The organism is Streptomyces rubrogriseus (genome assembly GCF_027947575.1).
Lineage (GTDB): Bacteria > Actinomycetota > Actinomycetes > Streptomycetales > Streptomycetaceae > Streptomyces > Streptomyces rubrogriseus.
In genome coordinates, this window is record NZ_CP116256.1 from 452478 (window position 1) to 683163 (window position 230686).

Genomic DNA, 230686 nt, shown 5'->3' on the forward strand with positions numbered 1-230686 from the left:
ACTGACCGTCCCGGCGGCCCCTACCCGGTCAGCACCCGGCCAGAACCTCCTCCGTCGTCACCACCCGGGCGAACCCGCCCCCGTGCAGCGACACCGCCGACGCCCGCGCCAGCTCGTCCGCGCTCTGCCGCCAGCCGAAGGGCCCCTCCAGGTCGAAGGTGTACGTCGCGTCCAACGGGACCACCACCTCGTACCCGAGGTTCCCGCCCATCCGCGCCGTCGTCTCGACGCACATGTTCGTCTGGATGCCGACCAGCACGAGCTGCCGGATCCCCGCCGCCCGCAGCCAGGCACCCAGGTCCGGCGCGCCGAGGAACGCCGAGTTCACGCTCTTCGTGACCAGCAGCTCGGCCCCGCCCACCTTCCCGCGCCGCTGCTCCACGTACTCCTTGAACCCGTTGCCCTCGTACCCCTCCCGCAACGGCGACCCGGCCTTCACCGAGTCGTGCCGCACGAAGACGACCGGTCGCCCGGCCGACTGCCACGCGTCGATGAGCGCGGCGATGTTGTCGTCCGCCGCAGGGTTGTTGCGCGTACCCCAGAAGCCGACCTCCTCGAAGCCCTTCTGCACGTCCACGACCACCAGTGCTGCGTTCTCGGCGATGTCCATGCCCCGATCGTGCCGCCCGGACCCGCCACGCCCCAGAGGTCCGGAAGTCGGCGATCGATGGTTTACTGCCAGCCATGGCAGGAGCAGCAGCGAGTGCGGCGGCGCCCTACCGCGTGGCCCTCGTCGCCTTCCCCGGCATCCGGGCCTTCGACGTCGCCGTCATCACCGAGGTCTGGGGCACCGACCGCACCGACCGCGGCGCCCCCGCCTTCGACCTGCGCCGCGTCGCCGCCGACGGCACCACGGCCGTCCCGATGCGCGGCGGCCTCGCCCTCCACCCCGACCGTCCCCTCGACTGGCTGGCGGAAGCCGACCTCGTCGTCGTCCCCGGCCTCGACGACCACCTCACCCCGGCCCCCGCCCCGGTCCTCGCCGCTCTCCGACGCGCCCACGACCGCGGCACCACCGTCGCCGCCCTGTGCGGAGGCGCCTTCACCCTCGCCCAGGCCGGGCTGCTCGACGGCCGCCGCGCCATCACGCACTGGCGCCTGCTCGACCTCCTGCGGACCCATCACCCCAGGGTCACGGTCGTCCCGGACGCCCTCTTCATCGAGGACGACAACATCTGGACCGCCGCCGGCACCGCAGCCGGCATCGACCTCTGCCTGCACCTGGTCCGCCTGGCCCACGGCGCCGAAGCCGCCGCCACCATCGCCCGCTCGATGGTCACCGCGCCTTTCCGCACCGGGACCCAGGCCCAGTTCATCGAGCACCCCACCCACCACGCGGACCGCGACGCCGACGCCCTCGCCGGCGTCCGCGAACACGCCCTGCGCCACCTCGACGAGCCCCTCACGGTCGCCGACCTGGCCGCCCGAGCCGGCATGTCCCCGCGCTCCTTCGCCCGCCACTTCGCGGCGGCCACCGGCACCACGCCGCTGCGCTGGCTGCTGGACCAGCGCATCGCCGCGGCCCAGAAGCTCCTCGAACGCACCGACCTGCCCATGCCCGAGGTCGCCCGCCGGGCGGGGTTCGGCAGCGAGGTCATGATGCGCCAGCACTTCGCAGCACGCCTCGCCACCAGCCCCCGCGCCTACCGGGCCGCGTTCACCGGGGGCAGCAGCCCGATCGCCCGGTAGGCCGCGTCCACGGTCGGCCGCGCCATCGCCCGGGCCTTCTCGGCCCCCTCCCGGAGCACACCGTCCACGTACCCGGGATCGGCGGACAGTTCCAGATGCCGCTCCCGCACGGGCCGCAGCATCTCGACGACCGCCTCCGCGGTGTCCTTCTTCAGCGCGCCGTACGAGTCGTACCCGCCGGCCAGCTCCGCGGGCTCCCCACCCGTGCAGGCGGCGAGGATCTCCAGCAGGTTGGCGAGCCCGGCCCGCTCCTCCGGGTCGTACACCACGTCACGTCCGCTGTCGGTCACGGCCCGCATGACCTTCTTCCGCACCACGTCCGGCTCGTCCAGCAGATAGACGATCCCCGGCCCGGTGTCGTCGCTCTTCCCCATCTTCGACGCGGGCTCCTGCAGATTCATCACCCGAGCCGCCACCGCCGGACTGGTCGCCCGCGGCACCACGAACGTGTGCCCGTACCGCTGGTTGAACCGCACCGCGAGATCCCGCGCCAGCTCGACGTGCTGCGTCTGGTCCTCCCCGACCGGCACCTCGTCCGTCCCGTAGGCCAGGATGTCGGCCGCCATCAGCACGGGGTACGTGAGCAGCGACAGCCGCACACTCCCGCCCCGGACCCGTTCCCGCGCGGCCTTCTCCTTGTACTGGATCATCCGCCGCATCTCCCCGTCGGTCGCCACGCACTCCAGTACGTACGACAGCCGGGCGTGCTCGTCCACGTGACTCTGCACGAACACGGTGCACAGCTCGGGATCCAGCTCCGCCGCCAGCAACAGCGACGCGGCCTGCCGGCTGAGTCTGCGCACCCGCGCCGGATCGTGGTCCACGGTCAGCGCGTGCAGGTCGACGACGCAGAACAGCGCGTCGGACCGGTGCTGGTCCACCGCGGCCCACCGCCGCATGGCGCCCAGGTAGTTCCCCAGCGTCAGGTGCCCGGTCGGCTTGACCCCACTGAAGACCCGTGTCATCTCTCCACCTCCTGGTCAGGGCCGCCGCCACCCGCCGGCCGCCCCTCCTGGAGGGAGATACGAGAACGGCCGCCGAAGCGGCGGCCGTCGAGTGCATACGTGTGTACGGCCGCCGTCAGGCGGCCCGCCAGAGCTGGGTACACGTACGCGTCATCACGCACCCGACACTACGCCCCTGGAGGCCGTACGACCCGGGATTTGACACGACCCGCCCACCCTCCTAGTGTTCTCCGAGTTGTCCGACGTGAGCGCCGACCCCGGTCGGTCCCCGGACAGCGATTCCGCAAGTACTCACCACTCTTCGACGAACAGTCGCGTTGTCGGCGTCGTCGTTCTGTCGGTGCGCGTATTAACGGAATGAGGAATCCAGGTTCGAAAGAACGCGGCCCCCGATTAGCTCGGGAGCCGGGAGTCCGCTAGAGTCTCACCTCGTTGAAACGGCCCAACGGCCGCGGAGACAACCCCCTCTGACGGGGAATCAGGGCCCGAAAGGATCTGATAGAGTCGGAACCGCCGGAAAGGGAAACGCGAAAGCGGGAACCTGGAAAGCACCGAGGAAATCGGATCGGAAAGATCTGATAGAGTCGGAAACGCAAGACCGAAGGGAAGCGCCCGGAGGAAAGCCCAAGAGGGTGAGTACAAAGGAAGCGTCCGTTCCTTGAGAACTCAACAGCGTGCCAAAAGTCAACGCCAGATATGTTGATACCCCGACCTGATCGGATTCCTGATCGGGTTGAGGTTCCTTTGAAGTAACACAACAGCGAGGACGCTGTGAACGGTCGGATTATTCCTCCGACTGTTCCGCTCCCGTGATGTAAAGCATTCACGGAGAGTTTGATCCTGGCTCAGGACGAACGCTGGCGGCGTGCTTAACACATGCAAGTCGAACGATGAACCACTTCGGTGGGGATTAGTGGCGAACGGGTGAGTAACACGTGGGCAATCTGCCCTGCACTCTGGGACAAGCCCTGGAAACGGGGTCTAATACCGGATACTGACCCTCGCAGGCATCTGCGAGGTTCGAAAGCTCCGGCGGTGCAGGATGAGCCCGCGGCCTATCAGCTTGTTGGTGAGGTAATGGCTCACCAAGGCGACGACGGGTAGCCGGCCTGAGAGGGCGACCGGCCACACTGGGACTGAGACACGGCCCAGACTCCTACGGGAGGCAGCAGTGGGATGCACAATGGGCGAAAGCCTGATGCAGCGACGCCGCGTGAGGGATGACGGCCTTCGGGTTGTAAACCTCTTTCAGCAGGGAAGAAGCGAAAGTGACGGTACCTGCAGAAGAAGCGCCGGCTAACTACGTGCCAGCAGCCGCGGTAATACGTAGGGCGCAAGCGTTGTCCGGAATTATTGGGCGTAAAGAGCTCGTAGGCGGCTTGTCACGTCGGTTGTGAAAGCCCGGGGCTTAACCCCGGGTCTGCAGTCGATACGGGCAGGCTAGAGTTCGGTAGGGGAGATCGGAATTCCTGGTGTAGCGGTGAAATGCGCAGATATCAGGAGGAACACCGGTGGCGAAGGCGGATCTCTGGGCCGATACTGACGCTGAGGAGCGAAAGCGTGGGGAGCGAACAGGATTAGATACCCTGGTAGTCCACGCCGTAAACGGTGGGCACTAGGTGTGGGCAACATTCCACGTTGTCCGTGCCGCAGCTAACGCATTAAGTGCCCCGCCTGGGGAGTACGGCCGCAAGGCTAAAACTCAAAGGAATTGACGGGGGCCCGCACAAGCGGCGGAGCATGTGGCTTAATTCGACGCAACGCGAAGAACCTTACCAAGGCTTGACATACACCGGAAAGCATCAGAGATGGTGCCCCCCTTGTGGTCGGTGTACAGGTGGTGCATGGCTGTCGTCAGCTCGTGTCGTGAGATGTTGGGTTAAGTCCCGCAACGAGCGCAACCCTTGTCCCGTGTTGCCAGCAAGCCCTTCGGGGTGTTGGGGACTCACGGGAGACCGCCGGGGTCAACTCGGAGGAAGGTGGGGACGACGTCAAGTCATCATGCCCCTTATGTCTTGGGCTGCACACGTGCTACAATGGCCGGTACAATGAGCTGCGATACCGCAAGGTGGAGCGAATCTCAAAAAGCCGGTCTCAGTTCGGATTGGGGTCTGCAACTCGACCCCATGAAGTCGGAGTCGCTAGTAATCGCAGATCAGCATTGCTGCGGTGAATACGTTCCCGGGCCTTGTACACACCGCCCGTCACGTCACGAAAGTCGGTAACACCCGAAGCCGGTGGCCCAACCCCTTGTGGGAGGGAGCTGTCGAAGGTGGGACTGGCGATTGGGACGAAGTCGTAACAAGGTAGCCGTACCGGAAGGTGCGGCTGGATCACCTCCTTTCTAAGGAGCACATAGCCGACTGCAGGCAAATGTCCTGCACGGTTGCTCATGGGTGGAACGTTGACTACTCGGCACGGTCTTCTTGATGGATCACTAGTACTGCTTCGGCGTGGAACGTGACTTCAAAGAGGGACTCGTGTCGGGCACGCTGTTGGGTGTCTGAGGGTACGGCCGTGAGGTCGCCTTCAGTTGCCGGCCCCAGTGCACTCGGGAGTTATTCCCGGGGTGATGGGTGGTTGGTCGTTGTTTGAGAACTGCACAGTGGACGCGAGCATCTGTGGCCAAGTTTTTAAGGGCGCACGGTGGATGCCTTGGCACCAGGAACCGATGAAGGACGTGGGAGGCCACGATAGGCCCCGGGGAGTCGTCAACCAGGCTTTGATCCGGGGGTGTCCGAATGGGGAAACCCGGCAGTCGTCATGGGCTGTCACCCGCTGCTGAACACATAGGCAGTGTGGAGGGAACGCGGGGAAGTGAAACATCTCAGTACCCGCAGGAAGAGAAAACAACCGTGATTCCGGGAGTAGTGGCGAGCGAAACCGGATGAGGCCAAACCGTATACGTGTGAGACCCGGCAGGGGTTGCGTGTGCGGGGTTGTGGGATCTCTCTTTTACGGTCTGCCGGCCGTGAGACGAGTCAGAAACCGTTGATGTAGGCGAAGGACATGCGAAAGGTCCGGCGTAGAGGGTAAGACCCCCGTAGTCGAAACGTCAGCGGCTCGTTTGAGAGACACCCAAGTAGCACGGGGCCCGAGAAATCCCGTGTGAATCTGGCGGGACCACCCGCTAAGCCTAAATATTCCCTGGTGACCGATAGCGGATAGTACCGTGAGGGAATGGTGAAAAGTACCGCGGGAGCGGAGTGAAATAGTACCTGAAACCGTGTGCCTACAAGCCGTGGGAGCGTCGGGATGGAGCTTGCTCCATCCTCGTGACTGCGTGCCTTTTGAAGAATGAGCCTGCGAGTTTGCGGTGTGTTGCGAGGTTAACCCGGGTGGGGAAGCCGTAGCGAAAGCGAGTCCGAACAGGGCGATTCAGTAGCACGCTCAAGACCCGAAGCGGAGTGATCTAGCCATGGGCAGGTTGAAGCGGCTGTAAGAGGTCGTGGAGGACCGAACCCACCAGGGTTGAAAACCTGGGGGATGACCTGTGGTTAGGGGTGAAAGGCCAATCAAACTCCGTGATAGCTGGTTCTCCCCGAAATGCATTTAGGTGCAGCGTCGTGTGTTTCTTGCCGGAGGTAGAGCACTGGATAGGCGATGGGCCCTACCGGGTTACTGACCTTAGCCAAACTCCGAATGCCGGTAAGTGAGAGCGCGGCAGTGAGACTGTGGGGGATAAGCTCCATGGTCGAGAGGGAAACAGCCCAGAGCATCGACTAAGGCCCCTAAGCGTACGCTAAGTGGGAAAGGATGTGGAGTCGCACAGACAACCAGGAGGTTGGCTTAGAAGCAGCCACCCTTGAAAGAGTGCGTAATAGCTCACTGGTCTAGTGATTCCGCGCCGACAATGTAGCGGGGCTCAAGCGTACCGCCGAAGTCGTGTCATTGCAGCAATACGGCCAACGCCGGCTGTGATGGGTAGGGGAGCGTCGTGTGCCGGGTGAAGCAGCCGCGGAAGCGAGTTGTGGACGGTTCACGAGTGAGAATGCAGGCATGAGTAGCGATACAAACGTGAGAAACGTTTGCGCCGATTGACTAAGGGTTCCTGGGTCAAGCTGATCTGCCCAGGGTAAGTCGGGACCTAAGGCGAGGCCGACAGGCGTAGTCGATGGATAACCGGTTGATATTCCGGTACCCGCTGTGAAGCGTCAAACATCGAGCATCGTGATGCTAAGGCCGTGAAGCCGCCCTGATCTCTTCGGAGTTGAGGGGAGTGGTGGAGCCGCCGAACCAAGCGGTTAGTAGGTGAGTGATGGGGTGACGCAGGAAGGTAGTCCATCCCGGGCGGTGGTTGTCCCGGGGTAAGGGTGTAGGCCGTGCGGTAGGTAAATCCGTCGCACACAAGGCTGAGACCTGATGCCGAGCCGATTGTGGTGAAGTGGATGATCCTATGCTGTCGAGAAAAGCCTCTAGCGAGTTTCATGGCGGCCCGTACCCTAAACCGACTCAGGTGGTCAGGTAGAGAATACCGAGGCGTTCGGGTGAACTATGGTTAAGGAACTCGGCAAAATGCCCCCGTAACTTCGGGAGAAGGGGGGCCACACCCGGTGACCGGATTTACTCCGTGAGCTGGGGGTGGCCGCAGAGACCAGCGAGAAGCGACTGTTTACTAAAAACACAGGTCCGTGCGAAGCCGTAAGGCGATGTATACGGACTGACGCCTGCCCGGTGCTGGAACGTTAAGGGGACCGGTTAGCTCCATTTCGGTGGGGCGAAGCTGAGAACTTAAGCGCCAGTAAACGGCGGTGGTAACTATAACCATCCTAAGGTAGCGAAATTCCTTGTCGGGTAAGTTCCGACCTGCACGAATGGCGTAACGACTTCTCGACTGTCTCAACCATAGGCCCGGTGAAATTGCACTACGAGTAAAGATGCTCGTTTCGCGCAGCAGGACGGAAAGACCCCGGGACCTTTACTACAGTTTGATATTGGTGTTCGGTTCGGCTTGTGTAGGATAGCTGGGAGACTTTGAAGCTCGCACGCCAGTGTGGGTGGAGTCGTCGTTGAAATACCAGTCTGGTCGTGCTGGATGTCTAACCTGGGTCCGTGATCCGGATCAGGGACAGTGTCTGATGGGTAGTTTAACTGGGGCGGTTGCCTCCTAAAGAGTAACGGAGGCGCCCAAAGGTTCCCTCAGCCTGGTTGGCAATCAGGTGTTGAGTGTAAGTGCACAAGGGAGCTTGACTGTGAGACCGACGGGTCGAGCAGGGACGAAAGTCGGGACTAGTGATCCGGCGGTGGCTTGTGGAAGCGCCGTCGCTCAACGGATAAAAGGTACCCCGGGGATAACAGGCTGATCTTCCCCAAGAGTCCATATCGACGGGATGGTTTGGCACCTCGATGTCGGCTCGTCGCATCCTGGGGCTGGAGTCGGTCCCAAGGGTTGGGCTGTTCGCCCATTAAAGCGGTACGCGAGCTGGGTTTAGAACGTCGTGAGACAGTTCGGTCCCTATCCGCTGTGCGCGTAGGAGTCTTGAGAAGGGCTGTCCCTAGTACGAGAGGACCGGGACGGACGAACCTCTGGTGTGCCAGTTGTTCTGCCAAGGGCATGGCTGGTTGGCTACGTTCGGGAGGGATAACCGCTGAAAGCATCTAAGCGGGAAGCCTGCTTCGAGATGAGGACTCCCACCCCCTTGAGGGGTTAAGGCTCCCAGTAGACGACTGGGTTGATAGGCCGGATCTGGAAGCACCGTGAGGTGTGGAGGTGACCGGTACTAATAGGCCGAGGGCTTGTCCTCAGTTGCTCGCGTCCACTGTGTTGGTTCTGAAACCACGAACAATCAGACTGTGTTGGTCACCGGTTGGTTGTCTGTTTCATAGTGTTTCGGTGGTCATAGCGTAGGGGAAACGCCCGGTTACATTTCGAACCCGGAAGCTAAGCCTTACAGCGCCGATGGTACTGCAGGGGGGACCCTGTGGGAGAGTAGGACGCCGCCGAACAATCATTGCGAGGAAACCCCGCACCGGGAACGGTGCGGGGTTTTCTGCGTTTAGGGTCTCCGTATGCGCTACGACTTGGTTATCTTCGACAACGACGGTGTTCTCGTCGACAGTGAGCCGATCTCCAACCGGCTGCTGGCGGGCTATCTCACCGAGCTGGGACACCCGACGTCGTACGAGGACTCGCTGCGGGACTACATGGGTGGTGCCATGCACCGCGTGCACGACCTCGTACTGGAGCGGACGGGGCGGCGACTGCCCTCGGACTTCGACGACGTCTTCCACGCGCGGGTGTTCGCCGCCTTCGAGCGGGAGCTGGAGCCCGTTCCCGGTGCCGTCGATGTGCTGGAGAAGCTCGCCGCGGACGGGGTGGCGTACTGCGTGGCCTCCTCCGGGAGTCACCAGCGGATTCGGACGGGGCATCGCAAGGCCGGGCTCGACCGGTGGTTCGACGACGAGCGGATCTTCAGTTCCCAGGACGTGGGGCGTGGGAAGCCGGCGCCGGATCTCTTCCTGCACGCGGCCGCGCGGATGGGCGTGGCGCCGGAGCGGTGTGTCGTGGTCGAGGACAGCCCGCTGGGTGTGCGGGCCGCCGTCGCGGCCGGGATGGACGTGTACGGGTTCACCGCGATGACGCCCGCCGAGAAGCTGGGCGGAGCCACTCGGCTCTTCGCGGACATGGGGGAGCTGGCCGACCTGCTGCGCGGCTGAGGCCTGACATTTGTCATGCACGGATCTGGACGGTTGTTTCTACTGCGGAACCCTGCCCGGCCGCGAAGCTGAGTGCATGACCAAGCCTCGTAAGTCCCGGACCGTCGTGTCGCTCCTCCTGGACGTGGGTGTGCCCCTCGGGTCGTACTACCTGCTGAAGGGCGCGTTCGGGATGAGCGCCGTCGCGGCGCTCGGCTGGAGCAGTGTCGGGCCCGTGCTGCGGACCGGGTGGGGGGTGGTGAGACAGCGGGAGGTGAACGTGCTGCCGCTGCTCATCCTGCTGGCCAACCTGGCCGGGCTGCTGATCGGCTTCGGGACGGGGGACGCCCGGCTGATGCTGGCCAAGGACAGCGCGGTCACGAGCCTGGTCGGGTTCGCGCTGCTGGGGTCGGTGGCGCTGGGGCGGCCGATGATGACGGCGACGCTGAAACCGTGGCTGGTGAAGGGAGATGCGGGCCGGGAGGCGGCCTGGGGACGGCTGCGGCGGGAGTCGCCGGCGTTCAGGAGGGCGGAGCTGAGGTTCTCGGCGGTGTGGGGCGTCGCCTTCGTCGGTGAGTGCGGGGTGCGGATCGTGGGGGTCTACGCGTTGCCCGTCGACACGATGGTGTGGCTCGGGACGGTCGTCATGATCGTGACGATGCTGGTCGCGTTCGTGGTGAGTGGTGCGCTCGGGGCGGGGCCCATGGTCCACATGATCGGGGCCGCCGTCACCACGGACGACTCGGCCGACGCGCTCGACGCGCTCAACGCGCTCGACGTGGTCCTGGAAGCTGAGAAGAATTCATCTTTGGTTGGATCTACCCACCGGTAAGTCGGGGCCCTACGCTCGCCGCCATGACTGATGTGCTGCGCCGCGGCAGGGCCTCGCTCGCGTTCGGCTTCTTCGCCCAGGGTGTCGCCTTCGCCCTGCTGGTGACGCGTATCCCGGCCATCCAGGACCGGTACGGCGTCTCCGACGCGCTGCTGCCCGTCTTCCTCGCCGCCGTGCCGATCCTGGCCGGCGTCGGGAGTGTGGTGAGCGAGCGCCTGGTGCGGCGGGTGCGGCCGAGCCGGCTGCTGCGCTGGTCCCAGCCGGTGGTGCTGCTGGCGCTGCTCGGTGTCGGGGCGGGGGACCGGGTGGCGGTGCTGGCCGTCGCCCTGGCCGTCTTCGGGCTGGCCGTGGGCGCGCTGGACGCGTCGATGAACATGCTCGGGGTGAGCCTGCAACGGGCGTACGGGCGCAGCATCATGCTCGGGTTCCACGCCGCGTACAGCCTCGGCGGGATTCTGGGGGCGTCGCTGGCCTGGGCGGGGGCGCACTGGGACCTGGCGCTGTGGGTGTCGTATCTGCCGGTGGTGGTGCTGCTGTTGCCGGCGGCGCTGGTCGGGAGCCGGTGGTACGTCGACGGGGACCTTGAGGGTGCGGAGGGCGCGGGCACCGGTGAGGACACGGTCGGGGGCGGAGTCGGGGCGAGTGTCGGCTTCAAGGTGCTGCTGCCGCTGTGCCTGGTCATGACGTTCGCGTACATCGGGGACTCGACCGTCTCCAACTGGAGCGCGAAGTACCTCCAGGACGTGCTGGGGAGTTCCGAGCAGCTGGCCACCGTGCCGTACAACGTCTACATGGTGACCACGCTGGTGGGGCGGGCTCTCGGGGACTTCGGGGTGCGTCGGTTCGGGGCCGTGGCGGTGGTGCGGGGCGGGGCGGTCGTCGCGGCGGGCGGGTTCGCCGTGGTGGCCTCGGCGCCGGGGGCCTGGGTGGGGATGCTGGGCTTCACCCTGCTGGGTCTCGGGCTGTGTGTGCTGGTGCCGCAGACGTTCGCGGCGGCGGGGCGGCTGGCGGCGGAGAAGGACGGTCGCCCGGGGGCTTCCGACGCGGCGGTGGCGCGGCTCAATGTGTTCAACTACGTCGGTTTCCTGATCGGTTCGCCGTTGGTGGGCGCGCTCGGGGACGCCTGGAGCTATCGCGGGGCGATGCTCGTGCCGATGGTGTTGGTGCTGGTGACGGTCGTGTACGCCAGGTCGTTCGAGGGACAACCGGACCGATACGGTGGCGGGCATGAGCGGCCGCGCACAGCTGATGTGGGACGAGGCAGTAACGGGCTATGACTTCGGTCCCGAGCATCCGATGGACCCGGTCCGGCTCGCCCTGACGCGAAGTCTGGTCGGCGCCCTCGGGCTCGACCGGGAGGCGGAGGTCGTCGCGGCGCGGCCGGCCGGCGAGTCGACGCTGCGGCTCGTCCACCGGGAGGACTACATCGACGCGGTGCGGGCGGCGTCGGCGGATCCGCGGTCGGCGGACGGTTCGTACGGGCTCGGGACGGTCGACGACCCGGCCTTCGCGGGGATGCACGAGGTGTCCGCGCTGATCGCCGGGCAGTCGGTGGGGGCGGCGGAGGCGGTGTGGCGCGGGGACGCGCTGCACGCGGTGAACTTCGCGGGCGGGCTGCACCACGCGATGCCGGGGGCGGCGTCCGGGTTCTGCGTGTACAACGACGCGGCGCTGGCGATCGCGCGGCTGCTGGAGCTGGGTGCCGAGCGGGTCGCGTACGTGGACGTCGACGTGCACCACGGGGACGGGGTGCAGGCTGCGTTCTGGGAGGACCCGCGGGTGCTGACGGTGTCGCTGCACGAGCATCCGTCGACGCTGTTCCCGCAGACCGGGTGGCCGGAGGAGACGGGGGCGGACTGCGCCGAGGGGTCGGCCGTGAACGTCGCGCTGCCGGCGGGAACCGGGGACGCGGGGTGGCTGCGGGCGTTCCACGCGGTGGTGCCGGAGGTCCTGGCGGAGTTCCGGCCGCAGGTGCTGGTGACCCAGCACGGTGCCGACACGCACTTCGAGGATCCGCTGGCGCATCTGGCGGTGTCGCTGGACGCGCAGCGGGCGGTGCAGGTGGCGTGCCACGAGCTGGTGCACGAGTACGCCGGGGGGCGGTGGGTGGCTCTCGGGGGCGGCGGGTACGCCGTGGTGGAGGTGGTGCCGCGGTCGTGGGCGCATCTGGTGGGGGTCGCGGCGGGGCGGCCGGTGGAGCCGGAGACGGTGATTCCGGAGGGGTGGCGGCAGGAGGTGTACGCGCGGACGCGGCAGCTGGGGCCGATGCGGATGACCGATGGGCGGTGGCCGGTGTCGTACGCCTCGTGGGAGGCGGGGTACGACCCTGCGGATCGGTTGGACCAGGCGGTGCGGGCGGCTCGGCGGGCGGTGTTTCCGTTGCGGGGGTTGTTGGCGTAGGGGGGTTTCTCGGAGGTCGGCTTCTTGGTTGCCCGGCGTTGGTGCTGGGCGGGTGGGTGCGCTGTCCAGCGGCACGGTTGCCCGCAGCGGCGGCGATGCGTTACGCCGACTGTGCGTAGGTTCTTCCGTTTCCGATGCTGCCGATGGGAAGACCCGGCAGCATCGGAGGTGTGCTGACCCGTGGAGCTCTTCGGGCTCATCTTCTTGATGTTCGGCTGGCCGGGGTCGTGGCGACCTCTCGGGAGGTGAGTCTGCGGAGTTACCGGCTGTTCGCCGCTCGGGATCCCCGGGTGCTGATCGGGATCGATCCGGAGCGGGACTGGGGGCCGCGGGAGCTGCTCGGGCTGATGGCGGAGAGGTGCGGGGTTTCGGCCGATCCGCGCGATGTCTCGGGCCACGACGTGATCGACCCGGACCGGACCCTCGCGGCGCTGGACGCCTTCGCCGGGCGGCTCGCGGCGGCCGCCGGACGCCGGGCCCCGGTGCTGCTCGGCACCGGGCACCCGCACCGGCTGCTCGGTTTCTACGTCGCCTTGGCCGAGGCGCTGTCGGCGGCGGGATGTACTGTCCTCACCCCGGCGCAGGGTCGCTCTGTCGACATAACGACCCGGTTCGGTCTACGCACGTACAATCTCGACTACGTCCGTGGAGTCGCGTTGGTGCGGGAGCCCGGTGCCGGGCGCGCCGGTGGTGAGCCCGGCGCGCACACGCACTCGCCGCTGCCGGTTCGGACCGCGCTGGCGGCCGCGGCCGAGGACGGCGGGCCGCTGCCCGAGTTGGTGATCGGGGACCACGGGTGGGTCTGCGGAGCAGGTCAGCTGGGGTTCGAGGCGATCGGGCCGGCCGATACGGACGATCCCGCGCTCTTCGTAGGAGAGGCCGAGGGGTCCGTGTCCGTCGCTGTTCCACTTGATGACGCCGTGCGGTCCGAGTACTACCGGCCGCTTACCCGCTACGTACTCAATCGGGCGTGTCTGTCACGGTAGGGAAGCGATGGGTGCACCTCTTCCCCATTCGCATCACCCGCCCCTACATTGGGGAGTGAGCACGCAGCGACGAAGAGTCACCGGAAGGGGAAGCCGGTGGCCGTCGAGTGCGGAAGGTTCAGGTGTGTCATGGCTGCAGCTGGCGAGAGGCCTCTGAACGAGGTTCAGTTCCTTACCGTGGCGGAGGTCGCCTCGGTGATGCGCGTGTCCAAGATGACCGTGTACCGGTTGGTGCACAGCGGTCATCTGCCCGCGATCCGGGTCGGACGGTCGTTCCGCGTCCCGGAGCAAGCGGTTCACGAGTACCTCCGCGAGAGCTACGTGGGGGTGGAAACGGCCTGACGGCCCTCGATTACACCCTCAGCGCTCGGACCGGTAGGCTGGCCCCTCGTAGGTCGTGTGGGCCCATGGCGCTCACCAACCGAGTGATGAGAAGTGAGCGAGGATAGTCGTGGGCTCTGTTATCAAGAAGCGGCGCAAGCGGATGGCCAAGAAGAAGCACCGCAAGCTGCTGAAGCGCACGCGCGTTCAGCGTCGCAACAAGAAGTAAGCGACGCTGCGCCGTCGGCGTGGTCTGTGGCCCCCCACCGCATTCGGTGGGGGGCCACAGTCGTTCGGCCGTCGTCCTCCGGTCGTCCTCCGGTCGTCGTCCGGCCGTCATTTTTCGTCACGTGCCGCGTCCGGCGGTCATCACGGCGCAACACCTACCGGCTAAGTTGGCCCGCAGGCGGGGAACGCGGCAGGCTACGGTGCAGGCGGAAGGAAGGCGCTGATCTTGGGCAAGGTCGTGCTCGTGACCGGAGTGGCCCGGCAGCTGGGCGGCCGGTTCGTCCGGCGCATCCAGCGTGATCCCGGTGTGGAGCGGGTGATCGGCGTGGACGCCGTCGCGCCCGAGCACCATCTGGGCGGCGCGGAGTTCGTCCAGGCGGACATCCGGCAGTCGGCCATCGGGCGGGTGCTGGCCCAGACGCGTGCGGACACGGTCGTCCACCTGGACGTGACGGGCACGCCGCTGGGCAGCGGCAGTCGCGCCTCGGTGAAGGAGACCAACGTCATCGGCACGATGCAGCTGCTCGGCGCCTGCCAGAAGTCGCCGACGGTGCGGCGGCTGGTGGTGAAGTCCAGTACCAACGTCTACGGGTCCGCGCCGCGCGACCCGGCCGTCTGCGTCGAGACCACCGCGCCCAAGTCCCTGCCCAGCGGCGGCTTCGCCAAGGACGCGGTCGAGGTCGAGGGGTACGTGCGGGGCTTCGCCCGCCGGCGGCCGGACGTGTCGGTGACGGTGCTGCGGTTCGCCAACATCCTCGGCCCGGCCGCGGACACGCCGCTCGCCTCGTACTTCGGACTGCCGGTGCTGCCCACGGTGTTCGGCTACGACCCGAGGCTGCAGTTCGTGCACGAGGACGACGTGATCGAGGTGCTGCGGGTCTGTGCGGACGAGCCGCGGCGGGGAACGCTGAACAGCGGGACCTTCAACATCGCCGGGGACGGTGTGCTGCTGCTCTCGCAGTGCTCGCGGCGGCTCGGCCGTCCCACGGTGCCGTTGCTGCTGCCGGCGGTCACCTGGGCGGGTTCGCTCGTGCGTACGCTGGGGATGACGGACTTCTCCCCCGAGCAGATCCGGCTGCTCACCCACGGTCGGGTGGTGGACACCACGCAGATGCGCGAGACGCTGGGATTCAGGCCGAAGTACTCGACGGCCGGGGCGTTCAGCGACTTCGCCCGCGGGCGCGGCGCCGGGCTGCTGCCGCCCGAGGCCCTCGCGGGGGCCGTCGACCGGATCGCGGAGCTGTCCCTGCGGGACAGCGGTCATCTCCCGACGCAGAGCGCCAACTGAGGAGCGCATCAACGATGGCGGACGCCAAGGTCATTCCGTTCGACGACGACCGGTCGCGGGGGAGCCGCGGCGCGGGGAGCCGGTGCAGGGGCGGCCCGGCCGAGTCGGCGCCGGTGGGTGAGGGGCCGGTGGGCGACGTGCAGCCGCTGCCCGTACGGGGAGCCGCCGCGCAGGACCCGGCACCCGGGCCGGACGAGTCGCCCGCGCCTCGGTCGGCGGTCGGTGACGGCGGCGACCAGGACGGGGGCCTGGAGCGGCGCCTCGCGGCCGGCCTGTCCTTCCTGCGCCGCCGGCTCACGGGGGACTACGAGGTCGACGACTTCGGCTACGACGCCGAGCTGACCGACCAGGTGCTGATGTCCCTGCTGCGCCCGGTGTACGAGAAGTACTTTCGCGTCGAGGTGAAGGGCGTGGAGAACATCCCGGCCGAGGGCGGTGCGCTGATCGTCGCCAACCACTCCGGGACGCTGCCGCTGGACGGGCTGATGATGCAGGTCGCCGTGCACGACCACCATCCGGCCGACCGGCACCTGCGGCTGCTGGCGGCGGACCTGGTGTTCGTGCTGCCGGTGGTCAACGAGCTGGCGCGGAAGCTGGGCCACACCCTGGCCTGCGCGGAGGACGCGGAACGGCTGTTGGCACAGGGCGAGCTGGTCGGGGTGATGCCGGAGGGCTTCAAGGGCATCGGCAAGCCGTTCGGCGAGCGCTACAAACTCCAGCGGTTCGGACGGGGAGGCTTCGTCTCCACGGCGCTGCGGCAGGGGGCGCCGATCGTGCCGTGCTCGATCGTCGGGGCGGAGGAGATCTACCCGATGATCGGCAACTCCAAGACGCTGGCGCGGCTGCTGGGCTTCCCGTACTTCCCGCTCACGCCGACCTTCCCGTGGCTGGGGCCGCTGGGCGCGGTGCCGTTGCCGACGAAGTGGACGATCCAGTTCGGTGAGCCGATCCCGACGGACGGCTACGCACCGGAGGCGGCCGAGGACCCGGTGCTGATGTTCAACCTGACCGACCAGGTGAGAGAGCAGATCCAGCACACGCTCTACAAGCTGCTGGTGCAGCGGAGGTCGGTGTTCTTCTGACGGCCAGTACGGCGATGGGCCTGCCCCACCGCCGTACACGCGCCGCGTCGGCTCAGTCCGCGTCCTCCGCCTCGATGCCCAGGCCGGGCAGGAGGCCCGGGAGGAGGGGCGGGAGGGTGACGTCCGGCTCCGCGGGCGGGGTGTTGTTGCCCGTGGAGGGGGAGGCGGTGCCGCTGTCGTCCTTCGGCGGGTCGAGCAGGCCGCCGGTGCCGCCGCCGAGCAGGCCGTCGCTCTCGTCGCCGGAGCGGGCGGACTCGCTGGGCCGGTCGGACTGCGAGCGGCCGCGCTCGGACGTGCCCTCGTCGCCGGTGCGGGGCGCCGAGGAGTGACCGGAGCCGGGGGTGCCGGTGGTCGCCGAGCCGGAACCGCCCGGCAGACCGTCGTCCCCGCCGTTCTCGTCCTGGGCCGGCGGCTGCGGCAGCATGGACTGCAGCGGGGCCACGTCGTCGTCTATGGCGTCGAACACCGACGACACCTGCTCACTGACGTCCCCGAGCTGCAGGGGCAGCCGCTCGCGCAGCGCTCCCCAGGTCTCCCGGTGGGACTGGGAGAAGGCGGAGAGGGCCTGCATGGGAGCCAGCGAGTCGGGGTCGTGGGCGTAGGCCGCGCTGAGCAGGCGGTGGCCCTCGGAGGCGTCGTGCCGCATGCCGGACAGGGCGCGGCGGATCTCACCGAGCGACTCGTGGTCGAGGGGGCCGCTGCGGCCGCGCTCCATCAGCCGACGGGCCTCGCTGAGCCGGGTCGAGGCGAGGTCCAGGTAGGCCCGGCCCCGCTCGTCGTTGCCGTCGGCGAGGCCGAGGCGGAAGTCCTCTATGCCGCGCTTGAGGCCGTAGAGCGAGTCGCCGGGCAGGGCGTCCGAACTGGCGGCGGCGACTCCGCCGAAGGCACCGGCGGCCACGCTCACGCTCAGCCCGCCCGCGGTGAGGCCCTTGGCCAGCCGCGAGCGGGGCCGGAACCTGCTCAGCGGGGCAGCCCGATGGGCGCCGCGCGCCCGGCGCTGCTCCGGTACCGACGTGTCCGTCGCCCCGCCGCTCGCGGTGCCCTCCTGCAGCATGGCCTCGAAGGCGGCCACGAGCTGGGCCCGCTGGACGACCTTGACCTCGGGGTCCAGCTCGGGCCGGGGCAGCGTCTCCAGACCATGGGCGAGGGTCACCAGGCGACCCTGCTCGGTCGGTTCCGCGGTGGCCCCGGCGGTCGCCGGCCCTCCGGACTGCTCGGCCGCCGCCCCGGAGTCCGACTGCTCCTCCAGGGCCTGGGCGAAGGCGTTCGCCCGCCGGTGTGCCGATACGTTCGCGATCACTGGCGGCACCTCCTCTCGTCATCACGGTCGACTCCCCAGGGGGTCCTGAGGGTTGCACGCCCCGGTCGGAACCATCCGATCGGGTGATCGGAGTCGGCCGGGGAGTGACCACAGGGAGCCTGCATCCCGCACAACGAGCGGCGCGGCACTTGGGTTACGGACGGCGGATGATCGGACGGCGGACTCAACGGACTTTCACCAGTGGTGACTTGGGGAATACGAAGGGTGAGCGCCTCGGTGGCGTCGCTCAGCGGGCGTCGTCGGGGAGGAGCCGGGCGAGGGTGCGCACGGCCCGGTACTGGAGCGTCTTGATGGCGCCCTCGTTCTTGCCCATGACCCGGGCGGTCTCGGCGACCGAGAGGCCCTGGAGGAAGCGCAGGGTCACGCACTCCTGCTGCTGTGGGTTGAGCCGTCGTACGGCGTCCAGCAGGGCGGCGTTGGAGAGGGACTCGAGGACGGAGTCCTCGGGGGAGCGCTCGACCTCGTTGGCGTCGAGCATCTCGCCGGTGGTGACCTCTAGGCGGAAGCGGCTGGACTTGAAGTGGTCGGCGACCAGGTTGCGGGCGATCGTCACGAGCCAGGCGCCGAAGTCGCGGCCCTGATAGGTGAAGGTGCCGATGCGCCTGAGCGCCCGCAGAAAGGTCTCGCTGGTGAGGTCCTCGGCGGTGGCCTTGCCTCCCACCCGGTAGTAGATGTAGCGGTACACGGTGTCGCTGTACTGGTCGTAGAGCCGGCCGAAGGCGTCGGCCTCGCCGGCCTGGGCCCGCTCGACCAGCTCCATCATGCGGGCGCTGTCGCTGTCCGCCGCCGGGCGGCGGTGGGTGGTGGCGGCGGCCCCGGACGAGGACGACCGCGCTCGTCTGCCGACGGCGGCGCTTCCTTCGGCCAGTGCGTAGCACGGACCGGCGGGCACGGCGGCCGCGGCGAGGGCGGGGACGGCATACGCGGTGGGGACGAAGCCGCGCAACAGGTCTTGGGCTGATTTGACCGTTGCGCGCAGCGTAGCCAGGCCCGAGGCGTCAACCCCGACGTGTGGGTACACGGGACTCCCAGAGGCAGAGCTTCCATCACGTGCAGTACGGAACCGTTCACCCGTCGTAGCGAAGGTGGGGTACCGGAATGCGTCTGAGGAGAATAACGCTTCGTGCAGGCACTGCTACGCCCAGTTGCTCAAATCATCGATTACGTCGCTTCTGTGCCCGATTGACGCTCGATCAGATGCGCCAGAATGATCGCTTGGTGACCGGAACGGTTCGGATTCCTGGTGACTACAGAGCGTGTTGTGGCCGATGTGAGTACAGGGGACTGGAGAGCCCGTCCCGGGGGTACGTCATCCCGATTGGGTCAACGGCTGGGTCAACGACTGCGTCAACGGCCCGGTCAACGGCGGCGGCGGTGCAGCGCGATGGCCGCCGCGGTGCCGCCCGCCACCGCCCCGACGCCCGCGGCCGCGGGGATGCCGACCTTCGCGGCCTTGCGCCCGGTGCGGTAGTCGCGCAGCCGCCACTCCAGCTGGCGGGCGTGCTTGCGCAGCTTGGAGTCCGGGTTGATGGCGTACGGGTGTCCGACCAGCGACAGCATCGGGATGTCGTTGTGCGAGTCGCTGTAGGCGGCGCAGCGGGACAGGTCCAGGGCCTCGGCCGTGGCCAGCGCCCGGACCGCCTCGGCCTTCGCGGGGCCGTGCAGCGGCTCGCCGACCAGCTTGCCCGTGTAGACGCCGCCGATCGACTCGGCCACCGTGCCGAGCGCGCCGGTCAGGCCCAGGCGGCGGGCGATCACCTGGGCGATCTCCACCGGGGCGGCCGTCACCAGCCAGACCTTCTGTCCGGCGTCCAGGTGGGCCTGGGCGAGGGCGCGGGTGCCGGGCCAGATCCGCTCGGCCATGTACTCGTCGTAGATCTCCTCGCCGATCGACTTCAGCTCGGAGACGCGGTGGCCCTTGACGATGGAGAGCGCGGAGTCGCGGGCGTCCTGCATGTGCTCCGGGTCCTCGAACCCGGCCAGCCGGAACCAGGCCTGCTGCCAGGCGAAGCGGGCGAGGTCGCGGGTCTCGAAGAACTTCCGCTTGTACAGGCCCCGGCCGAAGTGGAAGATCGCGGCGCCCTGCATGACGGTGTTGTCGAGGTCGAAGAACGCGGCCGCGCGGTCGTCGCCGTGGACCGGGAACTCCGGTTCGGCGACACCGGAGCCGGGGGCGGTTTCCTGGGGGGACCCGGCGGTCTCGGCGGCTTCCGCGGACTTGCGGGCTGCCTCCGCCGAGGCCTCGCCTGCCAACACGCTCCGCGCCGTGGCGGAGCGCCTACGGGGAGTGAGCCATCGAAGAGCGGCCATGCCAGTGAGCATAGCCAGCTTGTTCGGATGCTTCGGAGCCGACGGGTTCGCAGGCTGTGAACTCCGGGCGGCGGTGCCGTTAAGCGGCCGTGCTCCGAGGGCCCGTCCGCGGTCCCGCCCGCGGTCGTGCCCGCGCGCGCGAGAATGGCCGGCATGAGTCCCCTCTTCCGCCGGAAGCCCACGCAGCCCCCTGAGCACTCCGAGAACCATCTCGTCACCCTCATTCGCAAACCCGGCTGTCATCTGTGTGATGACGCACAGCTCGTCGTCGAGAAGGTCTGCGCGGAACTCGGCGTCCCCTGGGAGGGGAAGGACATCACCGAGGACCGCCAACTCCACGACCAGTACTGGGAGCAGATTCCGGTCGTGCTGGTCGACGGCCGGCAGCACACCTTCTGGCGTGTGAACGAGGAACGGCTGCGCAAGGTACTGACCGATCAGTACAAGTAGTCCGTATGGTCGCTTAGGATCGATGGCGACCAGGTCTCGGGGGCGTTGATCGTGAGGAGCGTGTACGGCTTTGCCCCCGATGAGTGAGGAACGAGAGTACGTATGTGCCGGTTCCCGTTCCGTGCGCCGGGGGCGCGTGACCCCGGTCACGTTGGCCGGGCAAATCGGACACCATCTTTGTGCACGCGTTCACAAAGACATAGCCTGCATTCGACGGGGCGGTCATGTAGGGACGTATGACCGCCTACAGCCCCGCTCTACCCGCAGGAGCACCGTGGCAACTGGCCGAGCACACCGACCGGCGACCCGCAGCCGAGGGATTCCCGAGGCCACCGTCGCCAGGCTTCCGCTGTACCTCCGCGCACTGACGGCGCTGTCCGAGCGCTCGGTGCCCACGGTCTCCTCCGAGGAGCTGGCGGCCGCCGCGGGGGTCAACTCCGCGAAGCTGCGCAAGGACTTCTCCTACCTCGGCTCCTACGGGACCCGTGGTGTCGGCTACGACGTCGAGTATCTCGTCTACCAGATCTCGCGCGAACTCGGCCTCACCCAGGACTGGCCGGTTGTGATCGTCGGTATCGGCAACCTCGGTGCCGCGCTCGCCAACTACGGCGGCTTCGCCTCCCGCGGGTTCCGCGTCGCCGCGCTCATCGACGCCGATCCGGGAATGGCCGGAAAGCCCGTCGCCGGCATCCCGGTGCAGCACACCGACGAGCTGGAGAAGATCATCCAGGACGACGGTGTCTCGATCGGTGTGATCGCGACCCCCGCCGGCGCCGCCCAGCAGGTCTGCGACCGCCTCGTGGCCGCCGGTGTCACCTCCATCCTGAACTTCGCGCCGACCGTGCTGAACGTCCCCGAGGGCGTCGACGTGCGCAAGGTCGACCTCTCGATCGAGTTGCAGATCCTCGCCTTCCACGAGCAGCGCAAGGCGGGCGAGGAGGCCGCGGCCGACGGCGCCGCACCGCCCGTCGCCGCCCGCAAGCAGCAGCACTCCACCGGCTCCGCCGACCAGGGACCCGACGGGGACGTACCCGCCGTGATGCCGGCATGAGCCTCCTCGTCGTCGGGCTGAGCCACCGCAGCGCCCCCGTCAGCGTGCTCGAGCGGGCCTCGCTGAACGCGGACGCGCAGCTCAAGCTGGTCCAGGACACGGTCGCCGCCGAACCGGCCGCCGAGGCCGCGGTGCTGGCCACCTGCAACCGCATCGAGCTGTACGCCGACGTGGACAAGTTCCACGCCGGTGTCGCCGAGCTGTCCACGCTGCTCGCCCAGCACAGCGGCGTCGGCCTGGAGGAGCTGACCCCCTACCTCTACGTGCACTACGAGGACCGGGCCGTCCACCACCTGTTCTCGGTGGCCTGCGGGCTGGACTCGATGGTGGTCGGCGAGGGGCAGATCCTCGGCCAGATAAAGGACTCGCTGGCCCGCGCCCAGGACCTGCACACCGCCGGACGGCTCCTGAACGACCTGTTCCAGCAGGCGCTGCGGGTCGGCAAGCGCGCCCACTCCGAGACCGGCATCGACCGGGCCGGGCAGTCCCTGGTCACCTTCGGCCTGGAGCAGCTGTCCGCCGGGGCCGACGTCGAGCAGTGGGCCCGGGGCAAGAAGGCACTGGTCATCGGTGCCGGTTCGATGTCCTCGCTGGCCGCCGCCACGCTGGCGCGGGCCGGGGTCGCCGAGATCGTGGTCGCCAACCGCACCTTCGAGCGCGCCGAGCGCCTCGCACGGATCCTCTCCGAGGGCGACGACACGGACGTGCTGGCCCGCGCGGTACCGATGGACGCGGTGCAGGGCGAGCTGACACGTGCCGACGTGGCCGTTTCCTGTACGGGCGCGACCGGGCTGGTCCTCACGGCCGACTCCGTGGCGGCGACGGTGGAGGGCCGTACCGGCGCGCCCGCCGTCGAGGACACCGCCGTACGGGAGACCGCTGCACGGGAGACCGCCGTACGGGAAGCCGGCGAAACGCCGCTGCCGGGTGCCGGGAGCGCCGCCGACGAGAACTGCCCCCTGGACCTCTCCTCCGTGTCCTCCGTCCCCTCCGGCTTCTCCGTCATGGGCGAGGCCGCCGTGGCCGGCATGGACGCGGCGACGCTGGAGCAGCACGGTGCGTGGGCCGCGGGCGGTACGGCGGTGGACCGGCCGCGCGAGACGGGCCGGCCGGGGCCGGAGGCGGACGCCGAGCTGATCGGCGCGCTCGCCGCGACGGCGACCCGCGTCGGCCGCATCCCCGAGCGCCGCCGCCCGGAGCCGGTCGCCGAGGTGCCCCGCCCGCAGCCCGTGCTCTTCCTGCTCGACCTCGCGATGCCGCGGGACGTCGACGCCGCCGTGCACCGGCTGGCCGGGGTCCGCCTGGTGGACATCGAGTCGCTCGCCGACGCCTCGGCCGACGCACCGATGGCCGCCGACGTCGACATGGTCCGCCGGATCGTCGCCGACGAGGTCGCGGCCTTCGGCGCCGCCCAGCGCGCCGCGCACATCACGCCCACCGTGGTCGCGCTGCGCAGCATGGCCGCGGACGTCGTGGCCGGCGAGATCGCCCGCCTGGAAGGGCGGCTGCCGGGGCTCGACGACAAGCACCGGGCCGAGATCACCCAGACCGTCAAGCGTGTGGTCGACAAGCTGCTGCACGCGCCGACGGTGCGGGTCAAGCAGCTCGCCGCCGAACCCGGCGGTGCCGGGTACGCGGACGCGCTGCGCACCCTGTTCGACCTCGACCAGGAGACGGTGGCCTCCGTCTCCCGCGCCGGGAACAGCACCACTGAGAAGAACCGAGGGCCGGCATGACTGAGAAGGCACTGAGGCTGGGGACCAGGCGGAGCAAGCTCGCCATGGCCCAGTCCGGGCAGGTGGCGGACGCCGTGAGCCAGGTGACCGGTCGGCCCGTTGAGCTGGTCGAGATCACCACGTACGGCGACACGTCGCGGGAGCACCTGGCGCAGATCGGCGGCACGGGCGTGTTCGTCGCCGCGCTGCGCGACGCGCTGCTGCGGGGAGAGGTGGACTTCGCGGTTCACTCGCTCAAGGACCTCCCCACCGCGCAGCACGAGGGCCTGGTCGTGGCCGCGATCCCGGAGCGCGAGGACCCGCGGGACGTGGTCGTCGCCCGGGACGCGCGCAAGCTGACCGACCTCCCGCGCGGGGCGCGCATCGGCACGGGCGCGCCGCGCCGCATGGCGCAGCTGAACGCGTACGCCCGCACCCACGGGATGGAGATCGAGACCGTCCCGATCCGCGGCAACGTGGACACGCGCATCGGATACGTCCGCAGCGGTGAGCTGGACGCGGTCGTGCTGGCCGCCGCCGGGCTGAACCGGGTGGGGCGCATCGACGAGGTGACCGACTTCCTGTCGGTCGACACGGTTCTGCCCGCCCCCGGCCAGGGGGCACTGGCGGTCGAGTGCGCGGCGGACAACGCCGCGCTGATCGCCGCGCTCGCCGAGCTCGACGACCCGTTCACGCGGGCCGCCGTAACGGCCGAGCGGTCACTGCTCGCCGCCCTGGAGGCCGGCTGCAGCGCACCCGTGGGGGCGCTGGCCGACCTTCTGGCCGACGGGCAGACTGTCAAGGAAATGCGCCTGCGCGGCGTCGTCGGCACGACCGACGGCTCGACGCTGGTGCAGCTGTCCACCACCGGTCCCGTGCCCGAGACGCACGAGGCGGCGCTGGCGCTCGGCGGCGAACTCGCCACCGAGATGCTCGCCCAGGGCGCGGCCGGTCTGATGGGGGAGCGAGCACATTGAGCCCCACCGCCTTTCCCGCCGGTCCGGAACACGGGCACGTCACCTTCCTCGGTGCCGGACCCGGAGATCCGGGACTGCTGACTCTGCGCGCCGTCGAGGCGCTGGCGCACGCGGACGTCCTCGTCGCCGAGCACGAGGTGCTCGACGTCGTACGCACGCACGCGAAGCAGGGCGTGTCGGAAGTGCACACGGATGCCGATCCGTCGGATCCGGGCACAGGCGCGCCCCAGCTGACGGTAGTTGACGGTGCGTCAACGACCTTCGGCGCCCCCGCTGTGCGGGATGCCGCACATCTTGTCATGGAGGCCGCGCGGGGCGGCAGGCGGGTCGTGCGTGCGGTGACCGGGGATCCCGGGCTCGACGCGTACGCCGCCGAGGAGATGCTGGCGTGCGCCGCGGCCGGGGTGCCCTTCGAGGTCGTCCCGGGCATCGCGAACGCCGTCGGCGTGCCCGCGTACGCCGGGGTGCCGCTGCGGGACGCGGAGGGCGCGGACGTGCGCTTCGTGGACGCCCGTACGGCGTCGGACCGCTGCTGGACCGAGGTGGGCGCCTCCGACGGCACGGTGGTGGTGTCGACGACGCTGGACTCGGTGGCCGCGGCGGCCGGTGAGCTGGTCTCGGCGGGCCGCAAGCCGGACACCCCGCTGACGGTGACCATCGCCGGTACGACCACGCGGCAGCGCACCTGGTCGGCGACGCTGGGCACGGTCGCGCAGACGCTGAAGCAGGCGAAGGTGCTGCCGTCCCCGGACGGCGGCCGCCCGGTGATAGCCGTGGTCGGCGAGCGCAGCTCCGCCGCCCGGCGCGACCAGTTGTCGTGGTTCGAGTCCAAGCCGCTGTTCGGCTGGAAGGTCCTCGTCCCGCGCACGAAGGAGCAGGCGGCTTCGCTCTCCGACCAGCTGCGGTCCTACGGGGCCGTCCCGAGCGAGGTCCCGACCATCGCGGTGGAGCCGCCGCGCACCCCGCAGCAGATGGAGCGGGCGGTCAAGGGCCTGGTGACGGGCCGCTACGAGTGGATCGCCTTCACGTCGGTCAACGCGGTGAAGGCGGTCCGCGAGAAGTTCGAGGAGTACGGCCTCGACGCCCGTGCCTTCGCGGGCATCAAGGTCGCGGCGGTGGGCGAGCAGACGGCCAACGCGCTGATCGCCTTCGGCGTCAAGCCGGACCTGGTCCCGAGCGGCGAGCAGTCGGCCGCCGGTCTCCTGGAGGACTGGCCGCCCTACGACCCGGTCTTCGACCCGATCGACCGCGTCTTCCTGCCCCGCGCCGACATCGCCACGGAGACCCTGGTCGCCGGTCTGATCGAGCTGGGCTGGGAGGTCGACGACGTCACGGCCTACCGCACGGTGCGCGCTTCGCCGCCGCCGGCCACCACCCGGGAGGCCATCAAGGGCGGCGGCTTCGACGCGGTGCTCTTCACGTCGTCCTCCACGGTCCGCAACCTGGTGGGCATCGCGGGCAAGCCGCACAACGTCACGGTGATCGCCTGCATCGGCCCGGCGACGGCCAAGACGGCCGAGGAACACGGGCTGCGCGTCGACGTGATGGCTCCCGAGCCGTCCGTCCACAAGCTGGCGGAAGCCCTGGCCGACTTCGGCCTGCGGCGCCGGGCGGCGGCCCTGGAGGCGGGGGATCCGGTGACGCGGCCGAGCGAACGGCGGCCGGGGTCACGGAGACGGCGGTCGTCGACCTGAGATGGTCTTCCACGTGAGCTGATGCGGGGCGTCCTTTGCGGGCGCCCCGCTGCCGTTGCCCCGGACCGCGTTGCCCCGGGCCGCGTCGTACCCGACCGCGTCGTACCGGGGCGGGGCGGGGGCGGTTGCGCTTAGCCTTGGGCGACTTGACGACGGTGGAGGGTGCATGACCGGGTTGGGCAGGCTCGACGGCAAGCGGACTCTGGTGATCGGGGGTGGCGGGGCCGGGATCGGCCGGAGCATCGTCCGGTCCTGTGCGGCCGCGGGGGCGGCGGTGGCGGTGGCCGACGTGGATGCCGCACGGGCGACCGAGGCGGCGGACGAGTTGCGGGCGGCCGGGCACGTCGCCCATGCGCTGAGCGGCGACGTGCGTTCCCGCGAGCAACTCGAGGACGTGATCGTCGGCGCGGCCGACCGGCTCGGCGGTCTCGACGTCCTGATCACGGTGGTCGGCGGGCAGGTGGCCTTCGTACCCGCGGTCAAACTGCACGAGATGGATGACGCCGACTGGGACACCGTCTACGAACTGAACCTGCGCTATGTGGCTCGCGCGGTGCGACGCGTGCTGCGGCTGTTCCTGGAGCAGGGCACCGGCGGGAACATCGTCGGCATCGGCTCGGTCACCGGCTTCATGGCCGCGCCGATGCAGGCCGGTTACGGCGCCGCCAAGGCCGGCCTGTACAGCCTGGCGCGGACCGTCGCGGCCGAGTACGCGGCCGACGGCATCCGGATGAACGTCGTCGCGGGCGGGGCGATCAGTACCGCCGTCAACGCCGGCCCCTCCGCCGCATGGGTTCCGGAGATACCGGCGGGCCGCTACGGCACGTCGGAGGAGATGGCCGCCGCAGCCGTCTACCTGGCCTCGGACGAGTCGCGCTACGTCACCGGCCAGCAGATCGTGCTGGACGGCGGGGTCTCGGTCCGCGGTCCGTTCCCCGAGTAGCCGAGGGCGAGGGGCGCACCCGCTACGGGCGGTCGGTCGGCCGGTGCAGCCCGCTCAGGTCCAGCGCCGGGGCGGGCGGCAGGGGGGCCGGGCGGGGCGGCGGGGCGGCCTGGAAGGACTGGAAGAGGTAGGTCAGGAGGCGGTGGGCGGCGGGGACGGCGGTTTCGGGGGGCTGGGAGGCCAGGCCGCTCACGGCCAGGAGGAGCAGGGGGATGTCGGCGGGGGAGAAGTCCTCGCGGAGCCGGCCCGCGTCGCGGGCGCGGCGGACCAGGTGGGTCAGGCGCTCCTCGGCGCAGGCGCGCTCCCGGTCGTAGTCCAGGGACGCCGGGAAACCGGCCATGAACACCGTCTCGAAGCCGCGGTCGGTGACCAGCGTGGTGCACACCTTGCGCAGGAGCGTGTACAGGCCGTGTCCCGGGTCGGGGTCGGCCAGGGCCTCGTCGAAGGCGGTCGCGCACACGGCGAGCTGGTCGTCGAAGGCCGCGGCCACGAGGGACGAGCGGGTGGGGAAGCGGCGGTAGAGGGTGGCCACGCCGACGCCCGCCCGGCGGGCGACCGCGCTCATCGGGGCGTCGACGCCCCGGGCGGCGAAGACCTCGCGCGCGGCCTCCAGGACGCGTTCGCGGTTGCGGCGGGCGTCGGCCCGCAGCGCGTCCGGCGCGGGAGCCGCCGCCTCCCCGGTGGTGTGCTCCACGGGGTTGTGAGAGGGCTGGTCAGGCATGTTTCTCACTTCCGGGTTAAGTGGAGGGTGTCGTCCACTTAGGTGTCTAGCGTGAGGTTAGCAGCGGATGCGGGCCTCGCCTCCGCGCTTCCCGAACGCGACGTGGGTCACGAGACATGGGTGCGAGACATGGGTGAGATGAAGGCGGTTCTCTTCGACCGCTACGGGCCTCCCGAGGTGCTGTACGTCGGACGGCGGCCGGTGCCGGGCATCGGACCCGACGAGGTGCTGGTGCGGGTGCGGGCCGCCGGGGTCAACGGCGGCGACCTGCACGACCGGGCCGGCAAAGTGCGCCTGGTGACCGGGCGGACCTTTCCCAAGGGGTGCGGCATCGACTTCGCGGGGGAGGTGGCCGAGGTCGGGGCCTCGGTGCGCGGGGTCCGGGAGGGCCGGCGGGTGTGGGGGCTGCTGGGGCGCCGTACCGGCAGCATGGCCGAGTACGTCGCCGTGAGCCCCCGGCGGATCGCGCCCGCCCCCGACAACCTCACGCCGGAGGAGGCCGTCTCGCTGATCGCGGGCGCGACCACGGCGCTGACCGCGCTGCGCGACAAGGCCGCCCTCCAGCCCGGTGAGCGGCTGCTCGTCCGGGGCGGAAGCGGCGGTGTGGGCAGTGTCGCCGTGCAGGTGGGAAAGGTGCTCGGGGCGCGCGTCGTCGCCCTTGCGGGCGGGCGGAACCTCGACTTCGTGCGGGGGCTGGGCGCCGAGGAGGCACTGGACCACCGGACGACCGCGCTGTCCGAGGTCGGCCGCTTCGACGTCGTCCTCGACACCGTCGGCACCGAGCAGGCCCGGGTGCGGCGGTTGCTGGCGCCGGGCGGGCGCATGGTCGCCGTCGCCCCCGACCTCGACCGGCCGCTCGCGTGGCTCGGTACCGTGCTCGGTTCCGTCGTCCACGGGAAGGGGCGCATCCGCTTCTTCAGCGGCAATCCCGACGGCGCGCTGCTCGCCGAGGCCGCCCGGCTCGCCGAGAGCGGTGACATCGTCCCCGTCGTCGACACCGTCCACCCGCTCGACGGGGTCGCCGACGCCCAACGGGCCCTGGCGGCCGGGGGCGTTCGGGGCAAGCACGTCGTACGGGTGCGGTAGGTCCGGTCCGGCGACCGGTGGCGGGCGGGACCGCGTTGACAGGCGGCGGGCCGGTGCGTGTAATGAGGGCGGTGCCGCGTGGCGCCGGTCAAAGAGCAGTGGGCCGGCCGGCGACCGGGCGAGCACCCTTCATGCAAGGGGTACGTGATGCGTTCATACTCCGCGCCCTGATTCCGAGTCGTCCGACGCAGCGCTTCCGCGCGTCGGTCTCGTGCTCGCCCTTCGTTCCTCGCACGCCGCGGCACGTGTCGTTGCCGTCGCCGCGGCCTGCCGTCCTGGAGACACAGAACCGTATGCCCACGTCGTTCCACCAGTCCGTCATCGACGAGTTCCGCGCCAACGAGGGGAAGGTCGGAGGTCCTTTCGAGGGCGGAGACCTGCTCCTGCTGACCACCACCGGCGCCAGGTCGGGCGCCGCACGGACCACCCCGCTCGGTTACGTCCGCCACGGGGACTCCCTGATCGTCGTCGGGTCCAACCTCGGGGGGCCTCGACACCCCGGCTGGTACCACAACCTGCTCGCCCACCCCGTGGTCCGGGTGGAGGTGGGCACGTCGAGCTTCGAGGCGCTCGCGGTGCCCGCCGAGGGGGCCCGGCGCGAGGAACTGTTCGCGCACGTCGTGCGGGCGTCGCCCGGCTACGGCGACTACCAGGCCCGCACCGGCAGGCAGCTGCCGGTCGTGGTGCTGGAGCGGGCCGAGCCCGAGGGATGGGAGGGGCCCCGAGAGGTCCGTACGCTCGCCGACAAGCTGCTGGAGGCGCACACCTGGCTGCGGGCGCAGCTGCGGCAGGTGCGGGCCGAGGCCGAGGCGCACTTCGCGGCCCCGGGGGCCGTCGGTACGCAGCCGGGGCTCGGGCTGCAAATCAGGCAGCGCTGCCTGGCGTTCTGCCAGGCGCTGGAGTTCCATCACGAGAGTGAGGACGGGCACCTGTTCCCCGGAATCGCCCGGCACCATCCCCACCTGTCCGGCGTCTTCGACCGGCTCGCCGACGAGCACCGTGCGATCGCGCGCGTCCGGGGCGAGCTGGCGGCGCTGCTGGCGGGCATCGCCGTCGCCGAACCGGACCGCTTCCGGGCCGAGGCGGAGGAGATGTCGGCACGGCTCAACGCGCATCTCGACTACGAGGAGGAGGTGCTGCTGCCGCTCCTCACCGACGTCCCGTGGCCGCCGGCCGGACCGCCCGCCGCGTCCTAGGGGGTGTCTGACAATTCGCGTCGTCGCCCGAAGGGCGGCCGCGCGGCGTCAGGTGCGTGCTCTCGGTGCGCCGGCCCCAGACCCGCGTACTGGCCGTACTCGGGTCTGGGGCCGGTGCGGCGAGAGTGCGTGCATGGCGTCGCGCGGCAGACGGGAATTGTCAGACAGGCCCTAGGGGGTGTCCGACTCCAGCAGATCCTTGAGCCGGGCCAGGTCGGCGGCGACCGTGCCGGCGTCGCGTTCGAAGTCGGCGTCGGTCGTCCCCGGCTGCCGGCGGACGGTGAAGACCACCTCGCTCCCGGTGCCGTCGGCGAGCACGCGGACCGGGTTGTGGACGGTCTCGCCGGAGGGGAGCGTGACGTGGTGGTCGAGTACGCCCAGGTCGTTGGGAGGGGTGAAGACGATCGTGACCCGGCCCATGGGGGAGGACTCCGCGACCCAGTGGTCCGCGCTCTTCTCGACGGAGGGGCCGAGGCCGTGGGCCCACGCGGGCAGGTTGGCCGGGTCCGAGGCGTAGGCGTAGACGTCGGCCGCGGTGCGGTCGATGTGGACGCCGAGGTGGCGGGACTCCTTGCCGGTGCTGTTCATGGCAGCGACGTTAGCGAGTCGCCGGGGCCGTGCGCTTGAACGAATCGGACGGCCCGGGCCGGGGTCGGCCCGGGCCGACTTCCCGTCGGCAAAGGCACGGGTGGGGCGGGCGTAGCGTAGGTGGTATGACGACGTACGGATCCTTTCCCGGCACCCGGCCCCGGCGGCTGCGGACCACCCCCGTGATGCGTCGGATGGTCGCCGAGACCCGGCTGCACCCCGCCGACTTCATCCTCCCCGCCTTCGTCCGCGAGGGCGTGAGCGAGCCGGTGCCGATCGGGGCGATGCCCGGTGTCGTGCAGCACACCCGGGACACCTTGAAGAAGGCGGCCGCGGAGGCGGTCGAGGCCGGGGTCTCCGGGATCATGCTCTTCGGGGTGCCGGAGGACGGGAAGAAGGACGCCGCGGGGACCGCCGGGACCGATCCCGACGGGATTCTGCAGGTCGCGCTGCGTGACGTGCGGGCCGAGGTCGGGGACGAACTGCTCGTCATGTCCGACCTCTGCCTCGACGAGTTCACCGATCACGGGCACTGCGGGGTGCTCGACGACCAGGGGCGGGTCGACAACGACGCCACGCTCGAGCGGTACGCCGAGATGGCGCAGGTCCAGGCCGACGCGGGCGCCCATGTCGTCGGGCCCAGCGGGATGATGGACGGGCAGATCGGCGTCGTCCGCGACGCCCTCGACCAGATCGGGCGGGAGGACGTGGCGATCCTCGCGTACACCGCCAAGTACGCCTCCGCCTTCTACGGGCCCTTCCGCGAGGCCGTCGGGTCCTCGCTCAAGGGCGACCGCAAGACCTACCAGCAGGACTCCGCCAACGCGCGGGAGTCGCTGCGGGAGCTGGCGCTGGACCTGGAGGAGGGCGCCGACATGGTGATGGTCAAGCCGGCCGGTCCCTACCTCGACATCCTCGCCAAGGTCGCCGAGGCCTCGGACGTGCCCGTCGCCGCCTACCAGATCTCCGGCGAGTACTCGATGATCGAGGCCGCCGCCGAGAAGGGCTGGATCGACCGCGACCGGGCCATCCTGGAGAGCCTCACCGGGATCAAGCGGGCGGGCGCGCGCAACATCCTGACGTACTGGGCGACCGAGGTCGCTCGCACACTGCGCTGAGCGACCTGTGCCGGCCCTTCACGCAAGGGGTGCGGGGCGCGCGGGCGCGCGGGCCCCTTCAGTACTCGAGCGCGTTCGAAGCGTCGGTCTGCCAGTAGGTGACCGTCAGCGCGGTGTCGACGTACACGCCGCCGGAGGGCAGCTTGACCGTGGCGATGGAGCCGTCCTCGAACGGGATGGTGAGGGTGTTCGCGTCGTAGCCGTTCTCGCCGCTGCCGTCGCCGGACGACAGGCGGACGCCCGCGTAGCCCGACTCGCCCGGGGCCAGCGTCGTCAGCGACTGCGGCTTGCTGGACTCCGCGACCGGCGGCACGGCCTGGGCCTCGCCGAACCGCGTCGCCGGGTACGGCGGCAGCGCGCACGTCTTCGAGCCGGTGTTGGTGGCGGTCAGCAGCAGGTGGTTGATCGGGCGGGGGGCGTTCGCCGCGGTGATCCGTACGTCGGACGCGGAGCACTCGCCGGGGACGTCCGAGTCGGAGTCGTCGGTCCCGGCTCCGGTTCCGGCTCCGGTGTCGGACCCGGAGTCGGAACCGGACCCGGCGCCCGAGGCGTTGTCGTTTCCGTTGGAGCCGTTGGAGCCGTTGGAGCCGTTGGAGCCGTTGGAGCCGGCGGTGCCGGCGGTGCCCGTCGACCCCGTGTCGCCGCTGTCTCCGGCCGGGCGGGGGCTGTTCCCGCCCGCCGGTGCGGAGGTGGCGGACTCGGGCGCCGGGGAGCCCGTGAGTTCGTCGCCCTCGCAGGCCGTGAGGGAGAGCGCGGCCAGCGCGACCGTGGTGGCGGCGAACAGGCGGGTACGGGTGATGCGGCGTGCGGACATGGCAGGTCCCCCTGGGAATGTGGCAGTTGAGGCGAGCCGCTCGACCGTTCACCGGGAGCGGCTGCTTGGATGACCACAGCTTGCGGTGCTGATCGTCCCGGCCGCCAGCGATGGGGGAGCATGCGGGACGCTGGGACGCCAGGAACGCTCTGACCTGCGGGAACGGCGTCCCTCTGGGACACGGTACGGGGATGCGAGGAGAGGGAGGAACGGTGGCGGGGGACGACTTCGCGGCGCTGCTTCGGGAGCTGAAGGAGCGGTCCGGGCTCAGTTACGGGGCACTCGGCAAGCGGCTGCACATGAGCGGCTCGACCCTGCACCGGTACGTCAGCGGGGAGGTGGTGCCGGTCGAGTTCGCGCCCGTCGAACGCCTCGCCCGCGTGTGCCGGGCGACGCCCGAGGAACTGCTCGAACTCCACCGCCGCTGGATCCGCGCGGACGCGCTGCGCGGGGTGAAGAAGGAGGAGCCCGAGGGTGACACCGGTGGTGCGGGCGACGCGGGTGGTGCGGGTGGCGCGGTCACCGAGGGCGCGGAGGGCCCGGTCGCACCCCCGGCCCCGGCGGCACCGCCGGCTGCCCAGGACGCACCGTCGGCCCTGAACGCCGCACCGGCCCCGAACGCCACACCCGCCCCGGACCCGGCATCGGCACCCGGGGCCCCGCGTGCCGTCGCTCCCGATGTGCCGCCCGGCCCGGCCCGCCGTCGGATCCCGCGCGCCGCGCTCTACGCCGCGTCCGGTGTCGTCGCCGTCAGCGCCGCCGTGGCGCTCGTGGCGAATCTCGTCTCCGGCCCCGACGAGGACGGCGGGCACGGTCCGGCCGGGGCCGTCGCGCAGACCTCCGCGCGGGTGTCCGGGACCGCGACCGGTCCGGCCTCCCCCCCGAGCGCGAGCTCCCCCACGCCCTCCCCGTCCGCCTCCGCGTCCCCGTCCGGGTCCCCCTCCGCGTCACCTTCCCGCCGGGCCACCGCCACGCCGAGCCGCGAGGCACCCGCCGCCGGGCCCCTGCTCACCGTGTCCACCACCCCGTACTACTGGGACGTGCCCTGCGAGCACTCCTTCCTCATCGACCGCAGTCCGAAGAACGTGTCCAAGCCCCCGCCCCAGCAGGACGCCGTCGGCTGGGCCACCCCCCTCAACGCGGTGTCCGCGAACCGGCAGACGGCCGTCCTCACCGTGCAGGGCACCGGTCCGGAGACGGTGGTCCTCAAGGACCTGCACGTGCGGGTGGTGAGCAGCGGTCCGGCGCTGGACTGGAACCAGTACGCGATGGGCGTCGGCTGCGGCGGCCAGGTGAACACCAAGGCGTTCGACGTCTCGCTGGACCTCGGCACCCCGACGGCCGCGCCGATCGGCGGCCAGCGGGACTTCCCGTACAGCGTCAGCGAATCCGACCCGGAGGTCTTCTACGTCAGCGCGCACACCAGCGAGCACGACGTCAGCTGGTATCTGGAACTGGAGTGGTCGAGCGGCGGCCGGCAGGGCACGACGCGCGTCGACGACCACGGCAAGCCGTTCCGCACCAGCGCTTCCCGGGACGACTCCTACTACGCGTACCCCCTCGGCAGCGACCACTGGGAGCCGGTCGAGGGCGGCTGACCCGGCGGTCGCGGCGGGGCAGCGGCAAGTCCGGCCGGGGGATAGGTTGTTGACCATCTAACCGGTTCGCTTCCTCAGGCGACATCCGAAAGGTGGGACGCCCATGCCCGGTGACGCCCTCAGCCAGGACCCCGCGGAGCTGCGGAGGAGGATCGACAGCAGCAAGGCGCACCCGGCCCGGGTCTACGACGTCTTCCTCGGCGGCAAGGACCACTACCCCGCCGACCTCGCCGCCGCGGCCGCCGGGCTCGCCGCCAACCCGCGCGGCTACCTCGACGTACGGCACAACCGCGACTTCCTGCGGCGCGCGGTGACCGCGCTCGCCCGTGAGGACGGCATCCGGCAGTTCCTCGACATCGGCACCGGGCTGCCCACCGCCGAGAACGTGCACCAGATCGCCCAGCGCATCGCCCCCGAGTCGAGGGTCGTCTACGTCGACAACGACCCGGTCGTGCTGGCCCACGCCCGCGCCCTGCTCACCAGCGGTCCCGAGGGGCGTACGGACTACATCGACGCGGACCTGAAGAGCCCGGCGCGGATCCTCGAACAGGCCGCGGCGACCCTCGACTTCGACCAGCCGGTGGCCCTGTGCCTCGTCGCCATCCTGCACTTCGTCGAGGACGAGGAGGCGTACCCGATCGTCCGCGAGCTGATGGACGCGCTGCCCGCCGGCAGCCGGCTCGTCCTCAGCCACCTCACCGAGGACCTCAACCCGGAGAACATCCGCGCGGTCCAGCGGACGTACACGGAGCGGGGCTTCACCTTCGTGCTGCGCTCCCGCAAGGACGTCGAGCGCTTCTTCACCGAGGCCGGTGTCGAGCAGGCCGAGCCCGGGGTCGTCCCGGTACACCACTGGCGGCCCGACCACGCGGCACCGGTGCCGGAGCAGCCGGAGGAGTCGTACCTGGCCGGCTTGGACGACATCGAGAAGGTCCGCTACCGGGACATCAACGACGTGACGGACGCGGACATCAACGTGTACGGCGGGCTGGGCACCAAGGGCTGACGGTTCGGCGGTCACGCGGTCACGCGGTCAGGCGGTCACGCGGTCGCGCGGTCAGGCGGTCACGCGGTCGCGCTCGCGAGTCGTACGGGTGTCCGGATCGCGGAAAGTCTCCTGTAGGCGGCACCTATTTCTTTACGCTGCGCCCATGACCGTGACTGAGAACGCGCCCGCCGCCACCGCTTCCCTGCCGCCGCTCGCCGCGCGGGCCCGGTCGATCGGCGGTTCGCCCGTACGGGACATCCTCGCCGTCACCGCCCGCCCCGAGGTGATCAACTTCGCGGGCGGGCTGCCGGCCCCCGAACTCTTCGACGCGGAGGGCATCGCCGCCGCGTACCGGGACGTCCTCGCCGAGACGCCCGCGCGGGCCCTGCAGTACTCCACGACCGAGGGCGAACCCGCCCTGCGGGCCGCCCTCGCCGCCCGCACCTCGGCCCGCGGGCTGGTCACCGACGCCGACGACATCCTCGTCACCACCGGCTCGCAGCAGGCCCTCTCGCTCCTCGCCACCGCCCTGCTCGAACCCGGCGACACCGTCCTCGTCGAGCGCCCCTGCTACCTGGCCGCGCTCCAGGCCTTCGGCTTCGCGGGCGCCCGGGTGGTGGCCGTGCCCGGGGACGAGCACGGGATGGACCCCGGGGCACTGGAGGAGCTGGTGGTGCGCGAGCGACCCAAGCTGCTCTACACGGTCCCCACCTTCTCCAACCCCACCGGCCGCACCGTGCCCGCCGCCCGCCGCGCCGCCCTCGCCGAGGTCGCCGGGCGGTGTGGCCTGTGGATCGTCGAGGACGACCCGTACGGCGAGCTGCGCTTCGAGGGCGAGCGGGTGCCGTGGATCGCCTCCTACGAGGGCGCCCGGGACCGGACCGTGCTGCTGGGCTCCTTCTCCAAGGTCATGGCGCCCGGCCTGCGCCTGGGCTGGCTGCGGGCGCCCGCCGAGCTGCGCCGGGCCTGCGCGGTCGCCAAGCAGGCCGCCGACCTGCACACCCCGACCGTCAACCAGCTCGCCGCCGCCCGCTACCTGGCCGACCGGGACCTGGACGCCCACGTCGCCCGCGTCGCCGCCGTCTACGGGGAGCGCCGGGACGCCATGCTCGCGGGCCTCGCGGACGCCCTCCCGGCCGGGTCGGTGTGGACCCGCCCCGAGGGCGGCATGTTCCTGTGGGCGCGGCTGCCGCAGGGGTACGACACCACCGCCCTGCTCCCCGAGGTGGTCCGGCACGACGTGGCGTACGTCCCCGGAGCCCCCTTCCACGCCGGCGAGCCCGACCGCGCCACGCTGCGGCTCTGCTTCGTCACCCAGACACCGGACGAGATCGCGGAGGGGCTGCGGAGGCTGGGGGAGGGGCTGCGGGCAGCCTGAGTGTCCGAGTCGGGGAGTCCAGTTCGTGCCCGTGTGGCAGCGGTCCCGAGCCCGGCGGACCGGGCTCCGGACGCGCCGGCCCGACGGGCGTCGGGGGCCGCTCGTGAGGCGTGGCCCCCTCGGCCCGGATCTGCTCGAAGGCCTTGGTCAGACCGGTCTTGAGGCGCTTGGACATGGGCTTCTCCACCAACCGGTGCACGAGGTAGGAGAGCACCAGGACCCCCGCCAGCGTCCCGCCGACCAGAACCCACTGGTTGACGGTGTACTGGTAGCGGTGGAACACCTCCCAGCCGATGGACTCGTGCAGGAGGTACAGGGGATAGGTGAGAGCCCCGGCGGTGGGCAGCCAGCGCCAGTCGATCCGGCGGAACCAGCCCAGGGACACACCCGCCATCGTCACGAAGAAGACTGTGAGCACGACCGCCACGCCCCAGCCGGGGACGTTGTGTCCGACGTTGTCCAGCGTCGCCCGCCAGGTCGCCATCGCCGTGTGGTTGCCCATCGCGAAGCAGAAGGCGATCATGCCCCACAGCAGCAGGTTCTGCCCGAAGCGGTACATGAGGTAGAAGGCCAGCCCGGCGATGAAGAACCAGCAGTCCTGCGCCATCACCAGGTCGGTGAGGGGATTGGCGTCGCCCCGTGTCGCCAGCGCCGCCACGGTCGCCCACACGCAGCAGAAGACGACCACGCGCCGGTACGTCACGCCCCGCCACACGACCAGCGCGAAGAGCAGGTAGAAGCGCATCTCCGCCCAGAGGGTCCAGTACACGCCCTCGACCTCGTCGACCCCCATGGGCCGCTGCAGCATGGTCAGGTTGACCAGGAGGTCGCGCCAGGGCAACGGGGTGATGCCGCCCGGCATGAAGAACACGACGGCGGTGGTGACGACGATGGCCAGCCAGTAGGCGGGGAAGAGCCGGATCACGCGCGAGGTGAAGAAGTGGGAGACGCTGCGGCCCCACGAACTCATGCAGATGACGAAGCCGCTGATCATGAAGAACAGCTCGACACCGAGCCACCCGTAGGCCGACGGCCGGAAGAGCACCGGGAACAGCCGCGCCTGAGAGCCTTCCCAGCCCTCGCCGAAGGCGACGTAGTGGTAGAGGACGACCATGAGGGCCGCGCAGAGCCTCAGTCCGTCCAGGATGCCGATCCGGCCGCGGGGTGCCTGCCGGCCGGCGCTCCCTTGAGGCGCGTCCGCCGGACGGCTCCCGGCGGACGTCTTTCCTATTCGCACGAAGCTCTCCAGTCGGTGTCGGTCACCGGAATGTCCCCCTCCGCGGGCGGACGACGGGACACAGTACGCGATGCGGCCCGCCCCCTCCCTCGCGGGGAGAGGGCGGGCCGCATGAGCGTACGCCGGACGCGGAGCGTCAGAGTCGCTCGGGCGTCCGGATGCCCAGCAGGGCCATGCCCCGGTGCAGAGTACGGGCCGTGAGGTCGCACAGGAAGAGGCGGTTCTCCACCTGCTCCGGCGTCCCGGCCTTGAGGACGGGGCACTTGTCGTAGAACGTCGTGTACAGCGACGCCAGCTGGTACAGGTACGCGGCCAGCTTGTGCGGGGCGTACTCCGCGGCCGCCTCGAAGACGGTGCTGCCGAACGCGTCCAGGTGCAGGCCCAGCGCGCGCTCCGCCTCGTGCAGCTCCAGCTCCGGGTGGGCGGCCGGGCGGACCTCGCCGGCCTTGCGCAGGATGGACTGGATGCGGGCGTAGGCGTACTGGAGGTAGACGCTGGTGTCGCCGTTGAGCGAGACCATCTGGTCCAGGTCGAACTTGTAGTCGCGGTTCGGCGACGTGGACAGGTCCGCGTACTTCACGGCGCCGATGCCGACCTGTGCCGCCCGCTCCTGGATCTCGTCCTCGGTGAGGTCCCGCGCCTTCTCCCGGACGACCTCGGCCGCCCGCTGCACCGCCTCGTCCAGCAGGTCCTCGAGGCGCACGGTTTCGCCCGCACGCGTCTTGAAGGGCTTGCCGTCCGCGCCGAGCACCGTGCCGTAGCCCATGTTGTGCGCGGTGACCTCGTCGCCGAGCCAGCCGGCCCGGCGGGCCGTCTCGAAGACCATCCTGAAGTGCAGCGACTGGCGTACGTCGACGACGTACAGCAGCGTGGTGGCGTGCAGGTCCTGGACCCGGTTGCGGATCGCGGTCAGGTCGGAGGCCGCGTAGCCGAAGCCGCCGTCGGCCTTCTGCACGATCAGCGGCACCGGCTGGTCGTCCTTGCCGCGGATCTCGTCGAAGAACACCACGAGCGCGCCCTCGGAGCGCACCGCGACGCCCATCTCCTCCAGCAGGCGGGCGGTCTCGGGCATGCCGTCGTTGTACGCGGACTCGCCGACGATCTCGTCGTCGCGGATCTCCATGTCGAGCTTCTCGAAGACGGAGTAGAAGTAGACCTTCGACTCGTCCACGAACTGCTGCCACAGCTCGAGGGTCTCCTTGTCGCCGGACTGGAGGGCGACGACCCGCCGCCGGGCCCGCTCCTTGAACTCCTCGTCCGTGTCGAAGACCGCGCGCGACGCCTTGTACACCCGGTTCAGGTTCGACATGGCCTGCTCGCCGTCGACGTCCCCGGCCGGGGCCAGCTCGCCGGGGTGCTCGAACAGGTACTGGATGAGCATGCCGAACTGGGTGCCCCAGTCGCCGATGTGGTGCCGGCCGATCGTCTTCTCGCCGGTGAAGTCGAGCATGGAGCGCAGGGCGTCGCCGATGACCGCCGAGCGCAGGTGGCCGACGTGCATCTCCTTCGCCACGTTCGGCTGGGCGTAGTCGACGACCGTGGTGCCCGCGTCCTGCTTCAGCGGCACGCCGAGGCGCTCGCCGTCCGCGAGCCGCGCGGCCAGGTTCGCGGTGATCGCCCGGTCGGCGACGGTGATGTTGAGGAAGCCGGGGCCGGAGACCTCGACGTCCTTGATCAGCTCGTCACCGGTGGTGATCCGCCCGACGACCTCGGTCGCCAGCTCCCGCGGGTTGGCCTTCGTCTTCTTGGCCAGCGCGAGGATGCCGTTGGCCTGGTAGTCCGCCCGGTCGCTTCGTCGCAGCAGCGGGTCCGCGCCGGCGGCCTCCGGCCGGGTGGCCGTCAGGGCGGACGCGAGGTGCTGCTGGACGGAGTCGCTGAGGGACGTGACCGAGGCCATGGAGTGGCTGCCGTTCTGCTCGGGTTCCTGGAAGTGGTACGGAAACCGAGTATCCCACGCGGTGAAAAGCGGTTTTCGCGGATGCGGGCCGGGCTGGGAGAATGAAGCGGTCAGCCGTGCGACCGTACCGGCTGTCTCCGGAGCGGTTCCGGGGAAGTTTCAGGAAAGAGGACGTGCCGATCGTGGCTCAGAGCACAGAGACCACCGACTGGGTCTCCCGTTTCGCGGACGAGGTCATCGCCGAGTCGGAGCGCCGTGCCCCGGGCAAACCAGGTGTCGTCGTCGCCTCCGGACTCTCCCCCTCCGGCCCCATCCACCTGGGCAACCTGCGCGAGGTCATGACCCCGCACCTGGTCGCCGACGAGGTGCGCCGCCGGGGACACGAGGTGCGGCACCTGATCTCCTGGGACGACTACGACCGCTACCGCAAGGTCCCGGCCGGCGTCCCCGGCGTGGACGAGACCTGGGCCGAGCACATCGGCAAGCCGCTCACCTCCGTCCCGGCCCCCAAGGGCTCCCCCCACCCCAACTGGGCGGAGCACTTCAAGGCCGCGATGGTCGACTCGCTCGCCGAGATGGGCGTCGAGTTCGACGGGATCAGCCAGACCGCGCAGTACACCTCCGGCGTCTACCGCGAGCAGATCCTGCACGCCATGAAGCACCGCCGGGACATCGACGCCATCCTCGACCAGTACCGCACCAAGAAGGCGCCCGCGAAGAAGTCGCAGAAGCCGGTCGACGAGGCCGAGCTGGAGGCCGCCGAGGGCTCCGGCGCCGCCGCCGAGGACGACGGCAGCTCCGGCTCCGCCGGGTACTTCCCGTACAAGCCCTACTGCGGCAACTGCGAGAAGGACCTGACCACGGTCACCGCCTACGACGACGACTCGACCGAGCTGACCTACGCCTGCACCGCCTGCGGCTTCTCCGAGACCGTGCGGCTGAGCGAGTTCAACCGCGGCAAGCTGGTCTGGAAGGTCGACTGGCCGATGCGCTGGGCCTACGAGGGCGTCGTCTTCGAGCCCAGCGGCGTCGACCACTCGTCCCCCGGGTCCTCCTTCCAGGTCGGCGGGCAGATCGTCGGCATCTTCGGCGGCGAGCAGCCGATCGGCCCGATGTACGCCTTCGTCGGCATCAGCGGCATGGCCAAGATGTCCTCGTCCAAGGGCGGCGTGCCCACCCCGGCCGACGCCCTGAAGATCATGGAGCCGCAGCTGCTGCGCTGGCTGTACGCCCGCCGCCGCCCCAACCAGTCCTTCAAGATCGCCTTCGACCAGGAGATCCAGCGGCTCTACGACGAGTGGGACCGCCTCGACGCCAAGGTCGCCGACGGCTCGGCCCTCCCCGCCGACGCCGCCGCGCACTCCCGCGCGGTGCGCACGGCCGCGGGTGAGCTGCCGCGCACGCCCAGGCCGCTGCCCTACCGCACGCTCGCCTCCGTGGCCGACATCACCGCCGGGCACGAGGACCAGGCGCTGCGCATCCTCGGCGAGCTGGACCCGGCCGACCCGATCGCCTTGCTGGACCAGGCCCGGCCGCGCTACGACAAGGCCGAGGCGTGGATCAACACCCACGTCCCCGCCGACCAGCGCACCATCGTGCGCCAGGAGCCCGACGCCGAGCTGCTCAAGTCCCTCGACGAGCCGAGCCGGCAGTCCCTGCGGCTGCTGCTCGACGGGCTGGCCGACCACTGGTCCCTGGACGGGCTCACCCACCACGTCTACGGGGTCCCCAAGGTCCAGGCGGGCTTCCCGGCCGACGCCACGCCCAAGGAGCTGCCGCCGGAGATCAAGACCGCCCAGCGGACGTTCTTCGCGCTGCTCTACCACCTGCTCGTCGGCCGCGACACCGGCCCGCGCCTGCCCACGCTGCTGCTCGCGGTGGGGCAGGACCGGGTGCGGACCCTGCTCGGCGAGTAGGACCGGCGGAACCACGGCGAAGGGGGCGCCCGGCGAACACCGGGCGCCCCCTTCGCCGTACTCGCGCCGCTAGGCGATGTGCTCTTCCTGGAGCTCCCGCATGTGGCGCTCGCTGAACGCCTTCACCATGCGATCGGCCTCACGCGGAGCCAGCGGCACCCCGAAGGTCGCCTCCACGTCGCCCCGGAACTGGGCCACCGTGGGGTAGCTGCCGTCGATCGACTTCCGGAAGACCGTGTAGTAGTCCTCCTCGGTCGGGGCCGGCTCGGCCGTGCCGGCACCCTCGCCCAGCTCGCGGGTGCGGCCCGGCACGACCGGTATCGGGAAGCTGCCCGTCTCCTCCGGCGAGGGCTCCTGCAGCGGGGGCTCCTCCTCGTACTGGTCCCGGTACTCGTCGGCCTGCTGCTGCTCCTCGTACCACTGGGCGTACTGCTCGCCCGGGTCGTAGCTGGGGTCGTAACCGCCCTGGTAGGCGACCTGGCGGGTGTTGAACCAGGGGCTCTGCTCCGGGCCGTCCTCCTCCCCGGCACCGTGCGGCGGATCCTCGGGCCCGGACCGGTCCTGGGGCCCGGACCGGTCCGCGGGCCGGGGACGGTCCGCCTCCGGGCCCTTGACCAGCTCGGCGCGCTGCTCGCCCGCGGGAACCTGCGGGTCCGTCTCCTGGAGCTGCCGCGGCACCGGCGGGAGCAGGGCCGGTTCGATGCCCGCCGCCGCCAGCCCGGCGGGGCCGGTCTGGGCCAGCGGGACGCCGTAGCGGGCCAGCCGCAGCGGCATCAGGGACTCCACGGGCGCCTTGCGGCGCCAGGCGCGGCCGAAGCGGGACCGCAGCCGGGCCCGGTAGACCAGCCGCTCCTGCTCCAGCTTGATGACCTGCTCGTAGGAGCGCAGCTCCCACAGCTTCATGCGCCGCCACAACAGGAACGTCGGCACCGGCGAGAGCAGCCAGCGGGTGAGGCGGACCCCCTCCATGTGCTTGTCGGCGGTGATGTCGGCGATCCGGCCGATCGCGTGCCGGGCGGCCTCCACCGACACCACGAACAGGATCGGGATCACGCCGTGCATGCCCACGCCCAGCGGATCGGGCCAGGCCGCGGCGCCGTTGAACGCGATCGTCGCCGCCGTCAGCAGCCACGCCGTCTGCCGCAGCAGCGGGAAGGGGATGCGGATCCAGGTCAGCAGCAGGTCCAGGGCGAGCAGCACACAGATGCCCGCGTCGATGCCGATCGGGAAGACGTAACTGAAATTCCCGAACCCCTTCTTCAGGGCCAGCTCCCGCACCGCCGCGTACGAACCCGCGAAGCCGATCCCGGCGATGATGACGGCACCGAAGACGACCAGGCCGATGAGGACGCGGTGCGTCCGGGTCAGCTGAAGTGGCGCGGCCACCCGTACTCCCCTCCCATTGCGTGTTGTTGCGCGCAACAGAGTGGCACATGTGTGCGGGGGACGGGTGGCCGGTAGGCCCAAGAGGCCCGTCAGCTCGACTTCGAGGGGGCCTTCGAGGACGTCTCGGACGCCGGCTCCGAGGGGGACCCGGAGCCCTGCGGCGTGCCGCTCGGCTTGCCGCCGGCGGAGGTGTCGTTGGCCTTCATCACCGCGGCCACCGCCTCCTTGGCCGCCTTCTGCGCGTCCTTCACCAGGTCGCCGGCGTCCGGGGTCTTGTCGCCCGCCAGGCCCGCGCCGTTGAAGTCGAGGGTCACGACGACGTTCTCGGCCCGTGCCACGACCGTCTGCTGCTTGAAGGTGCCCTCCTTCTTCTTCAGGTCGTAACTCACCACGGAGGCCTCGTTGCCCGTGCGGCTCACCGGCGCGGTCTTGAGGCCCTTCGCGCCCTCCGCGGCCTGCGCGTCCTTCACCTGCTTCAGGTAGTAGTCGTGCGCCAGCTTCTCGCCCTCGCCGCGCGTCACGTCCGACTCGAAGCGCAGCAGCGACACGCTCAGCCAGCGGAACTGAGAACCCTTCACGCCGTTGTCGTCGAGACTGTCCCACGAGCAACTGGCCCGCGTCGCAGTGTCGTTGGACGAACCCTCCTTGCCGGAGTCGCCCTTGGGCACCAGGTCGTCCAGCGTCTTCTTCGTCACCACCGAGCACGGCTGCGGAAGCTTCCCGTACGCCGCGGCCTTCACCGTCGGGGACGGGCTCGCGGACTTCGACGCGGCGGACTCCTGCGCGGCCTTGTCCTTGCCGTCGTCGGAGCCGGAGTCCGAGGAGCAGCCGGCTGCCACCAGCATCACGGGTACGGCGGCCGCGCCGACAAGGACGCGGGTGAGTCGCTTCGCTCGCTTCGCTTGCGGGTCTCGCTGGTCACGCTGGGCTCGTAGCTGCATGGTTCCTTCACTCATGGCACTCGTCATTCCTGCGTTCGGAACGGGTCCGAGGGGCCACCGTACGCGGTGAGGAAATCGCGCGGCCGCGCTTCGGCGGCAGCGCGCGCGGGCGCGGGGGAGCCCCGGCGGGGCTCAGCCGCCCAGTGAGTCCGCCAGCTGGGAGGCCAGTTTCCGCGCCATGTCCTGCATTTCCTCGCTGTCCGGGACGACTCCGAGCGTCGCCGACTGCTCCGCGTACTCGATGGTCACCACGACGTTCGACGTGCGGAACGCCACAGTCACGGTGCGCCGCTTCGCCGTCGAGCCGGAACTGCTGAGCGCGTCGTCCACGAACGCCTCGTCGCCCAGGTCGTCCAGGAGCCGGGGCTGGACCTCGGCGGGGGACGCGGTCGACGAGGAGGAGGGGGAGGACGAGGGGGCGGAGGCCGAGGACGAGGGCGTGCCGCCCGCGCCGCCGGCCGGTTCTCCGGACTCCCCGGACTCCCCGGACTCTCCGGACTCTCCGGAGGAGGACGAGGAGGGGCTGCCGGACGGGGAGTCCGAGGTGGCGGACCCGGACTCCGAGACGACCGGCTCGGGCAGGTCGGCCGCCTCCACCTGCTGCGCGAACAGCTCCTCGGCCTCGCCGGCGTCGCTCACGGAGCCGTCGTAGGACACCACCCGCTCGAAGTCCACGAAGAGATGGTCCGTGGCCTCGGCCGACTCCACCTTCCAGCGGCAGCCGACCTTGCGGTCCGTGTCGTACGCGAGCGTCGGCTCGCCGGAGTACGCCCGCTCGCGCTGCTCCTCGTCGGCGATCTCCTCGATGCCGGGCAGAAGGGTGTCCAGCGCCTTGTGGCCGACCACGGCGCACGGCTCAGGAAGGGTGCGGTACTTGCCGGGCTCGGCCGCCTCGGTCGCGACCCCGGGCTGCCCCGGGTTCGAGTCGTCCGCGGTGGCGCCGCCGCCCGAGCCGCCGGTGCAGCCGGCCAGCAACGCCGCCAGGAGGGCGGCGACGCCCGGTACGTAGGCCTTCCGCTGCACGGTGCGGCTCCTCTCGCCGGTGTGGCTGTGGTCGGTACTCCAGTGTCCCCGCTGGTTATTCGCTTGCCGCGCGGGGGCGTCCCCTGGAGACAATGTGTATCGCACGCGCCGCCGTGAACGCCGGTCAGCCGTCCCTTTGGCTGCCCTTGGCGCCGGTTTTGCGCTTCGAGACTTCTGTTTGTTTTCCGGGGGAATGAGGACGATATGTCGTACGTGGAGCTGCCGGGCGCGAAGGTGCCGATCCGGATGTGGACCGACCCGGCGACGGTCGAGGAGGGCGCGCTCCAGCAGCTGCGCAACGTCGCGACCCTGCCGTGGATCAAGGGCCTCGCGGTCATGCCGGACGTGCACTACGGCAAGGGTGCGACGGTCGGCTCCGTGATCGCGATGCGGGGCGCGGTGTGCCCGGCGGCGGTGGGCGTCGACATCGGCTGCGGCATGTCGGCGGTCAAGACGTCCCTGACGGCGAACGACCTGCCCGGTGACCTGTCCCGGCTGCGCTCGAAGATCGAGCAGGCGATTCCGGTGGGGCGGGGGATGCACGACAGTCCCCTTGAGCCGGGACGCTTCCACGGGCTGGCGACCGGCGGGTGGGACGACTTCTGGGGGCGGTTCGACGGAGTCGCCGAAGCGGTCAAGTTCCGTCACGAACGGGCCGGAAAGCAGATGGGTACGCTCGGCGGCGGAAATCATTTCGTCGAAGTGTGCACGGATACGACCGGTTCTGTCTGGCTGATGCTGCACTCCGGTTCCCGCAACATCGGCAAGGAACTGGCCGAGCACCACATCGGCGTCGCCCAGAAGCTCCCGCACAACCAGGGTCTGGTCGACCGCGACCTCGCGGTGTTCGTCGCGGACACCCCGCAGATGGCCGCGTACCGCAACGACCTGTTCTGGGCGCAGGAGTACGCGAAGTACAACCGCACGCTCATGATGGCGCTCCTCAAGGACGTGGTCCGCAAGGAGTTCAAGAAGGCCAAGCCGGTCTTCGAGCAGGAGATCAGCGCCCACCACAACTACGTGGCCGAGGAGCGGTACGACGGGATGGACCTGCTGGTGACCCGCAAGGGCGCGATCCGCGCGGGTTCCGGGGACTTCGGGATCATCCCCGGTTCCATGGGCACGGGTTCGTACATCGTGAAGGGACTCGGCAACGCCAAGTCCTTCAACTCCGCCTCCCACGGCGCCGGTCGGCGGATGAGCCGGAACGCCGCCAAGCGCCGCTTCTCCACCAAGGACCTGGAGGAGCAGACGCGGGGTGTGGAGTGCCGCAAGGACTCCGGAGTCGTGGACGAGATCCCGGGCGCCTACAAGCCGATCGACCAGGTCATCGACCAGCAGCGCGACCTGGTGGAGGTCGTGGCGAAGCTGAAGCAGGTCGTCTGCGTGAAGGGCTGACGCCCGGACGCGCCAGGTGCACCGGGGGCGGGTCTACGCCTCCCGGTGCACCTTCGTGTTCGAGGCCTGGGCGCGGGGGCGGACGACCAGGAGGTCGATGTTGACGTGGGCGGGGCGGGTGACCGCCCAGGTGATGGTGTCGGCGACGTCGTCGGCGGTCAGGGGGGCGGCGACGCCCTGGTAGACCTTGGCCGCCTTGTCCTGGTCGCCGGCGAAGCGGGTCAGGGCGAACTCGTCGGTCTTGACCATGCCGGGCGCGATCTCGACGACGCGGACCGGGCGGCCGACGATCTCCAGGCGCAGGGTCTCGGCGAGGACGTGTTCGCCGTGCTTGGCGGCGACGTAGCCCGCGCCGCCCTCGTAGGTGGACAGGCCCGCGGTGGAGGAGACGACCACGACCGTGCCGTCGCCGCTCGCCTCCAGCTTGGGGAGCAGGGCCTGGGTGAGGTTGAGGGTGCCGATGACGTTCGTCTCGTACATGCGGCGCCAGTCGTCCGGGTCGCCGGTGGCCACCGGGTCGGCGCCGAGCGCGCCGCCCGCGTTGTTGACCAGGACGCCGACCGTCTTGAAGGCGGTGGCGAACTCGTCGACCGCCTCGCGGTCGGTGACGTCCAGGGGGTAGGCCGTCGCCTTGTGCCCGGCCGCCTCGATCTCCTCGGCCAGCGCCTCGATGCGGTCCTTGCGGCGGGCGGTGAGGACCACGCGGTACCCGGCCGCGGCGAGCTGCCGGGCCGTGGCGGCGCCGATGCCGCTGCTCGCGCCGGTGACGACGGCGATGCGGGAGGCGGCGGACGGGGCGGCTGCTGCGGTGGCCATGGTGCTGCTCCTCGGTCGGTGGTGCGGGTCGCCGACCAGGGTAGTCAGCCTCCGTTGCGCGGGGCCCACATGATCAGGGCCATCCCGGTCAGGCAGACCAGCGCCCCGGCGATGTCCCAGCGGTCCGGGCGGTAGCCGTCGGCGACCACGCCCCACAGGATCGAGCCGGCCACGAAGATCCCGCCGTACGCGGCGAGGATGCGGCCGAAGTGCGCGTCGGGCTGGAAGGTGGCGACGAAGCCGTAGGCGCCGAGGGCGAGGACCCCGCCCGCCGCCCAGAGCCAGCCGCGCTGCTCGCGCACGCCCTGCCACACCAGCCAGGCACCGCCGATCTCGAACAGGGCGGCGACGACGAAGAGGGCGGCGGAGCGGAGCACGAGCATGCGGGCAGCTTCGCACGGACCTGCGGAATAACGGGTCGGGGGCCACCGTTGGACGGGTATAGTTGAACCGTCAACAAAGCGGAGGTTGAGCGATCATGCAGTTCGGCATCTTCACCGTCGGCGACGTCACGCCCGACCCGACCACGGGCCGTACGCCGACCGAGCGTGAGCGCATCAAGGCGATGGTCGCCATCGCGCTCAAGGCGGAGGAGGTCGGGCTCGACGTCTTCGCCACCGGCGAGCACCACAACCCGCCCTTCGTGCCCTCGTCGCCGACGACCATGCTCGGCTACGTCGCGGCCCGCACCGAGCGGCTGGTGCTCTCCACCTCCACCACCCTGATCACCACGAACGACCCGGTGAAGATCGCCGAGGACTTCGCGATGCTCCAGCACCTGGCCGACGGCCGGGTGGACCTGATGATGGGGCGCGGCAACACCGGCCCGGTCTACCCCTGGTTCGGCAAGGACATCCGCGAGGGCATCAACCTCGCCGTCGAGAACTACAACCTGCTGCACCGCCTGTGGCGCGAGGACGTGGTGAACTGGGAGGGCAAGTTCCGCACCCCCCTCCAGGGCTTCACCTCCACCCCGCGTCCGCTGGACGGCGTCGCGCCCTTCGTCTGGCACGGCTCCATCCGCTCCCCGGAGATCGCCGAGCAGGCCGCGTACTACGGCGACGGCTTCTTCCACAACAACATCTTCTGGCCCGCCGACCACACCAAGCGCATGATCGAGCTGTACCGGGCCCGCTACGCCCACTACGGGCACGGCACGCCCGAGCAGGCGATCGTCGGCCTCGGCGGCCAGGTGTTCATGCGGAAGAACAGCCAGGACGCGGTCCGCGAGTTCCGGCCCTACTTCGACGAGGCGCCGGTCTACGGACACGGACCGTCGCTGGAGGACTTCACCGCGCAGACCCCGCTCACCGTCGGCTCTCCGCAGCAGGTGATCGAGAAGACGCTCGCCTTCCGCGACTACGCCGGCGACTACCAGCGCCAGCTCTTCCTGATGGACCACGCCGGGCTGCCCCTGAAGACCGTCCTGGAACAGCTCGACCTGCTCGGCGAGGAGGTCGTCCCGGTGCTGCGCGAGGAGTTCGCCAAGAACCGCCCGGCGAACGTGCCGGACGCGCCGACCCACGCGTCCCTGCTGGCCTCCCGCAAGGACGCCCCGGCCGAGGAAGGAGCGCGCGCATGAAGCTCGTCGTCGTCTCCGCGGGGCTGAGCGTCCCGTCGTCCACCCGGCTGCTCGCCGACCGGCTGGCCGCGGTCGCCGCCCCGGCGGCCACCGCGCCCGAGCCCGGCCCGGCCGACGTCCGGGTGATCGAGCTGCGCGACCTCGCCGTGGAGATCGCGCACACCTTCACCAACGGCTTCCCGGCACCGGCGCTCGCGGACGCGTTCGCCGAGGTCGCGGCGGCCGACGGGCTGATCGTCGTCACGCCGGTGTTCTCGGCGTCGTACAGCGGGCTGTTCAAGTCGTTCTTCGACGCGCTGAGCGTCACCGACGAGGACGCGCTCACCGGGAAGCCGGTGCTGATCGCCGCGACCGGCGGCACCGCCCGGCACTCCCTGGTGCTGGACCACGCGCTGCGGCCGCTCTTCGCCTACCTGAAGGCGGTGATCGTCCCCACCGGCGTGTACGCCGCCTCCGAGGACTGGGGCGCGGAGGGGCTGGACGCCCGGATCGGGCGGGCCGCGACCGAGCTGGCGGCGCTGATGTCGGGGCTGTCGGGGGCCGCGCGGGCGTCCGGGCCGTCGGCGGGGCGCCCGCTGCCGAAGCGGGACTCCTTCGAGGAGGTCACGCCCTTCGCGGAGCGGCTCGCCGCGCTGAGCGTCCCGGGCCCGAGCCCGGCGCCGTAGCGCGGCCGCCGGCGGGGGCCGGGCACCGGCCGTATCACCGCATCGTGTGACGCCACGGGGTTCCCGCCCGGCCCGGTCGGCGGTTCACTACGGTGTGGCCAGGATGAGCAGACCCCAGCCGGGACAGTCGCCCGACCGGTTACCCGAGAAGCCGTTGCCCCGGTGGTTTCCGGCGGCCCTCCCCGTGTCCGTACTGGTGGCCGTCCTGTGGGGACCGGTGTACGCGGCGGTGCTGTGCGGCGTGGCAGCCGTGGCCGTCGCCTACGCCACGACCAGGAAGCCCGCGCTGTGGCACCTGGCGGCCGGGACCGGGCTGTGCGCGACGGGTGTGCTGGCGCAGGCCTTCGCCTACTACCTGATCCTGCGGGACGGTTCGCTCGGTCCGCACGGGAGTGCGGCCGTCCTCTTCCTCCTCGGCCTCCAGTTCTTCCTGCACGGCAGGAAGGTGCGGCGCGCGGCGCAGCTCACCCTGTCGGCGCTGCGGCGGCACCGCGAGGAGAACGGGCTGCTGCGGGCCGCCGAGCCGCTCGGCGAGCGGCGGCCGGGGGCGCGCCGGGTCCCGTTCGCGATGACCGGCGTCTTCGGCGCGGTCGTCTCCGGGCTCGGCTCGCTGTTCCTCTGCTTCGCCCTCCTCGCCCTGCGGGACCTGCTGACGACCGGCGGCAACCCGTGGTGGGCGTCCCTGGTCGTCGCCGCCCTGTTCGCGCAGACGGTCCTCTTCGTCGGCCTGGGCAACACGATCCTGCGCACCGCAGTGCAGTACTACGACACGGTCGTCTCCTCCCCGGACGACCTCGCGGGCCGCCAGTACGTCCTCTACCTGCGCTCCTTTGGCGACGACCACCGGCTCTCGCGCCCCCATCGCATCCCCTTGGCGGGCGCCTGGCTGGCCGCCGCCGTCAGCCTCGGCCAGGGCGAGGAGGAGCGCATCGCCGACGCCCTCTCCTGGGCCGGCACCCTCGTCGGGGTGGGGGCGCCCGGGGAGCGCGTGCCCCGGGCCGGTGCCCGGCGGATGTACCTGCCGCCGGACGACTGGCAGACGCCGGTGAGCACCATGATGCGCGGCGCCACGCTCGTCGTGATCGTGCTGGGGAAGGGACGGGGGACGCTCTGGGAGATCCGCGAGGCGATGCGGATCCTGCCCCCGGAGCGGCTGCTGCTGCTCGTGCCGATGAAGGAGAAGGCGTACGACGAGTTCCGGCAGCTGGCGGGCGACCTGGCGCCCGGCGTGCTGCCCGCGTACCGGCGCAGCCGTGCTTTGTCGTCCCGGGTCCGGGGAATCATCCACTTCGAGCCGGACTGGACGGCGCGGTTCGTCGCCCTGCGCCGGCCCTCGCCGCTCGAAGACCAGCTCGTGGGCTCTTTGGACCGTGCCATGTGGCCCGCCATGGTGCGGCTGACCGAACTCGAACTCGAACGCCGGGCGGACGGGAGGCACGGCGAGGCATGAGTGACATGGGGGACGCGCTGTGGAACACGGAGGTCGGCGCGGCCGAGTACTCGGTGGCCGACGACCGCTACCGGCAGGCGGTGCTCGAACAGTACAAGCTCTGCGTGGAGATGGCCGACCGGATCAGTGCCCGGCGGAATCTGACCAACACGTTCTTCCTGTCGCTCAACAGCGCGGTGGTCGCCGTGGTGGCCGCGGTGTCGGGCGGCGCACTGGCCGGCGCGTCCGTCGCGTTGCTGCTGGCCGGGCTGGTCATCCTGCTGGTCCAGTGCGCCGCATGGTACGTCATGGTGCGGTCGTACCGGCAGCTCAACCGCGCCAAGTACGCGGTGATCGGCGCCTTCGAGGAGAGGCTGCCGGCGTTCGCGTACAGCAGGGGGGAGTGGGGCGCGCTGGGCGAGGGCCGGGACTGGCGCCGGTATCTGCCGCTGACCTACGTCGAGCAGTGGGTCCCGGTCGTCTTCGCCGTCTCCTACGTGATGGGCTTCCTCGCCCTCGTCGCCCGGTGAGCCACCGGCCGCGATAGGATCCGGGGCCTGCCACCAGGCCATCGACCGAGGGGGAGAGCGTGACGGCCCTCGCGGTGACCGGGCACATGGACCTGACGCAGGAGAGCGTCCCCGCGGTCCGCGCCGCCCTGGACGAACTGCTGGCCCGGTACCGGGACCTGGACCCGGGGAAGACGCTGGTCGGGTTCTCCTGCATCGCCAAGGGGGCCGACTCGCTGTTCGCCGAGGCCGTACTGGCCGTCGGCGGTCGCCTGGTCGTCGTCGTCCCTTCGCGGGACTACCGCCGCAGCACGGTCGAGCCCGCCGACGCCCCCCTCTTCGACCGCCTCGCCGCAGCCGCCGACGAGGTCGTCGTACTGCCCCGTGAGCGGGCCGACCGGCAGGCGTACGAGGCCGCCAACGCCCTGCTCCTCGAACGTGCCGACCGGCTGGTGGCCGTGTGGAACGGCGAACCGCCCAGCGGCCGGGGCGGCGGCACCGCCGACCTGGTGCTCGCGGCCCGGGAGGCGGGGATCCCCGTCGACGTCGTGTGGCCGGCCGGGGCCGCGCGCCGGGCCGACTCCCGGTAGGAAGGGCCGCCGACCGGCGCGGACCGGCGCCGGAAGCGGAACCGGAACCGGAAGCGGTTCGGAAGCGGTGCGCCGCTGGTTCCGGAAGCGGGGTCGCTGATGCCGTAAGGGCATGTCGACGTCACCGGCGGCCGTACGCCCCACCGCTGTCGCCGGCGCCGGCACCGGTGTCCTGACTCCCGGTGCCGGCGCCGACGTCGGCGCTGGTGCCGATGCCGGTGTCGGCGCTGGTGCCGGGGAGCCGCGTGGTGCGCAGGTAGGTGCCGAGCACCGACAGGTCGGTCCGCTCCAGGTCGGCCGGGCGGATCACGACGCGCAGCTCCGGGGCGGTCGCCGGGTCACGGCGGCAGTGGTCGGCGAAGCTCTGCACGATCATGAGCAGCAGCCGGGTGCGGTCCAGCTCCACGATCCGGGCCAGTCCGGAGCCGATCAGGGGGATCGCGAGCGGCCGGTACATCCCGTACCGGGCGACGGCCGGCCACAGGGTGTCCAGGCTCGCCCGCAGATCGGCCGGCCCGGAGCGGGCGACGAGGTCGTTGCCGAGCCGGGAGTAGGCCACCGCGAAGACCCGGCGGCCGTCCACCGTCAGCGGGACGGTGGTGCCCAGCGGGTAGCGCACCCGCCGGCCGCGCGGCTTGTCCTGGGGCCGCTCGGTGCGCACCGGCCGGAACGCCCTCAGCCCGGCCTGGATCCGGTCGTCCAGCAGTTTGCGCTCCCCGCCGAACAGCCGCTCCACCAGCTGGCCCTGGACGCTGTCCCGGCTGATCACCAGGTCCTGCTCGGTGGCGGTGTCGAAGGTGTCGGTGAACCCGACGACGAGATTGGCGTCGTCCTGGTCGAACAGGTCGCCGCGCACCACCACCAGGTCACCGGCGCCGGGGAACGGCTGCCGCAGCAGCTCCCGTCCGTGCCGCTCGCGCAGCCGGGCCCGCAGCGCGCCGAGCAGCTCGGCGACGTCCTGGTCGTCCGGCCGCTCCCGGGCCATCCGTTCCGCGACCGGCAGTGCGAGGTCGTGGCGGCCCAGGTCCATCCGGCTGCGGATCAGCTGGCGGCGGGCGGTCTCGTACAGCGCGGTGAGCCGGCGCACCAGCGGCCGGGCGAAGTCCTCGTCGCCCGCCTCGGCCAGGGCCAGCCGCGCACCAGGGCCAGCGCCGCGGCCAACCGGTCGGCGGCCGACGCGGGCGCCGCGAGCAGCGCGGAGTCGACCAGGTCGGTGAACTCCGCGCAGTCCAGTTCGCCGGGCGCGAGCACCAGCCGGTACGCCGTCTCGGGCGCCGGGCCGGCCAGCAGTTGCTCGGTGCGCAGCACCCGGGCGCCGTCGCCGCGCTGCGCGGGGTCGAGGGCGCGGCGCAGTTCGAGGACGCGTTTTTGCACCTCGTTGCGGTGGCGCTGGGCCGCGTGCGGCTGCTCGCCGTCCAGTGCCCACACGTCCCGGTGCAGCCGGCGCACCGGGACGGGCTCGCCGTCCGCCGCCACCAGCCGGACCAGCAGCCGTGTCGTCAACGGGGTCAACCGGGCGGGTACGCCGTCGATTTCGAGCCTGGCCGGACCCAGGACGCTCACACGGATGCGCGCCATACAAGTGGTCTCCACTCGCTTCACACTCTCCCGACCGGTGGTCGCGGGAGAGGTGTCGGCAGCGTATCAATTGTCCGTTTGGGGGAGTTGTGGTTTCGGTCGGTTCGTAACGGGCCGGCCCCCGGGACACGTACCGCGGTGACGGGACGTGCCCCGGGGGCCGGTTGCGCCGGTCCCCCGAGCGGCGCCGGATCCGCCGGACGACTGCGCCGGCGGTGGCAGGAGGCCTACGGCCGGCGGTGGTAGGCGGACAGGTGGCGGAAGGGATAGGTCCGGCGCCAGTCGGAGCCGGTGTCGTTGACCGTGCAGCCCGCCAGTTTCAGCCGCTCCACGACCTTGCCGAGCGCCGTCTCGGAGCCGTCGAAGCGGACCACGTTGCGGCCCGCGATGTCGGCGATCGGCCGCACCCCGCCGACCTCGACGATGAGCGTGCGCTCCGGGTAGGCCATCAGCACCATGCCCAGCTCGATCAGGACGTTGGGGCGCGGCTGGCACACCGGCCGGGTCTCGTAGTCCGGTTCGTCGTGGCCGCGCAGGTCCGGGTGGAGGGTGACGACGTCGTCCGGGGTGAGCAGGACCAGTGCCGCCTGGGCCTGGGCGGGGGCTCCGGCGACCACGTCGCCGAGGAAGGGGGAGGCCTGGCCGGTCGCCCGGACCAGGTCCTCCCACTCCTTGGGCCGCAGGTCGAGCCGGCGCAGCAGCTCGTACATCTCGCGCCGCACCTGGTCGTCGCGGCCGTGCACGACGAAGACGCTGCGGGCCCGCTCGGCGTCCCCAGGCACCGCGGCGGCCGGGCGCCGCCATCCGTCGGCGTACGGCTGTGCGGGCGGGGTGGACGGCGCGGGCGGCGCGGCGTGGATCGGGGAGTTGTCGCCGAAGGTCTGGGTGGTGTCGGTGTTGCCGGTGCTCTGGTTGCCCCCGAAGTTGTTGTTGCTGCCCTGGCCGAAGCTGTTGCCGTGGAACTGCTGGCCGCTCATGCCTGCCGTGCCTCCCTGGTGACGCCGGAGTTGTTGCCGAAGGTCTGGGTGGTGTTGGTGTTGCCGACGCTCTGGTTGCCGCCGAAGTTGTTGGTGCTGTTGGCGCCGAAGTTCTGCTGGAGGATGTTGGTCTGGTTGGCCTCGTGCTCCCGGGTGTCGACGTCGTGGTCGCGCAGGAAGTCGCCGACGATCTGCAGCAGGTGGCGCTCGATGATCTGGATGTACTTGATCGCGTCCGACTCCTGGAAGAAGTGGTGGAAGTCGTGGTCGGGCGCCAGCTCGCGGACGCTGGTGAGGGCGCCGCAGTCCACCGCGGTCAGGGCGTAGCGGCCGAGCCGGAACTCGCTGGTGTCGGCGGGCTGGCCCACCAGCTTGCGGACGGTGTCGGTGGAGAAGCGGCTGGGCAGCCGTTCGCGCAGCGGGTTGGTGATCAGCCGCAGCAGCTCGCCGGGCGCGCTGCGGGTCACGTCCCAGGCGATGCGGCACATGAGCCTGCCGTCGATCGCGGCCGGCAGCCGGTCGGCGAGGTGGAAGCTCTCCGGCAGGGGGCCGAGCACGTAGGTGTAGAACTCGGTGTGCAGGGTGCTGCCCTTGATGTCGAAGCCGATGAACACCGAGGTGACCAGCTCCTGCTGCCAGGCCCCGATGCGGACGCACAGGTACTCGCGGCGGGCGTCGTAGTCCTCCCGCCAGTGCGCGGCGGTGTGGTCGGGGTGGCCGGGGTCGGGCGTGTCCAGGAGCACGGCGACAGGGTCGCTGCCCTCGGCGGTCCGCACCGCCTTGGTGAACCGGCGCCGGTCGACGGAGAGCAGTTCGACGCGGTGGCTCGGCGCGGGCTTGTCGCGCAGTTCCGCCAGCAGCTCCTCGCAGACCCGGGTGGTGATGTCGTCGACCGTGAAGGGGATGATCGGCTTGCGTTCCGTCCGTCCGCCCCCGCCCGTGCCGTCCGCGCTGCCCGCGCCGTTCGTGCCGTCCGCCGGTCCGTGCTGGGCGGGGACGTGCCCGTTGAGCAGGTTCTGGCCGAGCGCACCGGCCCGGGACTTCGGGGCGCCGAGCAGCAGTTCCGCGTTGGCCCACCGTTTGACCGAGTGGCCGGCGCCGATGAAGGGCTTGTAGCCGCCGTAGTACACGGTGTCCGAGGCCTGCTCCCGGTTGATCTTGCCGACGAGTTCCGGGGTGAGGCGCGAGGTGATCGGGTGGGAGCCGTCGAACCCGGTGCGGTCGTCCGCCTGGGGTGCGAGGTGCTCGGCGAGGGTCTGCAGGATGGCGAGCCTGCGCAGGAACATCGTGGCCCAGGCGAGCCAGAACGCGAACAGGGCGGCCGTCCAGCCGCCCAGTACGCCCGCGGCCATGAGCAGCGCGATGACGACCGCGCCCGCGGCGAGGGCGATCAGCTGGTTGCGGCGCAGGTTGTGGGCGGCCAGGGCGTGCGCCAGGACGGGCGCGGCGTCGTAGCCGTAGGAGGGGGCCACGACCCGGTAGCGGTGGGTCAGCAGCTCCCGGATGACGGCCTTGCGGTAGTGGGGGTCGAGGTAGGTGCCCGCGCACAGCAGGCGGGTGGCGTTGCTCGTCGTGTCCGGGGGCGGCGGGGCGGCGTGGGTGGTCATGGCTGCTCAGTTCCCTTCCCGCATGTCGGCCGAGGTGATGACGCCGCCGCTGACGGTGTAGGTGCCCTCGAACGTCGTCTGCGTGCCGTCGGTCTCCCAGGCCACGACCGTGACCGAGACGTCGTCGCCGGACGTCCCGGTCACGGTGACGTCGTCCCGCTGCGTCGTCCCGAAGCCGGCGACGAAGGAGTCGTAGTCCTGGTCGAGGTTCTTGCCGCCCAGCTCCCACGCGGCCGCGAAGTCGCGGTTGTTGATGGCGTCGAAGTACGCCGTCACGGTCGCCTCCGGCCCGCTTCCTTCGGTCGCGGTGTCCTCGGTGGCCGTGCCGTCGGTCGCGGTGTCGGTCGTGGTGTCGTCCGTGGGGGTCTCGTCCGTGGTGCCGTCGCCGTACGTGTCGTCGTCGTACGTGCCGTCGCCGTAAGTGCCGTCCTCGTACGTGCCGTTGCCGTACGCGCCGTCGGGGTCGGTGCCGTCGCCCGAGGTGCCGTCGTCGGTCGTGCCGTCGTCGGTCGTGCCGGAACCCCAGTCCGGCAGCGCTCCGCTGCCGTAGAGCCCGTCGGTGGCGGGCGCTCCGTCGTCCGGGCCGGTCGCGGCGAGCACGACGGCCAGCACGACTATGAGGACGAAGGGGACCGCGATCACGGTCAGGGCCTGGTTGCGTACGGGGCCGGGCGTGAGTGCGAGCCCCGGTGCGGGGTAGGAACCCCTGGCGCCGGGCGGGACGCGGGTACTGCTCATCTGTCACCTCATTGCCGCCGGTATCCGGCCGGGCGGATACGGCACGCGCCCCGAGTGGGTCGATGTGCCTTGTGCATCGACCGATCCGACCAGTGGCGGCGCTTCCGGAACCAGATTTCCGGGGTTCCGATGCGCTTCCGATCGGCTTCCGGTATGGCCGGCCCGTTGATCGCCCCGCTGATCGCCCCAGGGCGGTTCACCGGCACCCAAGCCCTGGTGAACGCTTCCGGAAACCGGCAATGCGGGTAGTTGGCAACGTCACGCATCATGGGGCGCACGGGGAGCACTGCGCGGAGGGGGCCGGACGATGACGACGAAGACGACGCACAGTCCGTTCGTCCGCCCCCTCCACCGGCTCCGCCCCCGCCCCGACGAACCCGGCCGCGCCCCGCGCGCCGCCGGCGCCGCGGCACACGGCCGCCGCGCCGTCTGAGACCCGCCTTCCGCCGCTGCCGGGGTCCGGCGCGGGCGCGGTCCGTTCGAAGATCCGCCCCCGGAACCACGCCTGTCCGCACGGGCGTCACCACACCAACATCGGCGGCGGCCGGCCGCGCTCGTCCGGCCGCCGCGACAGCCGCCTCATGCCGTAAGGACGTATGCCATGGAAGTCATCGGTGTCCTCGCCGTCGTCTGTCTGCTCGTCGTCGCCCTCGTGCTGTTCGGCGTCTCGCGGCTCTTCCGCAAGGTGGAGCAGGGCAAGGCGCTGATCGTCTCGAAGATGCGCAAGGTGGACGTGACCTTCACGGGCCAGGTGGTGCTGCCGGTGCTGCACCGGGCCGAGGTGATGGACATCTCGGTGAAGACGATCGAGATCACCCGGGCCGGCAAGGAGGGGCTGATCTGCCGGGACAACATCCGGGCGGACATCCGCATCACGTTCTTCGTCAAGGTCAACAAGACCGTCGAGGACGTCGTCAAGGTCGCCCAGGCGGTCGGCACGGCCCGCGCCAGCGACCGGGACACGCTGCAGGAGCTGTTCCACGCGAAGTTCTCCGAGGCGCTGAAGACCGTCGGCAAGCAGCTGGACTTCACCGACCTCTACACCAAGCGCGAGGAGCTGCGGTACCGGATCATCGAGGTCATCGGCGTCGACCTCAGCGGTTACCACCTCGAGGACGCGGCCATCGACTACCTGGAGCAGACGCCGCTGACCCAGCTGGACCCGGCCAACGTCCTGGACGCCCAGGGCATCCGGAAGATCACCGAGCTGACGGCCGTCGAGCACGTGCGCACCAACGAGGCCCGGCGCACCGAGGAGAAGGAGATCACCCGGCAGAACGTCGACGCGCGCGAGGCCGTTCTGGAGCTGGAGCGCCGGCAGGCGGACGCCGAGATCAAGCAGAAGCGCGAGATCGACACCACCCGGGCCCGCGAGGAGGCCGAGACGGCACGGGTGGTGGAGGAGGAGCGGCTGCGCGCGCAGGCGGCGTTCCTGCGCACGGAGGAGCAGCTCGGCGTGCAGCGCGAGAACCAGGCCCGGGAGGTCGCGGTCGCCGCGAAGAACCGCGAGCGGGTCATCGCCGTGGAGAACGAGCGCATCGAGAAGGACCGCATGCTGGAGGCCATCGGTCGCGAGCGGGAGACCGAGCTGACCCGGATCGCCGCCGAGAAGGAGGTCGAGGCCGAGCGGCGGGACATCGCCGAGGTCATCCGCGAGCGCGTCGCCGTGGACCGCACGGTCGCCGAGCAGGAGGAGTCCATCAAGAAGCTGCGCGCCGTGGAGGAGGCGGAGCGGGACCGGCAGACCGTGATCATCGCCGCCGAGGCCCAGGCGCAGGAGCGGCTGGTCAAGGACATCAAGGCCGCCGAGGCCGCGGAGGCGGCGGCCACCCACCGTGCCGCCGAGGAACTCACCATGGCCGAGGCCCGGTTGAAGAGCGCCGACCTGGAGGCGCAGGCCAAGCTGCGGATGGCCGAGGGCATCCAGGCCGAGGCCGCCGCGGCGGGGCTCGCGGCGGTCCAGGTCCGCGACAAGGAGGCCGACGTCATCGAGAAGGCCGGCCGCGCCGAGGCGGAGGCGACCGGGGCCCGGATGCGCGCCGAGGCCGAGGGCGCGCGGGCCAAGGCGCTCGCCGAGGCGGAGGCCATCGGCAGCAAGCTGAAGGCGGAGGCCGCGGGACTCACCGAGAAGGCCGCGGCGATGGCCGCCCTGGACGACGCCTCGCGCGGCCACGAGGAGTACCGGCTGCGCCTGGAGGCGGAGAAGGACATCCGGCTGGCCGGCCTGGACGTGCAGCGGCAGGTCGCCGAGGCGCAGGCCACGGTGCTCGCCACCGGTCTGGAGAACGCCGACATCGACATCGTCGGCGGCGACACGGTCTTCTTCGACCGCCTGATGTCCTCGGTCGCGCTGGGCAAGGGCGTCGACGGGTTCGTCAAGCACTCCGAGACGGCACAGGCCCTCGCCGGGCCCTGGCTGGACGGCTCGTCGAGCTTCACCGACGACCTGACCCGCGTGCTCGGCTCGTTCTCCACGGCCGACGTGCAGAACCTGACGGTCTCCGCGCTGCTGATGAAGCTGATGAAGACGGGCGGCACGGACGCCGGGCAGGTCCAGCGCCTCCTGGACCGGGCGGGCGAACTGGGCCTCGCCGACACCCCGCTGACCGCCCTGAACGGCACGGCCAGGGCCTGACCGGCCATCACCGACCGGGTGCCGGGACCGCCGTACGGGGGTCGACGGTTCCGGCACCCCGCTCGCAGGAAGGGACCAACCGCTCATGGCCACCGCTCCGGAGAAGGCCGCGACCGGCACGCACGACACCGGCGACACCGGCGACACCGCCGACGCCGGCGCGTACGAGGTGCTGCGCGACCGTCTCGCCGCGCAGACCGCCGACCTCGCCCGCCGGGCCGGGCTCCTCAACGCCCGCCGGGTGGAGGAGTTCGGCTCGGCCCGGCTCGAACTGGCCTCCACCGAGCGGCTGCGCACCGAGCATCCGGGGGTGCCGTGCGACCTCGCCGCCGTCGGCGACGCCCTGCTCCTCGGCGCCACCGGCCGCCCGGGCCACCGCACCCGGACGGCGGCCGTGGCGGACGTCTTCACCCTGTACGACCGCGACCTGAACCCGCTGCCCGAGCCGGCCGTGCCGGGCCTGCTCGACGACCCGGCCTTCGTGCGGGAGTTCGCGGACCTGCACCGCTACTACCGGCAGGCCCGGCTGCTGCGGCTGCGCCCCGTCGGCGGCAGGCTGCTGGCCGTCTTCCGCACCGGCGAGAAGGCCGACGACATCCGCGTCCTGCGCTGGGAACTCACCGAGGACGGGCGGGCGGCCTTCCTGGACGCGCGGGGCGAACGCGACGACGTGTTCCCGCCCTCCCACGACTTCGAGTGGACCGCCGCGACCCGCGAGGACCACGTCCTGGGCCGCCATCCGCACGTGTCGGTGCGCGGCGAGTTCCACGTCAGCGCGGTCGGCGGCGCCCTCACCGTCAAGCTGGAGGACGACACCGAGACCGCCGGGGGCGTCTACTCCGAGCCCGTCGACGAACCCCTCCAGTCCCTGGCCGACGCCGACATCGCGCACGCCCGGGTGGGTGCCCTGATCCTGCTGCGGGTCCGGCCCTACAAGGAGGACACCGACCGGCACCTGGTGTTCAACACCCTGACCAAGTCGGTGGTCCGCCTGGACGGCATCGGCACCGCCTGCCGCCGCCTGCCCGACGACCAGGGCATCGTCTTCCCCGGCGGCTACTGCCTGGCCACCGGCGTCCACAAGACGTACGAACTCGACGCGTCCGGGCTGGAGTTCGAGCGCGAGGTGCGTTCGCCCAACGGCGAGGACGTGCTGTACGCCTTCCACGCGCGCGGCGAGAGCCGGGGCCTGCTGCTGTCGTACAACACCATCCGCAAGGAGGTCGCCAACCCGCTGCCCTGCCGGGGCTGGGCCCTGGCGGAGGACGGCACCTTCACCGTGCTGCGCGCGGACGGCGACGAACCCGCCCAGGTGCACCCCGTGCAGCTGTGGCACTCGCCGTACGTCTCCGACACGCATGCCGCCGCCGCGCCCGCCGGGAGCGGACCGCTGGCCCGCGTGGGCAACGCCGACCTGGTGCGCGGCATCTCCGCCTGCCTGTCCGTCGCCGGGGCCGTCGGCGAGGGCATCACCACCGCCGAGGGCTACCGGGCGCTCGCCGCCTCCTGCGTACGCGCGGCCGACGCCCACCACTGGCTGGGCGAGGCGGACCTGGGCGACCTGGCCGGCGCGCTGGCCGCCGTGCGCGAGACCGCCGAGCAGGTGCTGGCCGAGTACGAGACGGTGCGTGACCTGACCCGGCGCGCCGCCGAGGCCCGTGACGAGGCCGCCGAGCGGATCGCGTCGGTGGTCCGGCGGCTGCGCGGCGAGGCGCCCAAGGAGGCCGCCGCCTGGGTACGCGGCCTGACCGAACTGCGGCACGCGCACGGGCATCTGCTGACCGTCAAGGAGATGCGGTACGCCGACGCCCCCGGCATCGACGCCCTCGCCGCGGAGGCCGAGGAGTCCCTCGCCGAGCTGGGCCGGCGCGCCGTGGCCTTCCTCGCCCGCGAGGACGCCTTCGACGCCCAGCGCGCCGACGTGGAAGCGCTCGTCGCCGACGCGGAGGCCATCGCCACCGTCGCCGAGGCCGGACCCGTCGCCGCCCGGCTGGACGAACTCGCCGACGGGCTGCGCACGGTCACCGACGTCGTCGCCGAACTCGACATGGGCGACGCCACCGTCCGCACCGCCCTGCTGGAACGCGTCGCCGCCGTCCTGGGCGGCGTCAACCGCGCCCGCGCCACCCTCGACGCCCGCCGCCGGGCCCTCCTCGACCGTGAGGGCCGCGCCGAGTTCACCGCCGAGACGGCCCTGCTCGGCCAGGCCGTCACCGCCGCGCTCGCCGCCGCCGACACCCCCGAGCGCTGCGACGACCAGCTGGCGCGGCTGCTTGCCCGCCTGGAGGACCTGGAGTCCCGCTTCGCGGAGTTCGACGGCTTCCTCGCCGAACTCGCCGACAAGCGGACCGAGATCTACGACGCGCTCGCCGCCCGCAAGCAGGCCCTCTCCGACACCCGCGCACGCCGCGCCGAGCAACTCGCCGCCTCCGCCGCCCGGATCATGGAGACGATCACCCGGCGCTGCGCCACGCTCGCCGACGCCGACGCGGTCAGCACGTACTTCGCCTCCGACCCCATGCCGGCCAAGGTCCGCCGCACCGCCGACGAACTGCGCACCCTCGGCGACAGCGTCCGCGCCGAGGAACTGGACGGGCGCCTCAAGTCGGCCCGCCAGGAGGCCTCCCGCGCCCTGCGCGACCGCACCGACCTGTACGCCGACGACGGCCGCACCCTGCGCCTGGGCGCCCACCGCTTCGCCGTCAACACCCAGCCCCTCGACCTCACCCTCGTCCCCGACGGCGACGGGCTCGCCTTCGCCCTCACCGGCACGGACTACCGCTCACCGGTGACCGACCCGGACTTCGCGGCCACCCGCGCCCACTGGGACCGCACCCTCCCCTCGGAGTCCCCCGGCGTCTACCGCGCCGAACACCTCGCCGCCCGCCTGCTGCGGCAGCACGGCGCGAGCGCCCTCGCCGACGCCGACGACCTGCCCGCCCTCGTCCGCGAGGCCGCGCAGGAGGCGTACGACGAGGGCTACGAGCGGGGCGTGCACGACCACGACGCGACGGTCGTCCTGACGGCGCTGCTGCCCCTGTACGAGAGGGCCGGCACCCTCGTCCACGAGCCGGCCGCCCGCGCCGCCGCCCAGCTCTTCTGGGCGCACGGCACCACACCGGAGACACGCGACTCCTGGACCCGCCGCGCGCTGTCCCTGGCCCGCGCCCGGGACACCTTCGGCCTCTCGACCGCCATCGGCGACCTTGAGGACGAACTGGCGGAGGCTCTCGACGCGTGGACGCGGACGGACTCGGCGACCGGCGAGGACAGCGCCCGTGCGGCCGCCGCGTACCTCTTCCACGAGCTGACCGCCGGCCCCGGCGGCTTCGTTCTCGGTGCCGGTACGCGCACGCTCTTGGAGAAGTTCCGCCGCACCGTGGGCAGCCCGGCCTACGACGAGGACCTGGCCGCGCTGGACGACCTGGCCGCCCGGGGGCAGCTCGCCGAGGCGTGGATCTCGTCGTACGCCGCCGCCACCGGCGCCGACCTCACCCCCGGTGACCTGGCCGAGGCGGTCGCCGCCGAGCTCTGCCCCGACCTGCCCCGCTACGACGGCGACGTCCCGCCGACGGCCACGGCCGAGGGCCTGCTGGGCACCCACCCGCGCATCACCGGAGGCAGGCTGGCGCTGCGCCTCGACGAGTTCCTCGCCCGTACCGCCCGCTTTGCCGCGCACGACGTCCCCGGGTTCCGCGCCTACCAGCGGCGCCGTACCGCCCTGGTGGGCGCCGAGCGGGCCCGCCTGCGGCTGGACGACCACCGGCCGCGCGTCATGTCCGCCTTCGTCCGCAACCGGCTCGTGGACGAGGTCTACCTGCCGCTCGTCGGCGACAGCCTGGCCAAACAGCTCGGCGCCACCGGCGACGGCAAGCGCACCGACACGGGCGGCCTCCTGCTGCTGCTCTCCCCGCCGGGATACGGCAAGACGACCCTGGTCGAGTACGTCGCCGAGCGCCTCGGCCTGATGCTGGTGAAGGTCGGCGGCCCCGCGCTCGGCCACGGCGTCACCTCGCTCGACCCGGCCGACGCCCCGAACGCCACCGCACGCCAGGAGGTGGAGAAGATCAACTTCGCGCTGGCGTCCGCGAACAACACGCTGCTCTACCTGGACGACATCCAGCACACCTCCCCGGAGCTGCTCCAGAAGTTCATCCCGCTGTGCGACGCCACCCGCCGCGTGGACGGTGTGTGGAACGGCGCGCCCCGCACCTACGACCTGCGCGGCAAGCGCTTCGCCGTCTGCATGGCCGGCAACCCCTACACCGAGTCCGGGGCCCGCTTCCAGGTCCCCGACATGCTCGCCAACCGGGCCGACGTCTGGAACCTCGGCGACGTCCTCACCGGCAAGGAGGAGGCCTTCGCGCTCAGCTTCCTGGAGAACGCGCTCACCGCCAACCCGGTCCTGGCCCCGCTCGCCGGACGCGACCGCGCCGACCTGGAGCTGCTCGTCCGCCTCGCCACCGGCGACCCCACCGCCCGCGCCGACCGCCTCGACCACGCCTACCCGCCGGCCGAGCTGGAGCGGATCCTGTCCGTCCTGCGCCACCTGGTGGCCGCCCGCGAGACGGTGCTGGCCGTCAACGCCGCCTACATCGCCTCCGCGGCCCGGTCGGACGAGACCCGTACCGAACCCGCCTTCCGGCTCCAGGGCTCCTACCGCAACATGAACAAGATCGCCCAGCGTGTCCGCCCCGTCATGAACGACGCCGAACGCGCCGCCGTCCTCGACGACCACTACACCGCCGAGGCGCAGACCCTGACCCACGGGGCCGAGGCCAACCTCCTCAAGCTCGCCGAACTGCGCGGCACGCTCACCCCCGAGCAGGCCGACCGCTGGGCCGAGGTGCGCACCGCCCACGTCCGCGCCCGCACCCTCGGCGGCCCGGACGACGACCCGCTCACCCGTGCCGTCGCCGCCCTGGGCCTGCTCGCCGACCGCGTCGCCGCCGTGGAGTCCGCCATCACCCGCGCCGCCGACCCCCGCCACCTCCTGGCCGACCCGAACGCGCGGCACGCCGCCGACGGAACGGAGCGGTGAGCGCGGGGCCGGGCGCAGTCCCGGTCACGGTCCCGCTGACAGCCGCTCGCAGTCCGTCCCGCTCACTGCCCCGCTCGCAGTCCCGCTCACAGCCCCGCCGCGTCCGGCACGTCGAAGGCGTCCAGCAGGCCGGACGTGCCCGGCGGCCCCGCGTCGAGCCGCTGCTCGGACCAGATGGTCTTGTCGTGCCGGCTGTGCCGGACGCCCCAGTGGGTGCTGAGCCGCATCACGATGAACAGACCCCTGCCGCCCTCGTCGTTCTCCCGGGCCCGGCGCAGATGGGGGCTGGCGCTGTTGGCGTCCGTGACCTCGGTCAGCAGCCGGCCCCGGTCGCGGATGAGCCGCAGCCGCACCGGGCCCTTGCCGTAGCGGATGGCGTTGGTGACCAGCTCGCTGACGACGAGTTCGGTGGTGAAGACCGCCTCGTCCAAACCCCACGAGGCGAGCTGCCGGTCGACGAGCCGCCGGGCGGTCCCCACCACGGAGGCGTCGGCGGGCAGCGTCCAGTCCGCGACGTGCTCCGGCGACAGGGCGCGGGTGCGCGCGAGCAGCAGGACGGCGTCGTCGTGGCGGGAGGGCGCCATGTGGTAGACGGCGGTGTCGCACAGCTCCTGCAGCGGCCGGGTCGTGGAGGCCAGGATGTGTTCGAGACGGCGCCGGGCGGCGTCCCCGTGCTCGCCGTTGCCCCGGGTGAGGCCGTTGGTGTGCAGGGCCAGCAGGGTGCCCGGCGCCAGTTCGAGCACGGCCGGGGTGAAGACGTGTCCGCCGCCGGTCCCGAGCGGCGGCCCCTGCGGGACGTCCACGGTGCGGGGGGCTCCGTCCGGGTCGATGACGACGGGGGCGGGGTGCCCCGCGCAGACCATGGTGCAGTGCCGGGAGACGGGGTTGTAGACGGTGACCGCGCAGGTCGCCACCGGGGCGTTGCCACCCGGACCGGAGGCGTCCGCCAGCTGGGAGGCGACCTCGTCCAGGTGGGTCAGCAGCTCGTCCGTCTCCAGGTCCCGCAGGGCGAGGGTGCGCACGGCGAGGCGCAGCTGCCCCATCGTGGCCGCCGCCTCGATGCCGTGGCCGGTGACGTCGCCGACGACGAGGGCGACGCGGGTGCCGGAGAGGGGGACGACGTCGAACCAGTCGCCGCCGGCGCTCTCGGGCAGGTACACGTGGGCGGTCTCCACCGCCGAGAGCAGCGGGATCTCGCCGGGCTGCAGCCGCCGCTGGAGGGCGGCCGCCACGGTGTGCTCGCGCCGGTAGCTGTGCGCGTTGTCCAGGTGCACGGACGCGGTGAACGCCGCCTGCCGGGCCACGTCCAGGTCGGCCTCCTCGAAGGGGTCGGTCCGGTGCCGGTACAGGGTCAGCAGCCCGAGCACGGTGTCCCGGGCCAGCAGCGGGGCGACGATCATGGAGTGCACGCCGGTCCGGACCAGTGGCTCGAAGCCCTCCGGGTCGGTGGAGAGCCAGGGGTCGTCGGACGAGACGCCGACCAGCCGGGCCCGCATGTCGTTGAGGACCTGCGTGTACGGGGTGGGGAAGGGGAGCGGACGGCTGTCGCCCTCCTTGCGGCTCACCTCGGCGACCGGCGGGGCGAAGGCCACCCGCCGCAGCGGAACCTCCGTCGGCGGGGGACCGGCCGCCCGTTCGGCCGCGACGACACCGTCGTCCAGCAGGTCGACGGTGGCCGCGTCGGCGAAGGCGGGGACCAGGGCCGCCACCAGTTCGTCGCCGGTGGTCCGTACGTCCAGCGTGGAGCCGACGGTCGCGTGCACCTCGCTGAGCACGGCGAGCCGGTCCGCCGCGGCCTGCCGCTCGGTCACGTCCTCGACCACGCCCACCAGACCGGGCCTGCCGTCGCCGAGGTCGTGCAGCGGGAAGAGGGACACCTCGACGGCGAGGGTGCGGTGCGGGCCGGACGGCGCCCTGCCCCGGACCAGGCGGCCCCGCAACGCCTCGCCGGTGGACAGGACCTCGTCGATCAGATCCTGCAGTTCGCCCGCTTCCAACTCGGGGGCGAAGTCGGCGATCCGCTGTCCGAGGACGTCGTCCTCGGACAGCCCTCGCACTCCGCGGCCGCCCGGGGTGTAGCGGGTGACCTTCTGCTCGGAGTCGAAGACGAACAGACCCTGGGGCGAGTTGGCGAACAGCGCGTTGAGCACCGCGGCGTCGCCGATGGGATCGCCAGTCACCGCATGCTCTCCCTTCGCGGCCTTCCCCTCTCACCTTCCTCACCCTCTCGCATCGGCCCCGTCCGGCAACTCGGCCGGAGGATGTGCTTGGCTCGACGCGACCGCCGACAGCGGCAACCGGAGGAAGTGGGACCGGGAGAAGCGGAAACCGGAGGAAGCGGAAACCGGGGGAAGCGGGACCGGGAGAAGCGGGAACCGGGGAAGCGGGACCGGGAGAAGCGGGAACCGGGGAAGGGAGACGGACTGCCGTGCACGTGCTGATCCTCGGCGGCACCACGGAGGCCCGCCGCCTGGCCGAACTGCTGGCGGCCGAGCAGCCGGCGGGGCCGCGCGTGACGACCTCCCTGGCAGGACGGGTCTCCGCGCCCAGGACGCCACCGGGCGAGGTACGCGTCGGCGGCTTCGGCGGCGCCGACGGACTGGCCGCCTGGCTCCGCGAGCACGCCGTCGACCTGCTCGTCGACGCCACCCACCCCTTCGCCGGCACCATCACCCGCAACGCGGCACACGCCGCCGCCACCGCCCGGGTCCCGCTGCTCGTGCTGCGACGCCCCGGCTGGCGCCCGGTCGAGGGGGACGTCTGGCACGAGGCCGGCTCCCTGGCGGAGGCCGCCGCGCTGCTGCCCGCGCTCGGCCGGCGGGTCTTCCTGACCACCGGCCGCACGGGCCTGGCCGTCTTCGCCCCGCTGGCCGACCCGTGGTTCCTCGTCCGGTCCGTCGACGCGCCCGAGGGGGCCCGCCCGCCCCGCACGGAGGTCCTGCTGGACCGCGGCCCCTTCACCCTCGACGGGGAGCGCGAGCTGCTGCGCCGGCACCAAATCGACGTCCTGGTCACCAAGGACAGCGGGGGAGCGGCCACCGCGCCGAAACTGACGGCCGCCCGCGAGGCGGGGCTGCCCGTGGTCGTGGTCCGCAGGCCCCCGGTGCCCGAGGGGGTACCGGTGGTGGCCGAACCCGGGCAGGCGGCACGGTGGGTAGCGGAGACCCGCGCGAGGCGCTCGCCGAGGCCCTAGGCCGGGTGCGGGCCGCCGTACCGCGCGCGGCTCACTCCTCCTCGCTGGCGATCGCGTTGACCGCGGCGGCGGCGAGCGCACTGCCCCCGCGACGCCCCCGTACGACGAGGTGCTCCACTCCCGACGGGTGGGCGGCCAACGCCTCCTTGGACTCGGCGGCACCGACGAAGCCGACGGGTACGCCGATGACCGCGGCCGGGCGCGGAGCCCCCTCGCCGATCATCTCCAGCAGCCGGAAGAGCGCGGTGGGCGCGTTGCCGACGGCGACCACGGCGCCGTCCAGCCGGTCGCGCCACAGCTCCAGCGCGGCGGCGCTGCGCGTGGTGCCGAGCCGGGCCGCCAGCTCGGGGACGGCGGGGTCGGACAGGGTGCACACGACGTCGTTGTCCGCGGGCAGCCGGGCGCGCGTCACACCGCTCGCCACCATCCGCACGTCGCACAGCACGGGCGCACCGGCCCGCAGGGCCTCGCGGGCGCGCGAGACGACGTCCGGGGACCACGACAGGTCGCGGACCAGGTCGACCATGCCGCAGGCGTGGATCATCCGGACCGCGACCCGGCCGACGTCGGCGGGCAGTCCGGACAGGTCGGCCTCCGCGCGGATGGTGGCGAAGGACTGGCGGTAGATGGCCGCGCCGTCCTTCTCGTACTCGTACTCGTACTCGTACTCGGAGTCGTACGGGGTCACGGTGCTCTTCTCGCTGTTCTCGGTCGGCGGACGGCCACGGCGGGGAGCATACCGACAGGTGTTCGGCGCCGGTTTGCGGTGCGCCGCAGGGTGAAACCCGGCAGGCACCACCCACACGTACCCGTGAACGGAAGGGAAGCGGCCGCCATGCCCACCACCGTCAACGACCTGCTCCGTACCTACCCGGCCGACCTGGGCGGCGTGGACCGGGAGGCCATGGCCAGGTGCATCGAGGAGTGCCTCAGGTGCGCCCAGGCGTGCACCGCGTGCGCCGACGCCTGCCTGTCGGAGCCCACGGTCGCCGATCTGACCAAGTGCATCCGCACCGACATGGACTGCGCCGACGTCTGCACCGCCACGGCCGCGGTCCTGTCCCGGCACACGGGCTACGACGCCAACGTGACCCGGGCCGTGCTCCAGGCCTGCGCGACCGTCTGCGCGGCGTGCGGCGACGAGTGCGCCCGGCACGCCGGCATGCACGAGCACTGCCGGGTCTGCGCCGAGGCGTGCCGGAGCTGCGAGCAGGCGTGCCAGGAACTGCTCGCCGGCCTGGGCTGAGGCCGGCGAGCAGTTCGCCGGGGACCGGTCCGGCCGGTCAGTGGTAGGCGTGGACGACGGCGTGGCCCTTGCCGCGGCCGATCATCCACTTGTTGACCGGCGTGGTGATCACGAACGCCACGGCGAAGCCGCCGAGCAGGGCGTACCAGAACAGCCCGTCCGACAGGTGCGCCTCCATGGCGCCGGGGACCAGGGCGATGATCCCGTTGTCGACCAGCTCCATCACCGCGATGGAGACCGTGTCGGCGGCCAGCGCCACCTTGATCGCGGCCTTCAGGGACACCCCGGCGCGCACGACCGCGAAGAGGGTGAGGGAGTAGCCGAAGACGAAGGCCAGGGCGATGGCCAGCACCATGGTCGGCACGTTGCCCCACATCAGCGCGGTGCCGATGACCATGCCGAGGATCTCGCCGATGGCGCACCCGGTGAGGCAGTGCAGCGTCGCCTGCATGGCGGTCGCCCAGGTGGTGCCGTGCCCGTGCCCGTGCCCGTGCTCATGGGCGTGCCCGTTGTCCGCGGGGGCGGAGTGGTGCGTGCTGTGGTGCGTGCTGTGGTCCATGTCGTGGTCCATGACGGAGAATGTATACCCCTAGGGGGTATCTAGTCCAGGAGGTGCACCCGTCACCAGGCCTCCGAGTCCTCGGCCCCGTCCGTCACGGGCGCCGTCCGGACCGTCGCCCGCACCCGGGCCGCGAGCAGGGGGAACACGAGTACCGAGACCATCGCGGCACCGACCAGCGAAGCCGCCCGGTCCGTGGCGATCAGCTCCTGGTCGACGCCGATGGTCGTGATGGCGACGACCAGCGGCAGGCACGTCGAGGTGAACAGCGCCAGCGCCGCCCGGTCCCCGCGGCCGAGATCCCTGGGCGCGAGGAGGTACACCGGGCCCCCGTGCACCAGCAGGAAGAGCAGCAGGAACCCGGGCACCAGCAGCAGCGCGCCCGGGTCGTGCAGCAGCGCGTCCAGGTCGAACTCGATGCCGGTGACCACGTAGAAGAGGGGCACGAGGAAGCCGAAGCCCATGGCCTCGACCTTGCCGAGGACCTCCCCGCTGCTCGCGGGCGCGGCCCGGAGCAGTACCAGCCTGGTCAGGACGCCGGCCGCGAACGCGCCCAGCAGGACGTCGAGTCCGAAGACCTCGGCGAGGCCCAGCATGCAGGCGAGCAGCAGCATCACGAACCGGACCGCGAACTGGCCGCTCGTGTGCAGGGTCCGCTCGGTCAGCCGGGCGAACCAGGGCGGTCTCGGGCGCAGCGCCCAGAACACGGCGGCTGCCGTGATCGCTCCGAACGCGGCCAGCAGCGCCGCCGACTCGGCCGGCCGCCGTCCGCTGAGCAGCAGCGCCACGGCGATCACCGGCCCGAACTCGCCGACCGCGCCGAACGCCGAGATCACCGTCCCGAACCGGCCGCGCAGCTCGCCGCTGTCCCGCAGCATCGGCAGTACGGTGCCGAGCGTGGTGCTGGTGAGCGCGGTGCCGATGACGAACGCCCCGAAGACGTCCCCGCCGCTGACGAGCAGCGCCAGCGCGATCCCGGCCGCGAGGGCGATCGGCCAGGACCACAGGGAACGGCGCAGGGTGTCGCCCCGGACGGCGGCGAAGTCGATCTCGTAGCCGGCCAGGAAGATGAGCATGGACAGGCCGAGGTCGGCCAGCGTGTCCACGACGTCGTCGGGACGGGCCCAGCCGAGTACGTCTGGCCCCATCACGATGCCGAGCGCGATCTCGAAGATGACCAGGGGAACCCGGACCCGCCGCCCCGTGGCGTGGCGAGGAGCGGCGCCAGGACCGCGGCGGCCAGGATCAGGACGAGGGTGCCCGGATGGCTCACGGGACACCGCCGTGCCGCCCGGCCGCGGACTGCCGCGCACGGCGCCGCCCCGCCTTCCGTGCCATCGACGCTCCCTCGCGAACGGCGTGCCGGGACGGGACACCGACGGCGCCCGCCCCCGCCACTGTCGCCCGCCGGGCAGACCGGGACTACCGGGCGTACGCCGGAAGGAGGAGCGAAGGGAGGAGCGGCGGGGGGCGAAGGGAGGAGCGGCGGGGGAGCGTCGAATCTCCGTTGCTCCCCCGTACGCGGTGGCCTACCGTCCCGGTCATGCTGCCCCGGGTGGAAACGGACGAGGAGTGGGACGCGGTCGTCCCCGACGAGACGGTGATGCGCCCCGGCGCGGCCGGCCTGTGCGCACGCCTGGGCCTCGCGGACGCACCGCTGACCCGTTTCCCGGACGGCTCCCGGCCGGTCTACGCGGTGGGCGACGAGCACGTGCTCAAGCTGTTCCCGGGAGCCGTCGCGCAGGACGGCGTCGCGGAGGGCCGCGTCCTCACCCACCTCCAGGGACGGCTCCCGACACCGACCCCCCGGGTCCGTGACTTCGGCCCCTGCGAGAACGGCTGGCAGTACGTCCTGATGTCCCGCCTCCACGGCGAGAACCTGGCCCGCGCCTGGGACCGCGTGCCCCGCGACCACCGCGAACGGCTCGTCACCGAGGTCGGGGAAACCCTCGCGGTACTGCACTCCCTCGACCCCGGCCCCCTCGGGGACGTCCTCGGCCCCGGCGACTGGGGCGCCTTCCTGGACCGGCAGCGAGCCGGCGCCGTGCGACAGCAGCGCGCCAACGGGCTGCCGGCCGGCTGGCTGGAGCAGATCCCCGACTTCCTGGCCTCGGTCCCGCTGCCGCGGGACCCGGACGGCTGCCTGCTGCACACCGAGGTGATGCGGCAGCACCTCATGGTCGACCCCGACGGGTGGCGGCTGACCGGGCTCTTCGACTTCGAACCCGCCATGATCGGTGACCGCGCCTACGACTTCGTGGGCGTCGGCCTGTTCGTCACCGGCGGCGACCCGGACCTGCTGGCCCGCCTGGCCAAGGCGTACGGCCGCACCTTCGACCCGTCGGTGCTGCTCGCGTACACGCTGCTGCACGTGTACAGCGACCTCCCCTGGTACCTGCGCGAACTGCCCGTACCCGGCGCGGAAACACTCCCGGCGCTCGCGGAGGCGTGGTTCGGCACGACGGGGGTCAGTGGCTGCCGGTGAGTTCGCCGGTGAGTCTGCCGTGGAGGTCGGCGCTCGGGGAGTTCAGGCCGGTGATCTCGACGGTCTTGCCGCGCTGCTCGTACTTCGTCTCGATCGCGTCCAGGGCGGCCACGGAGGAGGCGTCCCAGATGTGGGCGGCGGAGAGGTCGATGACGACCCGGTCCGGGTCGCCCGCGTAGTCGAACTGGCCGACCAGGTCGTTGGAGGAGGCGAAGAACAGCTCTCCGGTGACCCGGTACACGACCGTGGTGCCGTCGGGGTCCGTGACGGCGGTGACCTGGGCGAGGTGGGCGACGCGCCTGGCGAAGACGACCATGGCGGTGACGGTGCCGACGACGACGCCGATGGCGAGGTTCTCGGTGGCGACCACGACGATCACGGTGATGACCATGACGGCGATCTCCCCGGCGGGCATCCGCTTCAGGGTCTTGGGCGCGACGGAGTGCCAGTCGAAGGTGCCGAAGGCGACCATGACCATGACGGCGACCAGAGCGGCCATGGGGATGTCGGAGACGACCGGGCCGAAGACGATGCACAGCACCATCAGGAACGAACCGGCGAGGAAGGTGGAGACGCGGGTACGGGCGCCGGACACCTTCACGTTGATCATGGTCTGGCCGATCATGGCGCAGCCGCCCATGCCGCCGAAGAAACCGGTGACGATGTTGGCGACGCCCTGCCCGATGGACTCACGGGTCTTGGAGGAGTGGGTGTCGGTGATGTCGTCGACGAGCCTGGCGGTCATCAGCGACTCCATCAGGCCGACCAGCGCCATGGCGAGGGCGTAGGGCGCGACGGTGGTCAGGGTGTCGAGGGTGAAGGGCACGTCGGGCAGGCCCGGCACCGGCAGCGAGGACGGCAGCTCGCCCTTGTCACCGACGGTGGGCACCGCGATCCCGGCGGCGACGGTGATCACGGTGAGGATGACGATGGACACCAGCGGGGCCGGGACCACCCTGGTGACCTTCGGGAAGAACACCATCAGCGCCAGGCCGCCGATGATCAGCGGGTAGACCGGCCAGGGCACGTCGTGCATCTCCGGCACCTGCGCCATGAAAATCATGATGGCGAGGGCGTTCACGAAGCCCGTCATCACCGAGCGGGGCACGAACCGCATGAGCTTGGCCACGCCCACCGCGCCCAGGACGATCTGGAAGACGCCGGCCAGGATGACGGTCGCGACCAGGTAGCCCAGGCCGTGTTCCCGGTTCACCGGCGCGATGACGAGTGCTACCGCGCCGGTGGCGGCGGAGATCATCGCGCGGCGACCGCCGACGACGGAGATCGTCACGGCCATGGTGAAGGAGGCGAACAGGCCGATCGCCGGGTCGACACCGGCGATGATCGAGAAGGAGATGGCCTCCGGGATCAGCGCCAGGGCGACGACGAGACCGGCCAGGACCTCGGTGCGCCAGACCTTCGGATCGTTCAGCCAGTCCGGCTTGAGGGCGCGCAGCCGCGCGGCCGGGGGCGTGGGAGTCACAGCGGCAGAAGACAAGAGGATGCGTACCTGTCGTGCTCGGGCACACCCACGGGCAGGCCGGGCGTGCGGCAAGGGCGCGCAGGGGGCCGGAACGGCACCCCGCGGGCGACCCGCGGAGCGGGCCGGAAGTCTAGGGGGCGAGGGACGCGGGGCAGCGCCGACACATACTGGTCAGGCTGCTCACGTCCAGGGGCGAAGGCTCACGGCGGGCACGCGGCGGCGACCGGCTTCAGGGGCTCGCGCACGCTCTCTCCCGCGGGAATCGGATCTTCGCCGGGGGCGTCATCGGCCCCGGAACGGCAGAGCGGGGCAGCCGGGGCCGCCCTCACCATCACCAACTCTACCCTAACGTTAGAGTAGAGGTCGGCGGGCCGACGGACCGACGGACCGACGGGAAGAGCCAGGAGAACGGCATGCACGGCGTGGACGACAGGCACATGCAGATCGGTGAGGTCGCCGCGCGGACGGAGCTGTCCCTGCGCACCATCCGGCACTACGAGGAGACCGGCCTGGTCATCCCCTCCGCCCGGTCCCAGGGCGGCTTCCGCCTCTACACCGAGACCGACGTCGCCCGGCTCATGGTCATCCGCCGGATGAAACCGCTCGGCTTCACCCTCGAGCAGATGCGCGACCTCCTCGACGCCACCGACCGCTTGGACGGCGGCGACGCCGCCCTCGACCCGGCCGAGCGCACCGCCCTGCTGGAACGCGTCCGCACGTACCAGCAGGCCGCCGCCGAACAGGTGGAGAAACTCCGAACCCAACTGTCCCGCGCCGAGGACTTCGCCACCACCCTGACAGCCCGCCTGAACCGACCGGCCCCGCCCGCCGACGCACAGCACGGCGACGGCATCAAGAAGTCGCGTTGAGCGTCGACCTACCCTTCTTCCGGTATCACCCTGACCCCCTGGCAAGCGGGTCCATCCGCGCGTCCGCCGAGCCGTGCGCCTGCTGCGGCCGCAGCACGGGCTGGATCTACACGGCAACCTTCTACTCCGCGCAAGAGGTCAGCGGACGCTTCTGCCCCTGGTGCATCGCAGACGGGAGCGCGGCTGAACGCTTCGCGGGTGAATTCACCGACTCCCACGGTCTCGACGGCGTGAGCGACGACGTGTTGCACGAGGTCACCCGCCGCACACCCGGGTTCCACGCTTGGCAGGATCCGCACTGGCTCGTCCACTGCCACGACGCAGGTGCCTTCGTGGGTGAAGTCGGGTACCCCGAGTTGGCGGAGCACCCTGAAGCCCTCGACCAGTTGCGGGCCGACCTGCGCCTCGACGGCCACCGCGACGAAAGCCGGCTCGAGCGCCTCTTGGCCCGCCTGGGCGAGGGGATGACCGCCATGCTCTTCCGGTGCACCGTCTGTGGCGCCCACCTCGCCTACGCCGACGCATCCTGAAGATCGTCCCGCGGTTGCGAGTCCGCGACCTCAGATGAGGACGCAGGCGACAGTGACCGCCCGCGTTGATGTCAGAAGGGGCCCACCTCCTTAAAATCCGGAGGTGGGCCCCTTCTGAACCGGTGCCCCCGGCAGGATTCGAACCTGCGACACCCGCTTTAGGAGAGCGGTGCTCTATCCCCTGAGCTACGGAGGCGGAGGAGACTGGCGACAGTGTAGCGGGTGGGCCCCCGCGGTCGCTGGGGCGCCGTACGGGAGGGGCGGGGGCGTCGAACCTGGAGGGGCGTGGCCTTGTCGGGTGCCCGGTGGAGGGGCGGTACGGAGGCAGGGCTTCCGTGGGTGGTCGGACAGTGGTCGTCCGTCGTTCGTTTCAGGCGTCTCCGTGCCCCGATAACGGCGCGATAGGTCCCGCATATCCGTCGCCAGCACAGTGGAGCCCGATCTCGTTTCGAGGTGTCGAATCAATCCTGAGCCCCAGAGGTGAACGCGATGAGTACGGACCCCAAGTCGGTTGTGCACGGGATTCTGGCCGAGGATCTGGAAGTGGACCCCGCGGAGATCACGGACGGTGCGTCGCTGCGGAACCTGGAGCTGGACTCGCTGGCCGTCGCCGAGCTGATCGTGCGGATCAAGGAGGAGACCGGCGTGGACCTCAGCGGTGAGGAGACGCGGATCGCGGATCTCACCGTCGGGGAAGTGGTCCTGCTGGCCGGCTCGGGTCTGGAAGCGGCGTGACCGAGGGGCCCGTCGCCATCACCGGTGTCGGGCTGGTGACGCCGGCCGGTACCGACGCCGACTCGACCTGGGAGGCGATGTGCGCCGCCCGGTCCCTGGAGAGCGGTGACCCCGAGCCGCTGGCCGGTACCGGGGCGTGGCACAGCCTGCGGGTGCCCGCGCTGCGGCCGGGGCAGCTGACCGGGCGCGGGACCGCCCGTACCGACCCGTTCATCCGGTTCGCGCTGGTGGCGGTGGCGGAGGCGCTGGCGCAGTCGGGGCTCGACCCGGACAGCTGGGACGGCAGCCGGGTCGGCATCGTGGTGGGCAGCGGCCTGGGGGGTGTGACCACGCACGGCGAGCAGTACCGGCGGATGGAGCGCCAGGGCCCGGACCTGGTCTCGCCGTACCTGCACCCCCGGTCGCTGATCAACATGGCGGCCGGAACCATCGGTGCCCGCTACGGGATCACCGGGCCCGGTCACACCGTGGCCGCCGCCTGTGCCTCGGGAGCCTCGGCGTTCGGGCTCGGCAAGACGCTGCTGAACGCCGGTGTCTGCGACACGGTCGTCGCCTGCGGCACGGACGCGGGTGTCACCCCGCTCGTCGTCTCCGGGTTCGCCCGCATGGGCGCGCTCTCCGAGCAGAAGACCGTCGACGCGTCCCGGCCGTTCTGCGCCGACCGCGACGGTTTCGTGATCTCGGAAGGCGCCGCGGCCGTCGTGATGGAGTCGCCGGCCAAGGCGCGTGCCCGGGGCGCGGAGGTGCTGGGGCGGCTGCTCGGCCATGCCGACACCTCCGACGCCCACCACCCGACGGCCCCTCGCCCGGACGGCGCCGGCGCCGCGGCCGCCGTCGAACAGGCGCTGACCGCCGCGCGCCTGACGACACGGGACGTGACCACCGTCAACGCGCACGGCACCTCGACCCCGCAGAACGACCTGACGGAGGCCCGGCTCCTCGCCCGCCTCTTCCCGCACGGTCCGTCCGTGACCGCCAACAAGGGCCTGCTGGGCCACACCCTCGGCGCGGCCGGTGCCATCGAGGCCGTACTGACCCTGCGCAGCCTGCGCAGCGGCGTCCTGCCGCCGATCGCACACACCGAGCGGGCCGACCCCGCACTGCCCGAACTCGACCTGGTCCTCGGCGGGGTGCGCCGACACGACGGGAACGTGGCCGTGAGCACCTCCTTCGGGTTCGGGGGCAGCAACTGCGCCCTGGTGCTGGCCGCCGGCTGAACGACGCCACGGCGTCCACGGATCCGAGCTTCCCTTCCTGGAGAGCCCATGACGCAACGCGAAGAAGAGCTGGCCCGTGTCCTCTCCGGGCCCGAGTTCGCCATCATCCGACCGGACGACCTGAGCGTCCTCGAGTACAGCCTGCTGACGCTGCGCCGGGCGCGGCTCCTCAACGGCGCCGGGTTCGCGGCGAACTCCCGCTGGCTGGGCCGCGGCGACAGCGCCCGCTTCCCGGAGTTCCTGCGCACCATGGGCTGGATCGGCGCGTACGACCTCTCCCTGCTCAACGTCCTGGTCTCGCACCAGATCGCCGGTGACGCGCTGCTCAGCCACGGCGGCACGGAGCAACTGGACTCCTGGGCCGGAGAGATCGAGACGATGGAGCGGCTGTACTGCTTCGCCGGTTCCGAGCTGCTGACCGGCTCGGACCTGAAGCAGGTGCGGACCACCGCGACGTACGACCCGCAGGACCGGACCCTGGTCCTGAACACGCCCCGGCCCGCCGACAGCAAGGTGTGGACCGGCAACAGCCTGCACAGCGGCGACGTCGCCATGGTGCTGGCCCGGCTGGAGGTCGGCGGGCGCGACGAGGGACACCACTGGCTGCGGGTACCGCTGCGCGAGGCCGGGGCCGTACTGCCCGGCGTGCGCATCGGCCGGGCCGAGCCGAAGGGCGGCGTCACGGCCAACCAGACCGGCGTACTGACCTTCACGGACCACCGGTTGCCGCCGTCCGCGCTGATGAACCGCTGGGCGTCGATCGACGAGGAGGGCACCTACCGGTCCCCGCTGCCGCGGCACCGGCGGTTCGAGGAGTGCCTCGCCACCTTCACCCACGAGCGGCTCTTCCCGTCGGTGGGGGCGGCGCACGCGCAACTGCTCGCCTGCGCGATCACCACGCGGTTCGCGGCCGTCAAGCAGACCTTCGGCAGACCGCTGATCGGCCACGAGCACTACCGCATGCGGCTGTCGGCGGCCGTGGGGCGCTCGCTGGCCGCCCGGCACGCCATGACGGCGCTGTCCGAGGTGGCGGTGGCCCGGAGCGCTGAGGGAGCACCGGCCCGCGACCAGGTGCTGCACGCCCTGATCTCGTGCGGCAAGTCCGGCTGCACCGGCGACGCCCGGCACACGCTGGCCGAGACCCGGGAGCTGTGCGGCGGGCTCGGCTACCACGACGCCAACCAGATCGCGCCGCTGCTGCACGACTACGAGATCGCGGTCACCTTCGGCGGTGACAACACCGTCCTCGGCTACCAGGCGACCCGGTTCGCCCTGCGCCACCGCGAGGACTTCGACCGGGTGCTGGACGAAGCGGTCGCCGGGGCCGAACGGCTGGACGCCGTCCGGGTGCTGCGGGCCGTCTGCGACGTCCTGCTGGACCGGGTGGAGCAGGACGGCGCCGGTGAGGCCAGCGCGCAGTGGAGCCGTGCCGTCCACCAGACGCTGGCGGTCGGCCACTGGGCCCGGCAGGCATCGACCCCGCTGTCCGGGCGGCTGCTCGCGCAGTACGCGGCGGTCTGCGTGCTGGAACACGCACTGACCGCCCTGCGGGCCGGGATCCTCGACCAGGACGCCCTCCTGGGGTTCGAGGCGGCCCGGCACGAGGCGGCGGGCGCCCCCCTCGACGCCGACGCGCTGCTGCGCGAACTGGCCGTGCCCGAGGGCCTGATCAGCGCCCCGATCGCCCACCCGGACTTCGCCGAACGCCACGCCGCCGCGGCCCACGGCGGCACCGCCGCGGCCCATTCCGGCGCCGCCGCGGTCCATCCCGGTAACGCCCCGGCCCCGGATACCGTCCCGGCCCCGGGCACCGCCCCGGCCCCCGGCACCGTGCAGGCCGGAGTACGCGCGTGAGCGCCGCGGGCGGCGGTCGGACCGGGGCCGTCGTCACCGGGGTGGGCACCTGTCTGCCGGAGACCGTGGTCGACAACGACGAGGTGTCGCGGCACCTGGACACCGACCACGCCTGGATCCACAGCCGTACCGGCATCGAGCGCCGGCGCCGGGTGTCCCCCGGGACCACCACGGGGGACCTCGCCGTCACCGCCGGGGCCGCCGCGCTGAAGTCCGCCGGACGGGACGACTGCGACCTCGTCCTCCTCGCCACCACCACACCGGACCGGCGCTGCCCCGCCACCGCGCCCCGGGTGGCGTCCCGGCTCGGGCTGCGGGCCGCCGCCGCGTTCGACCTGTCCGCCGTGTGCTCCGGCTTCGTGTACGGGCTGTCCGTGGCCGACGCGATGATCACCGCGGGCACCTGCGACCGGGCCCTGGTCATCGGCGCGGACGTCTACTCCTCGATCGTGGACCCCGACGACCGGGGCACCGCCGTCGTGTTCGGCGACGGCGCGGGCGCCGTGCTCCTGGAGCGCGGCAGCACCGGCGACCCGGGCGCCGTGCTGCACACCGAACTCGGCAGCGACGGCACCGGCGACGAGCTGATCACCATCCCGCCGGACGGCGCGTACCTCACCATGCGCGGCAGCGACGTCTACGCCCGTGCCGTGACCACCATGACGGAGTCGGCGCGCTCCACCGCCGCCCACGCGGGCTGGGACCTGGCGGACGTGGACGCCTTCGTCGGGCACCAGGCGAACCTCCGCATCCTCACCTCGGTGGCGAAGCGGCTGCGGCTGCCCCGGGAGCGGGTGGTGTCGAACATCGCGGACGTGGCCAACACCGCCGCCGCGTCCATCCCCCTCGCGCTGGCCGACGCGGCCGCGCAGGGGCGTATCGGCTCCGGGGACCGACTGCTCCTGACCGCCTTCGGCGGCGGGCTGACCTGGGGCTCCGCCGCCGTCGTCTGGTCGGGCGCGGAGCCCGTCCAGGACCAGCGGAGCTGACCGGACCGAGCGACGAACCAGGCGCACGAGAGGAAGGGACAGCGTGGTGCCGAAGCTGCGGATCGCAGTCGTCGGCGGGGGCATCGGCGGACTCGCCGCCGCCCTCGCCCTGACCCGGAAGGGCCACGAGGTACGCGTCTACGAGCAGGCGCCGGAACTCAGGGAAGCGGGCGTGGGCATGCACCTGGGCCCCAACGGCAGCCGCCTCCTGGAGCGCTGGGGCCTCGGTGAGCGGCTGCGCGCCCTCGGCGTACGGCCCGCGGGCATGGAGGTGCGGGACTGGTCGCACGGGGGCACCCTGGTGCGGCAGCCGATGGGCGGGGAGTGGCTCGCCGAGTTCGGGGCGCCGTACTACACGATCCACCGGGCCGACCTGCACACCATGCTCGCCGAGTCGCTGCCCTCCGGCACGGTGCGGGCCGGACACCGGCTCGAGCGGTTCACCGAGACCGAGGACGGGGTCCGGCTGGAGTTCGCCGGCGGGTCCACCGCCGGCGCGGACGTCCTGATCGGCGCGGACGGGGCGCACTCCGTGGTGCGCCGCACCCTCGCCGGGCCCGACACCGCCGTCTTCTCCGGCCAGAGCGCGTTTCGCGGCGTCGTCGCCCGCGACCAGGTCCCCGGTCTGCCCGGTGACACGCTCCTGGTGTGGGCGGGACCGGACGCCCGCATGCTGGTCTACCCGGTGCGCGGCGGGCGGTTCCTCACCTTCGTCGCCGTCGTGCCCGACCCGCGCTGGCGCCTGGAGTCCTGGAGCGCCCCCGGCGACCTGGACGAACTGGCCGCCCGCTTCGACGGCTGGAACACCGACGTCAAGTCCCTGGTGGCCGCGGTGCGGGAGTCCCGGCGCTGGGCGCTGTACGACCGTGAGCCGCTGGCCCGCTGGAGCGAGGGCGCCGTCACCCTGCTCGGTGACGCGGCCCACCCGATGCTGCCCCACCACGGCCAGGGCGTCAGCCAGGCCGTCGAGGACGCGGCGGTCCTCGCGCACTGCCTGGACGCCACGACGGGCCGGGACTCCTCGGCCGCTGCCTCCGCCTCCGCATCCGCCGCCTCCGCTGCCTCCGCCTCCGCTTCCTCCGCCCGGCGGGCGATCGCGGCCGCGCTGGACACCTACGAGGACGTCCGCAGGCCGCACACCACCCGGGTCCAGCTCGGTTCCCGGGGCGGCGGCTCCCAGCGGCTGCGGCCCGACGAGGACGGGACCGAGTCCACGGGCACGATGTCGTCCCTCGTCGAGGACGTGTCCTGGATCCAGCGCCACGACGCCGAGGCCGGCCTCCCACCGCTGCCGCCGCCGTCGCCCTCCGCGAACCCCTGAATCCACCCCCGGCCCCACCCTGCCCGCGCGAGAGAACCTAGGAGAACCCATGTCGAACCACCTCGACCGGCGGCGTCTGATGACCACCGCCCTCGGCGGCGCCGCGGCCGTCGGCCTCGGTGCCGGCGCCGGCCTGCTGGGCGCCGCTCCGGCCGGTGCCGCCGAGCGCCCCGTCACCCCGCACCACGGCCCCGGCGACTTCCCCGACGTACCCGGCATGCTCGGCGACCGCCGCGCCAACGAACTCTGGTACATGTTCGACGAGACCACGCTCTACAACGTGGCCCCGGAGCTGGAGCAGGCGTTCACCGACATCGAGACCGCGCTCGGCGACGGCTGGGAGCGGGCCATCTTCGACGCCTGGATGGCCATGGCCGCCACCAGCGACTACCCGAACAACTTCATCGAGTACGTCACCCCCATCAAGGGCCCGCTGAAGGTGCTCTCCAAGGCCCAGCTCGGCGTCTTCGACACCTACTACCGGCCCCACGGCCACGGCATCGTCGGCGCCTTCGCGGACTTCGCCCAGGGCGTGCTCAACGACCCCCGCCGGGAGCGCCCGGTGCACACCATGAACGGCAACCCGCCGCCCGGATACCACATCTGGTTCATCTTCATGCGGTCGATGATGCTGCTGGACATCAGCCGGCACCGCTGGGAGCGGATGGCCCCGATCAACGCCATGGCGTGGGCGATCCAGACCATCGCCAAGCCCTCCCAGTTCGAGGTCAAGGAGCCGCTGCCGCGCCGGGTCGTGGCCCGGGAGGCCGCCAAGTGGCTGCCGCGCAGCGTGCACCGGCTCGACCGCGACTTCCTGTCCTACCCGCTGCCCGAAGGCATGAGCTGACGGACCCGGCGCCGCGGCGAGGACAACGGCAAGGACAGGAGGAGACACCATGCGTACCGGAATCTGGCTGGTGGGTGCCCGCGGCTCGGTGGCCACCACGACCGTCGTCGGCGCCGCCGCGCTGCGCGCCGGGCTGGTGCCGGCCACCGGCTGTGTGAGCACGCTCGAGGCCTTCGACGGCCTGCCGCTGCCCGGCTTCGACGAGCTGGTCTTCGGCGGCCACGACGTCGTCGGCACCGGCCTGGTCAAACGGGCCGAGCAGCTCGCCGAGGCGGGCGTCGTGCCCCGCGGCCTGCCGGGTGCGCTGACCGCGGAACTCGACGCGGCCGACGCCGAGATCAGACCCGCGCCGCCGGGCACGGAGGAGGGCGGCGACGGCACCCCGGACCAGGCGTCGGCCGCCGGGGCCATCGTCGCCGACCTCACCGGCTTCCGGGAACGCCTCGGTCTGGACCGGGTCGTCGTCGTGAACGTCTCCTCCACCCAGCCGCCCGCCGTGCCGCGGCCGGGGCACGCCTCGGCGGCGGCCCTGCGCGAGGCGCTGGCGCGGGGCGAACGGCCGCTGCCCGTCAGCTCCCTGTACGCCTACGCGGCGCTGATGGCCGGCTGCGCCTTCGTCGACTTCACCCCGTCGACGGGGGCGCGCCTGCCCGCGCTGGACGAACTCGCCCGGGAACAGGGCCTGCCCTACGCCGGCAGCGACGGCAAGACCGGCGAGACCCTGGTCAAGTCGGTGCTCGCGCCGATGTTCGCGCGCCGGGCGCTGCGGGTGCGCTCCTGGTCCGGCACCAACCTGCTGGGCGGCGGCGACGGGGCCACCCTCGCCGACCCGGAGCGGGTGGTCAGCAAGAACGCCTCCAAGGGCCTGGTGCTGGAGGCGGAGCTGGGCCACGCCGTCGAGGGCGGAGTGCACATCCACCACGTCCCCGACCTCGGGGAGTGGAAGACCGCCTGGGACCACGTGACGTTCGAGGGCTTCCTCGGCGCCCGGATGACCCTGCAGTTCACGTGGCAGGGCTGCGACTCCTCGCTGGCCGCGCCGCTGGTGCTGGACCTGGCCCGGTTCATGGCCCTCGCGCACCGCGGCGGCGTCGCCGGGCCGGTGCCGGAGCTGGGCTTCTTCTTCAAGGACCCGGTGGGCTCCGCCGAGCACGACCTGGCCGCGCAGTACGCGAGCCTGGTCGGCTGGGCGCGCTCGGTGGGGGCGCCCGCGTGAGTGCGCTGCCGCGGGCGCACGACCTGGCCCGCCTGGTCCGGGCCCCGGCCGCGCTGTCGGTGCCCGGGGACGTCCTCGCCGGAGCGGCGGCGGCCCGGCGGCCGCTCGGCCCCCAACTGCTCGGCATGACGGCCTCGTCGGTCTGCCTGTACTGGGCGGGGATGGCGCTCAACGACTACGCGGACCGCGACCTCGACGCCGTGGAACGGCCCGAACGCCCGGTGCCCTCCGGGGCGGTGAGCCCGGCCGCGGCCCGCGCGGTCGGCTGCGGGCTCACCGCTGCCGGGCTCGGCCTCGCGGCGCTGGCCCGCGGCCGCCGGGGCCTGGCCACGGCGCTGCCCCTGGCCGGTGTGGTCTGGGCGTACGACCTCGTGCTCAAGCCCACCCCGGCCGGTGCCGCCGCGATGGCCGCGGCCCGCGCGCTGAACGTCCTGGGCGGCGCGGGACCCGGCGGACTGCGCCGGGCGCTGCCCGCGGCGGCCACCGTCGCCCTGCACACCGGCATGGTCACCCGGCTGAGCCGGTACGAGGTGAGCGGCGCGCCCCGGGCGGTGCCCCGGCAGTCGCTCGCCGTCGGCGGGGCGGTCGGGGCCGCCGTGCTGCTGCGCGGCCGCCGTCGGCCGACCCGGGACCGGGTCCTGGCCGCGGGCCTGACGGCCGTGTACGCGTACGGGGGCGCGGCGGCGCAGCTCGCGGCCGCGCGGAACCCGGCCGCGCCGCAGGTACGGCGGGCGGTGGCGGCCGGCATCCACGCGCTGATCCCGCTCCAGGCGGCGCTGACCGCGACCGCCGGACGCGGCGCCGCCGGCGCCGCGCTGGCCTGCGCCCTCCCGTGGGCCCGACGACTCGGCAGGAAGGTGTCCCCCACATGAGCGCCGGCACGAGATTCGGGTACGGCACGAACGGCTTCGGCGACCATCCGCTGGAGGACGCCCTGGCCGTCCTCGCGGACCTGGGCTACGAGGGCGTCGGACTCACCCTGGACCCGCGGCACCTGGACCCGTTCGCCGACGACCTGCCGCACCGGCTGCGGCGGCTCGCGGCCCGGCTGGACCGGCTCGGGCTGGCCGTCGTCGTCGAGACCGGCGGGCGGTACGTGCTCGACCCCTGGCGCAAGCACCAGCCGGTGCTGATGTCCGCCGAGGGCGCCGGGCGCCGGGTCGACCTGCTGCTGCGGGCCGTGCGGATCGCCGCCGACCTCGGCGCGGAGGCCGTGTCCTTCTGGAGCGGCGCCGCCCCCGCCGACACGCCCCGGCAGGTGGTCTGGGACCGGCTGCTGGCCGGCTGCGGCACCGTGGTGGAGGCCGCCGCGCGGGCCGGGGTCGTGCTGGGCTTCGAACCGGAGCCCGGCATGTTCGTGGACACCCTGGACGCCTACGACGAACTGTGCCGCAGGCTCGGCGGCCCGCACCCGCTCGGGCTGACCCTGGACGTCGGGCACTGCCGCTGCCTGGAGCCGCAGCCGGTGGCCGACTGCGTACGACGGGTCGCCGACCGGCTGGTCAACGTGCAGATCGAGGACATGCGCCGGGGCACCCACGAGCACCTGGAGTTCGGCAGCGGGGAGATCGACTTCCCGCCCGTGCTGTCCGCGCTGGCCGCCACCGGCTACCGCGGACTGGTCTCGGTGGAGCTGCCCCGGCACAGCCACGCCGCCCCCGAAGTGGCCCGCCGGTCCCTGGACTTCCTGCGCGCCGCCGAGGCCGACGCCCGCCCCGCGACCCGGGGAGCGGCCGCGTGATCCCCGGCGACGACGGAACCCGGTCCCTGCCGGAAACCCTCTCCGGTGCCCTGGACCGGGCGCTCGCCCCGGACGCCGCCGCGTGGCTGGAGCAGGCGTGCGCGGCGGTGCGGCGCGAGGCGGGCGAGGTCGAGGGGAGGTTCGCGGTCGCCGCCCGGCGGTGCGGCCGGGGCGCGCTGGACGTCGGCGCGGAGGCGGGCGCGGGTGCGGGCACGGGTCCGGGCACGGCGTGGAGCGTCGACGACGCCGTACGCGTGCTGCTGCTCGCCGCGCTTCCGGTGCGCGGTGCCGCGCTGGCGGCCGTCGTCTCCCGGCTGTACCGGATCGGGGGCGGGCCCGAACGTCGGGCCGTCCTGCGGTCGCTGTCGCTGCTGGAGGCCGTGGGCGACCTCGGGGACCTGGGGCTGCCGCTGGTCGAGGACGCGCTGCGGTGCAACGACCCGAGGCTGATCGCCGCCGCCGTCGGCCCGTACGGCGCCCGCCGGCTCGGTGCGCACGCCTTCCGGCAGGCCGTCCTCAAGTGCGTGTTCGTCGGTGTCCCGCTGGACCTGGTGTCCGCTGTGGACAAGCGCGCCGACGCGGAACTGGGCCGGATGATGGCCGACTTCGCCGCCGAGCGGCGCGCCGCGGGACGGGCACTACCGCCCGACGTCGCCGCCTACCTGCACACCCACCGCGTATCCACGGAGGCCACGGCGTGACGCGCATCTTCGACCCGCACATCCACATGACGTCCCGCACCACCGACGACTACGAGGCGATGGCCGCCGCCGGGGTCCGCGCGCTGGTCGAACCCGCCTTCTGGCTCGGCCAGCCGCGCACCGGCGTCAGCTCGTTCACCGACTACTTCGACGCGCTGCTCGGCTGGGAGCCCTACCGGGCCGAGCAGTTCGGCATCCGCCACCACTGCGCGCTCGCCCTGAACCCCAAGGAGGCCAACGACCCCCGGCTCGCCGGGGTGCTCGACGTCCTGCCCGACTACCTGGTCCGGGACCGGGTGGTGGCGGTCGGCGAGGTCGGCTACGACGCGATGACGCCGCAGGAGGACAAGGCGTTCACCGTGCAGCTCGAACTCGCCGTGCGGCACGCCCTGCCCGTCCTGGTGCACACCCCGCACCGCGACAAGGCCAACGGCACCCGCCGCACCCTGGACGTGGTCCGCGAGTCCGGCATCGACCCGGGCCTGGTCGTCGTCGACCACCTCAACGAGGTGACCGTGCGGGCCGTCGCGGACAGCGGCTGCTGGATGGGTTTCTCGATCTACCCCGACACCAAGATGAGCGAGGACCGCATGGTCGCGCTGCTGCGCGAGTACGGAACCGCGCGGATCCTCGTCAACTCCGCCGCCGACTGGGGCCGCAGCGACCCGCTGAAGACCCGCCGCACCGCCGACGCCATGCGCGCCGCCGGCTTCGGCGAGGACGACGTCGACCAGGTGCTGTGGCGCAATCCGGTCGCCTTCTACGGGCAGAGCGGACGCCTCGAACTCGACGGCCCCGAGGGCCCCGAGGGCCCCGAAGCACCCGGCGCCCGCGCGGAGTTCGAGGGCAGCTCGATCCGCCGCGGGGAGGGGTGACGGGCCGTGCGCCTGCGGCACCGGGACGGCACCACCGTCCACCTCGCCTACTGCACCAACGTCCACGCGGCCGAGGACCTCGACGGCGTCCTCGCCCAGCTGGCCCGCTACGGGGAGCCGGTGCGCGAACGGCTCGGCGCCGACCGGATCGGCCTCGGGCTGTGGCTGGCGGCACCGGTCGTGACGGCCCTGGCCGCGGACCGGTCCGCGCTCGACCTGCTCCGCAAGGAACTGGACCTGCGCGGCATCGAGGTCGTCACCCTCAACGCCTTCCCCTACGCGGGCTTCCACGCCCCGACCGTCAAGAAGGCCGTCTACCGGCCCGACTGGACCGAGCGGCCCCGCCTCGACCACACCCTGGCCTGCGCCCGCGTCCTGGCCGAGCTGCTGCCGCCGGACGCCGCCCGCGGCTCCGTCTCCACGCTGCCGCTGGCCTGGCGCACACCCTGGACCCCGCGCCGGGACGACCTCGCCCGGCGCCACCTCGACCTGCTCTCCCAGGGGCTGGCGGCGCTCGCCGCGGACACCGGGCGCACCGTGCGCGTCGGGTTCGAACCCGAGCCCGGGTGCCTGATCGAGACGACCGGCCAGGCGGAGGCACGGCTCGCCGGCGCGGACCCCGAACGGCTCGGCGTCTGCGTCGACACCTGCCACCTCGCCGTCGCCTTCGAGGAGCCGGGACCCGCGCTGACCCGGCTGGCCGCCGCGCTGCCCGTCGTCAAGACCCAGGCGTCCTGCGCGGTGCACGCCGACCGGCCGACCGACCCGGCCGCCCGCGCCGCGCTGGCCGCCTTCGCCGAGCGGCGGTTCCTGCACCAGACGCGGCAGGCCGCGCCGGGCGGCCCGGCGGCCGTCGACGACCTGCCCGAGGCGCTTCGGGGCGCGCTGTCCGGCGACGCGGCCTGGCGGGTCCACTACCACGTGCCCGTCCAGCGCGACCTGCCGTCGCCCCTGCGCAGCACCCGCCCCGAACTGGTGGCCGCGCTGACCACCCTGCTCGGCGGGCCGGCCGCGCTCACCGACCACGTCGAGGTGGAGACCTACACCTGGCCGGTGCTGCCCGGCGCGCCCGACGGCGGCGGCCTCGTCGACGGCATCGCCGGTGAACTCGCCTGGACCCGCGACACCCTGACCGCCCTCGGCCTGACGGAGGAGAGCACCCCGTGAAGCGCCTGCTCGTGCTGGACGTCGTGGGGCTCACCCCGCGCCTGCTGGCCCACATGCCCCGCCTCTCGGCGCTGCGCGACGCCGGCACCGGCGCCCGCCTGGACACCGTGCTGCCCGCCGTGACCTGCTCGGTGCAGTCCACGCTGCTGACCGGCCGGCCGCCCGCGGAGCACGGCGTCGTCGGCAACGGCTGGTACTTCCGCGACCTGGGCGAGGTACTGCTGTGGCGGCAGCACAACCGGCTCGTCGGCGGCGAGAAGGTGTGGCAGGCGGCCCGCGCGCTGCACCCCGGCTACACCGTCGCCAACGTCTGCTGGTGGTACGCCATGGGCGCCGACGTCGACTGGACGGTGACACCCCGGCCGGTCTACTACGCCGACGGCCGCAAGGAGCCCGACTGCTACACCCACCCGGCCTCCCTGCACGACGAGCTGACCGGCCGCCTCGGGCCCTTCCCGCTCTTCCACTACTGGGGGCCCACCGCGGACCTGGCCTCCTCCCGCTGGATCGTCGACGCGGCCCGCCATCTGCACCGCACCCACCGACCCGACCTGAACCTCGTCTACGTGCCGCACCTCGACTACGACCTCCAGCGCTTCGGCCCGGACAGCCGCCGGGCCCGCCGGGCCGCCGCCGAACTGGACCGCACCCTGGCGCCGCTGCTCGACGAGGCCCGCCGCGACGGCGTCACCGTCGTGGTGCTGAGCGAGTACGGCATCACCCCGGTCAGCAGGCCCGTCGACGTCAACCGGGCGCTGCGCCGGGCCGGGCTGCTGGCCGTGCACACCCAGGACGGCATGGAGTACCTGGACCCCTGGACGTCGAGGGCATTCGCCGTCGCCGACCACCAGGTCGCCCACGTCTACGTGCGCGACGCCGCCGACCTGCCGCGCGTGGAGGAGCTGCTGAACGGCCTGGACGGTGTCGCCGAGGTGCTCGGCGAGGCCGGGAAGAAGGAACACGGCCTCGACCACGAGCGGGCCGGTGAACTCGTCGCCGTCGCCCGGCCCGAGGCCTGGTTCACCTACTACTACTGGCTGGACGACGCCCGCGCCCCGGACTTCGCCCGCACCGTCGAGATCCACCGCAAGCCCGGCTACGACCCGGCCGAGCTGGGCTTCGACCACCACGCCCCGGCGGCGGCCCGGCTGCGCGCGGCGGCGGCGCTGGCCCGCAAGAAGCTCGGTCTGCGCTACACCATGAACGTCGTCCCCCTGGACGGCTCCCGGGTCCGCGGCAGCCACGGACGCCTGCCCGGCCGCCCCGAGGACGCGCCGGTGCTGCTGGTCTCCGACCCGGACGCGCCGCTGGGGGAGTCCGTCGCCGCGACGGAGGTCAAGGACCTGCTGCTCTCGCTGGCCGGGATCTCTCCCCATGCCCGCTCGATACGCGGCCGATAACGACGGCCCATAGCGTCCCGAGTACACACAAAACGACGGTGGACGGAGGCTCTGACCATGGCTGCGAATGCCGCGGGACCGGCGTCGCGCTACGACGTGACGCTGGATCAGTCGGACGCGGAACTCGTCGAGGAGATCGCCTGGAAACTCGCCACGCAGGCGACCGGGCGGCCCGACGACGCCGAATGGGTCGAGGCGGCCAGGAACGCCTGGCACGCCTGGCCGGCGACCCTGCGCCGGGACCTCGCCGGATTCCGCCGGGACTCGGGACCGGACGGCGCGATGGTGCTGCGCGGCCTGCCCGTCGACTCCATGGGGCTGCCGCCGACCCCGCGGGTCAACGGCTCCGTGCAGCGCGAGGCCTCGCTGGGCGCCGCCGTGCTGCTGATGACCGCCTGCGGGCTCGGCGACCCCGGCGCGTTCCTGCCGGAGAAGAACGGCGCCCTCGTGCAGGACGTCGTCCCCGTGCCGGGCATGGAGGAGTTCCAGGGCAACGCCGGTTCGACCCTGCTGACGTTCCACAACGAGAACGCCTTCCACGAGCACCGCCCCGACTTCGTGATGCTGCTGTGCCTGCGCGCCGACCCCACGGGCCGGGCGGGCCTGCGCACCGCGTGCGTGCGGCGGGTGCTGCCGCTGCTGTCCGACTCCACCGTGGACGCCCTGTGGGCACCGGAGTTCCGCACCGCGCCGCCGCCCTCCTTCCAGCTGAGCGGCCCCGAGGAGGCACCCGGTCCGGTACTGCTCGGCGACCGCTCGGACCCCGACCTGCGGGTGGACCTGGCGGCCACCGAGCCGGTGACCGAGCGGGCCGCCGAGGCCCTGCGCGAACTCCAGGCCCGGTTCGACGCCACCGCCGTCACCCACCGCCTCCTGCCCGGGGAGCTGGCGATCGTGGACAACCGCGTCACCGTGCACGGCCGCACCGAGTTCACCCCCCGCTACGACGGCACCGACCGCTGGCTCCAGCGCACCTTCGTGCTCACCGACCTGCGCCGCTCGCGCGCGATGCGGCCGGCCGACGGCTACGTGCTCGGATCGGCCCCGCAGCCCGCCTGACCGGCCAAGCCCCCGCAGTGAGACAGGAGTAGGAGTGCGATGACGAGCACGCAGACCAGGGAGCGACCGCCCGCCCGGGACTCCGGCGCGAAGAACGCGCCGGAGTCCGGACCGCCCGCCCCGCCGGTCCGCAAGGTCGGGCTGCGCTCCCTGTTCCCGTATCTCCAGGGCTACTGGCCGACGCTGGGGATCGTCGCGGTGCTCTCCCTGGTGGTCACCCTGCTGACCCTCAGCCAGCCGGTGCTGACCCGGGACGTGCTGGCCGACATCGAGGCGGACAAGCCGGTGGGGCGGCTGGTGGCCCTGCTCATCGGCGTCCTCGTGGTGGTGGCCGTACTCGGCGGGATCCGCGACTACCTGCTCCAGCGGGCCGCCGAAGGGCTCGTGCTGACCGCCCGCCGCCGGCTGGTGGCCCGGCTGCTGCGGCTGCCCATCACCGAGTACGACCAGCGCCGCACCGGCGACATGCTCTCCCGGGTCGGCGCCGACACCACCATGCTGCGCGCGGTGGTCACCTCCGGCCTCTTCGACACCGTGACCAACGTCGTCATGGTCGGCGGCTCCGCACTCATGATGTGCCTGATCGACCCCACCCTGTTCGCGGCCACCGCCCTCGGCCTCGGGCTGGGCGTCCTCGCCGTCGTCGGCCTCTCCCGGCGGGTGCGGGGCGCCTCCCGCGACGCCCAGGACCGGATCGGCGAGATGACCTCCGCCGTCGAGCGCGCCATCTCCGCCGTGCGCACCATCCGCGCCAGCGGCGCCGAGGAACGCGAGGGGAAGGCCGTCGACGGGTACGCGCAGCAGGCCTACCACGCCGGGATGCGCATCGCCCGGCTCCAGGCGATGATCAACCCGATCACCTCGACCACCATCCAGGTGGCGTTCCTCGTCGTCCTCGGCCTCGGCGGCGCCCGGGTGGCCAGCGGCGCCATCCAGGTCGGCGACATGGTCGCCTTCGTGCTCTTCCTCTTCATGCTGTGGTTCCCCCTCGGCCGCGCGCTGACCGCCTACTCCCGGCTCCAGTCCGGGCTCGGCGCCCTGCAGCGCATCGAGGAGATGGTGGACCTGCCGCAGGAGACCGACGCCGGCGCGGGACCGCTCACGGTGCGCGAACGCACCCGGCCCGGGACCGGGCCCGCCGACGCGGAACGGCGGCCGCCCGCGATCGAGTTCGAGGGCGTCAGCTTCGGCTACGCCGACGGCGAGACGGTCCTGCGGGACGTCTCCCTCACCGTCCCCCACGGCACCCGCACCGCGCTCGTCGGCCCCTCCGGAGCGGGCAAGTCCACCCTGCTGTCGCTGGTGGAACGGTTCTACGACGTCACCTCCGGCACCGTCCGGGTCGGCGGCACCGACGTACGCGACCTGCCGCGCCGCGAGCTGCGCGGACGCCTCGGCTACGTCGAGCAGTCGGCGCCGGTCCTCGCCGGCACCGTCCGCGACAACCTCTCCCTGGCCGCGCCCGACGCCACCGACGACGACATGCGGGAGGTGCTGCGCTCGGTCAACCTCATGGGCGTCATCGAGCGGGCGCCGCAGGGCCTGGACACCGAGGTCGGCGAGGGCGGCGTCCTGCTGTCCGGCGGCGAACGGCAGCGCCTGGCGCTGGCCCGCACCTTCCTGGCCGCGCCGCCGATCATGCTGCTCGACGAGGCGACCAGCAACCTCGACGCCCGCAACGAGGCCCTGATGCGGGAGGCCATCGGCACCGTCACCGCCGACCGGACGCTGCTCGTGGTCGCCCACCGGCTGTCCACCGTCGTGGACAGCGACCAGATCGTCGTCCTGGAGCACGGCCGGGTCGTCGCCGCGGGCCGGCACGAGGAACTGACCGGCACCAGCCCCCTCTACCGGGAGCTGGCCAGCCACCAACTGCTCATCCAGTAGACCGCCTTCCCCCCCCACACGAAGGGGCCTCCCGGTGCACTTCGCCGGGAGGCCCCTTCGTGTGCCGCGGGCCGGTCAGCCGGCCGTCGCCAGGCACTGCCGGACGCGGTGCCGGGTCAGCTCCCAGGCGGCGTCGAGCCCCACGGCCCGGGCCCGCGAGGCGTCGTCGGTGAACCGCCGGTGGGCGCGGCGCTCGCGGTACAGCAGCAGCGTCAGGTTCACCAGGAACGGCATCATCCCGTCCCGCTCGTCGGCGCGTTCGGCCACCTCCACCTCGACGCGGGCCCGCGCCCCGGGGACGTCGCCGAGGAGCATCCAGAGCTGGGCCAGGTCGAGTCCGGGCAGGAACAGGGCGCTGCTCGCCCAGTCGATCAGGACCTGCCGGCCCCGGCTGCGGACCACGTTGGCCAGCACCAGGTCGCCGTGACCGAACTCGCGGGGCACGCCGGACAGTTCGAGGAGCCTGAGCAGGTCCGCCCAGTGCGCGTCGTCGAAGACGCCCTGGGCGTGCAACCCCTCCAGCATCCCCCGGTAGTCCACCGCCCACGAGCCGGCCGCCGCGGGCCGCCAGTGCCGCAGCCGCTCCACGGCCTCCAGCACCCCGGCCAGGTCCTCCCGGGAGACCGGGGTGAGGGGGAACCGGTCCGGGGCCAGCACTTCCCCGGTGAGCCGTTCCATGACCAGCACGGCCCGCTCCCGGTCGGAGGCGAACCGCCGCGGCACCGGCACCGGCGGGGGCACCGCGTCGAACAGGTCGTAGGTGTCGATCTCGCGCAGGCACTGGCGCCGCCAGTCGGGCGTGCGCACCTTGGCCAGCGCCTCGACGCCGTCCAGCTCGCCGCCCACCACCAGCGAGGTGCGGCTGCGGTAGACGACCTCCCCGGGGGTGAAGCCGGGGCACACCTCACGGGCCAGCGCGATCAGCGGGCCGTCGGCGGGCGTCGGCGTACCGCTCTGGACATCGGGCTCGGTCTTCAACGGGTTCTCCTTCACCGGCGCAGGAATTCGACGAGGCTCTTGTTCACCGCGTCCGGCGACTCCAGGTAGCCGTAGTGGCCGCAGTCGGGCACCAGTTCGTACTCGGCGCCGGGGATCGCGTCGGCCACCTCCCGGCCCAGGTGGGGCGGGGCGATCAGGTCGTCCTGGAAGGCGACGACGCGGGTGGCGGCCCGGATGCCGCGGTAGGCCTCCCGCCGGTCGCCGTCCACCCGCACCCCGAGCTGGGCCCGGTAGCCCGCACCGGAGCGCCGGGTCAGTTCCAGCACGTCCAGCCAGTCGCGGGCCTGCACGTCGTTGTCGAGGGTGCGCGGGGACAGGTTCTGCATGGCCTGGACGACCGCCTCGTAGGCGGCGGGCAGCCGGATCCCCTGGTCGTACAGCTCCATCTCCGCGCGGCACAGCGCCTCGCGCAGCGCGTCCGGGCGGGCCCGGGTCGCCATCAGGACCAGCCGGTCCACCAGGTCGGGCCGGGACAGGGCCAGCTCCTGGGCGATGTGCGCGCCCATCGAGATGCCGGCCACCCGGCAGGGCCCCAGCCGCAGTTCCTCGACGAGGGCCGCCGTGTCGGCGACCAGGTCGTCGATGCCGAAGCCCCCGGGGCACTCCTCGCTCGGCGCGATGCCCCGGTTGTCGAAGCTGATCACCCGGAACCCGGCGGCGACCAGCGCGGGCACCTGGTGCAGGTGCCAGGCCCGGCCGCTGCCGCCCGAGCCCATGACGAGCAGTACGGCGGGTGCGGCCTGCGCACCCGCCGGGGGCGCGTCGTCGTAGTAGTTGATCCTGATGCCGTTGACGGTGAGGACGGGCATGGTTCAGGCGACCTCGGTCGAATCGAGCGGCTCGGGCGACGGGGCGGGCTCGGGCGAGGGGTTCATGGCGGTGACTCCTTCGGTCTCGGGGACTGCTGCGGAAGCCGCGGGACCCGTCGCCGGGTCCAGGCGGTCGGCCAGCGCGCGGCCGATGACGGCGAGGGCGGCGTCGGACTGCACGAGGCCGAGGTGGTCGGCGTCGACACCGACCCGTTCGATCCGGCCCCGCACGTGCGGGCGCCACGACTCGGCGCCGCGGCGGGCCAGCTTGTCGCCGTCCGCCCGCTCGGCCGCCAGCACCAGTACGTCGCCGTCGTAGGTGCCGGGGGTGTGGCCGCGCATCAGGGCCGCGTTGTTCATGAACACCTCCAGGACCGCGGCCAGTTCGGCCTCGTCCAGGCGGCCCATCGGGTCCCCGGTGGCGTTCAGGAACGCGCGGTAGCGGGCCGTGGGGAAGCGGCCGCCGGTGAGCTCCTCCTCGGCGAGGTCGAACCCGGCGTCGCGCAGGTTGTGCGCGAACACCTCGGCCAGCGGGGCCTCCGGGCCCGCGCCCGCCTGCCGCGGATAGGCGTCCAGGAAGGCCAGCAGCTCCACCTCCTGCCCGCGGGCGCGCAGTTCGCGGGCCATGGCGAAGGCCACGTTGCCGCCGAGCGACCAGCCCAGCAGCCGGTACGGGCCCGCGGGCTGCGTCTCCTGGACCAGGTCCGCGTACTCGGCGGCCATCTCCTGAAGCGTCGCGGGCAGCGGCCCGTCGCCGTCGAGTCCGGCGGCCTGGACGCCGTACACCGGGATGCCCGGCGGCAGGTGGCGCACCAGGCCGGAGTAGCACCAGCTCATGCCGGAACCGGGGTGGACGCAGAACACCGGCCGGGCGGCACCGGCGGCACGCAGCGGGAGCAGCCGCTCCATCGGCTCCCGGCCGCCGCGGGCCGCGAGCCGCACCGCCAGGTCGGCGACCGTGGGGGCGGCGAACAGGTCGCGCACGCCCAGCTCCTCGCCCAGCTCGGCACGGACCCGCTCCACGAGCCGGATCGCCAGCAGCGAGTGGCCGCCCAGGTCGAAGAAGCCGTCGTCGAGACCGACCAGCTCCAGACCGAGGACCTCGGCGAAGAGCCGGCACAGGGCCTCCTCGCGCGGGGTGCGCGGCGAGCGGCCCTCGACGGTGCGGTACTCCGGGGCGGGCAGCGCGCGGTGGTCCAGCTTGCCGTTGGTGGTGAGCGGCAGCGCGTCGAGGACCACGAGGGCGGCGGGCACCATGTACTCGGGCAGCGAGCCGCGCAGCGCCTGCCGCAGCGCGCCGGGGTCCACACCCGCCCCGGCGTCCGGCACCACGTAGCCGACCAGGCGGCGGTCGCCGGGCGTGTCCTCGCGGACCAGCACGGCCGCCTGCGCCACGCCGGGCAGGCCCGCCGTCACCGCCTCGATCTCGGCCGGTTCGACGCGCATGCCGCGCAGCTTGACCTGGGTGTCGGTGCGGCCCAGGTACTCCAGGTCGCCGTCCGCGCGGTGGCGGACCAGGTCGCCGGTGCGGTACATGACGCCGCCCGCGGGCCCGAACGGGCAGGCCACGAAGCGGCCCGCGGTCAGCGACGGGCGGCCCAGGTAGCCGCGGGCGAGTCCGGGCCCGCGCACGTACAGCTCGCCGGGCACCCCCGGCGGCACCGGCTGGAGCGCCTCGTCCAGGACGTACCCGGCGGTGTCGGCGATCGGCGCGCCGATCGGCGGGACGGCCGCACCCGACAGCGGGGCGCTCATGGTGGCGCAGACCGTGGTCTCCGTCGGCCCGTAGGAATTGCGCATCAGGCGTCCCGCGGACCAGCGGGCGACCAGTTCGGGCGGGCAGGTCTCGGCGGCCACGACCAGGGTCGTGGTGGCGGGCAGCGCGCCCTCGGGGATCAGCTGGAGCACCGCGGGGGTGATCGCCGCGTGGGTGACCCGGTGGCGGACCGCCAGCGCGGCCAGGGCGGGCCCCGGCACGGTGCCGGGCTCCACGACGACGAGGGTCGCACCGGTCAGCAGCCCCATCGCCAGCTCCCAGAACCCGCCGTCGAAGGCGGGGGAGAGGTGGTGCAGGACGCGGCTGCCGGGGACGACGTCCAGCTGCGAGGTGAAGATGTCCAGCAGGGCGGGCAGGCCCGAGTGCGTCACGGTGACGCCCTTGGGGCGGCCGGTGGTGCCGGAGGTGTAGATGACGTACGCGGGATGCCCCGGCAGCAGCGGCGCGAGCCGGTCGGCGTCGGTGAGGTCGGCTCCGGCGCGGGCGGTGCCGCCCGGGTCACCGGTGTCCGTGTCGTCCCCGTCCGCCTCGTCCAGCAGCAGCCTGGGCACGTCCGTGTCCGGGAGGCCGGTGGCCACCGCGGCCGTGGTCAGCAGCGCGACCGGTGCCGCGTCGTCGAGGGTGCCCGCGATCCGCTCCGCCGGGTGGGCCGGGTCCAGCGGCAGGTATGCGGCGCCCGCCTTGGCCACCGCGAGGACGGCGACGGGCAGTTCGGCCGAGCGGGGCAGCGCCAGCGCCACCAGCCGCTCGGGGCCCGCACCCCGCGCCACCAGCAGCCGGGCCAGCCGGTTGGCGCGCGCGTTCAGCTCCGCGTAGCTCAGCGACGTGTCGCCGACGACCACCGCCTCGGCGTCGGGGCGCTCCCGCACGTGCCGCTCGAACAGCTCGGGCAGGGTGGCCGGGGCGAGCCCCTTCGCCGTCGCGTTCCACTCCTCGACGACCCGGTGCCGCTCCCGCGGTCCGAGCACGTCGATGCGGCTCAGCGGCCGGTCGGGGTGGGCGGCCGCGTCGGCGAGCACCCGCACCAGCCGGTCCACCAGGCCCTGCGCGGTGCCGCGGTCGAAGAGGTCGGTGCGGAAGTCGAGGACGCCCGCCACCCCGTCGGGGGTGTGGTCGGCCGCCCGGCGCTCCGTCACCGAGAACCCGAGGTCGACCTTTGCCGCCGTCGCCGCCGCACCGCCCGTGCCGCTCACCGTCAGCCCGCCCGGCAGCGCCGCCGCGCCCTCCCCGTCCGCCCGCGGTGCGGTGCTGCGCAGCGACAGCACCACCTGGAAGAGGGGGTGGTGGGTGAGGGAGCGGGTGGGGTTGAGGGCTTCTACGAGGCGTTCGAAGGGGAGGTCCTGGTGGGTGTAGGCGGTGAGGTCGGTGTCGCGGACTCGGGTGAGGAGTTGGCGGAAGGTGGGGTTGCCGCTGGTGTCGGTGCGCAGGACGAGGGTGTTGACGAAGAAGCCGATGAGGTGGTCGGTGGCGTCGTCGGTGCGTCCGGCTATGGGGGTGCCGATCGGGATGTCCTCGCCGGCGCCGTGCCGGGTGAGCAGGGCCGCGAGGGCGGCCTGGAGCACCATGTAGAGGGTCGTGTCGGTGGCCCGGGCGAGTTCCGTCAGGCGGGTGTGCAGGTCGGCGGGGAGGGTGAACTCGACGCGGTCGCCGGTGTGGTCGGCGGTGGCGGGCCGGGGCCGGTCGGTGGGGAGGTCGAGCTGTTCGGGCAGGCCGGCGAGCTGCTCTCTCCAGTAGGCGAGCTGGCGGCCCGCGAGGCTGTCGGCGTTGGTGTCGTCGCCGAGGATCTCCTGCTGCCAGACGGCGTAGTCGGCGTACTGGACGGGGAGGGGTTGCCAGGTGGGTGTGTCGCCGGTGCAGCGGGCGGTGTAGGCGGTGGTGAGGTCCTGGGCCAGCGGGCCGCGGGACCAGGCGTCACTGGCGATGTGATGCACGAGCAGCAGCAGGACGTGCTCCCGCTCCGACAGCCGCAGCAGCCGCGCCCGGACCGGGATCTCCGCGCCCAGATCGAAGGCGTGCCGGGCCGCCCGGGCGAGGTCGGCCTCGTAGTCGGCCTCCGTGGACTCGGCCGTCTCGAAGACCGGCCGGACCCCGTCGGCGGGGTGCACCACCTGGCGGGCCCCCAGCTCGTCCTCGGTGAACGTCGTCCGCAGGCTCTCGTGCCGCCCGACCACGTCCAGCAGCGCCGCGCGCAGCGCCTCCGGGCGCAGCGGTCCGCTCAGCCGGAGCACGGTCGGGATGTTGTAGGTGGGGCTCGGCCCTTCGAGCAGGTGGAGGAACCACAGGCGCTGCTGGGCGTAGGAGAGCGGGAGGCGCTCGGGACGGGGCCGTGCGGTGAGCGCGGCCCGCGCCCGGCCCGCCCCGGCGAGCACCACGGCGAGCGCGGCCGGGGTCGGCGCCTCGAAGAACTGCCGGATGGACAGCTCGGCCCCCAGCGTGGTGCGGACCCGGCTGACGAGCCGGGTGGCGAGCAGGGAGTGACCGCCGAGGTCGAAGAAGTCGTCGTCGACGGTGACGGCCGGCAGCGACAGGACCTCCGCGTACAGGTCGCAGAGGATCTCCTCGGCGGGGGTGCGCGGCGCCCGGCCCGCGGTCCGGCCGGTGTACGTCGGGGCGGGCAGCGCCGCCCGGTCCAGCTTGCCGTTCGGGCTGAGCGGCAGGGCGTCCAGGGCGACGAAGGCCGAGGGCATCATGAAGTCCGGCAGCGACAGGGCCAGCCGGGCGCGGGCGGCGGCCTCGTCCCAGTGGCCGGGGTCCGGGACGACGTAGGCCACCAGGCGCTGGTCGCCCGGCTGGTCCTCGCGCAGGACGACCGCGGCCTGGCGCACCCCCGGCCCGCCCGCGACGGCGGCCTCGATCTCGCCCAGCTCGATGCGGTACCCGCGCAGCTTGACCTGCCGGTCCGCGCGCCCGGCGAAGACCAGCTCCCCCGCTTCGTTCCAGTGCGCGACGTCGCCCGTGCGGTACATGCGGCTGCCCGGCGCGCCGAACGGGTCGGCCGTGAACCGCTCGGCGGTCAGCCCGCCGCGGCCCAGGTAGCCGCGCGCCAGCTGCACGCCCGCCAGGTACACCTCGCCGTCCAGGCCCGGCGCGACCGGGCGCAGCGCGGAGTCGAGGACGTACACCCGCACTCCCTCGTGCGGGGTGCCGATCGGCACCGGGCCCGGCTCCACCGTGCGGTCCGGGGCGATCCAGTGCTCCAGGCAGTGCCCGGTGGCCTCGGTGGGCCCGTAGACGTTCACCACCGTCACGTCCGGCACGGTCTCGCGCCAGGGCGCCAGGATCTCCCCGCGCAGCTCCTCGCCGCCCAGGGTCAGGGTGCCCGAGGGCGCGACCTCCGGCGGCATGGTGGCCAGCAGCGCCAGGTGGGACGGGGTGCCCTTCATGAAGGTGGCGCGGTGGAAGCCGGGTTCGGACCCGGCCGTCTCGGCGAGGGCGCGCAGATCCGTCAGCCGGACGCAGCCGCCGCTGATCAGCGGGGCGTGCAGCGAGCCGACGCTCTGGTCGAAGGACGCGGACGCCTGCATCACGGACAGCCCCGAGATGTCCGGTGCCTGGGAGGACCGGCAGTGCCGCACGAACGCCGACAGGGCCCGGTGCTCGACGACGACGCCCTTGGGGCGGCCCGTCGTGCCCGAGGTGTAGATGACGTACGCCGGATGGCCCGGCAGCAGCGGCGCCGCGCGGTCGGCGTCGGTGAGGGCGCTCCCGGAGTGCCTGCCCAGCGACGTTCCGGTGCCGGGGTCGTCCATGACGAACGTCAGCGGCCCGCAGCACTCCTCGCCGATCCGGTCGTCCACGTCGGAGGTGGTGAGGACGAGCGCGGGGTCCGCGTCCTGGATCATGTGGCGGATGCGGTCCGGCGGGTACTCCGGGTCGACCGGCACATAGGCGCCGCCCGCCTTGAGCACCGCCAGCATGCCGACCACCAGTTCCGTGCGGCGTCCCACCGCGACTGCCACGTGCCGTTCCGGGCCGACGCCCAGCTCGACCAGGCGCCGGGCCAGCCGGTTGGCGGCGGCGTCGAGTTCGGCGTAGGTCAGCCGCCCGTCCGGGGCGATCAGCGCCGTCTTGCCGGGGGTGCGCGCCACCTGCTCCTCGAACAGGTCGGTGAACCGCTCGGCGGGCCGCACGTCGTCCGAGCCGCTCCACTTCTCCAGGACGGTGCCCCGCACCTCCGGGTCGAGCAGCGCGACCGCGCCGACCCGGGTGTCCGGGCCGTCCAGGACGGTGCGCAGCGCCCGGCGGAACGCGGCGACCACCGCCTCGACCCGCGCCCGGTCGAAGACCTGCGGCAGATAGCCCAGCGAGAACCGCAGGGTCTCGCGGGGCAGCGCCAGCAGCCCCAGCGGGTAGTGCATCTGGTCCTTCGAACGGACCCCGAGGACGGTCGGGAGGTCCGCGTCCGGCGCGGCCCCCGGGGGGAGGCCGCGGCTGGAGTTGAGCGGATAGTTCTCGAACACCATGGCCGTGTCGAAGAGTTCGCCGGAGCCCGCCCAGCGCTGGATCTCCGCGAGGCCCACCCACTGGTGGTCGATGAGCCGCGCCTGCTCGCCCTGCAACCGGCGCAGGAACCCGGTCAGCGTCTCGGCGGGCCGCAGCCGCACCCGCAGCGGCAGGGTGTTCATGAACAGGCCGACCATGGTGTCGACGCCGGGCAGCTCCGGCGGGCGGCCGCTGACGGTCACGCCGAACACCACGTCGTCCCGGCCCGTCAGATGGGACAGGACCAGGCCCCAGCAGCCCTGGATCACCGTGTTCACCGTCAGCCCGTTGGACCGGGCGAACCGGGTCAGCGCGGCGCTCGCCGCCTCGTCCTCGGAGAAGTCGATCCGCTCGGGCGCCGCGGTGAGCGCGCCCCGGCCGGGGGCGACGATGCTCGGGGCGTCGAGCCCGGCGAACGCCTCCGTCCAGGCCTGCCTGGCGGCGTCCCGGTCCCGGCCGCCGAGCCAGCCCAGGTAGTCGCGGTAGGGGCGCACCCGGGGCAGGGCCGTACCGTCGCCGTGGACCGTGTACAGGGTCATCAGCTCGCGCAGCAGGATCGGCATGGACCAGCCGTCCGCCAGGATGTGGTGGAGCGTCAGCAGCAGCCGGTGGCGGGCCGGGCCGAGCCGGACCAGGGTGAAGCGGATCAGCGGCGGCCGGGACAGGTCGAAGCGCGTCCAGCGGTCCCGCTCGGCGACCCGCTCCGCCGCCGCCTCCCGCTCCTCCTCGGCGACGCCCGCCAGATCCTCCTCGCCCCAGGGCAGGACGACCCGGCGGGGGATGAGCTGCACCGGGCGCTTGACCCCCTCGTGCCGGAAGGCGGCCCGCAGGTTGGCGTGCCGCTCCAGCAGCGCCTGCCCGGCCCGGCGCAGCCGCTCCGGGTCCGTGCCGCCCTCCAGGTCGATGAAGACCTGGACGTTGTAGGCGTCCAGTTCCTGGTCGTCGAAGAGGTTGTGGAACAGCATCCCCTCCTGGAGCGGGGACAGCGGCAGGATGTCTTCCAAGCCGGACTTGGCCATCAGAGGGAGCCCCATTCGCTCTCGAGTCGGGAGATGTCGTCCTCGCTGAGCGAGGTGAGGGAGACGTCCGAGGGGGTCAGACCGCTCGCCTCGGGCCGGCCGGCGTGCTCGACCAGCGCCTTCAGGGCCCGGAACCAGCCCTCGCCCAGGCGCCGCACCTCGGCCTCGGACAGCACGGCGTCCGCGTACGTCCACACGCTGTGCAGCGTGGGCCCGCGGTCGGTGTCGTGGGCGCCCGCGACCAGTTCCACCGGGTGCGCCAGCGGGGTGTCGGGGTGCTGGCCCGCCACGCCCCGCCCGAGCACGCTCCACGGCTCGGGCCCGGCGCCGCCGCCCGGTGCGCCGCCGCCCCGGCCGCCGGTGTGGCGCCCCAGGTAGTTGAAGCCGTACGCCGGTGCCGGCAGGGCGGCGAAACGGTCCCGGGTGCGCGGGTTGAGGTGACGGAGCAGGCCGTGGCCCACGCCGTCGCGCGGGACGGCGCGCAGTTGCTCCTTGACCCGCTTCAGGGCCCGCCCGGCCGCGGCCCCGCCGTCCCACACCTCGGCCCAGTCCGGGTCGTCGATCTCGGGGTGCAGCGGCACCGGGTGCATCGAGGTGAACCAGCCGGTGGTGCGGGTGAGATCGGCGCCCGGCACCAGGTGCTCGTGGCGGCCGTGGCTCTCCAGGTCCACCGTGACGGGCGCCGTGCCCCGGGCGCCCCGGTCGCGCCGCCAGTCGGCGACGGCCAGCCCGAACGCGGTGAGCAGCAGGTCGTTGATCTCGGCCCGGAACACCCCGGGCACCCAGGTGAGCAGGGCGTCGGTGGTGTCCGGGTCGAGGTCGAGGACGACCTGTCCCGAGCGGGCGTGGGTGTCGCGCGCCGGGTCCAGTACCGGGTCCGCGGGTTCGGCGGCCGGGCGGGCCGCGTCCAGCCAGTGGTCCGTCTCGGCCTCGGTGACGGGGGAGCCGGCCAGCTCCCGCAGCGCCGACGCCCACTGGCGCCAGGCGGTGCCCGCCGGGCTGAGCGGGCGGCCCTGGTAGGCGGCGGCCAGGTCCGGCACGAGCAGCCGCCAGCTGACCGCGTCCACGGCCAGGTGGTGGGCGACCAGGACCAGCAGCCCCGGCCGGTCCGGTCCCCGGTCGACGTGGCAGGCCCGCAGCATCCGCCCGTCGGCCGGGGACAGCCGGTCGCGCTCGGCGGCGCCCGCCGCGGCCACCACCGCGTGCAGCCCGGCGTCGTCGACGTCCCCGGCCGCGCGGCGCGTGAGGAGATGGGCGGCGTCCGTGCCGCCGGGCTCGGGCTCGGGCACGGACATGGACCAGTCCGCGGCGACCCGCAGCCGCAGCGAGTCGTGCCGGTCCAGGAGCGCTCCGAGGGCGGCCACCAGCCGCTCCGCGTCCAGGTCCGCGGGCACGGACACCACCACCGACTGGTTGAACGGCGCGACGGGCCCGCCCAGTGCGGCGAACCACCCCATGATCGGCGTCGCGGGCACCGGCCCGCTCGCCGCTTCCGCCTCTCCCGGCTCTCCCGGTACGGCGCCCGCCGACGCCCCCGCCGCGCCGTCGGCGGCCTGCGCCTCGGCGAGCTCGAGTGCCTCGGCGACCCGGGCGACGCTCTGGTGCTCGAAGACGTCCCGCACCGAGAGCGTGAGGCCCTTCGCACGGGCCCGGCTGACCAGCTGGATGGACAGGATGCTGTCGCCGCCCAGGTCGAAGAAGCCGTCGTCGACACCGACCGACTCCAGGCCCAGCGCCTCGGCGAACAGCGCGCACAGCAGTTCCTCGCGCGCCGTGACCGGGGCCCGGCCCGTGCCGGCGGCCGCGTAGTCGGGCGCGGGCAGCCGCCCCCGGTCCAGCTTGCCGTTGCCGGTCAGCGGCAGCTCCGCCAGGCGCACGAACGCCGACGGCACCATGTAGTCGGGCAGCGTCTCGCGCAGCCGCTCCCGCAACTCCTCGTCCGAGGGCACCGGCACCGGCCCGGCCCCGGTCACCAGGTACGCCACCAGACGCCGGTCGCCCGGCCGGTCCTCGCGCACCACGGCCACCGCCTCCGGCACCCCCGGGTGCCGCGACAGGGCCGACTCGACCTCGCCCAGCTCCACCCGGAAGCCGCGGATCTTCACCTGGTCGTCGACCCGGCTGATGAACTCCAGGTCGCCCCGCCGGTTCCAGCGCACGATGTCGCCGGTGCGGTACATCCGCTCGCCCGGCCCCTCGAAGGGGTTGGCGACGAACCGCGACGCGCTCTGCCCGGGCCGGTTCAGATAGCCGCGCGCCAGCTGCACCCCGGACACGTACAACTCGCCCGGCACCCCGGCCGGCACGGGCTGCAGATACGGGTCGAGGACCAGCATGCGCGTGTTGGGGAACGGGCGGCCGATGGTCAGCACACCGTCCGCGAGGTCGTCCGGCGACTCGACCCGCCAGGTCGTGCAGCCCACGATCGTCTCGGTCGGACCGTACTCGTTGAGGACCCGCGCCCCCGGATGCGCCGCCAGCAGCGTCCGCACCGCGCGGCCGGTCAGCGACTCGCCGCCCAGGACCAGCTCCCCGTCCGGCACGCACACCCCGGGCAGCCCGGTGATCAGCGGCAGATGGCTCGGCGTCGCCTTCAGGAACGTCGTCTGCGGCAGGTCGGGCACCTCGCCGTCCAGCGCCCGCTCGTGCAGCTCCTCCAGGTCCGCGAGGTGCACGCAGCCGCCGTTCAGCAGCGGCGCGAACAGGCCCGTCACCGTCAGGTCGAAGGAGAGCGGCGAGTGCAGCAGCGCGTTGCCCGCCACGCCCGGGTACAGCTCCGCCGACACCGCCAGGTAGTTCAGCACCGGCTGGTGCTCGACGAGCACCCCCTTGGGACGGCCCGTGGAGCCCGACGTGTAGATGATGTACGCCGCGTTCCACGGCGACAGCGGCTGCGTGCGGTCCTCGTCCGTCAGGTCGTGCGCGGGTTGCGCGGCCAGCCGGGCGGTGACGTCCGGGTCGTCGAGCAGCAGCCGGGGCAGCTCCGCCGGGAACACCCCGGCCGGGACCGCCGACGTCGTCAGCGCGCACACCGGCGCCGCGTCCTCGGCCATGGTGGCGATCCGCTCGCGCGGAGCGCCCGGATCGACCGGCAGGTACGCGGCCCCCGTCTTCAGCACCGCGAGCACCGCCACGCCCATCTCCACCGACGGCGGCAACGAGATCGCCACCACCTGCTCCGGACCCGCCCCGGACTCCGCGAGGAGATGGGCCAGCCGGTTGGCGCGGGAGTTCAGCTCGGCGTACGTCAGCGTCGTCCCGCCGGCCGAGAACGCCGGGCGGCGCGGAGTCCTGGCGACCTGCTCCTCGAACAGCTGGGGCAGGGTCCCCTCGCGCTGCGGGCGCGCGGTGTCGTTCCACTCCCGCAGCACCTGCCGCCGCTCGGCCGGGTCCAGCAGGCCGATCCCGCCGATCGGCCGGTCCGGGTCGGCGGTGACCGAGCCCAGCACCCCGAGCAGCCGCGAGATCACCGACTCCGCGGTCTCCGGGTCGAACAGCTCCGTGCGGTACTCCAGCGAACCGCGCATGCCCGCGGGACCGCCCGCCGGGTCGTGCCGCTCCCCGAAGGTCAGCGCCAGGTCGAACTTGGCCACCCCGGTACCGGCCGTCATCCGGGTCGCGTTCAGGAGCGCGCCCGCCTCCCCGGACGCCGCCGGGGCGTCCGGAGCGGTGCGGGCGCCCGCGTCGGCCGTGTTGTTGAAGGTGATCATCACCTGGTACAGCGGGTGGTGGGCCAGACTGCGCGCCGGGTTCAGCGCCTCCACCAGCCGCTCGAACGGCACGTCCTGGTGCGCGTACGCGGCCAGGTCCCGCTCGCGCACCCGGCCCAGCAGCTCGCGGAAGGTCGGGTTGCCGCCGGTGTCGGTGCGCAGCACCAGCGTGTTCACGAAGAACCCGACGAGATCCTCGGTGGCGGCGTCGTTGCGCCCCGCGACCGCCGTGCCGACGGGAATGTCCTCGCCCGCCCCCAGCCGCGTCAGCAGCGTCGCGAACGCTGCCTGGACCACCATGAACAGGCTGGAGTGCGTGGACCGCGCCAGCTCCGTCAGCCGCGCGTGCAGCGCCGCCGGCACCGTGAACGCGATGCGGTCGCCGGTGTAACCCGCGGTCGCCGGGCGGGGCCGGTCGGTGGGCAGCTCCAACTGCTCGGGCAGCCCCGCCAGGGCCTCCTTCCAGTAGGCCAGCTGCCGCGCCGCCACGCTGTCGGGGTCGGACTCGTCGCCGAGGACCTCCCGCTGCCACAGCGCGTAGTCGGCGTACTGCACCGGCAGCGGCTCCCAGTCCGGTGCCGCGCCCGCGCAGCGCGCCGCGTACGCGGCCGTGAGGTCACGGGCCAGCGGGGCCATCGACCAGCCGTCGCCCGCGATGTGGTGGATGAGCAGCAGCAGGACGTGCTCGGTGTCCGAGACGCGGAACAGCCGGGCCAGGAACGGGATGTCGGCCGTCAGGTCGAAGGCGTGCCGGGCCGCCTCGCCGACCCGCTCCGCCACCTCCCCGGCGGTCACGTCGACCACGTCCAGGCGGCCGGCGGCCCGGTCGGCGGGCAGCACGACCTGCCACGAACCCCCGTCGTCCGCCGCGAACACGGTCCGCAGGCTCTCGTGCCGGACCAGCACGTCACCGATCGCCCGCTCCAGCGCCGCCCGGTCCACCGGACCGGACAGCCGGAGCGCCGTCGGCATGTTGTACGTCGCCGACGGCCCCTCGAACTGGTGCAGGAACCACAGCCGCTGCTGCGCCGGCGACAACGGGACCCGCTCCGGCCGCGGCCGGGCCGCCAGCGGCGCCCGCGCGCCCGCCGCCCGGTCCAGGGCGCCGGAGAGCCCGGCGATCGTCGGCGTCTCGAAGAACCGGCGCACGGACAGCTCGACACCCAGCGCCGTCCTGATGCGGCTGACCAGCCGGGTCGCGAGCAGCGAGTGCCCGCCCAGGTCGAAGAAGCCGTCGTCGATGCCGACCCGGGCGACGCCCAGCACCTCGGCGAACAGCGCGCACAGGATCTCCTCGCGCGGATCCCGCGGCCCCCGGCCCACCGGCTCGCCGTCGTACTCCGGAGCGGGCAGCGCCTTGCGGTCCAGCTTCCGGTTCGGCGTCAGCGGCAGCGCGTCGAGCACCACGAACGCCGTCGGCACCATGAACTCCGGCAGCCGCCCGCGCAGCCGCTCGCGCAGCTCCCGCGCGCTCGGCACCGGCCCCTTCGGTACGACGTACCCGACCAGTCGCCGGTCGCCCGGCCGGTCCTCGCGCACCGTCACCGCGGACTCGGCGACCGCCGGATGCCGGGACAGCTCCGCCTCGATCTCCCCGAGTTCGATGCGGAAGCCCCGCAGCTTGACCTGCTGGTCCACCCGGCTCAGATAGCGCAGCGCACCGTCCCGGCGCCGGCACACCAGGTCGCCCGTGCGGTACATCCGGGTACCGGCCGGGCCGTACGGGTCGGCGGTGAACCGCTCCGACGTCAGCGAGGGACGCAGGTGGTAACCCTGCGCGAGCTGCTCCCCGGCCAGGTACAACTCGCCCGGCACGCCGACCGGGACCGGCCGCAGCGCCGAGTCCAGCACGTAGGCCGAGGTGTTGGCGAGCGGCCGGCCGATGACCGGCCCGGACTCGGCGACATCGGCCGCCGTCGCCCAGATCGTCGCCTCCGTCGGCCCGTACAGGTTCGTCACCCCGCGGGCACGGTCCGTCAGCGCCCGCGCCAGCTCGGAAGGCAACGCCTCCCCGCCCACCAGCACCCGCACCCCGGCCAGCTCGTCCCCGGCCACGGCCACGACCCCCTGCCACAGGCTCGGCGTCGCCTGGACCATGGTGATCCCCGACGCCGACACCCGGTGCAGCAGCGCGTGCGGGTCGCGCGCGGTCTCCTCGTCGGCGAGCACCAGCACCGCGCCGTGCAGCAGCGGGAGGAAGATCTCCAGGCCCGCGATGTCGAAGCCCACCGTGGTCACGGCGAGCAGCCGGTCACCGGCCCCCGGCGTGAACCGCCGGCCCATGTCGGCCAGGAAGTTGTCCAGCGCCCCGCGCGGCACCACCACGCCCTTGGGCCGCCCCGTGGAACCCGAGGTGTAGATCGTGTACGCCGGATGCGCCCCGTGGACCGGGCCCCGCAGCTCGTCCACCCCGAGGTCCGCGTCCCCGTACCCCGACAGCGCGGCCTCCGCCACCGGTTCGGCCACCGTCAGCGCGGGCCCCGCGTCGGCCAGCATGTACTCCACCCGCTCGGCCGGGTAGTGCGGGTCGATCGGCAGGTACGCGGCCCCGGACTTGAGGACCGCCAGCAGCGTCACGACCAGCTCCGCCGAGCGGGGCAGCGCCACGGCCACGAACCGGCCCGGCGCCGCGCCCCGCGCGACGAGGTGCCGGGCCAGCCGGTTGGCGCGCGCGTTCAGCTCCGCGTAGGACAGCCGCACCTCGCCGAACTCCACGGCCGTCGCCTCCGGCGACCGCCGCGCCTGCCGCTCGAAGAGCCCGGTCACCGACGCGGCGGGCGGCTCGGCCGCGGTGTCGTTCCACTCCTGGAGCACCAGCCGCCGTTCGGCCGCGTCCATGATCTCCAACTGCCCCACGGGCCGCCCCGGATGCGCCACCGCCGCCGCGAGCAGCCGCACCAGCCGGTCGGCGAGGTCCCGCACCGTGGCACGGTCGAAGAGCGCCGTGCTGTACGTGACGCCGCCGCTCATGCCCTCGCAGGAATGGTCGGCGCCGAAGTGCTCGGCCAGCGCGAACGACAGGTCGAAGCGCGCCGAGACCGACTCCGACGCCACCACCTCGGCCGCCAGCCCGGCGAACCGGTCCGTCTTCGTGCCCTGCGTGTTGTGCAGGGTGAGCATCGTCTGGAAGAGGGGGTGGTGGGTGAGGGAGCGGGTGGGGTTGAGGGCTTCTACGAGGCGTTCGAAGGGGAGGTCCTGGTGGGTGTAGGCGGTGAGGTCGGTGTCGCGGACTCGGGTGAGGAGTTGGCGGAAGGTGGGGTTGCCGCTGGTGTCGGTGCGCAGGACGAGGGTGTTGACGAAGAAGCCGATGAGGTGGTCGGTGGCGTCGTCGGTGCGTCCGGCTATGGGGGTGCCGATCGGGATGTCCTCGCCGGCGCCGTGCCGGGTGAGCAGGGCCGCGAGGGCGGCCTGGAGCACCATGTAGAGGGTCGTGTCGGTGGCCCGGGCGAGTTCGGTCAGGCGGGTGTGCAGGTCGGCGGGGACGGTGAACTCGACGCGGTCGCCGGTGTGGTCGGCGGTGGCGGGCCGGGGCCGGTCGGTGGGGAGGTCGAGCTGTTCGGGCAGGCCGGCGAGCTGCTCTCTCCAGTAGGCGAGCTGGCGGCCCGCGAGGCTGTCGGCGTTGGTGTCGTCGCCGAGGATCTCCTGCTGCCAGACGGCGTAGTCGGCGTACTGGACGGGGAGGGGTTGCCAGGTGGGTGCGTCGCCGGTGCAGCGGGCGGTGTAGGCGGTGGTGAGGTCCTGGGCCAGCGGGCCGCGGGACCAGGCGTCACTGGCGATGTGGTGCACGAGCAGCAGCAGGACGTGCTCCCGCTCCGAGACCCGGAACAGCCGCGCCCGGACCGGGATCTCCGCGCCCAGATCGAAGGCGTGCCGGGCCGCCTCGGCCACCCGTTCCGCCACGTCCTCCGCGGCCACGTCGACGACGGCGAACGGCGTCGCGACGGCCTCCACGGGCAACACGACCTGCTGGGCGCCCTGGTCGTCCTCGGCGTAGATGGTGCGCAGGCTTTCGTGGCGGGCGAGGAGATCGCTGAACGCGGCGTGCAGGGCGTCGGTGTCGAGGGCGCCGGTGAGGCGAAGAGTGGTGGGGATGTTGTAGGTGGCGGTGGGTCCTTCGAGCTGGTGGAGGAACCAGAGGCGTTGCTGGGCGTAGGAGAGCGGGATGCGCTCGGGGCGCGGCCTCGCCGCGAGCGCGGTGCGCAGCGTGCCGGACGTGTCCAGGGCACGGGAGAGGCCCGCGACGGTCGGCGTCTCGAAGAGCTGCCGGATCGGCAGCTCCCGCCCGAGAGTGGTGCGGATGCGGCTGACCAGGCGGGTGGCGAGGAGGGAGTGCCCGCCGAGGTCGAAGAAGCTGTCGTCGATGCCCACGGTGTTCACCGAGAGGATCTCCGAGTACAGGGTGCAGAGGATTTCTTCGCGGGGTGTGCGGGGGGTGCGTCCGGTGGTGGATGCCGTGTATGCGGGGGCGGGGAGGGCGGTGCGGTCGAGTTTGCCGTTGGGGGTGAGGGGGAGGGCGTCGAGGGTGATAAGTGTGCTGGGGACCATGTAGTCGGGCAGTGCGCTGGCCAGTGCGTTGCGCACGGTGTTCTCGTCGTATCCAGTGGATGTGACGAGGTAGGCGACGAGGCGTTGGTCGCCGGGGGTGTCTTCGCGGAGTTGGACGGTGGCTTGGGTGATGCCGGGTTGTGCGGTGAGGGTGGCTTCGATCTCGCCCGGTTCGATGCGGTGGCCACGCAGCTTGACCTGGTGGTCGGCGCGTCCGTCGTAGGTGAGGTGGCCGTGGTGGTTCCAGTGGGCGAGGTCGCCGGTGCGGTACATGCGGGTGCCGGGGGTGCTGCTGTGGGGGTTGGCGGTGAAGCGTTCGGCGGTGAGGGCGGGGCGGCCGAGGTAGCCGCGGGCCAGTTGCTCGCCTGCGAGGTACAGCTCGCCGGTGACGCCGGGGGCGACGGGTCGCAGGGCTGAATCCAGTACGTACACCTGGGTGTTGGCGAAGGGCCGTCCGATGGGGACGGAGCCTTCTTCCGACCCGTCGAGGTGGTGGTCGGTGATGTTGACGGTGGATTCGGTGGGGCCGTAGGCGTTGATGATCTGGACGTCGGGGTGTTGGGTGCGCCAGTCGGTCAGCTGGTCGGTGTGGAGGGCTTCGCCGCCGAGGATGAGGGTGTGGGACGGGGATGCCGTCTCGGGGAGTGTGGTGAGCAGGGGGAGGTGGCTGGGGGTGGCCTTGATCAGGCTCGGTTGCGTGTCCGACTCTTCGAGGCTGGTGAGGTGGACCGTGCCGCCGCTTGTCAAAGGCGTCCACAGGGCGGTGATGGTGAGGTCGAAGGCCAGCGGGGAGTGGAGGACGGTCACGCCGGTCATGGCGGAGTAGGTGTTGCGGGCGCGGTGGAGGTAGGTGGCCAGGGCGTGGTGTTCGATGACGACGCCCTTGGGGCGGCCGGTGGAGCCCGAGGTGTAGATCATGTAGGCGGCGTGTCGGGCCGACCACGGGCTACGGCGTTCCGCGTCCGAGAGCGGACCGTCGGGACGACTCGCATACGCAGCGGGGTCCACCGGCTCGGCGAGGATCAGGGCGGGGCGGGCGTCGTCGAGCATGTAGGTGATGCGCTCGGCGGGGTAGTCCGGGTCGATCGGAAGGTAGGCCGCGCCGGTCTTGAGTACGGCCAGCATGCTGACTACCGCGTCCAGTGACTTGGCCAGCGCGATCGCCACGAACTGCTCCGCACCGAGCCCCTCTCCCAGTAGATGCCGGGCGAGTTGGTTGGCGCGCCCGTCCAGCTCGGCGTAGGTCAGGGAGGTGCCGTCGCACACCACCGCCACGGCGTCCGGCGTCTGCCGGGTCTGGCTGCTGATCAGTTCGTGCAGCGGTGTCCCGGGAAGCTGGGTCGGGGTCCCGTTCCACTCCACCAGGACCCGCTCCCGCACGGTCGGGTCGAGGGTGTCCAGGTGGGCGACGGTACGGTCCGAGTCGGTGACCAGTGCTTCCAGGACCCGCAGCATCCGTCGGCCGAAGTCGCGGGCGTACGCCTCGTCGTAGAGGTCGGGGCGGTAGTCGACGCGGAAGGACAGTTCGGCGCCGCGCATCGTCGCGACGACGTTGACGGCGAAGTGCGTACCGCCCTTGATGTCGGCCGAGGCGACCTGGAGCCGGTCCGGGTCGGCGGGGGCGGTGAGGTCGCCCTCCTCGACCGGGTAGTTCTGGAAGACCATGGCGGTGTCGAAGAGTTCGCCGTGTCCGGCCCAGTGCTGGATGTCGGCGAGGCCGGGCCACTGGTGGTCCAGGAGGCGGGCCTGTTCACTCTGGAGGCGGCGGAAGAGGTCGCCGAGGGGTTCGGCCTGGTCGATGCGGGCGCGGACGGGCAGGGTGTTGATGAACAGACCGATCATGGACTCGACGCCGGGCAGCTCGGGCGGGCGGCCGGAGACGGTGGCGCCGAAGACGACGTCGTCGCGTCCGGTGGCCTGGGCCAGCGCGAGGGCCCAGGCGCCCTGGACCACCGTGTTCATGGTGACCCCCTGACCCCGCGCCCACGCGGACAGGGCGCCGCTGACCTCGGAGTCCACGGTGAAGGACACCTGCGAGGGAGCGGTCGACGCCGGGCCGGCGTCCGGGGCGAGGAGGGTGGCCTCGTCGAGCCCGGACAGGGACCGTCGCCAGGCGTCGCGGGCGGCGTCCCGGTCGCGGGCGTCGAGCCAGGCCAGGTAGTCGCGGTAGGGACGGACCCGGGGGAGCGCGGACGCGTCACCCTCGGCGGCGTAGAGCGCCATGAGTTCGCGCAGCAGGACCGGCATGGACCAGCCGTCCAGCACGATGTGGTGGTTGGTCATCACCAGCCGGACGCGGTCGGCGGACAGCCGGATCGCGGTGAAGCGCAGCAGCGGGGGCCGGCCCAGGTCGAAACGGCGGGCACGGTCGGCGGCCGCGAGCCGGTCGGCCTCCGCCCGGCGCTCCTCCTCGGGCAGCGTGCTCAGGTCGGCGTCCTGCCACGGCAGGTCGACCTCGTGCAGGACCAGTTGGGCCCAGGACCCGTTCTTGCGCTGGCGGAAACCGGCGCGCAGGTTGGCGTGGCGGCGCAGCAGGGCCCCGGCCGCCGCGCGCATCCGGGCGCCGTCGAAGGGGCCCTCCAGGTCGAAGGCCACCTGGCCGATGTAGAGGTCGGGCCCCTCGGTGTGCAGCAGCCCGAGGAACACGAAGCCCTCTTGCAGCGGGGAGAGCGGAAGGATGTCCTCGATCTTGCCGCGCGCACGGGTCGGTTGCTGGCTCACTGCTCAATCTCCCACTCGGACTCAAGGTCGGACTCAAATTCCTCGATCTCGGACTGGCTGAGCGAGCCGAGGGTCACGTCGGACGGGGTCAGACCGCCGGTGCCGGCCCGGCCGGCCTGCTCCACCAGGGCTTCCAGCGCCCGGAACCATTCCTCAGCCAGGCGGCGGGCGTCGTGATCGGGGACCAGACGGCGTGCGTAGGTCCACTCCGCGCGCAGTCGGGGGCCGTCCGCCCCCTCGTGGACGACGGCGCTCAGCTCCACCGCGTGTGCCATCGGCGCCGCGGGCCGCGAGGCGGCAAGGCCGCCGCCCGTCACGGTCCACGGCTCCGGGGTGCCGGTGGCCGGGGTGACCCGGCGGCCCAGGTAGTTGAAGCCGAAGTCGGGCTCGGGAAGGCGTGCGAGGCGGGGCCCCGCGGTGGGGTTGAGGTGGCGCAGCAGGCCGTGGCCGAGGCCGTCGCCCGGTACGGCCCGCAGCTGTTCCTTCACCTGCTTGAGGCCGTCCCGGAGCGCGTCGCCGTCCTGGTGCAGCCGCGCCCAGTCGGTGACGTCCGGCGCCAGCCGCACCGGGTGGAGGGCCGTGAACCAGCCCGCCGTGCGACTGAGTTCGGCGCCCGGCACCGCTTCCTCGTGCCGACCGTGGCTCTCCAGGTCGAGCACGACGGGCGCGTCCGGGTCCTCGCCGCGCCCGCGCCGCCACCCGGCGACGGCGAACGCGAAGGCGGTCAGCAGCACGTCGTGCACACTCGCGTTGACGCCCCCCGGCACACGCGTGAGCAGGGCCTCGGTCGTGTCCGGGGCCAGGTCGAGGCCGATGCGTCCGGCGTCGCCCTGGAGATCGCGGCCGCGGTCCAGGCGCAGCGTGCCCGCCTCGGCGAGCGTGTGCTCCCAGTGGGAGGTCTCCGCCTCGACGCGCGGGTCGGTGGCCAGCCGTGCCAGGGAGGTGGCCCACTGCCGCCAGGAGGTGCCCACCGGGGCGGGCTCCTCGCCCCGGTAGGCCGCGGCGAGGTCCGGTACGACGATGCTCCACGTCACCGAGTCGACCACCAGGTGGTGGGCGACCAGGATCAGTACGCCGTCCGCGCCGGATGTGCCGCCGGTACTGCTCGTACCGTCCGTGTCGCCCGTACCGTCCGCGCCGTCGACCAGGACCGCCTGGAGCATGCGGCCCTCGGCCGGTGCGAGCCGGTCCCGTGCGGCGCACGCCGCCTCCGCGAGCAGGGCGTCGCGCGCCTCGCCGGTGGCGCCGGGGGCCCGCGTGACGACGCGCAGGACGTCCGCGGCCGGCACACTGCCCGGGGCGCGTACCTCCGTGCTCCCGTCGGGCAGGATGCGCAGGCGCAGCGCGTCATGGTGGTCGAGCACACGTTGCAGGGCCGGGACGAGCCGGTCCCGGTCCACCGCGGGCGGCAGGGACACCACGACCGACTGGTTGAAGTCGTCGCCGCCCAGACCCAGTTCGGCGACACGGGCCATCACGGGGGTCAGCGGGGTGGGACCGTACGGCGGCACCGCCTCGGCCTCCGGCACGGAGGCCGCGTCGTCCCGGTCCGTCAGCGCGGCGGCCAGCCGGGCCGTCGACTGGTGCTCGAAGACGTCGCGGACGGCGAGCGGGAGTCCGGCGGCGCGGGCCCGGCTGACGAGCTGGATGGACAGGATGCTGTCGCCGCCCAGATCGAAGAACCCGTCGTCGACGCCCACCGCGGACAGGCCGAGCACCTCGGCGAAGAGCGTGCACAGCAGCTCCTCGGCAGGGGTGCGGGCGGCCCGCCCGGTGGACGCCGCCCCGTAGTCGGGCGCGGGCAGCGCCTTGCGGTCCAGTTTGCCGTTGGCGGTCAGCGGCAGGGTGCCGAGGACGACGAACGCCGACGGCACCATGTAGTCCGGCAGCGCCTGGCGGGAGAAGGCGCGCAGCGCGTCCGGGTCCACCTCGCCGTCCCGGCCCGCCGCGGCCACCACGTAGCCGACCAGGCGCCGGTCGCCGGGGCGGTCCTCGCGGACGACCACGGCGGCCTGGGCCAGCTCCGGGCGGGTGGACAGGACCGTCTCGATCTCGCCCAGTTCCACCCGGAAGCCGCGGATCTTGACCTGGTCGTCGGCGCGGGCCAGGTACTCCAGTTCGCCCGCCGCGTTGTAGCGGACCAGGTCGCCCGTGCGGTACATCCGCTCGCCGGACCCGCCGTACGGATCGGCGACGAACCGCTCGCAGGTCAGGTCGGGTCGGTCCAGGTAGCCGCGCGCCAGGCCGGAGCCGGAGATGAACAGCTCGCCCGGCACGCCGGCCGGCACCGGCTGGAGGTACCGGTCGAGGACGTAGGCCCGGGTGTTCCCCGTCGGCCGCCCGACCGGCAGGCTGCCGCGTGCCTCGTACGGCGCGGTGACCTCGTGCTGCGTCACGCACAGCGTCGTCTCGGTCGGCCCGTACAGGTGACGCAGTACGACCCGCGGGTTGTGCGTGAGGACCCGGGCCACCGCGGCGGGCGAGACCACGTCACCGCCGGTCAGCACCTCCCGGACACCGGCGAAGCACTCCGGTGCCTCCTCCGCGACGACCCGGAAGAAGCCCGCGGTGAGGTGGATCGCGGTGATGTCGTGGGCGGTGATCAGATCGGTGATCGCGGCCGGGTCCAGGTGTCCGGGCGGTGCCACGACGACCGTCCCGCCCGAGACCAGGGGCACCCACATCTCGTAACAGGACACGTCGAACGCGTGCGGGGCGTGCAGCAGCACCCGCTCGTGGACGCCGGGCCGCCAGCAGTGGTCGCGGACCAGGTCCACGACCCCGCGGTGGGTGACCGCGACGCCCTTCGGCACTCCGGTGGACCCGGAGGTGTACATCACGTACGCGAGATCCTGCGGCCGCAGGCCCACCTCCGGAGCATCGTCGACGTACCCGTAGCGCGAGCCGGATCCGGTGCCGGGGTCGGTGCCGGGGTCCGCGTCGGCCTCCGAGCCGGACGGGGCGGCGCCGAACTCGTCCACCACCATCACCCGCGCGCCCAGCTCCCCGGCCCGCGCCGCCTCGGCCCGGTCGGTGAGGATCAGCGTCGCGGCGGTGTCCGCCACCACGTGCCGCATCCGGTCGAGGGGATACGTGTCGTGCAGGGGCACGTAGGCGCCGCCCGCCTTGGCGATGGCCAGCGTCGCCACGACATGGGCGGGCGACCGCTCCATCAGCATGACCACCGGCGTACCCGGCCGCACCCCCTGCTGCCGCAGCAGCCGGGCCAGCCGGTTCGTGCGCAGGTCGAGTTCGGCGTACGACACCGTCGTCCCGCCCCGCACCAGGGCCGGTGCCCCGGGCGTCCGGCGCGCCTGCTCCGCGAACAGCTCGGGCAGCGTCGCGTCCAGCCCCTCCAGCAGCGGGCCGGTCCCCCGGCCGAGCAGCGAGTGCCGTTCGGACCCGCTCAGCACCGGCACCCGGGACAGCCGCACACCGGGATCGGCGACGACCGCTTCCAGCGTCCGCACGAACCGCTCCACGAGGGACCGGGCCGTGGCACCGTCGAACAGGTCGGTCCGGAAGTCCAGCGCGCCCGTCAGCCCGGTGCTCCGGCCCTCACCGTCCCGGACCTCGGCGAGCGCGAACGCCAGGTCGACCTTGGCCGCCCCCAGCCGGCTGCGCTCCGCGCCGACCCGCAGTCCCGGCAGCGCCAGCGAGGCCTCCGGGTCCGTCTCCGCCGTGCTCAGGATCAGCATCACCTGGAAGAGCGGGTGGTGCGCCAGCGTACGGGTCGGGTTCAGTGCCTCGACCAGCCGCTCGAAGGGGAGGTCCTGGTGCGCGTAGGCGGCCAGGTCGGTGCGGCGGGTGTCCTCCAGCAGCTCCCGGAAGGTGGGGTTGCCGCTGGTGTCGTTGCGCAGGACGAGCGTGTTCACGAAGAAGCCGACCAGGTTCTCCGTCGCGTCGTCGGTGCGCCCGGCGACCGGGGTGCCGATCGGGATGTCCTCGCCCGCGCCCAGCCGGGTCAGCAGTACGGCGAGCGCCGCCTGCACCACCATGAACGTACTCGAGTGGGTGGCCCTGGCCAGCTCGGTCAGCCGTACGTAGAGGTCCGCGTCGAGCGAGAAGGCGACGCGGTCGCCGTCCTGGCTCGCGACGGCCGGCCGGGGCCGGTCGGTGGGGAGGTCGAGCTGGTCGGGCAGGCCGGCGAGCTGTTCCTTCCAGTAGGCGAGTTGCCTGCCCGCGGGGGCGTCGGCGTCGGCCTCGTCGCCGAGGACCTCCTGCTGCCACAGCGCGTAGTCGGCGTACTGCACCGGCAGCGGCTCCCACGCCGGCACGTCGCCCGCACAGCGCGCCGAGTAGGCGGCGGCGAGGTCGCGGCCCAGCGGGGTGCGGGACCAGGCGTCGGTGGCGATGTGGTGGATGAGGAGCAGCAGCACGTGCTCCTGCTCCGAGATCCGGAACAGCGTGGCCCGCACCGGGATGCCCGCCGTCAGGTCGAACGCGTGGTGCACCCCCGCGGAGAGCATCGCGTCCAGCTCGCCCTCCCCGGTGTCGACCACGCCGAGCGGCAGCATTCCGGGCTCCCAGGCGTGGATCACCTGACGGGGGCCCTGGTCGTCCTCGGTGTAGGTGGTGCGCAGGCTTTCGTGGCGGGCGAGGAGGTCGTTGAGCGCGGCGTGCAGGGCGTCGGTGTCGAGGGTGCCGGTGAGGCGGAGGGTGGTGGGGATGTTGTAGGTCGCCGAAGGTCCTTCGAGCTGGTGGAGGAACCAGAGGCGTTGCTGGGCGTAGGAGAGCGGGATGCGCTCCGGGCGCGGCCTCGCGGTGAGCGCGGCCCGCGCACGACCGGCCCGGTCGAACGCCCCCGACAGCCCGGCGATCGTCGGCGTCTCGAAGAACTGCCGCACGGACAGTTCGACGCCGAGTGCGGTGCGAGTGCGGGAGACGAGGCGGGTGGCGAGGAGGGAGTGTCCGCCGAGGTCGAAGAAGTTGTCGTCGATGGTGACGAGGTCGACGCCGAGGACTTCGGCGAAGAGGGTGCAGAGGATCTCTTCGCGGGGGGTGCGGGGGGTGCGTCCGGTGGCGGATGCCGTGTATGCGGGGGCGGGGAGGGCGGTGCGGTCGAGTTTGCCGTTGGGGGTGAGGGGGAGGGCGTCGAGGGTGACGTAGGCGGAGGGGCGCATGTAGTCGGGGAGTGCGCCGGCCAGTGCGTCCCGAAGGGCGGGCTCGTCGTATTCGGTGGGGTCGTTGACGACGAGGTAGGCGACGAGGCGTTGGTCGCCGGGGGTGTCTTCGCGGAGTTGGACGGTGGCTTGGGTGATGCCGGGTTGTGTGGTGAGGGTGGTTTCGATCTCGCCCGGTTCGATGCGGTGGCCGCGGAGTTTGATCTGGTGGTCGGCGCGTCCGTCGTAGGTGAGGTGGCCGTGGTGGTTCCAGTGGGCGAGGTCGCCGGTGCGGTACATGCGGGCGCCGGGGGTGCTGCTGTGGGGGTTGGCGGTGAAGCGTTCGGCGGTGAGGGCGGGGCGGCCGAGGTAGCCGCGGGCGAGCTGTTCACCGGCGAGGTACAGCTCTCCGGTGACGCCGGGGGCGACGGGTCGCAGGGCTGAATCCAGTACGTAGACCTGGGTGTTGGCGAAGGGCCGTCCGATGGGCACGGGGCCGTCAGGGGTGTCTTCGCTTATGTGGTGGTCGGTGATGTTGACGGTGGATTCGGTGGGGCCGTAGGCGTTGATGATCTGAACATCGGGGTGTTGGGTGCGCCAGGTGGCGAGGTGGTCGGTGTGGAGGGCTTCGCCGCCGAGGATGAGGGTGTGGGACGGGGACGCCGTCTCGGGGAGTGTGGTGAGCAGGGGGAGGTGGCTTGGGGTGGCCTTGATCAGGCTCGGCTGGACGTCAGCCTCCTCCAGGCTGGTGAGGTGGACCGTGCCGCCGCTTGTCAAAGGCGTCCACAGGGCGGTGATGGTGAGGTCGAAGGCCAGCGGGGAGTGGAGGACGGTGACGCCGGTCATGGCGGAGTAGGTGTTGCGGGCGCGGTGGAGGTAGGTGGCCAGGGCGTGGTGTTCGATGACGACGCCCTTGGGGCGGCCGGTGGAGCCCGAGGTGTAGATCATGTAGGCGGCGTGCCGGGCCGACCACGGGCTACGGCGTTCCTCATCCGTGACGGCCGCGACGGAGTGCTCCGCGTAGCTCTCCACGGGGACCGGTTCGGTGAGGGTCAGGGCGGGTCGGGCGTCGTCGAGCATGTAGGTGATGCGCTCGGCGGGGTAGTCCGGGTCGATCGGAAGGTAGGCCGCGCCGGTCTTGAGTACGGCCAGCATGCTGACTACCGCGTCCAGTGACTTGGCCAGCGCGATCGCCACGAAGTCCTCCGCACCGAGCCCCTCTCCCAGTAGATGCCGGGCGAGTTGGTTGGCGCGCCCGTCCAGCTCGGCGTAGGTCAGGGAGGTGCCGTCGCACGCCACCGCCACGGCGTCCGGCGTCTGCCGGGCCTGGCTGCTGATCAGTTCGTGCAGCGGTGTTCCGGGAAGTTCGGTCGGGGTCCCGTTCCACTCCACCAGGACCCGCTCCCGCTCGACCGCGTCCATCAGCTCGACGGCGCCGATCGGCCGGTCCGGGACCGTGGTGACGGCTTCCAGCACCCGCAGGAACCGGTCCGCGATCGCCTGGGCGGAACGGCGGTCGAGAAGTTCCGTACTGAAGTCCAGCGCCGCTTCGATGCCTTGTGGCCGGCGAGACGTGTCGAAGGACTCCGCGAACCCGAAGGAGAGGTCGAACTTCGACGAGGTCCGCTGGACCTCCCGGAGTGCGACGGTGAGACCCGGAAGGTCGGAGATGTCCTTCAGCGCGCCTTCGTGGTCCGTGTTGTTGAAGGTCAGCAGGACCTGGAAGAGCGGGTGATGGGACAGCGTGCGTGCCGGGTTCAGTGCCTCGACCAGCCGCTCGAAGGGGAGGTCCTGATGCGCGTAGGCGGCCAGGTCGGTGTCCCGTACACGGTCGAGGAGCCGGCGGAAGGTCGGATCACCGGACGTGTCCGTGCGGAGGACCAGCGTGTTGATGAAGAGCCCGATCAGGTCGTCGGCGGCATCGTCCGTGCGCCCGGCGATCGGGGTGCCGATCGGGATGTCCTCACCGGCGCCCAGACGGGTGAGCAGGACGGCGACCGCAGCCTGGACCACCATGAAGGCGCTGGTGTTGGTGGCGCGCGCCAGCTCCGTCAGCCGCGTGTGCAGCTCCGTCGGCACGGTGAACGGAACACGGTCCCCCGAGTACCCCGCGACCGCCGGTCGGGGCCGGTCGGTGGGGAGGTCGAGCTGGTCGGGCAGGCCGGCTAGCTGCTGTCTCCAGTAGGCGAGCTGGCGGCCCGCGAGGCTGTCGGCGTCGGTGTCGTCGCCGAGGATCTCCTGCTGCCACAGCGCGTAGTCGGCGTACTGGACGGTGAGCGGGGCCCAGGTGGGCGCCTCGCTGCGGACGCGGGCCGCGTAGGCGGCCGTGAGGTCCTGGGCCAGTGGGGCGCGGGACCAGGCGTCACTGGCGATGTGGTGGATGAGGAGCAGCAGTACGTGCTCCCGCTCCGAGACCCGGAACAGCGAGGTGCGCGCGGGAAGTTCCTGGGCGAGGTCGAAGCAGTGGCCGACGGCTTCGTCGAGCCGGTCGCCGATCTCCTCCTTGGCCACGTCGACGACGCTGAAGGGCGTCGAGGCCGCCTCCACGGGCAGCACGATCTGGTACGCGCCTCGCTCGTCCTCGGTGAAGACCGTCCGCAGGCTCTCGTGCCGGGCGACGACGTCACCGATCGCCGCGCGCAGGGCCTCCACGTCGAGGGCGCCGCCGAGCCGCAGCGTGAGCACGGTGTTGTAGGTCGCCGAAGGTCCTTCGAGCTGGTGGAGGAACCAGAGGCGTTGCTGGGCGTAGGAGAGCGGGATGCGCTCGGGGCGCGGCCTCGCCGTGAGCGCGGTACGGACGGTGCCCGACGCCTCGAGGGCCTCGGCGAGACCCGCCACGGTCGGCGCCTCGAAGAGCTGCCGGATGGACAGTTCGACGCCGAGTGCGGTGCGAGTGCGGGAGACGAGGCGGGTGGCGAGGAGGGAGTGTCCGCCGAGGTCGAAGAAGTTGTCGTCGATGGTGACGAGGTCGACGCCGAGGACTTCGGCGAAGAGGGTGCAGAGGACTTCTTCGCGGGGGGTGCGAGGTGCTCGTCCTGCGGTGGACGCCGAGTAGGCCGGGGCGGGGAGGGCGGTGCGGTCGAGTTTGCCGTTGGGGGTGAGGGGGAGGGCGTCGAGGGTGACGTAGGCGGAGGGGACCATGTAGTCGGGCAGTGCGCCGGCCAGTGCGTTGCGCACGGTGTTCTCGTCGTATGCGGTGGATGTGACCAGGTAAGCGACGAGGCGCTGGTCGCCCGGCTGGTCCTCGCGGAGTTGGACGGTGGCTTGGGTGATGCCGGGTTGTGTGGTGAGGGTGGTTTCGATCTCGCCCGGTTCGATGCGGTGGCCGCGGAGTTTGATCTGGTGGTCGGCGCGTCCGTCGTAGGTGAGGTGGCCGTGGTGGTTCCAGTGGGCGAGGTCGCCGGTGCGGTACATGCGGGCGCCGGGGGTGCTGCTGTGGGGGTTGGCGGTGAAGCGTTCGGCGGTGAGGGCGGGGCGGCCGAGGTAGCCGCGCGCCAGTTGCTCGCCTGCGAGGTACAGCTCTCCGGTGACGCCGGGTGCGACGGGTCGCAGGGCTGAGTCGAGGACGTAGACCTGGGTGTTGGCGAAGGGCCGTCCGATGGGGACGGAGCCTTCTTCCGAACCGTCGAGGTGGTGGTCGGTGATGTTGACGGTGGATTCGGTGGGGCCGTAGGCGTTGATGATCTGGACGTCGGGGTGTTGGGTGCGCCAGTCGGTCAGCTGGTCGGTGTGGAGGGCTTCGCCGCCGAGGATGAGGGTGTGGGACGGGGATGCCGTCTCGGGGAGTGTGGTGAGCAGGGGGAGGTGGCTGGGGGTGGCCTTGATCAGGCTCGGTTGCGTGTCCGACTCTTCGAGGCTGGTGAGGTGGACCGTGCCGCCGCTTGTCAAAGGCGTCCACAGGGCGGTGATGGTGAGGTCGAAGGCCAGCGGGGAGTGGAGGACGGTGACGCCGGTCATGGCGGAGTAGGTGTTGCGGGCGCGGTGGAGGTAGGTGGCCAGGGCGTGGTGTTCGATGACGACGCCCTTGGGGCGGCCGGTGGAGCCCGAGGTGTAGATCATGTAGGCGGCGTGTCGGGCCGACCACGGGCTACGGCGTTCCGCGTCCGAGAGCGGACCGTCGGGACGACTCGCATACGCAGCGGGGTCCACCGGCTCGGCGAGGATCAGGGCGGGGCGGGCGTCGTCGAGCATGTAGGTGATGCGCTCGGCGGGGTAGTCCGGGTCGATCGGAAGGTAGGCCGCGCCGGTCTTGAGTACGGCCAGCATGCTGACTACCGCGTCCAGTGACTTGGCCAGCGCGATCGCCACGAACTGCTCCGCACCGAGCCCCTCTCCCAGTAGATGCCGGGCGAGTTGGTTGGCGCGCCCGTCCAGCTCGGCGTAGGTCAGGGAGGTGCCGTCGCACACCACCGCCACGGCGTCCGGCGTCTGCCGGGTCTGGCTGCTGATCAGTTCGTGCAGCGGTGTCCCGGGAAGCTGGGTCGGGGTCCCGTTCCACTCCACCAGGACCCGCTCCCGCACGGTCGGGTCGAGGGTGTCCAGGTGGGCGACGGGACGGTCCGAGTCGGTGACCAGTGCTTCCAGGACCCGCACCATCCGGTCCGCCAGTGAGCGGACCAGGTCGCCGGCGCAGGCCTCCGCGCGGTAGTCGAGGCGCAGCCCGAGGACGTCGTCGCGGGTGTGGGCGACGAGGTTGACGGCGAAGTCCGTGCTCTCGACCGCGTCGAAACCGGCCACCCGCAGTCCGTCCAGCTGGCGGCTCGTCGTGTCGGCGCTCACCGGGTAGTTCTGGAAGACCATGGCGGTGTCGAAGAGTTCGCCGTGTCCGGCCCAGTGCTGGATGTCGGCGAGTCCGGGCCACTGGTGGTCCAGGAGGCGGGCCTGTTCACTCTGGAGGCGGCGGAAGAGGTCGCCGAGGGGTTCGGCCTGGTCGATGCGGGCGCGGACGGGCAGGGTGTTGATGAACAGGCCGATCATGGATTCGACGCCGGGCAGCTCGGGCGGGCGGCCGGAGACGGTGGCGCCGAAGACGACGTCGTCGCGTCCGGTGGCCTGGGCCAGCGCGAGGGCCCAGGCGCCCTGGACCACCGTGTTCATGGTCACCCCCTGACCCCGCGCCCACGCGGACAGGGCCGCCGTGGCGTCACGGTCCAGGCCGAACGGGATGCCCAGCGGTGCCGCCCCGGCCGGGCCGGCGTCCGGGGCGAGGAGGGTGGCCTCGTCGAGTCCGGACAGGGACCGTCGCCAGGCGTCCCGGGCGGCGTCCCGGTCGCGGGCGCCGAGCCAGGCCAGGTAGTCGCGGTACGGGCGGACCGGGGGGAGGCTCACGGGGTCGCCGCCGGAGACGTACAGCTCGGTCAGCTCCTGCCAGAGCAGGGGCATGGACCAGCCGTCGAGCAGGATGTGGTGGTTGGTCATCACCAGCCGGACGCGGTCGGCGGACAGCCGGATCGCCGTGAAGCGCATCAACGGCGGGCTGGTGAGGTCGAAGCGGCGTTCGCGGTCCCCGGCCGCCAGCCGCCCGGCCTCGGCGTCCCGTTCCGCCTCGTCGGCGAGGCCGGTCAGGTCGCACTCCCGCCAGTCGGGTTCGAGTTCGGCGGGCACCACCTGCACCCACGCGCCGGACGCCGTCTGCCGGAACCCGGCGCGCAGGTTGGCGTGGCGGCGCAGCAGGGCCCCGGCCGCCGCGCGCATCCGGGTGCCGTCGAAGGAGCCCTCCAGGTCGAAGGCGAGCTGGCCGACGTAGACGTCGCGGGCGTTCTCGTCGTACAGGTTGAGGAAGAGGAAGCCCTCCTGGAGGGGGGCGAGGGGCAGGATGTCCTGGAGGCCGGGGACGGTGTGCTCCAGGCCCTCGATCTCGTCCTGGGCGAGGGCCGGGTGAGCGATGTCGGAGGGGGTGAGGCCGCCCGCGCCGGGCTGCCGGGCCTCCTCGACGAGGCGGCGCAGCAGCCGGAACCAGGTGTCGGCGAGCCGCTGGGCGTCCTCGGGCTCGAGCGCGGTGCGGGAGTACGTCCAGCGTGCGCGCAGCCGGGTGCCGTCGGTGGTCTCCCGGGCGACGGCGTTCACGTCCACGGGGTGGGCCAGCGGCATGGCACCGTCGATACCGGCGACGTCGCCGCCCTCGATGGTCCAGGGGGCCTCGTCGGTGCCCTCCTGGCCGATCCGGCCGAGGTAGTTGAAGCCGAACTCGGGGAGGGGCAGGGCGGCGAGGGCGTCCCGGGTGCGGGGGTTGAGGTGGCGCAGCAGGCCGTAGCCGAGGCCGTCGCCCGGGACGGTGCGCAGCTGCTCCTTGACGGACTTCAGCGCGCGGAGCGCCGATCCGTCCCCGGAGGCGGCGGGCGGTGCGAGACGGACGGGGTACATCGACGTGAACCAGCCCGCCGTACGGCTTAGTTCGGTGCCCGGGACCGCCTCCTCGTGCCGGCCGTGGCTCTCCAGGTCGAGCACGACGGGCGCGTCGGGGTCCTCGCCGCGCCCGCGCCGCCACGCGGCGACGGCCAGGGCGAAGGTGCTCAGGAACACGTCGTTGACCGTGGCGTGGCAGGCGCCGGGTACCCAGGTGAGCAGGGCCTCGGTGGTGTCCGTGTCGAGTTCGGCGGTGATCTCGCCGGCGGTCGCGTGGGTGTCCCGCGCGGGGTCCAGACGGAGCGTGTGCGGGGTGTCGCCGAGGACCGAGTGCCAGTGGTCCAGCTCCTCCTCGGTCCGCGGCTGCCCGGCGAGGTCGGAGAGGGACAGGGCCCAGTGCCGCCAGGGGGTGCCCACCGGGGCGAGGGTCTCGCCGGCGTAGGCGGCCGCCAGGTCGGGGACCAGGATGCGCCAGGTGACGCCGTCCACGACCAGGTGGTTGGCGACCAGGACGAGCAGCCCGTCCCGGTCGGCGCCGCGGTCGAGCCAGACGGCCTGGAGCATGCGGCCGTCCGCCGGGGCCAGCCGGTCGCGGGCCGCCCGTGCCTGCTCGGTGACCGCCGAGCGCACGGCGGCCTCGTCGAGGCGTACGGCGTCGAAGCGGACCAGGCAGTCGGCCGGTGTCACCGAGCCGGGCGGCTCGATCTCGATGGTCCAGTCGTCGGCCACCCGCATGCGCAGCGCGTCGTGCCGGTCGAGCACGGCCCGCAGGGCGGTGTCGAGCGCGTCGGGGTCGAGGGCGGCGGGCACGCGCAGGACCAGCGACTGGTTGAACGCGGCCGGGTCGGAGCCGAGAGCGGCGAACCAGCCCATCATCGGGGTGCGCGGCGCCGGGCCGTCGGCGGGGACGTCGGAGTCCCGCGCCGTGCGCTCCCCGGCGGGTGCGGCGGCGGCCGACCGGGCTAGCAGGGCGGGCGTCTGGTGTTCGAAGACGTCCCGCACCGACAGGACCAGGCCCGCCGCGCGGGCGCGGGCGACGAGCTGGATGGAGAGGATGCTGTCCCCGCCCAGGTCGAAGAAGCCGTCGTCGACGCCGGCCGGCTCCACGCCGAGGATCTCGCCGAACAGCTCGGTCAGCAGCCGCTCGCGCGGGTCGCGGGCGGCCCGGCCGGAGGTGCGGGCAGAGTAGTCGGGGGCGGGCAGCGCCTTGCGGTCCAGCTTGCCGTTGAGGGTCAGCGGCAGCGCGTCCAGCACCACGAACGCGGTCGGGATCATGTGGTCGGGCAGGGTTTCGCGCAGTGCGGCGCGGAGTCCTGCGGTGTCCACGGTGGTGCCGGGCTCGGGCACGACATAGGCGACGAGCCGCCGGTCGCCGGGCCGGTCCTCGCGTACGATCACGGCCGCCCGCGCCAGGTGCGGGCGTTCGGTGATGACCGCCTCGATCTCGGTGGGCTCGATCCGCAGGCCGCGGATCTTGACCTGGGTGTCGGCGCGCCCCAGGTACTCCAGCCGGCCGTCGGGCCGCCAGCGGACCAGGTCGCCGGTGCGGTAGAGCCGGCCGCCGGGCTCGCCGAAGGGGTTGGCCACGAACCGTTCGGCGGTCAGCGCCCGGCGGTCGTGGTAGCCGCGGGCCAGATGCGCCCCGGCCGCGTACAGCTCGCCGGGCACACCGGGCGGGACCGGGCGCAGCGCCGCGTCCAGCACGTACACGGCGCTGTTGGCGACGGGGGAGCCGATGGGCGGGACGGCGGTGCCGGACAGCGGGTCGCTCATGGTGGAGCAGACGGTGGTCTCGGTGGGCCCGTAGGAGTTCAGCATCGTACGGCCCGGCGACCAGCGTTCCACCAGCTCGGGCGGGATGGCCTCGGCGCCCACGACGAGGGTCAGTCCGTCGGGCAGCGAGCCCGGCGGCAGCAGCCCGAGGACGGACGTGGTCAGGCTCAGGTGGGTCGCCGCGTGCCGGGTCGCCAGCTCGGCCAGCTCCGGTCCCGGCGTGGTCTCCGGCGGCGCCACGACCAGGGTGGCCCCGGTGAGCAGGCCCATCGCCAGCTCCCAGAACGAGGCGTCGAAGCTCGGGGAGAGGTGCTGGAGGATCCTGCTGCCCGGGCCGGCCGCACAGTCGCGGGTGAAGATTTCCAGGAGGCCGGGCAGCCCGGTGTGGGTGACGACGACGCCCTTGGGACGGCCGGTCGTTCCCGAGGTGTAGATCATGTACGCGGGGTGCTCGGGGCGCAGCGGTACCGGCCGGTCGGCGTCGGTGACGTCGTGGCCGGGGAGTGCGGCGAGGGTCGCGGCGGTCTCGGGGGTGTCGAGCAGCAGGACCGGGGTGCCGGTCTCCGGGAGGCTCGCGGCCAGGGCGGACGTGGTGACGACCAGGGTGGGGGCCGCGTCCCGGACGAGGTGGGTGATCCGTTCGGCGGGGTGCGCGGGGTCCACGGGCAGGTAGGCCGCGCCCGCCTTGAAGGCGGCGAGCGCCGAGAGGACCAGGTCGGCGGAGCGGGGCAGGGCGACCGCCACGAACCGTTCCGGACCCGCGCCCAGTGCGAGGAGGGCGCGGGCCAGCCGGTTGGCGCGCTCGTTCAGTTCCCCGTAGGTCAGCGCGCCGTCGGGCGCCGCGGCGCCGGCCGTCTCGACCGCGAGGTGGCCGGGGCGCTCGGCGGCGTGCCGGGCGACGTGGTCGGCGAAGGTGCCCTGCACCGGCCGGCGGGGGGTGTCGTTCCACTCGGTCAGGACCCGCTCCCGTTCCCGGGGGCCGAGCACGTCGACGTCGCCGATGCGCCGGGACGGGTCCTCGACCAGCGCGTCCAGGAGCCGCAGGAACCGCTCCACCAGCAGTGTGACGGTGCCCTCGTCGAAGAGGTCCGCGCTGTACTCGGCGGCGCCCACCAGCCCGGCGGGGGAGCCGTCGGCGTCGCGGTGCTCGGCGATCTCCAGGGCGAGGTCCAGCTTGGCGACCCCGGTGGCGACGTTGAGCAGCCGCACGCCGAGGCCGGTGGCGGAGAGCGCGGCCAGGGCGTCCTGCTGGGTGGTGTCCAGGCTCAGCAGCACCTGGAACAGCGGGTTGTGGGAGAGCGACCTGGTCGGGGAGAGGACGTCCACCAGGTGCTCGAACGGCAGGGCCTGGTGGTCGTAGGCGGTCAGGTCGGTGTCGCGGACCCGGTCGAGGAGTTCGCGGAAGGTGGGGTTGCCGCCGGTGTCGGTGCGCAGGACCAGGGTGTTCACGAAGAAGCCGACGACCTGGTCGACGGCGTCGTCGCCGCGGCCCGCCACCGGGGTGCCGAGCGGTACGTCCTCGCCCGCGCCCAGCCGGGTCAGCAGGGCCGCCAGGGCCGCCTGGAGCACCATGAAGACGCTGGTGCGGGACTCCCTGGCCAGCTCCGCGACACCGCCGTGCAGGGGCGCGGGGACGGTGAGCGGCACCCGGCCGCCGCGGTGCGAGGCGACGGCGGGCAGCGGCCGGTCCGCGGGCAGTTCCAGCCGGTCGGGCAGCCCGGCCAGGGCCTCCTTCCAGTGCGCGAGCTGCCGTCCCGCCGGGCTGGTGGCGTCGGCGGCGTCCCCGAGCGCGGCGCGCTGCCACAGGGCGAAGTCCGCGTACTGCACGGGCAGCGGCGCCCAGTCGGGGGCGCGGCGGGCCGCGCGGGCCGTGTAGGCGGCGGCCAGGTCGCGGATCAGCGGGCCGAGGGACCAGCCGTCACCGGCGATGTGGTGCACCATCAGCAGCAGGACGTGCTCCCGCGCGCCGAGCCGGAACAGCTCCGCCCGCACCGGGATGTCGGCCGTCAGGTCGAAGCAGTGCCGGGCGGCCTCCTCGAGGCGTTCGTCCAGCCGGTCCTCGGTGACGTCGGCGACCGGCAGCTCGAAGCGCACACCGGCGGCGTCGAGCACGGTCTGCCGGGCGCCGTGCCCGTCCTCCGAGAAGACGGTGCGCAGGCTCTCGTGGCGCGTGACGACGTCCTGGAAGGCCGCGCGCAGCGCCCCGGGGTCGAGGTCACCGGTCAGCCGCAGCGCGCCGGTGATGTTGTACGTGGGGGAGGGGCCCTCGAGCTGGTGCAGGAACCACAGCCGCTGCTGGGCGTACGACAGCGGCAGCCGCTCCGGGCGCTCCCCGGCCGTCGGGCCGGTGCCGGACCGTTCGGCGCCGTCGAGGGCGGCGGAGAGCCCGGCGACCGTGGGGGTCTCGAACAGCCGTCGCACGGACAGCTCCACGCCGAGGGTGCTGCGGATGCGGCCGGCCAGCCGGGTGGCGAGCAGGGAGTGCCCGCCGAGGTCGAAGAAGCTGTCGTCGACGGTCAGCCGGGGCACCCCGAGCACCTCGGCGAACAGGGAGCACAGGATCTCCTCGCGCGGCCCGCGCGGCGCGCGTCCGGTCACCTGCCCGGAGCGGGCGGGGGCGGGCAGCGCCTTGGTGTCGAGCTTGCCGTTGGGCGTCAGCGGCAGCACGTCCAGGGTGACGAACGCCGACGGCAGCATGTGGTCGGGCAGGTGCCCGGCCGCGTGGTCGTGCAGCGTGCGGGCCGTGGCGCCGGAGCCGGTCACCACGTACGCGACGAGCCGGGGGTCGCCCTGGACGTCCTCGCGCGCCACCACGGCCACGTCGTCGACGGCGGGGTGGGCGGCGAGCACGGCCTCGATCTCGCCGGGCTCGATGCGGAAGCCGCGGATCTTGACCTGCTGGTCGGCGCGGCCCAGGTAGTCGAGGCCGCCGTCGGTGCGGCGCCTGGCCAGGTCGCCGGTGCGGTACATGCGGGTGCCGCGCTCGCCGAAGAGGGCGGCGTACGGGTCGGCGGGGAAGCGGTCCGCGGTCAGCGCCGGGCGGCCCAGGTAGCCGCGGGCGAGGCCCGCACCGGCCACGTACATCTCGCCGGTGACGCCGGGCGCGGTGGGGCGCAGCCGGTCGTCGAGGACGTAGACCCGCAGGTCGGGGATGTTGACGCCGATGGTGCTGGCGGACGAGGCGGCCGCGGTGGCCCGGTCCAGGGCGAAGTGCGAGACGTGGACGGTGGTCTCGGTGATGCCGTACATGTTGACCAGGGCGGGGGCGTCCTCGGCGTGCCGCTCGTACCAGTCGGCCAGCCGGGACAGGTCCAGGGCCTCGCCGCCGAACACCACGGTGCGCAGGGCGAGTTCGGTGGGACTCTCGCGGTCGGCGGCGGCCAGCTGGTGGAAGGCGGACGGCGTCTGGTTGAGGACGGTGACGCGTTCGCGCGCGAGCAGCGCGAGGAAGGCGGCGGGGTCCCGGGTGACGTCGTGCGGGACGACGACGAGCCGGCCGCCGTGCAGCAGCGGGCCCCACAGCTCCCACACCGAGAAGTCGAAGGCGTACGAGTGGAAGAGCGTCCACACGTCGTGCTCGTCGAAGCCGAACCAGGGCGCGGTGGCGGAGAAGAGCCGTACGACGTTGCCGTGCGGCACGGCCACGCCCTTGGGGCGGCCCGTCGAGCCGGAGGTGTAGATGACGTACGCCGTGTCCCTCGGGTCCAGCGGCCTGACCCGCTCGCCCTGCGCCAGGTCGGTGGCGGGGTGGGCGTCCGCCGGGTCGCCGCCCGTGGTGCCGCCGTCCGCCGGGGCGGCGGCGTCGTCGAGGACGATGCGGGGCACCTCGTGGGCGGGCAGCCGGCCGGCGGTGGCGCGGTCGGTGAGCAGCGCCGCGGGCGCGGAGTCGGACAGCGCGTGGGCGAGCCGGTCGGCGGGGTACCCCGGGTCGAGCGGCACGTAGGCGGCGCCCGACTTGACCACCGCGAGCAGGCCCACGACCAGTTCGACGGAGCGCGGCAGGGCCAGGGCGACCAGCGCGTCGGGGCCGATCCCACGGGCGGTCAGCAGCCGGGCCAGGCGGTTGGCGCGGGCGTTCAGCTCGGCGTAGGACAGCGAGGTGTCCTCGAAGGTCAGCGCGGTGCGGTCGGGGTGCCGGGCGGCCTGCCGCTCGAACAGCTCGGGGAGGGTGGCCGTCACCGGGGCGGGTGACGCGGGTGCCGGTGAAGCCGGCGCGGTGCCGGGCCGGTTGGCGGTCACCAGCAGGTCGTGGTGCTCGCCGGGCAGGAGGACGTCGAGGTCGCCCAGGCGCACGCCGGGATCGGCGGCGACCTGCGTGAGCAGCCGCAGCAGCCGCTCGATGAGGGCGCGCACGGTGCCGGCGTCGAACAACTCGGTGCTGAACTCCACCGCGAGGTCGAGACCGGCCTGCCCGCCCGCGGCGTCCCGCCGCTCGTCGAAGGCGAACACGAGGTCGAACCGGGACAGTCCGGTGTGCAGGGGCAGCAGCGACGTCGTGATCCCGGGCAGCCGGCCCAGCTCGCCGAGGGCGTCCTGCTGGGTGGTGTCGAAGGTCAGCATCACCTGGAACAGCGGATGGTGGGAGGTGGCCCGGTCCGGGTTGACCGCCTCGACGAGCCGCTCGAAGGGCACGTCCTGGTGGGCGTAGGCGGCCAGGTCGCGCTCGCGGACGCGGGAGAGCAGCTCGCGGAAGGCCGGGTCGCCGCCGGTGTCGGTGCGCAGCACCAGCGTGTTGACGAAGAAGCCGACCAGGTTCTCGACGGCGGCGTCGGTGCGGCCCGCGATGGTCGAGCCGATCGGCACGTCCTCGCCCGCGCCGAGCCGGGTCAGCAGCCCCGCGAGCGCGGCCTGGAGCACCATGAAGACGCTGGTCCGCGTCTCGGCGGCGAGCGCGGCCAGCGAGCGGTGCAGATCGGCGGGCACGGACACGTCCAGGCGCGCGCCGGAGTTGTCGCGGCGCGCCGGGCGCGGCCGGTCACTGGGCAGCTCCAGCCGCTCCGGCAGCCCGGCCAGGGCCTCGCGCCAGTGGGCGAGCTGCCGGGCACCCTCACCGCCGTCCCCGGTGCCCGCGCCGTCCCCGTCGGCGCCGAGCAGTTCACGCTGCCACAGCGTGTAGTCGGCGTACTGCACCGGCAGCGGCGCCCAGTCGGGGGCCGCGCCGGCGGTCCGGGCGGCGTAGGCGGTGCCCAGGTCACGGGCGAGGGGCGCCAGCGACCAGCCGTCGCCCGCGATGTGGTGCAGGACGAGGAGCAGCACGTGCTCCTCGGGCGCCACCCGCAGCAGGGTGGCCCGCAGCGGTATGTCCCGGGTCAGGTCGAAGGTGTGCCGGGCGGTGCGCGCGAGGTCGGCGGCCAGCCGCTCCGGGGTGCTGTCCAGCGTCTCCAGCCGGGGCGCGGCCCGCTCGGCGGACAGGATCACCTGGTGGGGGCCTTGCGCGTCCTCGGCGAACACGGTGCGCAGGCTCTCGTGCCGGGCCACCAGGTCGCCGAGGGCCGCGGACAGCGCGGCTGCGTCCACCGGACCCGTCAGCCGCAGCGCGGCCGGGATGTTGTAGAGCGGCGAGGGCCCCTCGTACTGGTGGATGAACCACAGGCGCCGCTGGGCGAAGGAGAGCGGCAGGCGGTCGGGGCGCGGCCGGGCGGTGACCGCGGCGCGGGCCCGCCCGCCGTCCGTCAGCGCGGGCGCCAGCTCCGCCACGGTCGGCGTCTCGAAGACCCGCCGGATGGGCACCTCCGCGCCGGCGGTGGCGCGGATGCGGCTGATCAGCCGGGTGGCGAGCAGCGAGTGGCCGCCCAGGTCGAAGAAGCCGTCGTCGACACCGACCTCGGCCACCCCGAGCACCTCGGCGAAGAGCGTGCACAGCAGCTCCTCGCCCGGCGTGCGCGGCGCCCGCCCGCCGGCGCGCCCGGACTCCGCGGGGGCGGGCAGGGCCCGCCGGTCGAGCTTGCCGTTCGGCGTGACGGGCAGCCGGGGCAGACCGACGAAGGCCGAGGGCACCATGTACCCGGGCAGCGACTCCCGCAGCCGCGCGGCGAGCACGGCGCCGTCCAGACCGGCGTGAGCCCCGGCCCCGGTCCCGGCGTCCGCCCCGGCGGCGGGCCCGGTGCCCGGGTCTGTTTCCGGCGCGCCGTCCGGCCCGGGGTGCGTCCCCGTGTCCGCGGGCGTGCCCGTGCGGGTGTCCGGGGCCCGGGTGGGCACGGTGTAGGCGACCAGGCGCTGGTCGCCGGGGCGGTCCTCGCGCAGGACGACGGCGGCCTGGGCGATCTCCGGCTGCCGTACGAGCGCGGCCTCGATCTCGCCGAGTTCGATGCGGAAGCCGCGCAGCTTGACCTGGTGGTCGGCGCGCCCGAGGTAGTCGAGGCTGCCGTCGTGGTTCCAGCGCGCCAGGTCGCCGGTGCGGTACATCCGGCTCCCGGGCGCGCCGTGCGGGTCGGCGGTGAAGCGTTCGGCGCTCAGCGCGGGGCGGCCCAGGTAGCCGCGGGCGAGCTGCACACCGGCGATGTACAGCTCGCCGGGCACACCGGCCGGGACCGGCCGCAGCGCGGCGTCGAGCACGTACATCCGGGTGTTCCACACCGGCCGTCCGATCGGCACCGGCCCGTCGCCGGTGTCCTCGGCGCACGGCCAGTACGTCACGTCGACGGCGGCCTCGGTGGGCCCGTACAGGTTGTGCAGCGGCACGTCCGACACGGCCCGGAAACGGGCCCGCAGCTCCGCCGGGAGCGCCTCGCCGCTGCAGAACACCCGCCGTACCGGCGTCGCAGCGCCCAGCGCGGCCGCGGCGGGCTCCCGCAGGAACACGTCGAGCATCGACGGCACGAAGTGCAGGGTGGTCACGCCCTCGCGCCGGACGGTGTCGGCCAGGTAGGCCGGGTCGGTGTGGCCCCCGGGCCGGGCCACGACCAGGGTGGCCCCCTGGACGAGCGGCCAGAAGAACTCCCACACGGACACGTCGAAACCGGACGGCGTCTTCTGCAGCACCCGGTCGGACGGCTCCAGGCCGTAGGTGTCCTGCATCCAGGCCAGCCGGTTGACGATCGCCCGGTGGGAGATCACCACGCCCTTGGGGCGGCCGGTGGAACCCGAGGTGTAGATGACGTAGGCGGGGTGGCCGGGGGCGGGCAGCGCCCGCGGGAGGGCGACGGGCGGGGCGGGGGCCGCCGCGGCGGCCCCCGCCGCGGCCGGCTCGTCGAGCAGCAGCCGCGGTGTGCCGTCCCCGGGCAGCCGGTCCGCCGTGTCCCGGGTGGTCAGCACCAGCATCGCGCCCGCGTCCCGCAGGATGTGCGCGATGCGGTCGGCCGGATAGCCGGGGTCCACGGGCACGTACGCCGCGCCCGACTTGAGCACCGCGAGCAGCGCCACCACCAGCTCCGCGGACCGCTCCACGGCGACCGCGACGAACCGCTCCGGGCCCGCGCCCCGCGCCGTCAACGCACCGGCCAGCCGCTCGGCGCGGGCGTCCAGTTCGGCGTACGTCAGGGAGGTGCCCTCGTACACCAGGGCCTCGTGCCCGGGTGTGCGGGCGGCCCGCGCGGCGAACAGCTCGGGCAGCGTGGTCTCCGGGACCTCGTGGGCGGTGTCGTTCCACCCGTCGAGGACCCGCTCCCGCTCGTCCGGCGTCAGCAGCGCGACCTCGTCGACGGTGGCGGCGGGGTCGGCCGCCAGCTCCGCCAGGAACCGGACGAAGCGTTCCTGCAACGCCGTCAGGTCCTGGCCGTCGTACACCTGCGGGTTGCCCTCGAAGTCGACGCGCAGGCCGGACTCGGGGGTGCCGGTCAGCACGATGCTCAGGTCGGTGGTCGGACCCGAACTGATGCTGCGTATCAGGCCGACCGGACCGCCGAAGTCCACCGGACTGAGGTACGGCATGACGTTGACGGTGGGCCCCGACACCCCCGCTCCGCCCAGCTCGCGGTCGAGGTCCTCGCCGCGGAAGCGGCTGTGCGCCAGGAGGCCGCTCATCGCCTCGGACACGGTCTCGACCACCCGCGCGAAACTCTCGCCGGGGCGCACCGCCAGCCGCAGCGGCAGCCGGTTGGAGACCATGCCGGGGGTGATCCGGGCGTTCGCGCCGTAGCGCCCGGTGACCGGCACCGACACCACGACGTCCCGGGCGCCCGTGGTCCGGTGCAGGAAGGCGGCCACACCGGCGATGACCACGCGCGCCCAGTGCGCACCGGTCGCCTCGGCGGCCCGGCCGAGCACCTCCGTGCGCTCCGGGGGCAGGCCCAGGCTCGTCACGGTCGGCGCGAGGGCCCGGCCGCCGCCGCGCCCGGTGAGCGAGACGGGCTCGGGGCGGTCGGCGAACAGGCCGGTCCAGTAGGCCCGGTCACGCTCGTACCGCGCCGACGCGCGGTAGGCCTCCTCGCCCGCGACCATCCGGTCCGTGTCCCCGAAGGCGGCCGCGGGCACCGCACGCCCGTCCCGCAGCGCGCGGTACACCTCGGCCAGCCGCTCGTAGAACAGGGCCATGCTGGTGCCGTCGATCACGATGTGGTGGACGCCCAGGTAGTACAGGTGCCGGCCCCCGCCGAGCGTGAACAGCGCGTGGCTGCTCAGCCCGGGCCGGTCCAGCGGCAGCGGCGTCGCGCGGTCCCGCTCCATCCACCGCTGGGCCTCGCCCTCGGGGTCCTGGTGACCGGAGAGGTCGATGTGGCGCAGCAGCACGGGGGTGTACGGCACCCCGTCCGGGTCCTCGACGGCGGCCGAACCCTCCGGCGCGGGCGGGCAGTACGCGCGGTACGGCCGGCCCTCCTCGTCGGTGAGGAAGCGCGAGCAGAGCGTCTCCGTACCGGCCACGGTGTGCCGCAGCGCCTCGCTCAGCACCGCGTGGTCCAGGGGTCCGTCGATCTCCAGGCAGGAGCCCGTCCGATAGTGCGCGCCACGCGGATCCAGCTGCTGGGCGAGCCACACCTCGTGCTGCGCGCTCGTCAGACCGTGCCGAACCGAAGAGTTCTCAGACACCTGTCTCCTCACAATGCAAAACAAACAAGATGTGTGCCCGTGCGGCATTTACCGGACGGCATTAAATTGAGGGCGAACTGGGACGCTAGCAAGGCTGCGACGAGCTGGTCAATATGCTTATTGGGGAAGATAACCGCAGGTAGGAGCCTTGATAACCAGTCGATAGCGAGGTTATACGGGTCATTTGTAGAGTGTGGCCACGCGCATTTCTCATTACTGCCGGAGAAAGAGAGGACCTCCTTCCCTCTCCCCGGCGGGCGTTCCCTCAGCGCTCCCTCCTTTCCCCTTCCTTCATTGGAGAGCCGCCATGCCGCCCAGTGACATCGCGTACGCCGAGCTGTACGTCGCGGACGACCGGGAGGCCTCCGGCTTCCTCGTCGACAGCCTCGGTTTCGTCCCCCTGGCGGTGGCGGGCCCCGCCACCGGCACCCACGACCGCCGGTCCACGGTGCTGCGCAGCGGCGAGGTCACGCTCGTGGTCACCCAGGCGCTGGCGCCGGACACCCCGGTCGCCCGCTACGTGGAGCGGCACGGCGACTCCATCGCCGACCTCGCCTTCGGCTGCGACGACGTGCGCTCCTGCTTCGACCGCGCGGTCCTCGCCGGTGCCGAGGCGCTGCAGGCCCCGACGCCCTCCCACCGGGCGGGCCAGGACGCGTGGTTCGCCACCGTCTCCGGCTTCGGGGACATCCGGCACACCCTGGTCCCGGCGGCGGGCGGGGACGGCGCGGGGCTGCTGCCGCCCGACCGGGACTGGGCGCTGCTCCCGGCCGCCACCGGCCGCACGGGGCCGCGGCCCCTCCTCGACCACGTGGCCGTCTGCCTGGAGTCCGGCACGCTGCGGAGCACCGCCGAGTTCTACGAAGCGGCCTTCGAGATGCCCTACTACTCCTCCGAGTACATCGAGGTGGGCGAGCAGGCGATGGACTCCATCGTCGTGCGCAACGCCGGCGGCGGTATCACCTTCACGCTCATCGAGCCGGACGACACCCGGGTGCCGGGCCAGATCGACCAGTTCCTGAGCGCGCACGACGGGCCGGGCGTCCAGCACCTGGCCTTCCTGGTGGACGACATCGTCGGCTCGGTCCGCTCGCTCGGCGACCGCGGCGTGGCCTTCCTGCGCACCCCGGGTGCCTACTACGACCTGCTCACCGAGCGGGTCGGCGCGATGGCCGACGCCATCGAGGACCTGCGCGAGACCAACGTCCTCGCGGACCGCGACGAGTGGGGCTACCTGCTGCAGATCTTCACCCGCTCGCCCTACCCGCGCGGCACCCTCTTCTACGAGTACATCCAGCGCAACGGCGCCCGCGGCTTCGGCAGTTCCAACATCAAGGCCCTGTACGAGGCCGTCGAGCGGGAGCGGGAAGTGGCCGGCCGATGACCTCCGCCGTCCGGCACCCGGCGGGCCCCGACGGCCCGGCTCCCGCGGGCCCCGACGGCCCGGCACCCGCGGAACCCGGGGACCCGGCTCCCGCGGGACCCGGCGGGTCGGTGGCCCCGGCGCCAGTGGCGGCCGGGAGCGCGGCGGGCGGCTCCGGTGCCCGGGCGCCGGAGCCGCTCACGCTCGACGACTTCGCCCGGCTCGCGCACGGCAAACTGCCCGCCGCCACCTGGGACTTCATCGCGGGCGGCGCGGGGCGGGAGCGGACCCTCGCCGCCAACGAGGCCGTCTTCGGGGCCGTACGGCTGCGGCCCAGGGCGCTGCCCGGCATCGAGGAGCCGGACACCTCCGTGGAGGTGCTCGGCTCCCGGTGGCCGGCGCCCGTGGGCATCGCGCCGGTGGCCTACCACGGACTCGCCCACCCCGACGGCGAACCGGCGACCGCCGCGGCGGCGGGGGCGCTCGGACTCCCGCTCGTCGTCAGCACCTTCGCCGGCCGGAGCCTCGAAGAGGTGGCCCGGGCGGCGAGCGCACCGCTGTGGCTCCAGCTGTACTGCTTCCGCGACCACGAGACCACCCTGGGCCTGGCCCGCCGGGCCCGCGACAGCGGCTACCAGGCGCTGGTGCTCACCGTCGACACCCCGTTCACCGGCCGCCGGCTGCGCGACCTGCGCAACGGCTTCGCGGTCCCCGACCACATCGTTCCGGCCAACCTGACCGGCACGGCGGCGGCCGGCAGCGCCACCCCCGGCGCGCACAGCAGGCTCGCCTTCGACCGCCGCCTGGACTGGTCCTTCGTGGGCCGCCTGGGCGCGGCGAGCGGCCTCCCGGTGCTGGCCAAGGGCGTGCTGACCGCGGCGGACGCCGAGGCCGCGGTCGCGGCGGGCGTCGCGGGCATCGTCGTCTCCAACCACGGGGGCCGCCAACTCGACGGCGCACCGGCCACCCTGGAGGCGCTGCCCGAGGTGGTGTCCGCCGTGTGCGGCCGCTGCCCGGTCCTCCTCGACGGCGGCGTCCGCACCGGCGCCGACGTCCTGGCCGCCCTGGCCCTCGGCGCCCGTGCCGTCCTGGTCGGGCGCCCCGCGCTGTACGCGCTGGCGGCCGACGGCGGCGCCGGCGTGCGCCGGATGCTCACCCTGCTGACCGAGGACTTCGCCGACACGATGGTGCTCACCGGCCACGCCGCCACCGGCACGATCGGCCCGGACACCCTGGCCCCGCCGTACTCCGGCCCGCCGCACCCCGGCCCGCCCACCGCGCCCCGCCCGGCGCCGCACCGAGACAGGAGCCACGGATGACCACCACCACCCCAGCGCGTACGGACCGGGACGGCGTCCTGGCGCGGACCGCCCTGCACCCCAGCCTGTCCGCCCCGCTGCTCGACACGATGAACTTCCTCAACGAGGTGACCCTCCGCTACCCGCAGGCGATCTCCTTCGCCCCGGGACGCCCCTACGAGGGAGACTTCGACGTCGCACGCGTCCCCGGGTACATCGAGACCTACCTCGACCACCTGCGCGAGCGCGGCCACTCCGAGGAACGCGTCCGCACCGCGCTCTACCAGTACGGCGAGACCGCCGGGCAGATCAGGGACATCGTCGCCCGCATGCTCGAGGTGGACGAGGACCTGACGGTCGACCCCGCCTCCGTGGTGGTGACGGTCGGCTGCCAGGAGGCCGTCCTGCTCACCCTGCGCGCCCTGTTCACCGGACCGGACGACGTGCTCCTCGTCGACAGTCCCGCCTACGTCGGCATCACCGGCGCGGCCGGCCTGCTGGACATCCCCGTCGTGCCGGTGCCCGGCACCCCCGACGGGCCGAGCCCGGAAGGGCTGGAGCGCACCGTCCGGGAGATCGAGGCGAGCGGCCGGCGCGCCAGGTGCCTGTACGTCGTGCCCGACTGCTCCAACCCGACCGGCGTCAGCATGCGGCGCGAGGCCCGCACCGCCCTGCTCGACGCCGCCGCGCGGCTGGACCTGCTCCTCCTGGAGGACAACCCCTACGGGGTGTTCAGCCGGGTGCGCCGCCCCACCCTCAAGTCCCTCGACACCGAACGGCGCGTCGTCTACCTCGGTTCCTTCGCCAAGACCGCCTTCCCGGGCGCCCGCGTCGGCTTCGTCGTCGCCGACCAGCTCGTGGCCGGTGCGGACGGACGGCCGCCCGGTCTGCTCGCCCACGAACTGGCCAAGGTCAAGAGCATGGTCACCGTCAACACCCCCACCCTGAGCCAGGCCGCGGTCGCCGGACTGCTGCTGCAGAACGGCGGGGGACTGCGGGCGGCGAACGAGGCCTCGGCCCGCCACTACCAGTCCACGATGCGGTGCCTGCGCGACACCTTCGCCGCCGAACTGCCGCCCGGTTCACCGGAGTCGGACGGCGTGCGGTGGAACGACCCGGACGGCGGGTTCTTCCTCACCCTCGACGTGCCCTTCGAGGCGGACGAGGCCGCGCTGGACGTCTCCGCGGAGAAGTACGGCGTCATCTGGACGCCGATGCGCCACTTCCACCTGGACGACGCGGGCGACCGGCAGATCCGCCTCTCGTGCAGCTACCTCACCACCGACCGCGCCGCCGAGGGGGCGACGCGGCTGGCCCGCTTCGTCAAGGACCGCGCGGCGTCTAACGGTTGAGGTCGCTGTCCTTCACCAGTCCCGCCTCGTACGCGATGATCGCCGCCTGCACCCGGTTGCGGACCTCCAACTGGGTGAAGATGGCGCTGACATACGTCTTGATCGTGCCCTCGACCAGGTGCAGCCGCTGCGCGATCTCCGCGTTCGACAGCCCGGCCCCCAGCATGCCCAGGACCTCCTGCTCCCGCTTGGTCAGCAGCGTCGTGCGCTCCCCCGACACCTCCGAGCGCGGTGAGGGGGCTCGGCGCAGCTCGGTCATCAGCCGCCGCGCCACCAGCGGGGAGAGGCAGGAGCCGCCGGACGCCACCGCCCGGACGCCGGAGATCAGGTCCCGCGGGTCGGACGCCTTGAGCAGGAACCCGGCCACGCCCTGGTCCAGGGCCCGTTCGATGTACCGGTCCTCGCCGAAGGTGGTGAGGACGACCACCGCGGTGTCCGGGTTGGTGGTCCGCATCTCACCCGCGGCCGTCAGGCCGTCCATCTCCGGCATCCGGATGTCGAGCAGGGCCACGTCGGGCCGGTGCTTGCGGGCCAGTTCGACCGCCTCCCGCCCGTCGGCCGCCTCGGCGACCACCTCGATGCCCGGTTCGGTCGTCAGGATGGAGCGAACCCCGGCCCTGATGATGGTCTCGTCGTCGGCGAGCAGTACGCGAATCATCCGATCCTTCCCTGGTGGTCAGAGCGTGTCCTTGGCCATGAGGACATCATCCTTGAAGCACAGCCGGTACATGGCGCCGCCGAAGTCGAGCAGGCCGCTGCTCGCCCGGTAGTACTCGCAGGTCGTGCCGGCCGGGACGGACGGCTCGGAGGTGACCGGCGGCGGCTTCCTGATCCGGCGCTCCGGCAGCGCGTGCGCCAGCTCGGTGCGGGTCTCGCCCACCCGGATCCGGTCGTAGTCCTCGGGGGCGAGGGACGTGGTCGCCGAGGTGAAGACGTAGAGCCCGCCGAGGAAGGCCACGATGGCGGCGCCGAGCACCGCCGGGATCAGCGCGGCCCGCCGGGCGTCCCGCCTGATCCGGGCCCTGGTGCGCAGCAGCGCGGCCCGGGAGGCGCTGCGCCACGGCCCGGCGGGGGCGGGCAGGTCCGCCGCGTCGGCCGCGGCCCGCCCCTCGTTCCCGGCCGTCGCGACCCCGGGCACCGTGCCGTCGCCCGGGCCACCGGCCGTGCCGTCCCCGTCGGCCAGCCCCGGCGGCTCGGTGGACCGCGACGGCGAGGAGGCGCCGCGCGGCAGCCGCGCGTAGACCTCGAAGCCGCCCGCGCGCGGGCCGGTGCGCAGCGTGCCGCCCGCGAGCCGGACCCGCTCGTCGAGGCCGATCAGCCCCGACCCGCTCCCGGCCGCCGGAACGCTTCCGCCCTGCTCCGGCCGCTCGTTGACGACCGACACCACCGTCTCGTCCGCGGTGTGCGTCACCCGTACGTCGATGGGCGCGCCCGGCGCGTGCTTGGCCGCGTTCGTCAGCGCCTCCTGCACCACCCGGTAGGCCGCGAGGTCGGACAGCAGCGGCGTGCCGGGGCGGTCCCGGGCCCCGTCCTCCTGGAACCGGACCGGCGTACCGGACCGCTGGAAACGGCGCACGAGCTGGGCGACGGACTCGTCGGCGGGGGTCAGCGACGGATTGGGGTCCTCCCGCAGCAGCCCGATCACCTCGTGCAGCCGCTCGGTGGCCATCGTGCACCGCTCCCGCAGCTGGCCCACCGACTCCCGGTGCTGGTCCGACAGCCCGGGGGCCAGCTCCAGGCCGCCGGCGAGCAGGGCCATCACGCTCAGCTCGTGGCCCAGGGAGTCGTGGATGTCCTGCGCGATCCTGGCCCGCTCCTTCATCCTGGCCTGGTCGGCGATGTAGCGCTGGCGCCACTCCAGTTGCTCGGCGTGCTCCCAGCCGGCGTGGGTCAGCGCGGTGCGCTGGCTCCACCAGTTGCCGGCCCACCAGGGCAGCACACAGGCGACGAACTCGGTCATCAGCAGGCTCAGCCAGTCCTTGCTCTGGCCGACGGTGCCCACCAGCAGGAGCCCGGCCACGGCGACACAGAGGAACACCAGGTGCGCGGGCCACAGCCGGGTCAGTCTGCGGCCCGCGAGGCAGCTCAGCACCACCGTCGCCATGGCCGGCCACAGGTTCGCCCCGAACCACGGATAGAACAGCGTGAGCAGCGCCGCGAGCAGCAGGGACAGCAGCGGCGCGGTGCGCTGCACCACGACCGCGGCCGCGATGAGCAGACAGGCGGTCAGCCAGGCGACCGGCGCGGTGCCGAGCGTCCCGGTGGCGAACGCGGAGGGCACGAGCAGTACGAGCAGCAGCACCAGATCGGCGCGCCGGGTGAACGGGCGCTCGGAGCCGAGGACCCGTACAAGCGATTCGATTCGTCGGCGCACGGCCTGCCATCGGTGCATTCCAGCACGCTACAAGAGCGGCCCCGGCCGCCGGATCTGCCGAAAGTCGACTGCGGTCGTTGCCGATCGCCAGATGTTTCGGGCCCTTGCCTCTCACTAGCGTTGAGGACGTGACTTTGGAAGGAGCCACCAGGCGATGATCACTTTGGACCGACTGACCAAGCGGTACGGCGACAAGACGGCCGTCTCGGACCTCTCGTTCGAGATCAATCCGGGAAAGGTCACCGGATTCCTCGGCCCGAACGGCGCGGGAAAGTCGACGACGATGCGCATGATCGTCGGTCTGGACGCGCCCACCTCGGGGCGGGCCCTGGTGGGCGGCAAGCGTTACGAGGAGCTGCGGCACCCGTTGCGGGAGGTCGGCGCGCTGCTCGACGCCCGCGCGGGCCACCCCGGCCGTTCGGCCCGGCACCACCTGCTCGGGATGGCCCGCAGCAACGGGATCCCGGCGTCCCGGGTCGGCGAGGTGCTGGAGACCGTGGGCCTGTCCGAGGTGGCGAACAAGCGCATCGGCTCCTTCTCCCTCGGCATGGGCCAGCGGCTCGGCATCGCGGCCGCCCTGCTGGGCGACCCCAAGGTGCTGCTCTTCGACGAGCCGGTCAACGGACTGGACCCGGACGGCGTGCGCTGGGTCCGCGAGCTGATGCGGTCCCTCGCGGCGGAGGGCAGGACGATCTTCGTGTCCAGTCACCTGATGAGCGAGATGCAGGAGACCGCCGACCACCTCCTGGTCATCGGGCGCGGAAAGATCATCGCCGACGCGCCGATCGAGGAGGTCATCGCGGGCAGCTCGCTGAACGCCGTACGGGTGCGGACCCCGCAGCCCGACGTGCTCAGGCGGGAACTGCTGGAGTCCGGGCTGCGCGTCGAGCCGAACGCGGACTCCGCGCCCGACGAACTCCTCGTCGTCGGCGGAACCCTGGAGGAGATCGGCGACCTCGCCTTCCACCACCGCGTTCCGATCCACGAACTCAGCATGCGCAAGGCCAGCCTGGAACAGGCGTACATGGAACTCACCGCCGCGAGCGTGGAGTACGGCTCTCCCGCGCTCTCCCAGGTCACCGAAGTCCCGGACCACCAGAAGGCGTAACTGGATATGACTACTACAACCGTCCCCAAGCTCGTCGGTCCCGTGAAGGGCGGCGGCTTCAAGGGTGCCGTCGCGTTCGAGTGGACCAAGTTCTGGAGCGTGCGGGCCACCTGGTGGAACCTGGCCGTCGGCCTGCTGCTCACCGTTGGCTTCGCCGCCATGGTCGGCGCCTCCGCCGACGCCAGCGCGAAGAAGGGCGTCGACGTCACGATGCCCGCCCCGCACCACGCCTCGCAGGCCTTCCTCATCTCCCAGCTGACCATCGTGGTCCTCGCCACCCTCGCCCTCACCAGCGAGTACTCCAGCGGCTCGATCCGCACCACGCTGCAGAGCGTGCCCGCGCGCGGCCGGATGCTGCGCTCCAAGACCCTGGTCGTCACCGCCGTCGTGGTCGCCGCGGGCTTCGTCTTCAGCCTGCTGGGCACCATGGTGGCCGCGCCCCTGATGGGCCACTACGGCGACTACAGCAGCGGCCAGCTGTTCGGCACCGCGCTCGGCGCCGGGGTCTACCTCGCCCTCCTCGCCGTCATGGCCATCGGGCTCGGCACCGTCCTGCGCAGCGCCGCGGGCACCATCACGACCCTCATCATGGTCCTGCTCGCGCTGCCCCAGCTGATGGGCGTCGTCGGCGCCAAGTGGCTGGAGACCGCCTCGGACTACATGCCGAGCGTCGCCGGTACCGTCCTGCTGACCCAGGACAGCGACCCCTACGGCGCCGGCACCGCGCTGCTGGTCCTCCTGCTGTGGGCCCTGGCCGCCTACGCCGCCGGCACCGCGGTGCTGCGCCGCCGCGACGCCTGACCCGCCGCTCGTCCGGGCTCCCCAGGGGCCGTGCTCCGGCTGCCGGAGTGCGGCCCCTTCGTCGATACCGGTGCGATAAGGGGCCCATAGCGGGCCCAGCCAAGGTGGTGGAGCCGTATCCGCCCCCCCACCTTGGAGGCCGCCCGTGCGCACCACCACCAGGACCCGGACCACGCTCGCCGCCGTCGGTGCGGCGCTCGCCCTCGGCGTCGCCGCCGCGCCCGCCCAGGCGGCCCCCGCGGACAAGCCCCAGGTACTCGCCTCCTTCACCCAGACCAGCGCGTCCAGCCAGAACGCCTGGATCGCGGCCAACCGGAACCAGTCCGCCTGGGCCGCCTACGAGTTCGACTGGTCCACGGACCTGTGCACCCAGGCGCCCGACAACCCCTTCGGCTTCCCGTTCAACACGGCCTGCGCGCGCCACGACTTCGGATACCGCAACTACAAGGCGGCGGGCAGCTTCGACGCCAACAAGAGCCGCATCGACAGCGCCTTCTACGAGGACATGAAGCGCGTCTGCACCGGCTACACCGGCGAGAAGAACACGGCCTGCAACAGCACCGCCTGGACGTACTACCAGGCCGTCAAGATCTTCGGCTGAGCCGAGCCGAGCCGACCGAGCCTGCCGAGCAGAGCTGAGCCGAGCAGAGCAGAGCTGAGCCGGGCAGGGCAGCGCGGGCCCCGGGCCGAGGAGGGGAAGACGCATGCGCAGCGTCGTCATCGTGGGCGCCGGTGTGATCGGCCGCTCCGTCGGGCTCGCCCTGCGGCGGCACGGCGTGACCACGTACCTGACCGACGCCGACCCCGAGGCGGCGCTGGCGGGCGAACGCTGCGGGGCGGGCTTCGCGGCACCGCCGCCGCGGCAGGCCGACATCGCGGTGCTCGCGGTGCCGCCCGACCAGGTCGCGCCGGTGCTCGCCGAGCACCAGAAGCTCGGCACGGCCCGCTGCTACACCGACGTCTCCGGCGTCAAGGTGCGGCTGCACCGGGAGGTCAGGGCGCACGGCTGCGACCTGACCTCCCTGGTCAGCGGCGCCCCCGTGGTCGGCGGCAGCGGCCCGGTCCAGGCCCGCGCCGACCTCTTCGACGGCAGGCCCTGGGCCCTCACGCCCACCGAGGCCACCGGGAACCTCGCCCTGAACTGCGCGCTGGAACTGGTCGCGCTGTGCGGGGCGGTCTCGGTGCTGCTGGACCCCGAGACCCACGACCGCGCCGTGGCCCTCGTCTCGCACGCCCCGCACCTGGTCGCGAGCCTGGTCGCCGCGCGGCTGCTCGGCGGCGACGAGTCGGCCGTACGGCTGGCCGGTCAGGACCTGCGGGACGTCACCAGGACCGCGGACGCCAACCCGGAACGCTGGGCCCGCATCCTGACCGCCAACGCCGGTCCCGTCGCCGACCAGTTGGACGACTGGGCGGCCGAGGCGCAGGCGATGGCCCGCGAACTGAGGGACGCCGCCCGGTCCGGGGACACCGACGGCCCGGTCCGGCTGCGGGAGACCCTGCGCTTCGGCGTGGCCGGACGCGCCCGCATCCGGGAGCCGCACACACCCTCGCCCTGAGCCGCGGGGCGGCGGACCGCCGCGGCCCCGGCACCCCGAGGATCCGCGCCACCACCGTCATCCGGCACCACCGATGGAAAGGACACGACCATGCGTGGAATCCTGCGCGCCACGGCGCTCACCGCGGCGATCGGCGCGGTCGCCCTGCTCCCGACGACGGCCGCCTCCGCCGCGCCCGCCGGGCCCGCGGCCTCCGGCTGTGTCACGGACAGCGAGACCGAGGACTTCGGCCGGGGCGAGATCACCGTCTGCGTCGAGGACGGCGAGGTACGGGTGACCGGCCACGTCGAGGACCTCAAGCCCGGCGGCCCCTTCAACGGAGGGGACTCCGGCTGCGTGGGCTGGTGGATCGACTGGGAGACGGAGTCCGGGCCCGACTCCAGCACCAGCACCCTGGCCTGCCCGCACTTCACCGACAAGCCCTACGTCGAGTTCGACTACGACCCGACCGAGTCGGAGTACGGCCCCAAGAACGTCACGGGCGTGGCGGACACCCACCTCACGATGGTCTTCATGTGACGGTCCCGCCCGCGCGCCCGGCCCTGTCGAAAGGACAGGGCCGGCCCGCCCGGCGGACGACGGAAGTCCAGGCGCTTCACCGTCCGGCCCACGAAGATCGCATCCACTTGCGGTGACCAAGGTGATGAAACCGCCGTTGCCGCTTTCACCTCGTGTTTCCCGCTCCTAGCGTGATCGGTGTCCCTGCTTCCGACGAAGTGAGCGCTGATGCCGAACGTGATGGGAGCCGGTCGTCCGGCGCACCGGTGTGCCACCCTCGTGGCGGCCCTGCTGCTGGCCCTCGTGCCCTTCGGCGCGGGCGCCCCCGGCACGGCAGCCGCGCGGGCCGCGCCGGCCGCCGACGCCGCGTGGACCGCGTCCGCCGTGCCCGCGCCGACCGGCGCCCTGCCGGTCGGCGTGCGCACCGCGCACCTGCGCGACACCTCCCGGCGCGACCCCTGGAACCCCGACCGGTACCGCGAACTGGCCCTCTCGCTCTGGTACCCGGCGCTGCCCTCGCGGGCGCCGCGCGCCTCGTACGTCACGGCCCGGGAGTCGGCGCTGATCCTGCGCTTCCACCGGGTCGAGGGCGTGCCCGACGACCTGCTCGCGCGTATCCGCGTGCACGCCCGCACGGCCCCGCCGCCGCTGCCGGCGCCCGCCCGCGGGCTGCCCCTGGTCCTGCTCTCGCCGGGCTTCGCGCTGCCCCGCTCGTCGCTGACCGGGCTCGCCGAGGAGCTGGCGAGCCGCGGGTACGCCGTCGCCGCGGTCGACCACGCCTACGAGGCCCCGGCCATCAGCCACCCCGACGGCCGCGTGACCGGCTGCCTGGCCTGCCGACGGCAGCCGGAGGGCGCACGGGTCGCCGCCACCCGCGCCGCGGACCTCCGCTTCGTGCGCGAGCGGCTGCTGCGGTCGCCGGGCGCCGTGGGGCTGCCGCGGCTCGACCCGTCGCGGGTGGCGGTGGTGGGCCACTCGATGGGCGGCGCCGCCGCCTTCGAGGCGCTGCGCACCGACGCCGGCTTCGCCGCCGCGGCCGACCTGGACGGCACCGTCCACACCGGCGGCAGGAGCCGGGTGGACCGGCCGTTCCTGCTGCTCGGCGCGGGCGAACACGGCCGGCCCGGCGCCGACCCCACCTGGCAGCGGGCCTGGCGGGACCTGTCGGGACCGCGCCGCTGGCTGTCGGTGCGGGGCGCCGGGCACCTGTCCTTCACCGACTACGCCCGGCTCCTCGAACGCACCGGCACGGCGGGCGAGGAGGTCACGCTCGGCGCGGCCGACGCCGGGCGCGTCACCAGGGAGCTGGTGGTGGCCTTCCTCGACGAACGGCTGCGGCGGTACGGCCCCCGCCTCGACACCGCCGCCCGGCAGGACCCGGAGGTGCTCGTTCACGGACGCTGAGCGGCCCGTGGGAAAACGGATCGATATCGGAAGGAAAGACGGTCTCAGTACCTTGACCGGGGTCGGCAGGGTCCGCGACCCGCGCAGAGTCTCCAGCCCGACGCTCCCGGAAGGAATGCGACGTGACCAATCCGTTCGAAGACGCAGACGGCCGCTATCTCGTGCTGGTCAATGATGAGGGGCAGCACTCGCTGTGGCCGTCCTTCGTGGACGTGCCCGCCGGGTGGACGGTCGCCCTCGGCGAGTCCGACCGGGAGGCGTGCCTGGAGTACGTGGAGAAGAACTGGACCGACATGCGGCCCAGGAGCCTCGTGGAGGCGATGAGCACCGGCAACTGACCGGACACGACGGCCCGTACGCTCCCGGCGGGGCGTACGGGCCGTCGCCGTCTCCGGCTCAGTCGGTGAGGGCCACGGCGACCGGGGCCGCGGTCTCCAGGGACCCCGCGGCCGTCAGGCAGTGGGACGCGTGCAGCCGCACCAGCTCCTGCCACTGGAAGCGCATCCCGCCCCAGGGGTTGCGGCCGACCGCCTCCAGGAGCTGCGCGTCGACCAGGGTCTCGATTAGGTCCTCGGCCTCCAGCAGGTCCGTGCCGAGCACCCGGGCCGCCTGCTCCGCGTCGAAGTCCGCGTCACCGAGGCGGCTCAGCTCCCGGTAGGCGAAGGCCACCCTGGGGTCCAGCTCCCGCATGCTGCGGTCCAGCCGGGCGCGCAGCGAGTCCTCCCCGATGCTGAGGGCCGCCAGCCGGTCACCCGAGCGTTCCAGCCGGGAGACCAGGTCGAGCACGCGCCAGTGCGTCTTGGTGAGCAGCCTGGCCGCGGCGGCCCGCAGCGCCAGCGGCGAGTGCCCGCACAGCGCGGCGAGCCTGCTGGTCGCCTCGGGGACGTCCTGCGCCCGTGAGTCCCGCAGCACGCCGGCCAGTGTCTCCCGCGCCTCGTCGTCCGACAGGGGTTCGACCCGCAGCCGGAAGGTGCGGTACTTCTGCATCAGCTCGTCCAGGTTGGCCCGACCGGTGATGAGTACGCAGCACCCGCCGCTCGTGGGCAGCAGATGACGTACCTGGGCGTAGGACGAGGCATGGTCGAGCACGATCAGGACCCGTCTGCCCTCCAGCAGTCCGCGGTACCGCTCCGCCGCCTCCGCGGGCTCGGCGGGCGGCGGACCCTCGTCCCCCAGCTGGCGCAGGAACTGGTGGAGCACCTCCAGCGGGCCGCCCTCCCGCAGGTCGGCGAAGAGCTGCCCGTCGGGAAATCTGTGCGCCGCACGGTGCGCCCAGTTGATCGCCAGACTCGTCTTTCCGATTCCGGGACTTCCGGTGAGGTAGGCGATGGCGGGCGGATTCTGCGCCGATCCGTCGAGCAGCACATCATCCATCAACCACTGCTCCCGGCTACGCCCGATGAAGTAGGCGTCGCTTTCCGGAAGCTGACTCGGAACGGTCTGCGGCCGGTCCTTTCGCGCCGCCGCTATGCCCAGGACGCCGAGCTGCGGGAATTCGTCGCGCAGGATCGAGTCGTGCAGCGACTGGAGGTCGGTACCCAGTTCGAGACCGATCTCTTCGATGGAATACCGCATTCCGTCGCGGAATGTCGTGAGTGCCTCCGCCCGCCGTCCCGAACGGTACTGAGCGAGCATCAGGTAGTAACGCAGCCGGTCGCGCAGCGGGCAGGCGCCCACCAGTGCCTGGAGTTCGCCCAGGACCGACTGGTGCTCGCCGAGTTGGAGGCGCAGCGCCATGTGCTGTTCGACGGCCAGCATGCGCTGCTCGTCCAGCCGGGCCGCCTCGGTCTCGGCGAAGGGTGCGTGGACGCCGCCCAGGGCGGGGCCGCGCCACAGGGCCAGAGCCCGGCGCAGCGCCTCGGCCGCCGGGGCCGGACGGCCGTCCGCCGTCAGTTCGGTGGCTCTGGAGACCAGTTGTTCGAAACGGAGCGAGTCGAGTGAGTGGCCGGCGAGGCTGAGCATGTAGCCGGGTGTGGCCGTGATGATGGTTTCCTGTTCCCAGCCCGCGGTGCGGAAGATTTTGCGCAGTGTGGCGATGCAAATGGCCACCTGAGTGCGCGCGGTACTGGGCGGACGGCCGTTCCAGACCTCCTCGATCAGGGAGTCGAAAGAAACGACCTGATTAGCGGAGAGAAGTAGTGCGGAGAGCACCGCCCGTTGCCGGGGACCGCCCACCGTAAGACCTCGGCCATTCATGTGCACTTCGAGTGGCCCGAGCACTCCGAATTCGAGACCGGCGATCGGGGTTTCCTTTTGGGAGACTTCCGCATTTCCGATTCTCTGGTATATCGGTTCTATCAGCCGAAGATCCATGACCTCTTGATACCCCCGCGTCAAGTTGTGCTGATGTCTGCGTGCCGAAACTCTCCGAAGCCGTCGGGTGCCACGGGCATGAAGACTTCGTTACGGCCGGGTCAGCCGGGTTCACCGCTGGTCGGGGCCTCGTCGTCATCTCGCTCACCTCCGGGTCCGGGTCGCTGCGTCAGGAGCTGCTGGTCCGTGCGTGAGCCTCACTTCCCTTCGGGTCATGCGCCCGGACCGGTGGCCGGGCGGCAGTGCGAGGGGGGTGCGTCGCGAAAGTCGCGGTCGTGGTTGCCGGTGCGGCGCTGCCTGCGACCCGGCCCAATCTGACCTGCGGATTTTAACCTTCGTAGCCGGCTCCCCCCTGCCTGCAGTCGGAATAATACGGATCTTCTTTGATTCCAACACTCAACTTTCGGCAGGTCTCTGCCCTGGCTTTCGTCAGTGCGCCGTTTGCTATTCCCCGATGGCCTGGATTCAGCCCTGAAGTTACCTGCCGGTTGCTCTCGCCGCCGATTGCGTAAGGAATGTGAAATCCGCTGGTGGCGGCGGATGCCGGGGCTCGTTCCGGTCCCGCGGCGGGCCGGCCGGCGAGCGTCCCGGAGGCGGCTCCTCCGGTCGCACCGCCGCGCAGGTTTGGCCGGATCGTGACGTTCCGGCCGGCGCTGGGCGCACAAAGACGGAGGGGACGCCCGGCACGGACCGGGCGTCCCCTCCTCTTCACCGGGCGGTACGGGGGTCGACCGCCCGGTGGGCTCAGTCGGCGTCGAGACGACGCCGCATACGTGCCCACACGAACTCCAGCACCAGCCCGGCCACCGCCGCACAGGCGACCGCCGCCCACGGCGCGGTGACGCCGACCAGCTTCAGCTGGAAGAACTCCTGGAGGTAGGGCACCACCAGCACCACGGCGAAGCTCACCGCCATGGTCAGCACCAGCAGCACGCGCCACCAGGTGTACGGGCGGGCGATGACGGCCAGCGCCCACAGGGCCGTGAGGAACAGCGCGAGGGTCGCCGCCGAGGTCTCGGCGTCCAGGTTGTCGTCGTACACCGAGCGGGCGATCAGATAGGCGACCGAGGTGGCGGTGGCCGCGAGCGCGCCGGCCGGGATCGCGAACCTGAGGACCCGGCCGACGAAGTTGGACCTGGCCCGCTCCTTGTTGGGCGCGAGGGCGAGGAAGAACGCGGGGATGCCGATGGTCAGCGACCCGACCAGCGTGATGTGGCGCGGCAGGAACGGGTAGGGCACCTGGGCGATCACGACGACCAGCGCCATCAGCACCGAGTAGACGGTCTTGGTGAGGAAGAGGTTGGCCACCCGCTCGATGTTGCCGATGACCCGGCGCCCCTCCGCGACCACCGAGGGCAGCGCCGAGAAGTTGTTGTTCAGCAGGACGATCTGCGCGACCGCCCGGGTGGCCGGACTGCCCGAGCCCATCCCCACGCCGATGTCCGCGTCCTTGAGCGCGAGGACGTCGTTGACGCCGTCGCCCGTCATCGCCACCGTGTGCCCGCGGGACTGGAGCGCGCCCACCATGTCCCGCTTCTGCTGCGGCCCCACCCGTCCGAAGACGGCGTTCTCCTCGACCGCGTCGGCCAGTTCCGCCGGGTCCTCCGGCAGGAACCGGGCGTCCACCGGCCGTTCCGACCCGGGCAGCGACAGGCTCGACGCCACGGCACCCACCGAGACCGCGTTGTCGCCCGAGATCACCTTGGCCGTGACGCCCTGGTCGGCGAAGTAGTCCAGGGTGGCCCGCGCCTCCGGCCGCACCCGCTGCTTGATGACGACGAGCGCGGCGGCCGTGACGGCGGCGGGCACGGCGGCGGGGTCGTCCATCAGCGCGTCCAGCGGCCGGTCGCTGCGCGCCAGGAGCAGGACCCGCAGCCCCCGGGCCCCGTAGGAGTCGGCGGCGGTGAGCACCGAGTGTCCGGCCGGCAGCATCGTGTCCGGTGCCCCCAGCAGCCACGCCGACTCCGTGCCGGAGGGCTCGACGAAGGAGGCGCCGCTCCAGCGCCGGGCGGACGAGAAAGGCGCGGTGGCGGTGCGCTGCCAGCCCTCGGGAGCGGGGTACGACTCGATGATCGCCTGGAGGCTGGCGTTGGGCCGCTCGTCGGCGGCGCCCAGGGCGCCGAGCACCGCGTCGACCGGCAGCTCCGGCAGCAGCGGAAGGACCTCGTCGACGTCCATCGACGCCTCGGTGAGCGTGCCCGTCTTGTCCAGGCAGACCGTGTCCACCCGCGCCAGCCCCTCGATGGCGGGCAGCTCCTGCACGAGGCACTGCTTCTTGCCGAGCCGGACCACGCCGACCGCGAAGGCCAGCGAGGTCAGGAGCACCAGGCCCTCGGGCACCATGGGGACGAGACCGCCCACCATGCGCCGGATCGCCTCCGAGAAGTTGTCGTCGTTCACCACGAACTGGGTGATGATCAGCGCGATGCCCGCCGGGACGATCGCCCAGGTGACGAACTTCAGGATCCGGTCGATGCCGTTGCGCAGCTCCGAGTTGACGAGGCTGAACCGCCGCGCCTCGTCGGCGAGCTGCGAGGCGTACGCCTCCTTGCCCACCCGGGTGGCGGTGAACGTCCCCGAGCCGGCCACCACGAAGCTGCCGGACATCACCGGGTCGCCGGGCTGCTTGACCACCGGGTCGGCCTCGCCGGTGAGCAGCGACTCGTCGACCTCCAGGTTGTCGCCCGAGGTGACGGTGCCGTCCACCACGATCTTGTCGCCCTGACCGAGGTCGATGGAGTCGTCGATGACGATCTCGGAGGCGCTGAGTTCGAGCCGCCGCCCGTCCCGCCACACCCGGGGCCGGCTCTCGCCGACGATCGCCAGCTGGTCCAGGGTCCGCTTGGCGCGCACCTCCTGGATGATGCCGATCGCGGTGTTGGCGAGGATGACGCCGCCGAACAGACCGTCCTGCACCGGCCCGACGATCATCACGATGACGAACAGCACGCCGATGATCGCGTTGATACGGGTGAACAGGTTGCTGCGGACGATCTCCCCGATCGTGCGGCTCGACCGGGCCGGTACGTCGTTGACCTGCCCCGCCGCGACCCGTTCGGCGACCTCCGCCGCGCTCAGGCCACCACCCCCGCCGACGCGGACCGCGCCCCCCGGCTCGTCCAACTGGTTCTTCATCCCTGACGCCCTCCGGGCTCGACTCCGCGCTCAGTTCCGGTCTCGGCTGCGTCCCCCGCGAAGTGACTGTAGGAGCCCGCCATCCGCCGCCACCAGGCACGAACGACGTCTCTTGGGCCTTACTTTCGACAGGGACGGATCTTGGCCGGGCGGGGCGAAAACCAATCGATATCGAGGAGAAAGTTGACGCTCCTACCGTCGTGGCGGCAGGCCCGGCGGGCATCGTCTTGCCCGCGTCCACCCCCACCCGAGGAGATCCCGACGCATGCGCGCACAGACGAGCGGACCCACCGTGACCGGGGACGACGTGCAGGGGCAGCTGGCGGAACTGCGGCGGAGCCACCCCGAGCTGCACGCCCTCGCCGACCCGCGGCGGATCGCCGCCTGGGAGGCGGCCAGGGGCAGCGCCCCCGGGCGGCACGACGATTTCGGCGCCGACGGGGAGGGCAGCCGGGGCGTGGAGTACGTACAGGCCCAGGCCCTCAACCGGCGCGCCCGCGAGACGGGGATCAGGAAGCTCCTCGGCTTCGCCGAGACCGCCCGCCGCACCGCGGCCGGCGACCGGCCCGTCCTGGTCGACCTGCTCGGCGGCGACGGACTGGTGCGCAAGGTCTGCGAGGAGCTGGGCATCGGCGACTTCAACATCCTCACCTGCGACGCGTCCCCCCACATGGTGACCACGGCGTGGGCGGCCGGCGTGCCCGCCCTGCTCCAGCAGGCCGAGCAGCCGCTGCTGCGCGACCACAGCGTCGACGCCGTACTGCTGGCCTACGGCTCGCACCACGTGCCGCCCTCGGACCGGCAGACGGTGGCCACCGAGGCCCGCCGGATGCTCCGCCCCGGCGGCACCTTCGTCCTGCACGACTTCCTCGTCGGCTCGCCCGTGGACGTGTGGTTCGAGGAGGTCACCGACGTGTACTCGGCGACCGGCCACAAGTTCCTGCACTTCACCCGGGACGAGATCGAGGGGTACCTGGAGAAGGCAGGCTACGACCACCGCGAGGTGGTGGAGATCGACGACCCCTACACCGCGGTCGCCGCCACCCCCGAGGAGGCGGAGCTGGAGATCGGCCGGTACCTGCTGAACATGTACGGCCTGGTCAAGGTCTTCGAGGGGCGAACCGAGCAGGAGGCGTACCGCTGGGTCGCCGAGACCGCCAAGTCCGTCTTCCGCTACCCGGACGCCGAGGGCGGCCTCGCCTCGAGCGAACTGCGCCGGGAGGAGGGCACCGGCGGGTGGCGCGTCACCATTCCGCGGCGTGCCGTCGTCGGAGTGGGCCGGGTCTCGGCCACCGCCGGGAAGGCGGCATGACCACCCACGCCGCCGAGGCACCCACGGCGGACGCACAGGGCGCACAGGACGCGCAGGACGCGCAGGACGCACAGGGCGCGCAGGGCGCGCAGGGCGCACCGGAGGCCGAGGAGGCCGCCCGCGCCACCGTCCCGCACCGCGCCGCCGCCGCGGCACTCGCGCGCGAGCACGACGTCGTCCCGCTCCACCAGGAGTTCCTGGACGACTCGGTCAGCCCGGTCACCGCCTTCGCCCAGCTGTGCGGACCGGACGAGGCGGGCTTCCTGCTGGAGAGCGTGCCGGTCTCCGGCGGCGTGGCACGGTACTCGTACGTCGGTCACCGCCCGGTCCCGCTCGAGTCGCCCGGCGGCGACCCGCTGACCGCGCTGCGGTCCCACCTGGCCCGGTCGGTGGCGCCGGTGCCCGGACTGCCGCCGTTCCACGGCGGGGTCGTCGGCTACCTCGGCTACGAGGCGGCCCGCCACTTCGAGGACCTGCCCCTGGCCGCCGGACCGCCGCCCGGACTGCCCGAGTCCGCCTTCCTCGCCGCCGACGACCTCGTCGTCTTCGACCACGCGACCCGGCGCGTCCTGCTGATGACCCTCTACCGCCCGGCCCGCGAGTCCTACGACGACGCCGTCGCCCGCATCGGGCGCCTCAACCGCGCACTGCGCCGCGCGCCGGCACCCGCCGTCTTCTCCGGCCGCCCGCTCGCCGCCGCCACGCCGGCGGACCACGGGACGGAGGGCTGGACCGCGAACCTCACCGAGGCACAGTTCACCGAGCGGGTCGCCCGCGCCCGGGAGCACATCGCGGCCGGTGACGCCTTCCAGATCGTGCTCTCCCGGCGGCTCAGCAGACCGCTGCGCGCCCGGCCGACCGACCTGTACCGGCACCTGCGGGCCACCAACCCCTCGCCGTACATGTACCACCTGAGCCTGGGCGGCGGCCGGCACGTGATCGGCGCCTCGCCCGAGCTGCTCGTCAAGGCGGAGGGCCGCACGGTGCGCACCCGGCCCCTCGCGGGCACCCGGCCCCGCCACCCCGACCCCGCCGAGGACCTGCGGCTGGAGCGGGAGTTGCGTGCCGACGAGAAGGAACGCGCCGAACACGTCATGCTGGTCGACCTCGGGCGCAACGACCTGGGCCGGGTCACCGAACCGGGCACGGTCCGGGTGGAGCAGCTGATGCGGGTCGAGCGCTTCTCCCACGTGATGCACCTGTCGTCCACCGTGCGCGGACGGCTCGCCGAGGGCCGGGACGCGCTGGACGCCCTGCGCTCCGCCTTCCCCGCCGGAACGCTCTCCGGGGCACCCAAGATCCGGGCCATGGAGATCATCGCCGAGCTGGAGCCCGAGCAGCGCGGGGTGTACGGCGGCGCGCTCGGCTTCGTCGGCGCGGACGGTCTGACCGACTTCGCCATCGCCCTGCGCACCATGGTCGTCGCCGACGGCCACGTACACGTGCAGGCGGGCGCCGGAATCGTCGCCGACTCCGACCCCGCGGCCGAGTTCCGCGAGACCCTGCACAAGTCGCGCGCCATGCTCACGGCCGTCCGGCGGGCGGAGGCGGCGGCATGAGCGCCCCCACCGGCACCCGCCCGGGCCCGCGGGTCGCGGTGATCGACAACTACGACTCGTTCACCTACAACCTCGTCCACTACGTCGCCGAACTGGGCGGCCGCCCCACGGTGTTCCGCAACGACGCCGTCACCGTCGCCGAGCTGGCCCGATTCGACCTGCTGCTGCTCTCGCCGGGCCCCGGCACCCCCGCCGACGCCGGCGTCTGCGTGGACGCGGTCCGCGAACTCGGCCCACGGCTGCCCGTCCTCGGCGTGTGCCTGGGCCACCAGGCCGTCGCCGTCGCCTACGGCGGCTCGGTGGTGCGCGGCGAGCAGGTGCACGGCAAGGCCAGTGCGGTGCACCACGACGGCAGCGGAGTCTTCGCCGGCCTGCCCGACCCGTTCAGCGCCACCCGATACCACTCGCTCGTCGTCGATCCCGCCGGCCTGCCGGACGGGCTGACCGTCACGGCCCGCACCGCGGACGGCACGGTCATGGGCCTGCGCCACCGCACGCACCCGGTCCACGGGGTGCAGTTCCACCCGGAGTCGGTGCTCAGCCCCGAGGGCAAGCAGCTGATCGCGAACTTCCTGGAGTGCGCCGATGATTGAGTCACTGAGAACACTCGTGGAGCGGTCCCTCACCGAGGCCGAGGCGGCCGACGCGATGCGCGTGATCATGCGCGGCGAGGCCACGGCCGCCCAGATCGCCGCTTTCGCCCTGGGCGTCACGGTGCGCGGCGCCTCCGCCGACGACCTGGTCGGCATGGCCCGCGCCGCCCAGGAGTTCGCCACCCCGGTCCCGCGCGCGGGCGGCGATCTGCTCGACACCTGCGGGACCGGCGGCGACGGGCTGAACACCTTCAACATCTCCACCGCCGCCGCGATCGTCGCCGCCGCCTGCGGGGTACGGGTCGCCAAGCACGGCAACCGCAGCGCCTCCTCCGCCTGCGGCAGCGCCGACGTGCTGGAGGAACTCGGCGTCCGTATCGACCTCGGCGCCGAGGAGGCCGCAGCCTGCCTGGACCGCACCGGGATCACCTTCCTGTTCGCCCCGGTCTTCCACCCGGCCTTCCGGCACACGGCGGGACCGCGCCGGGAACTGGGCGCGCGGACCGTCTTCAACCTGCTGGGCCCCCTGTGCAACCCCTCGGGCGCCCGGCTGCGCACCCTGGGGGTGCCGAGCCGCGAGCTGGTGGAACCGATGACCGAGGTACTCGAACGGCTCGGCGTCACCCGCGCCCTGGTCTTCCACAGCGCGGACGGCATGGACGAACTGAGCACCGGCGCCCCCGCCCACCTGGTCGAACTGCGCGACGGACGGCGCACCACCCACCGCTTCGACCCCGCCGAGCACGGCCTGGCCCGGTCCCGCCCCGGCGACCTGGCGGGCGGCGACCGCGCCGTCAACGCGGCCGTCCTGCGCCGTGTCCTGGCCGAGCGGGCACGGACCCGCGCGGGACGTCGTCCTGCTCAACGCCGCCGCGGCACTGCGGGTCGCCGGCCTGGCCGGCACCTGGTCCGACGGGCTGCGGCTGGCCGCGTCCGCCGTCGACGGGGGCGCCGCCGCCGACCTGCTCGACCGCTGGGCCCACGCCTCCTGGCAGCGGGCGGACCTGGTGGAGGTGCCGGCATGAGCGGCATCCTCGCCGGCCTCGTCGCCGAGGCCGAGCTGCAGACCGGGCGCCGGCGCGCGCTGCGCACCGAGGCGAAGCTGACCGAGCTGGCCGCGGCGGCGCCCCCGGCCAGGGACTTCGCCGCCGCGCTGCGCGAACCCGGGCTCGGGGTCATCGCCGAGATGAAGCCCCGCAGCCCCTCCAAGGGGCCGCTCACCGACGACTACCGGCCGGCCGAACTGGCCCGCGCCTATCAGGGCGGCGGCGCCCACGCCGTGTCGGTGCTCACCCACGAGGCGGGCTTCGGCGGCAGCCCGGACCACCTGGCCGTCGCCCGCGCCGCCTGCGAACTCCCCGTGCTGCGCAAGGACTTCGTCGTCGACGAGTACCAGATCCTGGAGGCCCGGGCGCTCGGCGCCGACGCCCTGCTGCTGATCGTCGCCGCGCTCAGCCCGGCACGGCTCGCCGCACTCCTGGCCCGCACCCGTGCCTGCGGCATGGAGGCGCTGGTCGAGGTGCACGACGAACGGGAAGTCGAGGTGGCCCTGGAGGCGGGCGCCGACGTGATCGGCGTCAACCACCGCGACCTGCGGGACTTCTCGATCGACCGGACCCTTTCGGCCCGGCTGCGGGGGCGGGTCGGCACCGGGCGGGTCATGGTCGGGGAGAGCGGCGTGCGCGGCGGACCCGACGCCCGCGCGCTGGAAGCGGCCGGGGTGGACGCGGTCCTGGTCGGAGAACTGCTCATGCGGGCCGGAGACCCCGGCGCCACGATCAAGGAACTGGTCGGATGACGGCGAGCGACACGTACACGGAACCCCGCACGGCCCCGGCCGGGACCGGCACCGCGGCCCCGATCCCGGCCGGCCCCGCGGCCGAGGCCGGGCGGGGCGGATGGAGCCCCGGCTCGTGGCGGAGCCGGCCGGCCGCGCAGCAGCCGGAGTGGCCCGACCCGGGGGAACTGCGCGGCGTGGAGGACACCCTCGCGCTCAGGCCGCCCCTGGTGCTGCCCGACGAGATCCTCGACCTGCGCCACTCCCTGGCCCAGGTCGCCGCCGGGGAGGGCTTCCTGCTCCAGGCGGGCGACTGCGCGGAGCGGTTCGGCTCCTGCACCGAGGCCGGGGTGCGCGGCAAGCTGCGGGTCATCCTCCAGGTGGCCATCCTGCTCACCTACGGCTCCGGGCTGCCGGTGGTGAAGGTGGGCAGGATCGCCGGCCAGTTCGGCAAGCCCCGCAGCCGCCCCACGGAAACCGTCGACGGTGTCGAACTGCCCGCCTACCGCGGGGACATCGTCAACGGCCCCGAGTTCACCGCCGAGGCCCGCCGCCCGGACGCCGGCCGGCTGCTGAGCGCCTACCACCACGCCTCGGCGGCCCTGAACGTGCTGCGGGCGCTGACCCTGGGCGGCTACGCCGACCTGGGCCAGGTGCACGACTGGAACCAGGAGTTCGTCCGGCGCAGCTCCGCCGGACAGCGCTACGAGAAGGCCGCCGACGACATCACCTGGGCCCTCAGGTTCATGTCCGCCTGCGGCCTGGACACCCGCTCCCAGGCCGCCCTGCACCAGGTCCAGCTCTACACCTCGCACGAGGCGCTGCTGCCGCAGTACGAACAGGCGCTGATCCGGTACGACGAGAAGCGGCGGGGCTGGTTCGACACCAGTGCGCACCTGCTGTGGATCGGCGACCGCACCCGCCGCGTCGACGGCGCGCACGTGGAACTGCTCGCCGGGGTGGACAACCCGGTCGGCGTCAAGGTGGGGCCCACCATGGGCGCCGCCGACCTGCGGGAGCTGTGCGAGCGGCTGGACCCGGACCGGGCGCCGGGCCGGCTCGTCCTGATCAGCAGGCTCGGCGCCGGGCGCGGCGCGGAGCTGCTGCCGCCGCTGCTGCGGGCCGTGCGGGACGCCGGGCACGCTCCGGTGTGGGCCTGCGACCCCATGCACGGGAACACCTTCGTCTCCGCGAGCGGCTACAAGACCCGCCGGCTGTCGGACATCACCACCGAGGTGGCCGAGTTCTTCGCGGTGCACCGCGAGGAGGGCCTGCACCCGGGCGGCATCCATCTCGAACTCACCGGCGACGACGTCACCGAGTGCCTCGGCGGCGACCTCGACGAGGTGCTGGACACCCACCTGGCCAGCCGGTACGAGACGGCCTGCGATCCACGGCTGAACGCCGCCCAGTCGATCGAACTCGCCTTCAGCGTCGCCCGGTTGCTGCGCGAACTGCGCGGCGGTGCCTGAGGACGGGTGCGGGTGGGTGCTTGCGGGTGGGTGCGTGCGGGCCGGGATGGTGGGGGCGGAGCGTTCTGCCGCCCGGCCGTCGTACTGCCGAAGGTAAGACCCGTACCTGACGAACGCCAGGTGCGCCGCCGTGAACACGCTCCGTACCCTCGTGCGCAGGGGCCTGAAAAAATCCCCCGCAGGCTCCTGGCGCAACCGGCCCGGGGGCGCACCTGACGAACGCCAGGTGCGCCCCGGGCCGCTGTCTGCCCCCCATGGTGGGTCAGACGGCCGCCACGCGGCAGAAGCGCCCCGCCACCCGCAGCTCGGTCTCCACCAGGTCCGCCGTGTGCCGCAGCTCCGGCAGGATCTGCGCCACGCAGTCGTCCGCCGTGCGGCGGGCCGCGTGCAGCGCGACGTTCAGGGCCGCCACCACCCGCCCCGTACGGTCCCGCACCGGGACCGCGATGGCCCGCAGCCCGGCCTCCAGCTCCTCGTCGACCAGGGCGTAGCCCCGCGCCCGGACCTCGGGCAGGGCCAGCAGGACACGGCCGAGCGCCGTCGCACGGGCCGGCAGCCGGGTGCCGACCGTGACCCGGGCGCTCAGGACACGGGCCGCGGACGCCCGGGCCGTGTACTGGATCTCCTCGCCCGAGTCCGACAGGACGGCGAGGGACGCCGACTCGTGGACACGCTCGGCCAGGGCGGTCAGGTGGGGCTGGGCGATCTCGGGGAGGGAGGTGCGGGACAGCGGCGGGAAGCCGAGGGAGAGGACCCGGGGGGTGAGGGTGAAGGTGTGGTCGGCGGCGGGCGCCACCAGGCCCGCCCGGGCGTGGGTGATCAGTGCCCGGCGGGCGGTCGCACGGGCCAGGCCGGTCGCCTGCGCGACCTGGGCCAGGGTCAGCGCGGAGCGGCCCTCGCCGAAGGCGGTCAGTACGGTCAGGCCGCGGGCCAGGGACTCGACGAACTCCCGGCCCAGTTCCTGCTTGGAGGCGCCCGTCCACAGGGCCAGGCCGGCGGGCGGCGGTCCCGGTTCCGGGGCCGGCGCGGTGCGCAGGTCGTCCTCCATCGCCGCGACCGCCGCGCGCAGCCGGGGGAGCAGGGCGGCCCGCAGGTCCGGTGCGGTGTGGCGGCTGGTGTGGCTCACCACGCTGGCCACGCACGCCACCCGGCCGGTGCCGGGGTCCCGTACCGGGACCGAGACCGCGACCAGGCCCGGTTCGATCAGCTGGTCGTCCAGCGCCCAGCCGTCGGCCGCCGCCTTCGCCGCCCGCCGGGCGAAGTCCTCGCCGGGGGCGTCGGGTTCGCGTGGCGGCACGGCGGGGAAGGAGCGGTCTTCCGGGTCCGCGGCCCGGCGCTCCCGCCACCGGTGCCAGTCCGGTGCGGTCCATTCCGCGGCGAACAGGGGTCCCGGGGCGGTGCGTTCGGCCGGCAGCAGGTCGCCGATGCGGAAGCTCAGGGACATGGCGCGGCGGCGGGTGGCCTGGTGGATGAAGCGGATGCCGTCCCGGTCGCCGACGGCCAGTGACACCGACTCGTCCAGTTCGTCGGCCAGGTCGTCGGCGCGGGCGGAGAGCAGGGCGGGGAGGCGGAGCGCGGCGAGATAGGCGTTGCCGAGCTCCATCAGACGGGGGGCCAGGGTCACGTCCCGGCCGTCCAGCCGGACGTACCCCATGCGGGCGAGGGTCGCCGTGAGGCGGTCGACCGTGGAGCGGGCCAGGCCGGTGGTCCGCTCCAGGGCGCTGAGGCTGAGGGTGCCGTCGTCCGCCCCGGTCAGCCGGCCGAGTACGGCGATGCCGCGCAGCAGCGGCGCGACCGCCTCGTCCCGGGCGGCGTCGTGAGTGGTGTGGGCGGGCATCGGCTCTCCGGTACGGCGATCACGGCAGGCCGCCTACGGTAGCCTCGATCGCCCGGCCGTCACCTCCGCGTCACCCGCACCCGGACGTCTCCCTCGCCGTCCTTCTCCGACACCTTGATCGTGACGCCCTTGCGCGGGTCCTCGAAGGTCTCGCCCGGGGTGAAGGCGGCGTCCGAGAGTTCGGCGTGGACGTTGGGGCTGCGGGTGCAGCCGCCGCTGTCGCGCCGGGAGTCGTACACCCGTACCGGGCCCATGCCGGTGTCGACGTCCGCGTCGACCTTGTAGATCAGTACGCCGGGCCGGCACACCGTCTCGTCGTTGCCCCCGCGGGTGCGCAGTTCGACGGCGTAGCCGGAGGTGCCGCTCAGCGGGAGGACGACCAGCTTGTCGCCGCCCTTGCGGGCCAGCGGGGTCAGCGTGTACTCCGTGGTCCCCGGCGCGGACGCGCAGTGCACCTGGGACGGGTCGAGCCAGCCCAGCTTCCACTTGTGCCAGCCCAGGAGGTCGTTGTTGGCGCCCCAGTCCTCGCTCATGATGTCCCAGTGGCCGACGGCCCCGCCGCCCTCCTGGGTGTAGAGGTCCGGGAGGCCGAAGACATGACCGTTCTCGTGCGGGAGCACGCGGTAGCCGGTCTCGTCGTAGGAGCCGGAGCCGTCGTCCTGGCGGGAGTAGACGAAGGAGGCGTTGGCCACCGGCACGCCGTCGGCGACCGGGGCCTCCTGGTTCCCGGCGAAGGTCACGGACAGGACCGTGTCCAGGGCGGAGGGTCCCGCGTTCGGGGTGACCAGGACGTTCAGCAGGTCGTACGAGCGGAAGTCGACCTTGGAGTCGGCCGCCGCGACCAGGTCCTGGACCAGTCTGCGGTAGCCGGGTTCGAAGGGGGCACCGCGCTCTATGCCGTACTCCGCGAACGACTTGGGCATCCGCAGCCAGTCCCGGACCGGGGTCTCGGGGCGGTAGTCGAGGCGGCCGTAGCTGCTGGTGCGGAACCACTCCTCGGTCTGCGGGAAGAACTCCGCGTACCGGTCGAGCGCCTTGCCCTCGCCGGGCGCGTCCGAGAAGTCGATCATCAGGTTGAGGGCGCGGACGGTGCCGGTCGAGCGGGCGTAGCCGGCGGAGGTGGGCACGCCCTCGGACATCTGGATCTCGGCGCCGCCGCCGATCATGCAGGGGCCGTGCGCGGAGGAGCGGGAGAGGGCGGTCGGGCCGGCGCCCGCGGTCGAGGTGCCGGGCGCGAGGCGGCCGGTGCCGGCCGAGGTGCTGAGCGCGAGGGTCAGGACGGCGACGGTCCCGGCGGCGGCCAGTCTGCGCGGGCGTATGCGGCGGCTCGGCGGCTGCGCCTGCGGCGGCGGCTGCATGCGGACCTCCCCGGCCACGGCAGCCGCCCGGCACCGGCTGCACCCTTGCGCTCACCCTGTGCCGAGGGGTGGGCGGGCGCGCGCTGGAGAGGCCGATCGTGGGTTTCTCACCGGTAGCCGCCGACCGGGGGACGGGCCGGGATCCGGGTGTGACTCAGGTCACCGGAAAGTTCTTCGGTGGCGGGAAATAACCGGGGATCGTTTCCCCGTTTAGACCTGTGTCCGAGCGAAACGGGGATTTGCTCCCCGGATCGTGAACCCAGTCGTCACAACCGTGGCCGACACCCTCACAGACACCACAGACACGAAGGAGTACGCCGTGCAGACCGCGGTTCCCGATCAGCGCAAGGTGGCCCGGCCCCGCGCCGATGCTCTGCGCAACCGGGAGCGGATCGTCCTCGCCGCCCGGGAGATGTTCGTCGAGCACGGGCCGGACGTGCCGCTCGACGACGTCGCTCGCCGGGCCGGTGTGGGCAACGCCACGGTGTACCGCAACTTCCCCGACCGCGACGCCCTCGTCCGCGAGGTCGTCTGCTCGGTTATGGACCGTACGGCACGGGCGGCCGAGCTGGCCCTCGCGGAGACCGGTGACGCGTTCGAGGCGCTGGAGCGCTTCGTGCACGCCTCCGCCGACGAGCGGATCAGCGCCCTGTGCCCCATGGTGGCCAGCACGTTCGACCAGAACCACCCCGACCTGGAGGCGGCCCGCGGACGGGTCGAGCGCCTGGTCGCCGAAGTCATGGACCGGGCGAAGGCGGCCGGTCAGCTCCGCGGCGACGTGGGCGTCGGCGATCTGATGATCGCCGCGGCCCAGCTCAGCCGGCCCCCGGCCGGTACCGGGTGCCTGAGCGCCGACCGGTTCGTCCATCGCCATCTTCAGCTGTTCCTGGACGGGCTGCGGGCTCCCGCCCGCTCCGTCCTCCCGGGTGCGGCCGTGACTCTGGAGGACCTGCGCCGGCCCTGCGACCAGTAGTAACGCCAGTAGCGCCAGTAATGCCAGTACCGCCACCGACGCCGGACTCTCGGCTCCGCCGCTGACTGCGGGCCGTCGGTGCGGGCACACTCGTCCCTTTTCTCATCTTTTTCCGTCACGAAGTCCGAAGTGGGTATCCCCATGTCTCAAACAGCCGTCAAGGCCTCCGGCGTCAGCGACGCCCCGGACGCCGGTCGCTGGAAAGCGCTGGTCTTCATCGCGCTCGCCCAGCTGATGGTGGTCCTCGACGCCACCATCGTGAACATCGCCCTCCCCTCCGCGCAGCAGGACCTCGGCATCTCCGACGGCAACCGGCAGTGGGTCGTCACGGCCTACGCCCTCGCCTTCGGCGGTCTGCTGCTGTTCGGCGGCCGGATAGCCGACCTGTGGGGCCGCAAGCGCACCTTCGTGCTCGGTCTGGCCGGCTTCGCCGTCGCCTCCGCGCTGGGCGGCGCGGCCACCAACGAGGCGATGTTGTTCGGCTCCCGCGCCCTCCAGGGAGTCTTCGGCGCCCTGCTCGCGCCCGCCGCGCTCTCCCTGCTCGCCGTGATGTTCACGGACGCCAAGGAGCGTGCCAAGGCGTTCGGCATCTACGGTGCGATCGCCGGTGGCGGTGGCGCCGTGGGCCTGATCCTCGGCGGTTTCCTCACCGAGTACCTGAACTGGCGCTGGACGTTCTTCGTCAACATCCCGTTCGCCATCGTCGCCGCGGCCGGTGCGTACCTGGTCATCCGTGAGCCCAGGGGCGGCCGCAACCGCTCGCCGCTCGACATCCCCGGCGTCATCCTGTCCACCCTGGGTCTGGTCGCGCTGGTCTACGCCTTCACCCGCGCCGAGTCCAACGGCTGGAGCGACACCGTGACGGTCGGCATGTTCGTCGGCTCGGCCGTGCTGCTGCTGGCCTTCGTGCTCGTCGAGTCCCGGGTCAAGGCCCCGCTGCTGCCGCTGCGCGTGATCACCGAGCGCAACCGGGGCGGGATCTACCTCTCACTGGGCCTGGCCGTCATCGCGATGTTCGGCCTGTTCCTCTTCCTGACCTACTACCTGCAGATCGTGCGGGGCTACACGCCGGTGAAGACCGGTTTCGCCTTCCTGCCGATGATCGCGGGCATGATCACGGGCTCCACGCAGATCGGTGCCCGGCTGATGACCCGGGTCGCGCCCCGGCTGCTGATCGGCCCCGGCTTCCTGGTCGCCGCCGTCGGCATGCTGTTCCTGACCCAGCTGGAGATCAACACCTCCTACGCCGGTGTGCTGCTGCCCGGCATGCTGCTGCTCGGCCTCGGCATGGGTACGGCGTTCATGCCGGCCATGTCCCTGGCCACCACGGGCGTGGAAGCCCGGGACGCCGGTGTCGCCTCCGCGATGGTCAACACCTCGCAGCAGGTGGGCGGCGCGATCGGTACGGCGCTGCTGAACACGATCGCCGCCTCCGCCACCACGTCCTACATCGCCGACCACATGGGTGGCGCGGCCTCCCGGTCCCAGCAGCAGCTGGTCCAGCTGGAGGGCCAGGTGCAGGGCTACACCAGCGCGATCTGGTTCGCCGTCGGCATCCTGGTCGTCGCGGCCGCGATCGCCCTGACCCTCATCGACGCCGGGCGTCCGGGCGGCGGCGCCGTCACCGGGTCCGGTGCGGGCGACGAGGCCGAGGACGAGCTGCGGGTGCCGGTCGTCGCCCACTGACGACCGCCCCGGTACCCGCTCGGGCCCCTGTTCCACCCGTGCGTACGGGGAGGGGACGCCCCGTACGCACGGTTCCCCCGGACCTGCCCCGGCCGCGCGCTCAGCGCAGCCAGGGCAGGTCCGCACCCGCTTCGCTCGGCTGAAGTCCCTCGGCGACGATCCGCATGATCTCGCCGAGGGACTTCTGCTGTTCCGGGGTGAGCCGGTCGAAGACCGCCTGACGCACGGCGTCGACGTGGCCCGGTGCGGTCTGGCGCAGCACCTCGTACCCCTCGTCGGTGAGGATGGCGAACTGGCCGCGCTTGTCGGAGGGGCAGTCCTCGCGACGGACCCAGCCGTTCTTCTCCAGCCGCGCCACCGCGTGCGAGAGCCGGGACCGGGTGATCTTCGCGTACTTGGCCAGCTCGGTCATCCGCAGCCGCCGGCGCGGTGACTCGGCCAGCTTGACCAGCAGGCCGTAGTAGACGTGCGGCATGCCCGCGTCGCGCTGGAGCTGCCGGTCGAGGTGGTCCTCGAGGAGGGTGGCGGCCTCGATGTAGGAGCGCCAGACGAGCTGCTCCTCGGCGGTGAGCCAACGGGGTTCGTCGTTCATGCGTCCCACTGTACGAGACGGTTCCTTGAACATTAAACAAAGTCGGCGTAGATTGATGGCAAGTAAAGATTGAGAGTTCAAGTATTGGAGTAGCCATGGCCGCCGCCGTCCGGGAGCGCATGCCCGCCCTCTACCTCAGCCACGGTGCCCCGCCGCTCGCCGACGACCCGGTCTGGCCCGGCGAGCTGGCCGCCTGGGCCGCGGACCTGCCGCGTCCCAAAGCGATCCTCGTGGTCTCCGCCCACTGGGAGGAGGCCCCGCTCGCCCTCGGCGCCACCCGGACGGTCCCCCTCGTCTACGACTTCTGGGGCTTCCCGGAGCACTACTACCAGGTGCGCTACGGAGCGCCCGGCGCGCCCGCGCTCGCCGACTCCGTACGCAAGCTGCTGCGCGCTCCCGGCACGCCCGTGCAGGACGTCCCCGACCGCGGTCTCGACCACGGCGCCTACGTGCCGCTGGTGGAGATGTACCCCGGCGCCGACATCCCGGTCCTCCAGGTCTCCATGCCGACCCTCGACCCGGCGCGGCTCATGGAGATCGGCCGCAGGCTCGCGCCGCTGCGCGACGAGGGCGTGCTGATCATCGGCTCCGGCTTCTTCACCCACAACCTGGCCGCGCTGCGCCAGGGCGGCATCCCCTCCTGGTCCGCGGAGTTCGACGACTGGGGGCGGCGCGCGCTGGAGGGCGGGGACGTGGACGGGCTGCTCGACTTCGCCCGCAAGTCCCCGGCGGGCCGGCTCGCCCACCCGCGCACCGAGCACTTCGCGCCCCTGTTCGTGACCATGGGCGCGGCGGACGCGGCCGGCGAGCTGGACCTGCGGCGGTCGGTGATCGACGGGTTCTGGATGGGCCTGGCGAAGCGCTCGGTGCAGTTCGGCTGAGCGCCCGTACCCGGCGGGGGAGTGGCGACAGGCCCTAGAGCGGCCTCTCGTACCAGGCCACGTCCCAGTACCGGCCGAACTTGCGGCCCACCTCGCGGTACGTGCCCACGTGCCGGAAGCCGAAGCGGGCGTGCAGCCGGGCGGAGGCCTCGTTGGGCTGGGCGACGGCGGCGTAGGCGCGGTGCAGGTCCTCGGCGGCCAGGGCTTCGAAGAGGGACGCGTAGAGGAGCGAGCCGATGCCGCGGCCGCCGGCCCCCGGGGCGACGTAGACGGTGGTCTCCACCGAGGTCGCGTAGGCGGGCTTCGCGCGGTAGGGGCTGGATGTGGCGTACCCCAGAATCTCCTGTGACTCCGCGTCCGTGGCAACCCTCAGGCGGTACGGGCCGTCTTCAGGGTGGGAGAGCAGCCACGGTCGGCGCCCTTCCGCGGTGAACGGCTCGGTGTCGAACGTGATGGGCGTCTCACGTACGTAGTGGTTGTAGAGGTCGGTGAGTGGCTTGAGATCCTCCTCGACTCCCGGTCTGACCTGGACCTCGGCAGTTTCCGGCATGGCCGCCCCTCCCTCTGTGGCGGCACAGGGTACTGCATGATCAGAAAAATCGAGGGGCAGGTTGGGAATTCTGTCCGGATTCCAGTCGTTGTTTCCATCGGATGCAGGGCACCCGAGGAGAGTCCCGAGAGGGGCTGGAGACACGGAGACAACCGCAAGGCGCCCGAGCGTCCACCGGACCACCCGCTGAACCACCATCGCAAGGGAGCACGCATGGCAACCCGTGCCGTCGCCCGTCGTAAGTCCGCCGCCGGCGAGACCTCCGGCTCGGCAACCAGCGTCCGCGCGAACGGCGGCGAGCTCGCCGACCGCGATCTGGTCGGCATGTACCTCGACGAGATCGCCCGGACCCCGCTGCTCGACGCCGCCAAGGAGGTCGAGCTGTCCCAGACCATCGAGGCGGGTGTGTTCGCGCGGCAGGTCCTCGAAGGGTACGAGGAGACCGGGGCGGACGCCACCCGTGAGGAGCTCCAGGCCCTGATCGACGAGAGCGAGCGGGCGAAGGACGTCTTCATCCGCTCCAACCTCCGCCTGGTCGTCGCGGTCGCCCGCCGCTACCCGCGCAGCGGCCTGCCGCTCCTGGATCTGATCCAGGAGGGCAACGCCGGCCTGGTCCGCGCGGTCGAGAAGTTCGACTACCGCAAGGGCTTCAAGTTCTCCACGTACGCGACCTGGTGGATCCGGCAGGCCATCACCCGTTCCATCGCCGACCAGTCGCGCACCATCCGGCTGCCCGTCCACCTGGTGGAGGAGCTGGGCCGGATCCGGCGCGTGCAGCGCGAGTTCAACCGGGAGCACGGCCGCGAGCCGGAGCCCGCCGAGATCGCGGCCGAGCTGGGCTCGACGCCGGAGCGCGTCACCGACGTGCTCGACTGGGCCCGCGACCCGGTCTCGCTGAACATGTCGGTGGACGACGAGGGCGAGACCCAGTTCGGCGACCTGCTGGAGGACACCTCGGCGGTGTCGCCCGAGCAGTCGGTGCTGACCCTGCTGCGCAGCGAGGAGCTGGACGACCTCATCGGCCGCCTGGACCCGCGCACGGCCTCCATCATCAAGATGCGGTACGGCATCGACGACGGCCGTGAGCGCACGCTGACCGAGGTCGGCAAGGAGCACGGCCTCACCCGCGAGCGCATCCGGCAGATCGAGAAGCACGCGCTGCTGGAGCTGAAGAAGCTGGCCCGCGACACCGGCTTCGAGGCGGCGGCCTGACCCGGCCGGGAGGCGACGCCGGCCGTACGGCCCGGATGCCGCGTGACGTGGGGGCGTGACGGGGCGGATGGGGCGTACGCCGGGTGTCGGACCCGGCGCAAACATGGCCGTACAACGCTGCTTCAATCCGTGGGGGCCGGGAAAAAGACGTTCGAGCCGGTATCGCGGCACCACCGGAGACCAACCACCGAAGACCACGTCCCGACGCACTCCCCCCGGCGCCGGGACTTCCCGAGCCGGGCTCGGCTGCCCCTCCCCCCCCTGGGGCGCCGCAGCCCGGCTCTTTCCGTGTCTCGGGGGACCCGGACGGCCGCGAGCCGGAGCGGCAGCGGGGCAGAGCGGGGAGGCGGGGCACCCCGAACCTGAACCCCGGGGTGGCCCGCCGAATGGCAGATTCTGCCACAGCGGCATAGCCTGCCGAAGTGAGCAGCACCATTCCAGCACTTCCCGGGCCTGGTCCCGGGCCCGGCCCCGGACCGGCCGGACCGGTCTCACTGACCGAGCGGCGCAAGGCCGAGACCCGGATGGAGATCGCCCGGGCGGCGGCCCGCCTCTTCGTCGGCCAGGGCCTGCGGGCCACCCGGGCCGAGGACATCGCCAGGGCGGCGGGGGTCGCCCCGCGCACCTTCTACCGCTACTTCGCCACCAAGGAAGAGGCCATCGCCCCGCTCTACGCCCTGGGCGCCGAGCGCTGGGTGCGGGCGGTGCGCGAGGCCCCGGCCGAACTGTCGCCGCCCGAGGCACTGGAACGCGCCGTGCGGCACACGCTGACCCCGGGCGCCGGTGTGTCGGCGCCCTCCTGGGAGTGGGCCCGCACCCTCATCCGCCTGGCCGAGAGCAGTCCGGCGCTGCGCAAGGTGTGGGCGGAGGTCTGCCACGCCACGGAGCGCGGGCTGGTCCAGGCGCTGGCCGCGCGGATGGCCCAGGGCGACGACAACGTTGCCGTACGCCTGGCCGCCTCGCCCCGGCTGCATTTCGCGGCCGCGGTGGCGGGTGCGTCGGTGCGCGTGGCAGCGGAGCACTGGGCGTCGACCTCCCCGCAGGGAGCACGCAGCCTCCTGGAGCAGGCGCTGCTGAACCTGGAGGTGCTACGGGGGTTCGCCTGGGAGGCCGGGCCCGCGGGAGAGGGGTGAGACCCCTGGCGGGCGCCGCCGCCGGCCTGCCCGCCGGTCGCGGTCGCTGCGTCGGCCCGCCGGTCAGCCGGACCCCGCCGCGCGTCCCAGCCGGGCCCCCAGCTCCCGTACGCACTCCACCAGTTCCGCCGGTTCCCGGACCCGGAACTCCAGGCCGGTCGTCGCCAGCCGGGCCGCGGTCCACTCCACCGGGCCGGACACGGTCGCCCGCACCACGCACGACGCGCAGCCGTCCACCGGCTCGGGCGTTCCCATCCAGTGCGGCAGCAGGGGCGCGACGGCCTCGGCCGGTGCGTGGAAGACGACCGTGATCTCGTAGGAGTCGTGCCGCCGCTGCATCGAGCGCCGCAGGTATTCGGCCGCGTCCCCGGTCGGCAGCTCCCGGGGAGTGAACCGCGCCCCCGTCGCGAAGGGCTCGCTCACCCGGTCCACCCGGAAGGTCCGCCAGTCGTCCCGGTCGAGGTCGTAGGCGACCAGGTACCAGCGCCGCCCCGTGGAGACCAGCCGGTACGGCTCCGTCGAGCGCCGCGTCCCGGTGCCGTCCGCCGCGCGGTAGGCGAACCGCAGCCGCTCGTGCCCGGCCACCGTCGAGGCCATCACGGTCAGCGTCTCGGGCGCGATGCTGGGCCCGTCCCCGCTGGTCAGCGGCGTGGTCGCGGACTGGAGCGTGGTGACCCGGTGCCGCAGCCGCGAGGGCAGCACCTGCTCCAGCTTGGCCAGGGCCCGCACCGACGCCTCGTCCAGGCCCTCGACCGCGTGCCCCGCGCCGGCCCGCAGCCCGACCGTGATGGCCACCGCCTCCTCGTCGTCGAGGACCAGCGGCGGCATCGCCTTGCCCGCCACCAGCCGGTAGCCCCCGTCGGCGCCCATCGTCGCCTGCACCGGATAGCCCAGTTCGCGCAGGCGGTCGATGTCCCGCCGGACCGTGCGCCGGGAGACCCCGAGCCGGTCGGCCAGCTCGCCGCCGGGCCATTCGCGGGGCGTCTGGAGGAGGGAGAGGAGGGTCAGCAGCCGGGCCGGAGTGTCCGTCGTCATGTGCTCGAGGATGCCGCACATCTAGGACACGATCCGACCTACTGGCCGCCTACGTTGCTCCCATGACCTTCAAGCAGACCCCGCAACCGGCTCCCGTCCCGCCCGCGGCGGGCGACCGGCGTCGCTGGTTCGCCCTCGCGATCGTGATGACCGCGGCCTTCATGGACCTGGTGGACGTCACCATCGTCAACATCGCCATCCCCTCGATCCAGCGGGACGAGGGCGCCTCCTTCAGCCAGATCCAGTGGATCACCGCCGGCTACGCCCTCGCGTTCGCGGCCGGTCTGATCACCGGCGGGCGGCTCGGCGACATCCACGGCCGCAAGCGGGTCTTCCTCGTCGGCATCGGCGGCTTCACCCTCGCCTCGGCGCTGTGCGGCCTGGCGGCCAACCCGGAGATGCTGGTGGCCTCCCGCATCCTCCAGGGCGGCATGGCGGCGCTCATGGTGCCGCAGGTGCTGTCGATCGTGCACGCCACCTTCCCGGCGCACGAACGCGGCAAGGTCTTCGGGCTGTTCGGCGCCATCGTGGGTCTGGGGGCCGTCTCCGGCCCGCTGCTGGGCGCCCTGCTCACCGAGTGGAACCTCTTCGGCCTCGAATGGCGGCCGATCTTCCTCATCAACCTGCCGGTCGGCATCGCGGGCCTCGTCCTCGGCAGCCGCTTCATCACCGAGTCCAAGGCGCCGCGCGCCCTCCGGCTGGACCTGGTCGGGGTCGCGCTGGTCACCCTCGGCCTGCTGATGCTGATCTACCCGCTCACCCGGGGCGAGGAGCTGGGCTGGCCGCTGTGGGGGTACCTGTCGATGGCCGGCTCGCTGGTGGTCCTCGGGGTCCTGGTCGCCTACGAGCGGCGCAAGAGCGCGCGGGACGGTTCGCCGCTGGTGGAGCTGTCGCTGTTCAGGGTGAAGAGCTTCGCGGCCGGGATCGCCGTGCAGACCGTCTTCGGGGTCGCGCTCGGCGTCTTCTTCCTGGTGTGGACGCTGTACATGCAGTTCGGCCTCGGCTGGAGCCCGCTGCGGGCCGGTCTGACCGGCGTGCCGTTCTCGATCGCCGTGTCCACGGCCGCCGGGATCTCGGTGCAGAAGCTGGTCCCGCGCTTCGGGCGCAAGGTGCTCCAGACCGGCGCGCTGGTGATGGCGGCCGGAGTGCTCCTCTACATGTGGGAGTCCGGGCGCTACGGGCTCGCCATCACCTCCTGGCAGATGGCGCTGCCGCTGGTCGTGATGGGCCTCGGCATGGGCCTGATCGTCGCGCCGCTGACCGACGCGGTCCTCTCCCAGGTGCCGCGCGAGCACGCCGGAGCGGCGTCGGGGCTCATCAACACCGTGCAGCAGATGGGCAACGCGCTCGGGCTCGGGCTGGTGTCGGTGGTCTTCTTCGGCACGATGAGCGACCGCCTCACCCCCGACCGCATCGGTCCCGCCTACGTGGACGCCTTCCAGAACGCGCTGGGCTGGGTGGCCGCGGTGCTGGCCGTCATCTTCCTGCTGATGTTCGCGCTGCCCCGGCGGCCGGCCCAGCACGTCGAAGGCGGCCCGGCCGAGGACCGCGCGGAGGAGCAGGAGCCCGCGCTGGTCTGAGACCGCGGACGCGCGAAGGGACGGTGGGCAGTGGGCGGGTCCGGCACGGAGGTGCCGGACCCGCCCTCTCATGCCGATGCCCGTTCATGCCTGCTTGGGTCCGAGTGTTTCTGTTTCCTGTTTACATTCCGGACAACCAGGCGTAGCCTCCCAGCGAAACCACAGGTTCGGGCATCGGTCGGAGGTGAACGGTCATGTACGCACCGGAGCGGCAGCAGGAGATCCTCCGGCTCGCCCGGGACGGCGGCCGGGTGGACGTGGTGTCGCTGGCCGAGGAGTTCCAGGTGACGGCGGAGACCATCCGCCGCGACCTCAAGGCGCTCGACCGCGCGGGGCTGCTCCGCCGGGTGCACGGCGGCGCGATCCCGGCCGGCCGGCTCGACTTCGAACCCGACCTCGCCGAGCGCGAGTCCACCGCCGCCGACGAGAAGGACCGCATCGCCAGGGCCGCCCTCGCGGAACTGCCGGCCGAGGGCACGCTGATCCTCGACGCCGGTTCCACGGTGGCCCGCATGGCCGCGGCGATCCCGCCGGACGCCTCGCTGACCGTGGTCACCCACAGCCTGCCCATCGCGGCCCGCCTCGCCGACCACCCCGGCATCCAGCTCCACATCGTCGGCGGGCGCGTGCGTCACCGTACCCGCGCCGCCGTGGACGCCTGGGCGCTGCGCGCGTACGGCGAGATCCGCGCCGACGTGGCCGTGGTGGCGGCCAACGGGTTCTCCGTGGAGCACGGACTGACCACCCCCGACCTGGCCGAGGCAGCCGTCAAGCGGGCCGCCCTGACCGCCGCCCGGCGCGTGGTGCTGCTCGCCGACTCCTCCAAGTACGCCCAGGAGCACTTCGCCCGCTTCGGCGCCCTCGGCGACGTGGACCTGCTGATCACCGACAAGGGACTCACCCCCGAGGACGCGGGCGACATCGAGCGCGCCGGCACGGAAGTAGTACGCGCATGATCCTGACCGTCACCCCCAACCCGTCGCTGGACCGCACCTACGAGGTGCCCTCCCTCGACCGCGGCGAGGTCGTCCGCGCCACCGGCGAGCGGGTCGACCCCGGCGGCAAGGGCGTGAACGTCTCGCGCGCGGTGACCGCCGCCGGACGGCGCACCGTCGCGGTGCTGCCGCTGGGCGGAGCACCGGGCGCCCTCGTCGCCGACCTGCTCGACGCGCAGGGCATCGAGGTCGCGGCGGTCCCGATCACCGGACCCACCCGGTCCAACATCGCGCTCGCCGAGGCCGACGGCGTCCTGACGAAGATCAACGCGCCGGGTCCCGAACTCACCCCGGCCGAACGGGAACTGCTCCTGGAGACCGTGCGCCGCCAGTCGCCCGGCGCGGACTGGATCGCCTGCTGCGGCAGCCTCCCCCGCGGCCTGGCCCCCTCCTGGTACGCCGACCTGGTCGCCCGCGCGCACGCCGCCGGCGTCCGCATCGCCCTGGACACCTCCGGACCGGCCCTGCTGCGGGCGCTGCGCGAGCGGCCCGACGTGGTCAAGCCGAACGCCGAGGAGCTGGCCGAGGCCGTCGGGCGTCCGCTGGCCACGGTCGGCGACGCGGTGAAGGCCGCCGAGGAGCTGCGGGAGCTGGGCGCCCGGTCGGTGCTGGCCAGCCTGGGCGCCGACGGGCAGCTGCTCGTGGACGACGCGGGCACCTGGTTCGGCACCGCCCGCGTGGACGCCGTACGCAGCAACGTCGGCGCCGGGGACTCCTCCCTCGCCGGTTTCCTCGTCGCCGGCGGGACCGGGCCCGGCGCCCTCGCCTCCGCCGTCGCGCACGGCGCCGCCGCCGTCCAGCTGCCCGGCAGCGTGATGCCGACGCCGCACGACCTGGACCCGGCCGCCGTGACGGTCACGGCCGAGGTGCCCGTCGACCGCGTACTGGGGGAGCTGGCGCCATGACTCCCCGCCTCGCCCACCGCCCCCTCCCCGCGGCCGCCCCCGTCCCCCACCGCTGTGCCCCCGACCCCCACCGCTGTGCCCCCGTCCCCCTCCCCGCCCCCGCCCCTCACCCCACGTTCCGGGCGATACGCGAGCTAAGGAGCCCGCGATGAGCGACATGATCACCGCGGATCTGGTCGACCTCGACCTGTCCGCCGACACCAAGCAGGCGGCGACGCGCGCCCTCGCGGAGCGGATGGTGGCCCTGGGCCGGGTGACCGACCTGGAGGGCTTCCTCGCCGACGTGGCCGCCCGTGAGGCGCAGATGCCGACCGGCCTCGACGGCGGGATCGGCATCCCGCACTGCCGCAGCGAGCACGTCACCGAGCCGACGCTCGCGTTCGGACGCAGCACGGCAGGCGTCGACTTCGGGGCGGCGGACGGACCGGCCGACCTGATCTTCCTCATCGCCGCTCCGGCGGGCGCCGACGACGCCCACCTGACGATCCTCTCCTCGCTGGCCCGGCAGCTGATGAACGCCGGGTTCACCGCCGCGCTGCGCTCGGTGGGCGACGCGGCGGCCGCCGCCGCGCTCATCCGCGGGGAGGAGCCGGCCCCGGCCGAGGACGCTCCCGAGGAGACCGAGGAGACCGAGGACACCGGGGTGGTCTCGGCGGCGGCCTCCGCCGAGGCCGCCCCGGGCAGCACCGGTGCGGATTCCGGCCGGCCCGGGCGCCCCTTCCGCATCGTCGCCGTCACCTCCTGCCCCACCGGCATCGCGCACACCTACATGGCGGCCGAGTCGCTGGAGAACGCGGGCCGCGAGGAGGGCGTCGAGGTCGTCGTCGAGACGCAGGGCTCGGCCGGCTTCACCCGGCTCGACCCGGCGGTGATCGCGGCGGCGGACGGCGTGATCCTCGCCCATGACGTCGCCGTGCGCGAGAAGGACCGCTTCGCCGGGAAGCCCACCGTCGACACCGGCGTCAAGGCCGCCATCAACCGGCCGGGCGAGCTGATCGGCGAGGTCCGCGCCAAGGCGGCCCGCGGCGAGGTCACCTCCGCCTCCCCGGGCGCGACCCCCGTCGAGCGCGGCGGCGAGTCCGGCGAGGGCTACGGCACCAAGCTCCGCAAGTGGCTGATGTCCGGCGTCAGCTACATGGTCCCGTTCGTCGCCGCGGGCGGTCTGCTGATCGCCCTGGGCTTCGCGATCGGCGGCTACGAGATCAACAAGGCGCCCTCCGTGATGGACCACTTCGTGTGGACCCAGGCGGACAGCTGGGCGGCGCTGCTCTTCCAGATCGGCGGCGTGGCCTTCGCCTTCCTGGTCCCGGTGCTGGCCGGCTACATCGCCTACGGCATGGCCGACCGGCCGGGCCTGGTCCCCGGCTTCGTCGGCGGCTCGATCGCGCTGACCATCAACGCCGGCTTCCTCGGCGGTCTGGCGGCAGGACTGATCTCCGGTGCGGTGGTGCTGGCGATCCAGCGGGTGCCGATACCGAAGGCGCTGCGCGGCATCATGCCGGTGGTGGTGATCCCGCTGGTCTCGGCGGCGGTCGTCGGGTTCCTGATGTTCGTCGTGATCGGCAAGCCCATCGCGTCCGCGCAGTCGGCGATGACCGACTGGCTCAACGGCCTGTCCGGCGCCAACGCGGTCCTGCTCGGCGCGCTGCTCGGCCTGATGATGTGCTTCGACCTCGGCGGCCCGGTCAACAAGGTCGCCTACACCTTCGCCACCGCGGGCATCGCGGTGGCGAGCCCCAGCGACTCGGCGATGAAGATCATGGCGGCGGTGATGGCGGCCGGCATGGTCCCGCCGCTGGCGATGGCCCTGGCCACCACCGTGCGCGGCCGGCTCTTCAACGCCGCCGAGCGCGAGAACGGCAAGGCCGCCTGGGTGCTGGGCGCCTCCTTCATCTCCGAGGGCGCGATCCCGTTCGCCGCGGCCGACCCGCTGCGCGTCATCCCGTCCTCGATGGTGGGCGGCGCGGTCACCGGCGCCCTGTCGATGGCCTTCGGTGCGACGCTGCGCGCCCCGCACGGCGGCATCTTCGTGGTCCCGCTGATCGGCAACCCGCTGCTCTACCTGGTCGCCGTCGCGGCCGGGGTGTGTGTCACCACCGCCCTGGTGATCGTCCTCAAGGGGCTGCGCAAGCCGGTGCCGGGCACCTCGGCCCAGGGACCCGGCGGGGGCGCGGACCCGTCGTCCCCGACGCCGGGCGCGAAGCAGGCGGTGGCCGCGTAGGGCAGGACTCGACGGGCCGGCGGAGCGGGGCGCGCTACGGGGAGACCTGGGCCGCGCGCCGCTCCATCGCCCGGCGGGCCGTGTCCTCGCTGTCGTAGACCTCGCACATGTGCCGCCCGTCCGGGGTGGCCGTGTGCTCGACCTCCCACAGGGAGACCTCCACGCCGTCGCGCAGCAGGAACGCGTGCTCGTAGAGCGAGAAGCCGACCCGGGCCCGGCCCGCGCGGCCGGGACCGCCGAATGCCTGGGTGATCTGGTGCCCGCACGCCGTCGACAGCCGGGCGGCGAGGTCGGCGTCCGGACGGTCCGCGTTCTCCGCGCGGCGCAGCAGCCTGCGGGCGTGGTCCGCGGAGGCGTCGGGGACGTAGGCGTGGCGCGGGGCCGGGACCGGCGACAACTGCACCTGCACCGGCAGTTCGAAGTCCGGGGCCTCGGGCGGCAGGGCCAGCCGGGAACCCGCGGCGCGCAGCTCCTCCTCGTCCAGGTAGACCTCGTGCTGCGGCTCGCTGCCCGGGGCGGTGTTGTGGACCAGCTCCCACAGCGTGAGCGCCGAACCGTCGGCGAGCAGCCAGGTGTGCCGGTACGTCTCGCGGTGCAGTCCGGCGCTGTGGTGCGCGGAGTGCAGCGAACCGTCGTGCGCCAGCGCGCAGTCCAGCCGCCGTATCGTCTCGTCGGGCAGCTCGAACGAGTTCAGGGCGCGTCCGAGCAGCCGCATGAGGTGCTCCTCCGGAGACTCGGGCGACTCGGGTGGTTCGTACGCTGCCGTCTCGTACGGAACGCTCAAGGTTTCTCCCGGCGTTGCTGCATGTCACCTTGTGGGTGCATACCGTAGCCCCTCGGTCGGACATCATGTCCGGGAACCGAGAAAACGTACGCACGAAAAACGCGGGGGCCGCGCGAAAAGTTTCCGCGCGGCCCGACGAACCGTCAAAAAACCCTGGTCACAAGCCGATCAGGCCGCGCTTTGGGCGGTCCACTCGCTCCAGGGCATGTTCCAGCCGTTGAGTCCGTTGTCCGGCGCGACCGTGTCGTCCGGGGAGTTCTTGACGACGACGACGTCCCCGACGAGCGAGTTGTCGTAGAACCACTTGCCCGGGGTGTCGCCCTGCGCGCCCTGCGCGTCCGCCAGTCCGACGCAGCCGTGGCTGGTGCCCTGGGCGCCGAAGGGCGGGTTGCCGCGGTTGTACCAGTAGTTGCCGTGGATGAAGGTGCCCGACTGGCTCAGCCGCATCGCGTGCGGCACGTCCGGGATGTCGTACTCGCCGCCGAACCCGACCGTCGACCCGTTCATGCGCGTCTGCTCGGACTTCTCCGAGATCACCATCTGCCCGTTGTACGTCGGGTTCGCGGCGCTGCCCGCCGAGATCGGGACCGACTTGAGGGTCTTGCCGTCGCGCACCACCGTCATGGTCTGCGTGTTCGCGTCCACCGTGGAGACCTGCGCGCGGCCCACGGTGAAGGTCACGGTCTTCTTCTGCACGCCGTAGAGGCCGTTCGCGCCCTCCACCCCGTCCAGGTCGATCTTCATCGTGACCTTGGAACCGGCCTTCCAGTACTCCTCGGGCCGGAAGTCGAGCCGCTGCCCGTCGAACCAGTGCCCGACCACCTCCTGCCCGCTGCTGGAGGTGACCGAGATGTGCGACTGCACGCTCTTCCGGTCGGTGATCGCCTTGTCGAACGTGAACGACACCGGCATCCCCACCCCGACCGTGCTGCCGCCGTCCGGGGTGTACGTGCCGACGAAGCTGTTGTCCGAGGAGACGGTCGTGAAGACCGAGTCGGCGGCGGCCGGGCGGCCGTCGGCGTCCTTCGCCCGCGCCGTGATCCGGTACTTCGTGCCCCGCTCCAGCTGCTCCTTCGGCTTCCAGCTGCCGCCGTCGCCGGACACCGCGCCCGGTACGGCGGCACCGCTCTCGGCCACGGTCATCTTCACGTCGGTGAGCTTGCCGTCGCTTACCTTCACCCCGGTCGAGTTGATCGAGGCGCCGGTCGACCCGTCCTTCGCCGAGATCACGAGCTTGGCGACCGAGGTGTCGGCGGACCCGGCGCCGCCCTTGCCGTCCTGCTTGTCGTCGGCGCTGGCGCTCCCGCCGCAGGCGGTGAGGGTGAGGGCGCCGACCACCAGGGCGGCACAGGCCCCCAGTACGCGCCGCTTGGCTATGTCCGGCGTTGTCACGGGCTGCTCCAGGTTCGGGTGTTGTGCGATGTCCGCTTCAGCCGGGTAGAGGCGCCCGGCGGCCCGTGGGGTTCCCGCCGGTCGCCGGAAACGCCGTCACGTGACAAAACCCGGACAATCGCAACACGGACGGGTCAACCGGCCGGGGGCGACGGCCGGTTCAGTCCTCCCGGCCCTCCGGTCCGCCCTGCAGCCCGCCCTACATCCCGCCCTACATCCCGCCGTACAGCCCGTCGTACGACGGCCACGCCCCGCCCGGGCCGTCCACCGGCTCGGCGGCCCGGACCGCGCGCACGATCGCCCGCGTCACCACGTCCGCGCCCGCCGCCAGCACCTCGTTCAGCGCGAGCGGCTGCCCGGCGTCGAGCGGACGAGCCCCGGTCGCCAGGGCGAACACCGTGTCCCCGTCGCTGAGCAGATGCACGGGCCGCACCGCACGCGCGATCCCGTCGTGCGCGGTGCCGGCCAGCTTCTGCGCCTGCGCCTTGGTCAGGTCGGCATCGGTGGCGACCACGGCGAGCGTGGTGTTCAGCGGCGGCGGCGCGTTCCTCGCCGCGGCCTCGGCAAGCCGCCGCCCCGCGGCCTCGTGGACCTCCGGCGCCGGGTACTCGACACGTCCGCCGCGGAACAACTCCCCGTACAGCGCCCCGGTTTCCGGATCCGTCACCGATCCCGCCGCGTTGGCCACCACCAGCGCCGCCACCGTGATCCCCGAGTCCAGCACGGTGCTCGCGGTGCCCACCCCGCCCTTCAGCGTGCCGACCACGGCACCCGTGCCCGCCCCGACACACCCCTCGGCCACCGCGGCGCCCGGCGCGCTCGCGTGCGCCGCCGCCACCGCCGCGTACCCGGTGGCCGCGTCCGGCCTGGCCCGGAAGTCGCCCCCGCGGCCCAGGTCGAAGACGCAGGCCGCGGGCACCACCGGCACCACGTGGGCCGGAGCGGGCCCCACCCGCACGCCGCGCCCGCGCTCCTCCAGCCAGGCCATCACGCCCGAGGCCGCGTCCAGTCCGTAGGCGCTGCCACCGGTCAGCACCACCGCCTGCACCTTCTGCACCAGGTTGCGCGGATCGAGGGCGTCGGTCTCCTTGGTGCCGGGGCCGCCGCCGCGCACGTCCACACCGGCGACCGCTCCGCCCTCCGGCGCGAGCACCACCGTCGTCCCCGTGAGCCACCCGTCCCCGGTGCGGGTCGCGTGCCCCACCAGCAGACCGGCGACGTCCGTCAATGCGTCAACTGTCATGCGGCCAGTCTCGACCAGCCACCCGCGACGGCGCGGGAAGCGGCGGGAAGCGGCGGGAGGCGGTTGGAAGCGGCGAGAGGCGGCGGGAGGCGGCTGGAGACGACGGGAGGCGGCCGGAGGCGACGGGCGGGAGGCGGCCGTGCTTCAGGCGGCCGGTGCCGCCGCGCGCCGCTCCCGCTCGGTGCGCCGCGCGGTCAGCGCCACCCCGGCCGCCACGGTCAGGGCCAGGACGATCCCCGCCACGAGCACCGCCTCGGCGCCGAGGAAGGTGCAGCCGAGCACCAGGAGCGCGGCCGTCGGCAGCACGAGCTGCTCGGCGACGCCCACCTTGAAGTGCCGCGCGTGCAGCGCCCACACCGTGAGCAGGAACACCGCCGTCGGCACGGTCACCGCCGCGGCCGCGGCCACCGCGGAGATGTGCGCCTTGCCCACGGCCTGCTCCACCGTCACCTCCAGTCCTGCGCCGATCGCCGCCGCCGATGCGAACACCAGGTAGTGGCCGTAACCCCACAGGAAGGACTGTCTGCTGGACCTCAGATAACTGTGCACGGGCACCACGAAGTAGATCCACCAGGCCGCGAAGACGATCAGCAGTCCGCCGGCCGCGATCGGGAGGACCTCGCCCAGCGCGTCGTTCTCCTCGATGCCCGACTTCACCGCGACCGTGGCCGCGGCGATGGTCTCGCCGAGCACGATGATCGTGAGCAGCCCGTACCGCTCGGCGATGTGGTGCGGGTGCCAGGACGACGGGTGCTTGCGCTCGGCGTACGCCGGAACGCACAGCTCCAGCACCACCATCACCAGGAACAGCCAGCCGCGGTCGTCCTCCGGCAGGAACAGGATCCCCAGCCAGCCGATCTGGCACAGCAGCACGCCGACCGAGTAGCTCCGGGCCATGGTGCTCTCCGGCGGCGCGGCCGACCGGCCCGCCCTGAGCCACTGCGCCGCCATGGCGACCCGCATGATCAGGTAACCGATGACGACGGCCACCCAGTCGTGGTCCTCGAAGGCCCGGGAGACCCCGGCCGCCAGGACCAGCACCCCGGCGATCTGGACCAGCGTGACCACCCGGTAGAGGACGTCGTCGTTGTCGTACGCGGAGGCGAACCAGGTGAAGTTCATCCACGCCCACCAGATGGCGAAGAAGACCATCGCGTAGTTGAGGACGCCCTCGCCGGCATGGCCCTCCGCGACGGCGTGCACCAGCTGGACGCCCGCCTGGGCGATGGCGACGACGAAGCACAGGTCGAAGAAGAGCTCCAGCGGCGTGGCGGCGCGGTGCGACTCGTGCCGGTGGCGGGCCTTCAGGCGGCGCACCGGAGGGTGGCCGTCGGGCGGCGGCCCGGCGGGCGCGCTCGCGGAGGGGGAACTGGACATCATGGCTCCCAGCACAGCAGAGACGGTGCGGACGTGCTTGCGCGACCCCCCGTCCGCCGCGGTGGACGGGGGCGCGGGGAACGGCGTCCACGGGGCGAGCCGTACCCTGGACGCATGAGTACCACCCCCGAACCGGAGCCCGGCGCCCCCCGGCCCGCGCTGGTCTTCGACGACCCGCTGGACCAGCAGAGCTCGGACGACACCGACCGCGGCTGGGGCGAGCGGCCCGAGGGCGACAGCGCGGCCGACCTGAAGCGCTTCCTCGACGAGAAGCCGCCCCACCACCTGTGAGCCGCCCGGGCCCGGACCGCCCGCGCTACGAGCGGTCGTGCCCCGAACCGCGCTGTGCGATCAGGGCGTCGCGGATCTCCTTGAGCACCTCCAGCTCGGAGACCTCGATGACCTCCTCGGCGCTCTCCTTCGCCTTGCGGCGGGCCTCCTGCCGGGCCAGGTACTTCGACATGGGCAGCACCATCAGGAAGTACACGACGGCCGCCGTGATCAGGAACGTGAGGGTGGCGCCCAGCACCGAGCCCCAGAGGATCCGCACGCCCGTGGCGCTGTCGCCGGTCCCGGTGCACGGGCCCTTCAGGCAGGAGCTGTAGCTGTCCAGGCTCTGCGTGCCGAACGCCCCGACCAGGGGGTTGATGACCCCGTCCACCACCGAGTTGACGATCTTGGTGAAGGCGGCGCCGATGACGACCGCCACCGCCAGGTCGATGACGTTTCCGCGCATCAGGAAGGCCTTGAAGCCCTGCCAGACGCTCGGCTCGTTCTTCTCGCTCACGGTGGGCGCACTCCTCGCTTGAACAGGTGTAGGAACCAAACGCTCCGCAACCTACGACAGCGTTGGGCCGTCCTGTCCAATCCCATCCCTCGAACGAGGGACTTGACTGGCTCAGCACAGGGTCACCGCCAACCGTTCCGTGGTACCCGCGCCGACCAGCCGGTGGGCGGTGGCACGCGGCACCGAGACGACGACCAGCGCCCCGCCCGCCGCCGGATCCGCCACGGGCTCCGGCACCTTAGTCACCCGCGCACCGCGTGCGATCACCGAGGCGTCGTCCGCACCGCCGTCCCCGGCCGCCACGACGTCGACCCGGTCGCCCGGCCTGAGCAGCCGCACCGTGGCCGCGTCGGCGATGCGCACCGGTGCCGCCACGAACCGGGTGGCGGGCCGCTCGCCCACCGGATCGGCCACCGGATGTCCGCGTGCCCGCCGCGCGTCCTGCCCGCCGGCCCCCGGATGCGGGCCCGCCGCCACCAGCGCTGCGGCCGTGACCGCGAGCCCGGCGGCCAGGGCACGCCGCCGGTGCCGTACGAGCCGGTGCAGCCGATGACGTCCGCCGCGCACCCGCACGGGGGCGAACTGCGGCACCTCGCAGGTGGGCGGCGCATCGGTGCCGGGCGGAAGGGAGAACGGGAAGGAGGAAGCGGAAGGGGAGGGCGAGGGGAAGGGCAGGGCGGGACGGAACACGGGGACCACCACCTGTGACGAGGGACCGGCTTGCGCTCCCACGATGGGGCTTTTCGCCGCGTCCCGCCGAAGCCCGTGGACCACGGACCGGTTGTGGACAACTCCCTCACCGGAACGTGGCGTTCCCCCGGCCTGCGGGCCTGCGCACCCCTACGGCAGCGCGATCCCCGGATCCATCCCGCCCAGCGCCGCCCCGCACGGGCAGTCCCGCTCGCCGGACGCCGGCAGCGCGGCCACCGCGTCGAACAGGACGCCCCGCAGCCGGTCCACGTTCGCCGCGAACACCCGCAGCACCTCCTCGTGCGAGACGCCCTCGCCGCTCTCCGCGCCGGCGTCGAGGTCGGTCACCAGGGTCAGCGAGGTGTAGCAGAGCTCCAGCTCGCGGGCGAGCGCCGCCTCCGGGTGGCCGGTCATCCCCACCACCGACCAGCCCTGCGCCCGGTGCCACAGCGACTCCGCGCGGGTCCCGAAACGGGGCCCCTCGACCACGACCAGGGTGCCGCCGTCCACCGGTTCCCACTCCCGCCCCCGGGCCGCCTTCAGCGCGGCGGCCCGTCCGGTGGGGCAGTACGGGTCGGCCAGCGACACGTGCACCACGTTGGGCACCGTGCCGTCGGGCATCGGCAGCCCGTCGAAGTAGGTCGACGGGCGGGACTTGGTGCGGTCGACGAACTGGTCCGGCACCAGCAGCGTGCCCGGCCCGTACTCGGGGCGCAGGCCGCCGACCGCACACGGGCCGAAGACCTGGCGTGCGCCGACCGAACGCAGCGCCCACAGGTTGGCCCGGTAGTTGATCCGGTGCGGCGGCAGATGGTGGCCGCGACCGTGCCGGGGGAGGAAGGCGACCCGCCGGCCGGCGACCTCGCCGAGGAAGAGGGAGTCGCTGGGCGGCCCGTACGGGGTGTCGACCCGGACCTCGGTCACGTCGTCGAGGAACGAGTAGAACCCGGAGCCGCCGATCACGCCGATCTCGGCCTTCACCTTGTTCGCCATGCCCGCACCCTAACCGCCCGGCACAACGCCGAGGACCCCGTCGTCGGGCGACGACAGGGTCTCGTAAGAAGTGGGTCCCGCGCGGCGGAAGGGAAGGAACCGGGTCCCGCGCGACGGTGGGAGCCGGGTGCTACGCGGCGGTGGTGCCCGCGGAGGAGCTGCCGGAGCCCGACGACGAACCGGAGCCCGACGAGGACGCCGAGGACGAACCCGAGTCCGAGGACGACGACGAAGCCGAGGCCGTCTTCGAGGACGACGACGCCGGCGAGCTGCTCGACGAGCTGCCGCGGCTGTCGTTGCGGTAGAAGCCGGAGCCCTTGAAGACGATGCCTACCGCCGAGAACACCTTCTTCAGGCGGCCCTGGCAGTTCGGGCACTCGGTGAGGGCGTCGTCGGTGAACTTCTGCACCGCCTCGAGGCCCTCGCCGCACTCGGTGCACTGGTACTGGTACGTCGGCACTGTCTTCCTCCTGGCACTCTCACTCGATGAGTGCTAACGACGGTCCATAGTGACCTATTCCGCGGGATCAGTCCACTGCGGCGGGCGCGCGGTGACCGACACCACGTGCGACGGTGCGGCCGTGGGACCGGGTCGCCAGCCGCGACCGGAGCGCCACCAGGACCGCCAGCGCGAGGACCGTGCCGCCCATCGGCACCAGGAACCCGGCACCGTCCCGGACCCGGTCCTCCAGCTGTCCGGCGACGGTCACGGCCGCCGCCTGGCCCAGTGCGACGGCGCCGGTCAGCCAGGTGAAGGCCTCGGTGCGGGCGCCCGCCGGGACCAGGCCCTCGACCAGGGTGTAGCCGGTGACGATGGCGGGCGCGACGCACATGCCGACCAGCAGGCCGAGGCCCGCCAGTACGAGCACCGAGTGCGCGGCCCAGAGGCCGGACGCGGTCAGCGCCAGGGCGGCGTAGCCGACCAGGAGGCGCCGCTGCGGGGCCACCTTCCAGGCGATGGCGCCGCAGGCCAGGCCGGAGATCATGTTGCCCGCCGCGAAGACGCCGTACAGGACGCCGTTGAGACCGGGCTCGCCGATGGACTCGGTGAACGCGGCCAGCGACACCTGCATGCCGCCGAAGACGGAACCGATGCCCAGGAAGGCGACGATCAGCACCCGCACGCCGGGCACCCGCAGCGCGGAAACGTGCTCCACGCGCGCGTGCCCGCCGTCGGCGTCGCCGACCTTCGGCTCGGTGCTCTTCCGGGCGGCGAACAGCAGACCGCCCACCAGGGTGAGCGCGGCCTCCGTGACCAGGCCCGCGGCCGGGTCGACGGCCGTGCACAGGGCGGTCGCCACCAGGGGGCCGAGGACGAAGGTCAGCTCGTCGGTGACGGACTCGAAGGCGGCCGCCGTGCTCATCAGGGGGGAGTCCTTGAGCTTCACGGCCCAGCGGGCCCGCACCATGGGCCCGACCTGCGGCACCGAGGCGCCGGTGGGTACCGCCGCCAGGAACAGCGCCCACAGGGGCGCGTCCGCGAGCGCGAGGACGGTCAGGGTCAGCCCGGACGCCGCGTGCACGAGCACGCCGGGCAGCAGGACGGCGCGCTGCCCGTAGCGGTCGGCGAGCCGGCCGCTGTACGGGGCGAACACGGCCATGGAGACACCGGTGACGGCCGCGGCGGCGCCCGCGACGCCGTAGGAGCCGGTGGTGTGCTGCACCAGCAGCACGATGGAGAGCGTCAGCATGGCGAACGGCTGGCGTGCCGCGAAGCCGGGGAGCAGGAACGTCCAGGCGCCGCGGGTGCGCAGCAGCTGCCCGTATCCCGGACGGGTGACCGTGGATGCCACGGCCCGTGCCTTTCTGCCGCCTGGTAGCGCGGTCCCGCTGCGTGACGGTCGTCGTGCGGGAGCGCCGAGAGCTGTCCACTCGCGCGGACTGCGGTAGATGCCGGAGCCCGCGTGGATGAGGGGGCGATCCGGCCGCCATACGGTCGCGCCAGCTCTGCTTCAGACAGAGGTGGTTCGATCAGGTGCGGCCTTCATCGTACAGGGGGCGGGGGAGGGGCGGCCTGTGAAAGGGAGCACCTCTCGTATGCTCACCTGTGATTGCCTCGGGCGCCCTCGGTGCCTCCGGTGCCGAGCCAGCCGGCCAGCTTGCCGCCGTGGCCGACCGCGCGCAGCCGCGCCTCGGCGGCGTCCCGCACCGGGTCCGTGGCGACCACCAGGAGTTCGTCGCCGCGGCGCAGCCCCGTGGTCGGCAGCGGCACGAAGGACGTCCCGTCGCGGACGACCAGCGTGACGGCGGCCCCGGTGGGCAGCCGCAGCTCGTTGACCTCGACCCCGTGCATCCTGGAGCCCTCGGGGATCGTCACGGACAGCAGATGCCCGCGCAGCCGTTCCAGGGGCGCCGACTCGATGCCGAGGTCGGCCGCCTCGTCGCCCTTGCCCAGGCGCAGCTTGCGGGCCAGCCACGGCAGCGTCGGGCCCTGCACCAGGGTGTAGACGACGACCAGCACGAAGACGATGTTGAAGATGCGGTGGCTGCCCGCGACGCCCTCCACCATGGGGATCGTCGCCAGGATGATGGGCACCGCGCCGCGCAGCCCGGCCCAGGACATCAGGGCCTGCTCCTGCCACGGCACCCGGAAGGGCACCAGGCACAGCACGACGCTCAGCGGGCGCGCCACCATGGTGAGCACCAGCCCGATGACCAGGGCGGGCAGGATGTCGTCGCCCAGCTCGTGCGGGGTGACCAGCAGACCGAGCAGGACGAACATGCCGATCTGGGCGAGCCAGCCGAGTCCGTCGGCGAAACCCCGCGTGGCGGGCCAGTGCGGCAGCCGCGCGTTGCCCATGACCATCGAGGCGAGGTAGACGGCCAGGAAGCCACTGCCGTGGGCCATCGCACCGGCCGCGTAGGCGGCGATGGCGATCGACATGACGGCGATGGGGTAGAGGCCGGAGGCGGGCAGCGCCACGTGCTTGAGCCCCCACGACCCGAGCCAGCCGACCGCGAGTCCGATGGCCGCGCCGATGGCCAGCTCCAGGGCGATCTCGCCGAGGAGTACGTACCAGTGCTCGATCGGTCCCGCCGTGGAGAAGGCGACCACGAGGATGACCACCGGGGCGTCGTTGAAGCCGGACTCGGCCTCCAGCGTGCCCGTTATCCGCTTGGGCAGCGGAATCCGGCGCAGCACGGAGAAGACGGCCGCGGCGTCCGTGGAGGAGACCACGGCCCCGACGATCAGTGCCTGCCGCCACTCCAGCCCGGTGAGGTAGTGCGCGCCCGCCGCGGTCACGCCGACGCTCACCGCGACGCCGCCCAGCGCCAGCGCGGAGGCGGCCGGGAGCGCCGGTTTCGCCTCCTTCCACTTCGTGCCGAGTCCGCCCTCGGCCAGGATCACGACCAGGGCCCCGTAGCCGATGACCTGGACCAGTTCGGCGTTGTCGAACTTGATGTCGCCGATGCCGTCCTGGCCCATGGCGACGCCGATGGCCAGGTAGACGAGCAGGCTGGGGAGCCCGCTGCGCGAGGAGATCCGGACCGCCGCCACGGCGATGAGCAGGACGAGCGAGCAGACGAGCAGGAGCTGGTTGAGGTGGTGGACAGTCAGCGGCCGTTCCCTTTCCCTGGCGCACCGCATGGATCACAGCGCGGGCGAGCGCGCCCGCTCGGCGCGCGAGGCGTGCACCGGTGGTGCACCGGCGCACCACCCCATGGCACACGAATCCGCCATGCTCTGCGGGCAACTACTTCGTTACCTTACCTAACTCTTGACGCTTTCTTGACGCTCGGCTTGGCAAGATCGAACGCCCGTGCGTCCCTGTACCCGACTCCGCGTCAAGGCGGAGCCGGGCCTGCGCCTAGAGTTGCTCCAGCGTTCGGCGTTCCGCGCACGGCGCTCCGTACGAAGCACAGCCCGCCCCTGCCGCTCGTGTTAGGACAGCAAGGACAGCGATGCCCCCCACCACCACCGCCTCCACGGGTCAGCAGGCCGGCACGTCCGGCAGGAAGAAGGGGCGCAAGGGGCGCAAGGGCCGCCTGCTCGTCCTCGTGCTGGTCCTGGCCCTCATCGGCGGCCTCGCCTACGGGGCGTACTGGTCGATCAGCACGGTCCGGGCGTCCTTCCCGCAGACCAAGGGCTCGATCACGCTGGACGGCCTGTCGGGCCCGGTCGACGTCAAGCGCGACGGGTACGGCATCCCGCAGGTCTACGCCTCCACCGAGGAGGACCTGTTCATGGCGCAGGGCTACGTCCAGGCGCAGGACCGGTTCTACGAGATGGACGTCCGCCGGCACATGACCGCCGGGCGCCTGTCGGAGATGTTCGGCAAGAGCCAGATCGACAACGACGAGTTCCTGCGCACGCTGGGCTGGCACCGGGTGGCGAAGAAGGAGTACGACGAGAAGCTCTCGGACTCCACGAAGAAGTACCTCCAGGCGTACTCCAAGGGCGTCAACGCCTACCTGAAGGGCAAGGACGGCGCGGACATCTCCCTGGAGTACGCGGCCCTCGGCTTCACCAACGACTACAAGCCCCAGGAGTGGACCCCGGTCGACTCGGTGGCCTGGCTGAAGGCGATGGCCTGGGACCTGCGCGGCAACATGCAGGACGAGGTCGACCGGGCGCTGATGACCAGCCGCCTGGGCCCCAAGCAGATCGCCGACCTCTACCCGGCCTACCCGTACGACCGCAACAAGGCGATCGTCCAGGAGGGCCAGTACGACGAGCTGACCGAGACGTTCGACGGCGGCGGTGCGTCGGGCGGCGACGAGAGCGACGGCACGGGCACGGGGACCGGCACGGGCACGGGTACCGGCACCGGCACGGGTACCGGATCCGGCAGCGCCCTGGAGGGCCAACTGGCCGGTCTCCAGAACGTCCTGGACAACGTCCCCACCGCCGTCGGCGTGAACGGCAACGGCATCGGCTCCAACTCGTGGGTCGTCTCCGGCAAGCACACCATCACCGGCAAGCCGCTGCTGGCCAACGACCCGCACCTGTCGCCGTCCCTGCCCTCCGTCTGGTACCAGATGGGCCTGCACTGCCGCACCGTCTCCGACAAGTGCCGGTACGACGTCGCCGGATACACCTTCGCGGGCATGCCCGGCGTGGTCGTCGGCCACAACCAGGAGATCGCCTGGGGCCTGACCAACTCCGGCGCCGACGTCACCGACCTCTACCTGGAGAAGATCACCGGCGAGGGCTACCAGTACGACGGCAAGGTGGTCCCCTTCGAGACGCGCGAGGAGACCATCAAGGTCGCCGGCGGCGACTCCAAGAAGATCGTCGTCCGTGAGACGAACAACGGCCCCCTGCTCTCCGACCGGGACGACGAGCTGGTGAAGACCGGCAAGAAGGCCACCGTCGAGACCGCCGCCCCCGACCGCGGCGACGGGTACGGCGTCGCGCTGCGCTGGACCGCGCTCGAGGCGGGCACCTCCATGGACGCCGTCTTCGCCATAGACCGGGCGCAGAACTGGGACGACTTCCGCGAGGCCGCCACGCTGTTCGACGTGCCCTCGCAGAACCTGGTCTACGCCGACGAAGAGCACATCGGCTACACCCTGCCGGGCCGGATCCCGGTGCGCGCCGAGGGCCACGACGGCTCCGTCCCGGCGCCCGGCTGGGACCCGAAGTTCCGCTGGACCGGCGAGTACATCGACCAGGACGAGCTGCCCTACGAGTACGACCCGGAGCGCGGCTACATCGTGACCGCCAACCAGGCCGTCGTCGACGCGGACAAGTACCCGTACACGCTCACCACGGACTGGGGCTACGGCGCCCGCAGCCAGCGCATCACCTCCCTGATCGAGCAGAAGATCAAGGACGGCGGCAAGATCTCCACCGACGACATGCGCCAGATGCAGCTGGACAACAGCAGCGAGATGGCCAAGCTGCTCGTGCCCCAGCTGCTGAAAATCGACATCGCCGACAAGGACGTCCGCGAGGCGCAGAAGCTGCTGGAGGGCTGGGACTACACCCAGGACGCCGACTCGGCCGCCGCCGCCTACTTCAACGCGGTCTGGCGCAACATCCTCAAGCTCGCCTTCGGCAACAAGCTGCCCAAGGAACTGCGGGTCGAGGGCCAGTGCCTGTGGGTCGACCCGGTCAACACCACCGGCCCCGCGGACGAGACCAACAAGGTCCGCGAATGCGGCCAGCGCGACGCCGACCAGGCGCAGCCGGACGGTGGCGACCGCTGGTTCGAGGTGGTCCGCACGCTGATGGAGAAGCCCAAGAGCGACTGGTGGACGACGCCGGCCAACGGCACCCGCAAGGGCGCCGACCACAACCGCGACGACCTGTTCAAGCGCGCCATGACCGACGCCCGCTGGGAGCTGACCGCCAAGCTCGGCAAGGACATCGACACCTGGAACTGGGGCCGCCTGCACCGCCTGTTCCTGAAGAACCAGACCCTGGGCACCGAGGGCCCCGGCTTCCTGAAGTACGCCCTCAACCGCGGCCCCTGGAAGCTCAGCGGCGGCGAGGCGGCGGTCAACGCCTCCGGCTGGAACGCGGCCGGCGGCTACGGGGTGATCTGGGTGCCGTCCATGCGGATGGTGGTCAACCTCGGCGACCTCGACAAGTCCCGCTGGATCAACCTCACCGGCGCCTCCGGGCACGCCTACAGCGCCCACTACACGGACCAGACCGACAAGTGGGCGAACGGCGAGCTGCTGCCGTGGGCCTTCTCGAGGAAGGCCGTCGACGAGAGCACGAGCGACACGCTGGTGCTCAAGCCGTAGCCGGACCCGCCCCCGCCGACGGACGCGGAACGGCCTCCACGCACGCGTGGAGGCCGTTCCGCCGTCCGGCACCCGTGGGTCCCGGCGTCAGCGGAACCTGCGCACCCCCGACGGCGTCACCACCGCGTCCACCGGCCGGTCGTGCGGCTCCGCGGGGACGTGCGCGACGACCTCCCGGTCGTAGAGCAGCACCAGCAGCGCGGGGCGCGCACCCGCCGCCTCCAGCCGGGCCAGCACCCGGTCGTACGAGCCGCCCCCGCGTCCCAGGCGCAGACCGCGGCCGTCCACCGCGACCCCCGGCAGCAGCACGACGTCCGCCCGCGTCACCGCCTCCGGGCCCAGCCGCTCACCGGCGGGCTCGAACAGCTCCATCCGCCCGCCGTGGCGCACGCGCGCGAGGGAGCCCTCCCCGGTGTACTCGCCCCAGTCCAGGTCGTTGTCCGGCAGCAGTGCGGGCAGCAGCACGCGCACCCCCCGCGCGCGCAGCCCGTCCAGGAGCGCGAGGGTGCCAGGCTCGGCGCCCACGGAGACGTACGCGGCCACGGCGTGCGCCCCCGCGACCTCCGGCAGACCGAGTGCCCGCCGGGCCAGCGCGTCCGCGGATTCCCGCACGTCGTCCGGTGTCATCCGGGTGCGCGCCGCGAGGAGGTCCCGCCGCAGGAGGCGCTTGCCGGGCCCGTCCGCGGGGTCGTTGTGAGGCAATGGTCACTCCCGTACCACTCTGATCTGCTCATATGAGCGCGGAGGCTCAGGCGACACAGATTCTCCCAATAGGCACCGGATATGGTGGCGCGCATGACTCAGTCCCACCCCAGGATCAGCAAGGCTGTCATCCCAGCAGCCGGTCTCGGTACCCGGTTCCTGCCGGCCACCAAGGCCACTCCCAAGGAGATGCTGCCGGTCGTCGACAAGCCGGCGATCCAGTACGTGGTCGAAGAGGCCGTCACCGCCGGCCTTGGCGACGTCCTCATGGTCACCGGCCGCAACAAGCGCCCCCTCGAGGACCACTTCGACCGCAATTACGAACTGGAGTCCGCCCTCCAGAAGAAGGGCGACGCGAGCCGCCTGGCCAAGGTCCAGGAATCCAGCGACCTCGCGATGATGCACTACGTCCGTCAGGGCGACCCCAAGGGCCTCGGCCACGCCGTGCTGTGCGCCGCCCCGCACGTCGGCCACGAGCCCTTCGCGGTCCTGCTCGGCGACGACCTGATCGACCCGCGCGACCCCCTGCTCCAGCGCATGATCGACGTCCAGGAGCAGTACGGCGGCAGCGTGATCGCCCTCATGGAGGTCGCGCCGGAGCAGATCCACCTCTACGGCTGCGCGGCCGTGGAGAGCACCGCGGACGGCGACGTGGTCAAGGTCGGCGGACTGGTCGAGAAGCCGGACCCGGCCGACGCCCCGTCCAACTACGCCATCATCGGCCGCTACGTGCTCGACCCGCACGTCTTCGACATACTCCGCAAGACCGAGCCCGGCCGCGGCGGCGAGATCCAGCTGACCGACGCCCTCCAGCAGCTCGCCGAGGACGAGTCCGTCGGCGGCCCGGTGCACGGCGTCGTCTTCAAGGGCCGCCGCTATGACACCGGCGACCGCGGCGACTACCTGCGTGCCATTGTCCGACTCGCGTGCGAACGTGAAGACCTGGGCCCGGACTTCAGGACATGGCTCCGCAGTTACGTAGCCGAGGAGATGCAGGGACGTTGAGCAGCAGCGCGCACCGTGACACCGGCCACGACCACGCCGCCGCGGGCCCCGGCCCGGACCGGCTGTGGTCGGTGCAGGACCACCTGGACGACGTCCTCGCCACCGTCCGCCCCCTGGACCCCATCGAGCTGAACCTGCTCGACGCCCAGGGCTGCGTGCTGGTCGACGACGTCACGGTGCCGCTGTCCCTGCCGCCGTTCGACAACAGCTCCATGGACGGGTACGCGGTGCGGGTCACCGACGTCGCGGGCGCCAGCGAGGAGTTCCCCGCCGTCCTGGAGGTCGTCGGGGACGTCGCCGCCGGCCAGGCCGAGACGCCGTCGGTCGGTCCCGGACAGGCCGCCCGCATCATGACCGGCGCCCCGCTGCCGCCCGGCGCGGAGGCCGTCGTGCCCGTGGAGTGGACCGACGGCGGGTCGGGCCAGGGCCCGGTTGCCGGGATGCGGGCCCGCAGCCTGGCCCCGGAGGGCGCCGAGGGCCACGTGCACGTGTACCGGCCGGCCGAGGAACGCGCGCACGTGCGGGCCAGGGGCAGCGACGTCCGCTCCGGCGACCGCGCCCTGGCGGCGGGCACCGTCCTCGGCCCGCCGCAGATCGGCCTGCTCGCCGCGATCGGCCGGGGCACGGTACGGGTGCGCCCGCGCCCGCGCGTGGTGGTGCTCTCCACCGGCAGCGAACTCGTCCAGCCCGACGAACAGCTGGCGTCCGGTCAGATCTACGACTCCAACAGCTTCGCCCTCACCGCGGCCGCCCGCGACGCCGGCGCCATCGCCTACCGGGTGGGCGCGGTCGCCGACGACGCCGAGACCCTGCGGGCCACCATCGAGGACCAGCTGGTGCGCGCCGACCTGATGGTCACCACCGGCGGGGTGAGCGTCGGCGCGTACGACGTGGTCAAGGAGGCGCTGGCGCACGTCGGCGACGAGGACGAGCCGGGCGGCGGCGTGGACTTCCGCAAGCTCGCCATGCAGCCCGGCAAGCCCCAGGGCTTCGGCTCCGTCGGCCCCGACCACACCCCGCTGCTCGCCCTGCCCGGCAACCCGGTGTCGTCGTACGTCTCCTTCGAGCTGTTCGTGCGCCCCGCGATCCGCACCCTCATGGGGCTGCCCGACGTGCACCGTCCGACGGTCACCGCGTCCCTGGCCGCGGACAAGGCGCTGACCTCGCCGAAGGGCCGCAGGCAGTTCCTGCGGGGGAGTCACGACGGCGGTTCGGTCACCCCGGTCGGCGGCTCCGGCTCGCATCTCGTGGCCGCCCTCGCGCAGGCGAACGCCCTGATCGTCGTCCCCGAGGACACCGAGTCCGTCGAGCCCGGCACCGAGGTCGAGGTGGTCCTGCTCGGCTGAGCGGGGCCCGATGGCGGTAGCGTGTCGCGCACAGCAGGCCCACGCGCCGCACCGCGCCGGGCCAGGACCGGGAGCGCCACACGAGCATGAGTACCCAGGACCGGCCGTCCGGGAGCGGACAGGACCCGCAGGACCGGCTGACGCACATCGACGAGGCGGGCGCCGCCCGGATGGTCGACGTGTCCGGCAAGGACGTGACCGCCCGCACCGCCCGCGCCAGTGGACGCGTCCTCGTCGCGCCCCGCGTGGTCGAGCTGCTGCGCGGCGAGGGCGTGCCGAAGGGCGACGCCCTGGCCACCGCGCGGATCGCGGGCATCATGGGCGCCAAGCGCACCCCCGACCTGATCCCCTTGTGCCACCCGTTGTCGGTCTCCGGTGTGAAACTGGACCTGTCGGTCACGGACGACGCCGTGGAGATCACCGCCACGGTGAGGACGACGGATCGTACGGGCGTCGAGATGGAGGCGCTCACCGCGGTCTCCGTCGCCGCGCTCACCGTGGTCGACATGGTCAAGGCGGTCGACAAGGGAGCGGTCATCACGGACGTGCGGGTGGAGCAGAAGACGGGCGGCAAGTCCGGCGACTGGAACCGGTCATGACGCCGGACGCCGGCGTGGGAGGCGCCCTCCTGGGGCCGTACGCCGCCCTGGTGGTCACGGCGTCCAACCGGGCCGCCGCCGGTGTCTACGAGGACAAGGGCGGACCCCTGATCGCCGAGGGGCTGCGCCGCTTCGGCTTCGCCGTCGACGGCCCGCAGGTCGTCCCCGACGGCGACCCCGTGGAGGCCGCCCTCCGGGCGGGCGCCGACGCGGGCTACGACGTGATCGTCACCACCGGCGGCACCGGCATCTCGCCGACCGACCGCACCCCGGAGGCCACCCGGGCCGTGATCGACCGGGAGGTCCCGGGCATCGCGGAGGCCATCCGGGCGTACGGCCGGGACAAGGTGCCGACCGCCGCGCTCTCCAGGGGACTGGCCGGAGTGGCGGACGGCACGCTGATCGTCAACCTGCCGGGCTCCTCCGGCGGGGTGAAGGACGGCCTCGCGGTGCTGGAGCCGCTGCTGAAGCACGCCGTGGACCAGATCCGCGGCGGCGACCACCCGAGACCCGCCAGCGGTGGGGGTGCGAGCTGAACGGCCCGTCCTGGCCCGCCGAGCTGACGGACGGTGACATCGTCCTGAGGCCGATAAGGCTGCGCGACCAGCGGAACTGGCGCGAGGTCAACCGGCGCAACCGGGACTGGCTGCGCCCGTGGGAGGCCACCATTCCGCCGCCCGGGCCCGGCGGCCCGATCGCGCACCGGCCGACCTACCGGCAGATGGTGCGGCACCTGAGGTCGGAGGCCCACGCGGGCCGGATGCTGCCGTTCGTCATCGAGTACCAGGGGCGGCTGGTCGGCCAGTTGACGGTGGCCGGCATCACCTGGGGGTCGATGTGCTCCGGGCACGTCGGTTACTGGGTGGACGAGGCGGTGGCCGGCCGCGGGGTGATGCCGACGGCCGTGGCGCTGGCCGTGGACCACTGTTTCCGCACCGTCGGACTGCACCGCGTCGAGGTCTGCATTCGCCCCGAGAACGCGCCCAGCCGCCGGGTCGTGGAGAAACTCGGATTCCGCGAGGAGGGTCTCAGGCCGCGTTATCTCCACATCGACGGGGCCTGGCGGGACCATCTCGTCTTCGCGCTCACCGCGGAAGAGGTTCCCGAGGGACTGCTGCGGCGATGGCACCGGTCACGGCACCGCAGTACCCCCAACGCGGGGAACAGCGGCAGCACCGGCAACACCGGGAATTGAATAAACGTTCGAAATTGATCGGGTCGTGACCGTCCCGAAGCGGATAATTTCGCGATCCTGGCAGTCGGCTGATCGGATCGGTCACAAGAAAAGTTCGAAATATCAGCCAGATCGTGCGACACACCGGCTCAATTGGCGGATGGCCTCACGCAAACCCCTCTACCGTGTGAGGCGTGAGCAGCAGCGGCCTCATCTACGCAGTCATCGTCGGGGCCTGGGCCGCCTACTTGGTGCCGATGTGGCTCCGTAGGCAGGACGAGCTGAACGAGGCCCGTCCGACCGAACGCTTCAGCACCGCCATCCGGCTCCTGTCCGGACGGGCGGGCATGGAGCGCCGGTACGCCAAGGACCTGCGGTCGCGCTCCGCCGACGAGGCGGGGCCCGACGCCGACGCCCCGGACGCCGTCACCGACTCGGTGGACGTCCGGGCCTTCGCCGTGTCCAGGACCCGACGGCACACCCGGCCGACCCCGCCCCGGCAGGCGGCGGAGCGGCCCGAAACGGCGCGCCCGCGGGCGGGTGGCCCCGAGGACGCGCCGAGACCCGGACAGTCCGCGGAACCCGGCCGCCAGGCCGGCACCGGCGCGGCACCGGCGCGGGAGCGGGTGCCGCAGGCGCGTCGCGCACCCGTCTCACCGGGGGCCGCGGCACGGGCCCGGCGCAGCAAGGCGCTCGCCCGCCGCCGGCGCACCACCGTGATGCTGTTCCTCGCCTTCACGCTCGGCTCGGTCGTCGCGGCGGTCGGCGGGCTCGCGTTCCTGTGGGCGCCAGGGGTGCCCGCGGTGCTGCTCAGCGCCTACATCGCCCATCTGCGGGCGCAGGAGCGCCGGCGCTTCGCCTTCCAGATGGACCGCCGCCAGGCCGAGGTCGCCGCACAGCGACTGCGCGACCGCGACCCGCGCCCGCGTCGGCGCGGACCCGCTCCCGCCGCTCCCGGCACCGTCGGCGACCTCGACGCCGAGGAGCCGGACGAAGGACCCGAGACGGAGTCCGGCGCCGGAATGTCCGCGCTCGCAGCGGACCGGCGCGCCCTGGTCGAGCAGACCGACCACGCCGAGTGGGTCGACCAGCAGCGGGAACGCCGGGGGCGCCCGCAGGGCGACAGCTGGGACCCGGTGCCGGTGCCCCTGCCCACCTACGTGACCGCCCCGGTCGCCCCCCGCGCCACGCCCGACGTGGACCTCGCGGCGCCGGACGCGTGGAGCTCGGCCCGCTCCTCGGCCGTCGCACCCGACCAGGAGGACGCCGCCCGGGCCTCCGGAGCGGACCGGGACCGCCCGGCGGACGCGCCGGCGCACGCACCGGCCGAGGAGCGCCCGGAGGCCCCGGCCCGCAGCGGTGCCCGCCGTGCCGCGTCGGCCCGCCGGGCCCGGGAGCGGGGCCGCACGCCGCTCTTCGACCAGTACGACGACGGCGACCGTCCCCGCGCGGCCAACGAGTAGCCGGAAGGGATTTTTGTGCAGGCCGGACGGGGTGCTAGAGTTTCACTCGTTGCAAGGGCCTGTGGCGCAGTCTGGTAGCGCACCTCGTTCGCATCGAGGGGGTCTGGGGTTCAAATCCCCACAGGTCCACGCACATTGACGAAGGCCCCGTCCGATCATCACGATCGGACGGGGCCTTCGTCGTTCCCTGGCCCAGCCTCAACTCTGGCCCCGGCACCGCCCACGCCGCCGAGACGCATCCGTGATCATGTACGGCGCAACCATCGGTGTTTCCCATGGGTCACCTGTGCGCGGTGTCACACAGTGGCACCTTCTTGTCGTCCGGGGAACGGAAGAAGCACACATGAGACCTAGCTCCCTGCGCTCGCCCTGGGCGCGTGCGGCCGTGGCCGGGGCGGCCGCCGCCGGGCTCGCCGCGGCCGGACTGGCCGGCGTCGCGCACGCGGCGGACAACCAGGTGGCGAACGGCGGGGCGCCGCTCCCCGTCACCATCACCGGCCCGGACCAGGTGGGTCTGGCGCTGGGCGGGGCCGAGAGCGAGCCCGGCGAGCCGCAGATCCGCCTGGGGCTCACCGGCCCGGGGGAGGAGCCCGACGGCGACACCGAACCACAGCCTCTCCCCAACAACGGCTACGAGATCACCGTCGACGCGACCGCGCTCAAGGGCTTCGCGAAGGTCACCCTGCCGAAGTGGTGCGAGGCGGACGGCCTCGTCGCCGTCTGCCACGAGAGCACCCTCTACCCCGGCTCCTCGTACAACCCGAGCTGGAAGATCCGCCTCGACCCGAAGGACACCGCCCAGGCCGGCGACCACGGCACCATCAAGGTCACCGGCAAGGGCGAGGGCCTGGAGTTCAACGAGCACACCGTCGACGTGCTCGTCGGCGGTCCCGAGCTGCTCAAGAAGAAGCTCCCCGCCGAACCCGCGGGCTTCCGCCCCGGCGACACCTACCGGGCCCCGCTCGGCTTCCGCAACGTCGGCAGCATGCCCGCCCACGGCGTGGTGCTCCGATACGCAGGCACCCGCGGCCTCTCCTTCCCCGAGTCGTACGACAACTGCTCGTACGCCGAGGAGAACAAGGACAACCTGATCCGCTACCGCCAGGTCGCGCTGTGCACCTTCGAGGGCGAGTTCCTGCACGGCATGGCCTACGAACTGAGCGAGCCGGTAGAGGTGAAGACCGCGGACTTCGCGCTCGGCGACATCTTCACCTACGGCTTCGACGCCGTCGGCGCCGAAGCCGCCGACGAACTGCGGGCGGGCGCCGGGCACCGGATGGGAACAGGCAGGACGCTCACGCTCGAGCCGGTCGAGAGCGGCCACGTCGGCGACTACTCCAAGTACGCCGAGATCGACCTGCCCACGCAGAACACCTACGACCTCGACCTCACCGGTGCGCGGGTCGCGGGTGAGCAGGGCGAGACGGTCACCGTCGACGTCCGCATGAGCAACCACGGGCCCGCCTGGATCGGGTCGCTGCGCGCGGGCGGCGAACCGCTCGGCTTCAGCGTGCAGATCCCCGAGGGTGCCAGCGTCGTCGACAGCCCCTGCCGTCCCGTGAACGACGAGACCCCGGACGTGTACCGCTGCTTCGCCGACACCCCCTTCCTGGAGGACGACGCGCGCACCTTCCCCTTCGAGCTGCGCATCGACGAGGTCGTCGCGGGCGCCAAGGGCAGGATCGCGCTGCCGGAGCACGACAACCCGTGGGAGGGCGACCCCTCCAACGACACCGGCTGGATCGTGCTGAACGGCACGGGGGACGAGGAGACGCCGGGCGACAGCGGCGGCGGCACCGGCGGCCCGGACGCCACGGGCGGTACGGACACCACCGGCGGCTCGCAGACGACGGGCGGCACCGGGACGACCGGCGGCTCGGACACGACCGGCGGCACCGCCGGCGGGACTTCCACCGCCGGGACCACCGGCTCCGCGACCGGTGGCACGACCGGCGGCCAGTCGCCCCAGGGCGGTCGGGGTGGCGCGCTGGCCTCCACCGGCTCCGCGGTGCTGCTCGGCTCGATCGGCGCGGCCCTCGCGCTCGCCGCGGGCGGCGTCCTGGTCGTCGTCGCACGCCGCCGCAGGACGGGCGGCACCGCGGCCTGACACCGGCCGCGACGCGCGGCTACCGGACCCGGAGTGCCTTCGCGTAGCAGAGGCTGTCCTCGTGGAAGCGGTAGTAGCCGAACTTCCCGCAGGGCTCGTAACCGCTGGACGTGTACAGGGCCACGGCCTCCGGCTGCTTGGTGCCGGTCTCCAGCACCATCCGGATCCGGCCCGCCGCACGGGCGTCCTCCTCCAGGGCGGCCAGGATGCGGCGGGCCAGCCCGCGGCCGCGCACCTGCTCGATCACGAACATCCGCTTGAGTTCGGCGTCCCCGTCGAGATTGCCCTCGTCGTTGGCGTCCTGGCTGCGCCAGCCGCCCGAGGCGACCGGGACGTCGTTCTCGTCGTACGCGATCAGGTACTGGCCGTTCGGTGGCGCGAAGTCCGACGGGTCCAGGTGCGTGGCGTCGCCGCCGTCGCCGTAGCGGACGTCGTACTCGGCCTGGACCTCGTCGTTGAGCTTGACGGCGTCGGGGTGGTCGAAGGGGACCCGGCGTATGTTCATGCTTCCTACCGTATATCGATGCGGAGTCCGGAGCGGGACATCGTCCAGTGTGCCGGTATCGTGCCGGGATGCTCACCGTGACCTCCGTCAACGTCAATGGCCTGCGCGCCGCCGCGAAGAAGGGCTTCGTGGAGTGGCTCGCCGGCACCTCCGCCGACGTGCTGTGCCTCCAGGAGGTGCGGGCCGAACCCCACCAACTGCCGGACCACGTCGGCGCGCCCGAGGGCTGGCACGTGACGCACGCCCCCGCGGCCGCCAAGGGCCGCGCCGGTGTCTCCCTCTACACGCGCCGTGAGCCCGACGCCGTGCGCGTCGGTTTCGGCTCGACGGAGTTCGACACCAGTGGCCGCTACGTCGAGGCCGACCTGCCCGGTGTGACGGTCGCCTCCCTCTACCTCCCCTCCGGCGAGGTCGGCACCGAGCGCCAGGACGAGAAGGTCCGCTTCATGGGCGAGTTCCTGGCCTACCTCAAGGGTCTGCGCGAGCGCGCCGCCGCCGAGGGGCGCGAGGTCGTCGTCTGCGGCGACTGGAACATCGCCCACCGCGAGGCCGACCTGAAGAACTGGCGCGCCAACAAGAAGAACTCCGGGTTCCTGCCGGAGGAGCGGGAGTGGCTCGGCCGCGTCCTCGACCCGGCGGAGGGCGGGTACGTGGACGTGGTGCGCACCCTGCACCCGGACGTCGAGGGACCGTACTCGTGGTGGTCGTACCGGGGGCGGGCCTTCGACAACGACAGCGGATGGCGGATCGACTACCACGTCTCCACTCCCGGGCTGGCCGCCAAGGCCGTCAAGGGGTACGTCGAGCGTGCCGCCACGCACGCCGAGCGGTGGTCCGACCACGCGCCGGTCACGGTGGTCTACGACCGCTGAGGGCCCCGTCCGGTCCTCTCAGTCCGTTCCGTCCGTCTGCTTGCGCATCCGCCGGTCCAGCGCCAGGGACAGCTCCGCCTCCACCACGCTGCGGGCCAGCGGGCGCAGGCGGTGCAGTTCCGGTTCGGGGGCATGGCGCAGTATCAGGTCGGCGAAGAGTTCCGCGAGGGCGTCGGCGTGCTCGCGGACGCGGACGCCGGCCTGGAGGACCTCGCCGAGCGGGATGCCCTCGCGGACCAGGGCGGAGGAGACCTCCAGCAGGCGGTGGCTGATGTGGACCAGTTCGTCGCCGTCGGTGCCGAGGTAGCCCAGCTCCATCGCGGCGGCCAGGTTCTCCGGGGTGACCTCGCCCTCGAAGCGGGCGGCGAGTTCCTCGGGGGTGAGGCGGACCGGGGTCTCCTCGGTGGGTTCGCCGAGGCCGAGCAGGTCGCCGACGTCGCGGCCGTGGTCGAAGGCGTCGGCCAGTTCCGCGATGCCGTTGAGGGTGTGGCCGCGTTCCAGCAGCGCGGCGATGGTGCGCAGCCGGGCCAGGTGGTGGTCGTCGTACCAGGCGATGCGGCCCTCGCGGCGGGGTGGCGGGATCAGTTTGCGTTCGCGGTAGAAGCGCAGGGTGCGCACCGTGATGCCGGCCAGCCGGGCCAGTTCCTCCATGCGGTATTCGTGCTTCTCGGTCACGGCACGACCCTATGGCGTACCCGCGGTAACTTTCCTCCGTCCGACCCCTACCCATGAGTACGGAGCTGTTCTACGCTCCCATTGCGCCAGTGTTCACTGGCACGGTTCCAAGTGGTTCCGAACGGTTCCAGACGGTCCAGGCAAGCGTGGAGGCTCCGGAATGGCCGAGCACGAGCAGGTTCACGAACACGTACGGGTGGCGGTGATCGGGTCCGGCTTCGGCGGCCTCGGGGCCGCCGTGCGGCTGCGGCGCGAAGGGATCACCGACTTCGTCGTCCTGGAGCGGGCGGGGAGTGTCGGCGGGACCTGGCGCGACAACAGCTACCCCGGCTGCGCCTGCGACGTGCCGTCCCATCTGTACTCCTTCTCCTTCGCGCCCAACCCCGAGTGGCCGCGCACCTTCTCCGGGCAGGAGCACATCCGCGCCTACCTGGAACACGTCGCCGACACCTTCGGGCTCCGTCCGCACCTCCGCTTCGACTCGGAGGTGAAGCGGATGGCGTGGGACACCGAGCAGTTGCGGTGGGAGGTCGAGACCGTGCGCGGCACCCTCACAGCCGACGTCGTCGTCTCCGCGACCGGGCCGCTGTCCGACCCCAAGGTCCCCGACGTCCCGGGGCTCGACACCTTCCCCGGCAAGGTCTTCCACTCGGCCCGCTGGGACCACGACTACGACCTCGCGGGCAAGCGCGTCGCCATGATCGGCACCGGCGCCTCCGCCATCCAGATCGTGCCGTCCATCCAGCCGAAGGTGGGCCGGCTGACCCTCTTCCAGCGCACCCCGGCCTGGGTGATGCCCCGCGTGGACCGGGCCATCAGCGGCGCCGAGCGGGCCCTGCACCGGGCGCTGCCCGCCACCACCAAGCTCCGCCGCGGGCTGCTGTGGGGCATCCGCGAACTCCAGGTGCAGGCGTTCACCAAGCACCCCGACGAGCTGGGCTTCGTCGAGCAGATAGCCAAGCGCAACATGGGCGCCGCCATCAAGGACCCGGCCCTGCGCGCCAAGCTCACCCCCGACTACCGCATCGGCTGCAAGCGGATCCTGCTGTCGAGCACCTACTACCCGGCGCTCGCCAAGCCCAATGTGGACGTGGTCGCCAGCGGCCTGAGCGAGGTGCGCGGGTCGACGCTCGTCGCCGCCGACGGCACCGAGGCCGAGGCCGACGCGATCGTCTTCGGCACCGGCTTCCACGTCACCGACATGCCCATCGCCGAGCGGGTCGTGGGCGCCGACGGGCGGACCCTCGCCGAGACCTGGAAGGGCGGCATGGAGGCGCTGCGCGGCGGCACGGCGGCCGGCTTCCCCAACTTCATGACGGTCATCGGGCCCAACACCGGTCTCGGGAACTCGTCGATGATCCTGATGATCGAGTCCCAGCTGAACTACATGGCCGACTACCTGCGCCAGCTCAACGTCCTCGGCGGCCGCACCGCCCTCGACCCGCGCCCCGCCGCCGTGCGCAACTGGAACCACCGGGTGCAGGAGCGCATGAAGCGCACGGTGTGGAACACCGGCGGCTGCACCAGCTGGTACCTCGACGCCAGCGGTCGCAACACCACCGTCTGGCCCGGCACCACCGCCGAGTTCCGGCGCGAGACGCGGCGCGTGGACCTCGCGGAGTACCAGGTGCTGCGCCCGGCCCCCGCGGTGACCACGGCGAAGGCCGCCGACGCGGACACCGGCGCGGACGCCGAGGTGAGCGCGTGAGCCGCCTGCTGCACGTCGCCGACGGGCCGTACGCGCCGCCCGTCCCCGCCCACGAGCTGACCGTCACCGCCGCCGACGGCGCCCGGATACACGTCGAGGTGCACGGCCCCGAGAACGCGCCCGCGGTCGTCCTCACGCACGGCTGGTGCTGCTCCACCGCCTTCTGGGCGGCGCAGATCCGGGCACTGGCCGCCGACCACCGGGTCATCGCCTACGACCAGCGCGGCCACGGCCGCAGCCCGGCCAACCCGGCGTACGGCACCGAGCCGCTCGCCGACGACCTCGAAGCCGTACTGGAAGCCACCCTCGCGCCGGGCGAGCGGGCCGTGATCGCCGGGCACTCCATGGGCGGGATGACGCTGATGGCGGCGGCGACGCGGCCCGCGGTGCGCGAGCACGCGGCGGCCGTCCTGCTGACCAGCACGGGCAGCGCGCGGCTGGTGGCCTCCGCCACCGTGGTGCCGATGCGGGCGGGCCGGGTGCGCACCTGGCTGACCCGGCGCGTCCTCGGCTCCCGGGCGCCGCTCGGGCCGGTCACACCGCTGGCCCGCCGGATCCTCAAGTACGGGACGATGGGCCCCGGTTCGTCCCCGCAGATGGTCGACGCCTGCGCCCGCATCGTGCACGCCTGTCCGAGCCGGGTCCGGCACGGCTGGTCCCAGGTGCTGGATCTGCTCGACCTCGACCACGGCGTGCGGGAGTTGCGGATGCCGGTGGAGATCGTGGTCGGTACGGCGGACCGGCTGACGCCGCCCGTGCACGCCCGCGCGCTGGCCGCCGCGCTGCCGGACTGCGTGGGCCTGACGGAGCTCCCGGGACTCGGCCACATGACGCCGGTGGAGGCGCCGGACCTGGTCACCGGCAAGATACGGGCGCTCGCCGCCACCTACATACCCAGCGCACGCGGTGAGCGTGCCGTACCCGTCGAGGAGAGCGCATGAGCAGGGTGAGCCTGGAAGGACGCGTCGCCGTCGTCACCGGAGCCGCGCGGGGCGTGGGGGAGTTGATGGCCCGCAAGCTGTCCGCGCGCGGGGTGAAGGTGGCGCTGGTCGGCCTGGAGCCGGACGAACTCAAGCAGGTCTCCGCCCGGTTGCACAGCGACAGCGACCACTGGCACGCCGACGTCACCGACCACGAGGCGATGGCCCGGGTGGCGGCGGAGGTCGAGGAGCGCTTCGGGAAGGTCGACATCGTCGTCGCCAACGCGGGCGTCGCCACCGGCGGCCCCTTCGTCGACTCCGACCCGGAGTCCTGGCGCCGGGTGATCGAGGTCAACCTGATCGGCTCGGCCGTCACCGCCCGCGCCTTCCTGCCCGCGCTGCTGGAGAGCCGCGGCTACCTGCTCCAGATCGCGTCGCTGGCGGCCCTCACCCCGGCCCCGATGATGAGCGCCTACTGCGCCTCCAAGTCCGGCGTCGAGGCGTACGCGCACAGCCTGCGCGGCGAGGTCGGGCACCGCGGCGTGAAGGTCGGCGTCGGCTATCTGTCCTGGACCGACACCGACATGGTGCGCGGCGCCGACCAGGACGACGTCATGCGGGAGTTGCGGCAGCGGCTGCCCTGGCCGACCAACAAGACCTACCCGCTGGGCCCGGCCGTCGACCGGCTGGTGGAGGGCGTCGAACGCCGCTCCGCGCACGTCTACGGGCAGTGGTGGCTGCGCGGCATGCAGGGCGTGCGCGGCTACCTGCCGGCTCTCATCGGCACCGTCGGACAGCGTGAGATGCGGCGCTTCGGCGACCGGCTGAACGGCAGGCGGATCGGCCTGGTCGGCGCCGGTGGAGCGGCCGACGAACACCGCCCGACCAGCGCGACTACGGTCCGTAAGTGATCGACATGCGCACGGTCACCGCTCGTGTGAATCTGATCGAGCGCCCGGCCGATCCGGTCGGGCCCGATCACCACAGGAGTGAACCCACATGGGTATGAAGGACCAGTTCCAGGACAAGGCCGAGCGCATGCAGCAGCAGGGCAAGCAGCGGGCCGAGCAGGCGCGGGACCAGTTCCAGAACCGCGACCGCCGTCGCGACGAGGACGAGATCGACCCGTCCTCCCCGGCCTCGCGCCGCCGCGAGTCGGAGCACCAGGACCCGTCCTCGCGCCGTCGTGACGAGGACGAGCGCCTCCAGGACAGCTTCGACGCCTGACGCGCCGCCGCTGAGGTGAGAGGGCGCCCTCCCGGTCGATCCGGGTGGGCGCCCTTTCCCGTGCCACCGGAGGGTTCTGCGGAGCTTCTACTCCCTCGGCGGCAGCGGCGGACGCGACCGGTCCGGTACGGCCTCGTAACCGGGGGGTGTGGCGGGCGGGTCGGTCTCCAGCAGCTCCAACGCCAGCCGCACCGCCTCGTCCAGGACCGGGTAGCGGCCCTCGGCCCAGTCCAGCGGGGTGCGCAGCGCCTCGACGTCGGGGGCGACGCCGTAGTTCTCCACGGACCAGCCGTAGGCGTCGAACCAGGCCGCGTTCATCGGCACCGTGATCACCGAGCCGTCGCCGAGGCGGTGCCGGCCGGTCATGCCGACCACCCCGCCCCAGGTGCGCTGGCCGACCACCGGGCCGAGGCGCAGCAGCTTGAACGCGGCCGTGATCATGTCGCCGTCGGAGGAGGTCGCCTCGTCGGCGACCGCGACGACCGGACCGCGCGGGGCGTTGGAGGTGTACGACACCGGCTGGGCGTCCCGGGTCAGGTCCCAGCCCAGGATGGTCCGGGTCAGTTTCTCGATGACCAGCTCGCTGATGTGCCCGCCCGCGTTGCCGCGCACGTCCACGATGAGCGCGGGCCGGGACACCTCCATGCGCAGGTCGCGGTTGAACTGCGCCCAGCCGGAGCCGCCCATGTCGGGGATGTGCAGGTAGCCGCACCGGCCGCCGCTCAACTCCCGTACGACCTCCCGGCGTTTGGCCACCCAGTCCTGGTAGCGCAGGGGGCGCTCGTCGACGAGCGGCACGACGGCGACCCGGCGGGAGGGCCCCTGGCAGCCCTCGGCGGGCGCGAAGGTCAGCTCCACCGTCGTACCGCCCGCGCCCGCGAGGAGCGGGGACGGGCCGAGGACCGGGTCCACCGGGCGGCCGTCGACGTGGGTCAGCACCGCCCCGTCGCGGATGCCCGTGCCGGCCAGCGGGGAGCGGGCCTTGGAGTCGGAGGAGTCGCCCGGCAGGATCCGCCGGACCAGCCACCGCCCGTCCCGGCAGGCCAGGTTGGCGCCGAGCAGGCCCTGCCAGCGCTGGTAGTGCGCCGGGCCCTCGTTGCGCCGGGCGGCGACCACGTAGGCGTGCGAGGTGCCCAGCTCGCCGAGCACCTCGCGCAGCAGGTCGGCGAACTCGTCGGGGGAGGCGACCCGTTCGAGCAGCGGACGGTACTGGTCCAGGACCGCGTCCCAGTCGATGCCGCACATCCCGGGGTCCCAGAAGTAGGCGCGGATCAGCCGCCCCGCCTCGTCGTAGGCCTGGCGCCACTCGGCGACCGGGTCGACCTCGTGCAGGACGCGGCGCAGGTCGATCCAGGTGGTCGAGTCGCCGTCGCCCACCTCGCTCGCCGGTACGGCCCGCAGCTCGCCCTCGTCGAGCACGACCAGGCGGCTGCCGTCGCCGCTGACCCGGAACCAGTCCAGGTGGTCGACCAGCTCCGACTTCTTCGCCTTGGCCAGGTTGAAGTGCTCCAGCGTGGGCCGCTCGCTCGGGTCCGCCGGGTTGGCGAAGGTCTCGCCGAGGGCGCCCGAGATCGGCCAGCGCAGCCAGACCAGGCCACCGCCGGCGACCGGCTCCAGCGCCGAGTACTTGGAGGCGGTGACCGGGAACGGCGTCACCCGGCTCTCCAGACCCTCGACCTCGACGGTCACCGCGCCGCCCTCGCCGGGCTCGTCCTCCAGCGGGTCCAGGCCGCCGGCCGCGGGTCGGCCCTCGGGGTTGAGGGCGAAGGGGGAGGGCGTCGCGGAGGACAGCGGCACCAGGTAGGGGCGGCAGCCCAGCGGGAAGGACAGGTCGCCGGTGTGCACGTCGTACACCGGGTCGAAGCCGCGCCAGGACAGGAAGGCGAGGTAGCGGCCGTCCCGGGTGAACACCGGGTTCTCGTCCTCGAAGCGGCCGTTGGTGACGTCGACGACGAGGGTGCCCTCCGGGCCGTCGATCCGGGCCATCCTGATCTGCCGCAGGGTGCGTCCGATGCCCGGGTGCGACCAGGTGAGCCAGGCCCCGTCGGGGGAGAAGGCGAGGTCGCGCACGGGGCCGTTGACGGACCGGACCAGCTCGGTGACCTGGCCTCCGGCGGTCGCGGGGGTGCGGGGGGAGCCCGGCGTCACGGTGCCCCCGGCGGCGTCACCGGCGTCGGTGTCGGCGTCGGCGGCGATGTCCCGGGCGCCGGTGCCCTCGACGGGGGCGTCCGGGGCGGTGTCCGCCCGGGCGGCCGTCCCCGCCGCGTCCTCGTCCCCCGCGTCCGGCGGATACCCGGCGTCCATCGCCTCCAGCGCCAGCGTCACCTCCGTGTCGGGCTCCGCGACGTCGAGGATCAGCAGCCGTCCGTCGTGCGAGGCGACGGCGAGCCGGTCGCCCGCCGGGTCCGAGACCAGCTCCAGGACCCGGCCCAGGCGCCCGGAGGCGAGCCGCCGGGCCGCGCGGCCGCCGGTCGCCCGGGGCAGGTAGGAGATCTCGACCGCGTCCTCGCCCTCCGCGTCCGTCACGTACGCGATCCGCCCGCTCTCCCCCAGCATCTCCGGCAGCCGCACCCGTACCCCCGGGGTGTCCGCGATGGTGCGGGCCGGGCCGTCGCGGTGGGTGAGCCAGTACAGGCTGCCGCGCACCACGACGGCGCTCGCGCGGCCGGTCTCGTCCACGGAGATGCCGCCCACGTGCTGGGCCGCGGGCACCTGGTACGTACGCCGCCCCGCGCGCGGCCCGCTGAGCCGTACGTCGAGCCGGCGCGGCGCCGAGCCGGGCGCGAGGTCGTCCACGATCCACAGGTCGCCCGCGCACTGGTACACCACCCGGGTGCCGTCGCTCGAGGCGTTGCGGGCGTAGAACGCGTCGTGGTCGGTGTGGCGGCGCAGGCCGGTGCCGTCGGGCGCGCAGGAGTAGAGGTTGCCCACGCCCTCGTGGTCGGAGAGGAAGGCGATCCGGCCGCCGACGAACATGGGGGCGGAGAGGTGCCCGCCGAGGTCGGGCAGCAGCCGCTCGCCGTGCAGCCAGAGCCGGCCCGTGGCGCCGCCCCGGTAGCGCTTCCAGGCGGCGGGCTCGTGCGGCGGGGTGCCGGTGAGCAGGAGGGTCCGGCGTTCGCCGTCGAGGTCGGCGGCCTGGATGTCGGTGACCGGGCCCCAGGGCAGCTTGCGGCCGGGATCGCCGTCGGGGGTGACCTTGTAGGCCCAGGTGAGGTGCGAGAAGGGCTCGCCGTGCGAGGCCACGGCGAGGACCGCGGTGGTGCCGTCGGGGTCGGGGGGCGACCAGCCGCAGACCCGGGTGTCGAGGCCGCCCCAGTGGGTGAGCTGCCGTCCGGGGCCGCCGTCCACCGGCACGAGGTGGACCTCCGGCACCAGACTGCGCCAGCTGGTGTACGCGATGTGCCGGCCGTCGGGGGAGAAGCGCGGGGGACCGGCCTTGGTGCGGTCGACGGTGAGCCGCCAGGCCCGGCCCGGACCGTCGAGGGAGGCGAGCCAGAGGTCGTCCTCGGCCACGAAGCACAGCTGGTCGCCACTGAGGTGCGGAAGGCGCAGATAACTCACCCGCCCCATGCTTTTCCGGGCGCCGGGTACCGGCAACTTATGCGGTGCCGACAACCGTGACCCAGAACACGAACGAAACCGTTTCGTTTCGCTAGGCGTTGGGGTACATTCGTCATGTACGAAACGGTGTCGTTCCGGTCGAGTGGACCGGTCGGCCGGACGGAGAGGAGTGAGCGAGATGACGGAGACCGCCACCGCGCGCCGCAGCCGGATCACTCCCGAGCGCGAGGCCGAGCTGTACGAGGCCGTGCTCGACCTGCTCCGCGAAGTCGGCTACGACGCCCTCACCATGGACGCCGTGGCCGCCCGCACCCGGTCCAGCAAGGCGACGCTCTACCGCCAGTGGGGCGGCAAGCCGGAGCTGGTCGTCAAGGCCATCCGGCACAACAAGCCCGGCGAGATCGGCGACGTCGACACCGGATCGCTCCGCGGCGACCTGCACGCCCTGATGGCGCGTGAGGACGACTGCACCATGGAACAGAACTCCGCGCTGATGCGGGGCGTCGCCATGGCGCTGCACCAGAACCCGGACCTGCGCCAGGCGTTCCGGGAACAGCTCATCGAACCGGAGATGGCGGAGTTCCAGCGCGTGCTGCAACGCGCCGTCGACCGCGGTGAGATCAGAGCGGACTGTCCGGCGCTGGACTTCCTCGTGCACATGATGGTCGGCGGATTCGCCACCCGCACGCTGCTGGACGACCAGCCGCCGACCCGGGAGTTCCTCGCCTCCTACATCGACGCCGTGATCCTCCCCGCCCTCGGCGTCTCCACCCACTGACATCCCCACGCAACTTCTGAGCCCCATCTGAGCCCCACCTGACGTAACCGCTCACGTCGTCGGGCTGATCACCCCTGCCCTGAAGACCCACGACCTGACCGGGAGTACGCCCCCGTGGCCACGTTCCTCTACAAACTCGGCCGGCTCGCCTTTCGCCGACGGCACTTCGTCGCCCTGATCTGGGTGGCCCTGCTGACGCTCGCCGGCGTCGGCGCCGCCAGCGCCCCGCCCGCCGGCAACTCCTCCTTCTCCATCCCCGGAACGGAGGCCCAAAAGGCCTTCGACCTGCTGGAACAGCGCTTCCCCGGTGCGAGCGCCGACGGGGCGACCGCACGGGTCGTCTTCAAGGCGCCGGCCGGCGAGAAGATGACGGACGCCGGCAACAAGACGACCGTCGACGAACTGGCGGACGGCTCCGAGGTCGCCTCGGTCGCCGACCCCTACACGGGCAACGCCGTCAGCAAGGACGGCACCATCGCCTACGCCTCGGTGAAGTACGACGTCTCCGGCATGGAGCTGGAGGAGTCCACCAAGGACGCCCTGGAGGACGCCGCCCAGCAGGCGCGCGACGCCGGGCTGACCGTCGAGATCGGCGGCGACGCGCTCCAGGCCGTCCCGGAGACCGGCGCCACCGAGGTCATCGGCATCGCGGTCGCCGCCGTCGTCCTGGTCATCACCTTCGGCTCCCTGGTCGCGGCCGGGCTGCCGCTGCTCACCGCCCTGATCGGCGTCGGCATCGGCGTCTCCTCCATCACCGCGCTGGCGAGCGCGCTCGAACTGGGCTCGACCACCTCGATCCTGGCCATGATGATCGGCCTCGCGGTCGGCATCGACTACGCCCTGTTCATCGTCTCCCGCTACCGCGCCGAACTCGCCGAGGGGCGCGAACGCGAGGAGGCCGCCGGACGGGCGGTCGGCACCGCGGGCTCCGCGGTCGTCTTCGCCGGACTCACCGTCGTCATCGCCCTGGTGGGCCTCGCGGTCGTCAACATCCCGATGCTCACCAAGATGGGCATCGCGGCGGCCGGCACCGTCGCCATCGCGGTCCTGATCGCGCTCACGATGATCCCCGCGCTGCTCGGCTACGCCGGTCGCAGGGTCAAGCCCGCCGGGGCGAAGGGCAAGCGGCTGGGCCGGTCCCGCAAGGGCGAGCCGAAGCCGGACCAGCCGGCCGGCCAGCCGAAGGCCAACCTGGGCACCCGCTGGGCGAGCTTCGTCGTCCGCCGCCCGCTCGCCGTCCTCCTCCTGGGCGTCATCGGCCTCGGCGCCGCCGCGGTCCCCGCGGCCTCCCTGGAGCTGGGCCTGCCCGACGACGGCTCCCAGCCGACGTCCACGACCCAGCGCCGCGCCTACGACCTGCTCTCCGAGGGCTTCGGGCCCGGCTTCAACGGTCCCCTGATGGTCGTGGTCGACGCGAAGGGCAGCGACGCGCCCAAGGACGCCTTCACCGACGTCGAGCAGCGGATCAAGGGCCTCGACGGCGTCGTGGCGGTGACCCCGCCCGCCCCCAACAAGGGCGGCGACACCGCGACGATCACCGTGGTCCCGGACTCCAAGCCGTCCTCCGTGCAGACCGAGGACCTGGTGCACGCCATCCGTGACGCGGGCGGCGACATCGAGGCGAAGACCGGCGCCGAGACCCTGGTCACCGGCTCGACGGCGATGAACATCGACGTCAGCCAGAAGCTCAACGACGCGCTGGTGCCGTACCTGGTCCTGGTCGTCGGCCTGGCCTTCCTCCTGCTCATCGTGGTCTTCCGCTCGATCCTGGTCCCGCTGAAGGCGGCCCTCGGCTTCCTGCTCTCCGTCATGGCGGCGCTCGGCGCGGTCGTCGCGGTCTTCCAGTGGGGCTGGCTGTCCGGCCTGATGGGCGTCGAGGAGACCGGACCGGTCATGTCGATGATGCCGATCTTCATGGTCGGCGTGGTCTTCGGCCTGGCGATGGACTACGAGGTCTTCCTGGTCACCCGCATGCGGGAGGCCTACGTCCACGGCGAGAAGCCGAACCAGGCGGTCGTCACCGGCTTCAAGCACGGCGCCCGGGTCGTCACCGCCGCCGCGGTGATCATGATGGCGGTCTTCGCCGGCTTCATCGGCTCCAGCGAGTCCATGGTGAAGATGATCGGCTTCGGACTCGCGATCGCCGTCTTCTTCGACGCGTTCGTCGTCCGCATGGCCATCGTCCCGGCGGTCCTCGCCCTGCTCGGCAAGAAGGCCTGGTGGCTGCCGAAGTGGCTGGACCGCGCGCTGCCCAACGTGGACGTCGAGGGCGAGGGTCTGCGCACGGCCGCCGAGCGCGGCACCGGCCCCGACGAGGACCGGGAGCTGGTGCGCACCTGACCAGCCGCCGCGGCCTCTGACAGGAGGACGGCACAGACCAGCCGGTGAGGGTTCCGTGGGGACGGGGCTGCCCTCACCGGCTTCCTCCGTCCCGGGGTCCCCGTCGGCCCCCTAACCCGGTCGCCTGTGGGCTACACGTACCGCTACGGTGCGGACCATGACGACGACCGACGACGCCTCCGGCTCCGCCGCCGACCCCGCCGACGCCGGTGCCGCCCACCCGCGCTTCGCCGCCGCCCTCGGCGAACTGGGTCTCGGCGACCTGGCCGGACGGGCCCGGCGCTTCCCGGAGGCCACCCGCACCGCCACCGAGGCCGCCGCCGCCATCGGGTGCGAGCTGAGCCAGATCTGCAAGTCGCTCATCTTCGCCGCGGACGGCGTGCCCGTACTGGTCCTCATGGACGGCGCCTCCCGCGTCGACCTGGACCGGGTCCGGGAGGAACTCGGCGCCGAGAAGGTCACCCGGGCCAAGGCCGACGTCGTACGGGAGACCACCGGGTACGCGATCGGCGGGGTGCCGCCCTTCGGGCACCGGACCAGGACCCGGGTGCTGGCCGACCGGTCCCTGCTCGCCCACGACGTCGTCTGGGCCGCCGCCGGGACCCCGTACGCCGTCTTCCCGATGGAGCCCAAGGACCTGGTCGCCACCGCCGGTGCCACCCTCGTGGACGTGCGCGAGCGCTCCGAGTGACGCCGCTGGTCACCGCCGCGGTGCTGCTCGCGGCGGTCACCCATGCCAGCTGGAACGCGATCGCCCACCGGATCACCGACAAGCTGACCGGGTTCGCGCTGATCTCCGGCGGCGGGATGCTGATCGGGCTCGCGCTGCTGCCGTTCACCGCGTTCCCGGCGGCCGGGGCCTGGCCGTACCTCCTGGTCTCCGCCGCCGTCCACATCGCGTACTACGCCCTGCTCATGCGGTCCTTCCGGCTGGGCGACTTCGGCCAGGCCTACCCGATCGCCCGCGGCAGCGCGCCGCTGCTGGTCACCGTCCTCGCCGCCGTCTTCGCCCACGAGGTGCCGGACGGCTGGGCGACCGGGGGCATCCTGGTCTCCTGCGCGGGACTGACCGGCGTCGCCCTGTGGGGGCTGCGCGGCCGCCGGCCGGACTGGGCGGCCATCGGCGCCGCCCTGGCGACCGGCGTGACCATCGCGGCGTACACGGTCGTCGACGGCCTCGGAGTACGCGCCTCCGGGACCTCCCTCGGCTACATCGCCTGGCTGATGGCGGTACAGGGCACGGTCCTGCCGGCGTACTTCCTGTACCGGCACCGCGCCGGGGCCTGGGCCCTGCTACGGCCGCACGCGGGCCTCGGACTGGCCGGCGCGGCACTGTCCGTCACCGCCTACGCGCTGGTCCTGTGGGCGCAGACCCGCGCCGAGCTGGCGCCCATCGCGGCCCTGCGCGAGTCGTCCATCCTGGTCGGCGCCGCGATAGGGGCCCTGTTCTTCAAGGAGCGGTTCGGCGCGCCCCGGATCGCGGCGGCCGGCCTCCTGGTCGTCGGGATCGGGCTGATGCTGCACACCGGATAGCCGCGAGGGCCGGGATGGTGCGTACGGCCGTCGCGAGGCGCACCCTGGAAGAAGGTGTTCCGGAGGTGATCGTCATGATGCACACCACAGTGGGATGGCATGTCGAGCTGGAGTTCACGGAGGACGACCAGCACACGCGGGCGGTCGCGATGGTGCGGCTCCCCGACGGCACCGAGGTCCGCGCGCACGGCCACGCCAGCCGGCACCGGATCGACTCCCAGCAGCCACGGGTCGGTGAGGAGGTCGCGGGCGCCCGGGCGTTGAACGAGCTGGCGATGCAACTGCTCACCAAGGCCCACGACGAGATCGACGCGGCGTCCGGGCGGACCTCGCACCCCATCCACGTCTGAACCGGGGCCGGGGCCCGTCGCTAGGACGGGCCCCGGGCGAGCGACGCACGCACCGCCCGGACCAGCGCCTGCGCCCGCGGGTCCGCCGTCACGGTCTTGCGGAAGCCGTTGGTGACGTAGCCCAGGGCGATGCCGGTCTCCGGGTCGGCGAAGCCCAGGGAGCCGCCGCGGCCCGGGTGGCCGAAGGAGCCGGGGCCCAGGAACGGGGACGCGCTGCCGTGCAGCATGTAGCCGAGGCCGAAGCGGGTGCCCACGACCAGGACCCGGTCGGGACCGGCGGACTCCTCCGCGCGGGCCAGCTCCATGGTCGCCCGGTCGAACAGCCGTACGTCGCGGGTCACGCCGTCGACCTCGCCGATCAGCGCCGCGTAGAAGCGGGCCAGACCGTCGGCCGTCGCGATGCCGTTGGCGGCCGGGAGCGCGGCCGCGCGGTACACCGGGTCGTTCTGGTCGGGGAACGGCGTGATCGCGGCGAAGGCACGGCGGGTGAGCGAGTCCGGGTCCTCGTACGCCGCGGTGACGGCGCGCTTGGGGCGCAGCCGCGGGCCGTTCCCGGGCTCCGACGGATCGGGATCGTCGAGGCGCCCGACGCGCCCGGCCCGGCCGGCCGCCTCCTCCGCCGCGGGCAGCCCCACCCACAGGTCCAGGCCGAGCGGGCGGGCGATCTCGTCCGCGATCCACTGCCCGGCGCCGCGCCCGCCCGTCACCCAGCGGACCAGCTCGTCGAGCAGCCAGCCGTAGGTCAGCGCGTGGTAGCCGTGGTCGGTGCCCGGCTCCCAGACGGGGGCCTGCGCGGCGACGGCGGCAGGGCCCCGCCGCGGGTCCAGGGCATCCTCGGGGGTGAGCGGACGGTCCAGGACCGGCAGCCCGGCCCGGTGGTTGAGCACGTGCCTGACCAGCACCCGCTCCTTGCCGTGCGCCTTGAACTCCGGCCAGTACTCGCCCACCGGCGCGTCCAGGTCCAGCTCCCCGCGCCGGTGCAGCAGCAGCGGTACGGCGGCGGCGACGCCCTTGGTCGCCGAGCGGACCACCTGGGCGGTCCCGCGACGCCACGGCTCGGTGCCGGCCGTGCCGTCGACGTTCCTGGTGCCGCCCCACAGATCGACGACCTTGCGTCCGTCCCGGTAGACGGCGACGGCCGCGCCCCGCTCGCCGAGCGCGGTGAAGTTCTGTGCGAACGCGTCCCTCACCGGCTCGAAGCCCTCGGCCACCGTGCCGTGCACGTTCACGCCCACCTCTGTACGCCCCTTCCGGCCGCCCGTGACAGTGGATGCAACCGCCACCGACCGTCCGCCATTCCTCACCCCGCTCACCCGCTCACCCGCTAGCCCGCACCGACCGCGGGTCGAACCCGAAGGGCAGCTCCAGGCGGTGGGCGCGCATCAGGTCGTCGTCGGACAGCAGGTCCGCGGTCGGACCGTCGGCCGCGATCACACCGTCGCTGAGGACCAGGGCGCGGGGGCACAGCTCCAGGGCGTAGGGCAGGTCGTGGGTGACCATCAGGACCGTGACGTCCAGGGAACGCAGGATGTCGGCGAGTTCGCGGCGGGAGGCCGGGTCGAGGTTGGAGGAGGGCTCGTCCAGGACCAGGATCTCCGGCTCCATGGCGAGCACGGTCGCCACCGCCACCCGGCGCCGCTGGCCGAAGGAGAGGTGGTGCGGCGGCCGGTCCTTGAACTCCGCCATGCCGACCAGCGTGAGCGCCCGGTCCACACAGGCCTCCAGCTCCGCCCCCTTCACCCCGGCCGCCGCCGGTCCGAACGCCACGTCCTCGCGCACGGTCGGCATGAACAGCTGGTCGTCGGGGTCCTGGAAGACGATGCCGACCCGGCGCCTGATCTCCGCCATGTTCCGCTTGTCCACCGGCAGCCCGGCGACCGTGACCGTGCCGGTGCCGCCGGTCAGGATGCCGTTGAGGTGGAGGACGAGCGTCGTCTTGCCCGCGCCGTTGGGACCGAGCAGCGCGACCCGCTCGCCGCGCGCGACGGAGAAGTCGACGCCGAACAGGGCCTGGTGCCCGTCGGGGTAGGCGAAGGCGAGGCCGGAGACGTCGAGGGAGGCCGGGTTGGCTGTCATAGCGTCCATCCCAGCAGACACACGACCAGCGCCGCACACGGGAGGGCCAGCGCGTACGACCACTGCGCCCGGGACGCGGTCACCTCGTCGATCACCGGCATCGAACCGGCGTACCCGCGGCTGACCATGGCCAGGTGGACGCGTTCGCCGCGTTCGTAGGAGCGGATGAACAGCGCCCCCGCCGACTTGGCGAGCACGCCCCAGTGCCGTACGCCCTTCGCCTCGAACCCGCGCGACTCGCGGGCGATCCGCATCCGCCGCATCTCGTCCGCGATCACGTCCCCGTACCGGATCATGAACGACGCGATCTGCACGAGCAGCGGCGGCAGCCTCAGCCGCTGGAGACCGAGGAGGAGTTCCCGCAGCTCGGTCGTGGAGGCGAGGAGTACGGAGGCGGCGACGCCCAGGGTGCCCTTGGCCAGGACGTTCCAGGCGCCCCACAGGCCGTTGACGCTCAGGGACAGGCCGAGCACCTCGACCCGCTCGCCCTCCGCGACGAACGGCATGAGCACCGCGAACGCGACGAACGGCACCTCGATCAGCAGCCGCTTGAGCAGGAAGGCCGCCGGAACCCGGGCCGCGTACGCCACCGTCGCGAGCAGCAGCGCGTACAGGCCGAAGGCCCACATCGCCTCGCGCGGCGTGGACACCACGACGACCACGAAGGCGAAGACCGCGGCGAGCTTGGTGTGCGGCGGCAGCCCGTGCACGGCGGAGTGCCCGTGCCGGTAGAGCTTGTGCGCGTGTCCGGCGCCCACGTCAGACGGTCGTTTCCGTGTTGGTCGGGGTGGCGTCCTCGCTGCGGCGCCTGCGTACCGCCCAGAACACGGCGCTGCCCGCGACGACGGTGACGCCGACGCCGATCACGCCCGCGAGGCCGCCGGAGACCCGGGCGTCGGTGATGTCCTTGACGCCGTAGTCGGCGAGCGGCGAGTCGGCGTTGGCGTGCTCCTTCGCCTTCTCGTCGATGCCCTTGTCGGAGGCGACCTTCTCCAGGCCGTCGGGGTTGGCGGAGGCGTAGAAGCTGACGAAGCCGGCCAGGATCAGGGAGGCGACGAGGCCGGTGATCCACACCTTGCGGTGCGAACGGGCGGCGACGGGGGCGGGGGCCGGTTCGGACCCGGGGGCGTCGACCAGTTCGCCGTTCACCCGCAGCTTGAGCCGCTGCTGGAGCCCGCGCGCCCCGTACACCAGGTCCGGGCGTACGGCGATGACGGCGCCGACGGTCAGCGCGGTGATCGCGGCCTCGCCGATGCCGATCAGCACGTGCACGCCGATCATCGCGGTGGCGACCTTGCCGATGGAGACGTCGGTGGTGCCGCCGATCCAGTACAGGAGCGTGAAGGCGAGCGCGGCGGCCGGGACGGAGACGAGCGCGGCGGCGAAGGAGGCGACGGTGACCGAGCGGCGGGTGCGCGGCAGCACCTTCACCAGGCCCCGGAAGAGGGCGTAGGCGACGACCGTGGTGACGATCGCCATGTCGGTGATGTTCACGCCGAGCGCGGTCAGACCGCCGTCGGCGAAGAGGATGCCCTGCATCAGCAGCACGACGGAGACACACAGCACACCCGTATAGGGCCCGACCAGGATGGCGGCCAGCGCGCCGCCGAGCAGATGCCCGCTGGTCCCGGCCGCGACCGGGAAGTTCAGCATCTGCACGGCGAAGATGAACGCCGCGACCAGCCCCGCGAGGGGCGCCGTCCGCTCGTCCAGCTCACGGCGCGCGCCGCGCAGGCTGACCGCGATGGCGCCCGCGGCGACGACTCCGGTCACGGCGGAGGTCGGGGCGTTGATGAATCCGTCAGGTACATGCACGGTTCGATGATAGAGACCAGTTGCAAGTCGTTCGCAAGAGCGAGGTAAAGGCTGCCGATGGGGCCGATCTCACATGTGGTATCCGGCTCGCAGAGCGTGAGCCGGGAAATATGGGACATTGGAGTGGGGGTGGACCCACAGCTTCAACACAGGTGGCAGAGCGTAAGGGGCGACCCCATGTCCGTAGTCGAACAGTACGCACGAGCCCACATCCTCACGGACGGGGACCTCCCCGACCAGGACGACGGCGGAGCGATACCCGTCGTCCTGCGCTACGACCCCGAACTCGACCCCTCGAAGGTGTGCGTCGCGCTGCCCGGGCGGGGCGGCCGTGCGGCCCGCTCCCGCGAGTGGACCTTCTCCCGCGAACTGCTGGAACAGGGCCTGCGCGCGCCCGCCGGGAGCGGCGAGGTGCGGGTGTGGCCGTGCGGCCGGGTGCAGGCCGTGGTCGAGTTCCACTCCCCGCAGGGCTGTTCGGTGGTCCAGTTCGAGAACAAGGCCCTCATCCGCTTCCTGCGCCGCACCTACGCGGCGACCGCGCAGCCGGTGGCCCACTGAGCCGCGTGCCGGGGGTCAGCCGCCCGCCTTGAGCAGCGCCGCGACGATCGGGCCCGCCGTGTCGCCGCCGTGCCCGCCCTGCTGGACCACGCCCGCCGCCGCCAGGTCGCCCCGGTACGCCGTGAACCAGCCGTTGGGCTTCTCCTGCCCGTCGACCTCCGCCGAGCCGGTCTTGGCGCCCACGTCCCCGTTCACCCCGGCCATGGCCTCCGCCGCGGTGCCGTACGCCGCCGTGTAGGACATCAGCTCGCGCAGCGCGCCGAGCGTCTCGCCCGACATCGTGCGGGAGGCCGTGGCGAGCGCCCGTCCGTCGACCGACGGGGCGACCAGGTACGGCTGGTGGAAGGAGCCCGACTTCACGGTCGCCGACACCGACGCCATGTTCAGCGGGTTCATCCGCACCCCGCCCTGGCCGATGAGGGAGGCGGCCATCTGGGCCTTGCTCTGCACCGGCACCCGGCCGTCGAAGGTGGACACGCCGACCGACCAGTTGTTCATGGACAGACCGAAGACCTCCTTGGCCTGCCTGGTCAGGTCGTCGTCCTTCAGCTCGGGGGCCTGGCTGATGAAGGCGGTGTTGCAGGACCGGGCGAAGCTCGCCTTGAAGGTGCCGTCCTTGATCTCGAACTCGTCGTCGTTCTGGAACTTCCACCCGCCGTAGCTGAAGTACTTCGGGCACGGGTGCTTCTCGTTCACCGACGCCAGGTCCCTCTCGAGCAGCATCGAGGCGGTGACGACCTTCATCGTGGAGCCGGGCGCGAGTGAGCCCAGGAAAGCGGTGTTGAAGCCGTGCCCGCCGTTGGCGACCGCGAGGACCTCGCCGGTGGAGGCGCGCAGCAGCACTACCGACGCCCCCTTCCTGCCGTCCACCTGCTTCTCGGCGGCGGCCTGGAGGGCGGGGTCGAGCGTGGTCTTCAGCGTGCCGGGCGTGCCCTTGCTCAGCTCCAGCAGCGTCTTGTCGGCGACTTCGCCGGCGCCGGACTCCTTCGACCCCTTGCCGTCCTTGCCGTCGCCGGCCGACTCGCCGCGCACCACGCGCAGTTCGACGCCGGGGGTGCCGCCGGACTTCTTGCCGTACTTGTCGCGCAGCCCGTCCAGGACGGTGCCGAGGGACGGGTACTTCGCGGCGGTGATCTCCGCGCCGCTGCGGTCCAGCGCCTTGACCGGCGGATCCCCGGCCTTCCCGGTGACCAGCTTGTCCCCGTCCCGCAACTCCGGGTGCACGACGGCCGCGTGCCAGTCGACGCGGGGCTCGCCGTCCCCCTCCCGGCGGACGACGGTCAGCGCGCTGTCGTACGCCAGCGGCTCGGCCGCCTTCTCGTAGGCGACGGTGGCCTTGACGGAGAAGGGGACCTTCTCCCCGGCCGGGGTGCCCGCGGTGAAGGTGGCGTCCTTGATGCGGGCGTCCTTGGCGTAGCCGGTGAGCAGCGCCTTCGCGGCCTCGGCGTCGTCGGTCGCGGCGGCCGCACCGGCCACGTCGCCCTGCTGCCAGGCGGTCAGGAACCGCTGGGCGGTGGAGGTGACCTCGGCCGCCGTCAGCGGGCCCGACTTCACCTTCTCCGCGGCCGCCGCGGACTTCGTGCGCGCGTTGTCGTCGCCGGTCTCGCCGCCGCCGTACATCGCGTAGGCACCGAACCCGGCACCGGCCACGACCACCGCGGCCACACTGCCGATCACGGCGGGTTTCGTCCTGCGCCGCCCGGCGGCGGCGCCCCTTCTGCTGCCCACTGTGTCCCGTTCTCTAGTGCGTTCGGTGCCGGATGCTGCTTACGACGGCGACCACAGTAGGGGCATCACGGCCGCCGGTCCGGGTCAGCCGCCGACTCGTAGCACATCTGCGACGATCGGCCCGGCCGCGTCGCCGCCGTGACCGCCCTCCTGGGCCATGGCCGCCGCCGCGACGTCGTTGCGGTACCCGGTGAACCAACTGTCGGAGGTGGCCCGTCCGTCGACCTCGGCCGAGCCGGTCTTGGCGCCGATGTCGCCGCCGAGTCCGGACATGGCGTTGACGGCGGTGCCCTGGGTGGCGGTGAGCCTCATCATCTGCTTGAGCTGGGAGGCGGTGCCCTGCGGCAGCCCCTTGGCGGTGGCCGGCTCCCGGTCGTCCAGGTCGAACGGGACCAGGTACGGCTGGCGGAACTCGCCGGTGATGGCGGTCGCGGTGACCGAGGCCATGTTCAGCGGGTTCATCTGGACCTGGCCCTGCCCGATGGCGTTGGCCGCGCGGTCCGGGCCGCCGGAGGCGGGAACGCTCCCGTCGAAGGAGACGATGCCGGTCTGCCAGTTGTCCTGCCCGAGCCCGAAGCGCTCCTGGGCCTCCTCGGTCAACGAGGAGTCGGTGAGCGGCTTCTCGTCGACGAGCTTGATGAAGCCGGTGTTGCAGGAGCGCATGAAGGTGTTGGCGAGCGTGGCGCTCTCGTTGGGCTGCATGCCGGTCAGGTTCTTGAAGGTCTGGCTCTGCCAGGTCGCCGTGTCGGGGCAGGGCGCCGGGCCGTTCATCGAGGTCACGCCGTTGTCGATGAGCATGGCCGCGGTGATGATCTTCATGGTGGAGCCAGGGGCGACCCGCCCCTGGAAGGCCGCGTTGAAGCCGTCGCGGCGGTTGTTGGCCACCGCCAGCACTTCACCGGTGCTCGGCTTCACGGCGACCACGGAGGACTCTCCGTACCGCTTCACCGCCTTCTCGGCGGCGGCCTGCACGCTCGCGCTGAGCGTCGTCTCGAGTTTCCCGGGCTTGCCCTCGGTCAGCGTCAGCAGCGGGGTGTCCGGCGTGCTCGCCACCGTGTGCCGGACCGCCAGCTCGACGCCGGGGGTACCGCCCGCCTGCGAGCCGTACCGTTCCCGCAGCGTGGCGAGGACCGGCCCGAGCGAGGGGTACTTCTCCTTGGTCAGCACGGTGCCGTTGCGCCCGACGGCCTGGATCTGCGGGGTCGCCGACTCCGTGGTGACCAGGGTGTCCCCGTCCTTCAGGTCCGGGTGGACGACGGACGGCTTCCAGTCCACCAGCGCCCGCCCGCTGGTCTCCCCGCGCACCACGGTCAGCGTGCTCCGGTAGCTGAGCGGCTTCGTCGTCCCCTCGTAGGACACCTTCGCCTTCACCGTGAACGGCACGGAGGTGCCGGCCGCCGTGCCCGGCGTGATCTCGACGCCGCCGATGTGCGCGTCCTCGCCGTAGGCGGTCAGCAGCGTCCCGGCGATCGAGGCGTTGTTGGTGTACGAGGCGGCGGTCGTCGCGTCGCCCTTCTCCCAGGCCGTGAAGAACTTCTCGCTGGTCTCCGCGACTTCGTCCTTGTCCGGCGGCCCGCTCTTGGCCTCCGACCCGGACGACCCGCCGCCCCCGTCCAGCGCCGACACCACGTTGTAGGCGCCGTACCCGGCACCGCCCACCATCACGGCGAACACGCCGCCTATGACGGCGACCTTCACCCCCCTGCCCACGGCAGTCCCCTCCCCGTCAGACCTTCCGCCCGCCTTCTTGAACGCGTTCAGAAGTAGTTGTAGGTGCACTCTATGCGCAGGGGGTGACCAGCGGTACGGGTGTTTCCGTTTGGTGGCCTAAAGGAGACCGGGGCGGGGTGCCGGCGGGATCGGCATGGTCGATCTCACGGGCCGGCCCGGCCAATCCGGGCCAGGAGCCGTCTCCTTGTGTGTCACATGCGGGCGAGGATCTCGGTCTTCTTGGTCAGGAACTCTTCCTCCGACAGGATCCCCGCGTCTCGCAGCTCCGCCAGTTGCCGCAACTGCTCGACAGGCGTACTCGCCTGCCGCGAGGGGGCCGCCTCCCGAACCGGGTGAGCGGTGGCGGAAGGGGCCTGACCGGGTGCGGGAACCTTTCCGAGTACCAAGTCGGTGAGGAGCGCCTTGACGGCGGGAGCCGAGTCGTGCGGGACCCGGAAGCCGATCGTGTTGCCCGAAGCCACCACGACCACCTTGGTGTAGAGCAGGCCGTCCCGCTTCGTCACCACGCTGGAGATGCTCTTGACCGGAATCATCTCGGTGCCTGCCTTGGAGCTACGGACCCCCGTGGCGAGGAGCGATGCGCCACCGGTCAGGAAGCCCGCCGTGAGCTTCTTGGCGCTCATGCCGCCCCGGGCCCACTCGACCCGGTCGTGATAGATGGTCACGTCGGCGTTCTTGCCTTCGATGTGGCTCTTGAAGGTCATCAGTGCGTCACTGGACATGAAGGTGCTCCTGGGGTCAGTACGGCGTGGTACATGCCGCGTACAACCAGACACGCATCTGTAGGTGAAAGTTGTACGAAAACTGGCGGCCATTCGGCCCACGCCGACGTGTCTGCCCAGCTAGACCCACGTATCGAGCCACATCCGGGCCCGCCACTCCTCCATCGGGATCGCCGTGCCCGTGTACAGGGGCCAGAAGTAGATGAAGTTCCACGCGATGAGGAGCACCAGGACGCCCGCTCCCGTCGCGCCCGCCACTCTGCGGGTGTCGGTGCAGCCCGGGCGGCCGATGATCGCCCCCAGGAGCATGGCCACCGCCAGGCACAGGAACGGCAGGAAGACGACCGCGTAGAAGAGGAAGATCGTGCGCTCCTGGTACATGAACCAGGGGAGGTAGCCGGCCGCCACGCCGCAGGCGATGGCGCCCGCGCGCCAGTCGCGCCGGAAGAGCCAGCGCCACAGGACGTACAGCAGGGCGAAGCAGCCCACCCACCACAGGAGGGGGGTGCCCAGGGCCAGGACCTCGCGGGCGCACTTCTCGCCCGCGTCCACCGGGCAGCCGTCCGAGCCCGCCGACGGGGACTCGTAGAAGTAGGAGACCGGGCGGCCCAGGACGATCCAGCTCCAGGGGTTCGACTGGTAGGTGTGCGGCGAGGTCAGGTGGGTGTGGAACTCCAGCACCTGGGTCTCGTAGTGCCACAGGCTGCGCCACCAGTCGGGGAAGAGCCACGACCAGGAGCTGTCCGCGCCGTCCTTCGTGGCCCAGTCGCGGTAGTAGCCGCCGGTGCCGTCGGAGGGCGAGAGGATCCAGCCGAGCCACGACAGGAGGTAGGTGGCCAGGGCGACCGGGACGGTGGAGAGGAAGGCCCGGCCAAGGTCGTGGCGGAGTACGGCGCGGTAGGGGCGGTGGGCGCCCGCGACGCGGCGGGAGCCGACGTCCCACAGCACCGCCATCACGCAGAAGGCCGCCATGATGTAGAGGCCGTTCCACTTGGTGGCCGCCGCCAGGCCCAGCATCAGGCCCGCCGCCAGGCGCCAGGGGCGCCACCCGAGGCGGAGGGTCTCCGCGACGTGCGCGTCGGGGCGGACGCGGCCGTCCTCGTCCACCGGGAGTGCGGCGGCGAGTCTCGACCGGGCCTTGTCGCGGTCGACGACGAGGCAGCCGAAGGCGGCCAGCACGAAGAACATCAGCACGCTGTCCAGCAGCGCGGTGCGGCTCATCACGAAGTGCAGGCCGTCCAGCGCCATCAGGGCGCCCGCCAGGCACCCCAGGAACGTGGAGCGGAACAGGCGGCGGCCGATCCGGCACAGCAGCAGCACCGAGAGCGTGCCGAGCAGCGCCGTCATGAAGCGCCAGCCGAACGGGTCGAAGCCGAACAGAAGTTCGCCGAGGCCGATGACGTACTTGCCGACCGGCGGGTGGACGACGTACGCCGCGTCGGTAGGGATCGGGACGTCGCCGCCCGAGTTCAGGATGAGGTCGTTGGCGTTCTTGTCCCAGTTGACCTCGAAGCCGCGGTGGATCAGCGCCCACGCGTCCTTGGCGTAGTACGTCTCGTCGAATATCACCGCCTTCGGGCTGCCCAGGTTCCAGAACCGCAGCACCCCCGCGAGCAGCGCCACCAGCAGCGGCCCGCCCCACGCCGACCAGCGGATCATCCGGTCGGTGAGCGGCTTCGACAACCCCAGGAACGCCCACAGGCGGGGGCTCGGGCTCGTGTACGGCGGCACCAGCCGGTCGCGGACGTCGCCGGTCGCGGGCCCCGCCGGGTAGCCGAAGCGGCGCAGCCGCTGCTGCCAGGTGGGCCGCTCGTCGTGCGGGGCCTGGTCGTGCAGGGTGTCCGTGGAGGACGCGGTACTGGTCACCGCGCCATCGTAGGGAACCGCGCTGTGCACGTCCCGTGCATGGCCCTCCCGGGTGCGGATACGTTCCCTTCCGGGAGGACCGGCCGGGAGGGCTGGGAGGATGGGGACGTGACTGGAACCCTTGTACTCGCGGGCACCCCCATCGGCGACGTCCAGGACGCCCCGCCCCGGCTCGCCGCGGAACTGGCCGGCGCGGACGTCGTCGCCGCCGAGGACACCCGGCGGCTGCGCAGGCTCACCCAGGCGCTCGGCGTCGCCCCCGCGGGGCGTGTCGTGTCGTACTTCGAGGGCAACGAGTCCGCCCGTACGCCCGAGCTGGTGGAGGAGCTGGCCGGGGGAGCGCGGGTGCTGCTGGTCACCGACGCCGGGATGCCGTCGGTGTCCGACCCCGGGTACCGGCTGGTCGCCGCCGCCGTCGAGCGCGGCGTGCGCGTCACCGCCGTACCCGGGCCGTCTGCCGTGCTGACCGCGCTGGCCCTGTCGGGGCTGCCCGTCGACCGGTTCTGCTTCGAGGGCTTCCTGCCCCGCAAGGCCGGCGAGCGGCTGACCCGGCTGCGCGAGGTCGCCGGGGAGCGCCGGACCCTCGTCTACTTCGAGGCCCCGCACCGCCTCGACGACACCCTCGCCGCCATGGCCGAGGTCTTCGGCACCGACCGGCGGGCCGCGGTCTGCCGGGAGCTGACCAAGACGTACGAGGAGGTCAGGCGCGGAGGGCTGGGTGAGCTGGCCGCGTGGGCCGGTGAAGGGGTGCGGGGCGAGATCACCGTCGTCGTCGAGGGGGCGCCGGACAAGGGGCCCGAGGAGGTCGGCGCCGAGGAGCTGGTGCGCCGGGTGCGGGTGCGCGAGGAGGCGGGGGAGCGGCGCAAGGAGGCGATCGCCGCGGTCGCCGCCCAGGTGGGGGTGCCCAAGCGGGAGGTGTTCGACGCGGTGGTGGCGGCGAAGAACGCGGAGAAGAACCCCGGGAACCGAGGGCATCCATAGGGCCACCCTTGACCCGTCCCTGACCTTGCGGTCGTTCCTGCCAAGGACAGCTCAAATCGGCTAAAACACTCGGCAGCGCCTGGTGCTTTCCCGCTGGTGGAGGAGTCCACTGGAGGAAGGAGCGGAACGAACCAAGGAGCCGGGATGAGCATGAGTGAGAGCGCCGTGCGGACCGGAGTACGTGCAGGTGCCACCGCCGTCGTCCACGAGTCGTACTCGTTCGCCTGCATGCGCTGCGGGCACGGCTGGGAGCAGTCGTTCGAGATCGAGCACCACACGGACGCCGACGGCCGCGAGTTCGTGCTCTACGTCGCGGACGGCCGGGTCGTGCCCTCCCCGCTGACCCGGCCGACCTGCGCCACCTGCGACAGCCACGTCGTACGGATCCTGCGCCCGGGCCGGGTGGCCTCGGTGCGCGGCGCCACCCACACCGTCCACCGGGTGCCGCCGGCCGGCCCGCTCGAGGTGCCGCTGGTGCCCGAGGCGCCGGGGCCGGGAGCACCGGGACTGTCCGGCGGACGCCGGCACTGGCACCTGGCCGACCTCCTGCACGCCTTCCACCTCCACCGCAGGGCGAGCTGACCCCACCGGGGCGCGCGGGACCTTTCGTAGGATCGGGGCATGCCTTCGAACGCCTCCGGCCGGTCCGACAAGGACGGCGCGCCCCCGCTCCCCGAGCCCCTCCGGGTCCCGGTCGCCGACTCGCACACCCACCTCGACATGCAGTCCGGCACGGTCGAGGAGGCACTCGCCAAGGCCGCGTCGGTCGGTGTCACGACCGTCGTCCAGGTCGGCTGCGACCTCGCGGGGTCCCGCTGGGCCGCCGAGACCGCGGCGGCGCACGACGCCGTCCACGCCACCGTCGCCCTGCACCCGAACGAGGCGCCGCGCATCGTGCACGGGGACCCCGACGGCTGGTCCCGGCAGGGCGCGCGCGAGCCCGGCGGTGACGCGGCCCTCGACGACGCCCTCGCGGAGATCGACCGGCTCGCCGCCCTCCCGCAGGTCAAGGGCGTCGGCGAGACGGGTCTCGACTACTTCCGCACCGGCCCGGAGGGCAAGGAAGCCCAGGAGCGGTCCTTCCGCGCCCACATCGAGATCGCCAAGCGGCACGGCAAGACCCTGGTCATCCACGACCGCGACGCCCACACCGACGTCCTGCGCGTCCTGAAGGAGGAGGGCGCCCCCGAGCGCACCGTCTTCCACTGCTACTCCGGGGACGCCGAGATGGCCGGGATCTGCGCCCGCGCCGGGTACTACATGTCCTTCGCCGGCAACGTCACCTTCAAGAACGCCCAGAACCTGCGCGACGCCCTCGCCGTGGCCCCGCCGGAGCTGGTCCTGGTGGAGACCGACGCGCCGTTCCTGACGCCGGCGCCCTACCGGGGGCGGCCGAACGCCCCCTACCTGGTGCCGGTCACGGTGCGTGCCATGGCCGACGTACGGGGCGTCGGCGAGGACACCCTGGCGACCGCCCTCGCCGCGAACACGGCCCGCGCCTTCGGCTACTGACACGCTGAGTAGTCGCGTCGCTTGGGAGAGTGACCGGCCCTCCGCTAGGTTCTGGGGGCCCGATCGGGACCCCTGGAGCGTGTGGGCGTGAGCAGAACGCAGTTCGAGCCGGCAGAGACGTACACGGCGTACACGGCGTACGAGGCGTACGAGGTATACGAGACGCACGAGACGTACGAGACGTACGAGCGCCCCGCACCGTACGACCTGCACAGCGCGCCGACCCTGCCGTACGGCGACACGTACCCGTCCGCGCCGCCGCCCGTCCACGAGCCGACCGCGCCCGCGCTGCCCCGGCAGAGCGACGGGCGGGCCGAGCGCCGGCTGCCGGGCGCGGGGCGCGGGGCGCGCGGACGCCTCCCTGCGCCGGCTGGTGCCGCGGGCGCTGGTGGTGGCCTTCCTCGCGGGCGGCACCACCGCGTTCGTCGCCAAGGACAAGGCCGTCGAGCTGACCGTCGACGGCAGCCCGCGCACGCTGCACACCTTCGCCGACGACGTGACCGGACTGCTCGCCGAGGAAGGCGTCCAGGTGGGCCCCCACGACGTGATCGCACCCGCCCCCGGTACCCCGCTGACCAGCGGCGAGGACGTCACCGTCCACCACGGGAGGCCCGTGCTGCTCACCCTCGACGGCCACCGTCGCCAGGTGTGGACGACCGCGGGGACGGTGGCGGGGGCGCTGCGGCAGTTCGGGGTGCGCACGCAGGGCGCGTACCTGTCCACCGGGCCCTCCCGGCGCATCGGCCGCGAGGGCCTCGCCCTGGTGGTGCGCACCGAGCGGGTGGTGACCGTCATGGCGGACGGCCGGACCCGCACCGTCCGCACCAACGCCGCGACCGTGGGGGAGGTCGTCGAGGAGGCCGGCATCACCCTGCGCGGCGAGGACACCACGTCCGTCCCCGCGACCGGCTTCCCGCGCGACGGGCAGACCGTCACGGTGCTGCGGATCACCGGGTCCCAGGAGGTCCGCGAGGACCCGATCCCCTTCGACGAGCGACGGGCCGAGGACGCCTCCCTCTTCCGGGGCACCGAGGTCGTCCAGGAGGCGGGCCGGCCCGGGCTGCGCCGCACCACGTACGCCCTGCGCACCGTCAACGGCGTCCGGCAGAAGCCGCGCCGCCTGCGCACCGAGGTGGTCCGCGAGCCCAGCCCGCGCATCGTGCGGGTCGGCACCCGGCCCCGGCCGACCTCCGTCCACGGCGCCGACCACCTGAACTGGCAGGGCCTGGCCGCCTGCGAGTCCGGCGGCCGCGCGGACGCCGTCGACCCGTCCGGGACCTACGGCGGGCTCTACCAGTTCGACTCCGCCACCTGGCACGGCCTCGGCGGCGCGGGCCGCCCCGAGGACGCCTCGGCGGCGGAGCAGACGTACCGGGCGCAGAAGCTCTACGTGCGCAGCGGCGCCGACGCCTGGCCGCACTGCGGCGCCCGGCTGCGGGACTGAGGTCCGACCGGGGCGCCCGGCTGCGGGCGTGGGGCCCACGCGCCCCCGGCTACCCTTGCGGGGTGAGCAGCCCCACCCCCGACGCCCTCCTGGGTCCCGCCGACGTCCGCGAACTCGCGGCGGCCCTCGGCGTACGCCCCACCAAGCAGCGCGGCCAGAACTTCGTCATCGACGCCAACACGGTCCGCCGTATCGTCCGCACCGCCGAGGTACGCCCCGACGACGTGGTGGTCGAGGTGGGACCGGGTCTCGGCTCGCTCACCCTGGCCCTGCTGGAGGCCGCCGACCGGGTCACCGCCGTCGAGATCGACGACGTGCTCGCCGGTGCCCTGCCCGCCACCGTCGCCGCCCGCATGCCGGCGCGCGCCGACCGGTTCGCGCTCGTGCACTCCGACGCGATGCACGTGCGAGAGCTGCCCGGCCCCGCACCGACCGCCCTGGTCGCGAACCTCCCCTACAACGTCGCCGTTCCCGTCCTCCTCCACATGCTCGACACCTTCCCGGGCATCGAGCGCACCCTCGTCATGGTGCAGGCCGAGGTCGCCGACCGGCTGGCCGCCGGACCCGGCTCGAAGGTGTACGGCGTGCCGTCCGTGAAGGCCAACTGGTACGCGGAGGTCAAGCGGGCCGGGTCCATCGGCCGCAACGTCTTCTGGCCCGCGCCCAACGTCGACAGCGGGCTCGTGTCACTCGTCCGGCGCAGCGAACCGCTGAGGACCACCGCGTCCAAGGCCGAGGTCTTCGCCGTCGTCGACGCCGCCTTCGCCCAGCGCCGCAAGACCCTGCGGGCCGCGCTCGCCGGGTGGGCCGGATCGGCCGCCGCCGCCGAGGCCGCGCTCGTCGGCGCGGGCGTGTCGCCGCAGGCGCGCGGAGAGGCGCTGACCGTGGAAGAGTTCGCGCGTATCGCCGAGCACAAGGTGTAGGGAGTGACGAGCAAGTGAGCGTGACGGTCCGCGTTCCCGCCAAGGTCAACGTCCAGCTCGCGGTCGGCGCCGCCCGCCCCGACGGCTTCCACGACCTGGCCAACGTCTTCCTCGCCGTCTCCCTGTACGACGAGATCACCGCCACCCCGGCCGCCGACGGGCTCCGCGTCACCTGCGAGGGGCCCGACGCCGGCCAGGTCCCCCTGGACCGCACCAACCTCGCGGCGCGCGCGGCCGAGGCGCTGGCCGCGCGGTACGGCCGCGCACCCGACGTCCACCTCCACATCGCCAAGGACATCCCCGTCGCCGGCGGCATGGCGGGGGGCAGCGCCGACGGCGCGGGCGCGCTGCTCGCCTGCGACGCCCTGTGGGGCACCGGCGCCGGTCGCGAGGAGCTGCTCGAGATCTGCGCCGGGCTGGGCAGCGACGTGCCGTTCAGCCTGGTCGGCGGGGCGGCGCTGGGCACCGGGCGGGGGGAACGGCTGGCGGAGCTGGAGGTGGGGGGCGACTTCCACTGGGTGTTCGCGCTGGCCGCGCGGGGACTGTCGACGCCGGCCGTCTTCCGCGAGTTCGACCGGCTGGGCGAGGGCCTGGACATTCCCGAGCCGGTCGCCGACCAGGCGGTGCTCGACGCGCTGGCCAAGGGCGACGCCGCGGCGCTCGCCGTCGCCGTCTCCAACGACCTCCAGCCCGCCGCGCTCTCCCTCTTCCCCGAGCTGTCCGACACCCTCGCCGCGGGACGGGCGGCCGGAGCGCTGGCGGCCCTGGTCTCGGGCTCCGGGCCGACGACGGCGTTCCTCGCGACCGACGCCAGATCCGCCTCCGACATCGCGGGGGTGCTGCGGGCCTCGGGGACCTGCCGGGACGTGCGTACGGCGGTGGGGGCGGCGGCGGGGGCCACGGTCCTGGACTGAGGCCCACGGCGGCCGGACTACCCTGGAGGGTCGAGCGATCCCCCAGGCAGGAGAGAAATGGCCGTCAATCTGGTCAATGTCGAGAACGTCAGCAAGGTGTACGGCACCCGTGCACTCCTCGACGGCGTGTCCCTCGGCGTCTCCGAGGGCGACCGCATCGGTGTCGTCGGGCGCAACGGCGACGGCAAGACGACCATGATCCGGATGCTGGCCAGGCTGGAGGAGCCCGACACCGGGCGGGTCACCCACTCCGGCGGGCTGCGGCTCGGTGTGCTCACCCAGCACGACTCCCTCGACCCCGCCGCCACCGTCCGGCACGAGGTCATCGGCGACATGGCCGACCACGAGTGGGCGGGCAACGCCAAGGTCCGGGACGTGCTGACCGGGCTGTTCGGCGGGCTCGACATGCCGGGGTTCCCGCAGGGGCTCGACACCGTGATCGGTCCGCTCTCCGGTGGTGAGCGGCGCCGGATCGCGCTGGCCAAGCTTCTCATCGAGGAGCAGGACCTGGTCGTCCTCGACGAGCCCACCAACCACCTCGACGTCGAGGGCATCGCCTGGCTCGCCCGGCATCTGCGCGAGCGGCGCTCCGCGCTCGTCTGCGTCACCCACGACCGGTGGTTCCTCGACCAGGTCTGCACCCGCATGTGGGACGTGCAGCGCGGTGACGTCTACGAGTACGAGGGCGGTTACTCCGACTACGTCTTCGCCCGTGCCGAGCGCGAGCGCATCGCCGCCACCGAGGAGACCAAGCGGCAGAACCTGGTCCGCAAGGAGCTGGCCTGGCTGCGGCGCGGGGCGCCCGCCCGCACCTCCAAGCCCCGCTTCCGCGTCGAGGCCGCCAACGAGCTGATCGCCGACGTGCCGCCGCCCCGCGACAGCAGCGAGCTGATGAAGTTCGCCTCGTCCCGGCTCGGCAAGACCGTGTTCGACCTGGAGGACGTCACCGTCCAGGCCGGTCCCAAGGTGCTGCTCAAGCACGTCACCTGGCAGCTCGGCCCCGGCGACCGCATCGGCCTGGTCGGTGTCAACGGCGCCGGCAAGACCTCCCTGCTGCGGGCCATGGCCGAGGCCGCCCGCAGCGAGGGCGAGCGGCAGCCGGCGGGCGGGCAGGTGAAGGTCGGCAGGACCGTCAAGCTGGCGTACCTGTCGCAGGAGGTCGCCGAGCTGGACCCGGACTGGCGGGTGCTGGAGGCCGTACAGCGCGTCCGCGAGCGCGTCGACCTCGGCAAGGGCCGCGAGATGACCGCGGGGCAGCTGTGCGAGACCTTCGGCTTCGGCAAGGAGAAGCAGTGGACGCCGGTCGGCGACCTGTCCGGCGGTGAGCGGCGGCGGCTCCAGCTGCTGCGGCTGCTCATGGACGAGCCCAACGTCCTCTTCCTCGACGAGCCCACCAACGACCTCGACATCGAGACCCTGACCCAGCTGGAGGACGTCCTCGACGGCTGGCCCGGCTCGATGATCGTCATCTCCCACGACCGGTTCTTCGTCGAGCGCACCACCGACCGGGTCTTCGCCCTGCTCGGCGACGGCGCGCTGCGCATGCTGCCGCGCGGCATCGACGAGTACCTGGAGCGGCGCAGGCGCATGGAGGAGGCCGCCACCTCGAGCGCTCCGGCCGTGGCGGCCAAGCCCGCCGCCGCCGTGCCCGAGAAGAGCGCCGCCGACGTGCGCGCCGCCAAGAAGGAGCTCCAGAAGATCGAGCGGCAGCTGGACAAGGTCTCCGAGAAGGAGACCAAGCTGCACGCCCGAATCGCCGAGAACGCCACGGACTTCGCGAAGGTGGCCGAACTGGACGCCGAGCTGCGCGAGCTGACGGGGCAGCGCGACGAGCTGGAACTGCGCTGGCTGGAACTGGCCGAGGACGCCTGAGCGACCGCGTGCGCCGGGCGCGCGGGTGATGTAAAGGGCGCGTGAAGGCGCGTAACAGAGGCATCACGGGCCGGTCCTCCCTTGGGAACAGGGGCGGACGCGGCCCGGTGGGCGGTTGGGCGCGGGTGATAGAAAGGCCGTCCGAGGACTGTCCCAGGGCGGTCCGAGGCTTGAGGAACGATCGCCGTAGACGACTCCGGGGCCAGCGCGTGACCCGGGGCGTGGCTAAAAATCAGTGAGTAATAAGGGGGAACGCGCTGATGAGCCAGCCGCCGAATCAGCCGCCGCAGCCGGGTGGCTTCGGAGCACCACAGGACCCGCCGCCGGGAGGTTTCGGGGCACCGACCCCGCCGCCCCCGCAGGGCCCGCCGCCGCAGCAGCCGGGCTACGGCTATCCGCAGCAGCCGGGCCAGCCCGGTCAGCCGGCCCAGCCGGGGCCGTACGGCCAGCAGCCCGGGCCGTACAACTCCGGCCCGTACGCCGCCCAGCCGCAGCAGCCGGGACCGTACGGCCAGCAGCCCGGCTACGGCTATCCGCAACAGCAGTACCCCGGCGCTCCCGGCGCCCCCGGTATGCCGCCGCCCGGTGGCCCCGGGTCCCGCAACCCCTTCAAGGGCAAGCCCGCCCTCGCCATCGGCGCGGCCGCCCTGGCCCTGCTCGTCATCGGCGGCGGCGTGTGGGCGGTCACCGCGAGCGGCGGTGACGACGAGAAGGACAAGAAGCCCGTCGTCGCCAAGACCGACGACCCCAAGCCCTCCGGCTCCAAGGGCGGCGCCCCGGTCAACCCCGGTGACGGCAGCGGCGACGGCGGCGAGGACCCCGAGGACCTCAACGAGGGCCGCCAGGCCGGCGAGTCCAAGGTGCTCTGGTACAAGGAGGCG

The 230686-nt window shown here is 72.8% G+C and carries 164 protein-coding genes, 2 tRNA genes, 3 rRNA genes and 3 pseudogenes (2 of these 172 only partly in view); 110 read left to right on the forward strand and 62 right to left on the reverse strand.

Features of this window, described 5'->3' with window-relative positions; genetic code table 11:
• Positions 1 to 5: the end of a pyrroline-5-carboxylate reductase gene (gene proC / locus Sru02f_RS02125; protein WP_164270638.1), read on the forward strand. Its footprint begins 808 nt before the window's first position; 5 of the gene's 813 nt are visible here — the last part of the coding sequence; its start codon lies beyond the left edge, outside the window; it ends in the stop codon at positions 3 to 5.
• A gap of 23 nt (positions 6 to 28) precedes the next feature.
• On the opposite strand, the gene Sru02f_RS02130 is transcribed toward proC, so the two are convergent.
• Complete coding sequence (locus tag Sru02f_RS02130; RefSeq protein ID WP_109029490.1) at positions 29 to 610, reverse strand: cysteine hydrolase family protein; 582 nt, start codon at positions 608 to 610, stop codon at positions 29 to 31.
• Between the two features lie 74 nt (positions 611 to 684).
• Here Sru02f_RS02130 and Sru02f_RS02135 point away from each other — a divergent pair, with 74 nt between their 5' ends.
• The gene (locus Sru02f_RS02135) at positions 685 to 1689 is read left to right on the forward strand and encodes a GlxA family transcriptional regulator (RefSeq protein WP_109029491.1); all 1005 of its coding nucleotides are present in this window, start codon (positions 685 to 687) and stop codon (positions 1687 to 1689) included.
• On the opposite strand, the gene trpS is transcribed toward Sru02f_RS02135, so the two are convergent.
• Positions 1644 to 2654, reverse strand: a complete 1011-nt coding sequence (gene trpS / locus Sru02f_RS02140; RefSeq protein WP_109029492.1) for a tryptophan--tRNA ligase — start codon at positions 2652 to 2654, stop codon at positions 1644 to 1646. The two genes, Sru02f_RS02135 and trpS, sit on opposite strands and share 46 nt — an antisense overlap.
• Before the next feature lie 822 nt (positions 2655 to 3476).
• Here trpS and Sru02f_RS02145 point away from each other — a divergent pair.
• The 12 genes from Sru02f_RS02145 (at position 3477) to Sru02f_RS02200 (ending at position 16427) form a co-directional block, all read left to right on the forward strand.
• Positions 3477 to 4998, forward strand: a 16S ribosomal RNA gene (locus tag Sru02f_RS02145).
• 279 nt (positions 4999 to 5277) lie between these two features.
• Positions 5278 to 8398, forward strand: a 23S ribosomal RNA gene (locus tag Sru02f_RS02150).
• A gap of 85 nt (positions 8399 to 8483) precedes the next feature.
• Positions 8484 to 8600, forward strand: a 5S ribosomal RNA gene (rrf, locus tag Sru02f_RS02155).
• Together the 16S, 23S and 5S rRNA genes form the textbook arrangement of a ribosomal RNA operon.
• Before the next feature lie 63 nt (positions 8601 to 8663).
• Positions 8664 to 9311, forward strand: coding sequence for an HAD family hydrolase (locus Sru02f_RS02160; RefSeq protein WP_109034998.1), 648 nt, complete (start codon positions 8664 to 8666; stop codon positions 9309 to 9311).
• 76 nt (positions 9312 to 9387) lie between these two features.
• Positions 9388 to 10122 carry a VC0807 family protein gene (locus Sru02f_RS02165; protein ID WP_109034996.1) on the forward strand — a complete coding sequence of 245 codons (735 nt, stop codon included), beginning with the start codon at positions 9388 to 9390 and terminating at the stop codon, positions 10120 to 10122.
• A gap of 23 nt (positions 10123 to 10145) precedes the next feature.
• Positions 10146 to 11399, forward strand: a complete 1254-nt coding sequence (locus tag Sru02f_RS02170; RefSeq protein ID WP_109034994.1) for an MFS transporter — start codon at positions 10146 to 10148, stop codon at positions 11397 to 11399.
• On the forward strand, positions 11350 to 12522 hold the full coding sequence (locus Sru02f_RS02175) for an acetoin utilization protein AcuC (protein ID WP_109035038.1): 1173 nt from the start codon (positions 11350 to 11352) through the stop codon (positions 12520 to 12522). The genes Sru02f_RS02170 and Sru02f_RS02175 overlap by 50 nt, the downstream gene beginning before the upstream one ends.
• Before the next feature lie 170 nt (positions 12523 to 12692).
• Positions 12693 to 13508 carry a phosphatase gene (locus Sru02f_RS02180; RefSeq protein WP_109034992.1) on the forward strand — a complete coding sequence of 272 codons (816 nt, stop codon included), beginning with the start codon at positions 12693 to 12695 and terminating at the stop codon, positions 13506 to 13508.
• A 129-nt stretch (positions 13509 to 13637) separates the two neighbouring features.
• On the forward strand, positions 13638 to 13850 hold the full coding sequence (locus Sru02f_RS02185; protein WP_004984898.1) for a helix-turn-helix domain-containing protein: 213 nt from the start codon (positions 13638 to 13640) through the stop codon (positions 13848 to 13850).
• A gap of 109 nt (positions 13851 to 13959) precedes the next feature.
• A complete protein-coding gene (locus Sru02f_RS02190) occupies positions 13960 to 14058 on the forward strand; it encodes a 30S ribosomal protein bS22 (RefSeq protein WP_003948845.1) in 99 nt (32 codons plus the stop codon).
• A 225-nt stretch (positions 14059 to 14283) separates the two neighbouring features.
• A complete protein-coding gene (locus tag Sru02f_RS02195) occupies positions 14284 to 15345 on the forward strand; it encodes an NAD-dependent epimerase/dehydratase family protein (RefSeq protein ID WP_109034990.1) in 1062 nt (353 codons plus the stop codon).
• Between the two features lie 14 nt (positions 15346 to 15359).
• On the forward strand, positions 15360 to 16427 hold the full coding sequence (locus tag Sru02f_RS02200) for a lysophospholipid acyltransferase family protein (RefSeq protein ID WP_109034988.1): 1068 nt from the start codon (positions 15360 to 15362) through the stop codon (positions 16425 to 16427).
• A 52-nt stretch (positions 16428 to 16479) separates the two neighbouring features.
• On the opposite strand, the gene Sru02f_RS02205 is transcribed toward Sru02f_RS02200, so the two are convergent.
• The 3 genes from Sru02f_RS02205 to Sru02f_RS02215 all read right to left on the reverse strand — a co-directional run bounded on the left by Sru02f_RS02205 (position 16480) and on the right by Sru02f_RS02215 (position 20058).
• Positions 16480 to 17727: a DUF5667 domain-containing protein gene (locus tag Sru02f_RS02205; RefSeq protein WP_164279436.1), complete on the reverse strand. Its 1248-nt coding sequence runs from the start codon at positions 17725 to 17727 to the stop codon at positions 16480 to 16482.
• Positions 17728 to 17974: 247 nt separating this feature from the next.
• Positions 17975 to 18769, reverse strand: coding sequence for an ECF subfamily RNA polymerase sigma factor, BldN family (locus Sru02f_RS02210; protein ID WP_164279435.1), 795 nt, complete (start codon positions 18767 to 18769; stop codon positions 17975 to 17977).
• Between the two features lie 338 nt (positions 18770 to 19107).
• Positions 19108 to 20058 carry an HAD family hydrolase gene (locus Sru02f_RS02215; protein WP_167469775.1) on the reverse strand — a complete coding sequence of 317 codons (951 nt, stop codon included), beginning with the start codon at positions 20056 to 20058 and terminating at the stop codon, positions 19108 to 19110.
• A 153-nt stretch (positions 20059 to 20211) separates the two neighbouring features.
• On the opposite strand from Sru02f_RS02215, the gene Sru02f_RS02220 reads away from it, so the two are divergent.
• The 6 genes from Sru02f_RS02220 to Sru02f_RS02245 all read left to right on the forward strand — a co-directional run bounded on the left by Sru02f_RS02220 (position 20212) and on the right by Sru02f_RS02245 (position 26888).
• Positions 20212 to 20508, forward strand: a complete 297-nt coding sequence (locus Sru02f_RS02220) for a glutaredoxin family protein (protein WP_003975515.1) — start codon at positions 20212 to 20214, stop codon at positions 20506 to 20508.
• Positions 20509 to 20782: 274 nt separating this feature from the next.
• The gene (locus Sru02f_RS02225; RefSeq protein ID WP_109034982.1) at positions 20783 to 21559 is read left to right on the forward strand and encodes a redox-sensing transcriptional repressor Rex; all 777 of its coding nucleotides are present in this window, start codon (positions 20783 to 20785) and stop codon (positions 21557 to 21559) included.
• A complete protein-coding gene (locus Sru02f_RS02230) occupies positions 21556 to 23295 on the forward strand; it encodes a glutamyl-tRNA reductase (RefSeq protein WP_109034980.1) in 1740 nt (579 codons plus the stop codon). Before Sru02f_RS02225 ends, Sru02f_RS02230 begins: the two co-directional genes overlap by 4 nt.
• Positions 23292 to 24251, forward strand: coding sequence for a hydroxymethylbilane synthase (gene hemC, locus Sru02f_RS02235; protein ID WP_109034978.1), 960 nt, complete (start codon positions 23292 to 23294; stop codon positions 24249 to 24251). Before Sru02f_RS02230 ends, hemC begins: the two co-directional genes overlap by 4 nt.
• Positions 24248 to 25945 (forward strand): bifunctional uroporphyrinogen-III C-methyltransferase/uroporphyrinogen-III synthase, encoded by a 1698-nt coding sequence (locus tag Sru02f_RS02240; RefSeq protein ID WP_109034976.1) that lies wholly within the window; start codon positions 24248 to 24250, stop codon positions 25943 to 25945. Before hemC ends, Sru02f_RS02240 begins: the two co-directional genes overlap by 4 nt.
• Positions 25946 to 26111: 166 nt before the next feature.
• On the forward strand, positions 26112 to 26888 hold the full coding sequence (locus Sru02f_RS02245) for an SDR family NAD(P)-dependent oxidoreductase (RefSeq protein ID WP_109034974.1): 777 nt from the start codon (positions 26112 to 26114) through the stop codon (positions 26886 to 26888).
• A 22-nt stretch (positions 26889 to 26910) separates the two neighbouring features.
• On the opposite strand, the gene Sru02f_RS02250 is transcribed toward Sru02f_RS02245, so the two are convergent.
• Positions 26911 to 27609, reverse strand: a complete 699-nt coding sequence (locus Sru02f_RS02250; RefSeq protein WP_109034972.1) for a TetR/AcrR family transcriptional regulator — start codon at positions 27607 to 27609, stop codon at positions 26911 to 26913.
• A gap of 129 nt (positions 27610 to 27738) precedes the next feature.
• On the opposite strand from Sru02f_RS02250, the gene Sru02f_RS02255 reads away from it, so the two are divergent.
• Both Sru02f_RS02255 and Sru02f_RS02260 read left to right on the forward strand, forming a co-directional pair.
• Positions 27739 to 28695 carry an NAD(P)-dependent alcohol dehydrogenase gene (locus Sru02f_RS02255; protein WP_109034970.1) on the forward strand — a complete coding sequence of 319 codons (957 nt, stop codon included), beginning with the start codon at positions 27739 to 27741 and terminating at the stop codon, positions 28693 to 28695.
• Positions 28696 to 28988: 293 nt separating this feature from the next.
• Positions 28989 to 29891 (forward strand): nitroreductase/quinone reductase family protein, encoded by a 903-nt coding sequence (locus tag Sru02f_RS02260; RefSeq protein WP_109034968.1) that lies wholly within the window; start codon positions 28989 to 28991, stop codon positions 29889 to 29891.
• A gap of 171 nt (positions 29892 to 30062) precedes the next feature.
• Here the strand turns inward: Sru02f_RS02260 and Sru02f_RS02265 are convergent, their stop codons facing one another.
• Positions 30063 to 30479: an SRPBCC family protein gene (locus tag Sru02f_RS02265; RefSeq protein WP_109034966.1), complete on the reverse strand. Its 417-nt coding sequence runs from the start codon at positions 30477 to 30479 to the stop codon at positions 30063 to 30065.
• Between the two features lie 125 nt (positions 30480 to 30604).
• On the opposite strand from Sru02f_RS02265, the gene hemB reads away from it, so the two are divergent.
• On the forward strand, positions 30605 to 31597 hold the full coding sequence (gene hemB / locus Sru02f_RS02270; protein WP_109034963.1) for a porphobilinogen synthase: 993 nt from the start codon (positions 30605 to 30607) through the stop codon (positions 31595 to 31597).
• A 58-nt stretch (positions 31598 to 31655) separates the two neighbouring features.
• Here hemB and Sru02f_RS02275 read toward each other — a convergent pair whose 3' ends face one another.
• Positions 31656 to 32411 carry a DUF4232 domain-containing protein gene (locus Sru02f_RS02275; protein WP_109034961.1) on the reverse strand — a complete coding sequence of 252 codons (756 nt, stop codon included), beginning with the start codon at positions 32409 to 32411 and terminating at the stop codon, positions 31656 to 31658.
• Between the two features lie 212 nt (positions 32412 to 32623).
• On the opposite strand from Sru02f_RS02275, the gene Sru02f_RS02280 reads away from it, so the two are divergent.
• From Sru02f_RS02280 to Sru02f_RS02290, 3 genes are all read left to right on the forward strand, one after another.
• Positions 32624 to 34009 (forward strand): helix-turn-helix domain-containing protein, encoded by a 1386-nt coding sequence (locus Sru02f_RS02280; protein ID WP_109034959.1) that lies wholly within the window; start codon positions 32624 to 32626, stop codon positions 34007 to 34009.
• 103 nt (positions 34010 to 34112) lie between these two features.
• Complete coding sequence (locus tag Sru02f_RS02285; RefSeq protein ID WP_109034957.1) at positions 34113 to 35015, forward strand: SAM-dependent methyltransferase; 903 nt, start codon at positions 34113 to 34115, stop codon at positions 35013 to 35015.
• A gap of 145 nt (positions 35016 to 35160) precedes the next feature.
• Positions 35161 to 36375 (forward strand): aminotransferase-like domain-containing protein, encoded by a 1215-nt coding sequence (locus Sru02f_RS02290; RefSeq protein WP_109034955.1) that lies wholly within the window; start codon positions 35161 to 35163, stop codon positions 36373 to 36375.
• Here the strand turns inward: Sru02f_RS02290 and Sru02f_RS02295 are convergent.
• Positions 36308 to 37612, reverse strand: coding sequence for an acyltransferase family protein (locus Sru02f_RS02295; RefSeq protein ID WP_109034953.1), 1305 nt, complete (start codon positions 37610 to 37612; stop codon positions 36308 to 36310). The two genes, Sru02f_RS02290 and Sru02f_RS02295, sit on opposite strands and share 68 nt — an antisense overlap.
• 136 nt (positions 37613 to 37748) lie before the next feature.
• Complete coding sequence (gene argS / locus Sru02f_RS02300; RefSeq protein ID WP_109034951.1) at positions 37749 to 39509, reverse strand: arginine--tRNA ligase; 1761 nt, start codon at positions 39507 to 39509, stop codon at positions 37749 to 37751.
• Positions 39510 to 39682: 173 nt separating this feature from the next.
• Here argS and lysS point away from each other — a divergent pair, with 173 nt between their 5' ends.
• Entirely contained in the window at positions 39683 to 41425 is a 1743-nt protein-coding gene (gene lysS, locus Sru02f_RS02305) for a lysine--tRNA ligase (RefSeq protein WP_109034949.1), read from the forward strand.
• 69 nt (positions 41426 to 41494) lie between these two features.
• On the opposite strand, the gene Sru02f_RS02310 is transcribed toward lysS, so the two are convergent.
• The 3 genes from Sru02f_RS02310 to Sru02f_RS02320 all read right to left on the reverse strand — a co-directional run bounded on the left by Sru02f_RS02310 (position 41495) and on the right by Sru02f_RS02320 (position 44775).
• A complete protein-coding gene (locus Sru02f_RS02310) occupies positions 41495 to 42811 on the reverse strand; it encodes a DUF2637 domain-containing protein (RefSeq protein ID WP_109034947.1) in 1317 nt (438 codons plus the stop codon).
• 89 nt (positions 42812 to 42900) lie between these two features.
• A complete protein-coding gene (locus Sru02f_RS02315; protein WP_174855200.1) occupies positions 42901 to 43767 on the reverse strand; it encodes a DUF3558 family protein in 867 nt (288 codons plus the stop codon).
• A 117-nt stretch (positions 43768 to 43884) separates the two neighbouring features.
• Positions 43885 to 44775 carry a DUF3558 domain-containing protein gene (locus Sru02f_RS02320; protein WP_167469774.1) on the reverse strand — a complete coding sequence of 297 codons (891 nt, stop codon included), beginning with the start codon at positions 44773 to 44775 and terminating at the stop codon, positions 43885 to 43887.
• A 204-nt stretch (positions 44776 to 44979) separates the two neighbouring features.
• On the opposite strand from Sru02f_RS02320, the gene Sru02f_RS02325 reads away from it, so the two are divergent.
• Positions 44980 to 46173 (forward strand): RtcB family protein, encoded by a 1194-nt coding sequence (locus tag Sru02f_RS02325; RefSeq protein WP_109034941.1) that lies wholly within the window; start codon positions 44980 to 44982, stop codon positions 46171 to 46173.
• Between the two features lie 33 nt (positions 46174 to 46206).
• Here the strand turns inward: Sru02f_RS02325 and Sru02f_RS02330 are convergent, their stop codons facing one another.
• Positions 46207 to 46989, reverse strand: coding sequence for an SDR family NAD(P)-dependent oxidoreductase (locus Sru02f_RS02330; RefSeq protein ID WP_109034939.1), 783 nt, complete (start codon positions 46987 to 46989; stop codon positions 46207 to 46209).
• A 44-nt stretch (positions 46990 to 47033) separates the two neighbouring features.
• Positions 47034 to 47372: a YnfA family protein gene (locus tag Sru02f_RS02335; protein WP_109034937.1), complete on the reverse strand. Its 339-nt coding sequence runs from the start codon at positions 47370 to 47372 to the stop codon at positions 47034 to 47036.
• 95 nt (positions 47373 to 47467) lie between these two features.
• Here Sru02f_RS02335 and Sru02f_RS02340 point away from each other — a divergent pair, with 95 nt between their 5' ends.
• The 5 genes from Sru02f_RS02340 to Sru02f_RS02360 all read left to right on the forward strand — a co-directional run bounded on the left by Sru02f_RS02340 (position 47468) and on the right by Sru02f_RS02360 (position 51764).
• Positions 47468 to 48571, forward strand: a complete 1104-nt coding sequence (locus tag Sru02f_RS02340) for an LLM class flavin-dependent oxidoreductase (RefSeq protein WP_109034935.1) — start codon at positions 47468 to 47470, stop codon at positions 48569 to 48571.
• Positions 48568 to 49236 carry a CE1759 family FMN reductase gene (locus Sru02f_RS02345; protein ID WP_109034933.1) on the forward strand — a complete coding sequence of 223 codons (669 nt, stop codon included), beginning with the start codon at positions 48568 to 48570 and terminating at the stop codon, positions 49234 to 49236. Before Sru02f_RS02340 ends, Sru02f_RS02345 begins: the two co-directional genes overlap by 4 nt.
• Before the next feature lie 184 nt (positions 49237 to 49420).
• A complete protein-coding gene (locus Sru02f_RS02350) occupies positions 49421 to 50686 on the forward strand; it encodes a transferase (protein ID WP_373103364.1) in 1266 nt (421 codons plus the stop codon).
• Positions 50683 to 51195, forward strand: a complete 513-nt coding sequence (locus Sru02f_RS02355; protein ID WP_174855199.1) for a RipA family octameric membrane protein — start codon at positions 50683 to 50685, stop codon at positions 51193 to 51195. The genes Sru02f_RS02350 and Sru02f_RS02355 overlap by 4 nt, the downstream gene beginning before the upstream one ends.
• Positions 51196 to 51254: 59 nt before the next feature.
• Positions 51255 to 51764, forward strand: a complete 510-nt coding sequence (locus Sru02f_RS02360; RefSeq protein ID WP_109034927.1) for a hypothetical protein — start codon at positions 51255 to 51257, stop codon at positions 51762 to 51764.
• Positions 51765 to 51885: 121 nt separating this feature from the next.
• On the opposite strand, the gene Sru02f_RS02365 is transcribed toward Sru02f_RS02360, so the two are convergent.
• The 5 genes from Sru02f_RS02365 to Sru02f_RS02385 form a co-directional block, all read right to left on the reverse strand.
• Complete coding sequence (locus tag Sru02f_RS02365) at positions 51886 to 52851, reverse strand: macro domain-containing protein (protein ID WP_373103365.1); 966 nt, start codon at positions 52849 to 52851, stop codon at positions 51886 to 51888.
• The gene (locus Sru02f_RS02370; RefSeq protein WP_373103368.1) at positions 52806 to 53342 is read right to left on the reverse strand and encodes a hypothetical protein; all 537 of its coding nucleotides are present in this window, start codon (positions 53340 to 53342) and stop codon (positions 52806 to 52808) included. Before Sru02f_RS02370 ends, Sru02f_RS02365 begins: the two co-directional genes overlap by 46 nt.
• 227 nt (positions 53343 to 53569) lie before the next feature.
• Entirely contained in the window at positions 53570 to 54319 is a 750-nt protein-coding gene (locus Sru02f_RS02375; protein WP_109034923.1) for a TIR domain-containing protein, read from the reverse strand.
• Complete coding sequence (locus Sru02f_RS02380; protein WP_109034921.1) at positions 54316 to 55926, reverse strand: hypothetical protein; 1611 nt, start codon at positions 55924 to 55926, stop codon at positions 54316 to 54318. Before Sru02f_RS02380 ends, Sru02f_RS02375 begins: the two co-directional genes overlap by 4 nt.
• Before the next feature lie 6 nt (positions 55927 to 55932).
• Positions 55933 to 56664, reverse strand: a complete 732-nt coding sequence (locus Sru02f_RS02385; RefSeq protein ID WP_109034919.1) for a hypothetical protein — start codon at positions 56662 to 56664, stop codon at positions 55933 to 55935.
• A gap of 307 nt (positions 56665 to 56971) precedes the next feature.
• Here Sru02f_RS02385 and Sru02f_RS02390 point away from each other — a divergent pair, with 307 nt between their 5' ends.
• From Sru02f_RS02390 to Sru02f_RS02400, 3 genes are all read left to right on the forward strand, one after another.
• A complete protein-coding gene (locus Sru02f_RS02390) occupies positions 56972 to 57097 on the forward strand; it encodes a hypothetical protein (protein ID WP_258876715.1) in 126 nt (41 codons plus the stop codon).
• A gap of 168 nt (positions 57098 to 57265) precedes the next feature.
• Positions 57266 to 59299, forward strand: coding sequence for a flotillin family protein (locus tag Sru02f_RS02395; RefSeq protein WP_109034917.1), 2034 nt, complete (start codon positions 57266 to 57268; stop codon positions 59297 to 59299).
• An 85-nt stretch (positions 59300 to 59384) separates the two neighbouring features.
• Positions 59385 to 64340 (forward strand): DNA repair ATPase, encoded by a 4956-nt coding sequence (locus Sru02f_RS02400; protein ID WP_109034914.1) that lies wholly within the window; start codon positions 59385 to 59387, stop codon positions 64338 to 64340.
• A gap of 86 nt (positions 64341 to 64426) precedes the next feature.
• On the opposite strand, the gene Sru02f_RS02405 is transcribed toward Sru02f_RS02400, so the two are convergent.
• A complete protein-coding gene (locus Sru02f_RS02405) occupies positions 64427 to 66520 on the reverse strand; it encodes an ATP-binding SpoIIE family protein phosphatase (RefSeq protein ID WP_109034912.1) in 2094 nt (697 codons plus the stop codon).
• A gap of 248 nt (positions 66521 to 66768) precedes the next feature.
• Here Sru02f_RS02405 and Sru02f_RS02410 point away from each other — a divergent pair, with 248 nt between their 5' ends.
• Entirely contained in the window at positions 66769 to 67533 is a 765-nt protein-coding gene (locus Sru02f_RS02410) for a cobalt-precorrin-6A reductase (RefSeq protein WP_109034910.1), read from the forward strand.
• Between the two features lie 31 nt (positions 67534 to 67564).
• Here the strand turns inward: Sru02f_RS02410 and Sru02f_RS02415 are convergent, their stop codons facing one another.
• Positions 67565 to 68221 (reverse strand): precorrin-8X methylmutase, encoded by a 657-nt coding sequence (locus Sru02f_RS02415; protein ID WP_109034908.1) that lies wholly within the window; start codon positions 68219 to 68221, stop codon positions 67565 to 67567.
• 147 nt (positions 68222 to 68368) lie between these two features.
• Between Sru02f_RS02415 and Sru02f_RS02420 the strand changes: the two genes are divergently transcribed.
• Positions 68369 to 68779, forward strand: a complete 411-nt coding sequence (locus Sru02f_RS02420) for a four-helix bundle copper-binding protein (protein ID WP_003975554.1) — start codon at positions 68369 to 68371, stop codon at positions 68777 to 68779.
• 37 nt (positions 68780 to 68816) lie between these two features.
• Here the strand turns inward: Sru02f_RS02420 and Sru02f_RS02425 are convergent, their stop codons facing one another.
• Positions 68817 to 69338 carry a DUF4396 domain-containing protein gene (locus Sru02f_RS02425; RefSeq protein WP_167469779.1) on the reverse strand — a complete coding sequence of 174 codons (522 nt, stop codon included), beginning with the start codon at positions 69336 to 69338 and terminating at the stop codon, positions 68817 to 68819.
• A gap of 62 nt (positions 69339 to 69400) precedes the next feature.
• Positions 69401 to 70611, reverse strand: a pseudogene (locus Sru02f_RS02430) (cation:proton antiporter).
• Positions 70612 to 70881: 270 nt separating this feature from the next.
• Here Sru02f_RS02430 and Sru02f_RS02435 point away from each other — a divergent pair.
• On the forward strand, positions 70882 to 71823 hold the full coding sequence (locus tag Sru02f_RS02435; RefSeq protein WP_167469773.1) for an aminoglycoside phosphotransferase family protein: 942 nt from the start codon (positions 70882 to 70884) through the stop codon (positions 71821 to 71823).
• Here Sru02f_RS02435 and Sru02f_RS02440 read toward each other — a convergent pair.
• Positions 71807 to 73306: a SulP family inorganic anion transporter gene (locus Sru02f_RS02440; protein ID WP_109034902.1), complete on the reverse strand. Its 1500-nt coding sequence runs from the start codon at positions 73304 to 73306 to the stop codon at positions 71807 to 71809. The genes Sru02f_RS02435 and Sru02f_RS02440 overlap by 17 nt on opposite strands.
• A gap of 413 nt (positions 73307 to 73719) precedes the next feature.
• On the opposite strand from Sru02f_RS02440, the gene Sru02f_RS02445 reads away from it, so the two are divergent.
• Together Sru02f_RS02445 and Sru02f_RS02450 are read left to right on the forward strand one after the other, a co-directional pair.
• Entirely contained in the window at positions 73720 to 74175 is a 456-nt protein-coding gene (locus Sru02f_RS02445; RefSeq protein ID WP_109034900.1) for a MerR family transcriptional regulator, read from the forward strand.
• A complete protein-coding gene (locus Sru02f_RS02450; RefSeq protein ID WP_109034897.1) occupies positions 74172 to 74705 on the forward strand; it encodes a CbrC family protein in 534 nt (177 codons plus the stop codon). Before Sru02f_RS02445 ends, Sru02f_RS02450 begins: the two co-directional genes overlap by 4 nt.
• Before the next feature lie 123 nt (positions 74706 to 74828).
• Here Sru02f_RS02450 and Sru02f_RS02455 read toward each other — a convergent pair.
• Positions 74829 to 74901 (reverse strand) — tRNA-Arg (locus Sru02f_RS02455).
• Positions 74902 to 75194: 293 nt separating this feature from the next.
• Between Sru02f_RS02455 and Sru02f_RS02460 the strand changes: the two genes are divergently transcribed.
• The 15 genes from Sru02f_RS02460 to Sru02f_RS02530 are packed head-to-tail and all read left to right on the forward strand — an operon-like array spanning position 75195 to position 91714.
• Positions 75195 to 75440, forward strand: coding sequence for an acyl carrier protein (locus Sru02f_RS02460; RefSeq protein WP_109034895.1), 246 nt, complete (start codon positions 75195 to 75197; stop codon positions 75438 to 75440).
• Positions 75437 to 76657, forward strand: a complete 1221-nt coding sequence (locus Sru02f_RS02465) for a beta-ketoacyl-[acyl-carrier-protein] synthase family protein (protein WP_109034893.1) — start codon at positions 75437 to 75439, stop codon at positions 76655 to 76657. Before Sru02f_RS02460 ends, Sru02f_RS02465 begins: the two co-directional genes overlap by 4 nt.
• A gap of 48 nt (positions 76658 to 76705) precedes the next feature.
• Positions 76706 to 78511 carry an acyl-CoA dehydrogenase family protein gene (locus tag Sru02f_RS02470; protein ID WP_109034891.1) on the forward strand — a complete coding sequence of 602 codons (1806 nt, stop codon included), beginning with the start codon at positions 76706 to 76708 and terminating at the stop codon, positions 78509 to 78511.
• The gene (locus Sru02f_RS02475) at positions 78508 to 79500 is read left to right on the forward strand and encodes a beta-ketoacyl-ACP synthase III (RefSeq protein ID WP_109034889.1); all 993 of its coding nucleotides are present in this window, start codon (positions 78508 to 78510) and stop codon (positions 79498 to 79500) included. The genes Sru02f_RS02470 and Sru02f_RS02475 overlap by 4 nt, the downstream gene beginning before the upstream one ends.
• A 43-nt stretch (positions 79501 to 79543) precedes the next feature.
• Positions 79544 to 80821 (forward strand): FAD-dependent monooxygenase, encoded by a 1278-nt coding sequence (locus Sru02f_RS02480; RefSeq protein ID WP_174855197.1) that lies wholly within the window; start codon positions 79544 to 79546, stop codon positions 80819 to 80821.
• Positions 80822 to 80870: 49 nt separating this feature from the next.
• On the forward strand, positions 80871 to 81668 hold the full coding sequence (locus Sru02f_RS02485) for a hypothetical protein (RefSeq protein ID WP_109034887.1): 798 nt from the start codon (positions 80871 to 80873) through the stop codon (positions 81666 to 81668).
• 49 nt (positions 81669 to 81717) lie between these two features.
• Positions 81718 to 82884, forward strand: coding sequence for an inositol-3-phosphate synthase (locus tag Sru02f_RS02490; protein WP_109034885.1), 1167 nt, complete (start codon positions 81718 to 81720; stop codon positions 82882 to 82884).
• Positions 82881 to 83756 carry an SCO3242 family prenyltransferase gene (locus tag Sru02f_RS02495; protein ID WP_373103370.1) on the forward strand — a complete coding sequence of 292 codons (876 nt, stop codon included), beginning with the start codon at positions 82881 to 82883 and terminating at the stop codon, positions 83754 to 83756. The genes Sru02f_RS02490 and Sru02f_RS02495 overlap by 4 nt, the downstream gene beginning before the upstream one ends.
• Positions 83753 to 84625 carry a sugar phosphate isomerase/epimerase family protein gene (locus Sru02f_RS02500; protein ID WP_109034881.1) on the forward strand — a complete coding sequence of 291 codons (873 nt, stop codon included), beginning with the start codon at positions 83753 to 83755 and terminating at the stop codon, positions 84623 to 84625. The genes Sru02f_RS02495 and Sru02f_RS02500 overlap by 4 nt, the downstream gene beginning before the upstream one ends.
• Entirely contained in the window at positions 84622 to 85326 is a 705-nt protein-coding gene (locus Sru02f_RS02505; RefSeq protein WP_109034879.1) for an EboA domain-containing protein, read from the forward strand. The genes Sru02f_RS02500 and Sru02f_RS02505 overlap by 4 nt, the downstream gene beginning before the upstream one ends.
• Positions 85323 to 86201 (forward strand): TatD family hydrolase, encoded by an 879-nt coding sequence (locus Sru02f_RS02510; protein WP_109034877.1) that lies wholly within the window; start codon positions 85323 to 85325, stop codon positions 86199 to 86201. Before Sru02f_RS02505 ends, Sru02f_RS02510 begins: the two co-directional genes overlap by 4 nt.
• Positions 86202 to 86207: 6 nt before the next feature.
• On the forward strand, positions 86208 to 87368 hold the full coding sequence (eboE, locus tag Sru02f_RS02515; RefSeq protein WP_373103372.1) for a metabolite traffic protein EboE: 1161 nt from the start codon (positions 86208 to 86210) through the stop codon (positions 87366 to 87368).
• Complete coding sequence (locus tag Sru02f_RS02520) at positions 87365 to 88768, forward strand: alkaline phosphatase family protein (RefSeq protein WP_174855196.1); 1404 nt, start codon at positions 87365 to 87367, stop codon at positions 88766 to 88768. Before eboE ends, Sru02f_RS02520 begins: the two co-directional genes overlap by 4 nt.
• A 57-nt stretch (positions 88769 to 88825) precedes the next feature.
• A complete protein-coding gene (asnO, locus tag Sru02f_RS02525; RefSeq protein WP_109034873.1) occupies positions 88826 to 89827 on the forward strand; it encodes an L-asparagine oxygenase in 1002 nt (333 codons plus the stop codon).
• Positions 89828 to 89866: 39 nt separating this feature from the next.
• The gene (locus Sru02f_RS02530; protein WP_109034871.1) at positions 89867 to 91714 is read left to right on the forward strand and encodes an ABC transporter ATP-binding protein; all 1848 of its coding nucleotides are present in this window, start codon (positions 89867 to 89869) and stop codon (positions 91712 to 91714) included.
• A 75-nt stretch (positions 91715 to 91789) separates the two neighbouring features.
• On the opposite strand, the gene hasP is transcribed toward Sru02f_RS02530, so the two are convergent.
• Genes hasP through Sru02f_RS02555 form a run of 5 tightly spaced genes read right to left on the reverse strand, consistent with a single transcriptional unit; the run spans position 91790 to position 133960 of the window.
• Complete coding sequence (gene hasP / locus Sru02f_RS02535) at positions 91790 to 92692, reverse strand: 3-hydroxyasparagine phosphotransferase (RefSeq protein WP_109034869.1); 903 nt, start codon at positions 92690 to 92692, stop codon at positions 91790 to 91792.
• An 11-nt stretch (positions 92693 to 92703) separates the two neighbouring features.
• The gene (locus tag Sru02f_RS02540) at positions 92704 to 93522 is read right to left on the reverse strand and encodes an alpha/beta fold hydrolase (protein WP_109034867.1); all 819 of its coding nucleotides are present in this window, start codon (positions 93520 to 93522) and stop codon (positions 92704 to 92706) included.
• Positions 93523 to 93525: 3 nt separating this feature from the next.
• Positions 93526 to 100800, reverse strand: a complete 7275-nt coding sequence (locus Sru02f_RS02545; protein WP_159107567.1) for an amino acid adenylation domain-containing protein — start codon at positions 100798 to 100800, stop codon at positions 93526 to 93528.
• A complete protein-coding gene (locus Sru02f_RS02550; RefSeq protein WP_109034863.1) occupies positions 100800 to 111776 on the reverse strand; it encodes a non-ribosomal peptide synthetase in 10977 nt (3658 codons plus the stop codon). Before Sru02f_RS02550 ends, Sru02f_RS02545 begins: the two co-directional genes overlap by 1 nt.
• Positions 111773 to 133960: a non-ribosomal peptide synthetase gene (locus Sru02f_RS02555; protein WP_109034861.1), complete on the reverse strand. Its 22188-nt coding sequence runs from the start codon at positions 133958 to 133960 to the stop codon at positions 111773 to 111775. Before Sru02f_RS02555 ends, Sru02f_RS02550 begins: the two co-directional genes overlap by 4 nt.
• 307 nt (positions 133961 to 134267) lie before the next feature.
• Here Sru02f_RS02555 and hppD point away from each other — a divergent pair, with 307 nt between their 5' ends.
• The 3 genes from hppD to Sru02f_RS02570 are packed head-to-tail and all read left to right on the forward strand — an operon-like array spanning position 134268 to position 137973.
• Positions 134268 to 135344 carry a 4-hydroxyphenylpyruvate dioxygenase gene (gene hppD / locus Sru02f_RS02560; protein ID WP_109034859.1) on the forward strand — a complete coding sequence of 359 codons (1077 nt, stop codon included), beginning with the start codon at positions 134268 to 134270 and terminating at the stop codon, positions 135342 to 135344.
• Positions 135341 to 136642, forward strand: coding sequence for an alpha-hydroxy acid oxidase (locus Sru02f_RS02565; RefSeq protein WP_109034857.1), 1302 nt, complete (start codon positions 135341 to 135343; stop codon positions 136640 to 136642). Before hppD ends, Sru02f_RS02565 begins: the two co-directional genes overlap by 4 nt.
• The gene (locus Sru02f_RS02570; protein ID WP_109034855.1) at positions 136639 to 137973 is read left to right on the forward strand and encodes an aminotransferase-like domain-containing protein; all 1335 of its coding nucleotides are present in this window, start codon (positions 136639 to 136641) and stop codon (positions 137971 to 137973) included. Before Sru02f_RS02565 ends, Sru02f_RS02570 begins: the two co-directional genes overlap by 4 nt.
• Here the strand turns inward: Sru02f_RS02570 and absA2 are convergent.
• Together absA2 and Sru02f_RS02580 are read right to left on the reverse strand one after the other, a co-directional pair.
• Positions 137963 to 138631, reverse strand: a complete 669-nt coding sequence (gene absA2 / locus Sru02f_RS02575) for a two component system response regulator (RefSeq protein WP_109034853.1) — start codon at positions 138629 to 138631, stop codon at positions 137963 to 137965. The genes Sru02f_RS02570 and absA2 overlap by 11 nt on opposite strands.
• A gap of 18 nt (positions 138632 to 138649) precedes the next feature.
• Entirely contained in the window at positions 138650 to 140365 is a 1716-nt protein-coding gene (locus tag Sru02f_RS02580) for a sensor histidine kinase (RefSeq protein WP_373103374.1), read from the reverse strand.
• Positions 140366 to 140501: 136 nt separating this feature from the next.
• On the opposite strand from Sru02f_RS02580, the gene Sru02f_RS02585 reads away from it, so the two are divergent.
• The 7 genes from Sru02f_RS02585 (at position 140502) to Sru02f_RS02615 (ending at position 146055) form a co-directional block, all read left to right on the forward strand.
• Entirely contained in the window at positions 140502 to 141455 is a 954-nt protein-coding gene (locus Sru02f_RS02585) for an ABC transporter ATP-binding protein (protein ID WP_109034849.1), read from the forward strand.
• A gap of 6 nt (positions 141456 to 141461) precedes the next feature.
• A complete protein-coding gene (locus Sru02f_RS02590) occupies positions 141462 to 142256 on the forward strand; it encodes an ABC transporter permease subunit (protein ID WP_109034847.1) in 795 nt (264 codons plus the stop codon).
• 145 nt (positions 142257 to 142401) lie between these two features.
• Complete coding sequence (locus Sru02f_RS02595; RefSeq protein ID WP_109034845.1) at positions 142402 to 142857, forward strand: phospholipase; 456 nt, start codon at positions 142402 to 142404, stop codon at positions 142855 to 142857.
• Between the two features lie 103 nt (positions 142858 to 142960).
• A complete protein-coding gene (locus Sru02f_RS02600) occupies positions 142961 to 143815 on the forward strand; it encodes a prephenate dehydrogenase (protein WP_109034842.1) in 855 nt (284 codons plus the stop codon).
• A 90-nt stretch (positions 143816 to 143905) separates the two neighbouring features.
• Positions 143906 to 144334 (forward strand): hypothetical protein, encoded by a 429-nt coding sequence (locus Sru02f_RS02605; protein ID WP_109034840.1) that lies wholly within the window; start codon positions 143906 to 143908, stop codon positions 144332 to 144334.
• Positions 144335 to 144541: 207 nt separating this feature from the next.
• Positions 144542 to 145717, forward strand: coding sequence for an alpha/beta hydrolase family protein (locus Sru02f_RS02610; RefSeq protein ID WP_109034838.1), 1176 nt, complete (start codon positions 144542 to 144544; stop codon positions 145715 to 145717).
• A gap of 122 nt (positions 145718 to 145839) precedes the next feature.
• Positions 145840 to 146055 (forward strand): MbtH family protein, encoded by a 216-nt coding sequence (locus Sru02f_RS02615; protein WP_003975599.1) that lies wholly within the window; start codon positions 145840 to 145842, stop codon positions 146053 to 146055.
• Positions 146056 to 146113: 58 nt separating this feature from the next.
• Here the strand turns inward: Sru02f_RS02615 and Sru02f_RS02620 are convergent, their stop codons facing one another.
• Positions 146114 to 148030 (reverse strand): AfsR/SARP family transcriptional regulator, encoded by a 1917-nt coding sequence (locus tag Sru02f_RS02620; protein WP_109034836.1) that lies wholly within the window; start codon positions 148028 to 148030, stop codon positions 146114 to 146116.
• Positions 148031 to 148774: 744 nt separating this feature from the next.
• Positions 148775 to 151165 carry an HAD-IC family P-type ATPase gene (locus Sru02f_RS02625; protein WP_109034834.1) on the reverse strand — a complete coding sequence of 797 codons (2391 nt, stop codon included), beginning with the start codon at positions 151163 to 151165 and terminating at the stop codon, positions 148775 to 148777.
• 265 nt (positions 151166 to 151430) lie between these two features.
• On the opposite strand from Sru02f_RS02625, the gene Sru02f_RS02630 reads away from it, so the two are divergent.
• The 6 genes and pseudogenes from Sru02f_RS02630 (at position 151431) to Sru02f_RS02655 (ending at position 157878) form a co-directional block, all read left to right on the forward strand.
• Positions 151431 to 152477: a class I SAM-dependent methyltransferase gene (locus Sru02f_RS02630; RefSeq protein WP_164270503.1), complete on the forward strand. Its 1047-nt coding sequence runs from the start codon at positions 151431 to 151433 to the stop codon at positions 152475 to 152477.
• Entirely contained in the window at positions 152474 to 154036 is a 1563-nt protein-coding gene (locus tag Sru02f_RS02635) for an anthranilate synthase component I family protein (protein WP_109034832.1), read from the forward strand. The genes Sru02f_RS02630 and Sru02f_RS02635 overlap by 4 nt, the downstream gene beginning before the upstream one ends.
• Positions 154033 to 154629, forward strand: coding sequence for an anthranilate synthase component II (locus Sru02f_RS02640; protein WP_109034830.1), 597 nt, complete (start codon positions 154033 to 154035; stop codon positions 154627 to 154629). Before Sru02f_RS02635 ends, Sru02f_RS02640 begins: the two co-directional genes overlap by 4 nt.
• Before the next feature lie 16 nt (positions 154630 to 154645).
• Positions 154646 to 155654 (forward strand): annotated as a pseudogene (gene trpD / locus Sru02f_RS02645) (anthranilate phosphoribosyltransferase).
• Positions 155651 to 156427, forward strand: a complete 777-nt coding sequence (trpC, locus tag Sru02f_RS02650; RefSeq protein WP_109034826.1) for an indole-3-glycerol phosphate synthase TrpC — start codon at positions 155651 to 155653, stop codon at positions 156425 to 156427. The pseudogene trpD and the gene trpC overlap by 4 nt, the downstream one beginning before the upstream one ends.
• Positions 156424 to 157878 (forward strand): class II 3-deoxy-7-phosphoheptulonate synthase, encoded by a 1455-nt coding sequence (locus tag Sru02f_RS02655; RefSeq protein WP_109034824.1) that lies wholly within the window; start codon positions 156424 to 156426, stop codon positions 157876 to 157878. The genes trpC and Sru02f_RS02655 overlap by 4 nt, the downstream gene beginning before the upstream one ends.
• Positions 157879 to 158140: 262 nt before the next feature.
• On the opposite strand, the gene Sru02f_RS02660 is transcribed toward Sru02f_RS02655, so the two are convergent.
• Positions 158141 to 159715: an IclR family transcriptional regulator domain-containing protein gene (locus tag Sru02f_RS02660; RefSeq protein WP_109034822.1), complete on the reverse strand. Its 1575-nt coding sequence runs from the start codon at positions 159713 to 159715 to the stop codon at positions 158141 to 158143.
• A gap of 59 nt (positions 159716 to 159774) precedes the next feature.
• Complete coding sequence (locus Sru02f_RS02665) at positions 159775 to 161073, reverse strand: M6 family metalloprotease domain-containing protein (RefSeq protein ID WP_109034820.1); 1299 nt, start codon at positions 161071 to 161073, stop codon at positions 159775 to 159777.
• 319 nt (positions 161074 to 161392) lie between these two features.
• Here Sru02f_RS02665 and Sru02f_RS02670 point away from each other — a divergent pair, with 319 nt between their 5' ends.
• Positions 161393 to 162046, forward strand: coding sequence for a TetR/AcrR family transcriptional regulator (locus tag Sru02f_RS02670; RefSeq protein ID WP_174855195.1), 654 nt, complete (start codon positions 161393 to 161395; stop codon positions 162044 to 162046).
• Positions 162047 to 162187: 141 nt separating this feature from the next.
• Complete coding sequence (locus Sru02f_RS02675; RefSeq protein ID WP_109034816.1) at positions 162188 to 163732, forward strand: MFS transporter; 1545 nt, start codon at positions 162188 to 162190, stop codon at positions 163730 to 163732.
• A gap of 100 nt (positions 163733 to 163832) precedes the next feature.
• On the opposite strand, the gene Sru02f_RS02680 is transcribed toward Sru02f_RS02675, so the two are convergent.
• Positions 163833 to 164324, reverse strand: a complete 492-nt coding sequence (locus tag Sru02f_RS02680) for a MarR family winged helix-turn-helix transcriptional regulator (protein WP_109034813.1) — start codon at positions 164322 to 164324, stop codon at positions 163833 to 163835.
• Between the two features lie 119 nt (positions 164325 to 164443).
• Here Sru02f_RS02680 and Sru02f_RS02685 point away from each other — a divergent pair, with 119 nt between their 5' ends.
• A complete protein-coding gene (locus Sru02f_RS02685; RefSeq protein ID WP_109035026.1) occupies positions 164444 to 165205 on the forward strand; it encodes a dioxygenase family protein in 762 nt (253 codons plus the stop codon).
• 34 nt (positions 165206 to 165239) lie between these two features.
• On the opposite strand, the gene Sru02f_RS02690 is transcribed toward Sru02f_RS02685, so the two are convergent.
• On the reverse strand, positions 165240 to 165755 hold the full coding sequence (locus tag Sru02f_RS02690; RefSeq protein WP_109034811.1) for a GNAT family N-acetyltransferase: 516 nt from the start codon (positions 165753 to 165755) through the stop codon (positions 165240 to 165242).
• A 213-nt stretch (positions 165756 to 165968) separates the two neighbouring features.
• Here Sru02f_RS02690 and Sru02f_RS02695 point away from each other — a divergent pair, with 213 nt between their 5' ends.
• Complete coding sequence (locus Sru02f_RS02695) at positions 165969 to 166967, forward strand: sigma-70 family RNA polymerase sigma factor (RefSeq protein ID WP_003975615.1); 999 nt, start codon at positions 165969 to 165971, stop codon at positions 166965 to 166967.
• A 422-nt stretch (positions 166968 to 167389) separates the two neighbouring features.
• Positions 167390 to 168100 carry a TetR/AcrR family transcriptional regulator gene (locus Sru02f_RS02700; protein WP_109034809.1) on the forward strand — a complete coding sequence of 237 codons (711 nt, stop codon included), beginning with the start codon at positions 167390 to 167392 and terminating at the stop codon, positions 168098 to 168100.
• Positions 168101 to 168163: 63 nt separating this feature from the next.
• Here Sru02f_RS02700 and Sru02f_RS02705 read toward each other — a convergent pair whose 3' ends face one another.
• Positions 168164 to 169135, reverse strand: a complete 972-nt coding sequence (locus Sru02f_RS02705; RefSeq protein WP_109035024.1) for a helix-turn-helix transcriptional regulator — start codon at positions 169133 to 169135, stop codon at positions 168164 to 168166.
• 62 nt (positions 169136 to 169197) lie between these two features.
• On the opposite strand from Sru02f_RS02705, the gene Sru02f_RS02710 reads away from it, so the two are divergent.
• The 4 genes from Sru02f_RS02710 to Sru02f_RS02725 all read left to right on the forward strand — a co-directional run bounded on the left by Sru02f_RS02710 (position 169198) and on the right by Sru02f_RS02725 (position 174836).
• A complete protein-coding gene (locus Sru02f_RS02710; protein ID WP_109034807.1) occupies positions 169198 to 170715 on the forward strand; it encodes an MFS transporter in 1518 nt (505 codons plus the stop codon).
• Positions 170716 to 170909: 194 nt separating this feature from the next.
• Positions 170910 to 171671: a DeoR/GlpR family DNA-binding transcription regulator gene (locus tag Sru02f_RS02715; protein ID WP_109034805.1), complete on the forward strand. Its 762-nt coding sequence runs from the start codon at positions 170910 to 170912 to the stop codon at positions 171669 to 171671.
• On the forward strand, positions 171668 to 172615 hold the full coding sequence (pfkB, locus tag Sru02f_RS02720; RefSeq protein WP_373103376.1) for a 1-phosphofructokinase: 948 nt from the start codon (positions 171668 to 171670) through the stop codon (positions 172613 to 172615). Before Sru02f_RS02715 ends, pfkB begins: the two co-directional genes overlap by 4 nt.
• Before the next feature lie 148 nt (positions 172616 to 172763).
• Positions 172764 to 174836: a PTS fructose transporter subunit IIABC gene (locus Sru02f_RS02725; RefSeq protein ID WP_109034801.1), complete on the forward strand. Its 2073-nt coding sequence runs from the start codon at positions 172764 to 172766 to the stop codon at positions 174834 to 174836.
• Between the two features lie 34 nt (positions 174837 to 174870).
• Here the strand turns inward: Sru02f_RS02725 and Sru02f_RS02730 are convergent, their stop codons facing one another.
• From Sru02f_RS02730 to Sru02f_RS02745, 4 genes are all read right to left on the reverse strand, one after another.
• The gene (locus Sru02f_RS02730) at positions 174871 to 175620 is read right to left on the reverse strand and encodes a DUF6227 family protein (protein WP_164279598.1); all 750 of its coding nucleotides are present in this window, start codon (positions 175618 to 175620) and stop codon (positions 174871 to 174873) included.
• Between the two features lie 168 nt (positions 175621 to 175788).
• Positions 175789 to 177012 (reverse strand): L,D-transpeptidase, encoded by a 1224-nt coding sequence (locus Sru02f_RS02735; RefSeq protein WP_109034797.1) that lies wholly within the window; start codon positions 177010 to 177012, stop codon positions 175789 to 175791.
• Between the two features lie 211 nt (positions 177013 to 177223).
• Complete coding sequence (locus Sru02f_RS02740; protein ID WP_109034795.1) at positions 177224 to 178255, reverse strand: P1 family peptidase; 1032 nt, start codon at positions 178253 to 178255, stop codon at positions 177224 to 177226.
• Between the two features lie 144 nt (positions 178256 to 178399).
• Positions 178400 to 179632: a low temperature requirement protein A gene (locus Sru02f_RS02745; protein WP_109035022.1), complete on the reverse strand. Its 1233-nt coding sequence runs from the start codon at positions 179630 to 179632 to the stop codon at positions 178400 to 178402.
• Positions 179633 to 179746: 114 nt separating this feature from the next.
• Here Sru02f_RS02745 and Sru02f_RS02750 point away from each other — a divergent pair, with 114 nt between their 5' ends.
• Positions 179747 to 179923: a hypothetical protein gene (locus Sru02f_RS02750; RefSeq protein ID WP_109034793.1), complete on the forward strand. Its 177-nt coding sequence runs from the start codon at positions 179747 to 179749 to the stop codon at positions 179921 to 179923.
• A 25-nt stretch (positions 179924 to 179948) separates the two neighbouring features.
• Here Sru02f_RS02750 and mscL read toward each other — a convergent pair whose 3' ends face one another.
• From mscL to Sru02f_RS02780, 6 genes are all read right to left on the reverse strand, one after another.
• Positions 179949 to 180419 carry a large conductance mechanosensitive channel protein MscL gene (gene mscL / locus Sru02f_RS02755; RefSeq protein WP_109034791.1) on the reverse strand — a complete coding sequence of 157 codons (471 nt, stop codon included), beginning with the start codon at positions 180417 to 180419 and terminating at the stop codon, positions 179949 to 179951.
• A gap of 111 nt (positions 180420 to 180530) precedes the next feature.
• A complete protein-coding gene (locus Sru02f_RS02760; protein ID WP_109035020.1) occupies positions 180531 to 181010 on the reverse strand; it encodes a hypothetical protein in 480 nt (159 codons plus the stop codon).
• 249 nt (positions 181011 to 181259) lie between these two features.
• A complete protein-coding gene (locus tag Sru02f_RS02765) occupies positions 181260 to 182102 on the reverse strand; it encodes an S-methyl-5'-thioadenosine phosphorylase (RefSeq protein ID WP_109034789.1) in 843 nt (280 codons plus the stop codon).
• A gap of 130 nt (positions 182103 to 182232) precedes the next feature.
• Positions 182233 to 182562 carry an FmdB family zinc ribbon protein gene (locus tag Sru02f_RS02770; RefSeq protein ID WP_109034787.1) on the reverse strand — a complete coding sequence of 110 codons (330 nt, stop codon included), beginning with the start codon at positions 182560 to 182562 and terminating at the stop codon, positions 182233 to 182235.
• A 67-nt stretch (positions 182563 to 182629) separates the two neighbouring features.
• Positions 182630 to 183895 carry an MFS transporter gene (locus Sru02f_RS02775; RefSeq protein WP_109034785.1) on the reverse strand — a complete coding sequence of 422 codons (1266 nt, stop codon included), beginning with the start codon at positions 183893 to 183895 and terminating at the stop codon, positions 182630 to 182632.
• Positions 183896 to 184143: 248 nt separating this feature from the next.
• A complete protein-coding gene (locus tag Sru02f_RS02780) occupies positions 184144 to 185691 on the reverse strand; it encodes a potassium/proton antiporter (RefSeq protein ID WP_109034783.1) in 1548 nt (515 codons plus the stop codon).
• A gap of 314 nt (positions 185692 to 186005) precedes the next feature.
• Here Sru02f_RS02780 and Sru02f_RS02785 point away from each other — a divergent pair, with 314 nt between their 5' ends.
• Positions 186006 to 188798, forward strand: a complete 2793-nt coding sequence (locus Sru02f_RS02785; RefSeq protein ID WP_109034781.1) for a penicillin acylase family protein — start codon at positions 186006 to 186008, stop codon at positions 188796 to 188798.
• 87 nt (positions 188799 to 188885) lie between these two features.
• On the opposite strand, the gene Sru02f_RS02790 is transcribed toward Sru02f_RS02785, so the two are convergent.
• Entirely contained in the window at positions 188886 to 189500 is a 615-nt protein-coding gene (locus Sru02f_RS02790) for a 5-formyltetrahydrofolate cyclo-ligase (RefSeq protein ID WP_109034778.1), read from the reverse strand.
• Positions 189501 to 189593: 93 nt separating this feature from the next.
• Between Sru02f_RS02790 and galU the strand changes: the two genes are divergently transcribed.
• From galU to Sru02f_RS02830, 8 genes are all read left to right on the forward strand, one after another.
• The gene (gene galU, locus Sru02f_RS02795; RefSeq protein ID WP_109034776.1) at positions 189594 to 190505 is read left to right on the forward strand and encodes a UTP--glucose-1-phosphate uridylyltransferase GalU; all 912 of its coding nucleotides are present in this window, start codon (positions 189594 to 189596) and stop codon (positions 190503 to 190505) included.
• A complete protein-coding gene (gene glp, locus Sru02f_RS02800) occupies positions 190502 to 191851 on the forward strand; it encodes a molybdotransferase-like divisome protein Glp (RefSeq protein ID WP_167469771.1) in 1350 nt (449 codons plus the stop codon). The genes galU and glp overlap by 4 nt, the downstream gene beginning before the upstream one ends.
• 86 nt (positions 191852 to 191937) lie before the next feature.
• Positions 191938 to 192450, forward strand: a complete 513-nt coding sequence (gene moaC, locus Sru02f_RS02805) for a cyclic pyranopterin monophosphate synthase MoaC (RefSeq protein WP_109034774.1) — start codon at positions 191938 to 191940, stop codon at positions 192448 to 192450.
• Entirely contained in the window at positions 192447 to 192986 is a 540-nt protein-coding gene (locus Sru02f_RS02810) for a MogA/MoaB family molybdenum cofactor biosynthesis protein (RefSeq protein ID WP_109034772.1), read from the forward strand. The genes moaC and Sru02f_RS02810 overlap by 4 nt, the downstream gene beginning before the upstream one ends.
• Positions 192983 to 193645, forward strand: a complete 663-nt coding sequence (locus Sru02f_RS02815; RefSeq protein ID WP_174855202.1) for a GNAT family N-acetyltransferase — start codon at positions 192983 to 192985, stop codon at positions 193643 to 193645. The genes Sru02f_RS02810 and Sru02f_RS02815 overlap by 4 nt, the downstream gene beginning before the upstream one ends.
• 173 nt (positions 193646 to 193818) lie before the next feature.
• The gene (gene sepX, locus Sru02f_RS02820; protein WP_109034768.1) at positions 193819 to 195087 is read left to right on the forward strand and encodes a divisome protein SepX/GlpR; all 1269 of its coding nucleotides are present in this window, start codon (positions 193819 to 193821) and stop codon (positions 195085 to 195087) included.
• 55 nt (positions 195088 to 195142) lie between these two features.
• A tRNA-Ala gene (locus tag Sru02f_RS02825) sits at positions 195143 to 195216 on the forward strand.
• A gap of 214 nt (positions 195217 to 195430) precedes the next feature.
• Positions 195431 to 197194 carry a hypothetical protein gene (locus Sru02f_RS02830; protein WP_109034766.1) on the forward strand — a complete coding sequence of 588 codons (1764 nt, stop codon included), beginning with the start codon at positions 195431 to 195433 and terminating at the stop codon, positions 197192 to 197194.
• A gap of 19 nt (positions 197195 to 197213) precedes the next feature.
• Here Sru02f_RS02830 and Sru02f_RS02835 read toward each other — a convergent pair whose 3' ends face one another.
• On the reverse strand, positions 197214 to 197699 hold the full coding sequence (locus Sru02f_RS02835; protein WP_109034764.1) for a GNAT family N-acetyltransferase: 486 nt from the start codon (positions 197697 to 197699) through the stop codon (positions 197214 to 197216).
• A gap of 68 nt (positions 197700 to 197767) precedes the next feature.
• On the opposite strand from Sru02f_RS02835, the gene Sru02f_RS02840 reads away from it, so the two are divergent.
• Entirely contained in the window at positions 197768 to 198571 is an 804-nt protein-coding gene (locus tag Sru02f_RS02840; protein ID WP_109034762.1) for an exodeoxyribonuclease III, read from the forward strand.
• An 18-nt stretch (positions 198572 to 198589) separates the two neighbouring features.
• On the opposite strand, the gene Sru02f_RS02845 is transcribed toward Sru02f_RS02840, so the two are convergent.
• Complete coding sequence (locus Sru02f_RS02845; protein ID WP_109034760.1) at positions 198590 to 199246, reverse strand: MerR family transcriptional regulator; 657 nt, start codon at positions 199244 to 199246, stop codon at positions 198590 to 198592.
• Positions 199247 to 199406: 160 nt separating this feature from the next.
• Between Sru02f_RS02845 and Sru02f_RS02850 the strand changes: the two genes are divergently transcribed.
• The 4 genes from Sru02f_RS02850 (at position 199407) to Sru02f_RS02865 (ending at position 203101) form a co-directional block, all read left to right on the forward strand.
• Positions 199407 to 200954 carry a flavin-containing monooxygenase gene (locus Sru02f_RS02850; RefSeq protein WP_109034758.1) on the forward strand — a complete coding sequence of 516 codons (1548 nt, stop codon included), beginning with the start codon at positions 199407 to 199409 and terminating at the stop codon, positions 200952 to 200954.
• Positions 200951 to 201895, forward strand: a complete 945-nt coding sequence (locus tag Sru02f_RS02855) for an alpha/beta fold hydrolase (RefSeq protein WP_109034756.1) — start codon at positions 200951 to 200953, stop codon at positions 201893 to 201895. Before Sru02f_RS02850 ends, Sru02f_RS02855 begins: the two co-directional genes overlap by 4 nt.
• Positions 201892 to 202785 (forward strand): SDR family oxidoreductase, encoded by an 894-nt coding sequence (locus Sru02f_RS02860; RefSeq protein WP_109034754.1) that lies wholly within the window; start codon positions 201892 to 201894, stop codon positions 202783 to 202785. Before Sru02f_RS02855 ends, Sru02f_RS02860 begins: the two co-directional genes overlap by 4 nt.
• Positions 202786 to 202873: 88 nt before the next feature.
• Positions 202874 to 203101 (forward strand): hypothetical protein, encoded by a 228-nt coding sequence (locus tag Sru02f_RS02865; protein WP_003975647.1) that lies wholly within the window; start codon positions 202874 to 202876, stop codon positions 203099 to 203101.
• 87 nt (positions 203102 to 203188) lie between these two features.
• Here Sru02f_RS02865 and Sru02f_RS02870 read toward each other — a convergent pair whose 3' ends face one another.
• Positions 203189 to 206671, reverse strand: coding sequence for a S41 family peptidase (locus Sru02f_RS02870; RefSeq protein WP_109034752.1), 3483 nt, complete (start codon positions 206669 to 206671; stop codon positions 203189 to 203191).
• 169 nt (positions 206672 to 206840) lie between these two features.
• On the opposite strand from Sru02f_RS02870, the gene Sru02f_RS02875 reads away from it, so the two are divergent.
• From Sru02f_RS02875 to Sru02f_RS02895, 5 genes are all read left to right on the forward strand, one after another.
• Positions 206841 to 207440 (forward strand): TetR/AcrR family transcriptional regulator, encoded by a 600-nt coding sequence (locus tag Sru02f_RS02875; protein ID WP_109034750.1) that lies wholly within the window; start codon positions 206841 to 206843, stop codon positions 207438 to 207440.
• A 114-nt stretch (positions 207441 to 207554) separates the two neighbouring features.
• The gene (locus Sru02f_RS02880) at positions 207555 to 209780 is read left to right on the forward strand and encodes an MMPL family transporter (protein ID WP_109034748.1); all 2226 of its coding nucleotides are present in this window, start codon (positions 207555 to 207557) and stop codon (positions 209778 to 209780) included.
• 157 nt (positions 209781 to 209937) lie between these two features.
• The gene (locus Sru02f_RS02885; RefSeq protein ID WP_109034746.1) at positions 209938 to 210471 is read left to right on the forward strand and encodes a YbaK/EbsC family protein; all 534 of its coding nucleotides are present in this window, start codon (positions 209938 to 209940) and stop codon (positions 210469 to 210471) included.
• Positions 210468 to 211313 carry a DMT family transporter gene (locus tag Sru02f_RS02890; RefSeq protein WP_109034744.1) on the forward strand — a complete coding sequence of 282 codons (846 nt, stop codon included), beginning with the start codon at positions 210468 to 210470 and terminating at the stop codon, positions 211311 to 211313. The genes Sru02f_RS02885 and Sru02f_RS02890 overlap by 4 nt, the downstream gene beginning before the upstream one ends.
• Before the next feature lie 74 nt (positions 211314 to 211387).
• The gene (locus tag Sru02f_RS02895; RefSeq protein ID WP_109035016.1) at positions 211388 to 211663 is read left to right on the forward strand and encodes a DUF1876 domain-containing protein; all 276 of its coding nucleotides are present in this window, start codon (positions 211388 to 211390) and stop codon (positions 211661 to 211663) included.
• A 20-nt stretch (positions 211664 to 211683) separates the two neighbouring features.
• Here Sru02f_RS02895 and Sru02f_RS02900 read toward each other — a convergent pair whose 3' ends face one another.
• The 4 genes from Sru02f_RS02900 to Sru02f_RS02915 form a co-directional block, all read right to left on the reverse strand.
• Positions 211684 to 212892 (reverse strand): serine hydrolase domain-containing protein, encoded by a 1209-nt coding sequence (locus tag Sru02f_RS02900; protein ID WP_167469769.1) that lies wholly within the window; start codon positions 212890 to 212892, stop codon positions 211684 to 211686.
• 88 nt (positions 212893 to 212980) lie between these two features.
• Positions 212981 to 213739, reverse strand: a complete 759-nt coding sequence (locus Sru02f_RS02905; RefSeq protein WP_164271198.1) for an energy-coupling factor ABC transporter ATP-binding protein — start codon at positions 213737 to 213739, stop codon at positions 212981 to 212983.
• On the reverse strand, positions 213736 to 214497 hold the full coding sequence (gene cbiQ / locus Sru02f_RS02910) for a cobalt ECF transporter T component CbiQ (RefSeq protein ID WP_109034737.1): 762 nt from the start codon (positions 214495 to 214497) through the stop codon (positions 213736 to 213738). Before cbiQ ends, Sru02f_RS02905 begins: the two co-directional genes overlap by 4 nt.
• A 1-nt stretch (position 214498) precedes the next feature.
• Positions 214499 to 215554 (reverse strand): energy-coupling factor ABC transporter permease, encoded by a 1056-nt coding sequence (locus tag Sru02f_RS02915; protein ID WP_109034735.1) that lies wholly within the window; start codon positions 215552 to 215554, stop codon positions 214499 to 214501.
• A 177-nt stretch (positions 215555 to 215731) separates the two neighbouring features.
• Between Sru02f_RS02915 and Sru02f_RS02920 the strand changes: the two genes are divergently transcribed.
• Positions 215732 to 216112, forward strand: a complete 381-nt coding sequence (locus Sru02f_RS02920; protein WP_109034733.1) for an SsgA family sporulation/cell division regulator — start codon at positions 215732 to 215734, stop codon at positions 216110 to 216112.
• Between the two features lie 15 nt (positions 216113 to 216127).
• Here Sru02f_RS02920 and Sru02f_RS02925 read toward each other — a convergent pair whose 3' ends face one another.
• The 4 genes from Sru02f_RS02925 to Sru02f_RS02940 all read right to left on the reverse strand — a co-directional run bounded on the left by Sru02f_RS02925 (position 216128) and on the right by Sru02f_RS02940 (position 222159).
• Positions 216128 to 217789: a penicillin-binding transpeptidase domain-containing protein gene (locus tag Sru02f_RS02925; protein ID WP_174855194.1), complete on the reverse strand. Its 1662-nt coding sequence runs from the start codon at positions 217787 to 217789 to the stop codon at positions 216128 to 216130.
• Between the two features lie 135 nt (positions 217790 to 217924).
• Positions 217925 to 219550, reverse strand: coding sequence for a penicillin-binding transpeptidase domain-containing protein (locus tag Sru02f_RS02930; RefSeq protein ID WP_109034731.1), 1626 nt, complete (start codon positions 219548 to 219550; stop codon positions 217925 to 217927).
• A gap of 212 nt (positions 219551 to 219762) precedes the next feature.
• Entirely contained in the window at positions 219763 to 220293 is a 531-nt protein-coding gene (locus tag Sru02f_RS02935) for an SHOCT domain-containing protein (RefSeq protein ID WP_159107566.1), read from the reverse strand.
• A gap of 120 nt (positions 220294 to 220413) precedes the next feature.
• Positions 220414 to 222159, reverse strand: coding sequence for a dolichyl-phosphate-mannose--protein mannosyltransferase (locus Sru02f_RS02940; protein ID WP_167469767.1), 1746 nt, complete (start codon positions 222157 to 222159; stop codon positions 220414 to 220416).
• 108 nt (positions 222160 to 222267) lie between these two features.
• Between Sru02f_RS02940 and rsmI the strand changes: the two genes are divergently transcribed.
• The 8 genes and pseudogenes from rsmI to Sru02f_RS02980 form a co-directional block, all read left to right on the forward strand.
• Entirely contained in the window at positions 222268 to 223140 is an 873-nt protein-coding gene (gene rsmI, locus Sru02f_RS02945; protein ID WP_109034725.1) for a 16S rRNA (cytidine(1402)-2'-O)-methyltransferase, read from the forward strand.
• A gap of 144 nt (positions 223141 to 223284) precedes the next feature.
• Positions 223285 to 223722, forward strand: coding sequence for a hypothetical protein (locus tag Sru02f_RS02950; RefSeq protein ID WP_109034723.1), 438 nt, complete (start codon positions 223285 to 223287; stop codon positions 223720 to 223722).
• Between the two features lie 39 nt (positions 223723 to 223761).
• On the forward strand, positions 223762 to 224652 hold the full coding sequence (locus Sru02f_RS02955) for a TatD family hydrolase (RefSeq protein WP_109034721.1): 891 nt from the start codon (positions 223762 to 223764) through the stop codon (positions 224650 to 224652).
• Between the two features lie 87 nt (positions 224653 to 224739).
• Positions 224740 to 226096: pseudogene (gene rpfB, locus Sru02f_RS02960) on the forward strand (resuscitation-promoting factor protein RpfB).
• Positions 226097 to 226158: 62 nt separating this feature from the next.
• Complete coding sequence (gene rsmA / locus Sru02f_RS02965; RefSeq protein WP_003975667.1) at positions 226159 to 227019, forward strand: 16S rRNA (adenine(1518)-N(6)/adenine(1519)-N(6))-dimethyltransferase RsmA; 861 nt, start codon at positions 226159 to 226161, stop codon at positions 227017 to 227019.
• Between the two features lie 14 nt (positions 227020 to 227033).
• Positions 227034 to 227933, forward strand: a complete 900-nt coding sequence (locus Sru02f_RS02970) for a 4-(cytidine 5'-diphospho)-2-C-methyl-D-erythritol kinase (RefSeq protein WP_109034719.1) — start codon at positions 227034 to 227036, stop codon at positions 227931 to 227933.
• A 57-nt stretch (positions 227934 to 227990) separates the two neighbouring features.
• Positions 227991 to 229805, forward strand: coding sequence for an ABC-F family ATP-binding cassette domain-containing protein (locus tag Sru02f_RS02975; RefSeq protein WP_109034717.1), 1815 nt, complete (start codon positions 227991 to 227993; stop codon positions 229803 to 229805).
• Between the two features lie 260 nt (positions 229806 to 230065).
• On the forward strand, positions 230066 to 230686 hold the 5' portion of the coding sequence (locus tag Sru02f_RS02980) for an outer membrane protein assembly factor BamB family protein (protein WP_109034715.1). 1164 nt of this gene lie beyond the right edge of the window; 621 of the gene's 1785 nt are visible here — the first part of the coding sequence; its start codon is at positions 230066 to 230068; the stop codon falls past the right edge of the window.

Excerpts from the sequence above, each read along its gene's own strand:
- Sru02f_RS02130 (WP_109029490.1), bottom strand. The coding sequence starts at position 610 with ATGGACATCGCCGAGAACGCAGCACTGGTGGTCGTGGACGTGCAGAAG.
- Sru02f_RS02135 (WP_109029491.1), top strand. The coding sequence starts at position 685 with ATGGCAGGAGCAGCAGCGAGTGCGGCGGCGCCCTACCGCGTGGCCCTC.
- trpS (WP_109029492.1), bottom strand. The coding sequence starts at position 2,654 with ATGACACGGGTCTTCAGTGGGGTCAAGCCGACCGGGCACCTGACGCTG.
- Sru02f_RS02160 (WP_109034998.1), top strand. The coding sequence starts at position 8,664 with ATGCGCTACGACTTGGTTATCTTCGACAACGACGGTGTTCTCGTCGAC.
- Sru02f_RS02165 (WP_109034996.1), top strand. The coding sequence starts at position 9,388 with ATGACCAAGCCTCGTAAGTCCCGGACCGTCGTGTCGCTCCTCCTGGAC.
- Sru02f_RS02170 (WP_109034994.1), top strand. The coding sequence starts at position 10,146 with ATGACTGATGTGCTGCGCCGCGGCAGGGCCTCGCTCGCGTTCGGCTTC.
- Sru02f_RS02175 (WP_109035038.1), top strand. The coding sequence starts at position 11,350 with ATGAGCGGCCGCGCACAGCTGATGTGGGACGAGGCAGTAACGGGCTAT.
- Sru02f_RS02185 (WP_004984898.1), top strand. The coding sequence starts at position 13,638 with ATGGCTGCAGCTGGCGAGAGGCCTCTGAACGAGGTTCAGTTCCTTACC.
- Sru02f_RS02200 (WP_109034988.1), top strand. The coding sequence starts at position 15,360 with ATGGCGGACGCCAAGGTCATTCCGTTCGACGACGACCGGTCGCGGGGG.
- Sru02f_RS02215 (WP_167469775.1), bottom strand. The coding sequence starts at position 20,058 with ATGGCCGCTCTTCGATGGCTCACTCCCCGTAGGCGCTCCGCCACGGCG.
- Sru02f_RS02220 (WP_003975515.1), top strand. The coding sequence starts at position 20,212 with ATGAGTCCCCTCTTCCGCCGGAAGCCCACGCAGCCCCCTGAGCACTCC.
- Sru02f_RS02230 (WP_109034980.1), top strand. The coding sequence starts at position 21,556 with ATGAGCCTCCTCGTCGTCGGGCTGAGCCACCGCAGCGCCCCCGTCAGC.
- hemC (WP_109034978.1), top strand. The coding sequence starts at position 23,292 with ATGACTGAGAAGGCACTGAGGCTGGGGACCAGGCGGAGCAAGCTCGCC.
- Sru02f_RS02245 (WP_109034974.1), top strand. The coding sequence starts at position 26,112 with ATGACCGGGTTGGGCAGGCTCGACGGCAAGCGGACTCTGGTGATCGGG.
- Sru02f_RS02250 (WP_109034972.1), bottom strand. The coding sequence starts at position 27,609 with ATGCCTGACCAGCCCTCTCACAACCCCGTGGAGCACACCACCGGGGAG.
- Sru02f_RS02255 (WP_109034970.1), top strand. The coding sequence starts at position 27,739 with ATGGGTGAGATGAAGGCGGTTCTCTTCGACCGCTACGGGCCTCCCGAG.
- Sru02f_RS02260 (WP_109034968.1), top strand. The coding sequence starts at position 28,989 with ATGCCCACGTCGTTCCACCAGTCCGTCATCGACGAGTTCCGCGCCAAC.
- Sru02f_RS02265 (WP_109034966.1), bottom strand. The coding sequence starts at position 30,479 with ATGAACAGCACCGGCAAGGAGTCCCGCCACCTCGGCGTCCACATCGAC.
- hemB (WP_109034963.1), top strand. The coding sequence starts at position 30,605 with ATGACGACGTACGGATCCTTTCCCGGCACCCGGCCCCGGCGGCTGCGG.
- Sru02f_RS02275 (WP_109034961.1), bottom strand. The coding sequence starts at position 32,411 with ATGTCCGCACGCCGCATCACCCGTACCCGCCTGTTCGCCGCCACCACG.
- Sru02f_RS02285 (WP_109034957.1), top strand. The coding sequence starts at position 34,113 with ATGCCCGGTGACGCCCTCAGCCAGGACCCCGCGGAGCTGCGGAGGAGG.
- Sru02f_RS02290 (WP_109034955.1), top strand. The coding sequence starts at position 35,161 with ATGACCGTGACTGAGAACGCGCCCGCCGCCACCGCTTCCCTGCCGCCG.
- argS (WP_109034951.1), bottom strand. The coding sequence starts at position 39,509 with ATGGCCTCGGTCACGTCCCTCAGCGACTCCGTCCAGCAGCACCTCGCG.
- Sru02f_RS02315 (WP_174855200.1), bottom strand. The coding sequence starts at position 43,767 with ATGAGTGAAGGAACCATGCAGCTACGAGCCCAGCGTGACCAGCGAGAC.
- Sru02f_RS02325 (WP_109034941.1), top strand. The coding sequence starts at position 44,980 with ATGTCGTACGTGGAGCTGCCGGGCGCGAAGGTGCCGATCCGGATGTGG.
- Sru02f_RS02330 (WP_109034939.1), bottom strand. The coding sequence starts at position 46,989 with ATGGCCACCGCAGCAGCCGCCCCGTCCGCCGCCTCCCGCATCGCCGTC.
- Sru02f_RS02335 (WP_109034937.1), bottom strand. The coding sequence starts at position 47,372 with ATGCTCGTGCTCCGCTCCGCCGCCCTCTTCGTCGTCGCCGCCCTGTTC.
- Sru02f_RS02340 (WP_109034935.1), top strand. The coding sequence starts at position 47,468 with ATGCAGTTCGGCATCTTCACCGTCGGCGACGTCACGCCCGACCCGACC.
- Sru02f_RS02345 (WP_109034933.1), top strand. The coding sequence starts at position 48,568 with ATGAAGCTCGTCGTCGTCTCCGCGGGGCTGAGCGTCCCGTCGTCCACC.
- Sru02f_RS02355 (WP_174855199.1), top strand. The coding sequence starts at position 50,683 with ATGAGTGACATGGGGGACGCGCTGTGGAACACGGAGGTCGGCGCGGCC.
- Sru02f_RS02370 (WP_373103368.1), bottom strand. The coding sequence starts at position 53,342 with ATGGCGCGCATCCGTGTGAGCGTCCTGGGTCCGGCCAGGCTCGAAATC.
- Sru02f_RS02375 (WP_109034923.1), bottom strand. The coding sequence starts at position 54,319 with ATGAGCGGCCAGCAGTTCCACGGCAACAGCTTCGGCCAGGGCAGCAAC.
- Sru02f_RS02380 (WP_109034921.1), bottom strand. The coding sequence starts at position 55,926 with ATGACCACCCACGCCGCCCCGCCGCCCCCGGACACGACGAGCAACGCC.
- Sru02f_RS02385 (WP_109034919.1), bottom strand. The coding sequence starts at position 56,664 with ATGAGCAGTACCCGCGTCCCGCCCGGCGCCAGGGGTTCCTACCCCGCA.
- Sru02f_RS02390 (WP_258876715.1), top strand. The coding sequence starts at position 56,972 with ATGACGACGAAGACGACGCACAGTCCGTTCGTCCGCCCCCTCCACCGG.
- Sru02f_RS02395 (WP_109034917.1), top strand. The coding sequence starts at position 57,266 with ATGGAAGTCATCGGTGTCCTCGCCGTCGTCTGTCTGCTCGTCGTCGCC.
- Sru02f_RS02400 (WP_109034914.1), top strand. The coding sequence starts at position 59,385 with ATGGCCACCGCTCCGGAGAAGGCCGCGACCGGCACGCACGACACCGGC.
- Sru02f_RS02420 (WP_003975554.1), top strand. The coding sequence starts at position 68,369 with ATGCCCACCACCGTCAACGACCTGCTCCGTACCTACCCGGCCGACCTG.
- Sru02f_RS02425 (WP_167469779.1), bottom strand. The coding sequence starts at position 69,338 with ATGGACCACAGCACGCACCACAGCACGCACCACTCCGCCCCCGCGGAC.
- Sru02f_RS02435 (WP_167469773.1), top strand. The coding sequence starts at position 70,882 with ATGCTGCCCCGGGTGGAAACGGACGAGGAGTGGGACGCGGTCGTCCCC.
- Sru02f_RS02445 (WP_109034900.1), top strand. The coding sequence starts at position 73,720 with ATGCACGGCGTGGACGACAGGCACATGCAGATCGGTGAGGTCGCCGCG.
- Sru02f_RS02460 (WP_109034895.1), top strand. The coding sequence starts at position 75,195 with ATGAGTACGGACCCCAAGTCGGTTGTGCACGGGATTCTGGCCGAGGAT.
- Sru02f_RS02470 (WP_109034891.1), top strand. The coding sequence starts at position 76,706 with ATGACGCAACGCGAAGAAGAGCTGGCCCGTGTCCTCTCCGGGCCCGAG.
- Sru02f_RS02485 (WP_109034887.1), top strand. The coding sequence starts at position 80,871 with ATGTCGAACCACCTCGACCGGCGGCGTCTGATGACCACCGCCCTCGGC.
- Sru02f_RS02490 (WP_109034885.1), top strand. The coding sequence starts at position 81,718 with ATGCGTACCGGAATCTGGCTGGTGGGTGCCCGCGGCTCGGTGGCCACC.
- Sru02f_RS02500 (WP_109034881.1), top strand. The coding sequence starts at position 83,753 with ATGAGCGCCGGCACGAGATTCGGGTACGGCACGAACGGCTTCGGCGAC.
- asnO (WP_109034873.1), top strand. The coding sequence starts at position 88,826 with ATGGCTGCGAATGCCGCGGGACCGGCGTCGCGCTACGACGTGACGCTG.
- Sru02f_RS02530 (WP_109034871.1), top strand. The coding sequence starts at position 89,867 with ATGACGAGCACGCAGACCAGGGAGCGACCGCCCGCCCGGGACTCCGGC.
- Sru02f_RS02540 (WP_109034867.1), bottom strand. The coding sequence starts at position 93,522 with ATGCCCGTCCTCACCGTCAACGGCATCAGGATCAACTACTACGACGAC.
- Sru02f_RS02545 (WP_159107567.1), bottom strand. The coding sequence starts at position 100,800 with ATGGCCAAGTCCGGCTTGGAAGACATCCTGCCGCTGTCCCCGCTCCAG.
- hppD (WP_109034859.1), top strand. The coding sequence starts at position 134,268 with ATGCCGCCCAGTGACATCGCGTACGCCGAGCTGTACGTCGCGGACGAC.
- Sru02f_RS02565 (WP_109034857.1), top strand. The coding sequence starts at position 135,341 with ATGACCTCCGCCGTCCGGCACCCGGCGGGCCCCGACGGCCCGGCTCCC.
- Sru02f_RS02570 (WP_109034855.1), top strand. The coding sequence starts at position 136,639 with ATGACCACCACCACCCCAGCGCGTACGGACCGGGACGGCGTCCTGGCG.
- absA2 (WP_109034853.1), bottom strand. The coding sequence starts at position 138,631 with ATGATTCGCGTACTGCTCGCCGACGACGAGACCATCATCAGGGCCGGG.
- Sru02f_RS02580 (WP_373103374.1), bottom strand. The coding sequence starts at position 140,365 with ATGCACCGATGGCAGGCCGTGCGCCGACGAATCGAATCGCTTGTACGG.
- Sru02f_RS02585 (WP_109034849.1), top strand. The coding sequence starts at position 140,502 with ATGATCACTTTGGACCGACTGACCAAGCGGTACGGCGACAAGACGGCC.
- Sru02f_RS02590 (WP_109034847.1), top strand. The coding sequence starts at position 141,462 with ATGACTACTACAACCGTCCCCAAGCTCGTCGGTCCCGTGAAGGGCGGC.
- Sru02f_RS02600 (WP_109034842.1), top strand. The coding sequence starts at position 142,961 with ATGCGCAGCGTCGTCATCGTGGGCGCCGGTGTGATCGGCCGCTCCGTC.
- Sru02f_RS02605 (WP_109034840.1), top strand. The coding sequence starts at position 143,906 with ATGCGTGGAATCCTGCGCGCCACGGCGCTCACCGCGGCGATCGGCGCG.
- Sru02f_RS02610 (WP_109034838.1), top strand. The coding sequence starts at position 144,542 with ATGCCGAACGTGATGGGAGCCGGTCGTCCGGCGCACCGGTGTGCCACC.
- Sru02f_RS02620 (WP_109034836.1), bottom strand. The coding sequence starts at position 148,030 with ATGGATCTTCGGCTGATAGAACCGATATACCAGAGAATCGGAAATGCG.
- Sru02f_RS02625 (WP_109034834.1), bottom strand. The coding sequence starts at position 151,165 with ATGAAGAACCAGTTGGACGAGCCGGGGGGCGCGGTCCGCGTCGGCGGG.
- Sru02f_RS02630 (WP_164270503.1), top strand. The coding sequence starts at position 151,431 with ATGCGCGCACAGACGAGCGGACCCACCGTGACCGGGGACGACGTGCAG.
- Sru02f_RS02635 (WP_109034832.1), top strand. The coding sequence starts at position 152,474 with ATGACCACCCACGCCGCCGAGGCACCCACGGCGGACGCACAGGGCGCA.
- Sru02f_RS02640 (WP_109034830.1), top strand. The coding sequence starts at position 154,033 with ATGAGCGCCCCCACCGGCACCCGCCCGGGCCCGCGGGTCGCGGTGATC.
- trpC (WP_109034826.1), top strand. The coding sequence starts at position 155,651 with ATGAGCGGCATCCTCGCCGGCCTCGTCGCCGAGGCCGAGCTGCAGACC.
- Sru02f_RS02655 (WP_109034824.1), top strand. The coding sequence starts at position 156,424 with ATGACGGCGAGCGACACGTACACGGAACCCCGCACGGCCCCGGCCGGG.
- Sru02f_RS02660 (WP_109034822.1), bottom strand. The coding sequence starts at position 159,715 with ATGCCCGCCCACACCACTCACGACGCCGCCCGGGACGAGGCGGTCGCG.
- Sru02f_RS02665 (WP_109034820.1), bottom strand. The coding sequence starts at position 161,073 with ATGCAGCCGCCGCCGCAGGCGCAGCCGCCGAGCCGCCGCATACGCCCG.
- Sru02f_RS02675 (WP_109034816.1), top strand. The coding sequence starts at position 162,188 with ATGTCTCAAACAGCCGTCAAGGCCTCCGGCGTCAGCGACGCCCCGGAC.
- Sru02f_RS02680 (WP_109034813.1), bottom strand. The coding sequence starts at position 164,324 with ATGAACGACGAACCCCGTTGGCTCACCGCCGAGGAGCAGCTCGTCTGG.
- Sru02f_RS02685 (WP_109035026.1), top strand. The coding sequence starts at position 164,444 with ATGCCCGCCCTCTACCTCAGCCACGGTGCCCCGCCGCTCGCCGACGAC.
- Sru02f_RS02690 (WP_109034811.1), bottom strand. The coding sequence starts at position 165,755 with ATGCCGGAAACTGCCGAGGTCCAGGTCAGACCGGGAGTCGAGGAGGAT.
- Sru02f_RS02695 (WP_003975615.1), top strand. The coding sequence starts at position 165,969 with ATGGCAACCCGTGCCGTCGCCCGTCGTAAGTCCGCCGCCGGCGAGACC.
- Sru02f_RS02705 (WP_109035024.1), bottom strand. The coding sequence starts at position 169,135 with ATGACGACGGACACTCCGGCCCGGCTGCTGACCCTCCTCTCCCTCCTC.
- Sru02f_RS02710 (WP_109034807.1), top strand. The coding sequence starts at position 169,198 with ATGACCTTCAAGCAGACCCCGCAACCGGCTCCCGTCCCGCCCGCGGCG.
- Sru02f_RS02715 (WP_109034805.1), top strand. The coding sequence starts at position 170,910 with ATGTACGCACCGGAGCGGCAGCAGGAGATCCTCCGGCTCGCCCGGGAC.
- pfkB (WP_373103376.1), top strand. The coding sequence starts at position 171,668 with ATGATCCTGACCGTCACCCCCAACCCGTCGCTGGACCGCACCTACGAG.
- Sru02f_RS02725 (WP_109034801.1), top strand. The coding sequence starts at position 172,764 with ATGAGCGACATGATCACCGCGGATCTGGTCGACCTCGACCTGTCCGCC.
- Sru02f_RS02740 (WP_109034795.1), bottom strand. The coding sequence starts at position 178,255 with ATGACAGTTGACGCATTGACGGACGTCGCCGGTCTGCTGGTGGGGCAC.
- Sru02f_RS02745 (WP_109035022.1), bottom strand. The coding sequence starts at position 179,632 with ATGTCCAGTTCCCCCTCCGCGAGCGCGCCCGCCGGGCCGCCGCCCGAC.
- Sru02f_RS02750 (WP_109034793.1), top strand. The coding sequence starts at position 179,747 with ATGAGTACCACCCCCGAACCGGAGCCCGGCGCCCCCCGGCCCGCGCTG.
- Sru02f_RS02765 (WP_109034789.1), bottom strand. The coding sequence starts at position 182,102 with ATGGCGAACAAGGTGAAGGCCGAGATCGGCGTGATCGGCGGCTCCGGG.
- Sru02f_RS02780 (WP_109034783.1), bottom strand. The coding sequence starts at position 185,691 with ATGCGGTGCGCCAGGGAAAGGGAACGGCCGCTGACTGTCCACCACCTC.
- Sru02f_RS02785 (WP_109034781.1), top strand. The coding sequence starts at position 186,006 with ATGCCCCCCACCACCACCGCCTCCACGGGTCAGCAGGCCGGCACGTCC.
- galU (WP_109034776.1), top strand. The coding sequence starts at position 189,594 with ATGACTCAGTCCCACCCCAGGATCAGCAAGGCTGTCATCCCAGCAGCC.
- moaC (WP_109034774.1), top strand. The coding sequence starts at position 191,938 with ATGAGTACCCAGGACCGGCCGTCCGGGAGCGGACAGGACCCGCAGGAC.
- Sru02f_RS02810 (WP_109034772.1), top strand. The coding sequence starts at position 192,447 with ATGACGCCGGACGCCGGCGTGGGAGGCGCCCTCCTGGGGCCGTACGCC.
- Sru02f_RS02830 (WP_109034766.1), top strand. The coding sequence starts at position 195,431 with ATGAGACCTAGCTCCCTGCGCTCGCCCTGGGCGCGTGCGGCCGTGGCC.
- Sru02f_RS02835 (WP_109034764.1), bottom strand. The coding sequence starts at position 197,699 with ATGAACATACGCCGGGTCCCCTTCGACCACCCCGACGCCGTCAAGCTC.
- Sru02f_RS02840 (WP_109034762.1), top strand. The coding sequence starts at position 197,768 with ATGCTCACCGTGACCTCCGTCAACGTCAATGGCCTGCGCGCCGCCGCG.
- Sru02f_RS02850 (WP_109034758.1), top strand. The coding sequence starts at position 199,407 with ATGGCCGAGCACGAGCAGGTTCACGAACACGTACGGGTGGCGGTGATC.
- Sru02f_RS02860 (WP_109034754.1), top strand. The coding sequence starts at position 201,892 with ATGAGCAGGGTGAGCCTGGAAGGACGCGTCGCCGTCGTCACCGGAGCC.
- Sru02f_RS02865 (WP_003975647.1), top strand. The coding sequence starts at position 202,874 with ATGGGTATGAAGGACCAGTTCCAGGACAAGGCCGAGCGCATGCAGCAG.
- Sru02f_RS02870 (WP_109034752.1), bottom strand. The coding sequence starts at position 206,671 with ATGGGGCGGGTGAGTTATCTGCGCCTTCCGCACCTCAGTGGCGACCAG.
- Sru02f_RS02875 (WP_109034750.1), top strand. The coding sequence starts at position 206,841 with ATGACGGAGACCGCCACCGCGCGCCGCAGCCGGATCACTCCCGAGCGC.
- Sru02f_RS02885 (WP_109034746.1), top strand. The coding sequence starts at position 209,938 with ATGACGACGACCGACGACGCCTCCGGCTCCGCCGCCGACCCCGCCGAC.
- Sru02f_RS02895 (WP_109035016.1), top strand. The coding sequence starts at position 211,388 with ATGATGCACACCACAGTGGGATGGCATGTCGAGCTGGAGTTCACGGAG.
- Sru02f_RS02905 (WP_164271198.1), bottom strand. The coding sequence starts at position 213,739 with ATGACAGCCAACCCGGCCTCCCTCGACGTCTCCGGCCTCGCCTTCGCC.
- Sru02f_RS02920 (WP_109034733.1), top strand. The coding sequence starts at position 215,732 with ATGTCCGTAGTCGAACAGTACGCACGAGCCCACATCCTCACGGACGGG.
- Sru02f_RS02935 (WP_159107566.1), bottom strand. The coding sequence starts at position 220,293 with ATGTCCAGTGACGCACTGATGACCTTCAAGAGCCACATCGAAGGCAAG.
- Sru02f_RS02950 (WP_109034723.1), top strand. The coding sequence starts at position 223,285 with ATGAGCATGAGTGAGAGCGCCGTGCGGACCGGAGTACGTGCAGGTGCC.
- Sru02f_RS02955 (WP_109034721.1), top strand. The coding sequence starts at position 223,762 with ATGCCTTCGAACGCCTCCGGCCGGTCCGACAAGGACGGCGCGCCCCCG.
- Sru02f_RS02975 (WP_109034717.1), top strand. The coding sequence starts at position 227,991 with ATGGCCGTCAATCTGGTCAATGTCGAGAACGTCAGCAAGGTGTACGGC.